This window comes from Gilliamella sp. ESL0254, assembly GCF_013344985.1.
In the GTDB taxonomy this organism is placed as follows: domain Bacteria; phylum Pseudomonadota; class Gammaproteobacteria; order Enterobacterales; family Orbaceae; genus Gilliamella; species Gilliamella bombicola.
Genome location: NZ_JAAEDU010000002.1, coordinates 1 through 230,686, shown reverse-complemented (window position 1 = coordinate 230,686; position 230,686 = coordinate 1). Strand labels below are relative to the sequence as shown.

The following is a 230,686-nucleotide window of genomic DNA, read 5'->3' as shown; positions in this document are numbered from 1 at the left end:
CATCGTTAAATCCACGACGACAATCATCATAATGACCATTGGAATGCCCAACAGAAACATGAATACCTGCGTTAACCAGTTGCTTGATAAAATGACTTTCAACTTTTTCTGGTGCTAAGGTAATAATTTTAATGACATCAGCATTTTCACATAGAAAATCAATCATTTTTTGCGAAGGTTGACGAATAATATTTTCGTCATGAATGCCTTTCTTTTCTGGACTAATATAAGGACCTTCAAGATGCAAACCAAGCGCTTGATTGGCATGCGTAGTTAAATATTCACGCATCACTTTAACCGCCTTTATCATAAATTCATCAGTTGATGTAATTAAAGTCGGTAAATAACTTGTACATCCATAAGTTAGATTTGTTGCTTGCATTGCTTCTAATGTCTCAATGCTTAGTGCATCAAGTGTTTCATTAAATTGCACCCCACCACAGCCATTGACTTGAATATCAATAAAACCAGGTGCAACTATTGCACCTTGTAAATTTTCAATTTTAATATCCACAGGTAACTCGTCTTGTTTGCAGATCTGTGCAATTTTATCTCCGTTGATAATAACGGCGTGATTTTCAAGAATTTCATAACCTGTATAAATACGACAATTTGTTAATGCGTACATTGATTTGTCCTTTATAAAACGGTTACTTTAAGATTATCAGCTTCCATTTGTTTAAAATATTTTAGTGTTTTCACTTTAAGATCATCAGTACTTGGTTCATCACAGACAATAATTGATGCTGGATGCATTTGTAGTGCGGTCACTGTCCAAAGATGATTAACACTACCTTCAACACCGGCTTGTAACGCTAAACTTTTGTTATGGCCACAAACTAACAAAATGACTTCCTGAGCATCCATTAAAGTGGCAACACCAATAGTTAGCGCATGTTTTGGTACTTGATTAACATCATTATCAAAAAAGCGAGAATTTGCAATTCGTGTATCTTCAGTTAATGTTTTGATACGAGTACGAGAGCAAAGTGAAGATCCTGGTTCATTAAATGCGATATGTCCATCTTGACCAACACCACCTACAAAAATATTGATTTTACCATAAGCTTTGATCTTTGCTTCATATTGACGACATTCTTCATCAATATCTGGCGCATTACCATTTAATATATGGATGTTGTTTTTATCAATATCAATATGGTTAAAGAAATTTTCGTACATAAATGTGTGATAGCTTTGAGGGTGATCTTCAGGGAGTCCTACATATTCATCCATATTAAAAGTCACTACATGTTTAAAGCTAACATGACCTGCTTTATACTGCTTAATCAGTTGTTGATACATAACTAACGGTGAGCTTCCTGTTGGTAAGCCCAGTAAAAATGGACGGCCAGCGGTTGGTTTGAATTGGTTAATCTTATTAACAATACGTTGTGCTACCCAGGCGCCGACTTCTTGTGCATTTTCTAACGGAATAAGTCTCATGTAATAACACCTCTTCTGATATAATTAAAATGGTTTCTTTTTTTTTAAAGTAAAATATGTTGGCTTTATTTTACTATATTAAAGGAATTAATCCAAAAAAATAGTGATAAAAGTCACAAAAAATAAACAATTAATTTGCTAAGTAAAATAATATGATATGAAATATGAATAAAGTGATTACTGATACCTAAAAGTGTTTTTTATACTTTATAGGTATAGTTCAATAATATATGAGGTTAACTTATGGGAATTTTAGCTTATTTACAACGTATCGGGCGCTCACTGATGGTACCTGTAGCGGTATTACCAGCTGCTGCAATACTACTTGGGATTGGTCAGTGGGTTAGCCATATAGAGTGGGTTAGTCATGTAAACTTGTTTGGACTGATGGAATGGGATGCTAGTATTGTTGCTAAATTTTTAGTGACATCTGGGAGTGCTATTCTAAGTAATATGCCAATACTTTTTGCTATTGGTGTGGCTTATGGTATGTCTAAAGATAAGGATGGAGCTGCCGCGCTTTCTGGTTTAGTGGGTTTTTTAATTATCACTACCTTATTATCACCGGAATCTATTGCGTTTTTTCATGGAATAGATATAAAAGCAGTTAAAGATTGGCAAAAACTAGTACCACCAGCATTTAATAGTATCAACAATCAATTTATTGGCATTTTAGTTGGGATTATTTCAGCAGAGTTATACAATCGATTTAGTTCCATCGAGTTGCATAAGGCATTAGCTTTTTTCAGCGGTAAGCGCTTTGTTCCTATTATTGTCTCAGTTGTGATGTTACTTGTGTCTGTACTCTTCTATTTTATTTGGCCTGTTGTTTATAGCGGATTAGAATATTTTGGTCAACTGATTCAAGGATTAGGCTCTGCTGGCGCAGGTATTTATGGATTCTTCAATCGTTTACTTATTCCGGTCGGTTTACATCATGCTTTAAACTCAGTATTCTGGTTTGACGTGGCTGGTATCAATGATATTCCTTATTTCTTAGGCGGACAAAGCTCTATTGATGCAGGTAAAGCTGTTGTAGGTATTACTGGTCGTTACCAAGCTGGATTCTTCCCTGTTATGATGTTTGGCCTGCCTGGTGCAGCATTAGCCATGTACCATACAGCTAAAAAAGGCAATAAAGAGAAAACCGCATCAATTATGTTTGCGGCCTCTATTGCTGCATTTTTTACTGGTATTACTGAGCCATTAGAATTTGCCTTTATGTTTGTTGCACCAGTGCTTTATTTTATCCATGCGGTTTTAACAGGTATCTCATTGTTTATTGCTGCGACTATGCAATGGATATGTGGATTTGGTTTTAGCGCTGGCCTGATAGATATGTTGCTTCAGTCAGGAAATCCACTAGCAGTACATTGGTCTATGCTAATTCTTCAAGGCTTAGTGTTCTTTGTGGTCTACTATATGGTATTCCGTTTTGTTATTATTAAATTTAATCTTAAAACACCTGGTCGTGAAGATGAAGATACTACACTTTCATCAACTGAAAAAACTCCGAAAAAACAAGAAATTGGTGATACATCTAAACTTGCTGAACAATATTTAGCAGTTGTAGGTGGTAAAGAGAATCTAATCAATATTGATTCTTGTATTACACGCTTACGTTTAGGTGTAAATGATTCAGAGTTGGTCGATGAACAAACAGCTAAAGCATTAGGTGCGATGGCAGTCATTAAATTAGGTAAAACAGGTGTGCAAATTATTGTTGGTACTCAGGCCGAAAAAATTGCCGATCAAATGAAGAAATTAGTCTAGTTTAATAAGATAAAAGCTAAATTAAATGAACTATAATCCACTCTATATTAAGCATAATAAAAATAGGGTGGATTATTTATTTGCTTTTACCTTACGGAAACTACATTAGTCTATCATATCAATGTAGAATGCATCTTTTATGAAAAATTGGTTATTTTGTTAAAAATAACAAGGTAAAAAATAAATAAAATCAATATGTTTTCTGAATGTTTTTTGTTTAGATATCAAGCCTGTTATTGTGGTGTGAGATTTTGTATTTCAATATAAAACTAAAATCGTAATATTACATCTTGAATGGTTAATAATTGATTTAATAACTGATTATTAATGAGTTTACTAGGGATATTACGAGGTAGCTGCATTAGATTTCTTGATTTAAGTGAAGATTCACATACATACACATTATCAATATCATAAAGCTCAAGCATATTGAAAGTTGCAATATAATCACGCATTAAAATTTCATCTGGCTGCTGATTAGGTAACAAATGAAATACGCCATCATCGACAAAAAAAACAGAAATTTGGTTAAAAGTTGAGGTAGCCAATGCGATATCTAGTGCTTCTCGACCTTTGGCATTTCCGTGAGGTGGCGAGCTAATAATTATTGCTAATTTTTTCATTTCCCCCCCTAACATTAAAACTGAATAGTACGATCTGTTGTTGAAATTGATTCACTCAATTCACCAAGACCAGTTAATTCAAAACGATCAGCCAGATTGTTTTTAATAATACCTCGTCGCTGTGCTGCTGCAACACAAATCGTTAACGCAAAAGAGTGCTTTTTAGATAATTCTTGCCATGCAGAAACTAAGTTAAATTCATCATTAGCGGGGTCGGTATAGCTGTTACCATTATAAACACCATCGGCATAAAAAAAGATATTTTTAATAGTATGAGGAGTATTAGATAGTAAAACTTGTGCAAATTGATATGCACAATAAGCAGATTGGGTCCCATAAACAGGACCCATAACAATAAGTGTATAGCTTAATGAATCAAACAAGTGAGTCTGTTGATTATTATTCAGCTTGCTCTGACTCTGGCTCTGATGTTGGTTCTTCAGCTGGTTCTTTATTTGTATCATTTTTATTATCAATACCAAGTAATTCAACTTCAAATACTAATGTTGATGCAGGTTGGATTCCTGCTTTACCTTCTTGACCAGGAATGTTTTGATCACCATAAGCTAGATCTGGTGGCACAACAAGTTTAATTTTACCACCAACACCAATTAGTTGGATGCCTTCAATCCAACCTTTTATCACACCATTAAGAGGAAATTTAGCAGGCTCACTACGATCATAAGAACTGTCAAATTTACGTCCATCAGTTAAAGTACCTTTATAATGAACGATAACGGTATCATCGGCAGTTGGATGATGGTCTGAGCCATTTTCCAAAATTTGATAAAGCAATCCAGATTTAGTTTTTTTAACACCATCTTGTTTAGCAAATTCTTCACGGAATTTGTCACCGGCAGCTGTATTTTCGGTTTTTTGTTTTTCAAAACGCGCTTGGCTTTCTTCTTGAATTCGTTTACCAAATGCCTCTAAGATAGTTTTAACTTCATCTTTACTTAGTTGTGATGCACCACTGAATGTTTCATTAAAACCACCGATTAAATATTCTTGATCTGGTTTAATTTCATTTTGTTCTAAATTTGTTTTCATGTATGTTGCAAATGATGAACCTAATGCATATGCCTCTTTCTGTGCATCTGTTGAAATTGTTATTTTATCTGTTTTTTTATCACAGCCAGCTAATGCTAATACAATTGCGCTACTCACTAAGGTCATTTTAATCAATGATTTCATTCTACTTCTCCAAGTTAGAAATTCTTTTAGATTGTTAATTCGACTATTATATATTATTTAACAAAAGATAACATAGTGTTTACCAATCATTTATTTAATAATTTATATTACTGTGCCGATAATAAAATAGGATAAGTAATATTTTGTACTTTAAATCATCCTTGAGTGAAAGAGGCTTCATCAGTTATAATGTATAAAATTTATAGCAAATAATGTATAAGGATAGCTATTTTGACTACCGAACTTAATGCCCTTGATATTGAAGAAATTATCAGTTTATTACCCCATCGTTATCCATTTTTGATGGTTGATCGCGTACTTAGTTATGAAAAAGGTAAAACATTAAAAGCGATAAAAAATGTTACTGTAAATGAACCATTCTTTCAGGGACACTTCCCTAATAAACCGATTTTCCCAGGTGTATTAATTTTAGAAGCTATGGCACAAGCTACAGGAATTTTGGCATTTAAAAGCATTGAAGAGTTATCTCCAGGGCAACTTTATTACTTCGCTTCAATTGACAAAGCACGTTTTAAACGTCCTGTTGTACCGGGTGATCAACTTGTGTTGGATGTTGAATATATTAAAGAGCGTCGTGGCATTGCGTTATTCCATGGTGTTGCAACCGTTGATGGCAAGTTAGTTTGCGAAGCTGAAATGATGTGTGCTCGTAAATAACATTTGGTATTTTACATATTCCAAATTGTTTTAAGGAAATACTATGGCAACAGAAATACACCCAAGTTCAGTCATTGAAAAAGGTGCTAAAATCGGCGATAACGTCAAAATTGGTCCTTTTTGTTTTATTGGTGCAAATGTTGAAATTGGTGACGGAACATTTTTAAAATCACACGTTGTCGTCAATGGCCACACTAAAATTGGTAAAGATAATCAAATTTATCAATTTGTCTCAATTGGTGAAGTAAACCAAGATTTAAAATATCGTGGAGAGCCAACGCGTACCGAAATCGGCGATCGCAATATGATTCGCGAAAGCGTTACTATTCACCGTGGTACAGTTCAAGGTGGCGAGTTAACTCGTGTTGGTAGTGATAATTTATTGATGATTAATGCCCACGTTGCGCACGATTGTTATATTGGTAATCACTGTATTTTAGCAAATAATGCCACCTTAGGTGGACATGTTCAATTAGACGATTATGTCATTGTTGGTGGCATGACAGCTGTTCATCAATTTTGTGTGATTGGATCGCATGTTATGATCGGCGGTTGTTCTGGCGTTGCGCAAGACGTTCCTCCTTATGTTATTGCCCAAGGTAATCATGCAACTCCTCATGGCGTAAATTATGAAGGCTTAAAGCGCAGAGGTTTTAGCAAAGATGCCTTACAGGCGATTCGCAATAGCTACAAGGTCCTTTATCGAAATGGCTTAACGTTGGATGAAGCTAAATCTGAAATTGCAACCATTGCCGAACAATATCCTGAAGCCCAACTCTTTGTTGACTTTTTTGCACGTTCAACGCGTGGCATTATCCGTTAATGACCAATAAACCATTAACCATTGCCTTAGTCGCGGGAGAAACTTCTGGCGATATTCTTGGCTCGGGATTGATTCGTGCGCTAAAAAATCATCATCCCAACATTGAATTTGTTGGTATAGCAGGTCCTAAAATGCAAGCTGAAGGTTGTAAGGCTTGGTATGAAATGGATGAATTATCGGTTATGGGCATTGTTGAAGTATTGGGGCGATTACGTCGTATTTTATCTATTCGCCGAGATATCAATAAACGTCTTATTGAACTTAACCCCGATATATTTATTGGTATTGACGCACCTGATTTCAATCTTTCCCTAGAAGGTAAATTAAAACAAGCCGGTATTAAAACGATCCATTACGTTAGCCCCTCCGTTTGGGCTTGGAAGCAAAAACGAGTTTTCAAAATTAAACGTAATACCAATCTTATTTTAGCTTTTTTACCGTTTGAAAAAACTTTTTATGATAAATTTGATGTACCTTGCCGCTTTATTGGTCATAAGATGGCTGATGATATTCCACTTAATCCAGATAAAATAGCTATTCGTCAACAATTAGATGTGCCACTCAATTGCCGTTGTTTAGCTTTATTGCCCGGTAGTCGCCATGCAGAAGTGACATTATTATCGACTCCTTTTTTAGAAGCTACGCAATTATTACGCCAACGTTATCCTGACTTACATATTGTTGTACCGTTAGTGAATGAAAAAAGACGAAAAGAGTTTGAACAGATTAAAGCCGAAGTTGCACCAAAACTAGACATACAATTATTAGATGGCCATGCCCGTGAAGCAATGATTGCTAGCGATGCGGCAATTTTAGCCTCTGGTACTGTGGCACTAGAATGTATGTTAGCCAAATGTCCTATGATTGTTGGTTATAAAATGAAACCTTTCACATTTTGGCTCGCTAAAAAATTAATTAAAACTCCTTATGTCTCTTTACCTAACATTTTAGCTGGTAAAGCCTTGGTTCCAGAGTTATTACAGCAAGATTGCACACCTGAAAATATCGCCAATCATATTATTCCCTTATTAGAGGATGATAATTCTGAGCTAAAACAGACATTTTTATCTTTGCATAAACAAATCCGTTGTAATGCCGATGAACAAGCGGCTAAAGCAGTACTCGATGTATTAGAGGATGTACATTGTTGTTAGACTTTACTTATCCAGATATAACACTTATTGCAGGCGTCGATGAAGTAGGACGTGGTCCACTGTGTGGTGATGTGGTGACTGCTGCGGTTATTTTAGATCCTAACAAGCCAATTAAAGGCTTAACTGACTCTAAAAAACTGACCGAAAAAAAGCGAGAACAGCTGTTTGATATAATCAAACAAGATGCTTTAGCGTGGAATATTGCCCGCGCTTCAGTGGATGAAATAGATAAATTAAACATATTACATGCCACTATGCTAGCAATGCAGCGTGCTGTATCTGGATTAACTATTAAACCTAATTTTGTATTAGTCGATGGTAATCGTTGCCCTGATTTTGGTATTCAAACTCAAGCGGTCATTAAAGGCGATTTATTGGTGGCAGAGATTAGCGCTGCTTCAATTTTGGCTAAAGTTACACGTGATCGTGAGATGGTTGAGCTTGATAAGTTGTATCCACAATATGGCCTTGCTAAGCATAAAGGTTATCCAACTAAAGCACATTTAGCGGCAATAAAAGAACATGGTATTAATCATTTATATCGTAAAAGTTTTGCACCAGTTAAGAGTTTAGCATTATTTTAATTCACCATTGTTTGTCAACCGTTATCAGCAAGGGGGAATTAAAAATAGAAACTGGTGAAATAACCGTTTCTTGATAAGGAATTTTGTTTCCATAACGTTCTTTTAGTTTTTGCTTCACGGCAGGTGATGAAGATTAAAATCTTTGATAGTTTGTAATTGACCAATTTTCAATTTAAGTGCTTTATCATAAATTTTCCAGATTAACTCAGAACAATAGATATAATTATTGTCCCAACCAAACCAGATATCATAAGGTTTGCCTTCAAAACTACTTGTGACTTGCTTTAATTTAGCAATTTCGTTATTGGATAGATCGTGATTTTTAAAACGTTTTATGATGTATTTTTTATTTTTACCACGCGCAATCCAACTATTTAGCGGGGTATAAATTACTTTATTAGCAGCTTCAATAACATATGGTTTGCCATTTTTAATGAAAATAATTCCCATATGACTGTATGGAGAGTTTGTAGCTTGTTCAACTGCCAAGCTTTTTCTTGATTGTGAGGATTGAAAAATAATATCACTATCTTGAGGTTTATAACTAGCAATACTAATAAAGCTAACTAAAGACAGCATAAACAATATAATAAAACGCATTAATACCTTTGCCTGTAAATAATGCTATAAATTATAAAATAGCTACTTATAAAATAGTATTTTGTAAGTAGCTATCTAAATGGGAAACTAGTCTTGGTGAGTAAAGATAGAAGCAAATTTATTTTTATACATCTCTTTACTAGCTTTAACAAATCGAATTGTTTTGAAAATACCTAATAAGCTTGCTTGATGCATACGATACAATAGGCGATGAATAGTTAAAGCAAAAAATCCTTTAACATTCATTTCTCGTTTTCCTGCAATTTTAACCACACCTTGTGCTGTATCATGCAGGGAAATAATCGTTCCATTATCGGTATAATTAAACGATTTCATTGATTTATTATTTAACATGTTAACAATGTTTTCATAACAGATTTTTGCCATCTGATGTGCAGCTTGTGCTGTAGCGGGAGCGGCTCGTCCGCTGTCTTGCATCGCGTAAGCACAATCACCAATAACAAAAATATTATCATCGCGTGTTGTTTGTAGTGTTGGTTTAACAACAAGTTGATTAGAACGACTTGATTCTAAACCAGCAATATCTTTTAGATAGTCAGGTGCTTTTACGCCCGCAGTCCAGATCATAATATCAGCGTTGATGGTATCGCCTTCTTTTGGATAAAAACCATCACTTTCCGCTTTAGTTATCATGGTTTTGGTTAACACATGAATGCCACGTTTTTGTAATGTTTCGGTAATACCTAATGCTGTTTTTTCAGGTAATGCAGGTAAAATACGATCAGTTGCTTCAATAACTGATACATCTAGCAAATCTGAACACATTTTATTGCGTCCACAAGCACCAAATGTTTCAACCATATGGGGTAATTCTGAGGCCAATTCAACACCTGTCGCACCGCCGCCAACAATAGCTATACGAATTTTATCTTCAGTTGTTGATTCATGTTCATCAATAATCGAACAAAAACTAGAGAATTTTGCAATGAGTGTTTCACGTAAACGAATAGCGGCATTTTGATCATCTAAAAAGATACAATGTTCTTTAACACCAGGCGTACCAAAATCGTTTGAAGTACTGCCTATTGCCATAACTAAAATATCATATGGAATAGAAACAGACTCGTGATTTAAGTTTTCAATAATAACTTGCTTTTCTTCACGATTAAGATTAGTAAAAGTACCTTGATTAAATTGGAAATTGTGTTGTTGCCCTTGTTTTGCATAGTCAATTCTATCAGCTTGTTCGTTCAAAATACCAGTGGCAACTTCATGTAATAAAGGTTTCCATAGGTGATAACTATTTTTATCAATCAGTGTAATTTCAGCTTGGTTTCCTTTTCCTAGTTTATCGCCAAGGTCTGTAGCTAGTTCTAAACCCCCAGCTCCACCACCAATAATTATTATTTTTTTCATAAATTTCAAACCTTATCGTAATCAATTAAAAATATCATACTAAATAAGTAGGTTTTTATCTATTTCTTTTAACGAATATCATTTATAAACAAAACCTATTAAATTGATGTTTTGTTATTATTAAAATTTATTTAAAACTCAAATGGAGTATAGTCGTATTTATTATTGATCGTGTTGATATATTCTTTTTTTTAATAAAAATTTTTCTTTATTCATTAAAATAAAGCACTTTTCGTATAATTTGTAATACAGTAATCGTTACAATTTATAAATGTGAGATCTATAATGCATACCATCATCCTAATTGTTTAGGCCATATCTAATCATTATCACTCCATGCAAAGTTTATGAATAAAAAAATTTTTATTATTATTGTGTTAATTGTTATTTTAATTTCAATGACAATTCTAATTCGATCACATAATAGCCAACTTATATTACAAGGTGAGGTTGATGCACCTAATGTTAGTATTTCGTCAAAAGCGAAAGGGCGTGTGCAGGTAATACACGTCAATCGAGGTGATGATGTAAAACCAAGCGATATATTGATAACGCTTGATAGTCCAGAGTTATTAGCACAAGTCAAAGCGGCACAAGCGGCTTGCGACCAAGCACGAGCTCAAGTTGCACTTTCTGAACATGGAACACGTGAAGAAAGCATTCGCTACTATGAAGCGTTACTTCAACAAGCTAAAGTTGCTTATGATAATGCATCCAAAGAATATGATCGTAACAAAGCTATTTCGGCCAAAGGTTATGTTTCTCAATCGATCTTAGATAATGCATTAAAAACGCGTGATGCAGCCTTTCAACAAGTTCAGTCAGCACAGGCTAATTTAGATCAAGCCAAAAATGGTGATCGTATTGAACAACGAGAAATTTATGATGCTAAATTAAAAGAGGCAGAAGAGCAACTTAAACAATTACAAATTCAATACGATGATTTACAAGTAAAGGCCCCCGTTGAAGGTGAGGTTGGTTCAATACCAGCCGAAGTTGGCGAGTTATTTAATGCCAATAGTCCATTATTGACTGTAATTCAACTACCAAAAGCGTACTTTATATTTAATCTTCGTGAAAATATTATGCCTAATATTCATAAAGGCGAACATGTTAAGCTTGAAGTCCCTGCTCTTGGTAATAAAGAAATTGAAGCTGAAGTTCGTTATATCGCACCTATGGGTGATTATGCAACAAAACGTGCAACACGAGCTACCGGTGATTTTGACTTAAAAACCTTTGAAGTTAGACTTTATCCAACAACTCCTATTGCTGGTTTACGTGCAGGTATGAGCACACTATGGAAATTAGACAACTAATTTGGGATTTTTGGTACCGCTTCAAAGAAGCGTTTAATGCTGAAATACCTGTGATATTTAAGCGTTTTACTTTCCATTGGTTAATGTGGATTTTACCGCTAATTATTTTTATATTAATCAGTAGTATCTTTTATCGTGGTGTACTTTTTGATCTCCCTGTTGGCTATATCGATAATGATAAAAGTGTTTTATCGCGTGAAATTGTGCGCGATCTTAATGCTGGAGCACATGCCAATCTGGTTAATTATGATAGCCAGCTTTCTGAGGCTGAACGTGATTTGCAAAAAGCAAAAATTTATGCCATTTTTTATATTCCACCGAATTTTGAAGCAGATGTATTAGCCGGTCGCCAGCCAACACCAATGCTATATTATAACGCGTTATATTATAGTGCTGGGTTATATTCTATTATGGATTATTCTGGCCTAATTGCGGCATTAAATACCCAATACCGTAGCACCATGGCAACTAGTATTGGGATACCGGTACCTAAACTGGCAAAAGTAAACTTCAATTATGATGGGTTATTTAATGCCAGTGGTAACTCAATGTACTTTCAGCAATTCTCAGCTGTCGTTCATCTACTACAGCTGTTTGTTGTCACAACAACGATTCATTTATTAGCACAATTACCAAAGCGAACTCGCCCTAATTATCCTTTTGTTTTAGGAAAATTAGCACCTTACACAATTTGGTTTACCATGTTGCTTATTTTTGAAATTGCGATGCTTGTTCTGTTTTCTCATGCTCGTGTATCAGGTTCGCCTTTTGCCATGGTAACGGTGGTATTTTTCTATGTGATTGCCGCTCAAAGTATTGGTATTTTGCTATACACCTTTACTAAAACCCCTATTGATGCTTATACTTATATAGGTATTTTAGTTGGACTTGCGTTAACTTATTCCGGTGTTGTTGTACCCGAATTATCTATGCCTTGGATCGCAAGGTTTATTTCATCACTAGAACCATTAACTTATGCTCTCAATAAGCTGTTTGATCTATTTTTACGTCACTCTAGTTATCTTTCAGTATTAAAAACCTGTGGTATTTTAATGGTCTACCCAATAATTATTACTGTGTTAGTGAGAAAACGTCTAGTAAGACGACTACATTCACAGTAAGAGGAAACACCAAGATGCTTAAAATATTTTGGTCTTCATTTATAAAAATATTTTTGCTTTTATTAGTTAGACCAATGTGGTTGTTGCTACTATTGTCTGTTTCATTGATGAGCTTAGTTTATAGTAATGGTACTATTACCAGTTTGCCGGTTGCGATAGTCGATCAAGATCATACTCCAACCAGCCGAAGTTTAATTCGTTCTTTAAATACTAGTTCAAAAATAGAGACCATTATATATGAGAGTTCTTTGCAAGCTTATGATGATATTAATAATCACCGACTCTTTGCGGTATTTACGATTCCAAGAGATTTTGAAAAACGGCTGTTAAATGGTGAAGAAGTGACAATACCAGCATATGGTGATGCTTCAAGTCGTTTAGCCAATGGTTTAATACAAGTCGATATAAAAGGGATCTATCAACAGATATTAACTCAATATAATACTCGAATAATGCGTAATAGTGGGTTTTCAGATAAACAGATCAATATTATTTTATCGCCAATAAATGGTCAAACAGAACCACTTTATAATCCTGGTGTCAGTTTTGCCGCTATTACCTTTCCGGGTTTATTAGTAATGTTATTGCAACATTCATTTTTAATTGCCTCAACACGTACTAATATTACATTAAACTCGTTACCACAAGGTAAACCACCAAAAATTGTCATATTGGGTAGCTTGTGTGGTCTTATACCGGTATGGTTATTTTTATCCATTGTACTATTTGGTTTGTGGCCTTGGGTACTTGGTTATCGACAGCTTGCAAATATACCTGAAATTCTAATTATGACACTCCCATTGTTACTTGGTGTTTTAGGGTTAAGTAAATTACTGACAGAATGTTTACGTAAAACTGAAATGATTTATCTAACACTTGCATTTTTGACAACACCAGTGTTTTATCTATCGGGCACAATTTGGCCACTTGATGCTATGCCTCTTTGGGTACAAATTGTTTCCAAAATGTTGCCATCAACTTGGGCAACCAATATGATTGCAGGCGTAAACCAAATGGGATTAGGTTTAATAGATAATTTATTTAATGTTTTTATGATTTTATTGTTGGGGATCATATATGGTTCACTTGGCTTCTTTATTGCAGCATTGCGAGAAGGTCGAGTAAGACGATTCTTAAAGGGTTATCAAAGTAACATAATAAGTAAAACATAATTAACGGTTAAAATGCAAAGATAATATAGTGGCTTATTTATACCAACATTATCGCTATTTATTAAACATATTGATGTGATTTCACAATTTAATAAACATAAATATGAGATACCTTTGTTATTACAGATGCTCAAACTTGCTTTATTGACTAATTTACTTTATTGTTTGGGTATTATTTTGAGCTAGCTCACGTTTATTTAAATTTAATATCGTTTTACTTAATGTTAGCGTTATACTAAATTTAATTAAAAATGACAGCAAAAGGAGAGTAGGTGATGGAGTTTGATACTTCAATTCTTTGCGATTATTACCCTGAAGATATTAATGTCGTTGAACCGATATTTAGTAATTTTGGTGGTGTGACATCATTTTCAGGTCAAGCAGTAACGGTTAAATGTTTTGAAGATAACGGATTACTATACGAAATTTTACAATCAGATGGTTCAGGTAAAATTTTGGTAATTGATGGTGGTGGTTCTGTTCGCCGTGCATTAATTGATGCTGAACTGATTGATATCGCTATTCAAAATCAATGGGCAGGCATTATTGTTTATGGCGCGGTTCGCCAAGTTGATTATTTGGCAGAAGCTGACATTGGTATTCAAGCACTTGCAGCCATTCCTGTTGGAGCCGAAGATCAAGGGGTTGGTGAAATTGATATTCGTGTAAACTTTGGTGGAGTGACCTTCTTTTCTGGTGATTTTATCTATGCTGACAACACGGGTATTATCTTATCTGAAATTGCACTTGAAATTGAAGATAAATAAAAATAGCCATACCGCCGATGGGTATCGGCGGATTTTATTCATAACTAAATGCTTTTCTAAAATTTTTTAATAAAATAATTCTATTTTTAAAAAGTCCTATTACGAATATAACCACCAGTCACTGTTTTAATTAATCCTTTTAATTCCATATCTAATAATTTGGTCGTGACTTCTGAAATCGACATATTAATTTGCCGGGCAATTATATCAACCGGAATAGGTTGATGATGAATCACAGCAAAAATTTCAGGATACAAAATAGAATTATTTTGTTCTTTTTTAAACTGATTATGCGAGTTATTGGCTACTGATAAATAACTACAATAATGCTCTAAAATATCAGCTGGTTTAGAAACTAAATAGGCACCTTGTTTAATTAGATAGTGTGTTCCACTACAGTTTTCATTATTAATATCACCGGGTAAGGCAAACACATCGCGATTTTGCTCAAGTGCATAGCGCGCAGTAATTAACGAGCCGCTTTTTTCTGAAGCTTCAACCACAAAGGTACCTAAACTTAATCCACTAATAATTCGATTTCGACGAGGGAAATAGACTGATCTAGCCTTTTCAAATGGCAAAAATTCGGACACAATTGCACCATTTTGCGCCAAAATATCATTTGCTAAGTTTAAATTTGATCTTGGTGCAATCTTTGCTAAACCACTACCTAACACCGCAATTGTATGGCCAGACACCTCAAGTGCACCACGATGACAAATTGCATCTAACCCCAGTGCCAAGCCACTGGTTATGGTTAAACCATTAATGGCCAATTCACCTGCGAAATATCGCCCCCATTGAGCCCCATATTCACTAAATTCACGGCTTCCAACCATAGCTAATTGAGGAGAATGTAATAACTGTCGATTACCTAAAACAAACAGTAACAAAGGCGGGGAGCAAATTTGTTTGAGTAATAATGGATAATCACTATCACAATAGGTAATAAGGTATTTTTGTGGGCCGGGTGAATCTAACCATTCAAGTATTGGTTCAAAATGAAGATATGAAGTTTCATAAAAACGTGCTAATTGAACATCTAATAGACCTAGCTTATCTAACAAAAAAGGCACATTTTGTATGTTATCAGGTAAATCATTTGCAACAAGTTGTCCAATTCTTTTAAAAATAGCTTGTTTGCCATGTCCAAGCATTGAAATTCGCAATAAGAACTCATATTTACTCATCATAACTTTTTTGTACTCATGTTAAATAATTTAACTATCTTGAATTGATAAGATAAATACTAGCAATAGCCAACAAAGACTATTCATCAGTATGATAAATGTTTACAATGTGGAAAAGTTTGAATAAACCTAAAATTTGAGGAGTAGATCGAATAATTTATGGCTATTTTACCGGTATTACGTTTTCCTGATGAGCGACTTCGCAAAGTTGCTAAGCCTGTTACCCAGTTCACACCAGAGTTACAAACGATCATTGATAATATGATTGAAACTATGTACGCCGAAAACGGAATCGGCCTTGCGTCAACTCAAGTGGATGTGCATGAGCAAATTATTGTGATTGATGTATCAGAAGATAAAAGTCAAGTTTATGTGATTATCAATCCAGAAGTTATTAGCCAAGAAGGTGAGACCGGTATAGAAGAAGGTTGCCTATCAGTACCTGATTGTCGCGGGTTTGTACCAAGGGCTGAAAAAATCAAAATTAAAGCACTTGATCGTAATGGTAATCCTTATGAAATTGACGCCGATGAACTACTTGCTATCTGTATTCAACACGAAATGGATCACTTAAAAGGTAAACTATTTGTTGATTATCTTTCACCATTAAAACGTCAACGAATCGAGCAAAAAATGAAAAAAATTACTCGTGAAGAGCAACGGAATAAATAAAATTAACCGCCAAAGCGATGGCGGTTAACCCTTTTGAACTAAACTATTTAGCAACAATGACCATCGCAGGACGAATTAAACGACCATTTAAGGTATAACCTTTTTGAATCGTATTAACGATTTGACCTGATTGATGTTCTGGTGATTCAACCATGCTAATTGCTTGGTGCACATCAGGATTTAATTGTGAATCTTCGGTATCAATCACTTCAATACCAAATTTTTTGACCGTATCTAAGAATGATTTTAATGTCAATTCTAGCCCTTCCACAGTAGCCTTATGTTCTGGATTAGCTTTGTCTGTTGATTCTAAAGCGCGTTCTAGATTATCAATAACTGGTAATAATTCATTAGAGAATTTTTCCAATGCGAATTTACGTGCTTTATCAACATCTTGCTCAACACGTTTACGAACATTATCAATTTCAGCTCGAGCACGAATCATCGCTTCACTTTCATTTTTTTTAGCTAATTGCAACGCTTGTTCAAGTTCTGCAATGCGTGCATCTTTTGCACTTAATTGCTCTTCAAGATTTGGCTGTGACGCTGCTTCTTGTTCGATTGTTTCTTCTGCTGGTGTGTCAATGCTAGTTTCATTTTCTGACGTATTTTTATCTTGTTCTGTCATAAGGTACTCCAAATAATGTAGTCGAAAACTTAGTGAATAACGGTTATTATGGGGACAATTTTTATGATTACAAGCTTATTGGCACATTGATATGTAATTTTTTGACCTGTGACAAAAAAATACAGATTTTTTTATGTAACAAATTACAAGGATATTTTATGCGAACACCGTTTAAATGCATTGGTCTAATTGGACTTCCGCGTAAGTTAGAAGCAATTGAAACCCATCAAGTGCTTTATGATTGGCTTGTTAAACTTGGCATTCGTGTATTAGTTGAAGAGCGCTTGGCGGACCATATTCAATTTCCCGTTAGCCATTATGCTTCTTTAGAAACAATTGGCCAGCAAGCTGACTTAGCCATTGTTGTGGGAGGGGATGGTAATATGTTACGTTCTGCGCGTTACTTATCACCATATAAAATTAAAGTGATCGGAGTCAATCGTGGCAATTTAGGTTTTTTAACCGACATATCACACGAACAAGTGATTGAACAATTAAGCCCAGTGATTGCCGGCGAATATGACAATGACCCTCGCTTTTTACTAGAAGTTTCTATTTATGATGAAGGCAATTTAATTAATTCAAGTTTTGCTGTGAACGAAATTGTTGTGACCCCAAATACGGTTGCCCATATGATTGACTATGATGTTTACATTAATGAACGCAATGCGTTTTCACAGCGAGCTGATGGATTGATTATTGCAACACCGACAGGCTCTACTGCTTATTCACTATCAGCGGGTGGACCTATTTTAGCGCCTCATTTAGACGCATTAATTATTACGCCAATGTTTCCGCATTCGTTAGCAGTTAGACCATTAGTTATTAAGGGAGATAATCCTATTCATCTTAAATTTCCAACGACTGCGCTTGATATAAATATTGCCTGTGATAGCCAAATTATTTTACCGGTCAAACCAACACAGGATGTAATTATTCGTCGTTCATCGTATGAATTTAATTTGATTCATACCAAAGATTATGATTACTTTAATAATCTTTCAACCAAATTAGGTTGGTCACAAAAGATGTTTTAGTCTAATTTTGTCAAAAACTTTCAGGAAAGTATGTGTTTTAGTATAAAATTTCATCTTAAATAATCAATGTCATGGCATAAACGGTGAATGATGAAAAGATAGCGGCAAGTACATCATCTACCATAATGCCAAATCCACCCGGTACACGTTTATCAAACCAGCGAATTGGCCAAGGTTTTGCCATGTCAAACACTCTAAATGCCACAAAAGCTATGGCAACCCACATAACTGAAAGTTGCGGAATAAAAAATAAGGTGATCCACATGCCGACAAATTCATCCCAAACGATATGCCCTGAATCGTGAGTATGTGTATCATCCGAGGTTTTTTGACAAATAAAACAACCAAAAATAAAAGTCACTAAAATAAATATCCAGTATAAAGCTGGCTGTAATCCATAAAATAAAAGCCATAACGGGATTGCCATTAATGAACCCATGGTACCTGGCATAATCGGTGACATGCCACTACCCAATCCTACTGCTAAGAAATGAATGGGATTGGTCAGTTTTAGGTATTTTTTAAAATCTTTATTTCGCTCTTGTTTGGTCATGATTCAATATTCTTGTTAGATAAAATTATGCCGACATTAAGTCGGCAAAAAGAAAGGCGCTTATTTTAACAAAACACCTTTGTATTGATTGTGATAATATTATTCGTCTTTGGTTAATGTTGCAACCATTACCGCTTTAATGGTATGTAACCTGTTTTCAGCCTCGTCAAATACAATACTATGCTCAGATTCAAATACGTCATTAGTTACTTCAAGTCCATTGATTAAACCATATTGTGCTGCCATCTGTTTGCCCACGGTTGTATTGGTATCATGAAAAGCTGGCAAGCAGTGCATAAATTTGACATTTGGATTATTGGTAAGTTTGATTACATTTTCATTTACTTGATAAGGCGTTAATAATTTAACTCGTTCATCCCAGACTTCTTTTGGCTCCCCCATTGAGACCCATACATCAGTATATAAAAAATTAACATCTTTAACGCCCAAAGTAACATCTTCAGTTAAGATAATTTTGGCACCGGTTGTTTTGGCAATATCTTGGCACTTTTGCACAAGTTCGGCTTCCGGCTGACAAGCTTTTGGGGCCACTAATCGAATTTCCATCCCCATTAACGCAGCACCTTCCATTAATGAATTTCCCATATTATTCCGAGCATCGCCTAAATAGGCAAATTTAATACTGCTTAATGGGCGATCTCCTATATGCTCTTTCATTGTCATAAAATCGGCTAATATTTGGGTTGGATGTGCTTCGGTCGTCAGACCATTCCAAACAGGCACTCCTGCATATTTTGCTAACGTTTCAACAATTTGTTGACCATAACCACGATACTCTATTCCGTCATACATTCGACCCAGTACACGCGCGGTATCTGCAATTGACTCTTTATGCCCAATTTGACTACCACTTGGTCCTAAATAAGTGACATTAGCACCTTGATCAAATGCACCAACCTCGAAAGCACAACGAGTACGGGTAGAGTCTTTCTCAAAAATTAATGCAATATTTTTACCTATCAAATGTTGTTGTTCTTGCCCTTGTTGTTTGGCTTGTTTTAATTCAATAGCAAGATTAATTAATTGATTGATTTCACTAGGGCTAAAGTCGAGTAATCGTAAAAAATGGCGCTGATAAAAACCGTGCATAATATTGCTCCTAATAACCGTAATTATTCAAATAATTCTATTTGAATAATTATGCAAATTCAAGTTAAACATTATAATAATCCCAATATTTTATCTTTATATTGAGAAGTGTCTCAAAAATTAGACTTATTTATTAAGATAATTTTTATAATATTGCTTCTTTTGTACAAAAAAGTGTAATAAAATGGTCAATTATTGTATCTTTATAGATAAGTGAATTTGAATTTATATTCAAAAATATCGATAAATTATTCAAAAAGGTCTTTTTAATCATGCAAACTTATGCCCTGCTTATGTTACAAGATGGTTCGCAATTTATCGGAAAATCCATTGGTGCTGATGGTCAAACTGTTGGAGAAGTGGTTTTTAATACCTCAATGACCGGCTATCAAGAAATTCTTACCGATCCCTCTTATTGTGAACAATTGGTTACATTGACCTATCCTCATATTGGTAATGTAGGGACAAATGATGATGATGCCGAATCCGGTCAAGTTTATGCAAAAGGGCTGGTTATTCGTGATTTGCCATTATTAGCTAGCAACTACAGAAGCGAACTCGATCTTTCCAGCTATTTAAAAAAGCATAATGTTATTGCCATTGCTGATATTGATACACGGCGCTTAACGCGTATTTTGCGTGAAAAAGGGGCACAGCATGGCGTTATCATAACGGCAATGGATAAAAAGACCTTACTTGAAAAAGCCGAAATAGCCAAACAGCAGGCGATAAATTTTAAAGGATTAAGTGGGCTTGATTTAGCTAAAGAAGTGACTTGTTCAAAAAGTTATATTTGGACTGAAGGCATATTATGGACAGGGCAACAACAGCAGACTAATCCAATACCAGATACCCAATTACCATACCATGTTGTTGCCTATGACTTTGGCGTAAAACGCAATATTTTGCGTATGTTAGTTGAGCGTGGTTGTAAATTAACAGTCGTACCAGCTAAAACAACAGCCAAAGAAGTCCTTGCATTAAAGCCCGACGGAATATTTTTATCTAATGGTCCAGGTGATCCCGCTCCTTGCAGTTATGCAATTGAGGCTATTAAGCAGTTTTTAAACACTGATATTCCTATCTTTGGCATCTGCTTAGGTCATCAACTTTTAGCGCTGGCATGTGGTGCCAAAACGATCAAAATGAAGTTTGGTCATCATGGCGGAAATCACCCAGTGAAAGATCTGGAAAATAATCAGGTGATGATTACTGCACAAAACCATGGTTTTGCAGTAGATGAAGAAAGTTTACCCGCTCATTTACGCGCGACGCATAAATCACTGTTCGATGGTTCACTACAAGGTATTCATCATAACCAAAAACCAGCTTTTAGCTTCCAAGGTCACCCAGAAGCCAGTCCCGGGCCGCATGATGCCGCACCTCTTTTTGATCACTTTATTGAGTTAATTAAAATTTATAAGCAGGAGCAATAATTATGGCTAAGCGAACAGATATCAAAAGTATATTAATTATTGGCGCAGGCCCAATTGTTATTGGTCAAGCATGTGAATTTGATTATTCTGGTGCACAAGCTTGTAAGGCACTACGTGAAGAAGGCTATCGCGTTATTTTAGTTAACTCTAATCCTGCTACTATCATGACGGATCCTGAATTGGCCGATGCCACTTATATCGAGCCAATTGATTGGACATGTGTTCGCAAGATTATTGAACAAGAAAGACCCGATGCTATTTTACCAACCATGGGGGGGCAAACAGCACTAAACTGTGCATTAGAGCTTGAAAAACAAGGCGTATTAAAAGAGTTTAATGTCGAAATGATTGGCGCAACAGCCGATGCTATAGATAAAGCCGAAGATCGTAAACGTTTTGATGAGGCTATGAAAAAAATTGGTCTTGATACAGCAAGATCAGGCATTGCTCATTCGCTTAAAGAAGCGTATGCCGTTCTTGAGCAAGTTGGTTTTCCCTGCATAATTCGCCCGTCCTTTACCATGGGTGGCACAGGAGGTGGAATTGCGTATAACACGGAAGAATTTGACGAAATCTGTACCCGTGGGCTCGATCTTTCACCTACTAATGAACTGCTCATCGATGAGTCATTAATAGGTTGGAAAGAGTATGAAATGGAAGTGGTGCGAGACAAAAATGACAATTGCATTATTGTTTGCTCAATTGAAAACTTCGATCCAATGGGTATTCACACTGGTGATTCAATTACCGTTGCGCCAGCACAAACATTGACAGATAAAGAGTATCAAATCATGCGTAATGCATCAATTGCCGTACTGCGTGAAATTGGCGTTGAAACTGGTGGTTCCAATGTGCAATTCTCGGTCGACCCTAAAACCGGACGATTAATTGTCATTGAGATGAATCCGCGAGTATCACGTTCATCAGCGTTAGCTTCTAAAGCTACCGGTTTTCCAATTGCTAAAATTGCAGCTAAGTTGGCAGTTGGTTACACTCTTGATGAATTATCTAATGATATTACTGGCGGTAAAACCCCCGCCTCATTTGAACCGTCGATTGATTATGTGGTCACTAAAATCCCACGCTTTAATTTTGAAAAATTTGCGGGCTGTAACGATCGTTTAACCACGCAAATGAAATCGGTTGGTGAAGTCATGGCTATTGGGCGTACCTTCCAAGAATCATTACAAAAAGCATTGCGAGGGCTTGAAGTTGGCGCTTCAGGTTTTGATCCTAAAATTGATGATTATACCGATGAAAAAAATATCACTAAAATTCGTTATGAACTCCAAGAAGCGGGTGCCGATCGTATTTGGTATATTGCCGATGCCTTTAGGGCTGGATTGAGTTTAGATGAGATCTTTACATTAACCAATATAGATCGTTGGTTTTTAGTGCAAATTGAAGAGCTAGTTAATTTTGAAAACAAGTTAAAAGAGCAGTCACTAGCACAACTCGATCCAGAAACATTATGGCAATTAAAACGTAAAGGTTTTTCAGATTTACGCATTGCCAAACTACTTAATACTACCGAGCAATCGGTTTGCGATTTACGTCATCAATATCATATTCACCCTGTTTATAAGCGGGTAGATACCTGTGCAGCTGAATTTGCAACAGATACCGCTTATCTTTATTCAACCTATGAGCAAGAGTGTGAAGCTAATCCTCAATTTAGCCGTAAAAAAATTATGATCCTAGGTGGTGGTCCTAATCGGATTGGACAAGGTATTGAGTTTGATTATTGCTGTGTGCATGCGGCATTAGCTCTGCGTGAGGATGGTTATGAAACCATTATGGTTAACTGTAATCCCGAAACTGTGTCAACCGATTATGATACTTCTGACCGCCTCTATTTTGAGCCAGTTACGCTTGAAGATGTGCTTGAAATTGCACATGTTGAAAAACCAAATGGTGTTATTGTGCAATACGGTGGGCAAACACCGCTAAAACTTGCTCGTGCGCTTGAAGCCGCTGGCCTACCAATTATTGGTACCTCACCCGATGCTATAGATAAAGCCGAAGATCGTCAACGCTTTCAAGAAGTCGTCGATAAACTGAAATTAAAACAACCTGTCAACGCAACAGTAACCGATATTAATGAGGCAGTCATCAAAGCAGAAAAAATAGGTTATCCATTAGTAGTTAGACCTTCTTATGTATTAGGGGGGCGCGCAATGGAAATTGTCTATAATGAACAAGATTTAAGGCGTTATTTTAAAACCGCAGTAAGCGAATCAAATAATGCACCAGTCTTACTCGATCACTTTTTAGATGATGCCATTGAAGTTGATATTGATGTGATTGCTGATGGTGAACAAATTGTGATTGGTGGCATTATGGAACATATTGAACAAGCAGGCATTCACTCTGGCGATTCCGCTTGCTCACTACCAACTCACACCTTAAGTGCAGAGATTTTAGACAAACTACGACAGCAGGCCAAACAATTGGCACTTGAACTTAATGTAAAAGGCTTAATGAATGGACAATTTGCCATCAAAGATAACCAAATTTATCTGATTGAAATTAATCCTCGTGCAGCACGTACCGTACCGTTTGTCTCAAAAGCAACAGGTTTACCATTGGCTAAAATTGCCGCTCGTGTCATGACAGGGCAATCACTTGCCAAGCAACATGTGACTAAAGAGGTGATCCCTCCTTATTATTCAGTAAAAGAAGTGGTATTGCCATTTAATAAATTCAGTGGAGTTGATCCAATCTTAGGTCCAGAAATGCGCTCAACGGGGGAAGTGATGGGAATCGGTAAAACCTTTGCTGAAGCCTTTGCTAAAGCGCAACTTGGTAGCTTATCGAATATGAAAAAATCAGGAAAAGCATTATTATCGGTTCGTGATCAAGATAAAAAAAGGCTGTTAGAAGTTGCTAAACGATTAATTGCGCATGGATTTAGTATTGACGCAACTATTGGTACGGCAAAAGTGTTACAACAAGCAGATATACCATGCCAAATTGTAAAAAAAGAAAACGAAGGGCGACCAAATATCCATGACCACATAAAAAATGGCGAATACAGCTATATTCTTAATACCACCTCTGGACGAGCAGCCATTGAAGCGTCAAAAATATTGCGTCGAAGTGCCATTCAATATAAGGTACATTACGATACCACCATGAATGCTGCTTATGCTACAACTGCAGCGCTAGATTACGATGCAGCACAAACCGTAACGCCATTACAGCAACTTTATTGCTAATCACAAAGATAAAGACGAGCAATGCTCGTCTTTAAAAATTCCTGCCATAATATAATTACTTTGCAATCACTCAATTGCTCGTAATAGACAATAAAATGCTCGTTTTTAATATAAAATAATGTTAATTTGTTTGTTATATTTCAATTAATTTAATCAGTTATCATCATGGATATGATTCATTCTTCTGATTTAAAAGACATTCAGTTAATTACAGCTATTTCTGCATTACTACATGACCTTGGCAAAGCAACAGTTGGCTTTCAAGATAAATTAAATAAAGGTCTTGTTGCAGCTGATCCTTATCGTCATGAATGGATTTCATTACAACTATTTTTATTGATGATTCAAGGCTGTACTACCAATCAAGCTGTATTGGAGCGCTTAGCAAATTTTACTGAATTTCAAAATCAAAACCTAGATTGGCATAAAAAATTAACCAAAATTGAATATAATGATCTCACAATATTACCAATATTAGCACAATGGATTGCTTGGCTTATAGTTTCGCATCATAGAATGCCATTTTTTGTATTAGTCGAACCAAAAGATTTTAAAGGTATGCAAAATGATGATTTTGATATTTCTAAGTTAACGATAGATAGCTTTTATGAAAATTTAACTGCAGTTGAAGGATGGGTTAAAAACAACTTTAGTCAGCATCCTGCACCTGAAAATTTTTGGGAACTTCAAGATAGCGTAACAAATAGTAAACTGTGGCTACGCAAACTAAATGAATATTCTACAGCAGGTTTAAATCAAGAATCATTAATACAGTTAAGCCAAGTAGATCCTTTTTTATTACATATTTCGCGCTTATGTTTGATGACGGCTGACTACAATTATTCCAGTTTGCCACCTATAGCTAAAAAGAATAATTACCAACAAACACTAATTGCCAACACCTATCTAGGTGAAGAAGGCAAGCAATCTAAGCAGTATTTGGATGAACATTTGTTAGGTGTTGCTGAATATTCAGAGAGTTTTACTAACTTATTAACTAAAATTACTACCCAACTGCCTACAATTAATCAACACAAAGATTTTACTGAACATACAAATGTCGAACGCTTCCAGTGGCAAAATCATGCTTTTGATTTAGCGAAAAGTTATCAACCAATATCTGATGAATGTGGCTTTTTTGGTGTGAATATGGCATCGACTGGCTGCGGAAAAACCTTAGCCAATGGGCGAATAATGTATGCGCTTTCAAATCCAAAACGGGGCGTTCGTTTTACCATTGCATTGGGATTACGTGTTTTAACGTTGCAAACAGGTAAAGCATTAAGAGAAAGATTACACTTAAGTGATGAACATCTGGCGATTTTAGTGGGTGGGCGAGCCACAAAAACCTTGTTTGAACTGAGTAATGAAGACATTGAACAAAACGATTCTCAAAAAAAATCAGAAAACCAAGGTAGTGAATCTATCGAATCGTTACTTGATGAATATATTGATGTAGCAGAAAGTGGTATTGCTGATTGTGAATTAGGTACTATTATCGAAGATAGTAAAGCACGGCAATTACTTTATGCGCCTATTGTGACATGCACAATTGACCATATTATTCAAGCTAGCGAATGTAGCCGAGGCGGTAAATATATTGCACCAACGTTAAGATTGTTAACCTCAGATCTGATTTTAGATGAACCCGATGATTTTGATCAACACGACTTGCCAGCGCTAGCGCGTTTAGTGCATTTAGCCGGATTGTTTGGGAGCAAAGTACTACTGTCATCGGCGACTTTAACACCAGATTTAATTGCCGGATTATTTGACGCTTACCAAGCCGGGCGAAAAATTTGGAATCAAAATAAACAATATGCCGATAATACTATTGTATGTGGCTGGTTTGATGAATATCAACAGTCGATATCACAAATTGCTGATACTAAAACGTTTAGCGAGCACCATCAACAATTTGTAGCAACACGCATTCATCAATTAGCACAAAGTGCAATCCGTCGCCAAGGGCATATTTTAGATCTATTAAATTACCAAGAAAATAAAACAGAGAATCAAAAATTCAATTATGCTGTACTGGCTAAACAACTATTAGATCAAGCTTATCAATTTCACCAAGATCATCATCAAATAGATAAAAAATCACAAAAAAAAGTTAGTATTGGTTTAATGCGTTTTGCCCATATAGAAGATGTTATTTCACTTACACAACAAATTTATGAACAAAAGAAGTTACCTAATGATACCGCTTTTCATATCGTGGTCTATCATGCTCGGCAACTGCTGTTATTGCGTAGCCAATTAGAAGAAAAACTCGATAGAATTTTAAATCGCAGTGATGAACAAGCACTATTTAGCCAACCCGAAATTTTCCAGGCTATAAAAAGTAGCAAGAAAGAAAATCATATCTTTATTGTGATAGGCACGCCAGTCACCGAAGTCGGGCGCGATCATGATTATGATTGGGCGATTGTAGAACCCTCATCCATGCGATCTATTATTCAGTTAGTTGGACGGGTATGGCGTCACCGGCCACAAAAAATTGCACAAAAAGCTAATGTAGCCATATTAGGATCGAATTTAAAAGCAATTGAATCTAAGTATTGTACGGATAAAGCCTGTTTTACTAAACCAGGGTTTGAAGAAGAGTCATTATTCTTGCTGAAAACCCATAAAACCAATGAACTAATTCCAGCTCATCAGTTAGTAAATATTGATGCGGTTCCACGTATTAAGTCCTGCCCTGAAGATGGGCTAACGCTAGCTGAATTAGAGCATAAGGTCATGGCCGATTTATTTGCCATTAACGCACGCAAAAGTAATTATGTCACCAGCTATTGGCAACAAGGCTTAGCTCATCACCATTGCGTGCATTTACAGGCAATTTCACCATTTAGGGATGATGGTCACACGCAAGATGAATATATTTGCCAACTTGATGATGATGGGGATTATCAATTTAGCTATGCAGATGTGGCATGGCAAACACCAGATGAGTGCTGTAAAGATACACAAAATAGTATAATTGAATATAAAAACTGGTCATTTGCTAATCCTAACATTCAACCTTGGTTGGTTAATAGTGTCGAGCAAGCCATAGCAAAAATAACCGAATATTTCCCAAATAAAACGCCATATCGATTAGCGAATGAATTTTGTAGCGTAAGCTTATATCGTAATAGCAGTTGGTATTTTCATCCTTATTTAGGATTTTATGAAAAGAAAGGATAAAAGAATATTGTTTTTATACTGAAACACATAGTTACCTGAAACTTTTTGACAAAATATCGTCAGGTGAATAATGGTTGCTAGTAAAAGGTAGGGAATTCTTTTATACTTGATGGCACTGCTGTGTAAGCAGTTTAGAAACATTAAATTTTTGTTTTAATTTAATAGTTCCACCGCCGCATAGGCGGTTTTTATTTGCCAATAACGCTTAATTTATAAAAATAACATTCCCATTATATTTTGCTTTTAATTTATTATTGATCTATCCGCTCTTTTCGTATATATTTGTTTCGTGATTTACTCACAAATATTAAGAAGCTCTTATCCGATGTTTACGTCATTTGATAAGAGCATATTTCAACCTAGGCATAAATGAAGGAGAAATACTATGTCTAATAATAAATATTTTGTTATACCTCGTCAAATTTCTTTTGATAAAGAATTACTAAATCAAGTGCAAAAATTTGTTATTGATTCGCCTGCTGCTAATGATGAATTAATTGTTGGATTACCTACGCAATCTAAATATTATTCAATTCGAGATCTAATGAAAATTCTAAATATTTCGACAATTAAAGAAATTAAATATTTGGTTAAGAAATTAAAGCTTGAACAAGATAATTATAGATATCTTAATTCCAATAAAGAATGGGTGTATAACAGTAATGCTTTAAATATATTGAATTTATACTTAAAATTTAAAGCAGCATAGCATTAAATTAAAGGCTTATATTTAATGATATAAGCCTTTTTAATTTCGAAAAAATATAAGGAGGGCCAATGAACAATATTTCTTGGCAAGATATAAGAAAGGTAATTTTAGACTTTCTACAACAACGGCTTGCCAATAATAGTAATTATAAAAGTGAAACCGCTAAGCTAGAAAAAGCAAAAGAAGCGGGTGATTTAGTTGCAGTTAATGAAGCTCAGCAAAAGTTAGATGAGTTAGCCAAGCGATTTGATTTTGAAACGTGGATGGAAGATGCAGCTATTCGTCGTATTTCATGGCTTCTTATTGCTACCCATATAGCTAAAGGAGTTCACCCGAGCTCGAAGGCTTGTAACGCAAATTACAATACGCAGATAAAGCCTAATAATCTGAATAATTTAGTATCATCTGCTACAGTGAACACTTTGCCTTTTGATGCCAGTGGTGCTGCGGCTTTAGATATATTTGGGCTTTTAAACCAAGTCGTTAAAAATGATATAACAATTTTACAGCTTATTATTAATAATCACCCTGCTGTTCAAGAAGCTTTATCTGATGATAAAAATAAATCTACTCTTTATTTGGAAAATTTTCAGCAGTTACTTAGAGATAATTGGAGTGATGCGCAGGCTTCGGAACTTAATAAGCAAATTTTCTGGCCGAATAGTGAAGAAACTTATTTGTCACAGCATGAAAATAATTACCGCTTATTGATTCCACTACATCCTAGTGCTTTGTGCCATTTGGTTTATCAGAAGGTGCAAACCCGATTTTCGGAAGAAAATAAAAATGCACGAGAATTACGTAAAAAAAAGGATGTTGAGTATCAATCTTATTTTTCTTTTCATGATTTAGCCGTTGTTAAACTGGGTGGCAGTAATGCTCAAAATGCAAGCCAACTTATTGGTAGTCAAATGGGGCGTAATTTTTTGTTACCTTCCATGCCACCTAAATTTCAAAAACCTCAGTTTCCATCAATTACAAATTTTCAAGAAACCATTTTTAATAGTTCATTTCAATATTATTGTCGATATGGTTTTAAGTTATTATTTGATACTGTTGAAGCAAAAAAAAATATTTTTGTTGTGAGAAACAATAGAAAAGAGGCTTTTTTTGTCATCTTAACATTAATTCTTAAGTTCGTTGCGCATATCCAAATGACCAAAAGGGCTGGTTGGAGTAGGGAATCCTCACTAAATCTAACTCAACAACTTTGGCTTGATCCAAAACGAGTCATGTTGGATGGCGAAACCGATTTTAAAATAAGATATGAACAAAGCGATTGGCAACAAGAATTAGAAAAGCAATTTGCTTTTTGGATTCAAACTATTTTAAAAGAAAAATTTAAAAATTTTAAACAGCAATTTGCTGATCCTGAATTTAGCGAATGGCGCCGTGAATTTAATGCAGCGGTAAAAGCAAGTCAACGTAAAAGGGAGGGGATATTTTAATGGCATCATTACGTTATTATTTATTATTTGATCATGTCAAAGTTCATAATGCCAATGCAATTTCTAGCCCATTAACGTATGGCTTTCCTGCTATTTCGGGATTTTTAGGCGCTATTCATGCTTTAAGTCGTAAAATTGAATCAGAAAATCCTATTTACTTAGATGGCGTGTTAATCGCATGTCATGAATGTAATGTACAAGTTTATCGACCTAACAATTATGCGGATTATACTTTCCGATTAACACGCAACCCACTGGCTAAAAATGGTAGTACCCGTTCAATTATTGAAGAAGGGCGAGTTCATCTAGATGTTTCATTAGTTGTAGAAGTAAAAGTGCAGTCTCGGTCTTGTTTGAATAAAGCTGAAGATAAAGAAGAATTTATTACACAGATGAAGAATAAGTTATACCAGCAACGTATAGCTGGTGGATATGTAGAATCTATTGAATCGGTAGAATTATTCCCTGCCTTTAAATCTCATGATGATTTAATTAAAGCTTTGTTACCAGCATTTGTTTTAGTTGAAGCACCACAAGATTTACAAGATATCACTGCGGAATTACAGCAACAAGATCCTAATGCTACAGCGCTTGATGCCTTGATTGAAACCGCAATGTTACATCATCATCCTCAAGAAAAAGATCATTGGCAAACTACATCAGTTAAACAAGGGCGCGGTTGGCTTGTGCCTTTACATTTGGGCTATCAAGCTATTTCGCCACTATTTTCAGCAGGTAAGGTTGAACATGCGCGCAGTAATGAGCATGCCACGCAATTTGTGGAGTGTATTTATGGGCTCGGTAAATGGGTCTTTCCTTTACGCTTGAAAGAGAATTTATCACAGGCTTTTTGGCGTTATAAATGCAGTGAATTGCAATCTAATGATGCAGAAATTTATATTATTAATCAAGAAACCAATTAAGTAAATTTAGAAAATTATAGAATAAGGAATACATTATGAGTAAAGATAAAATCACCACCGCCAGCGTACTTGCTTTTGAACGTAGTTTTGATATTTCTGATGCGATTTTTGCACAGCAAGATAATGCAGATGCCACTAAATTATCTCCTGTTGTAGTCACTGAAAAATCAGTGCGAGGCACTATTTCAAATCGTCTTAAAAATGCAGTTGCAAACGATCCAACCAAATTAGATGCTGAAATACAAAAGCCAAATTTACAAACAGTTGATGTTGCTGCGTTAGATGCTGATAAAGATACTTTGGTTGTGACATGGAGCTGCAAAGTGTTGCCATTTTTAGGTAAACCTTCCGTGTGTAATGATATCGAATATCAAAAAGAACTAGAAAAAACAACGCAGGATTATATTCAAACGCAAGGAATGCTTAACTTGGCTAAGCGTTATGCCATTAATATCTTAAATGGTCGTTGGTTATGGCGTAATCGTATGACCGCGGAGCAAATTAGCCTTTCAGTTACTCGAAAAAATGATAAAAAACCATTCATTGAAGTCAGTGATGTTAAACAATATCAGCTTAATGCATTTGATTATGATGATAAATCGGTAAATGATCTTGCTAAACTGATTGAAGCAGGATTATCCGGTAAAGAGTTTGTGATTTTTAACGTTGAAGCCAAACTGAAAATGGGCTTAGGTCAAGAAGTTTACCCGTCACAAGAATTAATTCTAGATACTGGCAAAACTAAAAGTAAAGTATTGTATGAGAAGAACAAACAAGCCGCCATGCATTCACAAAAAGTCAGTAATGCTATCCGAACCATCGATACTTGGTATGAAGATAATGCACAATTTCCAATAGCGATAGAACCGTATGGCTCGGTTACTTCAATGGGACATGCTTTCCGCCAACCAAAACAGAAATTAGATTTTTATACCTTATTTGATAATTGGGTTTTAAAAGGTGAAAAACCATCGCTTGATCAGCAACATTATGTAATTGCGGTATTAATTCGTGGTGGTGTATTTGGTGCCAGCGGTAAGGAGTAAATAAGATGCACTCACATTATTTAGAGTTGCGAGCGATTTCGCAAATTGAGATAACCGAAGTGGATGTGATGAATCAAGTGATGCAATCACTACACCAAATTTTGGTCAATCACCAAGGAAACATAGCAATTAGCTTTCCTTGTTACAGAGTGCACCGAACATTAGGTGGAGTGATTCGCCTATTGGGCACCGAGAAGGAGTTGCAAAACCTCAAAGCAGATATACAGCAAAAATCGACAATTAGTGATTATGCTTTATTGATGCCTATCACTATAGTACCAACGACGATAAAAGGCTATTTACGGTTTAGCCGTGTTAATCCGAAAGGTCAGAGTGCATTAAGGCGTGCCGAACAACGATTAACAGCACAAGGAAAATGGACGCCTGAAGTAAAAAATAAAATGATTGAAAAGTGGGGAAGCGTTCATTTGCAATATCCACACTTTCATTTGCATAGTAAAAGTACAGGGCAAAAATTTATTTTGTGGATAAAGCAAGAAAAATGCCTAGAGCCAGTACAAGGCACATTTAATAGCTATGGACTAAGCCAAACCGCAACAGTCCCCGATTTTTAAATTTCTAACCCTTTTTTTGAGGGTGATTTTAACATATTGATTATTATTGATATTAAAATAGACTCAAAAAAAGGGTAAAAATTGGGTAAAGTGCAATATGCTCTTTTACAATAAGGAACTATTGAGCACCAATTTGCGTGCTAACTTTTATCTCTCGATTATCGGTAATTTCTAAATTCGATAGCACGGCTAATTGAGGAAAGTTCGGTCTTAAAAATTGCGATAACATCGGTCTTAATGCATGATTCACTAATAATACTGGTGGAGCACCGATGGCATCTTGTTGATTAATGGCTTGTCTAATTTGTTCAATAATGTGTTCGGCAAGTCCTGGTTCAAAATTATTGGTATTTTGTAGTGCTTGTAATAACAAACGTTCTAAATTGATATTTAATCCTATGACATTAATTGGATCATAGCCCGGGAACCATTGCTGTGTAATCACTCTGCCTAATGCTATTCTAACTATACTTAGTAATTGATAAGCGTCATTTTGGGTTGGTGCATGCTCGCAGATTGTTTCAATGATAGTTCGCATATCTCGAATTGATACTTTTTCGGCGATCAGGTTTTGTAAAATTTTATGAAAAGTGGTTAATGTCACAACGCCAGGAATAAAGTCTTCCACTAATTTAGGAATATCTTGTTTTATTCTATCGAGAAGTTCTTGGGTTTCTAAGCGCCCTAACAAATCGCCAGCAAATTGTTGTAGTAAATGATTAAAATGAGTAGCGATCATAGTGCTTGTATCTACAACGGTATATCCCAATATTTGAGCATTTTCTTTATCGTTTTCATCTATCCAAATTGCAGGCAATCCAAAAGCGGGTTCAGTCGTTGCAATACCCTCAATGGTTTCTGTTACATTACCCGGATTAATGGCTAACCATTTGTTATTAACAATTTCCCCGTTGCCTATTTCGCCACCTTTGATAAATATTTTATATTGATAAGGCGCTAACGAAAGATTGTCTCTTATATGCACCTGAGGGGGTAAAAACCCCAATGTTTGCGCAAATTTTTTACGTAAACTACGGATTCGCCCTAACAACTCACCGTTTTGAGTTTGATCGACCATTGGAATTAATCCATAACCCACTTCCATTGCTAATGTATCTTCAATATTAACATCAGACCATGTCGCTTCTATATTGGCCGGCGTGGTTGCTTGCACATTAGCTTGTTTAGGCGTGGTTGTCTGTTCTGTTTTTTTCTGTTTAGTTAGCCACCAAGCAATAATAGATAAAAAAGCTGTGAACAGTAAAAATACTAAATTTGGCATGCCGGGAATTAGCCCAAGTAAACCAATTACAACAGCGGTTAAAATCAAAACTTGTGGATTATTAAATAACTGCTTGAGCATCTGCTCACTGACATTGTCTTGTGATGTGACTCGAGTCACAATAACCCCTGCTGCTGTTGAAATAATCAGTGATGGTATTTGTGCAACTAATCCATCGCCAATAGTCAGCAACACATAGGTTTTACTCGCATCGGAAAGAGCCATATCATGTTGCATAACTCCTACCAATAAACCGCCAATAATGGTAATTGCCATGATAAGTAATCCGGCAATTGCATCTCCACGTACAAATTTACTGGCACCATCCATTGAACCATAAAAGTCAGCTTCTTGAGTGACTTCTGTACGACGAGCTTTGGCCTCATCTTCACCAATTAAACCTGCATTAAGATCGGCATCGATTGCCATTTGTTTACCTGGCATGCCATCTAATGCAAAGCGTGCTCCTACTTCGGCTATCCTGCCTGCACCTTTGGTGATGACCATAAAGTTAATAATGACCAAAATAATAAATACCACAATACCAATAGCAAAATTACCGCCAACTAAAAAGTGCCCAAAAGCTTCAATAACCCGTCCAGCAGCAGCGCTACCTGTGTGCCCTTTTAATAAAACGACTCGTGTAGAGGCAACGTTTAATGATAACCTTAATAAAGTTGCAAATAATAAAACGGTTGGAAATGCTGCAAAATCAAGCACTCGTTTAGTAAATAATGCCACAATTAATATAATAATTGATAAAGCAATATTAAATGTAAAAAACAGATCCAAAATAAATGCTGGCAAAGGTAATACCATCATTGAAAGAATCAATAAAATGAGCATTGGTCCAGCTAATATCTGATAGTGACCATTTTTTAATGTATTAATTGATAATAAATTAAGTAGTTTAGATTTAATCATAAGATTAGTTATTGCCTTTATTTATTTACGGATAGTGACTCTGGTACGGGTAAATTATTAGGTTTTACTGGTTTATTCCCACCATATTTATGCCAATGTTTTAATTGATATACCCAAGCTAAGATTTGAGCAACAGCGGCATATAGTTCGGTTGGAATTGTTTCACCTATTTCGCCGTGGCGATATAAAGCTCGTGCAAGCGGAGGTGCTTCTAATTGGGGAATGTCATGTTCACTAGCTATTTCTTTAATGCGCAGTGCAAGTTTGTCAGTACCTTTTGCCAATAACTTTGGTGCCATCATTGTTTTTTCATCATATTGCAAAGCAACGGCATAATGAGTTGGATTAGTAACAATAACATTGGCTTTAGTAACATCTTTCATCATTCTTCGTCTAGCGATCGCTTGTTGCATTTGGCGAATTCGCCCTTTAATTTGCGGGTTTCCCTCTTGCTCTTTAAACTCATCTTTGATCTCTTGTTTTGACATTTTTAATTTTTTTAAATTACTCCAAATTTGATAAAAAATATCAAATCCCACCATGGGTATTAACGATATAACGCTTAGCATTCCACAAAGAATGACTAACTGTATTGCTTTAGCTAAAGCATTATTAAAATACATATGTGGTAACGAAAGCATATTAGGGAAATGGTGCATTAAAAACCATGTTGAAGTCATAGCAATTAACATCACTTTAAGTATACTTTTTAACAATTCAGAAAAAACTTTAGTACTAAATATTCTGCCAAATCCAGATATTGGATTTAGTTTTTTAAAATTTGGCTTAATTGATTGAAAGCTAAATAGTAAACCACCTACACAAAGTGGCGCGAATATAGCAACAATAACCAAACCCAAAAAAATTGGGACTATTGACCAAAAACCCTTGGTTAACAAGTCAACTAAATTAAAGACGAGTAATTTATCATCACTTGTTTTATACGAAACTGTTATTGCTGTTCTTATGACTGCGATTAACTGATTAACTAAATGTGAGCCCAAAAACTCAAATAAAGTGATACCTATTAACAAGATTAACAACGAAGTTAATTCGCGAGATCGAGGGATCTGCCCCTTTTCTTTAGCCTTTTTTATTTTGCTATCGGTGGGATGTTCGCTTTTATCTAGATCATTATCGTCAGCCATGATGAAATTAAATAAAACTGCATAGTTTGATTAATATTTACAATGCTAACAGTATGAACTAATTACTAACGAGTTATTGGCTTAATAAGAGGGCATTTTTGGGGTATTTATCAGCTTTACCGAAAACAAATATCAATTCTCTTTAAACTTTAGCTCGTTTTGACGAGATAACGTCGGTTTTTTGATAGCCATTATTGGTATAAACAGTAGGACTATTTATACCTTTAAGGTAATTGATCGATTGCTGGGTTATATTCATACGATTTTGAATAATTAATCCGTTATCACGATTTATTTTTGATAGTAGTTTTGTTGTATCAGTGATTGATAGCCAATGTGCTGCAATTGTTGGATTGTCTTTATAAGGTGGTTGAACATTAAATTGTTTACTTAACTTTATGCGGTTTTCATCCAGTAACTTTAATTGAATTAGTAACTGACTTTTTTTATTAATAATTTCACTTAACTGATTTGTTAGGCTATTTTCAATTAATATTTTTTGCTCTGTTTGCAGAATTTCTGAAAGTGTTTGTAACATTTCTGTTATTTTGTTTAGGATGTTATTGAGTTCTAACATTTTTGTATTCCTGTAATTCTGACTTATCTTCAAATATGTTGTAGTAATTGTTTAATTAATTTATCTGCAATTTTATTGGTATCAATAGCCAATGTACCGTTGGTAATGGCTTGTTTTATTTTTTCAATTTTTTCCACATCAATATCTTTGTCAGTTGAATGTAAAAGATCCATTGAATTTTGAGTTATACTCACGTTAGTACTGATATTGGCACTGTTTTGGAGGGGTACAGATGCAGTCGGATTTTTTTGTTGTTCATTGACTACATCACAGTTAAGTAGTCTTGATATGGTTCTAACGGATTTTGTTGCATCTATACTCATAAAATACCTTTAATCAAATTTACGATTTAAGTGATTTGTTTAGTCTTATTATCGGCAATAATAAAAAAATCATTAATATTATTTATTGAAAATTATGACTCCTTGGTGAGTCAACGTACCTTCAACAATTTTGTTAGAATTTAGTTTAACTCTAATCTTCTCGTTTAATGCGGCATTGCCAAGTGTTTTTCCAGTAGTCGCTACCTCATAACCCCCACCACGAATTATTACTTTAATTATTTGTCCTGCTTTTACCAGCCAGCTGTTTTGGAGCATTGTTGTTTTTATTGGTTCGCCCGGATTGATATTTCGTAAAGCGATATGATTAAGGGCATCAACTTCATTGACAATAACCGCAGAAGATATTTTATCTAGCCGACCGGATTGAATGCGTATGTTATCTTTGCTAATTACTGTTCCTGCATGTATTGTTTGCTTAGCTACAATATAGTTACCTATAACAGCAACATGAATTTGGATAAATTTTTTCTTATTATCACATTGAGCACTAATCGTCATGTTGCCCCACTGCTTCTTTTTATTCAATAACGCAAGCACTGGTGTATCGCAATCTAATTTAGGTTTAGCGGTAGGATAAGTAATTATAATATTATCTACTTCATAGTTAAATTGTTGAGATATTAAATTATTTATCTGCTTATCAAGTGGATTAGCTAAACCTGTATTCCAGCTAAAAAGCATAAAAATGGCCAGTATTAATTTTACAGTTTTAATCATGTCTACTTATTTGGAATTATTCATAAACTGATTTTACTTTATGATTACATGAAATGAATCTTGAAATAAGGGCAATTTTTATCGTTATTTTCTCAATGACTTTTTTTTGATTCGCTTAAAATCCTAATTATCAAAAAAAAAGTGAGACGATTTTATGTTTGATAAATTGGATACATGGGTTAATTTTCACCAGCAAGCATTAAATATACGTGAAATGCGACAAAATATATTAGCGGCAAATATTGCAAACAGCGATACGCCTAATTATCAGGCTCGAGATATTGATTTTAATGCTGAGTTAAGTAAAGCGCTTAATAATCAGGCTAGCATTAATCATGTTAGATTGAATACTACCTCAAATCGCCATATCCAGATAAAAGCACCAATCGCACCTAATCAAAATATACTTTATCGTATTCCTTATCAAGCATCGGCTGATGGTAATACAGTCGAAATGGATCAAGAACGTACCTCATTTATTGATAATAGTATTCATTACCAAAGCAATTTAACCTTTTTAGGTGAGCAATTTAAAAATGTAATATCGGTGTTACAGCAAGGATAATAATAATGAGTTTTTCTATTTTAGCCATTTCGGGGTCCGCGTTAATGGCGCAAACCCAACGCATGAATGTCAGTGCCAGTAATTTAGCCAATGCGGATAGTATCACAAGCACTTCAGGTGAGGCTTATCGTGCTAAGCAAGTGGTTTTTCAGGTTGATGATAATGGGTATTCAAATCAAGTGGCTGGCGTTAAAGTTTCGCAAGTGATTGAAGATCCCGCACCAATGAATTTAGTTTATGAACCTAATCACCCTTTGGCCGATGCAAAAGGCTATATTCAAAAGCCTAATGTCGATGTAGTTGCTGAAATGGTGAACACCATTTCAGCATCACGTAGTTATCAAGCAAATGTCGAAGTGATTAATACGGCAAAAAATTTAATGTTAAAAACTCTCACATTAGGGCAATAAAAAGGGATAACTTATGGGTATAGCTAATGTTGCTGTTTCACAATCATCTGGAGTAAAAAGTGCGCAAGCAATTCAAAAAAGCTCATCGGATGGCAATTCGAGCAAAGAGTTACAAGATAACTTCTTAACACTACTTATCGCCCAGATGAAAAATCAAGACCCGACTAACCCAATGGATAATAGCCAGTTAACATCACAACTAGCACAGATTAATACTTTAGCTGGTATAGAGCGGCTTAATACCACGTTAGGAATGGTTTCAGGACAGATCGATGACAGCTTATCGGTTAATGCCAGCAACATGATTGGTAAAGGGGTCATGGTACCAGGTAACAAAATTTTAGTGGCAACTACAGAGCACGATGGGGCAGATACTGAAAAAGAAACCATCACAACCCCATTTGGATTCGAATTAGTTCGTGATGCGGATTCAGTGATTATTACTATCCAAGACAAAAATGGCAATGTGGTCCGCGAAGTTGATTTAGGCGCGATCCCAGCAGGGGTAAGCTCTTTCACATGGGACGGCATGCTCACAGATGGCACACTCGCACCAGACGGCAGCTATACTTTTTCAGTTAATGCCAGTTACGACGGGCAAAAAGTATCATCAACATCATTAACTTATTCAGTGGTATATGGTGTTATCAATAGCAAAGTTAATAATAAAGTATTACTAGATTTAGGAATACTCGGTTCAATTAGTATTGACGAAGTGCGTCAAATTCTTTAGAGGAGATAAAGTTCACATGGGATTTTCTCAAGCAGTAAGTGGCATGAATGCGGCATCAAAACAATTAGATGTCATTGGTAATAATATCGCTAATTCCGCAACCGTAGGGTTTAAAAGCGCAAGTATCTCATTTGCCGATATGTATGCCGGTTCAAAAGTAGGAATGGGCGTAAAAGTCGCTAGCGTGATGCAAAATTTCAATGATGGCATAACCACAACAACTAACAACAGTTTAGATGTCGCAATTTCTGGTAATGGTTTTTTCCGTTTAGTAGATAGTAGTGGACAAATTTACTATACCCGTAATGGACAATTTCAATTAGATGCTGAACGAAATATTATTTCGGCAGATGGACTACAACTGACAGGATACCTGGCAACTGGAACTCCGCCCCAAGTACAACAAGGTGCAGCGCCGGGGCCACTAAAAATTTCACAAGAAATGTTGAATGCTTCAGCAACAACAAAAGCCACTTTGCAAACCAATTTAAATTCAAATAGCAAAGTACCAATAAAACAACCCGTCAATGCCCTTGATGCAGACACATTTAATTATTCTACAACGATTACAACTTATGACTCCTTAGGTAATCAACGTAATGTTCAGCTTTTTTATGTAAAAACGGCTGATAACCAATGGGATGTCCATTGTCTTGATAGTAGTGACCCTAATGGCAGTTTACAAACAATTGGCCAAATGGAGTTTGACGCATCAGGAAAATTAATTAGTGATCCTGAAATGACTATTAACATTAATGGATTAAATGGATCTGCAGATAACACCTTTACTTTATCCTTGGCGAACAGCTCACAACAAAATATGGGTAAAGAAATGGGCAGCATTAAAACACCAATAGTTGATGGCTATGCACCGGGTGATTTAATTGGTTATAGCATTAATAACGACGGCTCAATTTATGGTGTTTATTCAAATCAACAAACCATGTTATTAGGTCAAATTGCTATGGCGGATTTTGCCAATGTTAACGGATTAGAATCAGCAGGTAACAACAATTGGCGATCAACCATCAAATCGGGCGGTGAAGTCTTGGGGGTTGCGAATTCAGGTACATTTGGTTCATTAGCCAGTGGCGCGCTTGAATCGTCAAATGTTGATATGAGTCAAGAATTAGTAAATATGATTGTTGCTCAACGTAATTACCAATCTAATTCACAAACAATCAAAACACAGGATCAGATCCTAAATACGTTAGTTAATTTGCGTTAATTTAAGGGTTATTTATGGATAGGGTTATTTATACGGCTATGTCGGCTGCGAGGCAAACGCTCAATCAGCAATCGATAACAACACATAATTTAGCTAATGTATCGACTTCGGGATTTCGAGCACAGTTAACCGCAATGAAAGCGGTACCGATTGTTGGCAATGGTATGGCGACACGAACGATGGTTGCTGCAACCACTCCAACTTTTGATTCGACTATGGGGGCATTTAATTATACTGGACGGAATATGGATGTCGCTTTAGAAGAAGATCATTGGCTAGCGGTACAATTAGCCGACGGCAGTGAAGCTTATACTCGCAATGGTGCAATCCAGATTGATGCAAACGGTGGACTCAATGTTCAAGGCTATCCATTAATTGGTGACAATGGTGTTTTAACGGTTCCTCAACAATCTAAAGTGAGTATAAGTAGTGATGGAACTCTCTCAGCATTGGGAGCAGGTGATAAACCAATCACTATTGCCCAAGTAGGAAAAATCAAAAAAGTACATCTTGAGCGCCATGAAGTAATACGTGGGGACAACGGTTTTTTTCAATTAACTGAAGAAGCTCGTAATGCACGAGGTGCAACATTAGAAGATAACCCAAAAGCAAAACTCATGTCGGGCGTATTAGAGGGCAGTAATGTTAACCCTGTTACGGCGATGGTGGATTTAATTAGCCATTCTCGTCAATTTGAAATGCAGATGAAACAAATTATCACTGCTGACGAAAATGCACAAAAAGCGAATCAAATTTTATCACTTTCATAAAAAGGAATAACAATGATTAAATCATTATGGATTGCCAAAACGGGATTAACGGCACAACAAATGAATATGGATATCATCTCTAATAATTTAGCTAATGTCAGCACCAGCGGTTTTAAACGACAACGAGCAGTATTTGAAGACTTATTATATCAAACCATTCGCCAACCCGGTGCTCAGTCTTCAGAACAAACAACATTACCGTCTGGATTACAAATTGGTACTGGCGTGCGTCCTGTTGCAACAGAGAGGGTTCACAGCCAAGGGAATTTAGAATTAACCGATAACAGCAGTGATATAGCTATTAATGGACAAGGTTTTTTCCAAGTGCTACTACCCGATGGCACACAAGCTTATACTCGTAGTGGTGCATTTCAGGTTAACCAAAATGGTCAACTTGTTACCGCATCTGGATATGAAATACAGCCAACAATCAATATTCCAGCCAATGCCATCAAAATGACCGTTGCCCGTGATGGTATCGTTAATGTAACCCTAGCCAACCAATCAGCTCAAGTACAAGTTGGTCAATTAACATTACATACTTTCATTAATGAAACAGGTCTTGAAAGCATGGGCGAAAATCTTTATTTAGAAACTGAAAGCTCAGGCTCACCAACCGAAAACACCCCAGGGTTAAATGGTGCAGGTTTGTTATATCAAGGTTATACCGAAACCTCTAACGTTAATGTTGCTGAAGAGTTGGTGAATATGATTCAAGTCCAACGTGCTTACGAAATTAACAGCAAAGCGATCTCAGCATCCGATCAAATGCTACAACGCTTAAATCAACTATAAAGTTAACAACATGATAAGCATATTGAAATATTTTTATATTCTCATTGCATTGTGCCTAATCGGTTGTGCTCAATTACCTAAAAAAGCATTGGTTGATGGGCAAACGAGTATTGTTCCGCAAATGCCTGAAATTGTGAACACCAGCGGATCAATTTATCAGGCTGCTCAGCCCACGAGTTTTGGCTATCAGCCTATGTTTGAAGATCGCCGTCCGCGTAATATTGGTGATGTATTAACTATCGTTTTACAAGAAAACGTCAGCGCAAGTAAAAGCTCATCGGTTAATGCAGGACGAAATGGTTCGGTGAATTTAGGTGTAAAAACAGTGCCTAAATTTTTAGATGGCTTAGTCGGAAGGGGCAAAGCCAATACCGAAATGTCTGGCGGCAATGACTTTAAAGGGGCTGGAGGCGCTAATGCAAAAAACACCTTTAATGGCACCATTACCGTCACCGTTCAAGATGTCATGATCAACGGCAATTTAAAGGTTATTGGTGAAAAGCAGATAGCAATTAATCAAGGCACCGAATTTATTCGCTTTTCTGGTATTGTTAATCCAAGAACCATTAACGGCAATAATACTGTTATCTCGACTCAAGTTGCTGATGCACGTATTGAATATGTTGGTAATGGGTATATCGATGAAGCACAAACGATGGGCTGGCTACAACGCCTATTTTTAAATCTGTCCCCTTTTTAATGAGTATCATTATGCTAAAAAAGTTGCGTATTTTTGTTTGTTTTATCTTTATGATGATATTAATCGTCCCAGCAAGCTATGCTGAACGCATTCGCGATTTAGTTACCATTCAAGGCGTAAGGGAAAACGCGCTAGTCGGTTACGGTATTGTTGTCGGGCTAGATGGTACTGGCGATCAAACATCACAGACACCTTTTACTATTCAAAGTATCACTAATATGCTATCTCAATTAGGTATTACCGTACCATCGGGCAGCAATATGCAATTAAAAAATGTTGCAGCGGTCATGGTCACGGCAAAATTGCCGTCTTATTCACGAGTTGGACAACAAATTGATGTTGTAGTGTCTTCGCTCGGTAATGCCAAAAGTCTGCGTGGTGGCACATTAGTCATGACACCACTAAAAGGCGCCGACAATCAAGTATACGCCATTGCCCAAGGCAACCTTTTTGTAGGGGGAATGGGGGCAAGTAGCAAAGGAAGCAGTGTCAGTGTTAACCAAACAGCAGGCGCAACTATACCTAATGGTGCAACGATTGAACGTGAATTAGCCACTCATTTAGATGAGCAAGATACTATCCACCTGCATCTTAACCAATTCGACTTTACCCGAGCTCTCAAAATAACAGATGCAATTAACCGATTACAAAAAAATAGCGCAGTCGCCCTAGATGGCACCACAGTGTCTATAAAAATGCCCAAAGAAAGCCAAGCACGCGTACAGTTTTTATCTAAAATACAAAATTTAGAAATAGGTAGCACACCTATTTCTGCCAAAGTAGTTATCAATACGCGAACAGGCGTTGTTGTCATGAATCAAAAAGTACAGCTTGATAACTGTTCGGTAGCCCATGGCAACTTATCTGTTGTAGTGAATAACAAACTCAACGTAAGCCAACCTAACACCCCACTTGCGGGTGGTGCAACTGTGGTAACACCTGAAACAGAAATCGGCATTGAGCAAAGTGGTGGTGCATTACACAATTTGGCGGCAGGAACAGACTTAAATCATGTCATTAATTCACTCAACTTATTAGGTGCAAACCCGACCGAATTAATGTCGATTCTTGAAGCACTGAAATCGGCAGGTTGTTTACACGCAACGCTTGAAACAATTTAAAGAATATGGCTTATGAATAATACAATTGGTCAATCAATTAACCGTTTTGCTTATGATTTATCTGGGCTAAACCAACTAAAACGCAGTGCAATAAATGGTTCATCAGAAAGTGTTAAACAAGTGGCTAAGCAATTTGAATCACTGTTTATCAACATGATGATGCAATCCATGCGTAAAGCAGTGCCTGAAAGTGGCTTATTTAGCCAATCTGCCACACAGCTGTTTACTTCCATGTTTGATCAACAAATTGCCCAACAAGCTGCGGGAAAAGGATTTGGATTAGCCGACATCATTACCAAACAATTAACTCATAATACATCGCCATCGACAAAGGTGAATTTACAATCGAATGCAAGTAACACCCAGCAACATCTTCGTTTAGCGCAATCTTTATTTAGTGATAACTCATCGAACATCACCCCCCAAGCGTTGGGGCAAATGCTTTATCGTAGTCATAAAGAAACTCAAACTACCAAGCAAACTAGCTCTACGCATGAATTATCATTACAAACACCAATAAAAGGTGATAAGGAAGAACACATTGTTAAATTTGTAAAAGACTGGCTAGAGCCCGCCAAACAGGCGGCAAAAAATTCTGGCATTCCTTATGAAGTCATTATTGCACAAGCCGCATTAGAAACTGGCTGGGGGCAAAAACAGATCAAAACCGCAAATAACCAATCAAGCCATAACTATTTTGGTATCAAAGCAACCGCATCATGGAGTGGGGATTCTACACGGTTAATCACGCAAGAATTTTTGAATAATAAAATGATTAAAATCGAAGATGATTTTAGAGTCTATAATAGCAAACAACATGCACTGACTGACTATATCCATTTATTAACCCAAAGCCCTCGTTATCGTGCTGTCGTCAATGCGCCAGATGCCAGAACGGCAGCTAAAGCTCTACAAGCGGCACATTATGCCACTGATCCAAATTATGGCGACAAACTAATTCAAATCATCAGCCGCATTGAACAAATCGCCGAAACTAATCCGCCAACAAAGGTGATGGGCTTTAAGCAAATTGCGTTTAATTAACAGTAGTTTGCTAGGTTCAAAAATAACCAAATAAAAACTTGAATAAAATAAATGGTTTTTCTGACATTTTTTATTGAGGATTGAGTTTGGGGATAGTGGTTTTGGGCATTTTTGATTTAGCTATTCAAAATAGCTACAGCCAACCTATTCCATCCGCCAAAACAAAAAGGCATTATTTTTCATCAAAAATCGGTTAGAAAATGTATTGATTTTATTAAAGTTTTTTATAAAAAACAAACATCCCCAAAATCCAAGATAACCCCACTCATCAAACCTTACAACAAAAAAGAGAAAAAAAGGAGGCATTACGCCTCCTTGAATGGAATGAATCGCTTTGACGATTTTGGGTAAAATCACATTACACAATCAAAATAACAACGCTTTATTTCATTTGAAACAGCGACATACTTTGCATTGTCATAAAGGTATATTGTGCCGCTTGTAAATTGGCTTGCAGTAACGCATATTCTGAAATAGCATCGTACCAATCGACATCTTCAAGCTGGCTTATTTGAGTTTGAAATTCAATATCTAGTGTTTCACCTAGTGCGGTTAACCGATCGATTTCGGCTAATACCGAACCGCCCTCAGCCCTTACGGTCGAAATATTGCTAAACGAATTATCGATGCCATTGCGAGCTTTTGATAATCCAGTTCTAAATTCTTCAACGCTTTTTTCATTATCATAATCTAAGTCTGTTTTTAACGCTTCAAGCGCATAATCAATGCTTGCAAAAATATTACTTTCTGCAGGTGAACCATCAGCATTTTTGACATTTGCCCCAGTCATAAAGACTTTTATACCAGTAAAGCTTGCTGCGACTTCTCTTGAGTCATCAATAAATACATTTACTGATGTTGTTCCGCCGATGTAATTCACTTCTCCAGATTCGCTTACCACAAAAGGTGGTGTGTCATTTTTTTGACCGGCAAAAATATAGTTGCCATTGGTATCTTTTGAGTTAGCTAATGCGAGCAGTTGATCTTTTAAGCCTTGTAATTTATTGGCAAGATCAAGTCTGTTTTCTTCATTTAACGTTTCATTGGCTGCATACACTAAAGTTTCTTGGATCGTTTGGATAACGGTATTCACTTCTGACAAGAGCGTATCTTGGCGACTTAGTGTTTTTTCGGTGCTTTCACGCGTAGCTTGATACTGTTGATTTTGTGCTTGGGCTTGTTTTAATATTAATGATTGTGATACGCCCATTGGATCATCAGAAGGCGTTAAAATCTTCTTGCCAGTGGCTAAATGTAAACCCGATTTTTGCCATTTGCTATTGGTGTTTAAAATACTTTGTAAATTTTTTTGATATAGCGAATTGGTGCTAAGGCGCATTTTTTATTCCTTTATCCTTTTATTATTTGGTTAAACCTAAAATGGTATCAAATAGTGTTGTGGCGGCATCAATCACTTTTGCATTGGCTTGGTAATACTGCATATAGACCTGCATTGAGATATATTCTTCTTCAATATTAACCCCAGATATTGATTGATTTTGTTCGTAAATTTGTTGGGTTATATTTTTTGTTGATTGTGCAGAAATTTTTGCTGTTTGGGTTTCACTGCCGATGTAACTAACTAACGTTGTGTAAGCACTTTTTAAGGTCGTTGTACCATTCACTAGTTTTTCATTTTGAATAGCTAATAATTTTGCTACATTACGGTTATCACCAGCACCGTTTTCATCATCATTAATACCTGTTGCCAGTTTATTCACATCTTTGACTAATAACTGTAATGATGAGGCAATATCAGCAACGGGTTTAATCATAAAAGAATCGCCTGCCATAGCATTACCATTTATCTCGATAGATAAGCCATCAAAAACTAATTTACCTTCTTCAATTTGAGGTGTGATTTGTTTGTGATCAGATAATCTTGTTACAACCCAATTGTTGCCATCGAATTCTATTTTATAATCCGAGGCTTTAACTTCGGTCACTGATGTAAACTCAATTTTAGCCGTGGCATTCCCTTGGTTTTTAGTGTTAGTTATACAACTTGGTTTGTTGTAATCAAATAGTTTTTCGCCCTGATTACCATGAATATCCACTCCTGACATATGCACTTCATTAAAACGTTCTGCTAAATTGAGAGCAATTAATCCCAGTTGATTACGTGATTCAGTTAGTGGGCCATCACGAAACGTTAATAGTCCATTTAATGAGCCTGATGTGATGTTCTGACTAGTCAGTTCTTGAGTAGCGCCAGAAGGGTGTGTATAAATAATGGTATTGAGTGCTGGATCATCTGCCGAAGGTTGTACGGTTAATACGTTAGCACATGAGCCTTGCACTAAATTTAAACCATTTTCTAACGACAAATTATATTGCCCATTTTGCTCTGTGACGGTAATACCAATGATCTCACTTAAGTCATTAACCAGTTGATCTCGTTGATCAAGTAATGCGTTGGGTTCATTGCCACCATCTACTGTCTGTAGTTTGGATATCTTTTGGTTGAGTTCGGCAATTTGCTGAATGTAAGCATTAACTTTGTCGACATTCGTGTTTAATTCGGTATTAATATTGGCGATTTGATTTTTTAAATTTGTTTCTGTTTTATTAAATTGACTTGTTAACGAGGTAAGATCACTAATCACCGTTTGCTTTGTTGAAGCATCGCCAGCATTTGAAGCTAACTTATTTAAGCTGGCAAAAAGGTTGTTAAGTTGTGATGAAACGCTGTTATCGTTTTCTGCCAGTAGGTTATCAACTTTTGATAATTCATTATAATACGTTTTAATCGCACCATTTTGCGATTGTGATTGACGCAGTTGCCCGACCACAAAATGGTTAAAGGCACGATTCACTGATGAGACAGTAACACCATTACCCACAAAACCAAAACTATGTTGAGTGCCATTGGCTTGGCTTAAAACTTGTTGCTGGCGATTGTAGCCTTTTGTATGAGCATTACTGATATTATTGCTAATTACATTAAGCATATTTTGTGCTGCATTCAATCCACTAATACCTGTATTCATTAATGAATTCGCCATAAAAATCCCCTCAATATCGTTTTAGTTAATAACATCAATTAAAAATAAGTTATTTTTTATATCGGCTTAAATTCTCAAAAATTTAATTATTTTTACGAGTATTTCGAAAAATTTTTAAATGATGCCATTTCTATTTTTAAAAATGGTCGTTATTCTGGTTTTAGCTGTTGTGATTGCCTTAAAAAATCGATACCAGTCATGTTATTTTCTTCTTCAATATACTGTTGTGCAGTTTTATTTAAAATTAAGATACTGATACGCCGGTTGGCATCTTTGCTGTAGTTAGGATTGTTTAAACTAACGGTATCGGCTAAGGCTATAATACGAATAATTTTGTTGGAATCTAACCCTCCGACAATGAGTTCCCTCCTTGAGGCGTTAGCTCTATCTGCCGATAATTCCCAGTTACTGTAGCCACGATCACCCGTTGTGTATTGGCGTTCATCGGTATGACCAGACAAAGTGATCTTATTAGGTAATGAATTTAAAATCGGCGCTAAAGCATGTAAAATTTCTTGCATATCGGGATCAATCGTTGTGCTGCCAACGTCAAACATAGGTTTATCGTCAGAGGCTAAAATTTGAATTCGTAATCCCATTTGAGTTAATTCAACAATCAAATTCGGTGCTAACTTTTTTAAACGAGGGTCGATTTCAAACATTTCAAAGATTTTTTTTGCTGTTTCGATTAGCTGTATTTTTTCAAGTTGTTGTTTTTCTAATTCATTGTGTAATGAGTTTGAAACACTGTTTTTTTCTTCACCTATTTGTTGGCTTACATCATCGCCACCACCGGGAATAGGACTTTCACTATCACTAATATTCTTGCCACCATTTTGACCAAGGATTAATGGTGTTCTAAAATATTCGGCAATACCTTTTAATTCTTGTGGTGTAGATGTCGAAATCAACCACATAACTAAAAATAAAGCCATCATCGCCGTCATAAAGTCGGCATAAGCAATTTTCCAAGAACCACCATGATGACCACCGCCATGCCCTGATTTTTTCTTAATAATTATTCTTACAGATTTATCTTTCATTACTGATTATTTTCATTTTTATTGAGATTTTTATCTTTAATTTCTTGGATATATTTTTCCAATTCAAAGAATGATGGTCTTTCATGAGAAAATAGTGTTTTTCGTCCAAATTCAATACAAATTTGCGGTGAATAATCATGCATACTGGCAATAAGTATCACTTTTGTACACTCTAGGATTTTGGCCATATCAGCATTTCTTTGCTTTAATAAGGCGGCTAGTGGCGAAACAAATCCATAAGCAAGTAAGATCCCTAAAAAAGTTCCGACCATCGCATGGGCAATAAGCTCTCCAAGTTCACTTGCAGGCCTATCCGCTTGCGCAAGTGTATTTATAACGCCCATTACAGCTGCAACAATCCCAAACGCCGGTAAGCCATCACCAATTCCCGAAATAGCATCAACAGGCTTTTCAAGTTCATGGACGAATGTTTCAATTTCTTCACTCATTAGTGTTTCAATTTCAAATACATCCATATTGCCACTAATCATCAGTCGTAAGTAATCAGTAATAAAATCACAGATTCTTGGATTAGCTAAAATTAATGGATACTGTTTAAACAATTCACTTTCCTGCGGATTATCAATATCTGCTTCAATAGATAACCCTCCACTTTGGCGGATCTTTGTCAAAATGCTATACATTAAATTGATCAGTGTTAGATACAGTTTTTTATTATATTTAGATGTTTTAAATAATTGCCCCAACGCTTTGAGTGTGGCTTTTATTGTTTTTTGTTCATTACTGACAATAAAAGCACCAATAGCAGCACCACCAATAATTAACAATTCAAGTGGTTGAAACAGCACGGCTAAATAACCGCCACTTAGTACATAACCCAGTAGTGCAGAGGCGATAACGACAATATACCCTATAATTATTAGCATTGACTTTCTTCTTTATCTATAAAATAACAGTTAAATTGATTTACTATTTTTAATATTTATTCAAGCAGTTATCTGGTGTGAAACTGATGAGTTTAAATGACTTTGTTTTGATAATACTTTCAGGCATTTTTCGTCATTTTCTTTTTTGGTTTTATTATTCTTATCTGCTCTTGACGGTGGTTGACATAAACTGCATGTAAACGTATTTTGTGGGTGATAAGCGTGCGTAATAAAAAGCCCACTACATACCGTACAACATGATTGTTGCATGATATTTTTTTCGACAAATTTAACTAAAATCCAAGCTCTGGTTAAGCCTAAAATAGGTTCATCTTTATGTGAAACTGGGCATTGTTCTAAATAAAGTTGATAGGCTTTTAAGATCGTTTGAATGCCTGACTTTAAACCATTTCTAACTAAAAAAGAGTAAGCATTATAGAAAATACTAGCATGAATATTCGGTTCCCATGTCATAAACCACGAGGTTGAAAAAGGTAATAAACCTTTAGGTGGTGGGCAACCTTGAATTTCTTTATAAAGTTTTATTAATTTATTTCGACTCAAATTAGTTTCACTTTCCAACATTTGGATTCTTCCACCAAGAGAAATTAATTTGATAGCAAGTTGGGTTTCTTGATATTTCTGAATAATACTTGTACCTGTCATGTTAGTTCCTTAGCTATTTATTGATTGAATCTAATAGCAAACTAGATAAAAGAATACCTGTATGCATCTGTTTTATATCTCTAACGCGGGATTCTTCTGTTAGTTTTTTCATCATTTCTGCATTTTCAAATCGTAGTTGAAAAATTAATTGATTTGTTTCTGATAAAACTAACATTTGAGAGGTACTTAAACCGCTAAGTATATCTGCCGTTTCTTCATCAATACCCAATCGATACATGGCCATAACTTTATCTTTTTCAATCATTTTCTGGCTCAACAGTAATGCTGACAGGTTTAAATGATGTATACACTTAAGAACATCGTCGTCTAATATATTGCCCAATTTAGTCACCAATTTATATTTGCTGGTTTTCGCATAAAAAAACGAAAAACAGGTAAAATTAAAAAAGAAATTATTTTTTTTCGCTTAAAATTACATTTTTAAATTGAAAAGGTCAATAAAAAAATCATTTCAATTTATTTTCGATTGATTACACTTTATTTAATTTCTTTTTTTATTGTTTCTAAAAAGTAACCTTACTTTGTATTCTTTTTATTGCTTGGCTATGCAATTGGCTCACTCTTGATTCGCTAATATTCATTACATTACCAATCTCTTTTAAATTTAGATCTTCTTGGTAATAAAGTGATAAAACAAGTTTTTCTTTTTCTGGTAAGTTTTCAATTTGGTGGATAACGGTATTACGAATTTCCTCATCTATTATGGTCAAAAAAGGATTATTATCTTCTTCATATTCAATAATGGAATCAATGTTATCACCCAATTTCTTATGAATTTCATCGTATGAACATATTTGGCTAGTATTTGAATCTAATAAAATTTTGTGGTATTCACTAATAGGCAATTGTAAATATTGGGCAATTTGCTCATCGTTAGGTGGTGTACCTAACTTTTGTTCTAATTCATTCATTGCAGTTGTGACATCTTTTATTTTTTTACGCGTTTGCCTTGGCAACCAATCACGGCTACGTAGTTCATCGAGCATGGCGCCTTTAATTCTTGGTACGGCAAAGGTGGAAAACGTATTACCTTGAGAGATGTCATAACGTTTTATTGAGTCTAATAAACCGATATAGCCAACTTGTAATAAATCATCAAGTTCAACCGTTGCAGGTAAACGAACCGCTAATTTTAATGCTTCATTGCGAACCAAATGAATATATTGTTTCCAATCGATTTGGTTTATTACACCCTGTGAGTTATACAAGCTATTATCCATTTTTTGAACCAATGCTATAAAAATGCTTCACAGTATTATGACGATAGTTGGTAAATTTAATGGGCAGAATAACGGGATAAAAAATAGTTAATTATCATTATTAGCCATAACGGCATTATAAAAATACCGTTATAGCTATATGACAAAGGTAGAATGATCAAAAATAGATAATCAGAATTATTGTAATAAAGAAAGTACTGATTGTGGTACTTGGTTAGCTTGTGCTAATACAGATGTACCTGCTTGTTGTAAAATTTGACCACGAGTCATGTTTGATACTTCTGTTGCATAATCCGCATCTTCAATACGGCTACGAGCAGAACTTAGGTTATTTACAGTATTGTTAATGTTGGTTACTGTTGATTCGAAACGGTTTTGCACCGCACCAAGTTGTCCTCGTAATGCATCAATTTTTGATAATGCAGCATCAATTGTTTTTAATGGATCTTCTGTTGGTGAACTTGATACATTAAATGCATTTAAACCAAGTTCAGTGCTATCAATTTTTTTCAAATTGATTTCAATGGTTTCGCCGTCGTTTGCGCCTACTTGAATTTTAAGGGTTTTGTCTTCAGATAATACTTTAGAACCATTGAAATCAGTTTGTTTAGAAACACGATCGATTTCATCTAAACGTTGATCGATTTCGTTTTGAATTGATACTAGATCGCTTTCAGAGTTAGTACCATTTGCTGCTTGAACGGTTAATTCACGAATACGTTGTACGTTGTTGTTGATTTCGTTTAATGCACCTTCTGTTGTTTGTGCAAGTGAAATACCATCATTTGCATTACGAGCAGCTTGCGTTAACCCTTTGATGTTTGATGAAAAACGGTTAGCGATTGCTTGACCTGCTGCATCGTCTTTTGCGCTGTTAATACGCATACCTGATGAAAGGCGCTCGATAGATGTGCTAAGAACGCTTTGAGAATTGTTAAGGTTGTTTTTTGCCATTAAAGACATTGTATTAGTATTAATTACTTGTGCCATTTTTATCTCCGATAATATAAACATTAAAATCAACTAGATATTGAAATTTGTTTCAACATTTTTGCTGATGAATAACTTATCGGTAGAAAAATTAGGAACTTTAATATTTTTAATGATTATCTTTTAAAAAATAAAGCCATTCAGTAAAAATAAAACAATTATATTCAAATAAATCATTCTATTATGAATTTTATTAATTAATTTTTTAATAATTGTTTTTGCGCAAAAAATAGTAACTTTATTGCTTATTAAATAAATATTGAAATGATAACTAAACTTTTAGCAAGGTTGGCCGATATACAAACTATTAAATAATTTGTTATAGGTAGACTAAATTATGGCAATGAGTGCATTAGGAATAGGTTCGGGAATCGATCTTGGTGAAATTTTAAAGCAATTAGAAGCGGCTGAAAAAACACGCTTAACACCCATTACCACACAACAAAAAGCGATTAATGCAAAAATTAGTGGTTTTGGTAAATTAAAAAGTGCATTGACAACATTTAATACAGCAACGGCAAAACTTCAAAAAAAAGAGTTATTTCAAAGCCGTATAGCGACAGGTAATAACGATTATTTTTCAGTAAAGACAAATAGCAAAGCGGTTTTAGGCGATTATGCTGTGACGGTTGATCAATTGGCGACATCGCATAGTGTTGCAACATCGGTAATCAACGACAAAAATGCGCTATTAGGTAATGATAATGAAACACGAACCATCACTATTGAACAGGCGAATGGTGACAAACTTAATGTAACGTTATCTAAAGATGAAACATCGTTAGAAGCAATAGCTAACGCCATAAATAATGCCGAAGTGATTAATGAGGATGGCAAAAAAATCCCTTCAACAATGAATGCTGCAGTTGTTCGTTCTGGATCAGATAATTACCAATTAGTGATTACCTCGAAAGAAACGGGTGAAAAGCAAACCATTACGTCAATTTCGTCAGACGATGATAAGTTAAATAATATCATTGGATTTGATATTAATCAGCCTAGTAGTGGTATGACCGAAGTTGCAAAAGCGCAAGATGCTAAATTGACGTTTAATGGTATTGCCATCACAAGTAGTTCTAATACCGTCAAAGAGGTTGTTGCCGGTGTTGATATAACATTAAAAGCAACCACAACAACTAGCCAAAACCTTACCATAAGTGCAGATAACGAAAAGGCAGAAGAGGCCATTAAAGAATGGGTTGAAGCCTTTAATCAACTGCAAACAACCATGTCAACGCTAACCAAATTCACCGCAGGAGAGACTAACTCTAACGAATTAAACAGTAGTAATGGCCCTTTGATTGGTGATTCAACGCTACGTAATATTGACCAGAGTATTCGTTCAATCTTTGCCAAAGGACAAGCGGGCGAGTTTTCAGTATTGTCGCAAATTGGTATTACCATGGATAAAAGTGGTCAGCTAACAGTCAAAGAAAATGAACTAAAAAAGGCACTTAATGAAAACAGTGACGCTGTTGCAACATTATTTATTGGTGATGGTAAAACGACGGGGATAGCTAATGAGGTTTTTACAAAAGTGAGTGGATTTATTGATAGCGATGGCATGATTGATTCGGCAACCAATGGCTTAAATTCTACGTTAAAGTCATTAGATAAACGTCATGAACAAGTAAGTAGCTCTATTGAGCAAACTGTTGAACGTTATCGAGTTCAATTTACTAAATTAGATATCTTAATTAACTCATTAGATAGTATGAGTAATTATTTAACAACACAATTTGACATGATGGCAAACTTAAAAAAATAGAGGGGAATAATGTATCAGTTAGGTTCTAAAGCCTATGAGCAAGTAAATTTAGAAACACGTGTTAGCCAAGCTTCGCCCCATCAATTGATTGTATTATTATTTGATGGTGCATTACAGGCAATTCGCTTAGCGAGCTTATATCTTCAAAAAGGTAATATTGCTGGTAAAGGAACAGCAATTTCTAAAGCAATTAACATTGTTGATAATGGTCTTAAAGGCTGTTTAGATTTAGAAAAAGGGGGGGAAATCGCAGAAAATTTAGATCGTCTGTATCACTATATTAGTCAACAGTTAGTTTTAGCCAATTTACATAACGATAAAGAAAAACTGCAATCTTGTTACGATTTGTTAAACAATATTGCCGAATCTTGGCGAGAAATTGCAAAATAAAAAAGGGTGATTATGAAAGGAAGTAAATTATTAGAACAATACGAACAATTTAATTATGTTGTTGAACAAATGTTGATAAATGCCCAGAATGAAAACTGGGATTTATTGTTGAGTTGGCAGGCGAAATACCTTCAATTATCGAAAGGTATTATGTTGGTTGATGATTTTTCGAAAATTGAAAACATGCCATTGCAACATCAAGACATTATTCGAATGTATATCAAAAATATACTTAGCTATCAGCAGCAATTAACTCAATTAATGATTACTCGTCATTCTCAGCTTAGAGAGTTGATTGGTAAGCATGCCGATTATCAAACTAAAATCGGTAGCTATCAAAAAATTGCCTGTTTAATGTAAGTTTGTGGATGCTTTGCTTGAATTTTATTCTTCGATAAAAATCAAGCAAGCACCTCATTAAACCGCCTTGACCAATATTTTGATTTAAAATAATTAATTCTTTGTTCTTTGCGTGTTTGTCTTATTCTTTTCGTAAAAAAAGGCAACAGTATAATTGGCAATCTTTGATTGTGATGATCTCACTAATTCTTTTGTGGATAAAAATGAGCAGCAATAACAATCCCTCCTTTTATAATAAATTACTTCTGTTATAGAAAATCGATTAAGTGATGTTAGAACAATGAATTGTCCTAATATTGGGGAATTGAGATGCTGTTCATTTAAGGAAGTATTGGCTTTTTTAGTATTACCATTTTTAAATTTTGGTTTATTTCCTTAGTGAATTTTATCCAATGTGGTACAGAAAAACAGTTATGACATACAATGTGCTTGTACTGGTGCTTCGTATCTTTCGCAATAAGCTGCTCCCTTGGCATAAAGAACAATGTAATGATTGGTTCCCGCATATTCGCAGACTAAATACGGCTTTATTTGTGGGGTAAGTTCCCATATTACTTTTTCTTTTTTAAATTCGGGTACTAAATCTACTTTATTACAGATTGGACCATCAAATAGTTTGGCATTATCAAGCTGGTAAACGTGGTGTCCATCAGAAAAAGTTGCAGGGCAACTCACAACAGGGGATTGAGCATGGCAATTGATTGATACTATGCTAAGTAATAGGCTAGTTAATAATATTGTTTTTTTGAATGTTATCACTTTGAATCCTTTATGTATTTCATTGATTGTTTTTTTATTAAATGATGGCATTATGTCGTTATTTTTTTAAATAGTATAGTAAAAATGGTAAAGTTTTTTGAGCCATCAGTTGATAACGAAAATAATATATTTAGCAGTACAACAAGCATCAACAATATGAGCGATGCTTATTTTAAAATTGAATGGTGTGGTGAGTTGATTATCGCATTTAGACTAAAATTAATGGTTATTTGTAAAAGTAAAATGCAAAATTTAGGATATGGCAATTATATTCGATATCATTAATTAGACATTCATATTCATAATTTCTTGATAAGCAGCAACCAGTTTATTGCGCACTTGAATACCAAACTGTAATGAAACCGATGATTTTTGCATATTAACCATAACCTCGTTCAATGAAATATTCGCCTCTCCCATTTCAAAAGCTTTGGCTTCATTATTTGCCTGTATTTGTAGTTGACTGATGTTATCTAAAGCGGTTTTTAATTCTGCAACAAAGTTTTTATCTGCAAAATGCGTTTTTGAAGATATTGACGTTGATTCATTTAAATTAGTGAATTCAATTGGATTGAATGTGTTGATTGTATTCATTTTGATAACTGCTTTTTAGCTCTTTTGTTACTGTATGGCTAAATTTAACATATAAATAAAAAACCAAAGGGTTTAAGTAAGGGAAAAACTGCACGCTTTTCTCGCCATTGAATTTTTCAAATACATGGATAATAACCACCGAGTTAATCTAAATAGTTTAGAATTAGGATGTCTATGACTAGTCAAACAGTCAATAACAAAGGTGAATCAATATTCAGTAAGTTACCCTTTGCAAATCAGTTAAAACAAAACACAAAAATGGCATTGTTAATTGCTGGTGTCATTATGATAGCGATGATTAGTTTTATCTATTTATGGGCTAAAGATGAATCATATAGTGTTTTATTCAGTAATTTAAGTGATAAAGATGGTGGCGAAATTATTAGTCAGCTTGATAAGATGAATATTCCTTATCAATTTTCTGCTTCTGGCTCAGCTATCTTAATTCCGCAAGACAAAGTTTACGACACACGTTTACGGATTGCACAACAGGGATTACCTAAAGGCGGATCAGTTGGTTTTGAATTGCTCGATAAAGAAAGCTTTGGTATGAGCCAATTCAATGAACAAATCAATTATCAGCGAGCATTAGAAGGCGAATTATCCCGAACAATATCTATTATCAGTAGTATTGATGATGCGAGAGTGCACTTAGCAATGCCTAAACCGTCGTTATTTGTTCGCGAGCGAAAATTTCCCTCAGCTTCGGTCGCATTAACATTACTACCAGGACGAACTTTATCACAAGGCCAAATCGATGCCATTATTCACTTAATTTCAAGTAGTGTGCCAGAATTACAAGCAGATAAAGTAACCATTATTGATCAGCATGGTCATCTGTTAACAGGGGAAGGCTATCGTGATAGGAATACAAATGTCGCCCAACTTGAATTTAGTGAGCGGATTGAAAACAGTATTCGTCAGCGAGTAGAAAAAATTATCACACCTATTTTAGGTAAAAATAATGTTAAAGTGCAAGTCAATGCCGATGTCGACTTTAGCCGACAAGAATCGACATCAGAAACTTATGACCCTAATAGCGATATTGCGAATCAAACAATTCGCAGTAAGCAACAAATGGAAAACCATCAATCAACTAAAAGCTACGGTATTGGCGGAGTGCCTGGTGCACTATCTAATCAACCTGTACCGATATCTAGCGCACCGATTGATGAAAACGAAACAAAAACTGCATCGACTGAAAAGGCAGATAAACAACAGCCTTACAATTTACAATCAAATAATACTGTGAACTTTGAAGTAAACCGACAAGTTATACACAGTCAAATACCTGAAGGACGAATTAAACGCTTATCTGTCGCTGTTTTAGTGAATTATAAATTTGTCACAATCGAGCCAGATAATGCAGAAGCTGCATCTGACGATAGCCAACCACCAGCTAGTACTGAGCAGTGGGTAAAGCTAGATAATGATGAACTGAAAAATATTGAACTTTTAGCCCGCCAAGCGATGGGGTTTTCAGATTTACGCGGTGATTCACTCACTGTCGCTAACTTAAAATTCACCGATCAAGAATTGGACGAAAGCAACGGCTTAGCGTTTTGGAAAACTCATGAGTTTTATGAGGGAGTTAAAACTGCTGGTAAGTACTTGATTTACATTTTAGTTATCTGGTTCTTGTGGCGCAAAGTGTTCCATTCACTGTGGATAAAAGTACAACGGCAGTACCACATTTTTAGTGATAAAACCACTAATGCATCAACTAACGTTGAAGAAAAATTAGATTATAAAGCGCACAGCAAGCAGCAACAAAAAATATTTGAAGATAACATGCAGCAACAGCAATACATCCGCAAAATTGTCGAAAAAGATCCTCGTGTTATGGCATTGATAATTCGTGGTTGGATGAGTAAGGAGGACACAGAAAAATGAATTTAAGTGAATCTCAAAAAGCCGCCACAGTATTAATGGTATTAGGCGAAGAGCTTGCTGCAAAAGTGATGCAGTATTTAAGTTCGAAAGAAGTGCAACAAATCAGTAGCGCAATGATGTCGTTGCCCCAATTGTCTCAAGAACAGTTAAAAAATATACTTAATGAGTGCCAAGGCACGCTTGATGATTGTGCTGCCTTAAATACCGATACCGATGGATATTTACGTTCAATACTTGAAAAATCCATTGGTAGCGAAAAAACCGAACGCTTACTTGATGATCTATTAAATACTGATCGCGAAGAGGCAACCGATGGTCTTGAAATGCTAAACTTTGTTGATGCAGCACGAGCGGTTGATCTTGTTAAAAAAGAGCACCCACAAATTATTGCAACGATATTGGTGCATTTAAACCGTGATCTAGCGGCCGAAATTCTCAACCTATTTGATGATGAATTACGTAATGACGTTATGTTGCGGATTGCCACTTTTGGTGGTGTTGAACCATCGGCACTTAAAGTCTTGTCGGCGTCATTATCAACGTTATTACATGGTCAAAATATCAAATTGAATAATATGGGTGGAATCCGCACAGCGGCTGAAATTATTAACTTAATGAAATCGCAACAAGAAGAGTTGGTTATCAGTGCATTACGTGATTATGATGGCGAACTTGCACAGAAAATTATTGATGAAATGTTCTTGTTTGAAAATCTTGTTGAAGTTGATGATAGAAGTATCCAACGTCTACTTAAAGAAGTCGATAATGAAGTATTAATCATTGCATTAAAAGGCGCATCGACGGCCTTACGTGACAAACTATTAAGTAACATGTCCCAACGCGCCGCGTCGATTTTACGCGAAGATCTTGAAAACAGACCACCAGTACGCTTATCACAAGTTGAAACTGAGCAGAAGAAAATTTTGGTTATTGCGCGTCGATTAGCAGAAAGTGGCGAAATGATCTTAACTAGTGGTGATGATGAATACGTATAACCAACCTGACAGATTAAACTGGAAACCGCTAGACTTTCGTGACTTGGCTGCAAGTACGCTAGCAAACCAGAGCGAAAGTAACGAAATAGTACAGGCCGAGGTTAACGAATCACAGCCTGATCTTGAACCTGAGTTGGATTCACAACCAGAACTAAACACCGTAAGCTCAGAGCTTGCTCAAACTCAACAAACATTGGAACAACTAAAGCAAGAAGTTGAAGCACAAGCCTATCAGGAGGGGTTTAATTTAGGTCGTGAAGCAGGTTTTGAGGAAGGCAAACGAGCGGGCTATGAACAAGGATATTTACTTGGGCAACAAGAAGGGCGAAAGCAGATTGAACAACAACTTAATGATGAAAAATGCAAAACTGTTCATGCTATCACCAATTTAATCAGTAATTTTCAGCAATCAATTAACGATATTGATGAGTTAATCGTACCTAAATTATTTGATTTAGCGTTAATTGCTGCACAAAAAACAGTAGGCAGTATTGCTAAAGTAAAACAAAAACAGTTAATTCATACGATACAAACATTAGTTGAACAGTGTTCAATTTTGTCCGAACCTATGTCGTTACACCTTAACCCAACCGATTTACAATGGTTAGAACCCATGCTAAATGAAGAAAACCAACAATATCGCTGGCAACTTATTGCTGACCCCAATATTGAAATAGGGGGGTGCAAAATTTTGACTAATACCAATGAAATTGATGCTAGTGTCAATAACCATTGGCAAATTATGTCTGGCTGTTTACAAAGGGATAATCATTAACGTGAAATACTCCTCTTCGTGGTCGGATAAAATTAACCAAGCAACACAGAAGCTTGAGTCCTTATCTTTAATTCGCCAATATGGACGTTTAGTCAAAGCATCTGGATTAGTTCTTGAAGCGATAGGGTTAAAATTACCATTAGGATCTAATTGCTTGGTAGAACGGCAAACAGAGGGGCGAATTGAACCGGTTGAATGTGAAGTAGTTGGTTTTAACGACCAAACGCTTTATTTAATGCCCTTTGAATCAACGGACGGCATTTTATTAGGTGCACGAGTTTACACCGAACAATATGATCTAACACACTTTAGCCATAAAGTATTGCCGGTAGGCATAGGGTTATTAGGGCGAGTGGTTGATGCCATGGGTAAACCGCTAGATGGCAAACCACTACCAGAACATATTGAACATGCAGGGTTAGCCAGCAAATCACTTAATCCATTGCAACGCACACCGATTCACCAAGTATTAGATGTTGGTGTAAGAGCGATAAATGCTTTGTTAACCATAGGGCAAGGGCAACGGATGGGGTTATTTGCCGGATCGGGCGTGGGTAAAAGTGTTTTACTTGGTATGATGGCGCGTTACACACAGGCAGACATTATCGTCGTTGGCTTGATTGGTGAACGGGGGCGAGAAGTGAAAGACTTTATCGAAAATATTTTAGGCGAAGAAGGCTTAGCCCGAGCTGTTGTTGTTGCTGCTCCTGCCGATGTATCTCCTTTATTGCGCTTACAAGGCGCAGCCTATGCTACTAGAATTGCCGAAAGCTTTCGTGATCAAGGTTTTAACGTTTTATTGATTATGGACTCATTAACACGTTATGCAATGGCACAACGAGAAATTGCCTTAGCAATCGGCGAGCCTCCAGCAACTAAAGGTTATCCACCCTCAGTATTTGCAAAATTGCCTGCGCTCGTTGAAAGAGCCGGCAATGATGATAGCGGCAAAGGCGCTATTACTGCCTTTTACACTGTATTGACTGAAGGTGACGATCAACAAGATCCGATTGCCGATTCTGCTCGCGCCATTTTAGATGGGCATATTGTATTATCACGAGCGCTTGCTGAGTCAGGGCACTATCCTGCCATTGATATTGAAGCCTCAATTAGTCGAGTAATGACTGAACTTACTGCACCAGAAGACGAAAAAAAATCGCGATTATTTAAACAACTGTTTTCAAGCTTTCAACGAAACCGCGATTTAATCAATGTTGGTGCTTATGTAGCAGGTACTGATCCATTATTGGATAAAGCGATAACGCTATACCCCACTATGCAAAAATTTTTACAACAAGGTATTGACGAACACTGCAGTTACCAAGATGCCTATCAACAATTAGCGGCCATTGTTGAACCGCAATTAGCTCGTTAGGAACACTGCGTAATGAATAAAAATTCATCAAAAATTGCTTTTACCACATTAAAAAAACTGGCACAAAAGTCGGTCGACGATTACTTAATAAAGCTCAAAAAAGCGAATGAAAATCAGCAAAATGCACAATCACAACTTAATGTCTTAACTAATTATTATGCTGAATATCAACAAAAATTAAACTCAGCCTTATCTGAAGGTATAAAAGGCAGTGAGTTAAACAATTTTACATTGTTTATTGCTTCTATTGAGCAAGGCATTGAGCAACAAAAAAAGTTGTTGTTATCGTTAGATATCAAACAAAAGCAAATTATAAAAAATCTTAATCAATCACAAAAGAGCTTAAACACTTATAGCACTTTATTAAATAAACAGCATAACCAGTATTTACGTCAACAAAATCGTTTACAACAAAAACTGACAGATGAATTTGCGCAGCTACAATTAGCAAGGAGAATATTAAATGAATATTAATCTGATTAATGATTTGAACCTGACCTCTTCACGTCAGTCAGAACTTGTTGAAACAGATGTGATGGCTAACGACAATGATGGCTTTCAACAATTATTGCGACTCAATGAAAACAAAACAGAGCAAGGCAAACAAACTCTCAATACCAAACTAGATGGAACGGATAATGCGCACGAAGAAAATGGTAACGATGTCGATATAGTTATCACAGCTATTCACCCTTTTAATATAGCAACGCCAGAACAAACAAATTTAGCTTTGATTGGTAGTGCACAACATAGTGATACATCAATCGAACAAAACTCATTGTTAACGGCCAATTTACATAGCGATTTATTGGATAATTTATTAACAGAAAAACCAATCAATGAGCAGGCAACCCAGTTACTTTCTTCTATTTATGACAGCGAAAACTTAATTAATAACGTAACCTCGCAAAACGACGTTATATCATTAACAAATAAAAAAGAGGCAAAATCTGGACTTGCTCATCAACAAGTATCAACAATTGACGATGACATTAATTTTAATGCAAATCCAACAAGCCATAAGCAATATGCTAATAATATGATGCACAAAATGGCGACTTTTCAAAGTCAATTTATCACCACTAATCGTAATAAAGATGCCATCATGAACACAAATCAAGACTCATTTTTGACAAATAATACCAATAATGGGCAAAGCTTGTTATTATCGCCAACGCATGCGAGTACAACATTAGCTACAACGTCAATACACTTGCCAACGCAAGTAAATATCACACAATGGCAAACATCATTAGCTGAACAAATTATTATGTTTAACCGCCAAAGTATTCAAACTGCCGAAATAAAATTACATCCACAAGAATTAGGTGCATTGCACATTAAACTTGAAATGAATGATGATAAAATGAACCTCCACATGATGGCAGCTCATCATGTTGTTAAAGGTATGTTAGAATCAGCATTACCTTTTTTAAAGGTATCATTAGAAGATCAAGGCATCACACTAGAACAAGCTAATATTGGTGATTTTTCAATGATGAACGATTCGCCGCAATCAGCCATGCATCAACAATCCCAAAATAACCAATCACAGAAGGTGATATCGCTTGATGCAACCGATGAGCATATGGAACCAATCTTATTAGAACATCGCTCACTTAGAACAGGGCTTAGTGTTCTTGCTTAACGATTAAAATCGTTATTTATTGGTCAATTTTTTAATCTAAATAAAGTAAAGCGCTTAAATAGGTGATGTTTTATTGCCTATTCTTCAAATCGATTTTAAAAATATGATTTATCATTCCTGCCACTATAGCAACTAAATGGATTATAGATCCTTTAAAATATTATAGAGACAAGAATAAATATGCCAACAACAAAAAAAAAATCAAGTATTGTAAATTTAGTTCTTATTCTTATTACGCTATTGGCGATAGGTGCCGCAGCTTATTTATGGTTTCAAAATAGTTTACAAAACACAGTTAAAGAGCCTGAAGAGCCCGAAGTTACCTCCCCCGTATTTATAACATTAAAACCATTTACTATTTCATTACCCGCTTCGGAAGAAAATATAGACATCAACAAAACCCTTTATATTGGTGTCGTTTTGCGGGTAGCGAATGAAAATCAAAAAACAGTGCTATTAGATTATTTACCTGAAGTAAGAAATAACGTTCTGCTTGTAACTTCAAAACAGTACGTTAGTACCCTGAAGCAAGAAGTAGGTAAAATTGATTTACAAGAACAGATAAAAAACACCTTATCGCGACAATATAATGCAAAGAATTTTGTAGAGATTGATGAAGTGTTATTTACTGATTTTATTATACGGTGATTAACATGTCTGATAAGCATGAATCAGTAGCAAGTGTTGATAAGCACGACAATAAGGAACAAATCTTAGATTATTCATCAACAACAAAAGAAAATTCTGAAAAGAATTCAAATTTTGATTCTTCATTTAATGTACCTACATTGGAAAAATCTCCCGATGTAAAACCTTATGATCTATCTGTCAAACATCGCTTTATCCCTGAGCGTTTAACCGCGTTAGAAATCATTAATGAACGTTTTGCTCGGCAATTTCGAATTGGTTTATTTAACCGATTACGCCGCAATACTGATGTAATTGCTTCACCCATTGAGCCGCTTACGTTTAAAGAGTTTTCAGAACTGTCATCGGCAACTCATTTAAATCTGGTGCACCTTAACCCATTAAGAGGCACAAGCTTGTTCTCATTTTCGCCAGAATTGGTTTTTATTATTGTGGATTCTTTATTTGGTGGTGACGGACATTCAACTCAAATCGAAACAGAAGGGCGTGAATTTACCCACACCGAGCAACAAATTATTAAAAAAGTTTTAGAATTAGCATTAGTCATTTACCAAAAATCATGGGTGGATGTCTACGCGATTGAAACCGAATATGTTCGATCTGAAATACAAAGTAAATTTACCAATATCACTAATTCACCTGATGATATTGTCTTAACAAGTAACTTTAAAGTCGAAGTCGGTAATAGCAAAGCAACCTTCTGTGTTTGCATTCCTTATTCTATGGTTGAACCCATCAAAGAGCTTCTTATCAAGCCGCCGATTGAGCAACAAACTTATCAAGATGATAAAGTTTGGATGAGCTCACTAACTAGCGGAATCAAGCAATCAGAGGTCGAATTAGTGGCTAATTTTGCCACTATTCACACAACTGTAGCTAAATTATTAGCCCTAAAAACCAATGATGTCTTAATGATCGAAAAACCCACAAATCTTGATGTTACTGTAGGTGGAGTGCCGATAGTAACAGGACATTATGGTAAAACGAACAAACAATATGCAATTCAAGTCGAACAGGTCATTAATCCTGTATTAGAGCAATTGAATGAAGGAGTTTTTAATGACTGATATCAAACAAAATAGTGACGACAAACAATCCACTAACCTAACTAGCGACGAGCTTATTGCCCAAGACGCTATTTTTGAAACGCTATCACCACAACAAATCGAAGATAAAAAAAACGATATCAACCTGATTCTTGATATCCCCGTAAATTTGAGCGTTGAACTAGGCCGAACAAAAATGGCCATTAAAGATTTATTAAATTTAACGCAAGGATCGGTTATTGCCTTAGATGGTCAGGTTGGCGAGCCATTAGATATATTAATTAATGGCTACTTAATTGCTCAGGGCGAAATTGTGGTTGTTGGTGATAATTATGGTGTACGCATTACCGACATTATTACTCCAGCAGAACGCGTAAGAAGATTAAGTCGCTAATGGCAATCGAACACACCCATTTAGCTCAACCTGTGGTTGGTGCAACCAACACCAACACTTTATCGTCTCCTTCTTCTGAATTGAATATTTATACTGAAGTGGGAACATCCATGGGACTAATGCTCATTGTTGTCATCGGTTTTATATTATTGCTAGCTTGGTTAGCTAAACGAATGGGTTGGAAAAAAAAGACCCATCAATGGATCGATGTCAAAGCCACATACAACATTACGCCAAAAGAACGCATTATAGTGGTTCACGTTGATAATCAGCTATTAGTGGTTGGGGTGACGCCACAACAAATGACATTACTTCACACCATTGATGAACAGCGCACTCAAACGCTATTTTCGCAAAGTGAGGTAAGTAAAAAATTGCCGTCAAGTAACACATTTCAACAGATACTACAATCTGCGCTAAAAACCAAAAAGGAGTAACACCAAGTGCGGTCAAATTTAATGATTGTGCTAAGCTTATTGTTCTTTAGCTTACCAAGTTATGCTCAAACACCGATATTACCAGACATAGCACAACCGCTCAGTAGTGGACAAGCTTGGTCATTACCAGTTGAAACACTTGTCTTTTTAACCTTACTTACTTTTATCCCTGCTATATTACTCTTGATGACCAGCTTTACGCGCATCATTATAGTATTAGGACTGCTACGCAACGCGCTTGGCACACAATCGGCGCCGCCTAATCAAGTCATTTTAGGGATAGCGCTTTTTATGACCTTTTTTATTATGTCGCCCGTTATTGACAACATTTATCAAGATGCGTATATCCCCTATTCACAAAACCAAATCACCATGCAAGAAGGTTTAAGCAAAGCAAGCAAGCCATTACAACAATTTATGCTCACCCAAACGCGAGAAAACGACTTAGCACTATTTATTAACATGTCCCACACCAATGACATCCAAACGCGTGACGACATTCCCTTAAAAGTTCTTGTTCCGGCTTTTGTTGTCAGTGAATTAAAAACAGCATTTCAAATTGGCTTTACCATTTTTATTCCCTTTTTAGTGATCGACCTTGTGGTTGCCAGCACACTTATGGCATTAGGTATGATGATGGTACCACCAGCAACCGTATCTCTACCATTTAAATTAATGCTATTTGTATTGGCCGATGGATGGCATCTATTGCTCGGATCGCTAGCGCAAAGCTTTTTTAGTTGAGTCATATCATGTCGCCAGAATACATAAGTACCTTAGCAATACAAGCCATAAAAGTTGCCGCTTCGCTAGCAGGGCCAATACTGCTAGCAGCGTTAGTCACTGGGCTTATTATTAGCTTATTACAAGCAGCAACACAAATAAACGAAATGACATTATCGTTTATACCCAAAATCATCGCAGTAATTGTCGTGTTAATCCTATGGGGGCCAACAATGCTATCGACCATGATTGACTATCTCCAAATTGTCATTACCGATATACCTAACTTAACGCGTTAAAGATAATGGATTTTGACATTAACGTTTTACTTAATATTGACTTCTTTTCTTTTATTCGAGATGGGTTTTTCCCCTTTGTTCGTATTTTAGCGCTCATCATGACCGCTCCCCTCTTGGGCGAAAAAGAAATCCCCAACCGTGTCAAAATTGGTCTAGCATTACTAATTACCATTTTATTGCCATCTTCCCCTCTTGATGACAACATCAAAATCTACTCCTTAATGGGAATTGTGATCATCGCTCAACAAATTATGATCGGCGCAGTGATTGGGTTTACCATGCAGTTGGCATTTATGGCGATGCGGTTTGCAGGTGAATTAATTGGAATGCAAATGGGGCTGGGGATGGCGACCTTTTTTGACCCCATCGGTGGGCCATCGACATCGGTATTATCGCGCCTAATAAACGTTATTGCATTATTGACGTTTTTGCATTTTGATGGCCATTTATGGTTGTTATATGGCATATCAAACAGCTTCGAAATTATTCCCATAGGGCTAATGTCATTACAGGCAAATGGTTATTTGGTAGTGCTTGATGTCAGCAAACTACTATTTATCAACGGCATTATGCTAGCCTTGCCTTTAATGACCTTGTTGTTAATTGTCAATATATCACTAGGGCTACTTAACCGAATGACACCACAGCTATCAATATTTGTTGTAGGCTATCCAGCAACCTTATTATTAGGGTTGCTTATGCTTACTTACTTAATGACAACTCTACCGGCATTTGCCGAGTTTGTTTTTGAACAAATGTTTGAAAGGATTTCGAGCGTGCTGTGGTATTTGAAGGGATGATGTTGATAACGTATTGAATTAAAAGAAAAAGCCAAAAATAAAAACTTCAATAAAATCAATACCTTTCCTGACCGTTTTTTATTGGTAATAAATCACATTAAGTCGTTATGTCTAAAAATACTTATATCAATGCCGATAAATCCACATTGATACAGTATTTAGCTTGTTGTTTTTATTAAGCCTTTTTAACAAAGCAGGCTTTTAGCATAATTTTCATGCCGTCAACTTTACAATCGATTTCGTGATCGCCTTCGACTAAACGGATACCTTTAGCTTTGGCGCCTTTTTTTAGGACAGTTGATGAGCCTTTTAATTTAAGATCTTTGATCAAAATAATATCATCACCATCAGTCAGTAAATTACCGTTACTGTCTTTAACTTGCAATCCATCGTCAGAAGCCGCAACTTCGTTTGGATCCCACTCGTGTGCGCATTCAGGGCAAACATAAAAGGTGCCATCGTGATAAGTATGTTCTGATTGGCAAGCAGGGCAATTAGGTATAGATTCCATGGGTTATTATTCTTCCAAATTAAATAAAATGGCGCTTACTATAGCAAAAAATGCTATTAAGTCATAGCACTCACCGTCAAGTTTCCATTAAACGTTTTTATACACAACCTACACACTAGCATCAAACCCTAAATAAAACTACTCTAGCTTATTTTCAAACATTACATTTAATCAACAGAACTTATTTAATTACCACTATTTAAAGAGCCCAAAAATCGGTCAGGAAAGGTATTGATTTTATTTAAGTTTTTATTTGGTGGTTTTTAGCCAAAAATCACCACCCAAAACTATTCCTCAAAGCACACACACATAAGCTGACTCATCCTTTAACAAAACTTTACAAATTTTTAACAAAAAAGGTAGCGAATTATTACTCACGCGGTTATAATTTAATCGCTTTCAAAGCAAGGGAATGCTCGTTAGTCGAGCAGTTAGTTATAAAAAATATAAATAAAACAAAAATTTACTTGACAGGATGATCGAAATGCATTACCATTTATGGCATCTGGCATCTGGCATCTGGCCTGCCAAACCTACGCCCTAAGTCTTTTTAATTTTCACGGTATTCAAAACCGGACTCAATTCTTATTTTCATCACCGAGGTTATCGTCGTGGTTAAGTTTTTTACTTAGCTTATTTGGTTTTTCTAATTTATCTATTTTACTTAAGTTACCTAGTTTAGTTAGGTTAGTAAATTTACTTAGATTACCTAGATTGTCATTGTTCTTCGCACTGTTGTTATTGTCATATACACAGAGTTCTGTGGCATTAACGGCGCATACATCAAGGGTCATTGAAGGTAGTGGGCCGTATTTAACGTTTGATGGTGGTCGAACAAGGGCTACTTCAACGGATAGTTTATTGTTTATTAAGTTGCAGGATGGCCAAGTTATCACACCGTCTACTAATACATCAAGTGTATCAAATCCAATAGTTTTGCCTTATGTAGGGAGTACTTTGGGTAATATAGAAACATTGGTCCCGTCATCGGCTAGTTCAGTGAGTTTAAGTGATTTGATCACTAGATATAATTATTGGCGTGATGATGATGGAGATGGAGAGAGTACTAATGGTATAAGGGCATCAGGAAGAATCTCGGTGAGATTTAAGGATAAGAATGGTCAAACAGTAAGTCGTCGTGATGCATTAAGTATTTGTAGTGCTCCTTATAGGGTAACATTAAGTAGTACAGATGGATATTTACAAACACAGTACGGGGTTCCAAATAGGACCAGTTTTAGAGGTCAAACAGTGACATATTATATCAATCCGTATGCTAATGTTGGTATTTGTTACGCAAGGCCGAATTTGTACTTTGGTGGTACTGGTGCTACTGTTAATCGTATCCATGACGATTTCAAGTACGCCGGTCCATCGAATATATGGTCTCCTACAAAGGGTTTTTTGACTCAGTCTACAAATCCATTATATTACAATCGAAATTTTCCTACAACGGGTGCAGATGGGTTGTATTTTGATTTGCTCATAGATGGAGTCGATGCAAGTCAGCTGACATGGTCTCCGGTCACTCGTGGTGGAATAACGGCTACAGTGAGAAATGTTATACCTCATGATGAATGGATTCCTAGTATTGATAGAGGAAAAGTTGTCGCACGTGTTAGGTTAAGTGGTCCTAGGGCAAGTAGTAGTCAAATAAGCTCAAGTAGTCCTAGTAGACTTACCGTACCATCTTTGCCACAGATATTTGAGTTGGTGGGTAGGGATAGAAGTGGTAATGAGGTGAAGTATGGATTTGTGTTACAGAAGTGGTTCGTCAATCGGAGGTATCAGGGTTCTCAGTATAACCAATTAAATTGGTGTAGAAGTTTGGGTTATCGTCTTGCTAAGGCTAGGGATTTGACTAACGCGGTGTATACAGGTGCTAGTAGTTGGCCTATTTCTGGCGCTACGCCTAGTTCATCTGGTAATTATTACCGGCGTCACATAGGTGCTGGGTTTTTTACGGAGTGGGGCGCCACGAATTTCTACGTTGATCTGAATATGGTTTTCTTATACTGGACAGGAGACGATTCTTTATCTCAAGGCTTTGATGTCAGCTCATCCGACGGCAACATCGAGGAAATTGTCGCCTACGGCATTTACGGTATGTGCACCACACCCTAGTGTTTAGTCCTTAATCCTTGGGCCGCGGGGGCGGTTATGGTGCCTGAGAGGACAATCTAACAAAGAATAACGCCCCCGCGCAAGTTGGGGCACTTCCCTTAGGGTTGCGCTGTTGCGGCGAAGCCACAATCGCGCCGCCCCGCCGCCGGCGACGCTGAAAGTGTCGATGGCAATCCTAGTGGATAATGCTGTGGCGGTTTAAATTTGTGGTCTATTTATAGTACGGCAAGGTTTCGGACGTTTTGACCTTGGGTGAACAAAATAGCCACAGTGACCACGTCCGAGCAAAGGGAATTAAAGCGAATTCCCTTTGCAATCCCACGCTTTGGCTGCAGAATGTGGCCTACGGCTACGCTACTCGTATCATCCTGATACTCGCCTCTACGAGGCCATCTTCGCTGTGCTCAGATGTTCAAATTTGTTCCAGACAAATTTGTCCGACGCCGCCGCTCGGTCTTAACGCACCGGCTATGATTCGCTCCCGGCGAAGCATAGCCTCGCCAAACATCCCTGTTTGGCGTGCTAACCTCGCTCTGTTGTCGGCACATTCTGACGCCGGAATAGGACAAATAACATAACCATTGTTTTTGGGATGGGTTATTGTGTTTTATAAGGTGATTTTTGTAAAAAATGCCCCGCCAAAACTATTTTACCTATCAATTCCCTTATGCTCTGGCAATAAAGTAGCAAAACCTTTATACTATGCGGTAATTTTTAGTATCTCTAAATTAGTCTTACTAAATCAATCCGTTCTTTAACATCATCAATTGGAAGAAAATTATGCATCCGATGCTTAATATTGCTATTCGCGCTGCTCGTAAAGCAGGCAATGTGGCCATTAAGGCTTATGAAAACCCTAGTTCAATCGAGATTGAAGCCAAAGGCGCTAATGATTTTGCCACTAATGTGGACCGTGCGGCCGAGGCTTTAATTGTGGAAACAATCAAAAAAGCTCATCCTGACCACACTATTATTGCCGAAGAAAGTGGCCTTGTTAAAGGTAATGATGCCGATACACAATGGATAATCGACCCAATTGATGGTACGACCAATTTTATCAAAAATATCCCTCATTTTGCTGTGTCAATCGCGGCGCGAGTTAAAGGTAAAACCGAAATTGCTGTGGTTTATAACCCAATGAGTAATGAGCTGTTTACGGCTGCTCGTGGTAAAGGTGCTCAACTTAATGGTTACCGCATTCGTGTGAGTAATGCCAAAGATTTAGACGGCAGCGTACTGGCAACAGCTTTCCCGTTTAAAGCTAAACAATACAGCGACAGCTATTTTGCCGTTTTGCAAAAGTTGTTTGTTAAGTGTGGCGATTTTCGTCGCGCAGGTTCGGCCGCTTTAGATTTGGCTTATGTTGCCGCAGGTCGTTTAGATGGCTTTTTTGAAATTGGCTTAAAACCATGGGATATCGCTGCTGGTGAGCTGATTTTGCGTGAGGCAGGTGGCGTTATTACCGATTTTGCTGGTGGTAATAATTATATGGTTTCAGGCAATGTTGTGGCTGGTAATCCTAGAATTGTAAAAGATTTATTAGTTTCTACCCAAAACGATTGGCCAGAAAAATTACGTAACTAATTTCCTTTCTTTTTTCACAGGGTTATATAAGCCCTGTGATCACCGCTTTATTTTTGTGCATAACCTTTAATATTCAGTATATACTAACTTTAAACTCGATAAACCATATAGGGTATATATCATGAAAACGGTTCAATATCATTTTATTGTTGAAGATATGAGCTGCGCATCTTGTGTTGGGCGCGTTGAAAAAGCACTCAAAAAAGTCGATGGTGTGATTGATGTTAGCGTTAATCTTGCGACTGAAAAAGCAACGGTTGACGCTGATGAACATGTAAAGCTCGAAACATTGATGTCTGCGGTTGATAAAGCGGGTTATCATGCGGTTAAAATCACTGAGTCAGCAGATAATCAAAAAAAATCGAAAAAACCATCACCTCACTGGACTATTGTCACTGCTGTAATACTGGCTATGCCTTTTGTGCTGCCTATGCTATTAGCGCCGTTTGGGATAAATTGGATGATGCCTGCTTGGTTGCAATGGGGGATTGCATCGGTTGTACAATTTGGCTTGGGGGCTAAATTTTATCGAAGTGGCTTTAGTGCGGTTAAAGCAGGGGCTGGCAATATGGATTTATTGGTTGCCATCGGCACAAGTGCTGCGTATGGATTATCGGTTTATCAGCTGATGACTGGCAATAGTGAACATCTTTATTTTGAATCGTCAGTTATTATTATTACCTTAATCTTGATCGGTAAATGGCTAGAATCAAGCGCTAAACATCAAACCACTCAAGCAATTGCAGCGCTTGGTGCGCTACGGCCTGATGTTGCGTTAGTCAAGCAAGGTGATCAAGAAGTGAGTTTACCCATTAGCCAAGTGAATGTGGGGGATATTGTTATTGTTAAGCCCGGCGAGCGCATTGCGGTTGATGGTATTGTGATTGAAGGCGTATCAAGTAGCGATGAGTCAATGTTAACCGGTGAGAGCTTTCCTGTAAATAAATCCGTTAACGATGTGGTGACTGGTGGCACGATTAATGGTGAAGGCTTACTGCTTGTTAAAACTACAGCTATTCAGGCCGATTCTACGTTATCCAAAATCATTGCAATGGTTGAATCAGCTCAGGCCAAAAAAGCGCCGATTCAACGAATTGTTGATCGCATTAGTGCGATTTTTGTGCCGGTGATTTTAGTGATTGCACTAGTTACGCTATTGGCTTGGGGAATGATATTGCATGATTGGCAGCAAGCATTACTTTATGCCGTTGCGGTGTTAGTGATTGCTTGCCCATGTGCGTTAGGCTTGGCAACACCAACCGCGATTATGGTGGGGACTGGGGTGGCTGCTCGCCATGGTATTTTAATTAAAGATGCCGAAGCGTTAGAAACGTTGCACAATGTTAATACGGTCGCATTTGATAAAACCGGCACTCTCACCATCGGTAAGCCCGAATTGGTTGAAATGGATATTATAGGCAGTGAGACGCCCGATCAAATTTTATCGCTAGCCGCATCATTACAAGCCGGTAGTGAGCATCCACTTGCTAAAGCCATTTTAAGTAAGGCTAAAGAGTATGGTTATGCTCAAAATATTACCTCGGTAGCGGGATCGGGGGTGATGGCAACTGTTGATAATACGCAGTATTATTTAGGTAGCTTGCGATGGATGAAATCATTAAATGCCTATTTTGTTGGCATGGACGATAAGATTAATGAGTTAGCCAGTAAAGGTTACACCATTTCATTTTTAGCTAAGCAGCAATTAGAAGGTAATGTGGTGATATTAGCGCTATTTGGTTTTGCTGATGTAATCAAGCCAGAAGCGAAAACCGCCATTGAAGCGTTGCATCAGTTAAATGTAAAAAACGTTATGTTAACTGGGGATAACCAGAAAGCGGCGAATTACGTTGGGCAGCAGTTAGGCTTGGATAAAGTCATTGCTGAAGTGTTACCGCAAGATAAAGCCAATTATGTTTATCAATTACAAAAAGAAAGTCATGTTGATACCCATCATCGAGTGGCAATGGTGGGGGATGGGATTAATGATGCGCCAGCATTGGCTGCTGCGGATATTGGGATTGCGATGGGCACGGGTACCGATGTGGCTATGCATGCAGCAAGTATTACCCTTATGCGTGGTAATCTGTTTTTAATTGCTGATGCAATCGATATTTCGCGCCGAACCTATAATAAAATCAAACAAAATCTATTTTGGGCATTTTTCTATAATTTGATTGGTATTCCGCTAGCGGCATTCGGGTTTTTAAATCCAATGATAGCTGGTGCCGCTATGGCATTAAGTAGCGTGAGTGTGGTTACTAATGCGTTGTTACTTAAACGTTGGAAAGCAAGATCTTAATCTTGTAGGGTAATCGTTAGGATTTTAATTTTTACACTAAGGCGGCTAATTACCGCCTTTGTTATTTGTGCGTTTGACTGTATAGATAATTAAATTAGGCTAAAACTGATTTGTGTGCCTTTTCCCTGTTCGGTAACAAACACGCCAACCGCGCAAATCAGTTGTTCATTATAGTAAATCAACGGGATTCGGGTACGCATCCACGGTGGCATGTTATGTTCTTGCCATAGCTTTTTTATTGATCGTGAACCATGGCGATTGATAATTTGAAATTGTCCTTGAGCATGAAATCGTACAGTGACTTGTTCATCTGCATGGGGTAAACGGCAAGATAAATCAGTTTGATAATTAGCCTGTAATTGACCAATACTATCAGGAAGAATTAAAGGCAAAGCCAAATCCCAATTAAAAATTTGTTGTTCAATATCTTGATATAACGGTAATAAATAGAGTTGATTTTGATAGCGACGAATTTGCCTGTCATGTAGTATGAATTTAGGATTGGCATCTTCTTTTGCTAGCACAACCGTTTGCCAAATGAGTGCTAATTGTTTTTGGCTTGGCATAGTGATTTGTTGGGATCGTAGCCACATGCGCATTATAGCATTGCGTTTATATTCTGAACACGCCATTAAAGGCGCTAGGTTTAGCTGTCCTTGTTGGCTAACCATTTGTTGAAAATCAGCCAATAATAATTCATTAATTAACGCTTCTTGCTGCTGACATAATTCAGCACTGCGTGCCACCATTTGCGAAAAATGTGGCCAACGTTGATTCAATGTTGGTAAGACCTTTAAGCGTAAAAAATTGCGGTCATAACGATCATCTTGGTTACTTTCATCTTCTATCCAGTTGAGTTGATGCTGATTAGCATAAGCTTCAATTTGTGCGCGTGAAATGGTTAATAAAGGGCGAAGATGTTGCTGATTTTCCTGTGGCATGGCAGCTAACCCCGCTGGACCACTCCCGCGTTTTAATGCTAAAAGGAATGTTTCGCATTGATCATCAAGGTGTTGTGCAGTGCATAAAGTTTCATCATCTGTTAAGTGACGATAGATAGCTTGGTAACGTGCATTTCTGGCTTGTTCTTCGATGTTTCCTGCGCTAGGATCGAGTTTGACTTTTTCAATGATTAGCGGCACTTGCCATGCTTGGCATTGTTTTTGGCAATGCGTTGCCCAGTTATCAGCATTGTTGCTTAAACCATGATGAATATAGATCGCTCTTAGCTTTAAATCAGGTAATAATTGCTGTTTGAGTGCAACTAGTGCATCCATTAATACGGTTGAATCAACACCACCACTATAAGCAACCAGTAGTGCTTTGTGGTGTGTTATTTTATGCATAATTGTTTGTTTGATGCTTTCATCAAACATTGTTTGGTGTGGGTTATTCATCTTCTATTTAATTACACCAAGCTTTGTAATGCATTGGCTTTATTTTTATGTTGTTTGATTCTATCTAAACCAGCAGCAAGATCAGCAATTAAATCATCAGGATCTTCAAGACCTATATGTAGTCGAATAAGCGTTCCTTCAAAGTCTATGCCAGATACAGGTCTAATATTTGCTAGTTCTTCAGGTTGATTGGCTAAAATTAATGATTCAAATCCACCCCATGAATAAGCCATTGAGAAATAAGTTAAGTTATCAAGAAAATCAGACAATTGCACGTCGGTTAATCGATCTTTGAGTATAAATGAAAATAAGCCACTTGCGCCTGAAAAGTCACGTTTAAAAAATTCGTGTCCTTTGCAACTTTCTAATGCTGGGTGATTGACGGTTGCTACTTTTGGGTGACTGGCTAGCCATTTTGCTACTTTTAAACCGCTTTCGTGATGTTGTTTTAATCTTATTGCTAATGTGCGTAAACCACGCGCAGCCATATAGGCGGTGTCCGCATCACACATTTGTCCCATTAAGTAAGAACGTTCGCGCAATGTTTCCCAACAGCGCTCGTTAGCAACCGCGGTGCCTATCATGGCATCAGAATGGCCGATAAGATATTTGGTACCGGCTTGTATTGAGATATCAATATCATGCTCTAACGCTTTAAATAAAATACCCGCGCCCCATGTGTTATCTATCATAATGATGATTTCAGGATTAACACTTCGAATGGCTTTAACAATGGTGGGTATGTCTTGAACTTCCATGGTTATTGAACTTGGCGATTCAAGAAACACGACTTTAGTATTTGGCTTAATGTGATTTGCGATAGAGCGACCAATTAATGGTGAGAAGTAATCAGTTTGAACACCAAAATCTTTTAAAATGTGCTGGCAAAAATCTTGAGTGGGTTCGTAAACGGCTTCTGATACTAAAATATGATCACCCGTTTTTACAAAAGCCAAAATAGCATTAGTAATAGCTGCTGCACCACATGGATAAAGGTAACAACCGGCACCACCTTCAATTTCAACCATCGCATCTTGTAGTGCAAAATGGGTCAATGTGCCGCGGCGACCGTAGAATAATGCGCCATTAGCACGGTTTTTTGTGGCTTCTTTTTTGGTTTCAATAGACTCAAAAACCAGTGATGATGCACGTTGAATAACCGAATTAACCGCACCTTGTGTATAACGCTTTTTGCGTCCTGCGTGAACTAATTTTGTTGGTAATGACATGATGATTCCTTTTGCAATTTTATAAATTTTTATATTTTTATAACAGTTAGAATAGCATGCTGTTAAAATAGTAAAAAATAATTTTTGTGAACGCTTGCTGACCGATGACACTAATAATTCAACTTGCTAATTTGAATCATACCGAAATTGACTTTTCATTATTGCCTCCACAAATTGTTGCTGAAGCTGATAAATTCAATGATGAACGCAAAAAACAGTTTTTAGTGTGTCGCTCAATATTAGCCAATTTGCTTAAGCAGTACTGTCATATTCCAACTTTACCAGCCATGGTCATTGGCGATAATAGTCGCCCTCGTTTTTTAGAACGTCATTTACCTGACTTTAATATTAGTCATAGCCAAGATGCTGTGGCGGTGGCGATTTCATTAACGGGGATGATTGGGCTCGATATTGAAGTGGCACGCCCGCGCAAAAATTATTTAAAGGTGGCTAAAAACTTTTTTGCGGATGATGAATATCAATGGATGCTTAAGCAAGACGATACATTAGCGGCTTTTTGGCAATTATGGACGTTGAAAGAGTCGGCATTAAAACTGTATGCCAAAGGGGTGTGGCAAGTTAAATCGGTTAAAGTTGACTTAAACCAGCAGATGATTATAGCCCCTTTTGGGCAAGACTTTTATTATCAATATCGTCAAGTAGGCGACGTTCATCTTTCTGTGAACAGTAATCAACCGATTTCTAAATTGATTTTGTTATCTTAATATAGCCTTTTGCTATTATCTATTAGGGTAAAATAAATCATTGCTATTTATTAAACTAAATAGATATCTTGGATTATTTTTCTATTGCGTGCGTTTAATTGATATTCCTGTGATAACCAATTGTCAATGGTATCGTAACGTGTTTTAATTGCGTCAAATGCGGCTGTTAAATACTCTTTTTTGGCGGCAAAAATTAATTTGCGGTTTTCAAACTCCTCAGGAGTAATCTTATGTTGGTATTGGCGTAATAGGTTTTCACGATAATCTGACAATAGTTGTTCAGTCAATAAATAATCTTGCATGATAGCTTCTTCACTCACACCTAAAGCAAACAGCGTTAATGCTACGCCAACACCTGTACGATCTTTACCCACTGCACAATGTTGCACTAGCGGTTTACCTTGTGAGTTTAGTAGGATTGATGAAAGTTGTTGGTAAGCTGGATTATTAAATGGGAGTAGTTGATAAAGCTTAACCATAAAATCAAATGGCGCATTTTTTTTAAGTGTTTGGTGGGCACTACCTAGATCGCTTGTTAAACTTGCGGTGACTGTATCGCTCAAAGGGTTAGCAGGTACATTAATATAATGAGTGTTTTGCCATAATTTATCTGGATTTCGGGCAATTTCATCAGGATCGCGATAGTCTAAAATATAATGCAGGTTTAACTCATTAGATAAAAAAGTCTGTTCTTCTGGCGTAATCAGTGAAAATGCACCAGAACGGTATAGCATGCCAGAGCGAATATGACGACCATCGGTTGTTTTGATTCCACCTAAATCGCGAAAATTAATCCCATTTTTTATTTGTACAACGGTTGTCATCATTCACCCTTATTTATTCTTAACTTCGCTTGCTATATTAACATGTTTCTGATTAGAATTAAGCCACAGTTTTGCTTAACTCATGATTAAGGTATTTATTATGTCAACGTTATCTATTTTACTTTCTGATCAATCAGCTCCAACACAATGGGGAAAGGATGCTCTTCTGAGTTTTTCCGATAATATTATTACTATTCACTATAAGTCGGAACATCGCTTAGGTGCAATTCAACGCGCAGGAAGAAAGCTAGATAACCAAGGGATAAGTTCAGTTAAATTAAGTGGTGAAAATTGGGATCTTGAAGCTTGTTGGCATTTTTGGTTAGGTTATCGTAATGCCAAAAAAAGCACGAAGGTCAATTGGCCAAAACTGAATACCAAAGATAAACAAGAACTAAAACATCGTTTGGCAATTATTGATTGGTGTCGTGATATTGTTAATGAGCAAGCCGAAACATTAAGTCCAATTGAGTTAGCAACAAAAGCCGCTAAGTTAATTAGCACTTATTCATCTGATGTGGCTTATAAAATTATTTCAGGTGACGCTCTAAAAGAGCACGATTATATGGGGATTTATACGGTAGGTAAGGGGTCAGATAGGCCAGCGGCATTACTTGAGCTTGATTATAATCCCACTCAAGACCCTAACGCACCTATTATCGCTTGTTTAGTTGGTAAGGGAATTACATTTGATTCGGGTGGTTATAGCTTAAAACCAAGTAGCTTTATGGAGTCAATGCGTTCTGATATGGGTGGGGCTGCACTAGTTACAGGTGCTTTAGCATTGGCTATTGCACGAGGGATAACTCATCGTATTAAACTTTATTTATGTTGCGCAGATAATTTAGTGAGCGGCAATGCCTTTAAACTTGGTGATATTATTCGTTATCGTAATGGCAAAACGGTTGAAGTTGATAATACCGATGCCGAAGGACGCCTTGTTTTAGCTGATGGTTTAATTTGTGCCGATAATGACAAACCCCATTATATTATTGACTGCGCAACGCTCACTGGTGCTGCTAAAATTGCAGTGGGGAACGATTACCAATCCTTGCTCTCATTTGATGATAACTTTGCTCACCAATTGCTAGCGAGTAGCGATTTGGAACATGAAGCTTTTTGGCGATTACCATTGGCTGAATTTCATCGTACTCAGTTTCCATCGTCATTTGCTGATATGGCAAATTCAGGATTACCTAATACCGCAGGGGCAAGTACTGCAGCGGCTTTCTTATCACATTTTATTAAAAACTATCAACAAAACTGGTTACATATTGATTGCTCTGCAACATTCCGCAAAAGTGCGACCGCTTTATGGGCAACGGGTGCAACAGGCGTTGGGGTTAGAACAATTGCTAATTTACTTAGCAAACTTAAATAAGACCGAAAAAAAACCACTTGAAAAAGTGGTTTTTTTATTTCTATATTATCAATTAGTTAATTGCTTTCAATAACAGTCGCTTTTTTAATGTAAATTGGCTCAACGGGTACATTTTTATGTGGTCCGACGCGTTTAGTTGGCGCATTAACAATTTTGTCAACGACTTCCATTCCTTTAATTACTTTACCAAATACAGCATAACCATATTGCTCTGGAGATTGGTAATTAAGAAAGTCATTGTTAACGACATTGATAAAGAATTGGCTAGTTGCACTATTTACTTCACTGGTTCTTGCCATTGCAATGGTGCCGCGATCATTTTTTAAGCCGTTATCTGCTTCATTTTTGATGGGTGGATTATTATCTTTGAACTGTAGTTGATCATCAGCGCCACCACCTTGAATCATAAATCCAGGAATGACCCGATGGAAAGTTAAATTCTCATAAAATCCACTATTAACGTAATCAAGAAAATTTTTAGTGGTAATTGGGGCATGTTCGCTATCTAGTTCAATTTCAATATCGCCCATGCTAGTTTGTAATAACACCTTAGTGTCTGCTAACGCAACAGTAGAAAGCAAAGTTAGTAATATTGTAATAAATAATAGTTTGATTTTTTTCATATATTAATTCCTTGAATCTAGGCGTGGGGCTGATTATACCGAATATTTAATTATTTTGAATAATTATTATGAAAAATCTGATAATTTTTTGGGTTGTAGATCGTAGAAGTATTTAATTGTATGCAGTTACAAGATTAGTTTGCTCTATTATATTTGTCTTTCTTGATAAGAAAAACAAAAGTCAGTGGTTTATAAAAAATGTTTTTTTATGACTTCAGTTTTTATATTGAAACGTCATATTACCTAAAATTCTTTTTACAAATAAGTATGTGATACTATGCGATGCATTTTATGTGATATGCCTTTATCTTTGCCTCATCATGGTATTTGTAGTCAATGCGTTAAAAATCTACCTAAATTTAATAAGGTCTGTCATCAGTGCTGTTTGCCGCATTCTTTATCAACTGATATATGTTATCGTTGCCGTGTAAAAAAACCGTACTGGGATGAGCTTATTGCCGTTTCTGAATATATTAATCCGCTGAAAAAGTTGATTCATCATTTAAAATTTTATAACAAAATTGAACTAAATACGGCATTAGCAAGATTAATGTTTTTGGCTTGGTATCAACGGCGAGAAATGGATGCTTTAATTAAACCTGATTTGGTCACTTGTGTGCCGTTACATCATATTCGTTATTGGTCGCGTGGTTTTAATCAATCTGAGTTATTAGCCAAGCCTATTGCTAGATGGTTAAATCGTGACTTTGATCCTCATTTGTTGTCTCGAAAGAAAAGTGGGCTAGACCAAAAAAATCTGACTCTTACCGAACGAATCGCTAATGTCGAAACGCTTTTTATGTGCCACCAAGATCTTTCAAATAAATCGGTGATGCTTATTGATGATATTGTTACAACGGGTAATACAATTAATGTCATTAGCCAGCAACTGAAAAAATGCGGTGCAATACGAGTTTATGTCCTTTGTTTATGCCGTACAGTATTGTAAAATCCTAAACACCCTCTATAATAACCAAGAAAGTTAGTCAACTATTATTATAAATGATGTTAGGTCTGTTTATTGCCTAATTACATTGAAGTGAGGGGTTATGTCTATTATCACTATTTCTGAATCAGCTCAACAGCACTTTAAAAAATTGCTTGCTAATCAACCCGATGGAACTCAAATTCGGGTATTTGTTATTAACCCCGGTACGCCAAGCGCAGAATGTGGTGTTTCGTATTGTCCGGCTGATACAGTAGAAGATGGCGATATAGAAGAAAAATATGCTGATTTTTCAGTTTATATCGATGAAATTAGTGCGCCATTTTTAGAAGAGACCGTTATCGATTATGTGACGGATGAATTAGGTTCGCAATTAACATTAAAAGCACCAAATTCAAAAATGAAAAAAGTGGCAGATGATGCACCACTCATTGAGCGTGTTAATTATGCAATTCAAGCACAGGTTAACCCACAATTAGCTAGCCACGGTGGGCATGTGAGTTTAGTTGAGTTGACCGAAGATAATTACGTTATATTACAATTTGGTGGTGGTTGTAATGGTTGTTCAATGGTCGATTATACTTTGAAAGAAGGTATTGAAAAACAATTAATGGCAGAGTTTCCTGAACTGGCTGGTGTAAAAGATATCACTGAACATCAAGCAGGAGCGCATTCTTTTTGTTAGAAATAGCTGGAAATAATTTTTATTTAAACCTTGCTTATTACTAAGATTAAGTCATAATCGATAAACGTTTGCCATTTGATATTGTGATGGAGTTTTATGAATCAAGTTAGTATTATTTCAGATCTTATCGTTTGGATTGAAAAAAATTTGGAACAGCCATTATCTATTGATCATGTTGCACAAAAATCAGGCTATTCTAAGTGGCATTTACAACGTATGTTTAAAGATGTAACCGGTCAAGTTCTTGGTACTTATATTCGCCATCGTCGTTTAACTTATGCCGCACTTGCTTTGCGTATGACAAGTAAACCAATTTTAGATATTGCGATGCAATATCGTTTTGATTCCCAGCAAACTTTTACCCGATCTTTTAAAAAACAATTCAATGAAACTCCAGCAAGTTACCGTCGGGGGGAATTTTGGGATCCTACAGGGTTAACACCGGCTATTGAGCTTAATAAAAACCGGCTTTCATTGCCCGAGCCAAAGTTTGTGAATATGCCTCAAAAAACTTTTTGGGGCATTACCTTTAAGAATAATTGTAATTTGAGTCAATTATTAGATGAAGAAAATAAACTAAGAACGCAATTTTTTTATAATTATATATCTCGTTGTAACCATAAGTGTGAAAATCTACCCGACAAAATTTATGCTTTTAGCCGTATATTGAAAAGCAAAGATAATGCTAATGAACAAGAGCTTCTTTATACTATCGCTTTAGATCATAATAATAATCTTGAAAATATTGAACAGGTTGTAAGTGAAGGGGGATTGTATCTTTGTTTTAAATATATTGGCTCTCCTGATGAGTTTTGTGATTTTATTTCGCAAGTGCATTTAGCCGCTATGCCAGCTTTAAAAGTACGTTTGCGTAGCTCTAGTTGTGTAATTGAAATTCATCATAACCATCATGATGGTACCGCTGAGTCGGTTAAGGATATCACACATATGGAGTGTGATTATTGTGTGCCGGTTGTGGCTGAAAGTGATGTCAATATCCAATCAAATTCATCGTTATAACGAAATATACCAATTTGTTGATAGATATTGACTGGTTTATTTAAATTTATGATTTTAATAAAATATTTTCTAACCATTTTTTGAATTCAGGCGTCGCTTCTTTAAGGCTATTAGATCCTCTAGTGACTGTTGCAATACCAATTTTCAATTGCTCTTTAAGTTGTCGCTGATTGATTGAACCATCAAGTAGTGAATGTACAATTTTTACACGAGTAATTAAAGCATCGCGCTCATCAGCGGTCATTAATAGTTTCAATATATCAAGTGAATAGCCATCGTTAAATGCTTGGTGTAATATTTCAACTGTTTGTTTCCATTCGTTAGTTTTCATTAGAATCACCATTAATATTGTTTATTAAATTCATTTGAAGTAAGAATACTGACATTTTTTTGCCCTAAAATTATTTGATAAATATAGTCATATACCAATACATTTTTGACATAATTACGCGTTTCAGTAAACGGTATACTATCAATAAATGCGATAGCATCAAGTTTTCCGTCACTCGCTTTTAACCAGCGTTTAACGTTATTTGGACCTGCATTATAAGCTGCTGAAGATAATATACGATTATTATCGTTTTGCAGATACACAGTGTTTAGATAGGAAGTACCTAGCTGTATATTCGTTTGAGGGTCAAACAATTGTGCAGATGAAACATAAGTGACTGAATTAACTTTTTTTGCTGTTTCTTTGGCTGTAGCCGGCATTAATTGCATTAATCCTCGAGCACCTGCAGGTGATTTGACGGTAGTATCAAGTGCACTTTCTTGACGAGAAATAGCTAAAGCATAGGATAATGCGATCGCTTTATCTTTTAATGCGTTGTTATATAAGTCTTTGTACATAATTGGTAAACGTTCACTCCAATTATTCCAAAGCTTGCCAACAATAGTTGCTTGAATACTAAGATCACCCCAGCCTTTTTGTAAGGCATATTGAGCTAATGCTAAATATTCATTTTTGTTGGTTTGCTTATTTAACATATATCGCCATTCGTTGCTTGATTCTGACACCATACCAAAATAATATAATTCGTTAATTCTTTTTACATAGGGTTGATTATCATATTTAGACTTTAGTGTTGATATTTCAGATGGTGTAATCTTTTCAGATTGGTTGTTGAGCGAATAAGGCTGGTTAAGTGTTTGTGCACTTATCATGCCATAAAATCCACGTTTAGTTGTTAGTGTTTGTAAAATTTGGTTAGCTTCATTTTTTTGATTTTTATTGAGTAATACTCGAGCTTGCCAATATTGCCACTCTTCTTTTAATTGATCTTCTGGCGATAATTGTGCTATCCAATAAGCAATATCAGTAAAGTTATAGTTATCGATAGCAAGTCGAATACGCTTTTCGACTAATGTTGTATCATGATATTTGGCAATATAGTTATCACGCCATTTAATTTGTTCATCAGTTGCAGAATCATTAAAGTAACTGTTAGCCAAACTTTTTTGTAATGTAACTTGCTCCACTTCATTTAAAGCCTGCTGTTTAACCAATTTTGGCAATAGTGATGCAGCTAAATTCATATCTGCTTTTACTAAGCGAGGAAATGATGCTAAGACAATCTTTTTAGTGAAAGGGCTAGCTTTAATATTTTTTGAAAAACTTTCTAATTTTTTAGGATTATCAAGTACAGCTAGTAAATTACTTTTGATTGTTTTGTAGTTGTCATCAAGTAAGTTAGCTAGATGTCTGGCTAATTTTAAATTATTTGCTTCAATAGCTAGTTCAATACGTGATAGTACTAAATTGGCTGTTAGCTTACCTACTTGATCCCATGCATCAAGTAATGGATCGCACGCAGAAGGAAGTTCTTTGCTGGTCATCCAAAGTGATTCAATAGCGCTAAATGCCGCTTCGTTATTTCCTTGCTGTAGTAATGCATATTGATAGCGACAATTAGAGAGTGTGGAGTTATCTTTGGGAAACGAAATGATTGCATTCCAATCTTGACGATTACTTAATTCCGTTAGATAAGATTGTGTTAGTGAAGCCGTTAGCGGAAAATCACTGTATTGGTTGACAAAATCACTTACCATTTGTGGTGAAACTAATCTAATATTATTCTGAAAAAACTGCATGGCAGCATAAGGGTATAAAGGATAATCTTTTATGGTAGTAAGCAATGTTTGCTGTTCTTCAAAAGTCAGTGATTGATAAGAATTAAGCCATTTTTGATAATGTTCTCGTAAAGCCTTTTGAGAATCAGTGGCGTAAGTGTTACTGGTGAACAGTAGGCCTATTATTAAAAAATAATGTAAAACTAATTTCATCCTTTAATCCTTATCAGAACTCATTTTATTAGATTAGCATATTAAGCTATGATTCGTCGATGATGAACTACAGCCTAATTCCTACTAAAACACTCAACTAAATACTTGACTAAATTAAAAGGATATATACAATAAGTATTAATAAATATAGGGGAATAATCAATGAAACTGACATCTAAAGGACGATATGCGGTGACGGCAATGCTTGATGTTGCTCTGCACGCTGATTCAGGACCGGTATCACTTGCTGATATTTCAGAGCGTCAAGAAATTTCACTTTCTTATCTGGAACAATTGTTTGCTCGATTACGAAAAAATGGTTTGGTTCTAAGTGTCAGAGGTCCAGGCGGAGGTTATATTCTGAGTCGTTCTATGGATCAAATTGCTATTAGTTCAATTGTTAAAGCTGTCGATGAGACAGTCCATGCAACGAAATGTCATGGGCAAGATGGATGCCAAGGCGGTGTTAGGTGTTTAACTCATACACTATGGAATGATTTAAGTGAACGAATTGAGGACTTTTTAACGAGCATTACATTGAGTGAACTGGTCAATAATAAAGAAGTTAAAGCCGTAGCTAGTCGACAAAGTAATATACAACACCTTCAAATTAATTAATAAAATACAATATACAATACAGAATTTGTCATTGGGAGTAATTAATGAAACTACCTATTTATATGGATTATGCAGCGACAACCCCTGTAGATCCTAGAGTTGCTGAAAAAATGATGCAATATTTAACGCCAGACGGTATATTTGGTAATCCAGCATCTCGTTCCCACAAATTTGGTTGGCAAGCTGAAGAAGCAGTTGATATTGCACGTAATCAAATAGCTGATCTTATCGGAGCAGATTCGCGCGAAATCGTTTTTACGTCAGGTGCAACAGAAGCGGATAATTTAGCAATCAAAGGTGCTGCTCATTTTAATCAAGCCAAAGGTAAGCACATTATTACTTGTAAAACCGAACATAAGGCTGTGCTTGATACTTGTCGCCAACTTGAGCGAGAAGGCTATGAAGTAACTTATTTAGCACCAGAATCTAATGGTATAATCAATCTAGATAAACTTGCAGCAGCAATGCGTAGTGATACAACCGTTGTATCAATTATGCACGTCAATAATGAAACAGGCGTAATACAAGACATCGAAAAAATTGGTGAGATGTGTCGTGAGCGTGGTATTGTTTTTCATGTTGATGCAACACAATCGGTTGGTAAATTACCCATTGATGTGACTAAATTAAAAGTTGATTTAATGTCATTTTCGGGTCATAAGATTTATGGTCCAAAAGGTATTGGTGGGCTTTATGTAAGGCGCAAACCACGTGTGCGCATTGAAGCACAAATGCATGGTGGTGGTCATGAACGTGGGATGCGATCAGGCACTTTACCTGTACACCAAATTGTGGGTATGGGCGAAGCATATCGTATCGCTAAAGAAGAGATGGCAACCGAAATGCCACGCTTATTAGCCTTAAAAAATCGTTTATGGAATGGTTTAAAAGATATCGAAGAAGTCTATCTTAATGGATCTTTAGAGCACAGTGTGCCAAATATCTTAAATGTGAGCTTTGCTTATATTGAAGGTGAATCATTGATGATGGCTTTAAAAGATTTAGCTGTTTCATCTGGCTCAGCTTGCACATCTGCAAGTTTGGAACCCTCTTATGTACTTAGAGCATTAGGTCTGAATGATGAGCTTGCTCACAGTTCAATTCGTTTTTCTATTGGTCGTTTCACCAAAGAAGAAGAAATAGATTATGTTATTAAATTAATTAAAGAATCTATTGAAAAATTAAGAGACTTATCGCCACTTTGGGAAATGTTTAAAGATGGCGTTGATTTAACAAAAATTAAATGGTCAGCACATTAAAATTAGGAGTAAATTATGGCATATAGTGAAAAAGTTGTTGATCATTATGAAAATCCTCGTAATGTTGGTTCATTTGATCAAAATGATCCTAATGTTGGTAGCGGTATGGTTGGCGCACCAGCGTGTGGGGATGTGATGCGTCTACAAATTAAAGTGAATGATAACGGCATTATTGAAGATGCTAAGTTTAAAACTTATGGTTGTGGTAGTGCCATTGCATCAAGTTCTTTGGTTACTGAATGGATAAAAGGTAAATCATTAGACGAAGCAGGAGCTATCAAAAATACGGATATTGCTAAAGAACTTGCTTTACCTCCAGTTAAAATTCATTGTTCGATTTTAGCGGAAGATGCAATTAAAGCAGCTATTGAAGACTATAAAACCAAAAAAGGACAACGCTAATGGCAATCACATTGACTCATAGCGCAGCTGATCGTGTCCAAGCTTTCCTTACTAATCGAGGAAAAGGTGTTGGGCTACGATTAGGTGTTAAAACATCCGGTTGTTCTGGTATGGCGTATGTTTTAGAGTTTGCCGATGTGATTAATGATGATGATAGTGTCTTTGAAGACAAACATGTCAAAGTTATCGTCGACAAAAAGAGCTTAGTCTATATTGATGGTACTGAACTTGATTTTGTTAAAGAAGGATTAAACGAAGGTTTCAAGTTTAATAATCCCAATGTACAACACGAATGTGGTTGTGGTGAAAGCTTTAATGTGTAATTGGACACAATAATTATGGTTAATTACTTTGAGCTATTTAATTTGCCGGTTCAATTACCTGTGAATACCGCTGAGCTAACAAATCATTATCAGCAATTGCAAAGGCAATATCATCCAGATAATTTTGCCGTTGCAACCGATAACGATAAAGTGGCAATTGTTCAAAAATCTGCAACCATTAATGATGGTTACCGTACGTTAAAAAATCCAATCAAAGCGGCCGAGTATTTTTTATCTCTACAAGGTTTTGATGTGGCAACTGAACAAAATATTATTCATGATGCCGATTTTTTAATGGAGCAATTTGTTTTACGTGAAAGACTTGATGATATCGAAAGCAAAGGTAATTTTGAGTTATTAGATGATTTTCATGCTGAAATTATTGCGCGTCAAAATACCGTTTATAATGAATTATTACAATTTATTGCTAAACAAGATTGGTCAACTGCACTTAACCAGATCTATAAAATCCGCTATCTTGCTAGGTTGATTGAGCAAATCGAAAAGTTACAAGAAAAGCAATTTGATTTATAATTTAAAATAAGTAACGTATCGATAGAGATAGATTAAATGGCATTATTACAGATCAGTGAACCAGGGCAAACTCCTTTACCACATCAGCGTCGCCTTGCGGTGGGGATTGATCTTGGCACAACTAATTCATTAGTAGCAACAGTTAGAAGCGGACAAGCAGAGGTATTGCCTGATTTAGAAGGTAATTCATTGTTACCATCCGTTGTGCATTATGGTGTTGATCATGATGATAACCCCATTATTACGATTGGAAAAAATGCCAAAGACAATGCCGTTAATGATCCGCAAAATACTGTCAGTTCTATTAAGCGATTAATGGGGCGAAGTTTATCTGATATAGATTTATCACATTTTCCTTATACTTTTTCACAAACTGAAAATGGTGTTCCTTTATTAAATTTGCCTAATGATCAAGTCAATCCAATACAAGTTTCATCAGAAATTCTCACCGCTTTAGCTGAGCGAGCAAAAGAGAGTTTGCAAGGTGAAATTGATGGGGTTGTTATTACCGTGCCGGCTTATTTTGATGATGCACAACGGCAAGCAACAAAAGATGCTGCAAAATTAGCTGGCTTGCATGTACTGCGTTTACTCAATGAGCCTACAGCAGCTGCGATTGCCTATGGTTTAGATTCAGGAAAGGAAGGGGTTATCGCTGTTTATGATTTAGGTGGTGGTACTTTTGATATTTCTATTTTGCGGTTAAATAAAGGTGTTTTTGAAGTCTTAGCAACCAGTGGTGATTCTGCACTTGGTGGTGATGATTTTGATCGGTTACTGGCTGACTATATAAAGAGGGAATTAGGATTAGTTAATAATAAAGACCCTTACATTAATCAAAAAATTAGTAACCAAGCGACTGAAATAAAGATTTTACTGAGTCGTCAAGATTCGGCTGTATTGTCGATTGATAATCAGTCGTTGACTATTACCCGCCAGCAATTTCAACAATTAATTGAGCCATTGGTTAAACGTACTTTAGCCGTTTGTCGCCGAGCGTTAAAAGATGCCGAGATTAGTGTAGATGAAGTGGTTGAAGTTGTTATGGTTGGTGGCTCTACTCGAGTGCCATTAGTAAGAGAATCAGTGGGACATTATTTCAAAACGAATCCATTAACCTCTATTGATCCGGATAAAGTAGTTGCCATTGGTGCAGCTATTCAAGCTGATATTTTGGTTGGAAATAAGCCTGATTCAGAGATGTTATTACTTGATGTGATCCCATTGTCGTTAGGCATTGAAATCATGGGCGAATTGGTTGAAAAAATCATTCCACGTAATAGCACGATTCCGTGTGCAAGGGCTCAAGAATTCACCACTTTTAAAGATGGTCAAACAGCGATGATGATTCATGTTTTACAAGGAGAACGCGAAAGTGTTGCTGACTGTCGATCGTTGGCTCGTTTTACATTGCAAGGTATCCCACCAATGCCGGCTGGTGGTGCGCACATTAGGGTGACTTTTCAAGTTGATGCTGATGGTTTATTAAATGTTACAGCAATGGAAAAATCGACGGGTATTGAAGCCACTATCCAAGTAAAACCTTCATATGGATTAACTGATAATGAAATTGCTGATATGATTCAAGATTCAATCAGTAATGCAGAGCAAGATAAACAGATTCGAATGCTTGCTGAACAAAAAGTTGAGGCTGCTAGAGTGCTTGAAAGCTTACAAAGTGCCTTAGATAAAGATGCTGACTTATTAAATGAAAAGGAACTGAACCTGATTTTAGCAGCTAAGCATCAATTACAAGTAGCGAGTGAATCAGATAATAGTTACGCAATTGAAAAGCAAATAAAAATTGTAGATAACGTGACACAAGATTTTGCTGCCAAGCGAATGGATAGGTCTATTCGTCATGCTTTAACTGGTCATAAAATTGATGATATTTAACTAACGAGATTATTATGCCAAAAATTACTTTTTTACCGAATGCCGATCTTTGCCCAGATGGAAAAACTGTTGAGGCACAAGAAGGCGAATCTATTTTAGAAGTGGCATTGCGCAATGATATTGAAATTGAGCATGCGTGTGAAATGTCATGTGCTTGTTCTACATGCCACTGTATTGTTCGCAAGGGGTTCGATTCTTTAGACGAAAGTGATGAGCAAGAAGACGACATGTTAGACAAAGCTTGGGGTGTTGAACCACATAGCCGTTTAAGTTGTCAAGCTCGCGTTACGAATCAAGATCTAGAGGTCGAGATTCCGAGATATAGCCTTAATCACGCCAAAGAAGATCATTAACTCGTTATCATGATGACGAATGATTACCTCACTATATAAAATAAATATTAAATCTGGTTAGATGATTAAAATCTGATGTTGGTAAATCACTAACCAGAAAAAACGCTTTATTTTTAAACCCAAATACCTGTATTTATTTCTTGCCGTTAGTTAACTAAAGGAGTATAATCCATCCACTTTGTTTATTGCCTTTATATAAGCAAATGATGAAAAGATATAATTGTTATGTAGAAAATAGCTAATTATATCAACAATACTCCCGATTTGGGGGTTACGAAAAAGAACGGATTACACTCTCCTGTCAATCGAAACAGGGCAAGAGGAGTAGTCTTTTGTTATAACTTTTAAATAATGGAGCTCTGGTCCATGTCGAACCAAAGAATCCGTATCCGGTTAAAAGCGTTTGATCATCGTTTGATTGATCAATCAACTGCTGAAATTGTAGAAACTGCGAAGCGCACTGGTGCGCAAGTTCGTGGTCCTATTCCATTACCGACACGCAAAGAGCGTTTTACTGTATTGATTTCTCCGCACGTTAATAAAGATGCGCGTGATCAATACGAAATTCGCACTCATAAACGTCTAGTTGATATCGTTGAGCCAACTGAAAAAACAGTTGATGCTTTAATGCGTCTAGATCTTGCTGCCGGTGTTGATGTGCAGATCAGTTTAGGTTAATCCTGAGCTGAATGATTGAGAGGTCGAAACAATGATTGGTTTAATCGGTCGTAAAGTAGGAATGACACGCATCTTTACCGAAGAGGGTGTTTCTATTCCTGTCACCGTAGTTGAAGTTCAAAGCAACCGTGTTACTCAAGTTAAAACACTTGAGAATGATGGTTATCAAGCTATTCAGGTTACTACTGGCAGCAAAAAAGCAAGTCGCGTAAACAAGCCTGAAGCAGGTCATTTCGCTAAGGCTGGCGTTGAAGCTGGTCGTGGTCTATGGGAATTCCGTTTTGAAGAAGGCGAATTTACTGTAGGTCAAAGTATTAACGTTGATATTTTCACAGACGTTAAAAAAGTTGATGTTACTGGAACATCTAAAGGTAAAGGTTTTGCTGGCGTAACTAAGCGTTGGAATTTCCGTACTCAAGATGCAACTCATGGTAACTCTTTGGCACACCGTGGTCATGGCTCTATCGGTCAAAACCAAACTCCAGGTAAAGTGTTCAAAGGTCGTAAAATGGCAGGTCACTTAGGTAATGAACGTGTAACCGTTCAAAACTTAGATATTGTACGTGTTGATGCTGAACGTAATCTTTTATTAATTAAAGGTGCAGTTCCTGGCGCAATCAATAGTGACGTAATTGTTAAACCGGCAATCAAGGCTTAACGTCGAGGAGATAGAGATGGAATTAGTAGTAAAAGACGCGCAAGCGCTTTCTGTTTCCGAAACTACCTTCGGACGTGAGTTTAATGAAGCGTTAGTTCATCAAGTAGTTGTTGCTTATGCATCTGCTGCTCGTCAAGGTTCTCGCGCACAAAAAACTCGTGCAGAAATCGCTGGTTCAGGCAAAAAACCATGGCGTCAAAAAGGCACAGGTCGTGCTCGTGCAGGTTCTGTTAAGAGCCCAATTTGGCGTAGTGGTGGTGTGACATTTGCAGCAAAACCGCAAGATCATAGCCAAAAAGTTAACCGTAAAATGTATCGTGGTGCATTAAAGAGTATTTTCTCTGAATTAGTGCGTCAAGAACGTTTAGTTGTGGTTGAAACATTTACTGTTGAAGCACCTAAGACTAAATTATTAACTCAGAAATTAAATGATATGAACCTTAATGATGTTCTTATTATCGCATCTGAAGTTGATGAAAATCTTTTCTTAGCAGCACGCAACTTGCATAAAGTTGATGTGCGTGATGTGGCAGGTATTGATCCAGTTAGTTTGATTGCATTTGACAAAGTGGTTATCACTGTTGATGCTGTTAAACAAGTAGAGGAGATGTTAGCATGATTCGTGAAGAGCGTCTGCTTAAAGTCCTGCGAGCACCACATGTTTCTGAAAAAGCATCTATTTCAATGGAAAAAACAAATACATTAGTATTGAAAGTTGCTAAAGATGCTACTAAGAGAGAGATTAAAGCCGCAGTTGAACAACTATTTGAAGTTAAAGTAGATGACGTTAATACTCTTGTTGTTAAAGGCAAAGTTAAACGTCGTGGTCAACAAATCGGTCGCCGTAGCGACTGGAAAAAAGCTTACGTTACTTTAGCAGAAGGTCAAAATTTAGACCTTGCTGGCGTCGCTGAGTAATTCGGAGGAGTAAGAACAATGGCAGTTGTTAAGTGTAAACCTACATCTCCGGGTCGTCGCCACGTTGTTAAAGTGGTTAACCCAGAGTTGCATAAAGGTAAGCCTTATGCACCGTTGCTTGATTCAAAAAGCAAAACTGGTGGTCGCAATAATAATGGTCGTATCACTACCCGTCATATCGGTGGTGGTCATAAACAACATTATCGTATTGTCGATTTTAAGCGTAATAAAGATGGTATTCCAGCAGTTGTTGAACGTTTGGAATATGATCCAAACCGTAGTGCAAATATTGCATTGGTTTTATATAAAGACGGTGAACGTCGTTATATTTTAGCGCCTAAAGGCTTAAAAGCAGGTGATCAGATCCAATCTGGTGTTGATGCATCGATTAAAACAGGTAACTGTTTACCAATGCGCAATATTCCAGTCGGTTCTACCGTGCATAATATTGAAATGAAACCAGGTAAAGGCGGACAACTTGCTCGCTCTGCTGGTAGTTATGTTCAAATCGTTGCGCGTGATGGTGCTTATGTAACATTACGTCTACGTTCAGGTGAAATGCGTAAAGTATTATCTGATTGCCGCGCCACTGTTGGTGAAGTGGGTAACTCAGAGCATATGCTTCGCGTATTAGGTAAAGCGGGTGCATCGCGTTGGCGTGGTATTCGTCCTACTGTTCGTGGTACAGCAATGAACCCGGTAGACCATCCACATGGTGGTGGTGAAGGTCGTAACTTTGGTAAACATCCTGTGTCTCCATGGGGTCAAAAAGCCAAAGGATTGAAAACGCGTAGCAACAAACGTACTGATAAGTATATTGTTCGCCGTCGCAATAAGAAATAATTAATATAGAGGATTAGCTATGCCACGTTCTCTCAAGAAGGGTCCTTTTATTGACCTACACTTGCTGAAGAAGGTAGAGAAAGCGGTGGAAAGCGGGGACAAGAAACCAATTCGTACTTGGTCCCGTCGTTCAACGATCTTTCCTAACATGATCGGTTTGACCATCGCTGTCCATAATGGTCGTCAGCACGTTCCAGTTTATGTTTCCGACGAAATGGTTGGTCATAAATTGGGTGAATTCGCGCCGACTCGTACTTATCGCGGCCATGCGGCTGATAAGAAAGCTAAGAAGAAATAAGTAGGAGAAAGAGATGGAAACAATTGCAAAGTACCGCCACGCTCGTTCTTCTGCACAAAAAGTTCGCTTAGTTGCAGATCTTGTTCGCGGTAAGAATGTGTCTCAGGCACTAGATATTTTAACGTACACCAATAAAAAAGCGGCTGTACTTGTTAAAAAAGTATTAGAGTCTGCTATTGCTAATGCAGAGCATAACGATGGTGCTGATATTGATGATCTAAAAGTTGCGAAAATTTTCGTAGATGAAGGCCCAACCATGAAGCGTATTATGCCTCGTGCGAAAGGTCGTGCAGATCGAATTTTGAAGCGTACGAGTCACATCACCGTGATCGTTTCAGATCGCTAGGCTGGAGAATAGCAATGGGTCAAAAAGTAAATCCAAATGGTATCCGTTTAGGCATCGTCAAGCCTTGGACATCTACATGGTATTCGGGTACAAAGACATTCGCTGATAATTTAGAAAGTGATTTTAGAGTGCGTCAGTTCTTGAATAAAGAATTAGCTCAAGCGTCAATCTCTAAGATTGTGATCGATCGTTCAGCAGAAACTAACGTTCGTATTACTATCCACACTGCTCGTCCGGGTATTGTGATTGGTAAAAAAGGCGAGGACGTTGAAAAATTACGTAATGCCGTAGCTTCTATTGTCAATAAATATAAAGACAAAAGAGAAAAACGTGATGTTGCAGTACAAATTAATATTGCTGAAGTTCGTAAACCAGAACTTGATGCAAAATTAGTTGCTGATAGTATCACTTCTCAATTAGAACGCCGTGTTATGTTCCGTCGTGCTATGAAACGTGCGGTTCAAAATGCAATGAAGGCGGGTGCTAAAGGTATCAAAGTTGAAGTAAGTGGTCGTTTAGGCGGCGCTGAAATTGCTCGTAGCGAATGGTATCGTGAAGGTCGTGTACCTTTACACACATTACGAGCGGACATCGACTATGGTTTGTCTGAAGCATTAACTACCTATGGTATTATTGGTGTTAAAGTGTGGATCTTCAAAGGTGAGATCCTTGGTGGTATGGCTGCCGTTGAACAAGCAGAAAAACAACCTGCTGCTCAACCGAAAAAGCAGCGAAAAGGCCGAAAACAATAAGGAGCGTCGCTGATGTTACAACCAAAGCGTACAAAATTCCGTAAAGTGCACAAGGGCCGCAATCGTGGTCTTGCTGTAAGTACTGATGTTAGTTTCGGTACATTCGGTCTTAAGGCTGTAGGTCGTGGTCGTTTGACTGCGCGCCAGATCGAAGCAGCACGTCGTGCAATGACTCGTGCAGTTAAGCGTCAAGGTAAAATCTGGATTCGAGTTTTCCCTGATAAACCAATTACCGAAAAACCACTTGCAGTGCGTATGGGTAAAGGTAAGGGTAACGTTGAATACTGGGTTGCTCAGATTCAACCAGGTAAAGTCCTTTATGAAATGGACGGTGTACCGGAAGAAGTTGCTCGTGAAGCATTTGCGTTGGCAGCTGCAAAACTGCCAATTAAAACCACCTTTGTGATTAAGACGGTGATGTAAATGAAAGCAAAAGAGCTACGCGAAAAAAGCGTTGAAGAGTTAAATACTGAACTTCTTAATTTATTACGTGAGCAATTTAACTTACGTATGCAATTAGCTGGAGGTCAGTTAACACAGACTCATATGTTAAAACAAGTGCGTCGTAATATTGCACGTGTTAAAACGTTATTAACTGAGAAGGCGGGTGCGTAATATGACTACTGAAGTAAAAATTCGTACTCAGCAAGGTCGTGTTATTAGCGACAAAATGGATAAATCTATTACTGTTGCTATTGAACGTAAAGTGAAGCATCCGTTATATGGTAAGTTCATTAAACGTACGACTAAATTGCATGTACATGATGAAAACAACGAGTGTGGTATTGGTGATACTGTAGAAATTAAAGAGTGTCGTCCATTATCAAAAACCAAATCTTGGACTCTTGTTCGAATCGTTGAAAAAGCAGTTATCTAATCTTTTTTGATTAAAAACTGTACATAATATAATAAACGGCTGAGTGGCCGTTTATTTTATGCTATCCATTTTATTTGAGTGGTGTTATACTATGCGCCCTCACGTAAGTGGGTTTTTGGTTGTCTATTCTTATCCATGGTAGTTGAGGTGGATGAAGGTAGATTAGACAATAATTTATTTATACGGAGCATTAAAATGATCCAAGAACAGACAAGGCTAGATGTTGCCGATAACTCTGGCGCACGTAGTGTAATGTGTATCAAAGTTCTCGGTGGATCGCACCGTCGTTATGCAGCGGTTGGTGATATCATCAAAGTTACCATTAAAGAAGCAATTCCACGTGGTAAAGTTAAAAAAGGTGATGTGCTTAAAGCTGTTGTAGTGCGCACTAGAAAAGGTGTTCGTCGCCCTGATGGATCTGTCATTCGTTTCGATCGTAACGCTTGTGTTATCTTAAACAATAACAGTGAGCAACCGATTGGTACGCGTATTTTTGGACCGGTCACTCGTGAACTTCGTTCTGAGAAGTTTATGAAGATCATTTCATTAGCACCAGAAGTACTGTAAGGAGCGGGTAATGGCAGCGAAAATCCGTCGAGAAGATGAAGTTATCGTGTTAACCGGTAAAGATAAAGGTAAACGCGGTAAAGTAAAAAGCGTTTTGTCTACAGGCAAAGTGATTGTTGAAGGTATTAATTTGGTGAAAAAACATCAAAAACCAGTACCTGCATTAAATCAAGAAGGTGGAATTGTTGAAAAAGAAGCAGCAATTAATGTTTCTAACGTAGCAATTTTCAACCCAGCTACAGGCAAAGCAGATCGCGTAGGCTTTCGTATTGAAGACGGTAAAAAAGTCCGTTTTTATAAGTCTACTAATGAATTAATCAATTAAGTAATTTGGAGTGTACGATGGCGAAACTGCATGATTACTACAAAGCACAGGTAGTAAATAAACTGCAAGAACAGTTTGGCTACAAATCTGTCATGCAAGTCCCTCGGATCGAAAAGATCACCTTGAATATGGGTGTGGGTGAAGCAATTACTGATAAGAAATTATTAGATAATGCGGTTGCAGATTTAGCTGCAATCAGTGGTCAAAAACCACTTGTCACAAAAGCACGCAAATCAGTTGCTGGTTTTAAAATCCGTCAAGGGTATCCTATTGGTTGTAAAGTCACTTTACGTGGCGAACGTATGTGGGAATTTTTTGAACGTCTAGTTTATATTGCTCTTCCTCGTACTCGAGATTTTCGTGGTTTAAGCGCAAAATCTTTTGATGGTCGTGGTAACTATAGCATGGGTGTTCGTGAGCAAATCGTTTTCCCTGAAATCGATTATGATAAAGTTGATCGTGTTCGTGGTTTAGATATTACTATCACAACAAGTGCACAATCAGATGAAGAAGGCCGAGCTTTATTATCTGCCTTTAACTTCCCATTTCGTAAGTAAGGTAGGGCATAATGGCTAAACAATCAATGATTGAACGCGATAAGAAACGCGTAAAGCTAGCAGAAAAATATTTTGCAAAGCGTCAAGAATTAAAAGCGATTATCTCTGATCTTAATGCATCAGATGAAGATCGTTGGAATGCAGTGCTTAAATTGCAAACGCTTCCTCGTGATTCTAGTCCATCACGTCAACGTCGTCGTTGTCGTCAAACTGGTCGTCCTCATGGCGTCCTTCGTAAGTTTGGTTTAAGCCGTATTAAGGTTCGTGAGTCAGCCATGCGTGGTGAGATTCCTGGTCTTAAAAAGGCAAGTTGGTAATCAGGGGAGTGTTATAGATGAGCATGCAAGATCCTATAGCAGATATGTTGACCCGTATTCGTAACGGTCAATCTGCGAATAAAGTTGCAGTCACCATGCCTTCCTCTAAGCTAAAAGTGGCAATTGCCAATGTGCTAAAAGAAGAAGGTTATATTGGGGACTATAAAGTTGTTGGTGACACTAAGCCAGAATTGGAAATCACTTTAAAATATTTCCAAGGTAAAGCTGTTGTAGAAAGTATCAAACGTGTTAGCCGTCCAGGTTTACGTATTTATAAACGTAAAGATGAATTGCCAAAAGTTATGGCTGGACTAGGTATTGCAGTTGTTTCTACTTCTAAAGGTGTTATGACTGATCGTGCAGCACGCCAAGCAGGTCTTGGTGGTGAAATTATCTGCTACGTAGCGTAAGGGAGAAAAAGATGTCTCGTGTTGCAAAAGCACCTGTCGTTGTTCCTGCTGGCGTAGAGGTAAAACTCAATGGTCAGGTAATTACGATTAAAGGTAAAAATGGCGAGTTATCTCGCACAATAAATGATGCTGTTGTGATTAATCAAGAAGAAGGTCAAATTAAATTTGCTCCTCGTGATGGATTTGCAGATGCTTGGGCTCAAGCTGGTACTGCTCGTGCATTGATTAATTCAATGGTCATTGGTGTTACTGAAGGTTTTACTAAAAAACTTCAGCTAGTTGGTGTCGGTTATCGTGCACAAGTAAAAGGTAATGCAATTGGTTTATCTCTTGGATATTCACATCCAATTGAACATCAATTACCTGCAGGTGTAACAGCTGAATGTCCTTCTCAAACTGAAATCGTACTAAAAAGTGCTGATAAACAGTTAATTGGACAAGTAGCTGCTGATATCCGTGCTTATCGTCGTCCTGAGCCTTATAAAGGTAAAGGTGTTCGTTACGCAGATGAAGTTGTGCGTACTAAAGAAGCTAAGAAAAAGTAAGGTAACACTATGGATAAGAAATCAGCTCGTATCCGTCGTGCAACTAAAGCGCGTCGCAAGATGCATGAACTACTTGCAACTCGCTTAGTAGTTCACCGTACTCCGCGTCATATTTATGCGCAGATTATCGCACCAAACGGATCAGAAGTACTGGCAGCCGCTTCTACATTAGAAAAAGCTATCAGTGAAAGTTTAAAATACACCGGAAACAAAGATGCAGCAGCAGCGGTTGGTAAAGCAATTGCTGAACGTGCATTAGCGAAAGATATCAAAGAAGTTTCATTTGATCGTTCGGGTTTCCAATATCATGGTCGAGTTCAGGCGCTAGCAGATGCTGCTCGCGAAGCTGGCCTACAGTTCTAAGGTAGGAGTTAAAGATGTCAAACATCGAAAAACAAGCTGGTGAACTGCAGGAAAAACTAATCGCAGTTAACCGAGTTTCTAAAACCGTAAAAGGTGGTCGTATTTTTAGTTTTTCTGCACTAACAGTTGTTGGTGACGGTAATGGCCGCGTAGGTTTTGGATATGGTAAAGCACGTGAAGTGCCAGCAGCAATTCAAAAAGCAATGGAAAAAGCACGTCGCAACATGATTAACGTTGCTTTAAATAACGATACTTTACAGCATCCTGTTAAAGGTGCTCACACAGGTTCTCGTGTTTATATGCAACCAGCGTCAGAAGGTACTGGTATTATCGCCGGTGGTGCAATGCGTGCTGTTTTAGAAGTTGCAGGTGTTCGTAACGTTTTAGCTAAGGCATATGGTTCTACTAACCCAATTAATGTGGTTCGTGCAACAATTGATGGCTTAGAAAATATGAAATCACCTGAAATGGTTGCTGCTAAGCGTGGTAAAACCGTCGAAGAAATTTTGGGGTAATTAGCCATGGCAAAAACAATTAAAATTACACAAACCCGTAGTTCTATTGGTCGTCTACCGAAGCATAAAGCGACGTTAGTTGGTCTTGGATTACGTCGTATTGGTCATACTGTTGAGCGTGAAGATACACCTGCGATTCGCGGTATGGTAAACCAAGTTTATTACATGGTTAAAGTAGAGGAGTAATAGTAATGCGTTTAAATACTTTATCTCCTGCTGAAGGTTCAAAGCATGCACCAAAACGTCTAGGCCGAGGAATCGGTTCTGGTCTAGGTAAAACAGGTACTCGTGGTGTTAAAGGTCAAAAATCTCGTTCAGGCGGTGGCGTTCGTCGCGGCTTTGAAGGTGGTCAAATGCCTTTATATCGTCGTTTACCTAAATTTGGTTTTACCTCTCGTAAAGCTCAAGTTACAGCTCAAGTTCGTCTTTCAGATCTAATGAAAGTTGAAGGCGATATTGTTGACCTAAATAGCTTAAAAGTTGCAAATGTGATTAACTCACAAATTGAATATGCAAAAATCATGTTATCTGGTGAAGTAACTAAACCAGTAACTGTTCGTGGTATTCGTGTAACTAAAGGTGCTAAAGCTGCAATTGAAGCTGCTGGCGGAAAAATTGAGGAATAAGTAGAAAGATGGCAAAGCAACCAGGATTAGATTTTCAAAGTGCACGAGGTGGCAGTGGTGAACTCAAAAGGCGTTTGATGTTTGTGCTTTTAGCGCTTATTGTTTTTCGTCTTGGTTCTTACATTCCTGTTCCTGGTATTGATACTAAAGCGTTATCGGACTTACTAACACGAGCATCATCAAATGGTCTTGTGGGTATGTTCAATATGTTCTCTGGTGGTGCTTTAAGCCGTGCTTCAATTTTTGCTTTAGGGATAATGCCTTATATTTCTGCATCAATCATTGTGCAGTTATTAACGGCAATTAGCCCTAAATTAGCAGAATTAAAGAAAGAAGGTGAATCTGGTCGTAAAAAAATTAGTCAGTACACTCGTTATGGCACATTAGCTTTAGCGATTATACAGGCTGTTGGTATTGCGACTAGTTTACCGAATATTCCTGATTATGGTAAAGTTGTGATTAATCCAGGATTTTCTTTCTATTTTATTGCATCGGTTAGCTTAGTTACTGGCACTATGTTTCTTATGTGGTTGGGTGAGCAGATCACTGAACGAGGTGTAGGTAATGGTATTTCAATCATTATCTTTGCAGGTATCGTGGCAAGTCTTCCTCATGCTATTTATGAAACAATTGAACAAGCTCGCTCTGGTTCATTGCATCCGATTTTATTATTAGTTGTTGCTGCATTAGTTATTGGTGTTACTTATTTTGTTGTGTTTGTTGAGCGTGGTCAACGACGAATTGTTGTTAATTATGCGCAACGCCAGCAAGGTCGTCGTGTTTACGCTGCGCAAAGTACGCATTTACCATTAAAGATTAATATGGCAGGCGTTATTCCTGCAATATTTGCTTCAACAATTGCTATGTTACCATCAATGATGGCTGCTTGGTTCCAAGGAGATGGTGAAGGATGGAGATATATTATGGTGCTTATCAATCAATATTTCTCTCATGATCAACCGTTATACATAATCTTTTTTGCAGTAGCGATTATTTTCTTCTGTTTCTTCTATACAGCATTGGTTTTCAATCCTAGAGAAACAGCGGATCAGCTTAAAAAATCTGGTGCATTTATTCCAGGTATTCGTCCAGGTGAACAAACATCTAAGTATATTGACAAAGTAATGACTCGTTTAACGCTAATTGGCGCAATCTACATTACTTTTGTATGTTTGGTTCCAATGTTTATGACAAGTGCGATGAAAGTTCCTGTTCAATTTGGCGGAACATCTTTATTAATCGTTGTTGTTGTAATCATGGATTTTATGGCACAAGTACAGACTTTAATGATGCCAAATCGTTATGAGTCAGTGTTAAAGAAAGCGAACCTTAAAGGCTACGGCCGATAAGTTAGCCAGAAGTTACGGAGAAAAACATGAAAGTTCGTGCTTCAGTCAAGAAATTATGCAGAAATTGTAAAATCATCAAACGTAATGGCATCGTTCGTGTTATTTGCGTTGAAGGTAAACACAAGCAACGTCAAGGTTAATTTATTTAACTGAAAAGTTGTGCTTTTGCATATTTTACTTGCCAAAGTATAGTAAAGCTGGCTAGAATAGCCAGCCTAGATTTATTTGTGAATTCACTGTTTGAGTATCCTGAAAACGGGCTTTTCAGTATGGTGAATTCACTAAACATTAACAATAAAGGAGTGCATAGTGGCCCGTATAGCAGGCATTAACATTCCTGATCAACAACATGCTGTAATTGCTTTACAAGCGATTTATGGTATCGGAAGTACTCGCGCTAAGACAATTTGTGCTGAAGCGGGTATTGCTGAACATGTGAAGATCAGAGAACTATCTGAAGATCAGATTGAAAAGTTACGTGAACAAGTCGCTAAATTCACAGTTGAAGGTGATTTACGTCGTGAAGTAACTATGAGTATCAAGCGTTTATTAGACCTTGGTTGTTATCGTGGCATGCGTCACCGTCGTGGACTTCCAGTCCGTGGTCAACGCACAAAGACTAACGCTCGTACCCGTAAGGGACCGCGTAAGCCAATCAAGAAATAATTGAGGTATAATTAAATGGCAAAGACACCTGTTCGTACACGTAAACGTGTAAAAAAGCAAGTTTCTGATGGTATAGCTCATATTCATGCATCATTCAACAATACAATCGTAACTATTACCGATCGTCAAGGTAATGCGTTAGGTTGGGCAACCGCTGGTGGTTCTGGTTTCCGTGGCTCTCGTAAATCAACACCTTTTGCAGCTCAAGTGGCCGCAGAACGTTGTGCTGAAGCCGTCAAAGATTACGGAATTAAGAATCTGGAAGTTATGGTTAAAGGACCTGGTCCTGGTCGTGAGTCAACAATTCGTGCATTAAATGCGGCGGGTTATCGCATCACTAACATTACTGATGTTACTCCGATTCCTCATAACGGTTGTCGTCCACCAAAGAAACGTCGTGTTTAATTTTTTATTAAACATTGAATGTTTAGGATTATTGGAGAAATAAAATGGCAAGATATTTGGGACCAAAGCTCAAATTAAGTCGTCGTGAAGGTACAGATTTATTCCTTAAATCTGGCGTCCGAGCGGTTGATAGTAAATGTAAATTAGAACAAGCTCCTGGACAGCATGGTGCGCGTAAACCGCGTTTATCCGATTATGGTGTTCAGTTACGTGAAAAACAAAAAGTTAGACGTATTTATGGAATTTTAGAACGTCAATTCCGTAATTACTACAAAAGTGCAGCGCGTATTAAAGGCAACACTGGTGAAAACCTACTTGGTCTTTTAGAACGTCGCTTAGATAACGTTGTTTATCGCATGGGATTTGGTGCAACTCGCGCTGAAGCTCGTCAATTAGTTAGTCATAAAGCTGTTCTTGTTAATGGTCGCGTTGTGAACATTGCATCTTATCAAGTTTCACCTGAAGATGTGATTAGTGTTCGCGAAAAATCAAAAAAACAAGCACGTATTAAAGCCGCTTTAGAGCTAGCTGAACAACGTGAAAAACCAACATGGTTAGAAGTTGATGCTAGCAAAATGGAAGGTGTGTTTAAACGCTTACCAGAACGTTCAGATTTATCTGCTGACATCAACGAACATTTGATCGTCGAACTTTACTCTAAGTAAAGTTTAGCACTTAAGAGAGGACATAATGCAGGGTTCTGTAACAGAGTTTTTAAAACCTCACCTAGTTGATGTTGTTCAATACAGTCAGACACATGCCAAAGTGACTTTAGAGCCGCTTGAGCGTGGTTTTGGCCATACTTTAGGTAATGCACTACGCCGCATTTTATTATCATCTATGCCGGGATATGCAGTAACCGAAGTTGAAATTGACGGTGTTCTGCATGAGTACAGTACTAAAGAAGGCGTTCAAGAAGATGTACTTGATATCCTGCTTAATTTGAAAAAATTAGCAGTGCGTGTACATACTAAAGATGATGTTATGCTGACTTTAAATAAATCAGGTATTGGTGCAGTAACCGCATCAGATATCACTCATGATGGTGATGTTGAAATTGTTAATCCTGATTTAGTAATTTGTCATCTTACTGATGCCAATGCTTCAATTAGTATGCGTATTCGTGTACAACGAGGACGTGGTTATGTCCCTGCTTCTGCTCGCGTTAAGTCAGAAGATGAAGATCGACCAATTGGTCGTCTGTTAGTTGATGCATGTTATAGTCCTGTAGAGCGCATTGCATATTCTGTTGATGCTGCTCGTGTGGAACAACGTACGGATTTAGATAAACTGGTTATTGATATGGAAACCAATGGAACTATCGATCCAGAAGAATCTATTCGTCGTGCATCGACTATTTTGGCTGAACAACTTGAAGCTTTCGTTGATTTACGAGATGTACGTCAACCAGAAGTTAAAGAAGATAAACCGGAATTTGATCCAATTCTATTACGTCCAGTAGATGATTTGGAATTAACTGTTCGGTCTGCTAATTGCTTAAAAGCAGAAGCAGTTCATTATATTGGTGATTTAGTACAACGTACTGAAGTTGAGTTACTTAAAACCCCTAATCTTGGTAAGAAATCACTTACTGAAATTAAGGACGTACTCGCATCTCGTGGTTTATCTTTAGGCATGCGTCTTGAGAACTGGCCACCAGCAAGTATTGTTGAAGACTAAGATAAAATTTATATAAGAAGGATAAAGTTATGCGCCATCGTAAAAGTGGTCGTCAACTGAACCGAAATAGCAGCCATCGTCAAGCAATGTTTCGTAACATGACTAGTTCACTTGTTGAACATGAAATCATCAAAACTACATTGCCTAAAGCAAAAGAGTTGCGTCGTGTTGTTGAACCGTTAATTACGCTAGCCAAAAGCGATAGCGTAGCTAATCGCCGTCTGGCTTTTGCTCGTATCCGTGATAAAGATACAGTTAAAAAATTATTTTCAGATTTAGGTCCACGTTTTGCTACCCGTCCTGGTGGTTATGTACGTATTTTAAAATGTGGTTTCCGTGATGGAGATAATGCTCCAATGGCTTATATCGAATTAGTTGATCGTCCTGCAGTAGAAGCAGAAGCAACAGCTGAATAGTTTTAAATCATTGTGTACTAAAACCGGCTTTGTGCCGGTTTTTTTATTTTCTAAATTTATATTTATTATACCTTGATCGACTAATTGATAAGCTTACATAAGATAGGCTATCAATCCATCCACTTGCTATTATCAATGGCAATACCACGGCACGATTATCTATTGGATAGTCAAATTATTAAATAGCAGTGATGATGGACGATTCAAATGTTATTAATAATGAGGCGGTGGTGTTTCTTCAGATAAATTAGCAATATTTGATGGTTGAGTTGCTTGTAGCTTTTGGGACAATAAAACCAATTGTTCTTTTAATTTACTCACATCAGCTTGAAGATTGGTAACCATCTGATTAAGTTCTTCAATAGTGACTTCTTGAAAAGCGACTTTGGTTTCAAGTAATTCTAATTGTTTGTTCATAGCATAGATTCATATATAAGTTAGTCGATCAAGTTACATTGTAAGTAAAAATAGCTACGAAATCCATCCGCGTTCAGCAAAAGAGACATATTCGCCCTTACCAATAACGATATGATCTATAACTCGAACATCAATTAATTCACAAACTTCTTCTATTTTTTGAGTAAGATGACGATCTGCTTGACTGGGCTCCGCCATACCTGAGGGATGATTATGGGCTAAAATTAATGCGGCTGCATTATGTTGTAATGCTCGCCTTGCTACTTCGCGTGGGTGTACTTCTACACAATTATAGGTACCGACAAACATCTCTTCTGACGAAATGACATGATGTTGATTATCTAAAAAAATCACCATAAAAATTTCACGATCTTTATTGGCTAATCGACTTGCTAAATAGTGGTGTGTGACAGATGGTGAAGAAAGTGAATTTTCGTGCGTCATTTTCACTTTCAAATAACGGGATGAGAGTTCAACAACTGCTTTTAGCTGCGTATATTTAGCCGTGCCTAAGCCATGTTTTTGGCAAAAATCACGATGACTTGCATTAATTAAATTATACAAAGAGCCAAAATCATTTAATAGATTTTGTGATAATTCCAAAACAGGCGAATTATGAGTGCCTGTCCGTAAAAATAAAGCCAACAGTTCAGCATCACTTAATGTTTCGACACCAAACTTCAACAGCTTTTCACGCGGCATTAATTGGGCATGTTCTAAGGACATTGTACTTTCATTTTATTTAATGACTAAAAGTAAATTATTAATAGATTGGCTAATTTATAAACTCAACAAAGAAAATATTACGACTTATTTCACAAAAAACTAACCAGTTTTGCACAAAAAGAAAAAGCGCTGTATAGCGCTTTTTAATATCAATAAGTGATAAAAACTAGTGACAGCCACATCCACCATGGCCACCGCCACAACAACCGTGATCTTCATCATCATCATCGTGATCATGACCGCCACAACCGCAACCACCGTGTCCATGATCGTGACCGTGAGCACCATGAATATGACCATGTGCGATTTCTTCTTCGGTTGCATCACGAATAGCCAGAACTTCAACATTAAACTGCAAATCTTGTCCTGCTAACATATGGTTACCGTCAACCGTCACCGTATCGCCATCAATAGCGGTGATTTCAACGGGTAAAGAGCCCTGATCGGTATCAGCAAAAAATCGCATACCGACTTCTAGCTCATCAACACCAACAAACACATCGCGTGGAACATTTTGGACCAGTGCATCATTAAAATCGCCATAAGCGTTAATGATTTCGACATCAAATTTATCGCCAACTTGATGGCCTTCTAATGCTTTTTCTAAATCTTGTAATAAATTACCGGCACCTTGTAAATATTCAAGCGGTGCAGCAGCTGTAGCTTCATCAACTAACACACCATCTTTAGTGCGCACTTGGTATGCTAAACTGACTACTTTATTTTTTGCTATTTTCATTTTTTCTCCAACAGACTTGTATTGAGCAAATTACTTCAGATTTTAGCGGAAAAAAGAAGTTATGTATTCTAAATTTTTTATTTTGCCCAAAACTAACAAAAGAATAACATAACGCAGTAAGATAATAATTGGTTATTTACTATCATTAAAAAAAGGCATCAAAATAATGGTTGATGCCTTTTTTTGCGTTTTAAAAAATTAATCTTATTTAAGTTCTAACTCATTCATTGCCGCAATGCTAAACCCACCGTCGACATGAATGACTTCACCAGTAATACCTGAAGCTAAATTAGAACATAAAAATGCCGCTGAATTACCCACATCTTCGGTTGTCACAGTACGACGAATTGGCGTGACTGATTCGCAGTGAGATAGCATCTTTTTAAAGTCCTTAATGCCAGATGCTGCAAGCGTACGGATTGGACCAGCAGAAATACCATTAACACGAACACCCTCAGGCCCCATTGCATTTGCCATATAGCGCACATTGGCTTCTAATGATGCTTTAGCAAGACCCATCACATTATAATTAGGGATTGCACGTTCAGCACCAAGGTAAGAAAGTGTTACTAACGCTGAATTTGGATTTAGCATTGAACGACATGCTTTAGCCATAGCCACAAAACTATAAGAGCTAATATCGTGAGCAATAGCAAAACCTTCACGGGTAACGGCATTAACATAATCGCCATCTAATTGATCACCTGGCGCGAAAGCGATAGCATGAACAAAACCATCGAATTTATCCCATGTTTTTGCAAGTTCAGTAAATAGTTCAGTAATGCTTTCATCGTGCGCGACATCACAAGGTAGCACGATTTTTGAACCAAAATCAGCGGCAAACTCCTCAACACGACCTTTTAATTTATCGTTTTGGTAAGTAAAAGCAAGTTCAGCACCTTCACGATGCATTGCTTGTGCAATACCGTAAGCAATTGAACGGTTACTTGCAACACCAGTAACGAGTATACGTTTACCTGTTAAAAATCCCATAAATTATTCCTCTAATGTTTTCACTATATAGTCTAGGATGGTGACGATTATATGTTGATCAAGTCAACTTCGCCACAATAAATTCATTTTTAGCAAATTGCTTTCAATTAAAAACAAAGTGATCAACGATGGTTTACAACCTTAATAACCAACCATCACCGTTAGATTGCTGTGGCTAATCGGTATTAAGTTTTTCGCCAACAGAAAACCAAGATTGACGTGAGTTTAACAAATCTTGTGCCGACATCGGCTTTTTCCCTGCAGGTTGTAAAAGCGTCATATTCAAAGCATGTTGGCTAGTGGCAATACAAATACCATTTTTATTGGCTTGCAAAATCGTCCCCGCCGGCTGTTTTGAGTCCATTTTCACAACATGAGCTTGCCACACCTTAACCGATTCACCGTTAACATCAAAAAAACTAACAGGCCATGGGTTAAAAGCCCGAACGCAACGCTCAAGTTGCTCGGCAGGCAAATTCCAATCGAGTTTAGCTTCTTGCTTTGATAATTTTTCGGCATAAGTTGCTTGTGACGGATCTTGCTTTTCGGGTTGGATTTTTTGTTCAGTAATGAGCGCCAACGTATCGAGCAACGCTTGCGGCCCTAATTGTGCCAGTTTATCGTATAGTGATGCACTGGTATCGGTTTGCTCGATTGGACAGTTCAGCTTATATAACATATCACCCGTATCAAGCCCTGCATCCATCTGCATAATGGTAATACCAGTTTGCTCATCGCCTGCCCAACATGCACGCTGAATTGGTGCCGCACCACGCCAACGGGGTAATAACGAACCGTGCACATTTAGACAGCCTAATCTAGGCATATCCAATACTGCTTGTGGCAAAATCAACCCATAAGCAACCACAATCATAATATCGGCATTGAGATCAGCAATGATTTTTTGATTTTCTTCTTTTTTAAGGGTTACAGGTTGATAAACGGGCAGATTATATTCCATCGCGAGTTGCTTAACAGGGCTAGCCGTCAGCTTATTGCCACGCCCCGCTGGACGATCGGGTTGGGTAAAAACGGCAATCACATTATGTTCAGAACCAACAAGCGCCTTTAAATGAGTGGCGGCAAAATCGGGGGTACCGGCAAAAATAATATTTAATGGTTTAGCGGCATTAGGCATAAGTATTGTATCCATAATCGAAAAATAACACTAATTATACCCGAAACTTAATTAAGAATCTTTAAGCAAAAGGGGATGGTTTAGTTTAGGGGGAGTGATTTCGGAGGTTTATTATTAAGTGATCAAAGTGGCGACAAAGGCCTGACCGAATCAGGGAATTAAAACGAACATCCTAACGCCCATGCTTGGGTTGCAAATGTGGCCAATGGCCAAACTCACTTTGCTGTCGGCATATTCTGATGCCGGATCAAGGCAAACAACATAACCTTGGGGTGTTTTTGTGCGTTGTTTTTTTGTTAAAAAACAACGCAATTACCACTCAAAAATCGGTCAGAAAAGGTATTGATTTTATTGAAGTTTTTGTTTGGTGTTTTTTAGCCAAAAAACACCGACAAAAGCTTAACCTTATACATCTAACAAAATTTTACAAATATTTAATAAAAAAGTAGCGCACCATCAATCAAACGGTTATAATTTAAACGCTTTCAAAGCAAAGGGGGAAGCTCATTAGTTGAGCAATTAGTTATAAAAATTCAAATAAAACAAAAATTTACTTGACAGGATGATCGAAATGCGTTACCATGTATGGCATCTGGCATCTGGCATCTGGCCTGCCAAACCTACGCCCTAAATCTTTTTCATTTTTGCTGTAGTCTAAATCAGACTCAGTTCTTATTTTTATCACCTAAATTATCAAAATCATTGCACTTAGTGAAGTCGCCGTGTTTATCGGCAGGGTTATCGCCAAGGCCGAGACACTTATCTTTTCTATCTAAATTACCAGACTTACTTAAATTATTTAGATTACCTAAATTGCCGTTGTTTTTTGTGTTGCTACTCTTATTGTCGTATGCGCAGTGTTCTATGGCATTGACGGCAAATACATCAAAGGAAATAGAAGGTAGTGCACCGTATTTAACGTTTGATGGTGGGCAGACAAAGGCAACGGATACAGACAGCTTTTTGTCAATAGAGTTGCCGGATGGTAGAGTTATCACGCCTTCAACTAACACATCGAGTGCTACAAATCCGATAAGGTTACCTAGTGGTAATTATACATTTAATGATATTCATACGGTATTGCCGTCGGGAACAACATCTATTAGTTTAAATAGTCTAATAACACAAGGGAAGTGGGGAGATGATGATGGAGATGGACAGGGAGCAGGTGGAGTAACAGCATCAGGGAGTATATCGTTAGCAATAAAGGATAAAGATGGCACTACGGTTAGTCGTGGTGATACATTAAGTAAATGTAGTGCCCCTTATAAGATAACCTTAAGTAGTACAGGGGGTAGTTTAACTACACAGTATGGTGTACCAAATATTAGTACATTTATTGGAGGCAGTGTAGAGTATTACATCAAGCCGGATTCTTCTGGTGGTTGTTACTTTGTGCAATCGGTCAGGCCGAATCTAAACTATGGCATAGGCGTCTATGCTGGTCCATCTAACATATGGAGTTCTACTAAGGGCTTTTTAGTTCAGTCTACAAATCCATCATCTTACGATCGAAATTTTCCTACAACGGGTGCTGATGGATTGTATTTTGATTTGGATATAGAAGGTATTGACGCAAGTCAGTTGAATTGGACAGTTAACACAAGTGGCAGTCTAGGTGCAACGGTGAGTTGGACAAGGCCGCTAACAGGGACATTCACAGACCCTTTGGGAAATACTGTCCAAGCCGATCAATGGATTACTGATAAATCCAAGAATGTAACACGGGTAACGTTGCATGGTCCTAAAGTTGATAGTGCTCAAATAAGTTCAAGTAGTCCAGGTTCATTAGCACGTCCATCTTTGCCACAGACCTTTGAGTTGGTCGGAAGGGATAGTAGTAGTGGTAATGAGATTCGTTATGGATTTGTGTTGAGGCAGTGGTTCGTCAATCGGGGTAATAAAGGTGGTACCGTTTCAGATCAAACAGCATGGTGTAATAGTTTGGGTTATCGTTTGCCACAGGTTAAGGATTTAACCAATGCAGTCAAAACAAGTAATCCTCCTATTTCTGGCGCAGCACCTAGTTCATCAGGTAATTATTACATGCGTCAGATAGGTGCAGGATTTTTAACGGAGTGGGGCTTAGTGTCCTCTTACGCTGATGCGGGCTTCTTCATCACCTACTTCTGGTCAAGCGACGTCAAAGGTAGCAATGGCTTCTATATCTTATCGTCCTACGGCATGGTCTTCGGCTCCAGTGTTAGAACCAACTTCTATGCTGTTTGCACCACACCTTAGCTTTTATTTCTTAGTCCTTAATCCTTGGGCCGCGGGGGGGATGGTGCCTGAGAGGACAATATAAAAAAGAATAAAGCCCCCCGTAAGTTGGGGCATTTTCCCTTAGAGTTGCGCTGTTGCGGCGAAGCCACAATCGGCGCCCCCACCACCCACACTAAAAGCGTGGCTGGCGTGGGGGCAGGGGGAAATAAATAAGAATAACCAAGCAGTTGGTGGATAAGTGTTTGTTGTGTACTTTGAAATAGTGGTGTTAATTTAACGAATGGAATCAATTAAAACTTGGCATAATATGCCTAACAGTAAAATTAGCACTACTAGCACAGCACTTATTCATCACCCAAGACTTTCAACCTAAAATTGTCATGCAAGCTTGCTAATAAAAAGGAAGAAAGTTAGGGGGATATGGCTAAATCAGCGACATACGCGTCTTAGGTTGCAACTTCCCGACTGGGGTGCGAATGGTTTTTGATTTTAGTTATATCAAAAAACACCAACTGACTTGGCCCTCAAAACAAAGTTAAAAAAAAACCACGGCAATCTATAAAAATAACATAGTAAAAATCGGTCAGAAAATGTATTGATTTTATTGAAGTTTTTATTTGTTGGTTTTTAGCCAAAAACCACCACCCAACCCCTTCCCCCAAAGCACACACACATAAGCTGACTCATCCTTTAACAAAACTTTACAAATTTTTAACAAAAAAGGTAGCGCATTATTGTTCAAGCGGTTATAATTTAATCGCTTACAAAGCAAGGGAGTGCTCATTATTAGAGCATTCAGTTATAAAAAATCGAAATAAAACAAAAAATTACTTGACAGGATGATCGAAATGCGTTACCATTTATGGCATCTGGCATCTGGCATCTGGCCTGCCAAACCTACGCCCTAAAACTTTTTAATTTTCACCGTAGTCGAAATCAGACACAGTTCTTATTTTCATCACCGAGGTCATTTCGCGTAGCGAAATCGGAGACGTTATCGGCAGGGTTATCGCCGAGGTCAAGGCGTTTACCTCTTCTATTTAAATTTTCAGGTTTACCAAGTTTACCAAGTTTACCAAGTTTACCAAGCTTACCAAGCTTATCAGGCTTATCAGGCTTATCAGGTTTACTCAGTTTACTTAGATTATTTAGATTCTCTAAATCGGCGTTGTTCTTCGTGGTATTGTTGTTGTCATATACGCAGGGTACAGAGGCGTTAACGGCAAATACAACCAATACTATTCACGGAAGTGCACCCTATTTTACGTTTGACGGAGGTCGAACGAGGGTAACTTCAAGGGATGACTTCGTTGCTATAACGTTGCCGGATGGTACAAGGATTACACCATCAACAAATACATCAAGTGCGACAAATCCGATAATATTACCGGCAGGGAGTACATTAGGTGATATAGGAATGTTGGTGCCGCCGGGATATATTTCACGAAATTTAAGTGACTTAGTAGCATTGGGCAATTGGGGGGATGATGATGGGGATGGTCAGGGTACAAATGGTGTAACAGCAACAGGGATAATATCGGTTGGTTTCTCTGACAAAAATGGTCGTAGCGTAAGTCGTAGTGATATATTAAGTGCTTGCGACTCTCCTTATAGAGTGACATTAGATGTTACACATAGTAGTTTAACTACACCGTATGGTGTGCCTAATAGTAGTCTTTTTAGTAGTCAGCAAGTGACGTATTACATCAGCCCAGACTCATCATCCGGTTGTTATTTTGTGCAGTACGCAAGGCCGAATTTGTACTTCGGTGGTACTGGTAATAATGTTTTGGATCCTTGGGGTAATAGTGCCCTTGACGATTCCAAGTACGCAGACCCAGCTAACATATGGTCTCCTACAAAGGGTTTTTTAACTCAGTCAACTGATTCATCCTCTTACGACCGAAATTTTCCTACAACGGGTGCTAATGGGTTGTATTTTGATTTGCTCATAGGTGGGGTGGATGCAGGTCAGTTGACATGGTCTCCAGTTACTCGTGGTGGAATAACGGCTACGGTGACAAGTGTTACACCTAGTGATAGTTGGATTCCTAGTGTTGATAGGGGAAAAGTTGTCGCACGAGTTAAGTTAAGCGGTCCTAGGGCTGATGATACTCAGAAAAATTCAAGTAATCCTAGTCCGCTAGATGTGCCCTCTTTGCCACAGACATTTGAGTTGGTCGGTAGGGATGGTAGAGGTAATGAGGTTCGTTATGGATTTGTGATAAAAAAGTGGTTCGTCAATCGGGGTGTTACTGGGGATAGCCGGTCTAACCACTTCGCTTGGTGTCGTGGTTTGGGTTATCATTTGTCACCGGTCAGCTATTTAACCAATGGTGGTAGGCATTACGTGCGTCGCATAGGTGCAGGTTTTTTCACGGAGTGGGGCAACATGCTCCACTACGCTGACGCGGGCTTCGTCCGCCCCCTCTACTTTACAAGCAACATAACAGATGGTATCTATAGCGTCACTGTCACCTCGCACAACGGCGCCGTGCACAGCCACTTCGTTTTCCCTAGCGCTTCTGCTGTTTGCACCGTACCTTAGCTTTTATTTCTTATTCCTTAATCCTTGGGCCGCGGGGGCGGTTATGGTGCCTGAGAGGACAATCTAACAAAGAATAACGCCCCCGCGCAAGTTGGGGCATATTCCCTTAGGGTTGCGCTGTTGCGGCGAAGCCACAATCGCGCCGCCCCCCGCCGCCGGCGACGCTGAAAGTGTCGATGGCAATCCTAGTGGATAATGCTGTGGCGGTTTAAATTTGTGGTCTATTTATAGTACGGCAAGGTTTCGGACGTTTTGACCTTGGGTAAACAAAATAGCCACAGTGACCACGTCCGAGTCAGGGAATTAAAGCGAATTCCCTGACAACCCACGCTTTGGCTGCAGAATGTGGCCTGCGGCTGCCCGACGCCGCCGCTCGGTCTTAACGCACCGTTTGTGGACGCGCTCCCGGCGCACCACAAACTCGCCAAACATCCCTGTTTTGCGTGCTAACCTCACTCTGTTGTCGGCACATTCTGACGCCGGAATAGGACAAACAACATAACCATCGTTTTTGGGATGGGTTATTGTGTTTTTATAAGGCAGTTTTTGTTAAAAAACAGTTGGAAAAACTTTAATAAAATCAATACTTTTCCTGACCGATTTTTAGCGGAAAATCAAGCCTTTTTTGTTTTGGTGAATAGAATAAATTAAGTGCGCAGGTTTCGGACGTTTTGACCTTTGGTGAATAAAATAGCCACAGTGACCACGTCCGAGCAAAGGGAATTAAAGCGAATTCCCTTTGCAATCCCACGCTTTGGCTACAGAATGTGGCCTGCGGCACTACTCGTATCATCCTGATACTCGCCTCTACGAGGCCATCTTCGCTGTGCTCAGATGTTCAAATTTGTTCCAGACAAATTTGTCCGACGCCGCCGCTCGGTCTTAACGCACCGTTTGTGGACGCGCTCCAAGCGCATCACAAACTCGCCAAACATCCTTGTTTGGCGTGCTAACCTCGCTCTGTTGTCGGCACATTCTGACGCCGGAACAAGACAGACAACATAATCTTAGGTGTTTTTTGTGAGTTGTTTTTGTGTAAAAAAGCAATGCAATTACATCCAAAAAGTGGTCAGGAAAGGTATTGATTTTATTGAAGTTTTTATTTTGCTGTTTTTAAGATAAATCAATCACTTACACAACCTAAGCAAAGCGCCGACATACAACAAATCAACAAAACCACAAATAGCGCCCCAATAACAGCAAGTTAACCGCTCCAAACCCTTTTTTTAACGACAATTTAAAATTAAATAAAATCAATACATTAAAAAACAGCTCAAAAAAAGGGTTTTCAAAGATGAAATTGTTGTTTATCTTTATACAGCAAGATTTATCAAATCTTGAGTTCTACCTTAACGCCGTATAGGCGGTTTAGAAAATCAATCATCCGACGGCTCGATGTCACCAAAACCTTAACGCCGTATAGGCGGTTTAGAAAATATAATTCTTGCGTAACTTTGTAACGTCGCCCCTTAACGCCGTGTAGGCGTTTAATCAAAATAAAATCAATGATATAATTATAAAAACACAACAATCTTTCCCAAAAACGATGGCTATGTTATTTGTCTTATTCCGGCGTCAGAATGTGCCGACAACAGAGCGAGGTTAGCACGCCAAACAGGGATGTTTGGCGAGGCTATGCTTCGCCGGGAGCGAATCATAGCCGGTGCGTCAAGACCGAGCGACGGCGGAGGGCAGCCGTAGGCCACATTCTGCAGCCAAAGCGTGGGTTGTCAGGGAATTCGCTTTAATTCCCTGACTCGGACGTGGTCACTGTAACTATTTTGTTCGCTAAAGGTCAAAACGTCCGAAACCACTGCACCCAATCCATCCTATTCACCAACCCAAAAAAGGCCTGATTTTCCGCCCAAAAATCGGTTAGAAAAGGTGTTGATTTTATTAAAGTTTTCTGGCTATTTTTTAACAAAAACCGCCTTATAAAAACACAATAACCCATCCCAAAAAAGATGGTTATGTTATTTGTCCTATTCCGGCGTCAGAATGTGCCGACAACAGAGCGAGGTTAGCACGCCAAACAGGGATGTTTGGCGAGGCTATGCTTCGCCGGGAGCGAATCATAGCCGGTGCGTCAAGACCGAGCGACGGCGGAGGGCAGCCGTAGGCCACATTCTGCAGCCAAAGCGCGGGATTGCTAAGGGAATTCGCTCTAATTCCCTTAGCTCGGACGTGGTCACTGTAGCTATTTTGTCCACCCAAGGCCAAAACGTCCGAAACCACTGCACTCAATTTATTCTATTCACCAAAACAAAAAAGGCCTGATTTTCCGCCCAAAAATCAGTCAGAAAAGTTATTGATTTTATTAAAGTTTTTTCTGGCTGTTTTTTTAACAAAAACCGCCTCACAAAAACATCAGAATGTGCCGACAACCGCGCAAGGTCAGCACGCCAAACAAGGATATTTTGTCCTGAACCAAACTATCGTTGACAAATTAATCACAACAGCGATATTGCCATCATTATAGTTTAAATTGGTGAGTGAAAATTACAAAGGTAGACTACGTTTAATCATACATTGTTGATAAACATCAAAAGCTTTTTGATTTAATTTCATACCATACAGATAAAGAATGCCGTAGCATAAAAATGCCAAAAAAACACTATCTTTGTATTTTTTAAACATATTATAGTGTTGTATCAATATTTCATCACTTATTCTATCTAATTGTACTTGCTTTATAATTACGTTACATAACAATCGAATAAATAAGCCTACGAAAGTCAACAGTCCAATAATTAATGCAGCAAAAACTGCAAGTCCCATAATAGGTTGTAAAAAATTCATCATTTTTTAAATTCTTTTATTTTTCAATCATTATCATAGCTAGGCTTTAAAACGGGAAAAACACCGGCACTAAAGCAATATCCACCGCCATAACCAAAAACGTTAACGGCACGCCAATTTTAACAAAATCCCCAAAACTATACCCACCCGGTGCAACTACCATGGTTTTTATTGGTGATGATACAGGGGTAATAAATGAGGCGGAGGTGGCAATGGCAACCGTCATGGCAAATGGGTAGGGCGAGTAACCAAATTTTAGTGCTAAATCAATGGCGATTGGCGCAATTAAAATAGCGGTTGCGGTATTGGATATAAATAATCCAATTGTTGAACATAATAAGAAAATAAATGTTAGCACCATATAGGGGCCGAACGAGGATAGGTGAACTTCAAGCCAAGCGGATATGAGCGAAATTCCACCCGTTTTATTGAGAGCGAGTGCAAAAGGCATCATGCCAATAATTAAAATTAAGGTTGGCCAGTGTATTGATTTATAAGCGTTAGTCATGTCAATACAACGCGTGGCGCCCATAAGTAAGCAGGCAATTAAGGCCGCAACTACGTTGGGTACAATGCCGGTAACCATTAAGGTTATCATAATAGCTAAGTTGATTAATGCGGCCGGCGCTTGGCTGCTTGCTGGCGCTATGTCGTCAATGTCTGCTGGGTAGTCTAATACAACAAAATCATTGGTGCGAGTTTGTAATTTTTGAATCGATCCCCAATCACCACAGACTAATAATGTGTCACTCATTTCTAAACGTTCTTGGAATAGGTTGTTGGTTTCAACCGGAGCGTGATTACGCCATATGCCGATGACTGTTAGGAAGTATTTCCCTCTGAAATCGATTTCGTTGAGTGTTTTGCCACACAGTGTTGATTCTGGTAGTAGAGCAACTTCGGCCATGCCGACTTGTTTTACTTGTTCCGAAAAATACTCACCACGCAATATTTTGGGTTCAAGGTTATTGGTGGTTAAAAAAGTACGGTAATCGGCTTCGGAGTGCGACATGTCTAGTAGTAATATGTCATTTTCACGAAATTCGGTGCAACCATTAACGGGAATTAATACTTTGTGAAATTTACGCCAACGTTCAATACCAATAACATTTACGCCATGCTTGCTACGTAAATGTAAGCCATCGATAGTGCGTCCAACAAAAGGCGAGCCTGCTAGTATTTGTGCTCGATGAGCACGGCCAATTAATTTGTAGTCGCGAATAAGGTCGGTAATTTTGCGTCTTTGCGGTTGGGTGTTGTTTGGGGTGATTTGTTCGGCAGTGAGTAGCCAATTGCGTGTTAGTAGGCAATAAGTCACACCAACAATTAGAACACCAATGCCAATTGGCGTAATCGAGAAGAAGCTGAATTCAGTTAATGCCGAGCGGTTTAACTCACTATTAACAACTAGGTTTGGCGCCGTTGCGACTAATGTCATCATGCCGCTAATGAGTGCTGCTATGCATAGTGGCATCATTAATTTTTTGACATGAATACCTGTATGATTTGCAATGCTAATGGCAACAGGAATAAAGATGGCAACAACGCCCGTTGAGCTCATTATTGAACCCAATAAGGCGGCGCCTAGCATGATGCAGGTGATGATGCGTATGTCGTTTTTGCCCGCTATTTTTAATATGTATTCGCTCATTTTGTATGATATGCCGGTTCTGACAAGGCTTTCGCCAATAACAAAGAGTAGCGCAATTAAAATGATGTTGGGATCGCTAAATCCTGATAGTGCTTCGGTAGGGGTTAATACGCCTGTGATGGTGATTGCCGTGATGGTGAGTAGGGCGATAATGTCCATTCTTAATTTGCTGAATGAAAACATTAAAATAGCTATTAATAATAATAAACAGACGGTAATCAGCGGATAGTATTCAATAATGTTATTCGGTAAGAATTGTGTAATTGATGATACTAAATTATGCACAGGTGACAAATGTTCCACAAAAAGTAGCTCTATAAATGTCGATTATATTTTGCACATAATACATTGATTTATTGCAATAGGGAATATTTTTGCATCAAGTTTATATGACAAAATTTGTTCTATTATGACATTTTTAACATTTTTTGCTGTTTTTTTTATCGCCTATTCGCTTTACCGAAAAGTAGGTGTAATTTAAGTAATTTAAATTATTTAACCCGTAACTTTTTTAGGAGAAAGTATGTCGTCAAAAAAAACCGTTGCACAAATAATTGTTGATGTTTTGTCCGAAGCTGGTGTTAAACATTGTTATGGTATTGTTGGTGATACCTTGAATTATATTACCTCTTCTATTAAAAAAAGTAATATTGAATGGGTGCATGTCCGCCATGAAGAGGTCGGTGCTTTTGCAGCAGGAGCAGAAGCGTATTTAACTGATCAAATTACGGCTTGCGCCGGTTCGTGTGGGCCGGGAAGTTTGCATTTTATTAATGGTATTTACGAAGCTCAACGTAATAAAGTGCCGGTTATTTTATTGGCAAGTCAGCTAGTGACTTCACAAAAAGGTACTGATTTTCCGCAAGAAGTCGATTTTGAATCTATTTATAAAAACTGTTCTGTATTTTGTCAGGAAATCAATGATCCTACTCAAGCAAGACAAATAACGACAGCCGCAGTTCAAGCCGCAATTAATCAACGCGGTGTGGCGGTTTTAGTGATACCTTATAATATTAGTTTAGTTAAGGTAGAGGATAATAGCGGGCATAAGATTTATCACCCTAAACCGGTTATTCGCCCATCTAATGAAGAGCTTAATCAAATTGCTGAAATACTCAATAAAAATCAAAAAATCGCGATTTTTGCTGGGCAAGGTGTCTGTGAAGCTCATGATGAACTTGTTGGGCTTGCTGAAAAATTAAAATCGCCTATTGTACATACCTCTAGAGGTAAGGATTTTGTTGAATATGATAATCCGTATAATGTGGGTATGACGGGAATGTTTGGTATGGAGTCGGGAACGACGGCGATTAAAGAATGTGATGTGCTGCTTATGTTAGGTGCTGATTTTGCATGGTCGCAGTTTTATCCAGATAAAGCCACTATTATTCAAGTTGATATTGATGCGACCCATCTAGGACGACGTCATCCTGTGAGCGTTGGGGTTGTTGGTAGCAGTAAACCAACGTTGGCAGCTTTAATTCCTTTAGTGGATGAAGAAAAAGATACTAGTTTTGTAGAAAAATGCCGTGAATTGTATACCAAATCAATGAATAAATTGAATAAGAAAGCAGTGCCTTCGCAAATAACAATTCATCCTCAATATTTAACAGAACTTGTTGATAAATATGCAACAGATGATGCCGTGCTCTGTGCCGATGTTGGTTCCGCTATGGTTTGGGCTTGTCGGCATTTTAATACCAATGGAAAAAGGCGCACAGTAATTAGCCTAAAACATGGCACAATGGCAAATGCAATGCCACAAGCATTAGGTGTTCAAAAAGCATTTCCTAATCGGCAAGTTATTACTTTATCAGGTGATGGTGGTATTAGTATGTTGATGGGTGACTTGTTAACCACAATTCAAGAAAAGTTGCCAGTTAAAATTATTGTGCTTAATAATAGTTCTCTCAACTTTGTCGAATTGGAGCAGAAATCCGAAGGGTTGGTTGATCACTATACCGATTTACAAAATCCTAATTTTGCTAAAGTTGCCGAATCCATGGGACTATTTGCAATAAGAGTTGATAGCTCTGATTTACTTGAGGAGGCGATGCAATCATTTTTATCACATCCCGGCCCTGCCTTGTTAGATGTGAAAACCAGCTCTAATGAGTTAGTAATGCCGCCTGAAATTCTACCATCGCAAGTTATGGGGATGGCTCTTTATAGCGTAAAAGCTTCATTACACGGGAAAATGGGGGATGTTGTTAATTTGCTGGTAGATAATTTTATCAAGAAGTAATTTATACTTAAGATCTCTGCCGCTATATGCGGCAGAGTGTTGGTACTAGAAGCTGACAGCGCCTTCTTCTGCTGAGGTTAAATTTTCACGGATAATAGTGAAAAGTTCACGTCCACAACCTTGATGAGAATCGGTGAGATCAAATGGGGCTGGTTGGCGTTTGGTTAGTTCTGCTTCGTCGACAAGTAGTGTGATTTCGCCAGTTTGGCCATTAACGCGGATTATGTCGCCGTCTTGGACTTTACTTAATAAACCACCATCATAAGCTTCTGGTGTGACATGGATAGCCGCCGGCACTTTGCCAGACGCGCCCGATAGTCGACCATCGGTTAATAAGGCAACTTTGTAACCTTTATCTTGTAGTACGCCTAGCGGTGTGATCAGTTTATGCAATTCTGGCATGCCAATGGCTTTGGGGCCTTGATAGCGTACAACAACTACGCAGTCTTTATCTAATTTGCCCGCTTTATATTCAGCATCTAAATCGTATTGGCTATTGAAAACAACGGCTGGGGCTTCGATAATTTGGTGCTCTGGCGCGATAGCCGATGTTTTCATTACCGCCCGCCCAAGGTTGCCTGACATGACTTTTAGCCCACCATGTGAGTTAAATGGTTTGTTTATTGAAGCAATGACGTTTTCGTCTAATGATTTGGTTGGACCTTCGCGGAAAACAAGTTGGCCATTTTCTAATATTGGTTCTTTGGTATAGCGGCTTAGGCCGTGGCCTGCAACTGTTTCAACATCTTCATGTAGTAAACCACCTGCCAATAATTCCCTCACTAATAAAGCTGTGCCACCAGCTGCTTGGAAGTAGTTGATGTCGGCGGGACCATTTGGGTAAATTCGACAAAGTAGTGGTACGGCAGTTGATAGGTCTGATATATCATCCCAATTAATAATAATTCCTGCCGCTTTTGCCATCGCTACTATATGCATCGTTAAATTGGTTGACCCACCGGTTGCGAGTAATGCAACGAGTCCATTGACGATGACCTTTTCGTCCACCATTTTGCCAACAGGCATGTAATTACCTGATTGTTGGGTTAAGCGAGTAATTTGTTTGGCCGCTGCGTTGGTTAATTCAAAGCGCAATGCCGTTTCTGGCTGAACAAATGCAGCACCGGGTAAATGTAATCCCATTAATTCAATTACCATTTGGTTACTGTTGGCGGTGCCATAAAAGGTACATGTTCCGCTAGTGTGATACGAGGCAGATTCTGATTCTAATAAATCTTCGCGCGTTGCTTTACCTTCTGAATAAAGTTGGCGAATTCGGACTTTTTCTTTATTCGCTAATCCTGATGGCATTGGTCCTGCCGGTATGAAAATGGCAGGTAAATGTCCAAAGGTTAATGCGCCGACAAATAATCCCGGTACGATTTTGTCGCAAATGCCAAGGTATAAAGCGCCATCAAACATGTTGTGTGAAAGGCCAACTGCAACAGACATGGCAATGATGTCTCGGCTCATTAATGACAGCTCCATTCCGGGTTCACCTTGGGTAACTCCATCGCACATTGCCGGTACTCCTCCCGCCATTTGTCCAACCGCGCCCACTTCGTGAAGCACTTTGCGGATTTGTTCAGGGTAAAATTCGTAAGGTTTGTGCGCTGAAAGCATGTCGTTGTAAGAGCTGATGATGCCAATGTTGCTTTTTAATATATTTTTTAGATCGTTTTTGTCATCAATACAACAAGCGGCAAAACCATGGGCCAAATTACTACAAGGTAAACTGGCGCGGGTGACTTTGTTGCGCATTGCCTTTTCTATTTTTTGTAAATAAGCTTCGCGCGATGCTTTTGAACGTTCAATAATTCTTTTTGTTACAGCTTGGACAGTTGAATTCACATTGACCTCTTCTTTGTTCGCTTATGTTTTATTTTCTTTTCTTTTTTAGCAATGGCATGTTGCGCGTATTACTTGCTCAGTATCATGCACAACGTCTTTTAATGGTTGCTCAATGTTGATGTTGTAGACATCTTTTTCATCGGCTGTTGGCTCTTCAAGTGTATCAAATTGCGATTGAAGCATGCCGGTTTTTTGGTAGTGGCCTGTGCGTTTCGCTAGGCGTTCAGCGATGACATCGAAACTGCCTTTTAAATAAATAAAATGTACGTTTTCATTTTCACCACGAATAATATCTCGATATTTTCGTTTTAACGCCGAGCAGATAATAATCGAAACATCGTTAACATTACTCATGGCAAATGCGGCATTGCTGATTAAGTTAAGCCAAGGCATTCGATCTTCATCATTTAAAGGCGTGCCACTGCGCATTTTTAAAATATTGGCTTTAGGATGTAAAAAATCACCATCTAAAAACGCGGCATCTAAGTTATAAGCTACTTGTTTGGCTACCGCTGATTTACCACAACCCGATACACCCATTAATACAAAAACTTGTTTGTTTTTTTTCGTCATTGCTGTTCCTTAGTATACCTTTGATTGTTACGGGTAACATTCTTGCACGTTAATCTTTTTTTGCAATTGAAAAAAGTTTTTTTTGTGATCTGGATCAGATTTTATTTTTAATTCTTAAATAGATAGCACACTATCCATTTGAGGTTGATATTCCTTAAGTCTTACATAGCACATTGGGTATTGCCGAACAAATGGTTAAGCAATCGATTTCTTTATTTAATTTCCTAATTTTACAAAGATAATTTTGTTTGATTTTGATTTAAGTAATAAGAAATAATTTGTACTGACTAGATTCATAGTAAGCATTGAAATCACAATCAAGTATGGCTTACTATGAATGGTTTTATTCTTTATTTAGTGATATCTCCCATAATTTGTTTAAATGTTGAAAAAGAACAGAACCCCTTCGCATTGGTTGGGCAGTTTGTCATGGTTAGCGTAACTTTTTGTGGTGGATTATTACGATTTAATGGTGATAAATTGCGAATTTGTTCAGTGGATTGGTAAAAGTATTCTATTTTCATTAAATTCTCACCACTACGATTGTCGCGCCATTTTTCAAATACGACTTTACCTCCGATCGGTGTGGTTTCAAATTGATTAGGCAAGTTATAGGATTGAATTTGCATAGCGGAAAATAATGAAGCAACATTGGAATCGTGCCCCACTAAAAGAGTGAATTTAGCTGTGTCTCCATTGTCAGTAAAAGCGTGATTAATATAATTCACTAAATTTGCAGAAACATGTTTTGCCACGGTAGGTGAGCCAAATAGTACGGTATTATAATGCTCTTTAATAGCAACAAGTTGTTTTAACTGTTGCTCATCTTTTATTTTACCCCAAGCAATCTTTTTTAAAGGTGTTCCTTCATAATATTGTAAAATGAAGGCGTCAGCAATTGATGTGCCGGTACGCAGTGGTCCAGTAATGCCTGGTTCTTTTCCTTTTTCTATTATTAATTCTGTTGGTAAATCAATAAAGTCGCACTGTTTGTCAGTTATGCAATTAGTTGATTTTTGATAATCAATTATCTTAGCCATATTTTGATATGCGTTGTTAAGTTTTTTATTTAAACCTGTAATACCATTTACATCCGCATTTTGGTTAATTGAAGCAATAGCAGCCTGCTTAAATTCAACACTGTCATCTCTAATTACAGGGGAAAATAAGGGATCCATTTGACCAAGTTTTTCTTTATGAACGATCGGTAAAATACATCCAGGGAAGGCACCGACAATAAAAAACTGACCTGTTGCAATAGTTCGTTGAAGACTATTAGTATAAATATAAACATCTTTTTCGTTTGGACAGTTATCGGCGGTTAATAATTTATTATCGGCTAACCACTGACTAAAATAGTGGCCAAAATAGCTTTCTAATGCTCCTCCTCGTGTCGTTAAATAACTGGCTGGCGTATCCCACTGTGGCCATTGATTGGGGGTGATTTTTCCTAGAGTACTAGTTGGACTAGCTAACGGGGCCCGTAAACCATGGCGACTAAAAACCACAACTTGCTCTAAAGTGTAATCATCATGGCTATCTGCTGCATATGTTGAAAATGATACAATACATGCTAAACCGAATATCCCTTTTAATACTATTTTTTTCATATGTTTTCCTCTGAATTATATAGATGATGATTTCATTGATGCAATGCTTAATTTTTTCTTTTTTTTATGGTAATTGTTGTCTAAACAGCTTGTATTTTCATAAACCTAATTTGAGTGATTGAACTGGCAAAATACAATTCAGTTTATAATTAATCTCTTAATATTTAGTTAGGCGATGGCAGCAATATCGTTGTCTGTACAATGTTTTTATAAGAATAAAAACTGGTTCTCGGTATTTGAGTTTTAATTGGATTATGCAAGAACGGTTCTCATTTTTTTGTAAAAGATAACCTTTGATAACGAAAAAAGAAATGAAATTTTACGCTATCAGTGATAGTGCTCACACATTTTATCCTAATAAGGAAGATAGTTACTTAAAATAGAACAATGATGGGTTTGATGCTGAATTAAGTATGATGAGCAAATTAGGCTTTTTTAATATAGATAATTGTATCGATTATTTTGTTTCGAGCGAGGCATTGTTATTTTTAATAATGCTTAAAACGCTCGAAACTAAAACCACCAATAATTATGATGCATTAGCTGTCTTTTTGACTCGCTCAACAAACATCATTACCACAAAAGCAATAACCGTTAAATAGATGATGTAAGCCCCATAAGTTGTTAACATATCAATCAGTGAACGCCCTCGCATGGCAAAATCGCGGAAAAATCGAAATAACCAAACTAATGGAAATGCGTGGCTAATGTAGTATGTCCAAATTGGCATAATACCTACTGCCATTGTTGATCCCCCCATAATAAACCCCGGCGGAACCAAGAAGATCATTCGGCCCGCACCTTCGCCCGGGTTTTTTGTTGTCCAAGAAAGTAAAAAGGCTAACCAACCAAAAGCAAGCCCTGTCATAAATACACTTGGTACAAAAGCAAAATAGTTACCTTCAAAACGCAGTTGTCCAAATATTACCAGTATAGCGGTAATAAGGGTTAATGCGGTTGTGTAAAATAGTGCATAAGGAATTGTTCTTGCTAATAAAGATAAGAAGCCTCTTTCTATGGCCATTTGCCACATGCCGGTTACTTTTAATCGACCAATAATCATTAATGAGGTTAACCCGTAAGTTAATGATGAAAAAAAGTAAACAAAATAAATAATTGTTGAAATTGTCGATGAACTTGCCGGATTAAACAGGTAGCGTGTTTTAAGTTGCATGGGTGATAAGGTCGCTTCAATGCCTTCTTTACCAAGCCCTAATGCGGCGATTTTACCAACACTCAGTTCGGCACCTAATTCAGGAATATATTCATTAAGACTTTGTAGTACTTTGGCATTTTGTGCATCATTGGTATCATCAGCAAAATAACCTAGACGGACGGTTTGCTCGCCTTTTTTTAAGCTTTTTTCTAAGCCTTTAGGAATATATAAAACACCTAAATTACGATCGTGTGAAACTAAGGTTATGGGGTTTACTGGCGATCTTATGACCTCGGTTACTTCAATGTAAGGTGATGTATTGACTTTACTAATTAATTCCGTCGAATAATTTGAGCCGTCAAGGTCAATCACTGCAATTTTACCTTCAAATACGGCTCCGTGACTTAATACAATAGAAAACACCAGCGAAACAATGGCCGCTAAGCCAAGCGAAACTTTATAATAAGGGATAAAGTGACCTGACAACATGGCGTCAAGTTCTTCAAGCATAGATTTAATGATGTTTTGCATCATTGATCCACCTCAAGTGTCATTCCGGTTAATAGTTTTGGAATCGATTCTATGTAAATTCTAACTTGATAAGAGGTTAGATCGGCTTGACCACGTTCTCGTGTCATACGTAAATCGGCAAATGATGGCGCAGCGGTGGCAAAGCGGACTTTACCTTTTACTTCTTTATTTAGCGCAATCACATTAGCGGTGATAGTTGTGTCAGGTTGATAATCATTCACCATTTTTTCATTCACATAAATGTCGATATATTTGCGGTTAGTCTCTAACAATACTGCGGGTGCACCGTTGGGTACCATTTCGCCATCTTCAAACATCAGTTTTAATATTTTTCCATCTTCAGGTGCTGTTAACGTTAGTCGTTCATAATTGAGTTGTAACTGTTTTAATTCAGCTTCACCTTGCGCAAGTTGTGCCTTAAGCTGTGCTAATTGATTTTGGCGATTTTGGAGCTTTTGCCGTGCAATTAAGATGGACTTTAATGTCATACCGGTTGCATTTTGTGTTTGTTCAAATTGGCTGATTTGTTCTGGTGTTGCACCAATCATTAAAGTCGATAATTGGCTTTCAATTTGCACAACTTGCATTTTGGCATTAATAAATGCATTACGTGCATTATCAAGTTGTGACTGTGAGTTGCCACCTGTTTTGCGTAATTGGGTTTGGCGATCAAATTCAGTTGTCGCTAAATTGCGAGCAGATTTTGCAGCTTCTAAATTGGCTTGTACTTCTTCAATTTTGCGCCACGTTGTTAATTCTGAAAGGTTAGTTTCATTTTCCGTAATTTCAATAGCGGCTTGTTCTTGATTGACTGCTGCTTTTTGGCTATCAACTAAAGCTTGTAAGCGATCGATAGCCAGCTTGGTATCGATGTCTTCTAATTGCATTAACCGATCACCTTTTTTTACCATTTGTGATTCTTGCACAAATCGCTGGGTGACTTTTCCGCCGACATTTTGAAAGGCAATATTAATTTCGTCAGCTGTTAATACGCCAGATTTAATGCTTTTGGCAACAGATACCGCATCATTTCTTGAACCTACAAAGATTAAAAATGAGCCAAAAATGAGTAGAAGTAAAAAGATAACAGGAATTTTGACATTTTTTTTCATATATAGCTTATTTTCCATTTATTTAGTCAGCTAACTATTTAAGTAAAAAGAATGACTTTAATGATTAAAGTCCGTTATTTTCGTAATAATTTGCGCAACATCGCGATTAAAGACTCTTGTTCTTGCGAGTTTAGCACCTGCGCAAAAGCGCGAATTGATTTAAGGTGGTTAGGCAATGCCTCTTGAATCAGCCTTTCACCTGCATCTGTTAAGGTGATTAGGCGAGAACGACCATCTTCACCACTTTTTGTCATCGAGATTAAAGGCGCTGGAGATGCCAGCATGCGTTTAACCATGACAGATACCGTCGCCGGTGTTACGCCAATGCGCAAAGCAAGATCGCTGGCACAGGTTTCACCTTCTGAATACAGTGACATCAGTAGGGCAAATTTACCCTCAGAAACGCCGTAATCTTTATCTAATTGTGCATAGATATTCGCACGAATGAGATCGGCGGTTGTGATTAAACTTAAAACCAGATCAACACCAGAAACTTCAACAATGTCATTATTAAATCTTTGTGCACGCGCTAAGGTTTCACGTGAAGGAAGCTTTCTAGAATTGTAATTCAATTATCATTACTCAATTTATTTAGTCGGCTAATTATAACCATTTAATTATGGTTGGCAACTTTTTTAGCTGTTTTTATTGATTTGCTGGGTAATTAAGTCGGGTATTTTGATAGGTATTTTTGATTTTTATCTATTTTTAAACAAGCCTTAACTTTAAATTATGACTTCAACAATCACTTTTACTACTAAAGTGGTAATCCTTGAGGGTAGTTATAATCTGTACAAAGTTTCATACAATGTTATCAAAATAAAATTAAATCATTAAATTAAAATAAAATTGGAGTTTTGTATGAGTAAAACCAATCTCGTTATTATTGGTAATGGGATGGTTGGGCATCGTTTTGTCGAAGAGTTAATTGATAAAAAGCAGTCCAATCAATTCAATATTACTATTTTCTGTGAAGAGCCACGTCTTGCCTATGATCGGGTGCATCTTTCTTCTTATTTTTCTGGGCATACTGCCGAAGCGCTTTCTCTGGTTCGTGAAGGATTATACCAAGAGAATAATATTAATATTTTACTTAATGAACGGGCTATATTAATCAATCGTCAGCGTAAAGAGGTGCATTCTCAACAAGGGCGAATTGTTGCTTATGATAAATTGATTATTGCGACAGGATCTTATCCTTGGGTGCCGCCGATTAAAGGGGCTGATGGTTCGGATTGTTTTGTTTACCGTACGATAGAAGATCTTGATGCCATTCGGGAATGTGCAAAGCGTTGTAAAAAAGGCGCTGTTGTGGGCGGTGGCTTGTTAGGGCTTGAAGCTGCGGGCGCTTTGAAAAACTTAGGTATGCAAACGCATGTGGTTGAGTTTGCTCCAGTGTTAATGGCTGAACAGCTTGATGTGCAAGGCGGAGAACAATTACGTCGTAAAATTGAGGAGATGGGAGTCGGGGTTCACACCAGTAAAAATACCCAAGAAATTATTCATTCCCCTGAAGGTAAAATCATGCAATTTGCAGATGGTTCTGCACTTGAAGTCGATTTTGTTGTTTTTTCAACTGGTATTAGAGCAAACGATAAATTAGCTCAAGAGTGTGAATTAGAAATCGGTCCACGCGGTGGGATTGTGATTAATGATTATTGTCAAACATCAGATTCTGATATTTATGCTATTGGCGAATGTGCTTGTTGGCAAAGCAAGGTTTTTGGTTTGGTTGCACCAGGCTATAAAATGGCTCAGATTGCCTTAGCCCATTTAATGGGGCAAGCTGATAAATTTGAAGGCGCCGATATGAGTGCCAAGCTAAAACTGATGGGGGTCGATGTTGGTAGTATTGGTGATGCTAAAGCGAAAACTGTGGGCAGTCGTAGTTATGTTTACTTAGATGAGACAACGCCCGTTTATAAAAAATTAGTTGTTTCGGGTGATAATAAAAAACTCTTGGGTGCGGTATTGGTCGGCGATACGTCGGATTATAGTAATTTATTACAATTAATGCTTAATGATATGGATCTGCCCGAACACCCTGATACGTTGATACTACCAGCACATGCAGGTGCAAAGCCGGCTATGGGGGTTGATGCGCTTCCCGATTCAGCACAAATTTGTTCGTGTTTTGATGTGACTAAAGAAAAAATTATCCATGCGATTAATGCAGGTTGTCATACAGTTGCAGCCATTAAGGCAGAAACTAAAGCGGGCACTGGATGTGGTGGCTGTATTCCATTAGTTACGCAAATTCTTAATTTGGAATTAGCTAAACAAGGGATCGAGGTTAGCGATGCTTTATGTGAACATTTTAAATACTCGCGCCAACAGTTATATCATTTAATTCGTGTTGAGGGCTTAAAGTCATTTGATGAAGTGATTAAAAAACATGGTAATGGCTACGGTTGTGAAGTTTGTAAACCTACAGTTGGATCGTTATTAGCCTCATGTTGGAATGATTATATTCTTAAAGATAATTTAATTCCTTTGCAAGATAGTAATGATATTTTCTTAGGTAATATTCAAAAAAATGGTACTTATTCTGTTATTCCCCGCAGTGCAGGTGGCGAAATTACACCAGAAGGATTAATTGCCATTGGTCAAATCGCTAAAAAATATCAACTCTATTCTAAAATTACCGGCTCACAGCGTATTGGTCTATTTGGTGCACAAAAAGATGATCTGCCTGCTATTTGGAAAGATCTAATAGAAGCAGGGTTTGAAAGTGGTTATGCTTATGCCAAAGCGTTAAGAATGGCGAAAACCTGTGTGGGTAGTACTTGGTGTCGATTTGGTGTAGGTGATAGTGTGGGATTAGGGGTAGAACTTGAAAACCGCTATAAAGGTATTCGTGCACCGCATAAATTTAAATTGGGTGTATCTGGTTGTACGCGTGAATGTGCCGAAGCGCAAGGTAAAGATATTGGGGTGATTGCCACTGAAAAGGGGTGGAATCTGTATGTGTGTGGTAATGGGGGAATGAAGCCTCGTCACGCCGATTTACTTGCTGCGGATCTCGATAAAAATACACTAATTCAATATATCGATCGTTTTTTGATGTTTTATATTCGCACTGCAGATAAATTACAGCGAACGTCAGTTTGGCTTGAAAATCTAGAAGGCGGTATTGATTATTTACGGAGCGTTATTATAGACGATAAGTTAGGTGTTAATGCAGAGCTAGAAAGTGAGATGGCACGCTTACGTAAATTAATGGTATGCGAATGGAAAGAAACGGTTGAAAATAATGCAAAACAAATTCGATTTGCGCATTTTATTAACAGCAGCAAACGTGATGAGAATGTGCAAATTGTACCTGAACGCGATCAGCATCGACCAGCTACAGCAGAAGAACGTAAAGTAATATTAGGGGAATAATATGAGTCAATGGATAACTATTTGTAAACTTGATGATATTTTGCCAGGCACTGGCGTTTGTGCTCTTGTCGGTAATGATCATGTTGCTATCTTCCGTCCTTATAATAATGCTGAGCTTTATGCGATTAGTAATATTGATCCTTTTGCTAAGGCAAGTGTTTTATCTCGTGGCATTATTGCGGAGCATGAAAATCAGTTATGGGTGGCAAGCCCACTAAAAAAACAACGGTTTCGTTTAAAAGATGGCTATTGTTTTGAAGATGAACAATACTCGATCGCTCATTATGAGGTAACCGTTAATGACGATGGGATAGTACAAGTAAAGTCGCACTAAACTTATTTTTAAAAGGACAAAGTTGTTATGTATACAGAAACGATTAATAAATGTGCAGCCAATGCTGCGCGCATTGTTCGTTTGGCAAAAACGAATCCATTTGGTTTTTGGGTAAGTTCTGCTATGGCTGGGGCTTATGTAGGGCTTGGTATTATTTTAATTTTTACTCTAGGAAATCTCGTTGATCCTGCAATGAGACCGTTAGTTATGGGAGCAACGTTTGGTATTGCATTAACGTTGGTTGTTATAGCCGGATCGGAATTATTTACTGGGCATACCATGTTTTTAACGCTTGGTGTTAAATGCAAAAAAATTACCCATGGCCAAATGTGGTTGGTATTACCGCAAACATGGTTAGGTAATTTATTAGGATCAATTTTTGTCGCTGCATTGTATTGTTATGCGGCAACGCCTTTATTATCCACTGATACCAGCTTGGTTCATGCCGCAGCTTTAGCCAAAACATCGGCTACGGCGTCTGCATTATTTTTTAGAGGCGTGTTATGTAACTGGCTAGTTTGTTTAGCGATTTGGATGGCTAATCGAGTTGAAGGCTCGGCAAAATTTATTGCTATCTGGTGGTGTTTATTAGCATTTATTGCTTGTGGTTATGAACACTCGGTTGCAAATATGACCTTATTTGCACTTTCGTGGTTTGGTCATCATAGTGATGCTTACACATTAGCTGGAGTTGGTTATAATTTGTTATGGGTCTCATTAGGAAATCTTGTCTCTGGCGCATTATTTATGGGGCTAGGATACTGGTATTCAACGCCGAAAGCAGAGCGCCCAGCATAACCACTTAATTAACGAGATGTTATTACCATAATCAACCTAGGAGGGGAATGTATAGTGAATAATTCCCCTTCTTTTAAAAAGTACTAAATTGTTTAGTCTTCTATTTTGTGTTAATTGCTATTAATGATACAAAATAGCGGGGTGATTAAAAGTAGGCTAATCAATAAAGTTCTATTATTAGAGGCTAGGTGTTGGTAAGTTTTAAACAGAGAATGTTCTATTTTGAGGTATTATGGATTATTTTCCCCTATTTTGTAAGTTAGAAAACCGTGATTGTTTATTAGTCGGTGGTGGTGAAGTCGCTGAACGTAAGGCGCGATTATTGCTTGAAGCGGGTGCCCGTATCACAGTGAATGCGCAAACATTTAATGAACAATTTATGTGTTGGCATGAGCAAAAACAACTTACCCTAGCTCAAGGGGAATTTAATGCTGAATTACTTGATAATAAATGGCTAGTCATTGCAGCGACAGATTGCCAAGAGACTAATCAAAAAGTGAGTATTGAGGCTGAAAAACGATGTATTTTTTGTAATGTTGTTGATGCTCCTAAAGCGGCAAGTTTTATTATGCCTTCAATTATTGATCGTTCTCCTATTATGGTTGCTGTCTCTTCAGAAGGACATGCCCCTGTTTTGGCCAGATTATTGCGCGAAAAACTAGAGTCTATATTACCCCAACATTTAGGTAAATTAGCAAAATATGCTGGTTATTTACGCGATAAAGTTAAACTAACCTACCAAACAATGACGGAACGACGTCGTTTTTGGGAAAGACTGTTTTCGCATGATAGATTAGCGCAAGCACTTGCTAATAGTGATTCTGATGATGTTGAAAAACTCACGAATGAGTTATTTGATACATCACTTGATGCCCGTGGCGAAGTAGTTTTAGTTGGCGCAGGGCCTGGTGATGCGGGATTATTGACGTTAAAGGGATTACAACAGATCCAACAAGCGGATATTATTGTCTATGATCGATTGGTCTCAGATGACATTATGAATCTTGCTCGTCGAGATGCTAAGCGTGTATTTGTTGGTAAACGCGCCGGATTCCATTGTGTTCCCCAAGATCAAATAAACCAGATTCTTTTACAGCAAGCGCAAAAAGGTAAGCGTGTTGTACGCCTAAAAGGCGGCGATCCCTTTATTTTTGGTCGTGGCGGTGAAGAGCTTGAAACATTATTTAACGCCGATATTCCTTTTTCTGTCGTACCTGGAATTACGGCCGCTTCAGGTTGCTCTGCCTATAGTGGCATCCCATTAACGCATCGAGATTATGCCCATAGTGTGCGTTTAATCACCGGTCATTTAAAAGACGGTAGTCATCTTGATTGGCAAAGCCTAGCGGCTGAAAAACAGACGTTAGTGTTTTACATGGGATTGTCGCAAGCTGAAAGTATTGAAAAACAATTAATTAAGCATGGTATGAATGCAAATACGCCTGTAGCTATTGTTGAAGAAGGCACTACGACAAAACAAAAAGTAGTATCGGGATTATTATGTGATTTAACACAATTATCTTTGCAAGCTTGTAGCCCAAGTTTAATTATTATTGGACCTGTTGTGGCATTACGTGAAAAACTGAGTTGGTTTTCTGAACATTAATTGGAATAGGCAGGTCAGTTTTAGTTGTGCACAATTCTACGATTGTATTTTTTCGCCACTTATAAAAGGTTCAGTTATTTACTTTAAAAAATGGCTAATGAAATGAATCATTAGCCAATGAGTAAAGTATCTATCAATTTAATATGGGCGTGATGCTAGCCAAATGATGAGATAAAAATATCAGGTTGGGGTATCAACATCATCCCAATCTGCATTTTCAAAGCAAGTTAACCAATTTAATGCATAATGGCGTTCTTGAATAACATCACTTATAATCGATGCAGGTGGTTGCTTATCTTTCATTCGAAAATCTGTGGTTATCCAATGTAAGCGGTAGTGCAAATCTAAAGCATCTAACAATTCACTAACAGGTCTTAAGGTCACTGTAGACATGTCTTGCTCACTATGTTGCATTCCTTCGTCAACTAGCGATGAAACATTACAGATAGTATCAGCAAAAGGGAGCTCAGATTGCCAATTGATTGCCCATTGTAAAGGTAATAATGCTTCGTATTTCCAAGACATATCGATCACATCTTGCTCTGTTGGTTGCCCGCTATAAATAAAGTCATGTTCATTATTTGATAAAGCCGCAAATCCTATTGGGCAACGTTCTTTAAATTCCATCGGATTAATCGGATCATTTCCTCGAAAACTTTCGGCTTGAATACCAGTTAACATTATCGCTAAAGCACGTTTAGCTACTTCTTCAGGTGTTCTAAGTATTACTTCGGATTCAGCAATAACCGGTGGTAAATGTGCAGGCGTATGCAATCCCAATTTGGCTAAATACTGGTCCGTTTTTGTTTTGCGCTTTAATGCTTCTGGTGGGTAAGGGATAACTGCATCTAAATCAATATCACCATCAGGATATTGCAATACTTCTCCATCAGGATTACGAATAGTTCCATCCTGCATCAATATAATGGCATTTGCCTGCCAGCCCCAAGTGGTAAACTCACTGAAATTATCTTCTTCAATCTCAAAGGCAAATTGATGTTTAACTCGTTGGATATGGCGATACAAAGCATAACGATGTGAATTCATCTCCCCATCTCCTGCTTGCATGACATAACCGATAAAACCATCAAGGTGTTTCATCAATTCAGAATCATCTAATCCTCGATGATATAAACGTTCACAAGGGAAATCAATGGCTGGTGGATGCGTTACTGTAGAATAAGCATTGATCAATATTGGCATTTCAAACATTCCTATTTTAGATTTTGTGTTTTTTATGGCTATAAATAGCGGCTATTTGTTCATCCAATTCTATTATAAACTATTGTATCTTTCTAGCTTTCAATGCTCTGTTTCATTTTTTGTGATGCTTGTTATTTTGTTGAATAAATAATGTTATTTACCAAATCGCTGAACAAGAAGATTTTATGTTATACATCGTTTTGCCCTATTAAAGGTAACGCATAAAGATTTATCTATTTTTATTTTTCAGTGAATAAGATTATTCCTTACTTTGTAGATACCATACGGTCATTTCCATTCGGGATTTAAAATTGAGCTTTTTGAATATACTTTTGATATGTACTTTGACTGTGCTTTCTACGATACCAAGCTCTTTGGCGATCAGTTTGTTTGATAATCCTTGGACTAATAAATTAAAGATTTCATTTTCTCTTGGTGTTAACAAGCTGACATCATGTATTTGCTTTGTGATTGGTTCTTTGTTATAACGCATATAATTGAGGATAATATGCGAAATAGCATTATCCATAATGAGCTTGCCTATCGAAATATCCTGTAGCGATTTTAGAAAATCTTCAGGTTCCATATCCTTTAACAAATAACCATCTGCACCGTTTTTTAGTGCTGTGATAATATCTTCTTTCGCATCTGATACTGTAAATATAATAATACGGCTAGAGATATTTTTCTCTCTCAAGTAGCGTAATATTTCTAACCCATTAACATCTTGCATATTGATATCAAGCAGAATAATATCAGGATCAAGCTCTTCTGCTAGTTTAACGCCTTCTATTCCAGAGCCAGTTTCACCAATAATTTCAAAATGATTTACTGTATTAATTAACTGTTTCACACCATTTCTTAACATTGGGTGATCATCAATAAGCAGTATTGAACTATTTATTTGTTCCATTTCTTACTCTTTTATTGCCTTAAATGGAATGGTTTTATTGGCTTTAAATGTTACCACAATTTGTGTTCCTTGATTGGGGTTACTATCTATTGCTAAATTACCATTTAGTATTTCGACTCTATCACGCATAATAATTAGACCATAATGATTATCTTTTTTTAAATCATTTTGTAAACCAATACCGTCATCTTTTATGCAAATAGAGATGATTTGATTATCATCTATTTTTAAACTCACTTTGACATGTGAAGCTTTAGCATGTTTGTATATATTATTAAGCCCTTCCCGAATTACTTGTAATAAATGAAAGGCATATTTACTATTGATAATATTAAGTGGCAAGTGGTATTCAAACTGAATATTGAATTGTAATTTTTGATTAAATTCTTCAATTAATTCTACTAAGCTTGCATAAAAGCCAGTTTGATTAAGGCGTAAGTGGAAAGAGGTAATTAGTTCTCGTAATTGAGAGTAGGTAATATTGATCTCTTTGCGCATGGTTGCTAATAAATCAATACTGTTTTGAGATGTTAAATCTGACTGCATTTGTAAGCAGCTAAGATGTATTTTTAAACAAGATAGTGATTGCGCTATCGAATCATGTAGCTCTCTAGCCATGGCTGAGCGCTCTTTCATCAATAAATATTGTTTTTGTTGTTCTACTTTTCTTTCTAGCTTCATTGCGGTGGTCATTTGTTCAATTAGTCCCATAATTAAGCTTTCTTGTTCATTAGTTAATATTACTTCTGTTGGTTGTAACGCAAATAATATCCCATATTTTTCCCCATTTTCTTGAAGATACCAATAACGCTGAAAACTATTTTGTTGATAAGACGTTGTTGCGGTTAAACAAGCACTACATTTGGAGTTCTGGCAGTAAGGTAGTTTGTGTTGATTATCGTAACTGATTTGTTGATAGTGGTTAGGATCATCGGATTCATAAAAGCGAATTTGAAATTGTGTTAATGGCACTAAATCTTCTAATTTACGTAGTATTTTTAAAAAACGTTCACACAATGGTTCTGACGTATGTAATTGTTTGGTTGCTTGATATTGAAACGAAACGATTTTATTGGTTTGCTGTAATTTGGCTGTTTTTTCGATAACTTGTTTTTCTAGCGATAAATATTGTGATTCGATCTGCGCTGACATTTTATTGAAAGCTAATCCTAACAGATCAAATTCATCTTTTTTTGTTCCAATATTAAATCGTTGACTAAAATCGTGATTAGAAATCGCGTCAGCCATCTTAATCAGTTTTTTCCATGGAGCAAGTAGGTGGTGACGTAAGTAATAAATTTGAATAATTAAAAAACAGATGATGATAATGATAAATAATTGTTGTATTTGTGAAATATAATAAATTTTTTTTTCGGTTTTTTGATCAATTTTATGTACCAAATGATTAATGCGATTAACATAGTTTTCGATATCAGTTTTTATATCATCAATTTTTTGTGCTTGCTTTATTTTAGTAGTAAGTTGCGTTTTCCAGTCGATTTCTAATTGATTAAATTCATTAATTAAGTTGTAGCGTTTTAAGATCATTAAATGTTGTTGTGATGAAGAAATATCCATAAAAATATTTAAACGGTCATACTCTTTTTCATTGAGTGGAATCATGGTCAGTAGTTGGTAGTTTTTCATTCTCAGTAACCCCAATTGATTGACCATATATGCACCACCTTTTGCATCATTGGCTACTTGAATTGAAAACGATAATGCGACTAAAGCAATAGCACCTAAAAAAAACATTAATAGTGTTAAACGATTAATAATTGATGCAGTGTAGCGAAATTTTTTTTTCGGCATATGAACATTCAACATTATTTTATAATTTTATTTTGAAGATAAATTGTAATTTATGATTGTAGCTTGAAAAACAGTATATCGCTGATCTTTTTTATCACTTTTTGCGATCTTTTGGTAAACAGCGCTTGCAACAAGGATAAATTTTGCGTAAAATTCACGCCCTATAAGATTAATCGCGCAGACATATATGTTTAATCAAGTAATCGTCTGCTTTTTATTGCGGAGTTAAGTATGTACGCAGTTTTCCAAAGTGGTGGTAAACAACACCGAGTTAGCGAAGGACAAGTCGTTCGCTTGGAAAAAATTGAAGTCGAAACAGGTGCAGAAGTTGTTTTCGATAAAGTTTTAATGGTAGCAAATGGTGAAGACATCAAAGTTGGTGCTCCGTTTGTTGAAGGTGCAACAATTAAAGCAGAAATTGTTGAGCACGGTCGTGGCGATAAAGTGAAAATTGTTAAATTCCGTCGTCGTAAACACTATCGTAAACAACAAGGTCACCGTCAGTGGTTCACTGATGTGAAGATCACTGCAATCGCTTAATAGGAGTATCGAACAATGGCACATAAGAAGGCTGGTGGTTCATCACGTAATGGTCGTGATTCCCAAAGTAAACGTTTAGGTGTTAAACGTTATGGTAGTCAAGAAGTTCTTGCTGGTAACATTTTAGTTCGTCAACGTGGAACTCAATTCCATCCAGGTACTAATGTAGGTTGTGGTCGTGACCATACTCTATTTGCCTTAATTGATGGACAAGTAAAGTTTGAAGTTAAAGGACCTAAAAACCGTCGTTATGTTAGTGTAGTTGCTAATAGCTAATCTAAAAGCGGTTTAAAAGTTATAGAAGCCTCACAGTTATTGTGGGGCTTTTTTCATTTCTTGAAATTTATATAAAATTGATGGCGATATGATAAAACAACAAAATGTTAAATTAGGTTTTGCACTTGCCATGTTAACTGCAGTGATGTGGGGCATTGTGCCAATTGCAATTAAATATGCGCTAGTGGTTGTTGATCCATTGACATTAGCATGGTCACGATTGGCTATTTCAGCACTTGGGATTACCATTTGGTTAGCTTACAAAAAGCAATTTCCTAATTTAATGATGTTTAAAAAACGTCGTCGTTTTATTTTATTGATGATTGCTGGATTTGGTTTGTTGGGTAATTTTGCATTATTTGCAAGTGCAGTTCAGTACCTTTCTGCCACAGCCTCTCAGGTCGTTGCGCAAACTGGCATTGTGATATTTATGATTTCAAGTGCTTTTATTTTTAAAGAGCGACTAAGACCTACGCAGATTATTGGTATTTTAGTCTTACTCACTGGGCTTGTACTATTTTTTAATAAAAATATTGTCGACCTTTTTTCTAATATGTCTGCGTATGGTATTGGTGTTTGGCTTGGTTTACTTGCATCTGTATCGTGGGCCTGCTATGCGCTTGCTCAAAAAGTGCTATTACGAAAATTACGTGCAGAACAATTACTGTGGTTAATTTACCTTATTTGCACTGTATTTTTATTGCCTTTTACTTCACCAAGTAAAATGGCCAATGCTGATGCAACGCAACTGTTTGCTATCATATTTTGTGGTTTGAATACCATTATTGCTTACGGGGCGTTAGTGATGGCAATGGAAAGGTGGCAAGCGGCACAAGTGAGTGCTATAACAACCTTAACACCATTATTTGCACTTATCTTTTCAGACTTGTTTGCATTAATTTGGCCTGAAAAGTTTGCTATGCAATATTTAAATATTTTAGGTTATATTGGCGCAGTGTCTGTTGTTGCGGGCGCAATGTTTGCCACCATTGGGCATTATCTTTGGCATCCAAGAAAAGGCTGGCTAATTAACCGCAATAAAGGGGAAGAATAATGAAATTTGTTGATGAAGCATCAATTCGAGTTGAAGCAGGAGATGGTGGAAACGGTTGTGTCGGTTTTCGCAGAGAAAAGTATATACCCAAAGGTGGTCCTGATGGTGGCGACGGTGGTGATGGTGGTGATGTCTTTTTTATTGCTGATGAAAATTTAAATACACTTGTTGATTTCCAGTTTGAAAAAAATTATCGCGCAGAACGAGGTCAAAATGGACAAGGTTCTGATTGTACGGGTAAACGTGGTCGAGATATTACTGTTAAAGTACCTGTAGGAACACGTATTACGGACAAATATACTGGCGAAATTATCGGTGATTTAACGCATCATCAACAAAAAGTGTTAGTTGCCAAAGGTGGCTTTCACGGTTTGGGTAATGCACGTTTTAAATCATCGGTTAATCGTGCGCCAAGACAAAAAACTGATGGTACTCCGGGTGAAAAGCGTGATGTGCTATTAGAATTATTATTGCTTGCTGATGTGGGGATGTTAGGCTTGCCTAATGCTGGTAAATCAACCTTCATTCGCGCTGTTTCAGCGGCTAAACCAAAAGTTGCCGATTATCCATTTACCACTTTAGTACCTAGTTTGGGTGTTGTTCGAATGGATAATGAGCAAAGTTTTGTTGTTGCTGATATTCCAGGTTTGATTGAAGGTGCATCAGATGGCGCAGGGCTTGGTATTCGGTTTTTAAAACACCTTGAACGCTGTCGTGTTTTAGTTCATTTAATTGATATGGCGCCAGTAGATGAATCAGATCCGATAGAAAACGCTAAAGTAATCATTCAAGAAGTTCAACAATATAGTGAAAAATTAGCGAATAAACCACGTTGGTTAGTATTTAATAAAATGGATGTATTGGGGCCTGAAGAGAGTGCTAAACGTGCGGCTGAAATTGCTAAGGCGCTTGACTGGCAGGATAAATATTATGTTATTTCCGCCATTAATCAAGAAGGCGTAAAAGCATTATGCTGGGATTTAATGGAATATATCAATTCTCACCCACGCGAAGCTGAACCAGAAGAATCATCACCCGAAAAAGTTGAATTTATGTGGGATGATTATCATCAACAAGCAATGGATGAAGCTTTTGATGAAGATGATTTTGATGATTGGGATGAAAGTGATGAAGAGGGCGTAGAATTTATTTATCAAAAATAATCAGTATTATGGTCTTTTTATCTTGATTTAGCTATTGTGTAAAATCCTTTTATAAAAGCAGAAAAGAAATTTTCTGCTTATTTTTTATATGGTTGAATATAAAAACTTTCTTATGAGATGAGTGAGTCAGGTATTTATTTTCATTTAATTTAGGAAGGCCTAAAAAATGCTTGCTTTTAGTAATGATAATCATTATCATTATTATGTACTTTGTTAGAGCCTAAACAGCTTCTGAAAAAGTATGACATTGCTCACATTGCTTCCAATGTTTGCCAGACTAGCATCGCTAAGCTGGCTTTTTTATTTTTGTGTTACTTACAACTATTTTAATCTTCCAGTACTAGCTATTTGCTAATTCATTGTCGATGTCAAATAAAATGAGTAGTGCTGCACTGCCACCAAACTCTTTTGGTGCTTGGTGAAAACAAATAATGCGGGGGTGTTGTGCAAGCCACATTGGTGTTTGTTTTTTTAAGATATTTTTTCCATGTCCATACATGATACATGCGCAATGTGCTCTTTCACGTAAACACGCGGCGATAAGAGCTGCAATCTCTTTTTTAGCCTCCTGCTGAGTCAGTCCATGTAAATCCAAAAAAAATTCTGGTTCATAAAACCCACGTCGTAATTTTTTTACTTCATAGGGATCGGCATCTTCTCGACTATAGCGGATAGGCTCTTGTTGTAATAGAGGTTGATAATTATCGGAAAAATAAAACTCAGCATGCGTTTTTTCATGTTGTAGTTTTTGGGTTTCCATTATTTTTTTTGAGCGTTTCACCGGTTTATGAATAACAGTATCTTGTTTTAGCTTTTTGGTGTTACCAATGCTATTTTTAAACAAGTTTATGTCATCTTGGTCTAAATTAAATTTATTTGGCATTAATTTTCACTCTGGGTAAACTTTTTGTTTAAATTCACACAAATCTTCTATAACACAAGAACCACATCTAGGCTTTCTGGCAATGCAAGTATAACGGCCGTGTAATATTAGCCAATGGTGGCAATTTATTTTATATTCTTTGGGTACGACCTTCAGCAATTTTTCTTCAACGGCTTCGACAGTTTTACCAGGTGCAAAACCTGTACGGTTACTTACTCTAAATATATGCGTATCGACAGCAATGGTTGGCCAACCAAAAGCAGTGTTTAACACAACATTGGCTGTTTTTCTACCCACACCAGGTAACTCAATAAGTGAATCGAAATTTTCTGGTACTTCGCCTTGATATTTATCTACTAAAATTTGACATGTTTTTATTATGTTTTCGGCTTTACTATTATAAAGCCCAATGGTACGAATATAACTTTTTAACTGATCAACACCAAGTTCTAAAATTTGTTGCGCTGTATTGGCTACAGCAAAAAGCGGTTTTGTTGCTTTGTTGACGCTTACATCGGTTGCTTGAGCAGATAAAACAACTGCAATAAGTAATTCAAATGGCGTTTGGTATACAAGCTCAGTAGTTGGATCTTTAATATGATCTTTTAGTCTGTCTAAAATTTGAATTCGAGTTAATTGTTTCACAAAATAATTAGTATCCCAAAATAGTTTGTTTGGTATTATATACTGTATTTGCAGTTTATCTGTAAGTTAAATTTAGTTGTTATAGATGTTTTAGTTTTGGCTATCAACGATATATGTAGATTGTAATATTATAAAATAACAATATTATCTAGTTTTTATTCACTCAAATACATAAATCGTCTGCTTTTTAGCATGCGCTTTTTGTGATAAGCTAGCCCACTATTTTTAATTTCATAATACAAGGTTTGTTATAAAAATGTCGTTACCAATGATTGTCACCTTTGCTGTGTACATTTTAGGGATGATTGCGATCGGTTTTTTTGCGTTTCGTGCAACGCAAAACTTTGGTGATTATATTCTAGGTGGACGCCGTATTGGTAGTGTTGTCACAGCGCTTTCAGCAGGTGCTTCAGACATGAGTGGTTGGTTATTAATGGGGCTTCCTGGTGCTGTTTTCTTGTTTGGTATATCACAAAGTTGGATTGCCATTGGTTTGGTAATTGGTGCGTATCTCAATTGGTTACTGATTGCTGGACGGTTACGTGTTTTTACCGAAATCAACCATAATTCTTTAACATTACCCGATTATTTTGCTCGACGATTTGATGATAAAAGTTCTTTACTTCGCATTATTTCAGCGGTGATTATTCTTATCTTTTTTACCATTTATTGTGCTTCTGGTGTGGTTGCTGGCGCAAAATTATTCGAAAGCACATTTGGTATGAGTTATGGTTGGGCAATGTTAGCAGGTGCTGGTGCAACAATTGCTTATACTTTTATTGGCGGTTTTTTAGCTGTAAGCTGGACTGATACTATTCAAGCAAGTTTAATGATGTTTGCACTTATTTTAACACCCATTATGGTTATGGTGAATGCTGGGGGGGTTTCTGATGCAATGGCATATATTGAATCGCTTAATCCTGATTACACCAATTTATTTGCTCACATGGATTTTATCGCCATTATTTCATTGTTAGGTTGGGGACTCGGTTATTTTGGTCAACCCCATATTTTAGCCAGATTTATGGCAGCTGATTCCCATGAGGTGATGAAAAATGCACGCCGAATTAGTATGACTTGGATGATTTTATGCTTAGCTGGAGCTATTACGGTTGGCTTTTTTGGTATTGCTTTTTTCTCTAATCATCCAGAGTTTGTTTATTTGATTAATAACGGCAAACATGAACGCATTTTTATTGAGCTTTCAAAGTTATTATTTAATCCTTGGATTGCAGGTGTATTGCTTGCAGCTATTTTAGCTGCGGTAATGAGCACATTAAGTTGCCAGCTATTAGTTTGTTCTAGTGCTATAACGGAAGATTTTTACCGAGCCTTTTTTAGACCAAAAGCAAAACAAAAAGAACTTGTTTGGGTTGGGCGTATAATGGTGCTATTAGTTTCAGTTATTGCGATTTTATTAGCCACTAATCCAAATAATAGTGTGCTTGATTTAGTCAGCCATGCTTGGGCTGGATTTGGTGCAGCGTTTGGTCCAATTATCGTTTTTTCCGTATTTTGGTCACGTATGACACGTAATGGCGCATTAGCTGGTATGATAATTGGTGCGGCAACCGTATTGCTTTGGATTAATTTTAATTGGTTTAATTTATACTCTCTTATTCCCGGGTTTTTATTTGCTTCAATTGCGATTGTCGTGTTTAGCTTATGTGATAAAAAACCTAATGAAATAGTGGAAGATCATTTTAAACAAGCGTATAAACGTTATCATAATAAAACAGTATAAATTTCATTAAAGTAGAATATAAACGTAATAAAATTTAATAGGTAAAATATATGACAAAAAATGTGATCAAACAACTGCAAGAGCGTGGACTGATTGCGCAGCTTACTGATGAAAAAGCACTAATAGAACAAATTGAACAAAATCCTATTGCGCTTTATTGTGGTTTTGATCCAACAGCCGATAGCTTGCATCTTGGGCATTTGGTACCATTGCTTTGTTTAAAGCGCTTTCAATTAGCTGGACATAAACCTGTAGCTTTAGTCGGTGGCGCAACCGGATTAATTGGTGATCCAAGTTTTAAAGCCGTTGAGCGAAAACTTAATACTGAAGAGACAGTTGTTGAGTGGAGCGAAAAAATCAAACAACAAGTTTCCCCATTTTTAGATTTTAATTGTGGTGAAAATTCGGCAATTGTGGCTAATAACTACGATTGGTTTAGTGGCATGAATGTGCTGACATTTTTACGTGATATTGGTAAATATTTTTCGGTTAATGCGATGATCAATAAAGAATCAGTTAAGCAACGTATTGATCGTGATGAAGTGGGTATCTCATTTACTGAATTTTCTTATAGCTTATTACAATCTTATGATTTTGCTTGTTTGAATCAATCGCATGATGTTGTTTTACAAATTGGTGGTTCTGATCAGTGGGGTAACATTACTGCCGGTATTGATTTAACTCGTCGCTTACATCAAAAACAGGTTTATGGCTTGACTGTGCCGTTAATTACTAAATCAGATGGGACTAAATTTGGTAAAACTGAAAGTGGTGCAGTATGGCTGGATCCTAAAAAGACCAGTCCGTATAAATTTTATCAATTCTGGATTAATACGGCAGATGCGGATGTTTATCGATTCTTAAAATTCTTTACATTTATGCCGTTAAATGAAATTGACGCTTTGGAAGAAGAAGATAAAAATAGTGGTGTTGCACCAAGGGCTCAATATGTACTTGCGGAACAAGTTACTCGTTTAGTTCATGGTGAGAATGGACTCATTGCAGCAAAACGTATTACAGAAAGCCTATTTTCTGGTAAGTTAACGGATTTATCTGAAGCTGATTTTGAGCAGTTAGCTCAAGATGGTATGCCGACGTTAGTTGTTGAAAGTGATGTTGATTTACAACAAGCAATCGTTAATGCGCAGTTTGCTCCGTCAAGGGGGCAAGCAAGAACGATGATTGAATCCAATGCCATTTCAGTTAATGGTGAAAGAAATACAACAACAGATTACCGTTTTGCTGATAGCGATAAACTTTTTAATCGTTATACTTTACTTCGTCGCGGTAAAAAATATTACTGTTTGCTAATTTGGAATTAATTTTATGAAAAATATTTTATCGATCCAGTCACATGTAGTCTTTGGTCATGCTGGAAATAGCGCAGCGGAATTTCCTATGCGTCGATTAGGTGTAAATGTTTGGCCTTTAAATACTGTACAATTTTCTAATCATACTCAATATCGCCAATGGACTGGAACGGTAATGTCTGCATCTCATTTAACTGAGATTGCTGATGGAATTCATGAAATTGATGAACTAAAACGTTGTGATGCGGTATTAAGTGGCTATATGGGATCACCTGAGCAAGGCAATGCTATTATTGAGATTGTTAAAAAAGTAAAAGCGGTTAATCCAAATGCTATTTATTTTTGCGATCCTGTAATGGGGCATCCTGAAAAAGGTTGCTTTGTTGCCCCAGGTGTATCAGAGTTTTTATGCAATACAGCGCTGCCTATGGCAGATATGATGGCACCAAATATTTTGGAGCTTGAAGAGCTAAATGGTAAACAACGTGTCAATAATGTTGAAGAAGCTATTCTAGCTTGTCGAGAATTATGTAAAAAAGGGCCTAAAGCGATTTTAGTTAAACATTTAAGCCGAGCTGGATATCAAATTGATCGGTTTGAAATGTTGCTTGTGACTCAAGATGAAGCATGGCATATTGATCGCCCACTTGTTGATTTTGGTGTAAGGCAGCCGGTTGGTGTTGGTGATATGACAAGTGGATTATTTTTAGCTAATATTTTACTTGGAAAATCATTGGTTGAAGCCTTAGAGCATACTACTTCGGCGGTGTATGCGGTTATGCTTGAAACCTTAAAACAAGATGAATATGAATTACAATTAGTTGCTGCTCAGAATGAAATAGAAAAGCCTACTCAATGGTTTAATGCGAAAAAAATTGATTAATTATTAAAATGTGTAAGAATATGTAAAGATAAAATTGACAAACGATTAGCATTGAATTTATGAGGGGATAATGGACGATATTTCATTAGGAGTAATGCTTGCGGATTTACGAGAACAAATGGGATTAACTCAAGATGATATTGCCAATAAAATTCATGTGCGAAAAACGGTGATTGATTATATCGAAAAAGACCAATTGCCTCATGCCCCTCTTGTGTTTGTCAAAGGTTATATTCGTTCTTATGCAGAAGTTGTTGGCTTATCAGTAGACCAATATCAGCCTTATCTTGATCAATTAACAAAACAATCTAAGTCCCAACAAAAAAAAATTCAAACGCAAGCATTTATAACGAAAAAAACAAGAAAGACTCCTCTTATCTTTATCGGTATATTTATTCTTCTTGGTGCACTTGGTGTAACTTTATATTATATTAATAAAGACAATAAAAGCCATTTTGTCGAAGTAAGTCATTATATTTCGCCATCTCCTTCCAATCATGTTAATAGTTAGCAAATTTTCTTATTCTCATACAGACATTTGCCTTAAATCTTGTTAAGATTGCCAGCTAGTTATTTTGTTATATAATTAGGCATGTTATGAGCCATCAAGATTCACCTATTATTAGACGAGAATCTACTCGAATTTACGTCGGCAAAGTGCCCATCGGTGGGGGGGCGCCTATTGCTGTTCAATCGATGACAAATACTCGTACTACGGATGTCGAAAAAACGGTAGCTCAAATTCAAGCGCTTGAACGTGTTGGGGTGGATATTGTGCGCGTTTCTATTCCAACAATGGATGCGGCTGAAGCGTTTAAATTGATTAAACAACAAGCTAAAGTGCCGCTGATTGCTGATATTCATTTTGATTATCGTATTGCTTTAAAAGTGGCAGAATATGGTGTTGATTGTTTAAGAATTAATCCCGGTAATATAGGCAATGAATCAAGGATCCGTGCGGTTGTCGATTGTGCAAAAGATAAAAATATTCCAATACGTATTGGGGTTAATTCAGGTTCACTTGAAAAAGATATCCAAGAGAAATATGGCGAGCCTACTCCCAAAGCGATTGTCGAGTCAGCAATGCGTCATGTCGATATACTTGATAGACTTAATTTTGATCAATTCAAGGTCAGTGTAAAAGCATCTGATGTGTTTACTGCAGTTGATGCTTATCGTTTGTTAGCTAAGCAAATTAAGCAGCCATTACATTTAGGTATAACTGAGGCTGGTGGTGTGCGGAGTGGTGCAATTAAATCGGCTATTGGATTGGGATTATTGCTATCAGAAGGAATTGGCGATACACTCCGAGTATCTTTAGCGGCTGATCCTACTGAAGAAGTAAAAGTTGGATTTGATATTTTAAAATCGTTGCGTATACGGTCTCGTGGTATTAATTTTATTGCGTGTCCAACCTGTTCCCGTCAAGAGTTTGATGTGATTAATACCGTCAATATATTAGAACAACGATTAGAAGATATTATTACACCAATGGATGTGTCAATTATTGGTTGTGTGGTTAACGGTCCGGGCGAGGCGTTAGCTTCAACGATGGGGGTTGCTGGCGGTCATAACAAAAGTGGTTTTTATGAAGATGGTGTACGTATTGGTCGTATTGATAATGAACAAATGATTGATGAGTTAGAAGCTAAAATTCGTGCTAAAGCATTAATATTAAAAAACAGAATTACAGCAACTGAATTATAATCTTATTAGATAGCGAATAAATAAATGACAGAAAAAAAGATCCAATCTATACGAGGAATGAACGATTTACTTCCAACAGATAGTGCAAGTTGGCAACAGATTGAAAAAATCGTTAAAGGCGTATTAAACAGTTATGGCTATAACGAAATTAGAACGCCCATTGTTGAAGATACTGCGCTATTTAAAAGAGCAGTAGGTGAAGTTACCGATATTGTTGAAAAAGAGATGTATACGTTCAATGATCGTAATGATGAAAGTATTACATTACGTCCAGAAATTACTGCCGGCTGTGTTCGCGCAGGTATTGAGCATGGTCTTTTTTACAATCAAGAGCAACGGCTTTGGTATTTAGGACCTGCTTTTCGTTACGAAAAACCACAAAAAGGGCGCTATCGTCAATTTCATCAATTTGGTGTTGAAGTCTTTGGGCTTGAAGGACCAAATATTGATGCAGAGCTTATTTTATTAACGGCACGCTTTTGGAAAGCTTTAGGTATTGAAAAGCACACCTCTTTAGAACTCAACTCTATTGGTTCACTAGAGGCAAGAGCTAATTATCGAAATGCTTTAGTTGCTTTTCTTGAGCAACATAAAGACAAATTGGATGAAGACTGTTTACGTAGAATGTATACTAATCCATTGCGTGTACTTGATTCAAAAAATCCAGTTGTCCAAGAGCTACTCAATCACGCGCCAAAATTGTTTGATTATTTAGATGAAGAATCTAAACAGCACTTTGAAGGGCTATGTCGTTTATTGGATAATGCTGGGATAAAATATAATATTAATCAAAGATTAGTGCGTGGTTTAGATTACTATAATCGTACGGTTTTTGAATGGGTAACCAGTAGTTTAGGTGCGCAGGGTACAGTGTGTGGTGGTGGTCGTTATGATGGGCTAGTTAATCAACTGGGTGGACAATCGACCCCCGCAGTTGGTTTTGCAATGGGTGTTGAGCGTTTAGTGTTATTGGTTCAAGCTGTTAATCCATCGCTAAATTGTGATAATTTAATTGATGTTTATATGATTTCATCTGGCGATGAAAAAACTATTTCAGTTGCACAAAATATTGCAGAGCAGTTACGAGATGGTTTACCTGACTGGCGAATCATGACGAATTACGGTAGTAATAATTTTAAGAAACAATTTACCAAGGCTGATAAATTAGGTGCTAAAATAGCTGTCATTATTGGTGAAAATGAACTAGCTAATCAGTCAGTTATGATTAAAAATTTACAAACAGGCAAACAAGTTGAAGTTGCACAAAAAGAAGTTGTCCAAACTTGCTTGTCGATAAAGTAAAAGAAATAGGAGAAAAACGTGAGTCATCAGTTATCGAGTGAAGAACAACTTGAAGAGATAAAGGGCTTTTTTGCTAAAACATGGAAAATGATGGTTGCAGTTCTTGTGATCGGATTATTAGCCTTTTATGGTTGGCGCTATTGGCAGTCATATAAAGCTGAAAAGGCGATAGAATATTCAGATAAGTATGAACAACTAATTGCTCAATTAGATAATACTAAAACAGATTCTGTTAATGAACTCGTCTCTTTTGCTAAAGACAATGACACAATTTACGGTGTGTTTGCTAATTTACGTGCGGCCAAATTTTATGTCGAAGTCTTAAACGATTACCCTGGTGCAGAAGTCTTATTGGTTGATGCATTAAAGAAAACCAGTTCAGCGCCAATTAAAACAATTATTAATATTCGTATCGCACGTTTACAGTATCAACAAGGTCAATATCAAGAAAGTTTAACAACACTAAACCATGTTGCTAATGAAAATTGGAGCGCAATAATTAATGATCTTCGTGGTGATGTATTAGTTAAAATGGCGCGTTATGTTGAAGCGGTTGATGCTTATAACGTGGCTTTAACTTCTTCCCCAACCCCAGATTTAGAAGAAAGCATTAAAATGAAGCTGAATCAAGCTGAATATTTAAAAGCAAAACAACAAGCTGAACAAGAAGCCCAACAAGCAGCCAAAGAAAAGGCAGAACAAGAAGCTCAGGCAGCGAAACAAAAAGCCGAGCAAGAGGCGAAAGCAAAACAAGCTGAAACAGAAGGAAGTAACAATTAATTTATCCTGCTATAAGGGTCTATACAATGAAGTTATCAAAATATCTTTTTACTGGTGTTTTTATGTTTTCACTTGCTGGGTGTTCTTTATTCGGTGGGGAAGAAGAAATAGTTCAAGTTTCCCCGTCCCCAACGGTAAACAACCAATTTCCTATTCAACAAGTGTGGCGAAATAGCACGACGGGCAATACTCATATTTATTCATTATTAGGTCCGATTAATTATGATAATGCGATTTATGCAGCAAGTCGTAGTGGGCAAGTTAAAGCCATTGATTTATCGAGCGGTAGCACATTGTGGGATGTAAACCTATCACAGAGTACACTTTTTAGCAGTAAAACAGCACTATTTTCTGGTGGTGTAAGTGCTGATGATAAATATGTCTATGTGGGCAGTGAGCGTGCTGTTGTGTATGCGTTAGATCGCCAAGACGGTAAAACAGTATGGGAAAAAACAGTAAAAGGCGAGGTGCTTGCTCGACCTGTACCATCCGAAGATAAATTAATCATCCATACGGCAAGCGGTATTCTTCAAGGTCTTAATCGTGATACAGGCGACAATTTGTGGGATGTATCCTTTGAAGTTCCTGCATTGTCTCTAAGAGGTAACTCTACACCGACGATTGCTCATGGTGCAGCTATTGTTGGGGATGATAATGGTCGAGTAAATGCTTACTACATTAATGATGGGCAATTAATTTGGCAACAGCGTATTTCACAACCATCGGGCTCTACTGAAATTGCAAAATTAAATGATGTGGATTCTACACCTGTAGTTGAAGGTAATTTAGTTTATTCCGTTGGTTATAATGGTAGCGTCGTTGCGCTTAACTTAAGTGACGGTCAACCAGTTTGGCGCAAAGAACTTGGCTCTATTCATAGCTTTGCTGTTGATACTAATCGATTATTTATTATTGACCAAAACGACAACGTTCAAGCTATTGCTAAGAATGGTGGTAGTGAACTTTGGACTCAATCAAACTTTGCTCATCGTCAGTTAACTGATCCAGTGATCTACCAAAATTATGTTGTGTTTGGTGATTTTGAAGGTTACCTATATTGGCTAAATGCTGAAAATGGTGAACTTGCCGCAAAAACACAAGTAAGTAGTAGCGGATTAATATCTAAACCATTAGTAGTAGACAATAAAGTCATTGTTCAAGCTAAAAATGGTGATATTTATGCTTTTACAAAAAATTAATACACAAAATTAAAGTAATTTAGAGAATAAACATGGTACCTGTTGTAGCACTTGTTGGTCGTCCAAATGTTGGAAAGTCGACTTTATTTAATCGGTTAACGCGAACCCGAGATGCCTTAGTGGCTGACTTTCCTGGATTAACTCGTGATCGTAAGTATGGAAGAGCAGAAATTAAGGGCCATGAATATATCTTGATTGATACTGGTGGTATTGATGGCTCTGAAGATGGGGTTGAAAGCTTTATGGCTGAACAATCCCTGCAAGCAATAGAAGAAGCCGATATTGTTCTTTTTTTGGTTGATGCTAGAGCGGGTGCGATGCCTGCCGATCATGCTATTGCTAAACACTTACGTTCTCGTCAAAAAGCCACTTTTTTAGTGGCTAATAAAATTGATGGTATTGATGCCGATACTGCGATTTCTGATTTTTATGGCTTAGGATTGGGTGAAATTCATCCTATTGCAGCTAGCCATGGTCGAGGTGTAAGCTCGTTAATTGAAACGGTATTAGATCCTATTTTTCAGTTTGATGATGAACAAAATAGCGATTTTGACGACGATGAACAATCTAACGACTTATCTGAATGTTATGATGATTCCGATCTTGATGATACAGAATCATTAATTAACCAACCTATAAAAGTTGCTATAGTGGGACGTCCAAATGTGGGTAAGTCCACACTAACTAATCGAATTTTAGGGGAAGAGCGCGTAGTTGTATATGATATGCCAGGCACAACGCGTGACAGTATCTATATCCCCATGACACGCGATGAACGTGAGTATATCTTGATTGATACCGCTGGCGTTCGTAAGCGTGGAAAAGTCACCGAAACTGTTGAAAAGTTTTCTGTCATTAAAACGTTACAAGCCATTGAAGATGCTAATGTTGTCATTTTAGTTATAGATGCCCGTGAAGGTATATCCGATCAAGACCTATCATTACTAGGGTTTATTATTAATAGTGGGCGCTCACTTGTGATAGCTGTTAATAAATGGGATGGCTTGTCACAAGATATCAAAGAACAAGTTAAAACGACACTAGATGATAGGCTAGACTTTATTGATTTTGCTCGTGTACATTTTATTTCTGCCTTGCATGGTAGTGGTGTTGGTAACTTATTTGACTCCATTCAAGAAGCGTATGATTGTGCAACGCGCCGTGTCAACACCGCCTTATTGACTAAGATTATGCAAATGGCACAAGATGATCATCAGCCTCCTTTGGTGCGAGGGCGTCGTGTTAAATTAAAATATGCGCATGCTGGGGGGTATAATCCACCCATTGTCGTTATTCATGGTAATCAAGTTGAAGACTTGCCTGATTCCTATAAGCGTTATTTGATGAACTATTTTAGACGCTCGCTAAAAATTATGGGCTCACCAATTCGAATTCAGTTTAAAGAAGGGGCTAACCCATTTGAAGGACGGAAAAATAATTTAACCGCATCACAGCAACGTAAACGACGCCGATTGATGAAACATGTTAGAGGGCGAAAATAGTTTATGTCAAAACCAATGACAGTTAATCAGGGGCAAGAAGGCATTTGCCCAAAGTGTCATCATAAAATGAGTGTTGTTTCTCCTCAATATTTTAATTGTCTTCATTGCAAGAAACATTATTTAGAACAATATATTTGCCCGATATGTCAGCAAAAAGCGCAGATGATTAAGGGCTGCGGATCGGTGAACTATATTTGCCCAACTGATGGTTTAATCTCCAGCAGTAAGGTGATATTTCATTATTTATCAGAATAGAAGATATTATCTATATTAAAGCCATAAGAGGTTATTTTATGCGAATTATTTTATTAGGCGCACCAGGAGCAGGAAAGGGAACTCAAGCACAATTTATTATGCAAAAATACGGTATTCCCCAAATTTCAACTGGTGATATGTTGCGTGCAGCAGTAAAAGCGGGTACAGCGCTTGGCTTGCAAGCAAAGGAATTAATGGATGCGGGTAAATTGGTTACCGATGAACTTGTTATTGCATTAGTTAAAGAACGTATTGCACAAAGCGATTGCGCAAATGGCTTTTTGTTAGATGGTTTTCCTCGTACCGTTCCTCAAGCAGATGCCATGAAAGCGGCAGGTATTGATGTAGACTATGTACTTGAATTTGATGTGCCTGATGCTGTAATTATTGATCGTATGAGTGGACGACGTATTCATGCTGCTTCAGGTCGTGTTTATCATATTCGTCATAATCCACCTAAAGTTGAAAATATTGATGATGTCACTGGTGAACCGCTGACTATTCGCAAAGATGATAATGAAGATATTGTGCGTAAACGCCTTGTCGAATATCACGATTTAACTAAACCACTGATCAATTATTATCAGCATGAAGCCAAAGAAGGGCGCACACAGTATTTCCGTGTTGATGGGACCCAGCCTGTTGCTGAAGTAACAAAAGAATTAGCTAAAATTTTAGGATAATTGGTTATCAATTGAAATAGCAAGATATTTAAATCTATCTTGCTATTTCTGTTAATTATATTATTGCGTTGCTTTAAGGGCTTGTTCTAGGTCTGCGATAATATCGTCAATATGTTCAATGCCGATTGATAAACGAATCATTTCTTGGCTGACTCCTGCTTTTTGCAGTTCTTCATCATTAAGTTGACGGTGTGTTGTTGATGCTGGATGACAAGCTAATGATCGTGTGTCTCCAATATTCACCAGGCGAATAATCAACTTTAAAGCGTCAATAAATTTAGCTCCTGCTTGCTTACCACCCTTTATACCAAATGATAAAATTCCTGCAGGCAAGCCATTATTCATCTGTTTTACTGCTAAGTGATGTTCTGGATGACTATCAAGACCTGCGTAATTCACCCAGCTAACTTGTGGATGAGATTCCAGGTATTTGGCAACTTTAAGCGTATTTTGGCAGTGTCGTTCTATTCGTAAAGATAACGTTTCGAGACCTTGTAACAATAAAAAAGTATTGAATGGTGATAATGCTGCTCCCATGTTTCGTAATGGAATGACACGACATCGAGCAATGTAGGCGGCATCGCCAAATGTTTCAGTATATGAAACGCCATGATAAGATGGATCAGGTTGATTTAACATTGGATATTTGTCAGCATACTTTTTCCATGGAAATTTACCTGAGTCAACAATCATCCCACCTAAACTATTACCATGTCCACCAATGTATTTAGTTAAAGAATGAACTATAATATCGGCACCAAATTCAAATGGACGGCAAAGAGCAGGGCTTGCAACAGTATTATCAACAATTAAAGGGATGCCATGACGATGTGCAATGGTTGCTAGTGCAGTTAAATCAACAATATTGCCAGCAGGATTACCAATGCTTTCACAATATATTGCTTTAGTTTTATCATCAATTTGTTTTTCAATTGCCTCAAGATCATCATGTGGAGCAAATTTTGTTGTAATACCAAAATTGGGTAAAGTGTGAGCAAGTAAATTATAAGTACCGCCATATAGTTTTGATACCGAAACAATATTTTCACCACTAAAAGTAATGGCTTGAATAGCATAAGTGATGGCTGCCATGCCTGATGCTACTGACAATGCGCCAATACCTCCTTCAAGTGTAGCGACACGAGTTTCAAGTACGGCATTAGTTGGATTAGTAATTCGTGTATAAATATTACCGGCTACTTTTAAATCGAAGAGATCGGCGCCATGCTGAGTATCATCAAAGGCATAAGAAGTTGTTTGATAAATTGGTACAGCGACTGAGTGCGTTGTTGGTTCAGGATTATAGCCTGCGTGAAGAGCAGCTGTTTCTGGTTTCATATGAGAGCCTCTTAATTATAATAATAAGGCTCTATTTTGTGCAAAAAATATCAAAAAAGTAAAGTATTATAAAACCATTCTTACAATATCGATTTCGCCTAATTCTTTATAAAGGTTCTCAATTTGATCAATATGGGTAGCATTAATTGTAATTGAAACCGAATGATAGTTACCTTTGCTACTCGGTTTAATTGATGGCGTATAATCACCAGGAGCATGCCGCTGGATCACAGTTACTACTTTGTCGACAAGTTCAGGCTTAGCTTCCCCCATAACTTTATAGGTAAAAGAACATGGAAACTCTAATAATTCATTTAATTTTGTTGGTTGCATAATATTAATTTTCTCAGTTACTGGTTCGATGTATCGGTATCAAGAATGATTAGTATATATAGGCAGTTTAGCATTCTTCAAGTAACGAACAATAAACATCGCTTTTTTAAGTATATATTTTGAGCTATGATAAGGAAATTCTAACATAGTAAAATAAAAGTATCTTGCTATTTACCAATAAGGCTAAACATCATGTTATCTAAGTCCAATCATAAAGAACCTTTCGGCACATTACTAGGTTATGCACCGGGCGGCGTTGCTATTTATTCATCTGATTATGAAACCTTAGATAAAAAACTGTATCCCAATGATGCATCATTTCGTAGTTATTGTGGGTATGAGTATATGGGATATAAATGGCAATGTGTTGAATTTGCAAGGCGATTTTTATTTTTAAATTATGGGATCGTATTTACTGATGTAGGGATGGCGCATGAAATTTTTTCGTTACGTTTTTTAAGACAAGTAGTTAACGAGGCGATTTTACCTTTGCAGGCGTTTGCCAATGGTAGTAAAAAAAAGCCAGAAGCAGGCTCTTTATTGATATGGGATGATGGCGGTGTATTTGATAGAACGGGTCATGTTGCGGTTATCACTGAAGTATTTGAAGATAAAGTACGAGTTGCAGAACAAAATGTCATCCATATACGATTACCCATTGGACAGCAATGGACGCGTGAACTTCAAATGTCAGTAACGAGCGAAGGCTACGAATTGCATGATACATTTGACGATACCAAGATCTTAGGGTGGATGATACAAACCGATGATACAGAGCACAGCTTGCCACAACCGACAGTTCCTAATCCATTATTGATGATTCATAGTGCTCACCTTAAAAACGAAGGGCAATTTGAAAAAAAATGGCTTAATGAGTCAAATCCATTAGAAAATGCCTATGCATTTGCTGCAGGTCATGCTATTAGTCATGATGATCATTATCGTTATTTCACGATTTCTGAAAGTGCTGAGCAAGAATTAATTCGAGCCACTAATGAATTACATCTAATGTATTTGCATGCGACTGACAAGGTTTTAAAAAATAATGCTCTGTTAAAGAACTTCAATATTCCCGAAATACTATGGCCAAGGTTAAGACTTTCATGGCAGCAACGTCGTTATCAAATGATAACAGGACGATTAGATTTTTGTATGGATGAACGCGGCTTAAAAGTGTATGAATATAACGCCGATTCAGCTTCATGTCATACAGAAGCCGGGGATATTTTACAAAAATGGGCGGATCAAGCTGGGTTAAATATAGGTACTAATCCTGGTTGTGGCTTACTCAATTCTTTAGCTAACTGTTGGCGGCATAGTGATGCTCAACCTTTTGTTCATATCATGCAAGATGATGACAGTGAAGAAAATTATCATGCGTTATTTATGCAAACAGCCCTTACTCAGGCAGGGTTTGACAGTAAAATTTTGAGGGGGCTCAATGGGCTAAGGTGGGATAAACGGGGTAGACTTGTAGATGATGAAGAGCGCCAAGTCACCTGCGTTTGGAAAACATGGGCTTGGGAAACTGTATTAGATCAACTTCGTGAAGAAAGTGAAGCGCAGATTGCCGGCTTGCCGATCCGTACTTGGCATCCAGAAAATACGGTCAGGTTAATTGATGTATTATTGCGACCAGAAGTATCGGTTTTTGAGCCCTTATGGACGGTGATTCCAAGTAATAAAGCTATTTTGCCAGTATTATGGTCATTGTTTCCAAATCATCGCTATTTATTAGAATCAACGTTCAAACTTAATGAAAGCCTAATTAAAAAAGGTTATGCAGTAAAACCAATAGCAGGGCGTCGTGGAAGTGATATTCAATTAGTAAGTAACCAAGAACAGATCCTTGATAAAACCGTTGGAAGTTTTGCTAAGCAAGAAAATATTTACCAAGAATTATGGTGCTTACCAAAAGTCGAAGACCGCTATCTACAATTATGTACTTTTACGGTAGGCGGTCATTATGGTGGTACTTGTCTACGTTCTGATCCTACTTTAGTTATCAAAGGTGAAAGCGATATGCAACCATTACGTGTATTGACGGATCAAGATTTTTTAAAATAATTTAGGGAAAAATTTCAGGAAAGTATGTGTTTCAGTATAAATTTGTAACTCGTATAGGTGTAATGATTGATATTAAAATTTTTATAAAACAATTGGTTATCTTTTTTTGTTTATAGTTTATATAAATATTTTTATTTATGGTGAAACTTATCAAAAATATGACTAAAAATTCATAATATCCATAATCATATCAATTACAATAATGGTGTTTTCTGTTAAACTTATTTTTGTTGAGTAGGAATGCTAGAAATAAAATAATAGAAAGGAACATATGGCAAATACATTACTTCGAAGTGGTGATATTAAAAATTTTAAAATGCTAGGGCATGATGGTAAAGCCGCTTATTTAGTTGCAGCTCAAATCCGTGAAATGTTTAGAGTTAAATTAGGCAAACAATATGCCGATTATTTAGCTATTCCTCAACGCAATGATCAAGGTAATATTATCGATTGGTATATTCCTTTTGATTCAAATCAGCCTGATGGGCAATATGATATTGTTCCTTGGACTTCAGCTAGTGAATCTGAGCAACAGTCAGCGCTGGCTTTACTGAAAGAATTTGAACATAAAGTGATGAATTTTGGCAAACAGCTAGCCAGTAATCCTAATTTAAAAGGTGATCAACTGCTTTTTAGCCGTCTTATTTATGATCCAAAAAATAATGTTGATAGTGCTGAACCTAATTTGATGGCAATACGTTTTCCAAGTAATCAATTTGTTTATATTGTTAACGGTAAACCGGTGATTACTTTCTGGGGATTTGTGTATCCGCACATCTCTCAGGGAAATTCTCCATTCTATAGTTTAGAGCCGGTAGCAAAAGTTGCACAAGCAGCAGCCGTTACTTCTGCGACGCTTATTGATAATAAACCATGGTGGAAACGTTGGTGGATATGGTTGCTAGGGTTATTACCATTATTATTGTTGCTTTTATTAGCGTTATTTTTGCTACGCGGTTGTTGGTTAAAACCTGAGATATCGATTAATCCGAATGTATCTTTAGATAATAACAATATTAGTCAACCTGAAAAGGATGACAAACAGGATAAAAAAGCGATAGATCCAGCATTAAAAACTGAGCCAAGAGATGTGGTTGTTGATAATCGGTTCGGTGTTACGGGTAGTGCTATACCAAATGGCACGATTTTAGACAATGCAACCAATACTCCAACTAACCCCAATGTAGCAAGTGATTCGGTTGATCATTCTGTAGCACCAGATAATGCAAATGAGGGTAATAATACTTCAAATCCAGATGCGCAAGATAATAAAAATGATCAAGTGACTGCGCCTGATGTGGGTAAAACAGATGATAAAGATGAAAAATCAACGCCTACAGATCCCGATAAAAAAGATAATACAGATGTTCAAAATGGACAAGACAAAGATAGCGCTGACCATACTTCTTCACCATCAGATAAAGATAATAAAACAGATTCTAACTCTGCAGTTGATCAAACCAATAATTTGGCTTTACCAGCAGATGCAATCAAGCAAGGTTCTACAAAATTCTTAGATGGTCAATGGTCTGCCAATGGGGGTATTCAAGACAAAGCCACAGGTAAACCGTTGCAATTAAGTTACAACTTTAAAGATGGTAATGGCGAAGTCACTATAACGCGTAGTGACGGTGTAAAATGTACAGGTAATGTTGGCACCGATATTAAAAATGCTAATTTAGGTATAGCGGGTAATACTGAGGCTGTTTGCAGTGATAACACCAAATATCAATTACCCAAAATTCAATGCACACCAGGCAAAGATAATAAAGCCAATTGCCAAGGAATTTATAATAATGGGACTGCATTCCCAATAACGATGAAAAAACAATAAAGGTTATATATGCTTCCAGAATTACGCAATTATGGTCAAGAAGTGACACTGATTATGAATAGTGGTATTCAGTTTCTTGATTTTGCACTTAAAATCGATTGGAAAGATAATCAATGGCGCAGTAAAGTCAATGGAGCCTTTATTGATCCATCAGAAAGTGGTGCACTCATCAGGTTGATTGAAGATGTGGAAAGTGGTCAATTTTTTACACCCGATAATCCAACATTTGCTGTCAAACCAACACAAGAAATTAGTGTTGATCAGTCGTTAAAATTATACGATGGTATTTGGTTACCTGTGCCTGTTTTGCGTTCAATACCGCCAGAGCGCTTTGATCAAGGACCGCATAATTGGAGCCGAGTTCGAATTGTTAGCATTCCTGAAGGTGAAGATCCTGATGGTAATACACATCGAATTACGTTTGCTTTTGATACAAAAGTATTTGCTAACTTACAAGATGTGGCTTATCTTGCTCCAACCGAAAATGATGTGATGACTGGTGCAGTCTTTAGTTTAGCACATCGTTCTGATCAGGTTTCATGGTATTTAGAGCTCAAATGGATAACCAGTTGGTTAATTGATCTCTTTCAAGAGCTGGCGCCACAATCTGAGCGGTTAAAGATCCATAAAGATGATCTTAATCAAGAAATTAAAAGCAAATCTTATTATGGACACTACCTAAATATTATCCATTTACTTGCCGATTCATTGCAATTACCGACAATTAAAATTGTATCAAATAATAAAGATGATGTGGTGAAATCAATTCCTGTCGATATGATTTTAGATGTGGGTAATTCACGCACTTGTGGGATTCTAATTGAAGATCATGCCCAAGATAAAGATAGTTTAAATCATCGTTATGAGCTTGAAATCCGTGATTTAACTCAGCCTGAACATATTTATAATGAACCGTTTGAAAGTCGAGTTGAATTTGCCCAAACTTTTTTTGGCAAGGAACATTTTTCTTTGCAAAGTGGGCGACGTGACACGTTTCGTTGGCCAAGTATTGTCCGTGTTGGTCAAGAAGCAAGCCGACTTGCCAGTCGGCGTGAAGGCAATGAAGGCGCAACGGGACTTTCAAGCCCAAAACGTTATTTGTGGGATCAAGATAAATATGAACAAGGGTGGCGTTTTAACTCTCATTATGTAAAAAGTGATCATGAACCATTTGCAACGGCAGAGCCTTTTTCGAGTTTAATTAATGAATATGGTGAAGCGTTGCATATTCTTAGCAATGATATTCAAGAAGAGTATGATCGCAAAATGCCGGTTTTCCACCCAAAATACTCTCGCAGTTCTTTGATGACGTTTATGTTATGTGAAGTATTAATGCATGCATTAATGCAAATGAATAGTGTCGCTCAGCGTAATAAACTAGAGCATGCGAAAACACCACGTAATTTACGTTCAATTATTTTAACGATTCCGCCAGCCATGCCAAAACCCGAACAAGCAATATTTAAAAGTTGCGTATATCAAGCCATCGGTTTGGTTTGGAAAAGCCTAGGGTGGGATAGTTCAGATGACAATATTGATTTCAATAACCCTGAGCAATTAAAAAGTGTTTGGCCAAATATTCCTGAAGTTTATATTCAATGGGATGAAGCGACTTGTGGCCAAGTTGTGTATCTTTTTAATGAAACACAAAATAATTATAATGGGCGATGTGAAGAGTTTATTGCCTCAATGATCCGTCCGGGGAAAGCTGATAAGCAAAAGCTAACGATTGCAACGGTTGATATTGGTGGTGGCACAACCGATTTAGTGATTAACGATTATCAATTAGACTACGGCGTTAACGGGCAAGCCAACAGTAGTAATGCCTATATTGTGCCAACTCAGCTTTTTCGTGATGGGTTCAAAGTCGCTGGGGATGATATTTTACTCGATATTATCCAAGATACCGTTATAACGGCTTTAACCAATGGTTTAAAACAAGCTGGAATTGCAGACCCTAACCCAATTTTGTCCACCATTATTGGCTCTCAGCAACTATCCATTCAAGATGCGGTATTACGCCAGCAACTTACCTTACAGCTATTTACACCAATTGGATTACAAATATTAAAAGCGTACGAACTTTATGACCCATTACACACAGAGCAACATGTCTATTGTTCTACTTTCGGTGAATTATTACAACACAATATGATGACCGATAACGTGCTCAATTTTATTAATGAACCGATTAAGCGCGCATTAAATAATCCTGATTTTTCAGTACTTAACTTAAGTATTGAGATTAACCTTAAACGTATTCATTATTTGTTTATTCGGGGTGATTATTACAATATTTGTAAAACGTTTGATGCATTATCCGAAATTATTAGTTGTTATCAGTGTGATGTTCTTTTGTTAACAGGTCGACCTTCGCGTTTACCCGGTATCCAAAGTTATTTTCGATCACGCTTATCCATGCCTGCTGGTCGAATTTTGCCTTTGCATGGTTATTATACTGGTGGTTGGTATCCTTTCCATAAACAAGAACGAATTGATGATCCTAAAACAACGGCCGCTGTGGGGGCGATGTTGTGCTTTTTAAGTAAGAATTTACGATTACCTAATTTCTATTTTAGATCCTCTAATATAGATTTATATTCAACTGTTAAGTACATTGGACTTTTAGATAATCTTAATATGATTAAAAAAGAAAATGTCTATTACCAAGATATTGATCTGGATAATCCTGATTATGATTTTCCTAATCTCTCATTTGAAATTCGAGGCACTACAAGACTTGGTTTTAGGCAACTTGATGTTGACCGTTGGCCAGCATCGCCTATCTATATTTTAACGATTGAAAGCAGTGAAGTGGCTAAGCGATTAAGCGCTGAAGGCGTCGTGTTAGAAGTGACTTTAGGCATAAAAAATAAACAAAAAACGATCGAAAATTTTTATATTAAAGAAGTAAAAGCCTCAGATGGGCGAGCCTGTAATAAAAATCAGGATATTAAACTAAGTTTAAACACCATGGTTAACTCGGGGTTAATAAGTACGCAATATTGGCTTGATAGTGGAATGATAAAACGATGAAAAACTTAAATGAACAACTGCCTAAATCTTGGGATCAGGTCTATCAAGCATCTGCAAAGGCTATTGAGTGGGTGAACCAAACACGGCATTCATCTAAACGTTTAAATAGCGAAGCGGATAACTTAATTTTGGATTTGCGTCGTTTGCGTAACAGCGCAAAACGATTGGGCGATGTCTCAACTAAATCTGTTGCAGTTGGTTTTTTTGGATTATCACAGGCAGGTAAATCTTACCTTATTTCAGCACTTGCAGCTGGTGAAAATGGTAAGCTTGAAACGGTTGTCGATAATGAAGTGTTAGATTTTATTGACCATGTTAATCCCGTAGGTAGTGGCAAAGAGGCGACGGGGCTTGTCACTCGCTTTAGCCGCATTGCCAAAGGGGGCATACCTAACTATCCGTTAGAATTAAAATTATTTAAAGAGATCGAAATAGTCAAAATCTTGATAAATGCTTATTTTAAAGATTTTGATCAGCAAAAAGTATCTAATAAAATCGAGTTTGCACCGTTAAATCAGACCATTCAACGCTTAGAAAATCAGAAACAAACCAATTATGTTGGTGGTGTTAGCGAGGATGATATTGTTGATCTTTACGATTATTTATCTGAAAACTTTGGTAATTCGCTTGAAGAATTGAAAGGGGGATATTGGGAAAAAGTAACGCACCTTATTCCTTATTTATCAATAGCTGAGCGTGGTGAGCTGTTTTCTGTCTTATGGGGTGGAATTACTGAACTGACGATAATTTATACTCAATTAGCCACCACATTATCAAGTTTACACCATGCTGAAACTGTGTATGCACCGCTTTCAGTATTAGTGAAAGATAATAATGGTACCAAGTCGCAAATTGACAGTATTATGAATGTTGATATTCTTGAGCGATTAAATACCGACAAAGATTCATCGATTACCATAACGCCATTAAATAGCGCACCAACATCAATATCTTTAGCGCAATTGGCTTTTTTAACCGCCGAATTAATTTTCCCATTAGTCAATAAAACCAGAGTGCCAACTTTTGAAAATGTGGATTTACTTGATTTTCCTGGATATCGTGGGCGTTTAAATTTGATATCGATTTCAGATGTGAAAGAAGGCAACCCCATTGCTCAGCTTTTATTGCGTGGTAAAGTTGCTTATCTTTTTGAAAAATATACTGATAATCAAGAAATGAATGTGCTAGTTGTTTGCACTCCGTCAGATAAACAATCAGATGTTAATGATGTTGGTCCAGTACTTGAGCGTTGGATCGATAAAACCCAAGGTGAAACAGCTGAAAAAAGAGCAACGAAAAAAGCAGGGTTATTATGGGCAATTACCATGTTTGATAAACGTATTGGTACCTCATTAACGCTATCAGAAGACAATCTTAAAAATAGCTGGGGTAAAGGTGGGTTACTTCAGCAAACTATTTTAGAACGCTTTGGTAGTTACGATTGGTTAAGCAATTGGTCTAACGAGCATCAATTTAATAATGTCTTTCTTGTCCGCAAACCGGGGTTTGATGTACCGTTTTTAAATGTCGATCCGAACACCTGCCAAGAGCAATCTTATAATGAAAATTATCAAGATAAAATGAATGTATTAAGAAGTACATTTGTGCAAAATAGTGATATCAAACAGTACGTGTTCCAGCCAGAAGAAACATGGGATGCTATGTTAAAACTCAATGATGGTGGTATAGGACGAATTAGCCAATACTTAGAACAAGTGGCTATTACTGAAGTCAAACAGCAACGAATTGTTGAACAGCTTAATGAAAAGATTGAATATATTATTAATATGCGTTTTGATACTTGGTATCAAGCAGACAATGCTGAAGAGCTAGCTAAGAAAAAACAAATCATTGCTGATGTCGTTAAAGAATTACAGAGTAAAGCACTATTATTAGGCGAGCTACTTAAAGTGTTTGAACTGCCAGATCAAACCATTAGAGCGCTTTATCACTCCAATACTGTCGAAAATGAAACGCAGCAAGCTGGCAGTGATAATTTGTTAGATAATTTATCTAATGATTTTGGTTTAACGGCTGACTTTGAACTATTTTCTGATGTTAATTCGTCATCAACCACCAAACAAAGCACCCTATTACCTACGGAATCAAAGTTTGCAAAAACAGTTTTTTCGGCATGGTTAGATCATTTAAGAAATATTGTGCTAGATAAGCATATCTTAGATTTTTTTGGTATCAGTCAAAAATCACTCTCTTTTATGGTAGAAGAACTGATTACTGCTGCAAATCGAATGAAACTTGAAGCAAGTTTAAGTGAACGCATTTTGCATAATGAAAATACAGGTAGTAAACGTGATGATCTAGAGTCTAGACAAGTCAGTACTATTCATACGTTACTGGCCGACTTTATTGCTTGGCTTGGTTTTATTCAAGGGCAAGCAAGTGATATACCAATGAGCAAAGTTAATCAGGGTAAACCAATATTTTCTTCACCATTAAGCGAATTTAATGTGCAATCATCGCATTTATTACCAAAACTGGACGACAACACTAAAAATTATTCTCAGTATGCAATATTTGATTGGTTTATTGCCTTTGCTATGCTTGCGCAAGAAAATGTAGGGCATCATGCAGGACGCGAAATTAGCCAAGAACAAAATAGCCGATTGGGCGAAATTCTTGCTTTTTTCAAGCAATCGCGGATTAGTTAAAATAACAAAGTATAGTAGGAAAGTCTTTTTGAGCGAAACGCCCTTTCCTATTCAATAGCTCAGATAAAAAGTACTTACATATTTGAGTATAAAAATAGAGGATATCATGGCATTAAGAATAGAATTAGATGGTTATAAACCCGGTATTGCGAAGTTTTTAGCTCAAAAATGGAGTGGTAGTTCTAACATTGATATGCTTATACAACGAAATCAAGACGGCTATTATTTATCTGGTTTGAATCAATGGAGTCCTGAAAAAAACTGGCACGCCGTTGAAAATATGTCCGTTTATAATGGACAATTAACAGGACAAATTGGTGAATGGCTGGTCGACTCTTTATTATCACAAGAAAGCCAGATTCGATTTCTTATACAAATTCGTGATAAGCAAAATGAGAATTATGTTGATGGAGGAGTTGTGAGTATTGCTGATTCAGTTCTTGCATCAACAGCATTAAACTTACAAACCGCATTACCGAATGACGAGCAAACTATAGCGCAGCCAGATCCTGTTAGTGATTCTATTATCGAAGAGCAAACACCATTAATTGAAGAATCTAGCCTTGACCCTGAAAGTGAAACGTTAGCGGAACCTATCGAACCAGAACTAGAAATAATACCAGTGGAACCAGTTAAATCGAAAAGTCGCCTAGGGTTAATTGTGGCTATTATTATCGGTTGTATAGTGCTAATTGGACTTGGTATTGCTGCATGGTATTTTTTATTTTCCAAAAATCAATCGCAACCAACTCCAGCAGTGCAAATTAGTGGTCAATGTAATTTGAACAACGCCTCTACTGATGATTTAACCTTTATTCAACAATGTTTACAGACCAAACCAGAGACGGATGCCATTATTCAAATCATTACTGAAGCTAAAAAAACTGAAAAATGTAATATTGCTCAGCGGTTATATGCAAATCAGGCTCAAACTAATTCTAAAATTGCGATGTTATATGCAAAAGAGTATGACGAAAAATATTATGAAGCAAATAATTGCTTTAAAGCAGATAAAGAAACGGCTATTTATTGGTATGAAACGTCTTTGACTAACGATGCAAATAATACGTTCGTTAAAGATCGTTTAACCGAATTACAAAAATAATGAGGAGCAAGAATGAATAAGCTAGCTATCTCGAAACTCATTTGCACACTAGGTCTAACATGCCTACCTTTGATAGGGTTTGCAACTGAGCCACTTAAACAGGCTGGAAAAACAACCCTATACCAACGAGTATTAAGTACCCCAACGTGTGAATTAAAAAACAATATTACCGATGCTACAGGCAAATCCTTGCCTGCATTTTCCCGTTATTATGTTTATGAACGCAAAAATGACAATAATCAAGAGTGGCTTAGTGTTGGTCCAGATTCTTACGGAAAAACCATTGGTTGGATTAATAATTCATGTGCGATAGCTTGGAATATGCAAATGACATTGGTTTTTACAAATCCAGTGGATCGTGATCCTTTGCTCTTTTTTAAAGATAAGGCCTCATTAACAGCAATTGTGGATGCAGACAAGCCTGAAGCTTTATTAAAACCTATTCGTGATGCATTAAAAGCCAATAAACCCGCTTCAGACGTGGTGGCTCAAGAACCTAAAGAGTTCGTTGATTTTAAAAGTAACTTCTATTTATTACCTATTTTACAAGGTGAGGAAGTGATGAATGGGCAAGGGTTTTATGAGCGAGTGTTAGAAGTTGCCTCAGTCAGTAAACAAGAATCATTGATAAAAAATAACACAAAACCAACAACTACCCAAACGACTGATGATAGTGCCAACCAAGTAGCCCCTTTTAAAGCCGCCATAGTGTTTGTTATTGACTCGACTATTTCTATGGATCCTTATATTTCAAGGACTAAGGAAGCGGTAGAGCGAGTTTATCAACATATTGAAAAAGAGAATTTGCAAAATCAAGTTAAGTTTGGATTGGTTTCCTTTCGGTCAAGCTTAAAGGCATCAGATAAGCTTGAATTTGTGACCAAAATTTTTGCGGATCCTAATAAAGTTAAAGATAAGGAAGATTTTAAACAACTGAGTTCTTCGCTTAAACAAGCTACCGTTTCTACCTCGTATTTTGCTGAAGACTCTTATGCGGGTGTTGCTCAAGCATTAAATGATATTAATTGGAATAGTTTTGGTGCGCGTTATATGATTTTAATAACAGATGCGAGTGCAATTCCTGGTGATGATAAGCTCTCTAGCACTGGCATGGATGCAGCGCAATTAAGACTTGAAGCTCAGCATAAAGGTGTTGCGATTTATGCATTACATTTAAAAACGCCAAGTGGTGCAAAAGATCATCAAATTGCGGCAGAACAATATTCGGACTTAACGTATAACGATTTTATTCATAAATCACTTTATTACCCAGTGAATGCAGGTGATGTAAATGAGTTTGGTCAAAAAGTTGATTTGCTAGCAAAAGCATTGTCTGAACAAGTTAAACTTGCTTATAAAGGTGAAGCTTCTGTTGGTAATGCCATCAATGCAAAAGATGATAACTCAGACATGTTAAAAGATGCATTGCTACTAAGCAAGGCAATGCAACTGGCTTATTTGGGGGATGTTAAGGGCACTCAAGCACCGTCAGTTTTTAAAGCATGGATTACCGATAAAGATTTTGTCAAACCAACTATTCCAACAGCAGAGCCACGTATATTATTAACAAAATCGCAACTGAGTGATTTGAGCGACGTGGTTAGCAAAATCGCTAATGCGGCTAATGATGGATTGATTTCAGCCGATGATATGTTCTCTCAGCTTCGTTCTGTTGCTGCGGCAATGGGGCAAGATCCAAGTAAATTAAAATCCGATTCTGTCACAAAAATTGCTGACTTAGGTTTGCTGGGTGAATATTTAGATAATATCCCTTATAAAAGCGATGTCACTGGACTTGATCAAGATACATGGAAAAGTATGAGTGGGCTTGAACAAGAAAAATTTATTCGTAATTTAAACAGTAAAATTCGCTATTATCAAAAATGTAATGCGGATGTCGATCGTTGGATTTCATTAGCTGACGGCAGTGATCCGCGTGAAAATGTGTATCCTATACCATTAGAAATGTTGCCATAATATGTTAAATATTAAGCAATTATCGATTTCACGCTCAACAGGTAAAGCCTTTTTTAGCGTTTGCCTGCCAAAGCTTACTGTCAAAGCAGGTGACGTTGTTGTTATTCAAGGCGATAGTGGTGCAGGTAAAAGCACGCTACTTGAAATGGTGGGAATGATATTAAAACCAGACCACATTGATAGTTATAACTTAGTTGTTGATAAGCGTGATCTTGATATTGCAACGCTAATCAAGCAAGATAAAATCGAAGAACTTGCTGATATTCGCGCTCAATATTTAGGCTTTATGCTGCAAGCAGGTGGATTACTGCCATTTTTGACGATTCGTGACAACATTTTATTATCATTAAAGTTATTACAAAAAAAAGTGGATAATAGCCGGTTTGATTATCTAGTGCAAAAACTCAATATCGCACATTTGCTCAATAAACACCCTAAACAGCTATCCATTGGTGAAAGGCAACGAGCTTCTTTTATTCGTTCGATTATTCATAAACCCGCGTTATTACTTGCCGACGAGCCGACTTCGGCATTGGACCCCTATAATGCGAGTTTACTGTTTGATTTAATTATTGAGCAAGCTCAGCAAGATAATATTACTGCCATGATTGTAACACACGACTTGCAATGTATAGCTAACAAAGGGTTATTGACTTTATCGGCTAAGTTAACTTCCGCACAATCATCAGAATTTTCACCGTTACAAGATAAGGCGTAAAAAATGACTAAAGCAATATCAAAATGGTTACTTGTTACTCGTTTATCGTTAGCGGACTTATGGTATGACAAAAAAGTATCATTTTGTATTATTGCCTCAGTAATATCAGTGATTACGCCATTATTATTGTTATTTAGTTTAAAATACGGTGTTGTTTCACAGCTTCGAGAGCAATTACTCAGTGATCCGCAAAATTTAGAAATAAAAATTGTGGGGAATTTGCAACTTAAAGATGAAATGTTTGAGTGGATAAAACAGCAACCTGAAACAGCTTTTGTTATTCCACTCACACGTTCATTAAATACACAAGCTGATTTAATGAAAGATGCTAGCCATTTTGTTAATAATGCCGAAATTATTCCCACGGCTAAAGATGATCCAATAACAAAAAATTTGCCATTACCTAATAATAAAAAGCAAATTTTATTAAGTTCATTATCGGCCGAAAAAATGCAAGTCACGATGGGAAGTCGTGTGAAAATGGTGATCACAAGGCAGCTTGATGGAAAACTTGAAAAAGGAATGACACAATTAGAAGTGGTAGGTATTATTCCCGAAAATCGTTATAGCCGTGCAGCGGCTTTTGTCTCTTTAGATTTACTAATTGAGATGGAAAATTATTATGATGGTTATCAAAGTGATGTTTTTGTGACTTCTACTGGACAATTAAATCCACCTCACCATACGTCGTTTGCGCGGGCCCGTATTTATGCAAACTCACTGGATAATGTGGCTCCATTAGCATTTAAATTACGAGAAAAACATATAGAAACGCGTACCGAGGCTAATGCAATTGAAAATATGCAAGCAATCGATCGAGTGCTTAATTTTATTTTTAGCGTTATTGCCATTACGGCAGTATTGGGATGTGTTTTATCATTTACTGGGTCATTTTTATCGAATATTGAACGTAAACGCAAAGATATTGCTTTTATGCGATTACTTGGATTTCGCTCGAAAGGCATTATGCTTTATTTAATTAATCAAGCAATGATTTTGAGCTGTTTTGCTTTTATAATCTCTTGTGGGCTGTTTGCGGTAGGAAATTGTGCTTTTAATTTAGTGTTAGGTAAAAATTTACTTTCACAATCCGTTGTGAGTCAATTACAATTTTATCATCTTATTATTGCATTTTTAGTGACTTTATTTATTTCAGCGGGCATTGTGGTTATAGGAGGGCGACGTGCTATTCAAATTCAACCAGCAGAAAGCTTACGTGAAGCATAATTATACCCGATTAGCTTGTTGGGGATTGGCTACAATTAGCTTACTACCGGTATTAAGCTTTGCTGAACCTTGGGATAGTAAATTTTATAATCCCAAGCCTACAAAAGATGATGTTATTTTACCTATGCCATGTGATGGTAGTTTAGTGATGAAAAAGGTATTTACCCCTACCGATAAACCGCTAGATGATGTCAAAGTCATTTTAGGAAGTAATCAAAAAGAGCTCGGTTTTGCCGAGTATGCCACGCCCAATTATATTGCTGGTAGCTTTTCTGATGCAGGTAAAGAGCGCTATTATTTGATAGGTAAATATGAGATCACCGCATTGCAATATCAATCCGTCATGAATGATACTTGTCCAACTCCTAAAATAAGTCTTTCCTTTCCTATCACCGATATTAGCTGGTTTGATGCTATCGCTTTTACAGATAAATATAATCGTTGGTTACTTGCAAACCAGTCAAAAATAAAATCAATAAATTTACCGAATGGTTATGTCCGTTTACCCAATAATACGGAATGGGAATATGCCGCGCGTGGTGGCTCAAAAGTGACAGAATCGGAATTTCGAGAATCACGATTCCCTATGGCTAAAAATCTCGAAAATTATGCGTGGTTTTCTGGTGCCAAGTCTGCTAATGGTAAATTGCAACTTATTGGTAGGTTAGATCCTAATCCCCTAGATCTGTATGATATTTTAGGTAATGCGAGCGAAATGATGTTTGATTCGTTTAGAATGAATAAGCTTGATCGCTACCATGGACAACAAGGAGGAATGATTGTTCGTGGGGGGAGCTATTTAACGCCCGAATCTTCAACTACCAATGCTTTTCGTACTGAAAAGCCTTTCTATGATGATAAAAATGCTTATAAAAGTAAAGATGTTGGATTTCGCTTAGTTTATACAACTGAAGTGATGAATTCGAATGACAAAATAAAAGAACTGGACAAAGAATGGAGTGAATTAGGCAGTGAAACTGATAGCACAAAAAATGGTAATGTTGTCGGTGAACTTGAAAAAATCACTAAACAAGTTGAAGATGAAAAAACAAAAAAAGAATTAAATCAACTCAATACACTTTTACGTAGCGCCAATCAAGCGCGTGATGAGCAACGAGATCGTTCTATTCAATCTGCATTACAATTAGGTGCATTTTTGTGCGCTAATGTTTCAGATTTGAATGGCAAGTTTGAGTATAATGATAATTTATATAAAACAATGATTAATGAAGTTTGTGATTCAAAAGAGGCAGATACTGTAACCGATGACAATATGTGCTCAAAAGTGAAGCTTGATAATTTAAAACAAGTCGTTGATGAGTCTAAAAGTGCTAGGGACTTTATATTAAAATATTATTCCGACACGATTGTTAATACAGCGTCAAATTACGAGAAAAATACGATTAATGATCAAGTTAAATCAACGCAATTTATTCTCGAAAATAGCGGTAAAGCGAATATGAGCGATTATTTAAAACTCTATTTCAAACATATTAATCAATATATTGAATCGGGGAAGATCGAGCGGACAGCTTGGCTACAAACGTGTAATGAGATAAAAGGAAAAAAATGATGAATAAAATTATAGTAACACTGACTTTGTGTATATCGCTTATTTTAACAGGGTGTCAAGGCTCTGGAGGAGTAAGTTCTAGAAATGTCGATCCTGCATTAACAAAAAGCAATACAGCTAAGTTTTTTAGCAAATCAGCTTGGCAATCTTGTGCTATCGGTGCTGGTTTAGGTGGTATTGGCTGTATGTTAGCTGGTGGAAAAACAGGAGTATGTCTTGCGTCTGCGGCTGTTGGTTGTGGTGTGATGATGGGGGCTAACTATTATCTTGACAGTAAACGGGCTGAATATGCTGATGATGAGATGCGTCTAGATGTTTATATTCAAGACGTTCAAAAGAACACTTACGAAGTACAAGCGGTGACCGAAACAGCTAAAGCAGTATTAGATAAGAATTTAGCAACACTGAAAGTATTAAATAATCAAATAAAAAATGACACATTAAATAAAAAACAAGCACAAAATGATTTGACACAAATTGATGCAAATATCGCTTATTTAAGAGACAAATTAAAAAGCATGAAAAAAGTTGAGAATGATTGGGTTTCAATATCTTCTCAAGAACGACAATCAGGTGTTAGAGTATCAAGGCTGGATCAACAAATTAGTCAATTGCATAAACAAATATCAGTACTTGAAAATCAAATTAATCTTGTTACCAAACAACGTTCAGCAGTTAAGGTGAGCTAATTATGAAAAAAAGATACCTTCTATTACTCAGCCCGCTTATTTTTTTAGCTGGTTGTTCAACAACGCCCGAACAGTGCGATCCGACTAATACCAATATTGGAATTATGGATAAAATCAGCTGTAATTATTCAGGCAATTATCAGGCTCGAATTGATCAGAAAAAACAAATTCTAGAAAATGAAGTAAGAGCTAATCAGCAGTTTAAAGAGATTTATGCCACCATCGAGAAGCAAAAAAATGCCACCTCGTTAAGCATTAAACAAAAACAGGCACAGCAGCAAAAGTTGAAAACTGATTTAACTAAACTGACAAATGAAGTAAAACAAAAAGCCAAAGGTCGTGACGATTTGCAGGCTCAAGTAAAAGATATTGAACAGCAACTAAATAAGGTCAACAATTCAAATAGTTCTGAACTTGAAAAACAAGTTGAGCTTGAAAAGTTAAATAAAAAGCTGCAACAATTGCAAAAAGCACTGAATATATAAATATATTTTTACTAAATCAATGTTTAAATAAAACAGAAGCTAAATAAAAGGGAATGAATTAGCAATGCAGCGAATAACAAGAATTATTTTTGATCATAATCATTCTGAAAAGATGTCTTTATTCGATCAATATAATTCTTTGTTAGCATTGCTAAAACCGCATTTAACTGAACGTACTTTTTCGATCTTAGCTATACCAAGGTTGATTGATGATAATCAATATATTGGATGGTACAGCCCTTTAGAAGGGCAGCCTATCTTATTGAGTGAAATTAGCGATCAATCACATAAAGCTAAGATAGAAAAAACGTTACAAAATCGTATTAATGATATTGAAGCTACGGTTAAGTTAATGTCAATCACTGCTGAGCAGCGGACATTTATTTCATCATGGTTACCTAGAATTAAAAGTTTAGGTAACCATATTTATGTGATTAATGATGACCCAGTTATTGTCAATATCTTTGAAGATCCCATTTTACCTGCACCAGTCCCAGTTATTCCACCAAAATCATTTTGGCGTTGGTGGCATTTTTTACTTTTAGCCTTATTAATCCTTGGGTTACTGGGTATTCTTTGGTATTTATTTTGTCCATATGGAAAAGAAAAGCCAGTGATTGCTGATGTTGAACCTGTCATTACTCTGCCTGTTGAAGAACAGAAACCAGATCCAGTTGTTGAGCCACCTAAAGAGGAACAACCCGTTGTAAAATCGGAGCCTGAACCGATACCAGAGCCAGCACCTAAAAATTGTATTACTCGTGAAGAAATTGCAAATAATACTGACAAGCCTAAAATGGTTATGATATTTGACAATTCAGCCTCAATGACATTGACATTGATGGAATCTCAAGCCTCCATTAATCAATACTTAAATTCTGATTGGTATTCAATGACCGAACAAGAAGCTGATGCATACGAAAAACGTATGACACGTTTACCTAATCGTTTATCAAGTAGTAAAAAGGTTGCATTATCGACTATTGATAAAATACAACCCGATGTTAATATTGCGTTAGTTACTCTTTCTGCTTGCCCTGCTGCACAAACTACCTCGTTTTATCATTATGAAAATAGAGGTAAACTAAAAAATAAAATTAGTCGGTTAAATCCATTAGAAAATAACAGTGCAACGCCTTTATACAGTGGTATAAAACAAGCTAGTAAAATGCTTGATGGCGTAAACCATGATGATTACATTTTAGTAATTAGTGATGGCGAAGATAATTGTACCAAAGCGAATATTTGTACTTTAGCCGGCAAGATCGCAGCTCAACAACCCCATCTAAAGATAAATATTGTCGATATTGCTGGACAGCATAAAATTGACTGTGTAGCGGAAAAAACAGGAGGTAAGGTTTATATCGCTCAAAACCCAACACAGATAGTTAAACAAATGAATAATGCTGTTTCGAATATGAATATTAGTAAACCGATATGTGAATAATTATTTACAAATAATATTAGATAATTGAATATCTCGTTTTTGATATTTCTATTCGTAAAAACGTTTCAAGTTAGTGTTATTTTAGTATAAGAATAATAGTCAACTGCAAGGAATTAAATCAATAATGCAACGAATAATGCGGATAGCCTTTGATTATAATAACCCAGAGAAGATATCTCTATTAGAACAATATCATTCCTTACTATTATTATTAAAATCACATTTAACCGATCGCACTTTTTCGATTTTAGCATCACCAAAGCTAATTGATAACAATCAACACCTAGGCTGGTATACCAATCTTGAAGGGCAACCGCTTTTACTTGATAGTATTGCTGACAAATCGCATAAAAATAAGATAATCAAAACGTTACAAACACGTATTAATGATATTGAAAATGCTATTAAACTAATGCCATTAAGCGGTGAAGAGCGAAGTTTAGTTTCGGCATGGCTTCCAAGAATTAAAAGTTTAGGTAACCAAATTTATGTGATTAATGATGAACCGGTTATTGTCAATACCTTTGAAGAACCGGTTTTACCTGCAGTGGTCCCCGTTATTCCACCAACGCCATTTTGGCGTTGGTGGCATTTTTTACTCTTAGCCTTATTGCTTATTAGTTTACTTGGTATTCTGTGGTATTTATTTTGCCCATTTGGTAAACAAAAGTCAGCTGTTCACCATCCAATGGCAGTTGTTGTAGTAAAGAAACCAGAACCAGAACCTAAATCGCCCCCTGAGCCTGTTAGTGAGCCAAAAGATACTGTGCCAGAAGAAGCTACGCCAACAGCAATATCTGAGCCTAAACCAAAACCGGTGCCACCACCAGCACCAAAGGTAAAAAATCCACCTAACTGTATAACTAAAGAAGAGATGAACAAAGATCCTAATCCATCTAAAATGGCAATAGTGTTTGATAATTCACCATCGATGACAGTGACATTGAATGAATCGCCATCAGAGGTTGAGCGATACTTTCGATATTTGTGGGATGATTATGGCCGTAATATGTCAGAGGAAGAAAAAATCAAATATGAAAAGCGTATGACGCGCTTACCAACTCGTTTATCAAGTAGTAAAAGTGTAGCTACTTCTAGCATTGACAGCATACAACCGAACATTGATATATCGCTAGTAACCTTGGCGAATTGCCCCGCAGCCGATGTTTCGCCATTTTATAAGTACACTAATCGCGTGTCACTAAAGCATAAAATTAAGCAATTAACACCCTCTACAACAAGCGAGGCTGGAACACCTTTATATAGTGGTCTAGAAAAAGCCAGTAAAATACTAGATGGTATAACACGTGATGATTATATTCTTATTATTAGTGATGGCGAAGACAGTTGTACAAGAAATAATATTTGTACTTTGGCTAACTATATTGCTGCACAAAAACCACGATTAAAAATTAACATCGTTGATATTGCTGGCGAACATAAAATAGATTGCATTGCTAATGCCACTGGAGGAAAAGTCTACATAGCCCAAAGTCCACAAGATATGATTAAACAAATGAACAATGCGGTCTCAAGTTTAAAAATCAACAGGCCAATATGCCAATAAAAACAAAATAGGGCGGGATAACTACTGTAGGTTACCCACCCAAACAATCCTTATCATCAACAAAATTGACTAAAAGTTGTTGAAAGTTATATTGATTCAATTAAAAAAATCAACCCACAAAGTAATACGTCTCTAAAGCCTAACCAAAGTTAGTCTTAGCAAATTGTTTCAGCCTAAATTTCTTTGAAATGTGATATAAAAAAGCAAAATTAGGCATTATTTTTTAAAGATGGATAGGTCACTATGTAATTGATCACTTTTTGTTTTAAAATTAGTTAAGCACTGATCAATCTTTGATTGCTTTTTATCCATTTAATTTTATTATTGTTTTTTTGATTTTTCTTTACCATTCTTTGCAAAAAATTTCATCCGTATTTTATATTTAATAGTTATACTTACATAACAAATGAGTTTATTTGACATCCTATTAACGTTAATAACGTTGTTGCTATCAATGTTTTCATTGTAGTACAACGCTATTGATCCAGTTTTGATACGCATGGAGCACAACTACTAAAAAAAACTTGGCACGCCAAACAAGGAAGTTTGGCGTGTTAACCTCACTTCACTAGCAACGCCTCTGACACCGGAACAAGACAAATCAAATAGCTTTACATAGTTTTTGTTAAAAAAGATATAAGAGTTACTAAAAAATAAGTCAAAAAACATATTGATTTTATTGAAATTTTTATGTTATTTTTTTAATCGAAAACAATCCCAAAAAAACATTTTTTAACATTTCTTTGTGAAAGCTTAACTTTAATCCAAGCAAAACATTACAAATTTTAACAAAAAAAATAGTTACCCATTTTTAAAATAAGCTATACTTTCAAAGGCTTAGCATAAGAAGCTTATTTTGTGAGCTATTAGCAATAAAAAAAGTAAATAAAACAAAAAGTTAATTGACAGGAAGGATATTATGCAGTATCATGGAGTTGTATCGGGCATCGGGCATCGGGCATCGGGCATCGCTTTTGGCAAACCTATATTTTAAATCTTTTTAATTACCTTAGTTTTCGAGATTTCTCACAAACTTCATTTCTATCGCTAAATTTAGCGAAATTCTTAGCCTTTTTATCAAAATCGGCATTCTTATCAAAATCGTTATTGGTTTTTGTACCCTTGTCGCTATTAATGTATTCGTTTAGCGCTCAGGCTTTATCAACTAAGACATTAAAAACGATTGAAGGTACTGCACCATATTTTACATTTGATGGTGGTCAAACTAAGGCGACTTCATTGGATAGTTTATTGGCTATTAAGTTACCGGATGGTAGGGTATTTACACCATCAACCAATCCTTCAAGTAAAGAAAATCCGATAATTTTACCTGTAGGGACTTCTTTTAGTAGTATAGGGATGTTGGTACCACCATCAGTTAAATCAGGAAGCTCAGTGAGTTTCAATGATTTAGTGAATAAATATCATTATTGGGGAGATGATGATGGTGATGGACAGGGTGCTAATGGGGTTAAGGCGAGCGGGGATTTATCGTTTGAACTTAGAAATAAATTTAATTTTTACGTAAGTCGTAATGATAGTGTGCATCCATGCTTGGGACCTTATCAGATAATATTAAATAGTTCAGGTGGGGAGTTAATAACACAGTACGGGATACCAAATAGAACAAATTTTGGCTCTAAAACAGTGAGGTATTATCTTGATTCGAGTCCGTCTGTATCTGTTTGTTATGTAAGACCAAATACTGCTCCTAGTATAAGCGAGAGATTTGATAGTTTTAATGGCTTTTTGGTTAAATCAACCGATCCATCTTCTTATGGCCTTAATTTTCCGACAACAGGTGCTGATGGTTTATACTTTGATTTAATCATAGCAGGAGTGGATGGAAGTCAATTGACATGGTCTCCTGTTACTCGGGGAGGAATAACTGCTACAGTGAAGTGGACAAGGCCTAATACTGGTTCATACACAGACTCAGTAGGAAACATAATACTATACGATAAATGGATTATTAAGGATAAATCCAAGTATGTAACGCGGGTAACGTTAAATGGTCCTAGAGCAAGTCGTAGGCAGAGAAGTTCAAGTAACCCACGTCCTTTAAGTGTGCCATCTTTACCACAGACATTTGAGCTGGAAGGCAGGGATAGAAGTGGTAATGTGGTGGTAAAATATGGATTTGTGTTGAAGCAGTGGTTCGTCAATCGGGGTAATGAATTAGGAAATCAAGCTAGCCAATCATCTTGGTGTAGTAGTTTAGGCTATCGTTTGTCACGGACCAAGGACTTGACTTTCAAAATTTGTGGTAGAAATTGCAACGAATCCCCAACTTATCCTCCTGGATATGATACTAATACGCGTCCAATAAATTCAGGCTTTTTTACTGAGTGGGGAGACATGAAGCATTACGCTAATGCAAACTTCTTCCAAGGGTTGTACTGGATGAGTGATATCAAGGACAAAATGGGCACTGCTGTCGGCTCGGACAGCGGTGGCGTATGGGAGGGGCAGACGCTTACTGATTATTATAGGAAGGCAGTTTGTGTCACCCCTTAGTTCTTAATCCTTGCTTCGGGGGAATATGACTTTAGTTGGACAAACTAATAAAGAACTGTGCCCCCACGCGAGGTAAGAGCTACGAGTAAATAAGATTAGGGGTATGTAATGATTAATATAAAATAAGTAAGAATAACCAAGCAGTTGGTGGTAAGGGTAAGTGTTTTGCTGTGCATTTTAATACAGCGGTGTTAATTTGATGAAAGGCATCTATTAAATGTTTGACATAATATTAATATGCCTAACAGTAAAATTAGCACTGCTAGCACAGCCATTAACTTATTACCCAAGACTTTTAATCCAAAATTATCACGCGCTTGCTGATAAAAAAGTCGAAGGTAAGGAGATATCACTAAACCAGAGACATACGCATGTTAGGTTGCAACTTCCCGATCGAAGCGCGAATGGTTTTTGATTTAGTTATATCTAAAACATCAACTGCTTGGCCCTCAAAATGACATCATGCAAAGCCAAAAATCCCTAGCAAAATAAGTTAGAAAAGTAATTGATTTTATTTTGTTTTTCATAAAATAAAACTCATTTATTCCATATCTAGTAAAAAACCAGACATTACGTCTGGTCTTTTTACTTTTTTATCACGACAATTTTTAGAAATCTAAATTCGCTGCTTTAAGGGCATTTTCTTCAATGAATAGTCGACGAGGTTCAACTTCATCACCCATTAATGTGGTGAACAATTGATCTGCTTCAATTGCATCTTTAATGGTGACTTGCAACATGCGACGACTAGTTGGATCCATTGTTGTTTCCCATAATTGTTCTGGGTTCATTTCACCAAGACCTTTATAGCGCTGAATCGTTAAGCCACGGCGAGACTCTTTGATTAACCAGTCGACAGCTTCGTCAAACGAGCTAACCGGCTGTTTTCGTTCACCGCGTTGGATAAATGCGCTGTCTTCCAGTAGCTCTTTGAGTTGTGCCCCAAGGTGGCAAATGTTGCGGTATTCATTGCTGTGAATGAAAGCTTGATCTAACGTGTAATTCGTGTCAACACCGTGCGTTTTGACTTTAATTACCGGCAGGTGCAATTGGGTCTTTTCATTGTAGTCAGTTGAATAGCGATAACTGCTACCATGTTGTTCTTTACTTGTAAGTTTTTCGACAAGTGTTTTTGCCCAATTCTCTGCTTGTTGTTGGCTTTGTAGGATGTTTTCATTTAGTGCATCATGGTACACCAATTCGGAAAGTAGTGCTTTTGGATAGCGTCGTTCCATTTTGGTGATTAGCTTTTCAACCTTTTGATATTCTGCAATCAGTCGTTCTAATGCTTCACCAGCAAGTGCTGGGGCATGATCATTAACGTGTAACGAGGCATCTTCAAGCGCTAAGGCGATTTGGAATTGCGTCATGGCATCATCGTCTTTGATATATTGTTCTTGTTTGCCTTTTTTGACTTTGTATAAAGGTGGCTGCGCAATATAAACATAGCCACGCTCTATGATTTCTGGCATTTGACGATAAAAGAACGTTAATAATAAAGTACGAATATGCGAACCATCGACATCGGCATCGGTCATGATGATAATACTGTGGTAACGCATTTTGTCTGGATTATATTCGTCACGACCTATTCCACAACCCAGTGCGGTAATTAATGTACCGACTTCTTGCGAAGAGAGCATTTTATCAAAACGTGCTTTTTCGACATTTAAAATCTTACCTTTAAGCGGTAAAATTGCCTGATTTTTGCGGTTACGACCTTGTTTTGCCGAGCCACCTGCCGAGTCCCCTTCCACTAAGTAAAGTTCTGATAGAGCAGGGTCTTTTTCTTGGCAGTCAGCGAGTTTACCCGGTAAGCCACCAAGGTCTAATGCGCCTTTTCGTCGTGTCATTTCGCGTGCTTTGCGCGCAGCCTCACGAGCTCTTGCAGCGTCGATGATTTTGCCGACGACAATTTTGGCATCGGATGGGTTTTCAAGTAAGTATTCTGCTAACTTTTCGCCCATGACGGATTCTACAGCTGATTTGACTTCTGACGAGACTAACTTGTCCTTGGTTTGTGACGAAAATTTAGGGTCAGGGACTTTAACTGATACAACAGCAATTAGACCTTCACGCGCATCATCACCTGTAGCGCTGATTTTAGCTTTTTTACTGTATCCTTCGTTTTCCATGTAATTATTTAATGTGCGCGTCATTGCACCACGGAAACCGGCTAAATGTGTGCCGCCATCTCGTTGGGGGATGTTGTTAGTAAAACAATAGATATTTTCTTGATAGCCATCGTTCCACTGTAATGCAACTTCGACGCCAATATCATCTTTTTCTGTACTGAAGTAAAATATTTTTGGATGAATCGGGTTTTTGTTTTTATTGAGATATTCAACAAAAGCTTGGATTCCGCCTTCGTAATGATAATGTTCATTTTTGCCTGTACGTTCATCAAGTAATTTTATCGATACACCTGAGTTTAGGAACGAGAGTTCACGAAGTCGTTTGGCGAGTATTTCGTAGACAAATTCGATGTTGGTAAATGTTTCAGGACTTGGCCAGAAGCGGACGTATGTGCCTGATTCTGTGGTTTCGCCAATCACGTTAAGTGGTGCTTGTGGTACCCCTAAGTTGTAAATTTGTTGGTGTATTTTCCCGTCACGATAAATCACTAATTCTAATTTATCCGATAAAGCATTTACCACTGAAACACCAACACCGTGTAAGCCACCAGATACTTTGTAAGAATTATCATCAAATTTCCCGCCAGCATGTAATACAGTCATAATAACTTCAGCAGCTGAGATGCCTTCTTCTTCATGTATACCTGTTGGAATACCTCGACCATCGTCACGTACAGAAACTGAGTTATCGGGATGGATGGTTACTTCAATATGGTGACAATAACCGGCCAATGCTTCATCAATGGCATTATCGACCACTTCAAAAACCATATGGTGAAGTCCTGTGCCATCATCAGTATCACCAATATACATACCTGGACGTTTACGGACAGCATCAAGTCCTTTGAGTACTTTAATGCTAGAAGAATCATAAGAATTAGACATGGATTTCTCGACTTATTTGATTGTTTATATCATTCTGTATATTTACGAGATTATACCAGATTTTATGTAAAAAATCTTATCATTTTCATCGATCATATGGGTAATTTGCGATTGATTGACGGCTGTAATAAATACTTGTGAATTAGCTAGTTTGAGCCGTTTGGCTAATAATGTTCTTTTGTTATTATCTAATTCAGATGCAAAATCATCAATCAAGTAAACACAAGCTTGGGTATTTTTCTTTGAATAATATTCACCCTGCGATAGGCGTAAAGCACACATTAATAACTTTAGTTGCCCACGTGATAATAGATCTTCAACGGGGATATTGTCGATGCGTAAGCGAATATCCGCTTTATGCGGGCCGGTCGAGGTATAGTTGAGTAGTTTGTCGCGTTCATACTGTTTTTGGAGTATTAGAGCATAATCTGTGTCGTGATCCCAACCTTGGAAATACTGGCAATTTAGCTTATATTCGGGTAAAAAGTCATGGCACGTTTGGATTATTTCAGGGAAAATTTGTTGTGAGTAATCTGCTCTGATTTGGCTAATTTTTTCTGCAATGGGCGCGATTTCTTTGTCCCAAGGTAATAATTGGTTATAATTTTTAGCTTGCTTTAGTAGTGCGTTGCGTTGTTTAAATAGACGTTTTAAGTTGTTCCATAAATGGACAAATTCAGGGTAATGGTGAAAGCACCCCCAGTCGAGAAATGAACGTCGATATTTAGGTCCTCCGGTTAATAAGTCAAATCCTTCTGGAGTAATGAGTTGGATAGGGAGCAATTTGGCTAGATCAGTGAGTCGAAAGCCTTCATCTCCATCTATTTTGATTTTATTTTCACTATTGCGTGATTTAGCAAGGCCAATTGAATGTGTTTGTTGGTTGGTGTTTTTTATTTCACTAAATAATACCAATTCAGGCTGTTCGTGCTGAATGATGCGATTTGATTGCGCGTGCCTAAATGCTCGTCCATGCCCAAGCATATAAATGGCTTCAAGTAGGCTAGTTTTGCCACTGCCATTATCGCCAACAATGAAGTTGAAATGCGGTGATAAGGTAAGTTTTGCGTAATCAATATTACGAAAATGATGTACGTTGATGGTTGAAAGAGTCATATGCTATCAATTATTCCGGCCGAAGCCGGAAAATTAAGTAAGAGTTGATTATAAGCGCATTGGCATAACAACATAAGTGGCAGATTGATTGTTGATATCTTCAATTTGCACACTTGATACGGCGTCAGTAAGTAATAGTTGTACGCTATCACATTTCAATGTATTTAATATGTCGAGTAAATAGGTGACATTGAAGCCAATTTCAAGCTCTGCTGATTCATATTTTACGTCAACAACTTCTTCAGCTTCTTCTTGTTCAGGATTGTTTGCAGTAATTTTTATTTGGTTGTTATGGACATGAAGTCGAATACCTCGGAACTTTTCATTAGATAAGATAGCAACCCGTGATAGGGCATTTCTAAGTTCTTCACAAGAGACTTCAAGTGGTTTATCTGGGTTACGTGGTAATACGCGTTTATAGTCAGGAAATCGGCCATCAATGAGTTTCGATGTGAAAGTGAAATCACCAAGGTTAACACGTAAGTTATTATTACCAATTTGCATCGTGATAAGTTCGTCGTTATCGCTAACCAGTTTTGCAAGCTCAAGCACCCCCTTTCTTGGTAAAATAACGGAGTGAGTAGTTTGTGTATCTTGTTCTATTGGTTGTGCGCATAGTGCTAATCGATGTCCATCGGTTGCAACTGTTTTTAATAGGCCATCTTCAATTTCAAATAACATGCCATTTAAATAATATCTGACATCTTGGTTTGCCATTGAAAATTGTACTGCATCAATCAGTCGTTTTATGGTTTTTTGTGGAACAGAAAGATCTACATCGCTTTGCCAATTTTCCAAATTAGGAAAATCATTAGCAGGTAGCGTTGCTAAAGAAAATTTACTACGACCGGATTGAATCATCAATCGGTTATCGTCAACGCTTATCGATATTTGGGCATCATTAGGTAAGTTTCGGCAGATATCAAGAAACTTTCTTGCTGGTACGGTAGTTGCACCCGGCTCACTTGGTTCGGTTAATTGTAGATGGGATATCATCTCTATTTCAAGATCCGTTCCCGTCATTGATAGCCTGTTGTCATTGACTTGTAATAATAGATTCCCCAAAATTGGTAGCGTCGGGCGATTACTCAGTGGAGCGCTGACAAGGTGCAAGGGTTTTATCAGTTTTTCACGATCTATAATAAATTTCATAGTATTGATTCTTTTTTAAGTTGATAATGTTCGAATTAAATTGGAATAATCTTCTTTAATTGCATTGCTTTCTTCTTTTAATTCTGCAATTTTTCTACACGCATGTAATACGGTTGTATGATCTCTTCCACCAAAGCCGTCACCAATTTCAGGTAGGCTTTTGTTAGTGAGCTCCTTGGCAAGCGCCATTGCGACTTGTCGTGGTCTTGCAACCGAACGCGAACGACGTTTAGAAAGTAAATCTGATACTTTAATTTTATAGTATTCGGCAACGGTTTTTTGAATATTTTCAATGGTAACCAGTTTTTCTTGTAGCGCCAATAGATCTTTTAAGGCATCTTTAACAAAATCAATGGTAATGGCTTTTCCCGTAAAGTTAGCATTAGCGATGACGCGATTAAGTGCACCCTCTAACTCTCGAACATTGGAACGTAATCGTTTAGCAATAAAAAAAGCAACTTCTTCAGGTAGCTTAATATGATTTTCTTCGGCTTTTTTCATTAAAATGGCAACCCGCGTTTCGAGCTCTGGGGGCTCTATGGCAATGGTTAATCCCCAACCAAAACGTGATTTTAACCGGTCTTCAACACCATCAATTTCTTTAGGGTAACGATCCGAGGTTAAAATAATTTGTTGATTGCCTTCTAATAACGAATTAAACGTGTGAAAAAACTCCTCTTGAGAGCGCTCTTTATTAGCAAAAAATTGAATGTCATCAATCAACAAAGCATCAACTGAACGATAGTAATTTTTAAACTCTTCAATAGCATTATTTTGTAGTGCTTTCACCATATCTTGCACAAAGCGTTCTGAATGCATGTAAACCACTTTTGCATTGGGCTTTTCTTCCATTATTTGATTGCCCACTGCGTGTAATAAATGCGTTTTTCCTAAACCAGTAGAGCCATATAAAAATAATGGGTTATAAGCTTTGCCGGGGTTTTCAGCTACTTGTTTTGCCGCCGCAACACCTAGTTGGTTTGATTTACCTTCAACAAAACTATTAAAAGTGTGTTTATGATTAATACCTGAACGGTAAATATGATTTTGATTTGTTTCTTTTGTTGTTTGCCAAGCTGGTAAAACATCCATTTTGCGCTGGCTACTTTGGGCTTTTTTATCTGTCGATACGGTCGAGCCAACTTCAAGAAATAATTTTAAAGAATCATCATTAAAAAGCTTATTTAGTAATTGGGATATAGTAGTTAAATATTTATTTCTTACCCAATCTAGCACAAATCTATTTGGCGCATAAATATAAAGTTTGTTATCGACCATTTCCGCTTGCAACGGGCGAATCCATAAATTGAATTCCGTTGTAGGAATTTCTTCTTGTAATTGAGAAAGGCAATCTTGCCAAATCGCGGTAGGCACGGCAACTCCTTCAATTTTTCTTACTAACAATACCGTAAAGCATTATAATCCCTTTTGTGGATAATTTGTAGATCTAAGGTGATATATATTTAGTTGTTAACAAAAAAAGAGAGATAAAAAAACCCGGCTTTTAACCGGGTCTTAATGAATAACTTAAAAAAACAAAAATTAATTTGTTGAATTAGTTACTTGAACTTCTTGAACGTTACGTGCTTTAACTTCAATTTCAACACGACGATCTGGTGCTAAACATGCTTTTAAGTCAGCGCCACGAAGTGCATTACATTTAGTACCAGTTACTGGTTGAGTTTTACCTACACCATGAGCACTGATTAAGTTAGCAGGAACACCTTTAGAAATTAAGTATTTCATTACAGAATTAGCGCGTTGTTCTGATAATTTTTGGTTGTAACTATCTGAACCGATACGGTCAGTATGGCCAATTACAACAACAGCACTTTCAGTTGGGTTAATTTTAACAAGGCTTGTTAATAAGTTGTCTAATGCTTGACGGCCTTCAGCTTTTAAGTCAGCTTTTGCATAAGCAAATAGAACATCTTCATTTAATACATAACGTTTTACTTCAGTTTTTAACTCAACTGGAGCTGGAGCAGCTGGTGCGCCTAAACGGTAAGTAATACCTAAACTTACTAGTCCTGCATCTGGAGATGCGTCAGTTTTAGTATGAATATGTTGAACATATTGGTATTCTAAACGAGTAGAGAAGTCTTCGTCGAAACGATAGTCAAGACCTAACGCATACACAGGAGATAGGTCGGTTTTTGTACCATTGTCAAGTTTGTCGCCATCTTTTACTAAACCGCCGTTTTTCCATTTAGCGATAGTTACCATTCCACCTGCACGACCATAGATATCTAGGTTGTCAATGATAGGGTAGCTTAATTTACCAGTTAAAGATACACCTTGGGCAGAAACTTTACTATGACCTACATCATAATTTGTGCCTGCATAATGGAAAGATCTTTTGTATTTAGCAGATCCTAACCAGTCATAACCTAATTCAAAAGCTAAATAAGGATTTGCTTGGAAACCAAGGAAAGCACCACCAGCAATATTACTACGGTTTGAAGTGCTAATACCAACGTTATCCCATACACGAACTTTATTCGCATCTAATCGATAAAGTTCTGACCAACCTAATTTAGCACCTGTATAAAAAGTGTTGTCTTCGTATGCTGCATTAGCTGCAGTAGCTGTTAAACTTGCAACTGCGATTGCTAGAGCTAGAGTAGTTTTTTTCATTTTATTGCCTCAACTTATATGTTGTTATAGACGATGTTTAGTTTCTTTTATTGTTTAAAATTCACTTCAAATAAAAAGAACAATACTTATTTTTATATAATTATGTTACCCATAATCTGTTTCATAGTATAGCATAGTTAATAGGCAGATCCATAACTAATGATGGTATAATACAAAAAAAATTTAAATAATTTTATCAAATGATTTTGTTAATTGTTATGTAAAAGTCATTAATAGTATTGGCTAATGAATTAGCCATAATAATGAAGTCAGCTTCTAGTCTTTTATCAAATTCATCTGAACCGATATCTTCATTTTCGTCTAAAATAATCGAATCAAATTTAATTCGTTTAAATGTTAAGTCATTATTAACGATAAAGCTAACACCTCTTTCATCAATAATTTTAATTTTTGTGACCCATTTGCCAGAATCAAAATGAACACGCATTTCGTCACCGGTGATCTCTTGGTTTTTGCAATTGATAATTCCATTACCTTCAAGAGGATCTTTGAGCTCGGCTTGATCACCTAATATAAATGGTGGAAAACTCAGGTTTTCTTTAACCCAGGTCGTCATAATTTGTTCAAGTGGTTTATCAATTGATAACGGCGTTAATGCAAGTGATCCAAGCTCTTTGCGCAAAATGGCTAAGATATCTTCGGCTTGTTTAAAGCTACTACAATCAACAATAATGCGTTTATTCTGTGTATCAATCCACAACCAATAGTGATTATATTTACTAAATGCTCTTGGCATGAGATCAATCATGACTTCGTCTTTTAAGGTAGCTTTTTCGTTTTTAGTTAGTTTTCTACTGAGTGCGTGTTCTTGCTTATCAATTTTCTCTAATAATGCCTGTTTAATAACAGGGGTGGGTAATATTTTGGTTTCTTTTTTGATTCTTAATAATAAATGCCCTTGCATATCAATAATAAAAGCATCGTCATTATTATCATGATAAGGCGATACCCAACCCATTTTGGTAGTGTCTAAATTACCACAAGGGGTAAAAAGATGCGATTTTAGTGCGTTTTCAATCGCATCTTTATTAAGTAATGTGTCATTATTGAGTTGATAAATGATGGCATTTTTAAACCAAAGCATACTTTTCTATTTCCTGAGTTTTTTGTGGTAATGATTTTATTTCACTTAAACAGCTAATAACTTAGTGCTGATATATATTAATTAAAAATTATAAGATACACCCATATAAATCGAGGTGACAGTGCTTTTGTCAACCATTGGGCTATCAGCTGCGTCGCCAGTTAATTTATCGATATGAATACCGCCAAAAGTAGCCATATTTTCGGTAAATGAATATTGTGCTGCGATTTCGGCGTAAGGTGTCAATGAGCTATTAGCATTGACGTATCTCAATCCTGAACGAGATGATTCTTTATGCGAAATACCATAGTAATAACTATTGTGTTTACCATTAGCCCAATTTATACCAATGGTTGGTGCAATAATGAAATTGCCTTGCATATAAGGAACGGTATAATCGCTATTAACTAAAATACTATTACTTTTATTTAGCATATCAGCCCCAACGCTACTAGAAAACACTCCCCAGTTGGTTATAAGGGAATATTCTATTTCCGTCAATAATGTTGCGTGACGGCTATCAAGTTGTTTTAATTGGTGATTATCTGAATTGTGTGGTTTAAATTCATTAGATAAGTAGCGAGCACCAAGTGAAATACTTTGCTCGTCAGAATGATAAACATAAAATCCAGCGGATAAATCATCGATAAAAAATAGCCCATTGTCATAATCAATATGAGGGATAGGGGAATAATGAGCACTGTAACTTTTATAAGGTGAATTTTCCCAACCAATACCAATCCCAAGGGAAGTGGGCTCAGCTAATGCGATCTGGGTAGTTCCTAATGCTATTATTGATAAAAAAGAAAGTGCATAAGGTATTTTTTTCATTTTTTGATGCCCGTATATCGTGGTTATCTATAAAAGAGAGCGCTTGTTATCATTTCGCAGATTTTATTATCTTTTTAGTATATTTTTTTATTTTGCTTATTGTCACACAATTCATACAGTAATTATACATTGTAACAAACAAATTTCTTGAATAATAATGCCACATTTTATCGTGTTTGAATATGGATTAGTGAGATAATTATGAGTAAACCAACTATAGAAATGATTAACAGTCGTCCCGATGATGCGACATTGTTAGCGGATGAGGCTAAATATTGTTCTTTTGGCGATACTGTGCACTATGTTGAACCACCAAAAATCTTTGATGGTTGTGAAGGTAGTTACATGTATGACAAAGAAGGCAAAGCTTTCCTTGACTTACAAATGTGGTATTCTGCGTGTAACTTTGGTTATGCTAATGAACGTTTAAATAATGTGCTTAAAAAGCAAATCGATACCTTACCACAGTGCGCTAGCCAATATTTGCATCCAACTAAAATTGAATTAGCCAAAACCATTGCCCAAGGCATGGAAAAACGCTTTGGTTATGAAGGACGAGTACATTTCAATGTGGGTGGTTCACAATGTATTGAAGACTCTTTAAAATTGGTTCGTAATGCATCTGGCGGTAAATCGTTAATGTTTGCTTTCCAAGGTGGATACCATGGCCGTACTTTAGGAGCATCATCCATTACATCAAGTTATCGTTATCGTCGTCGCTATGGTCATTTTGGCGATCGTGCTATGTTTGTTCCATTCCCATATCCTTTCCGTCGTCCGAAAGGCATGACAGCAGAAGAATATGGTGAACATTTGGTGGCTGAATTTGCCCGTTTATTTGAAACCGAATACCACGGTGTTTGGGATCCAAAAGTTGGACAAGCGGAATATGCAGCGTTTTATGCCGAACCTTTACAAGCAACAGGCGGTTATATTGTGCCTCCTCGTAATTACTTTAAAGGTCTTAAAAAAGTATTAGATCAGTATGGTATTTTATTAGTCGTTGATGAAATCCAAATGGGCTTTTACCGTACCGGTAAACTTTGGTCAATTGAACACTTTGATGTCAAACCTGATGTTGTGGTTTTTGCTAAAGCATTAACTAATGGTCTTAATCCGCTAGGTGGTTTATGGGCACGTGAAGAATTAATTAATCCACAAGTATTCCCAGTTGGTTCAACTCACTCAACATTTGCCTCAAATCCACTTGGTACAGCAGTTGGTCTTGAAGTGTTAAAAATGACTTCTGAAACCGATTACGAAAAAATGGTCATGGACAGTGGTGCTTACTTCCTTGAAGGTTTAAAAACACTTGAGAAAAAACACAAAGAAATTGGTGAAGTTGATGGTTTAGGCTTAGCGCTTCGTGCTGAAATCTGTACAGAAGATGGCTTTACAGCTAATAAAGCCTTAGTTGATAAAATGGTTGATATTGGTATGTCAGGTGATCTTGATTGGAAAGGTACCAAAATGGGCTTAGTGCTTGATATTGGTGGTTACTATAAAAACGTGATTACCTTTGCCCCATCGTTACACATCTCTCGTCAAGAAATTGATCAGGGTATTGAACTGTTGGATCAATTAATTACTCGAGCCAAAAAAGAGCTTTAATTGTTTTATTTTCATTTTCCCGTCAATGTCTATTGGCGGGACCGCGAGTTACAGCCAATCTTATATTTAACGTTATGAAATATATCAATCAGTTAGAACCAAAAGAATTAATAGACAATTTTCTAGCTCATCCTCCACAAGAATTTTCCGCATGGCTGAGTGAAGATGGGGTGCCTGTTTTTTCTGCCAAGTTTGATCTTCTTACTACTGCAGATGATGATTTCAGACATAAAATTCAAAAACTGCCTTTTTACCATAAATGGCAGCGCTATTTACAACCCAATACTTGTTTTGTTGGCGCAACTGTTTCGGAATATGCGTTACTAAATGATAAAGTGGATGCTAATCAATTAGCACAACATCTTAAAATGGCTTATGCTAAGCAATATCCTTTTTTGATTGTTAAAGATATACCTGTCTCATCGCCTTTACTGAGCGAAAAAGAAAATGATTATTCAATGCATCTTATTACGTCATTAAAAAAACAGGGTTTTATTGAAGTTGAAGGACAAGCATTGGCTTGGCTACCAATTGATTTTGCAAATATAGATGAGGTTTTTTCACGATTTTCTTATAGTAGACGTAAAAATTTTAGGCGAAAACTAAAATCGCGCGAAAAATTAACCATTAATATCTTGCATAGTGGTGATGAGTGTTTTTATGACCAAGCGGTTTTAGATGAGTATTATCAATTATATCTTAATGTTTATCAGCAAAGTGAAATCCATTTCGACTTATTGACTAAACCCTTTTTTACTCAGTTATTACAAAGCAAAACCCAAAATGCGCATATTGTGACTTATCACCATGATGATAAGTTGGTGGGGTACAATATTTGTTTTGTTGTGAACAATATGTTAGTTGATAAGTATATCGGTATGGTTTATCCACAGGCAAGAGAGCTCAATCTCTATTTTGTAAGCTGGTTTGTAAATCTTGAATATGCTTTGCAGCAAGGATTTAGTCATTATATTGCGGGTTGGACCGATCCTGAGGTAAAAGCATCACTCGGTGCCAAATTTACTTTTACTAAGCATCTTGTTTATATTCGCAATCCATTATTAAGAGCTATATTACGCAGATTGATTGGTCACTTTGAAAGTGATAAGGAGAAAGTAGCATGACCTGTCCTATTATTCTCAACTTTGATGGAAGCGTGGGTGATATTTGTCATGCTCAAACGGTTGATGTTACGCAGTGGCAAGATACAATTCGTTTTGGTTGCACTAAGAAACAATTTAGCCAATTTAAACAGGTATTACAGCAATCTTTACCCGAAAGCCATGGCACGGTATTAATGGGCAGTGGTGATTTTCATCATATTTCATTACTACTTATTGAACGTTTAGCAAAGCACTATTCCGCAGATAATCCGATCCAAGTTGTGATTTTTGATAATCATCCAGACAATATGCGCTATCTATTTGGTGTGCATTGTGGATCATGGGTTAGTTATGTGGCAAGTTTGCCTTTTGTGAGTCATGTACATGTGCTTGGCATTACCTCCCATGATATTGGTATAGCCCATTTTTGGGAAAATAGATGGAAACCGCTGCTTCATAAAAAATTGACTTACTGGAGCCTAGATGTCAATGTCGCATGGGCAAAAAAAATTGGCTTAGGACATGCTTTTAGGCATTTTGCCACACCAGATGACCTTATTGCCAACTTCTTATCCGAACAATATCATAGCGCACAACCGGTCTATTTATCGATTGATAAAGACGTATTAAGCGAAGAGGTGGTTCACACCAACTGGGATCAAGGCAAACTACAAACGTATCATCTGCTTGATACTATATCGTCAATTAAACCTAGAATTATCGGCAGTGATATTACCGGTGAACTATCAATATGGCAGCCATCTAATTGGTTTAAACGTTTGCTTAGTTCTCTTGATAAACAACCGAGCATATCACCAAATAACCTTCTTAATTGGCAGCAAGAACAGCATCAACTTAATTTGACGCTATTAAAAGCATTAACAGTATAAATTTTTAAAAGTTTCAGGAAAGTAGGCTTAAGTATAAAACGGCCAGCTTTCCATTATGATTGGAGCTTAGGGTTAATGGTTGTGCGGATTTTGTTGAGATAATTTACTTTCTGCTAATGCCAAAAAGAGAATGCCTGAAACAATTAATATTGTACCAATTAACTTGAATAAGGTAATTGGTTCGTGAAATAACCAAATTGAAACAACCATCACGGTCACAACTTCAAAGTGTGATGCGGCAAAAGCGGGTCCTACAGGGGCTTTTTTTAATAACGTCATCCAAGTAAAAAATGTCAGAATATAGCCTGCTATTGAGATATAGATCCAAGGGTTAGTAAATACGCGAATTAACCATTCAATGCTCATCTCTAACGGTTGAGCTTCAATCGCTGTTAATTTAAAACTACATTGAGCAATTGTGTCAAAAAAGAGCAATACAGAAAAACCAATTAAGTAAAATCTAGCCATATTAAGACATCCCTACAAAAACAACACCGGCGGTGATTAATAGCATTCCGATCAAGCGGTAACTAGTTAGTAATTCTTTGAAAATAATACGGCCAACTAGCATGATAGTAATAATATTAAATGAGGCAAGTAATACCCCTTGAGAAAGAGGCACTAAAGTTAAAAAGGCTAACCATAATAAAAATTCAGCAATATACGAGGTAACGCCAATCCAAATCCACTTATTTTTTGCTAAATCTAGCCAATAGTACCAACCATCGCGATTGTTGGGTGCGATGGCGGCAAATTTAAAAGCGACTTGTCCTAAAGTATCGAAACAAATGTTACTAACCCAAAGTAAAATAACTAATGGTGACATTATGCTTTTATTCCTTCTGCTATATTATCAAAGAAAGAAGCACACTCCTTGATTACTTCGCGGCGCTGGCTATCAATGGTAATTAAATGATAGCTATCATTTAATACCACTAACTTTGTTGGTCCTGATACTTGCTTTTCGACCAATTTGGCATTCGTTTCTATATTGGCGATATCATCGTTACCTGAATGCATAATTAAACAAGGCGAAACTACTTGGGGCAATTGCTTGCGCATCGCTTTTGCCAATAACTGCATTTCGGCAAGCGCAGGGAATGGATTTCCTGCAAGGCCTGCTGATGCAGCATCACCACTTAACATACTTTCAGAGACCACCGCACGAATGCGTTCATCTTTAAGCCCATAAGGTGGTTGTTCAATGAAAACCTGTTTTTGAAAAATACCCAATTTTTTAAAGTAAACAAGTAAGAAAAACAGTTTTTTTGCCCAAAATGGCATACTCCAACCATCGTAACAAAATGTGGGCGCTAACACGCCAACTCCTTTGATTTGTTCAGGTCTGTCTACTGCCAGTTTGAGCGCAAGTAGTGCGCCCATTGATAGCCCGGCAACAAAGATATTATCTACATGCTGCGCTAAATAATCGGCGCCATCTTGCACGCTTTTATACCAATCTTGCCAAGTTGTTTTACACAGATCTTCTTCCGTACCGCAATGTCCTGCTAACTGGATGGCATAAACCGTAAATCCAGCTTTATTTAAACCATTAGCTAAAATCCGCATTTCATTGGGGGTACCGGTTAAGCCATGAATTAACAGCACACCATTTTTATTACCTGGTAGAAAGTAAGATAAATCTTCGATTGTACTCATTAACGTTCCTTATTCTTTTACCATCATCACAGGAATAACCGCCTGTTGAGCTTGTTCTAATGCGGTTGTGACATCGGCAAAGCTGGTGATTTGCGTGTGTGCTATGCTATTTTTTTCGCAATAGTTAACCAACTTATCTTTAGCAAAGACAAAATCAACATTATGCGACACACAATAGTCTGACGTACCGTCACCAACATAAAGTATTTGTGGAAAATATTGTTGTTTTTTTACATGATTACATTTGCAATTACCGCTTTTTTTGATGCAGTCTTTGTTTGCATAGGGGAACTCAAGGCGCCAACTGCGCGCATTATTATGCAGTAATTTATTGGCAAAAATTGGCAACTGTTTAATACCATGACGTTTTAAAATAAACTCAATGGCATAATCAAGCCCATCGCTAACTATATGAACAGGGATGTTATTTTGTTCAGTATAATCAATAAAAGATTTAAAATCTGGATCTATTTCGATTTGTGATAAGACTTCATTAAGCTCATCTAAGCTTGCATCCATTAAGGCAATTTGTTTACTCATACATTCTTGAGAGCCAATTTTGCCATTAACCCATAATTCTTCAAGCTCATCACAACCATCCTGACCGAAATGGCTCAGTAACGTATCGGTAACATCTTTTACACTAATTGTGCCATCAAAATCACACAAGACAATTGGCGAGTGATGTTGTGTATAAGATGGATGAAAAAGAAAGTTTGTAATTGATGAAAAAGTATTCATGTTTAATGTAAAAATAGCCTATTTAAAGATATTGGCGCAAATTCTCTCATAGAGTAACTATAAACTTTGTAGGCTCTTTGTATATATTTTGTAACGAGGGGATAATTGTCTGTATAATGAGGCATCTCTAAGTAAAAGTGGCAGTAATTAAGAACAAATAATGAGTGAACGTATATTAATCATCGAAGATGATCAGCGGTTAGCCAATCTAATTCAAGTTTATCTTATTCGGCAAGGATATCTTGTTGAATGGCATAATAGCGGTGCAGGCGCTGAAGAAAGAATTCAACAGCTTAATCCAGATCTGGTTATATTAGATGTGATGTTACCTGAAAAAACGGGTTTTGATATTTGTCGTGATATACGCACATGGTTTACTAACTACATCCTTATAATGACAGCTAGCGAAGATAATATTGATGAAATCGTTGGACTGGAATTGGGGGCGGATGATTATTTAGCTAAGCCCGTTGAGCCAAGATTACTGCTTGCCCGCATACGAGCCTTATTAAGACGAAAACAGATAGAAACCGACAAAGACAATCATAAAGAATTGATTGTGCCATCAAATAATAAAACGCTAATATTTGACAATTTAGTTATCGATGGCGAAAACCGAAAAGTGCTTTTGCAAGAGCAAGAAATTGATTTAACAACCGCTGAATTTGATCTGCTATGGTTACTTGCGCATAATGCAGGGACAATTTTATCCCGAGATGATATTTTTTCTCAGGTAAGAGGGATCGATTTTGATGGTAGCGATCGTTCTATTGATGCACGGGTGTCAAGACTTCGTCGAAAATTACTCGATGATCCAGATAATCCATCGCGCATCAAAACCGTGCGTGGTAAAGGCTATTTATTTATGCGAGAGGGAGAAAGCCATTGAGCCAATTATTAGCCAAACCACTATTTTTTAATCGCCGAATTGTGTTTTATTTAGTCATTTTACTTTTATTGCAAAGTATCATTGCTTATGGTGCTTTATTGGTTTTCGATTCATTACCTTCATCGTTAACCGATATGCCTGATGATCATATTGTATTTCGAGAATCTCAACGAGGTACGGTAAACCTGATTCGTATGCAAATTAACGAGCACAAAGATCGTCCCCTTCAAGACGTGGTTAATGAATTACAACCTTATTTTGGTTACCCTATTGAAGTCTTGCCAATTAATACACCCTTACCCGATGCGGTACTTAACGAGTTACACAAACTGGACTTTTCTTATGATAGCGACAGAGAGGTCGTTTACATTGATTTAAAAGATGGTAATTTGCTCCAATTAGGTCCAATTGCTATGCGAGACATTTTGGCATCCAACACCATGTCATTGACCATCTTTCTTATTATTTGGGCTGTATTTAGTGCCATCATCTTTTTTATTTTAATTTATATGGCGTTTAGCGCTGTTTGGAAAGATTTGGTTAATATCAGGCAGACCGCCGAACAACTAGGACAAGGTAATTTAAAAGCACGAACCGAAAATGTAAAAGGTTGGTTGTTTAAACCGCTCGCTAACGTATTAAACAATATGGGCACACATATTGAACACTTAGTAAGTACCAATCAAACGATTTCTCATGCAATGGCACATGAACTACGCACTCCGCTTGCAAGAATGCGATTTGAACTTAGTATGCTTGAAGAAGCTAACGACGAACAAGAAAAACGTCTTTTACAAAAAGGCATGAGTGATGATATTAACGAGCTTGAAACATTAATCAATGCCAGCTTGAATTATTTTAAAATGCAGCAAAGCAATATCGAGCTAAACTTAACACGTGTAGCACTCAAAGAGTGGGGTGAAAAGGTGTGCCAATCACTGGCGTTATTCAAACCTAAAGAGTTTGAACTAACTTGTAATAGCCAAGATGCATACGCTATGATTGATACCAATTTAGTTGAAACCATTGTTAAAAATCTGCTACTTAATGCGTTTAAATATGCAGCTCATAAAGCGGTTTTAAATATCACCAAACATGAAAATCGTGTTATCCTTGAGATCGATGATGATGGCGCAGGTATTCCTTTTGATGCGCGCGAAAAGATTTTTATGCCTTTTGCCAGACTTGACACTAGCCGTACACGTTCAACCGGTGGTTATGGGCTTGGTTTAGCTTATGTAAAATTAATGGCAGAATTTCATGATGGCAAAGCGTTTGTTGTTACAAGTCCATTAGGTGGAGCAAGATTTGTGGTTTCGTTAAAATCGGGTGATGAATAGCGACTGTATTTATTTGGAAACATGGTCAAAAAGTGGTCAGAAAAGGTATTGATTTTATTGAAGTTTTTTGTTTGTGTTTTTTAGTTAACACATGGGTTATTTTATTAAAAAATGGCATTGTTTAACCAAAAGCCAATTTTGTCGATACAAATAGCCTGTTTTTCGTTTCAGAAATAACAAAAATTTGTTATATTCATCAACCAATACAAGAAGTAATAGCAAAGCAAATATTCTTAATTTGTTACTAATAAATATATCATCAGAGGTTTTTTATGAGCGGTTCACTACCGACAGAGACTGAAACTCGTCCGACTAATTTTATCCGCCAAATTATTGATGCGGATCTTGCTGCTGGCAAATATAAAACAACGCATACCCGCTTTCCGCCAGAACCAAATGGCTATTTACATATTGGGCATGCTAAATCAATTTGTTTAAATTTTGGTATTGCGCAAGACTATCAGGGTAAGTGTAACTTGCGTTTTGATGATACGAATCCTGCTAAAGAAGATATAGAGTATGTTGAGTCGATTAAACAAGATGTCCGTTGGTTAGGGTTTGAATGGGATGGCGAGATTTGTTACTCATCTGACTATTTTGACCGGCTATATGATTATGCAATTGAACTCATCAATAAAGGGCTTGCTTATGTAGATGAACTGTCTGCTGATGAAATTCGTGAATATCGTGGTACTTTAACGCAACCGGGTAAAAATAGTCCTTATCGTGATCGTAGTGTTGAAGAAAACCTAGCTCTTTTTATACAAATGAAAGAAGGCAAATTCGCCGAAGGTAAAGCCTGCCTACGTGCCAAAATTGACATGGCATCGCCATTTATTGTGATGCGTGATCCGGTGTTATACCGTATCAAATTTGCCGAGCATCACCAAACAGGCAACAAATGGTGCATTTACCCAATGTACGATTTTACCCATTGCATTTCAGATGCGATTGAAAACATCACCCATTCACTCTGTACGCTTGAATTCCAAGACAATCGTCGTTTATATGATTGGGTATTAGACAATATTACGATCGAAGCGCGTCCACACCAGTATGAATTTTCAAGATTAAATTTAGAGTATGCCATTACCTCTAAACGTAAGTTAAATCTATTAGTATCAGAAAACATTGTTGACGGCTGGGATGATCCGCGCATGCCAACGGTATCGGGTTTACGTCGTCGTGGTTATACACCTGCTTCAATCCGTGAGTTTTGCCGTCGAATTGGGGTGACTAAGCAAGAAAATACTGTTGAAATGAGTACCCTTGAGTTTTGTATTCGTGAAGACCTGAACGAAAACGCACCTCGCGCAATGGCAGTGCTAGATCCCGTTAAAGTTGTGATCGAGAACTTCTCAGACACGATTGACGAAGTGCTTAGCATGCCAAATCACCCAAACCGCCCAGAATTAGGTGCTCGCGAAGTGACCTTCACGCGTGAAATTTACATCGACCGAGCCGATTTTAGGGAAGAAGCTAACAAAAACTACAAGCGTTTAGTACTCGGTAAAGAAGTGCGTTTGCGTAATGCTTATGTTATTCGTGCTGAGCGCGTTGAAAAAGACGCCGAAGGCAACATCCAAACGATCTATTGTAGTTACGACCCTGCAACATTAAATAAAAATCCGGAAGATGGTCGTAAAGTGAAAGGCGTCATTCATTGGGTTTCGGCTAAGTTTGCCAAACCGGCTGAAATTCGTCTGTATGATCGTTTATTTAATACGCCAACCCCAGGTGCAGCCGAGGACTTTTTATCAACCATTAATCCTAATTCATTAATTATTAAACAAGGTTTTGTTGAGCCAAGTTTACAACATGCACAAGCCGAGCATGCTTATCAATTTGAACGTGAAGGCTATTTCTGTTTAGATAATAAATATGCAACCGAAGATAAGCTTGTGTTTAACCGAACCGTGGGTTTAAGGGATAGCTGGAACGAAGCATAATTTAACTAAGTCATTCGCCGACTTATTGGGGCGGCGAATGATTGTAGTTGCCACCTCATTTACATTACTTCAATCTAATTCAATAAATTATTCTTCGTGTTTAAACAATTTTGTTTGTTGATCTAAATAGCTCAGCACATCAGGCATTCGGTGTTTACCTGCCATTGATTGCACGCTATTGGCTGCATTTATTAGCGGTATGCCTATCGAGGTAACATATAACGGGTGCTTACTTTGACCGCGAAGAACTTCGATCAAATACTCGCTATTGCCTGAAAACGGCTTTTTAGCAACACCAATAATAGGAATGGTTTTGTTTAATGCATGATACAAATGCCCACCTAGCCCTATCTTACCTTCATCCAAATGCACATAACCATCAATCACAATGCAGGTAAGTTTACTTAAATCAATTTTATCAAGCAGTGACATAATGCAAGGCAATTCACGTTGATAAAACTGACCTGATTGATAGGGCGCAACATTATCTTGATAATCTGTGATTACCTGTTCAATTGCTGAGGTTGAATCAGTCCAATGATGAAATAAAACGCCGACCGATTTGGCGCGGTTATCAATGTAATAAACATCAATTGCAAGTATCATATTAAGTTATCTTCTATTTAAAACATTATTTATCAATGAATCAATACATTGAAACTAACTGAGTAAAATAACATAATTACTGTTATTAATTCAATGTGATAATATTCACTTCTGTATTGATTATTCTATTGATTATTATTAAATATACTTATTAAGTTTAGTTATTCCGATGGTCATAAGCCAATCCACTAAACAATACATCATTTAAAAAGTATAAGCCGTCAATCTGTTGCAAATAACTTAACTCTACCCGAACCGATGGGGTAAATTCAGTTTTATTTCTTCTCTCATTCATTTTATTTTCCTTTTCGCCCTGTTCTAATTATTGTGATGCGTGATCCGGTGTTATACCGCATCAAATTTGCCGAGCATCACCAAACAGGCAACAAATGGTGCATTTACCCAATGTACGATTTTACCCATTGTATTTCAGATGCGATTGAAAACATCACCCATTCACTCTGTACGCTTGCATTCCAAGACAATCGTCGTTTGTGTGACTAGGTATTAGACAATATTACGATCGAAGCGCGTCCGCACCAGTATGAATTTTCAAGATTAAATTTAGAGTACGCCATTACATTTAAACGTAAATTAAATCTACTCGTAGCTGAAAAAAATCGTCGATGGTTGGGACGATCTACGCATGCTAACGGTATCAGAATTACGTCGTCGTGGTTATATACCTTCCTAGATCCTTGAATTTTGCCGTCGAATTGGGGTGACCAAGCAAGAAAACATTGTCGAAATGAGTACCCTTGAGTTTTGTATTCGTGAAGACCTGAACGAAAACGCACCTTGCGCATATGCAACAGAAGAAAAGCGCATGCATAATCGAACTGTGGATTTAAGAGATAGCTAGAACGAGGCATAATTTAACTCAATTATCACCGACTTATTGAGTCGGCAAATATCCACAATAACCACTTCAATTCCCTTTACTTCAATCTAATTTTTCCAATCCCGACAACGCTACCATCACTATCCAAAAATTGGTCAGGAAAGGCATTGATTTTATTTAAGTTTTTATTTGATTGTTTTTACTCAAAAAACAGCAAAAAAAACGTTTTTCAAGACATTACTTTATTAATAAAACTTTACAAAAATAAATAAAAAAAAATTAGTTGTCCATTATGATGCGGAATATAATTTCGTTATAGGACAAAAGTCCCGTTAGTTGAATAAGTAAATAATTCTAAAATTCTTATAAAAAACTCACTTAACAGGTTGGTTGGTATGTATTGCAATTCCTCAGTGTATCTTTTTGGTTATCAAAGTTGTAGTTATCAAGATTCCTCACGAGTTTTATTTTTACCGCTGAATTTAGCGAAATTATTAGTATTTTCTCTGAGCTTGACACCTTTGTTATTACTTTCTTCGTTTAGTGTACAGGCGTTATCGGTTTATACATCACAAACTATTGAAGGTACTGCGCCGTATTTAACGTTCGACGGTGGTCGAACAAGGGTTACTTCAACGGATAGTTTGTTGTCTATTAAGTTGCAGGATGGCTCAGTCATCACGCCGTCTACTAATACATCAAGTGTATCAAATCCAATAAGATTGCCTTATGCAGGGAATACTCTGGATGATATAGATATGATAGTCCCGTCATCGGCTAGTTCAGTTGATTTAAGTGATTTAATCACTAGGTATAATTATTGGGGGGATGATGATGGGGATGGACAGGGTACAAGTGGTATTACTGCTACAGGGAGGATATCGGTATCGTTTACGGATAAGGATGGCAATACTTTTAATCGTAGTGATGCATTGGATATATGTAATGCTCCTTATAGAGTAGCTTTAAGTAGTACAGGGGGAAGTTTAACTACCCAGTATGGGGTGCCAAGGAGTAGTAGTTTTAGTGGAGCTGCGGTGGATTATTATATCAATCCGTATAACACTGTTCCTCGTATTTGTCACGCAAGGCCAAATCTTGAAAAGGGAACGGAAATAAATGGAACGGGAATTCACCGCGGTCCATCTGACATATGGAACCCTGATAAGGGTTTTTTAGTTCAGTCAACAAGTCCATCATCTTATAACCGAAACTTTCCGACAACAGGTGCTGATGGATTATATTTTGATTTGGACATAGGTGGAATCGATGCAAGTCAGTTGACGTGGTCTTCGGTCGCTCGGGGTGGAATAACGGCTACAGTGACAAGTGTTACACCTAGTGATGGATGGATTCCTAGTATTGATAGAGGAAAAGTTGTCGCACGTGTTAAGTTAAGCGGTCCTAGGGCTGATAGTACTCAAATAAACTCAAGTAGTCCTAGTCCTCTAGCTGTACCATCTTTGCCGCAGACCTTTGAGTTGGTAGGTAGGGATGGTAGTGGTAATGAGGTGAGGTATGGATTTGTGTTAAAGCAGTGGTTCGTCCATCGGAATAAGAGAACTAGTTTTCAGTTCAACCAATCCACTTGGTGTAATAGTTTGGGTTATCGTCTTGCTAGGGTTAGGGATTTAACTAACGCGATTTGTTCTGGTGCGATGTCAGGTCCATTTTGCCAAGGTTCTGTCGGCGCCACGCCATCCTCAGTTTTTAATGGTTACCAGCGTCACATAGGTGCAGGATTTTTCACGGAGTGGGGCGACATGTACGGTTACGCTGATGCGGGCTTCAGCAACTACTACTGGACAAGCGACGTGTCAGGTCGTAATGGCTTCAATGTCCAATTGGTCAACGGCTCCGTCGAAAACGACAGTGTCAACTTGATGTATAACGCTGTTTGCACTGCACCTTAGCTTTTATTTCTTATTCCTTAATCCTTGGGCCGCGGGGGCGGTTATGGTGCAGATAGAGGATAATCTAACAAAGAATAAAGCCCCCGCGTAAGTTGGGGCATTTTTCCTTAGGGTTGCGCTGTTGCGGCGAAGCCACAATCGCGCCGCCCCCGCCGCTGACGACGCTGAAAGTGTCGATGGCAATCCTAGTGGATAATGCTGTGGCGGTTTAAATTTGTGGTCTATTTATAGTACGGCAAGGTTTCGGACGTTTTGACCTTGGGTGAATAAAATAGCCACAGTGACCACGTCCGAGCAAAGGGAATTAAAGCGAATTCCCTTTGCAATCCGACGCTTTGGCTACAGAATGTGGCCTACGGCACTACTCGTATCATCCTGATACTCGCCTCTACGAGGCCATCTTCGCTGTGCTCAGATGTTCAAATTTGTTCCAGACAAATTTGTCCGCCGCCGCTCGGTCTTAACGCACCGTTTGTGGACGCGTTCCAGACGCACCATAAACTCGCCAAACAGGGACGTTTGGCGAGGCTATGCTTCGCCGGGAGCGAATCATAGCCGGTGCGTCAAGACCGAGCGACGGCGTCGGGTAGCCGCAGGCCACATTCTGCAGCCAAAGCGCGGGATTGCTAAGGGAATTCGCTCTAATTCCCTTAGCTCGGACGTGGTCACTGTGGCTATTTTGTTCACTATAGGTCAAAACGTCCGAAACCTCTGCACCTAATTCATTCTATTCACCAAAACAAAAAGGCCTGATTTTCCGCCCAAAAATCGGTCAGAAAAGGTATTGATTTTATTAAAGTTTTTTCGATTGTTTTTTAACAAAAAAACAAACTCCCCCCACCATCACCCGATTAATTGTATTTAATATAGCCACATCGTACGCTTTCTTTTATAATATTATTCTATTTTCCCCCTATTTTTAGCTTAAAAAGAGTAATTTTCATGAAAATTTTAGCTGGCTGTTCTGCTTTATCTGCATTTCGTATTAGTAAAATCTTATCTACTTGTTGTGAAAAATCCATCCCTGTTATTGATATTGAAGCCCAATATCTCCATTTTGTTGATTTGGCAGGCGAGTTAACGGCTGAACAACAGCTAACTTTAGATAAATTATTACAATACGGTCCTAAAACCGCACAAATCAATGTTAAAGAGACATCTAGCAAGCAACTTTTTTTAGTTACTCCAAGAGCCGGAACCATTTCGCCTTGGTCGTCAAAAGCGACGGACATTGCGCATAATTGTGGCTTGTTACAGATTCGACGTATTGAGCGAGGAATCGCTTATTATGTGCAAGTGAGTTCGCCATTAACCGATTCACAAAAAAACGATTTTTTATCATTGATTCACGATCGCATGATGGAAGCCGTTTTTAGTCGTGTTGAGCAAGCCGAGCAGCTATTCCACGTTGAGTCACCTACGCCTGTAACAACCGTTGATTTATTAGGCCAGGGACGCAAGGCCTTAGAAGACGCTAACCTTAAATTAGGTTTGGCATTAGCGCCTGATGAAATTGATTATTTAGTTGAAAATTTTGAAAAATTAAAACGTAATCCGACAGATATTGAACTTTATATGTTTGCGCAAGCCAACTCTGAGCATTGTCGCCATAAGATTTTTAATGCTGATTGGATTATTGATGGTAAAAAACAGCCTAAATCACTGTTTAAGATGATCAAAAATACTTTTGAACACACCCCCGATTATGTTTCATCTGCTTATAAGGATAATGCCGCTGTGATGGATGGCTCGAAAGTTGGGCGCTTTTTTGCCGATAATGAGAATAAAACCTACGGCTATCATCAAGAATATGCGGATATTTTAATGAAAGTGGAAACGCATAATCATCCAACTGCTATATCGCCTTGGCCGGGTGCAGCAACGGGGAGTGGTGGTGAGATTCGTGACGAGGGTGCAACTGGGCGCGGGGCTAAACCGAAAGCGGGATTGGTTGGGTTTTCGGTTTCTAATTTGCGTATTCCTAACTTTGAACAGCCTTGGGAATACGATTTTGGTAAGCCTGATCGTATTGTCAGTGCGTTTGATATTATGATGGATGGTCCTTTAGGGGGAGCCGCGTTTAATAATGAATTTGGTCGTCCGGCTTTATTGGGGTATTTCCGTACTTATGAAGAAAAGGTCAATAGCCATAATGGTGAGGAGCTTAGAGGGTACCATAAGCCGATTATGTTGGCAGGCGGTATGGGTAATATACGTCGTGAACATATCCAAAAGGGTGAGTTTCCGGCTGGCTCTAAGCTGATTGTGTTAGGTGGTCCTGCGATGAATATTGGCTTAGGTGGTGGGGCGGCGTCGTCTATGGCGTCGGGCCAGTCTGATGCCGATTTGGATTTTGCTTCTGTTCAGCGTGATAACCCTGAAATGGAGCGCCGTTGTCAGGAGGTTATCGATCGTTGTTGGCAACTTGGTGAAGATAATCCTATTTTATTTATTCATGATGTGGGTGCTGGCGGTTTGTCTAATGCTATGCCTGAGCTAGTTAGTGACGGTGGCTGTGGTGGTCAATTTGAGCTACGTAAAATACTTAACGATGAGCCAGGGATGTCACCGCTAGAAATCTGGTGTAATGAATCGCAAGAACGTTATGTGCTTGCCATCCATCCGGATAAATTGGCCCTGTTTGATGAGCTTTGCCAACGCGAGCGGGCGCCTTATGCGGTGATTGGTCAAGCAACTGCCAATAAAGCTGTTACTTTGCATGATGATCATTTTAATAATAATCCAATTGATTTGCCATTGGATGTGCTCCTTGGTAAAACACCTAAAATGCAACGAGATGTTAAGACCCATCAAGCACATGGCGATAATTTTTCAACTGCTGATATTAATTTATATGATGCGGTTAAACGGGTTTTACATTTGCCAACCGTTGCTGAAAAGACCTTTTTAATTACCATTGGTGATCGCTCTGTGACGGGGATGGTATCGCGCGATCAAATGGTTGGCCCATGGCAAATGCCTGTTGCTGATTGTGCGGTTACGACTGCAAGCTTAGATAGCTATTATGGCGAAGCTATGTCAATCGGTGAACGCGCCCCCGTTGCTTTGCTTAACTTTGCCGCTTCAGCAAGGCTTGCCGTTGGCGAGGCGATTACCAATATTGCCGCAACGAATATCGGCGATATCAAACGTATCAAGCTTTCAGCTAACTGGATGGCCGCTGCTGGCCATCCGGGCGAAGATGCCGGTCTTTATCAAGCAGTTAAAGCCATTGGCGAAGAATTATGCCCAGCATTGGGTCTGGCTATTCCTGTTGGTAAAGATTCGATGTCGATGAAAACCACATGGCAACAAGATGGTGAACAAAAAACAGTGACGTCGCCATTATCGTTGGTGATTTCGGCATTTGCGCGCGTTGAAGATGTGCGTAAAACCGTGACACCGCAATTGCGTGTCGATCAAGATAATACGTTATTGTTGGTTGATTTATCGAAAGGTCACCAAGCGTTAGGCGCAACTGCACTGGCACAGGTGTACCGTCATTTAGGTCAAAAAACAGCGGATGTTCATGATGTTAAGGAGCTTGCGGCTTTTTATCAAGCAATTCAATTCTTAGTCAGTCAAAATGCTCTGCTTGCTTATCATGATCGTTCTGATGGAGGGCTGTTTGTGACATTGGCTGAGATGGCTTTTGCTGGGCATTGTGGTGTTGATGTTGATATTTCTCAATTAGGTCATGATGTGATTGCTTCGCTATTTAATGAGGAGCTTGGTGCTGTTATTCAGGTGGCCAATAGTTGTTTAGACGATGTGATGGCTTGCTTTAAGCAGTTTGGCTTATCCCATGCAGTTTATGCTTTGGGTAGTGCTAAAGCAGGACAACAATTTATTGTGCGTAATAAATCTGCTGTGGTTTATAGTGAGTCGCGCTCAACGTTAAGAACATGGTGGGCCGAAACAACTTGGCAGATGCAGCGGTTACGTGATAATCCTGAGTGTGCAGATCAAGAACATCAAGCCAAACAAAATGAAGATGATCCAGGATTAAGTGTGCACTTAACTTTTGATCCTCAAGCAGATATTGCAGCGCCTTATATTGTCACTGGCGTAAAACCTAAAGTGGCTGTGTTACGTGAACAAGGTGTTAATTCGCATGTCGAAATGGCCGCCGCATTCAATCGAGCTGGTTTTGAAGCCATTGATGTGCATATGACGGATCTGCTTTCTGGTCGTATTACGCTTGATCCATTTAGTACACTGGTTGCTTGTGGTGGCTTTTCTTATGGTGATGTGTTGGGTGCTGGCGAAGGTTGGGCTAAATCGGTGCTGTTTAATGAGCGAGTTCGGTATGAGTTTGAGCAGTTTTTCCATCGCGGCGATACGTTATCGTTAGGGGTTTGTAACGGTTGCCAAATGATGTCGAATTTGAAGGATTTGATTCCGGGGGCTGATCTGTGGCCACGCTTTGTTCGTAATGTGTCAGAACGCTTCGAAGCTCGTTTTAGTCTAGTGAAAATTCAATCAAGCCCATCTTTGCTGTTTACCGGTATGACGGACTCTTATATGCCAATTGCGGTTTCGCATGGGGAAGGACGGGTTGAAGTTGCTGATGATGCGCATTTAACGCATTTAGAAGCCTCTGGATTAGTTGCTATGCGTTATATTGACCATTTTGGTCAAGTCACAGAGCAATATCCTAATAATCCGAATGGTTCTCCAAATGGGATCACTGCAGTCACCTCTAAAGATGGTCGCGCAACGATTATGATGCCTCATCCTGAGCGTGTATTTAGAACTGTAACAAATTCTTGGCACCCAGATAATTGGGGCGAAGATAGTCCATGGATGCGCCTATTCCGTAATGCGCGTAAGCAATTGGGTTAAATAAAAAAATCGCCGATATTTTTGTCGGCGATTTTGTTATTAGTGTTTAGGCTTTAGCTGATTGCTGCTGCCTTTGGGTGAGCGGTTTTGCTAATTGGTTATTCATTTTTTGTAATAATTGTTCGGTACTTTCCCAATTAATACAAGCATCAGTGACTGATACGCCATATTTCAAGTTTTCTGGCGGTTGTTCAGACGATTGATTGCCTTCAAATAAGTTACTTTCAATCATTACACCAATAATTGAGTTATTGCCATGTTCAATTTGTTCAATAATTGAGTCGGCAACAATCGGTTGATTGCGATAATCTTTGTTGGAATTAGCATGACTACAATCAATCATTAAGTTAGGTAACAATCCCGCCTTTTTCATTTGTGTTTCACATAATGCGACATTTTCAGCATCAAAATTTGGCGTTTTGCCACCACGCAAAATAACATGACCGTGTGGATTGCCCATGGTTTGTAAAACGGTTACTTGCCCTTGTTGATTGATCCCCACAAAGCGGTGCGCCATTGATGCCGATTTCATGGCGTTAATGGCGACATCTAAACTACCATCGGTGCCATTTTTAAAGCCGACTGGCATTGATAGTCCTGATGCCATTTCTCGATGGGTTTGTGATTCAGTGGTTCTTGCGCCGATTGCTGACCAGCTAATTAAATCGCCAATATATTGTGGTGTGTTTGGATCTAATGCTTCGGTTGCAATAGGTAACCCAATTTTGGTGATATCAAGTAATAATTTGCGTGCTTTTTTAAGTCCATGTTCAATATCAAATGAGCTGTCCATATGTGGGTCGTTAATCATTCCTTTCCAACCTACGGTGGTGCGTGGTTTTTCAAAATAGACACGCATGACAATAAATAGGTGATCGTTGACTTCGTCGGATAGTTTTTTTAATTTATGTGCATATTCAATTGCTGCAACAGGGTCATGAATAGAGCAAGGACCGCATACGATAAGTAATCGATGATCTCGGCGTTCTAAAATATCAACAATGGTTTGTCTTGATGAGGCAATTTGCTTTTCTAGATCATTAGATAGCGGATAAAGTTTTTTTATCTCTATGGGGGTAACTAGCATGTGTTCGTCCCTAATTCTGACATTATTTAGTGAATCTTTTAACATTTTTATTTTCCTTGTTAAAATCTTGCAATTATTTATATGTAAAATTTTTATTACATAAACGTTTAATATGTAAACACAAAATTACATAATAGTAAATTAAATTTTCACTTATTAATCAGAATTTATTAGGGTTGTTTTTATTTTGTAGTTTTAGTAAATTTATTTTTACATTTTAATTGTGTAGAGCTTTATGCGTGTTGATTTAATCTGAGATCTGATAATAATGATTAAGCTAGGTTACCCTAGCTTAATGATAATTAAGGTCAATGCTAAATTTGGATAGCGCTAAATTAGAGTTGAAGTGCTATTATTTATTCGCTTTGTTGTCCAATAATAGTATAAATTTACCATCATTTTGTTTTTCTAGGCGGAATTTCCTTACCCATCTAAAATATGTATAGAATGTTGGGTCAGAAGTCAACTTACTGGTAAACTTAATGCGATAAGTTGTATTTGCTTGCAAAGGGTATTCAATTTTCAAGCATTCGCCAGAACGAATGTTATCTCCTTTCCAATTATCTTTTTCCCAATCCTCTAGGAAGCCCTTTTCTGATAGAGTTGTTTCTGTAATATAAATAGTATCAATGGGAATTGATTGGTTTGCCATAATTTGGTTTGTAGGTATGCTGATACATAGTTGATTGTCATTATTTAATGTTATATCTGGTGTAACAGTAACAACTTCAGTTTTGTAGTGTGGGTAGCAGCCTGTTAGTGATATTAACGGAATAATAATTAATAATATAATTGCGAAGTTCTTTTTCATAAGGTTATTTATTGTTGTGATAAAGTTATGTTTGTTATTTAAATTGGTTTAATATGTTGTTTGTTTAATACTCTAACAATTGTAATGAGCCATCGTTTTGTTTTTTTAGTATCAATCTTTTATCTAATCTTTTAACTACATTCCAACCTTCGCTGTTTTGTTGTATTGCTTTAATAAATACATAGTAACGTATATCGGTTTTAAATTGATAATCAAGATTTAAGCATTCACCAGGGTGAACTTGGTATTGCATTTTTACGCCTGTATCAGTCATTCCACTATAATATCTTGTGCGATCATACGTAGGGCCATCTTTTATTTTCTCACTGATACTTATAAACCTAATATTAAATAACCTATTTTGGGAGTATTTTCCCTTGGGGATGCTGATACATAGCTGATTGTTATTTAATTCTACATCAGGTCGTTCTCGTACTGGTTGGCGAAATAGTAGACAGCATCCTGTTGTTGTTGATAATATTAAAATCATTATTAGTATTTGAATGAGGTTTTTTTTCATGCAGATGATCCTTTACTTTTTTATTCCTTCCTAATTTTTAAAGCGGTTTATTATTTTTGTAAAAATGTTTTAGTAGTTTAACGATATTTGGTGTAGAGTTAAAAAATATGGCTAATATTAGACGTTAGCAATAGATTCTAATACGATATTTTTATCAATACCATCCATCACATCAACATGCCCAATTTTAGTTGGCACAACAAGTCTTAACTGCCCAGATAGTACTTTTTTATCTCGTAACATGTGTGGAAGGTAAGATTCAATCGGCATTTGTGCCGGTCTGTTAACCGGTAGCTTAGCACGTATTAATAAGTTTTTTATTCTATCAATATCTGCTTGCGTTAATTGTCCGAGTAATTTGGCGGTGTGTGCGGCCATTAACATTCCCACGCTGACGGCTTCGCCATGTAGCCAGTTTCCATAGCCTAGTTCTGCTTCTATAGCATGACCATAAGTATGACCAAGATTTAAAATGGCGCGCATGTCTTGTTCTGTTTCATCAGCAGCAACCACTTTTGCTTTTAGTTCACAGCAATGGTAAATACAGTAACTTAATGCGTTAACATCTAAATTTAATAAATCTTCTATATGCTGTTCTAACCAATTAAAAAATTCGGGGTCTAAAATAATGCCGTATTTTATGACTTCAGCAAGTCCTGCTGACAGCTCTCTTTGTGGTAAGGTTTTTAAGCAGTTTAGATCAATAACTACTGCTTGTGGTTGGTAAAAAGCACCAATCATGTTTTTGCCAAGCGGATGGTTAATGGCTGTTTTTCCGCCAACCGATGAATCAACTTGGGAAAGTAGTGTAGTTGGTACTTGAATAAATTTAATACCACGTTGGTAAGCCGATGCAGCAAATCCAGCAACATCCCCGATGACACCCCCACCAAGTGCAATAAGGATTGAATTACGTGTATGGTTATTGGCAAGTAAGGCGGTTAGGATCGTGTTCCATGTTTCTATGGTTTTGTATTGTTCGCCATCAGGTACAACAATAGAGTCAGTTTTTACACCCTGCTTTTCAAGCATATCAGTGAGTGTTTGTAAATAAAGTGGAGCGATAGTTTCGTTGGTTGCAATTAGTACGCGTTGACCTGCCTTGAGTTTAAAATGTTGAAATTCGCTCAGTAGATTTTCACCAATTGTGATGGGATAACTGCGGTTGGCTAACGCCACATTTAACATTTTTTGCATATTAATTTCCAGACAAGTCAAAACGGATTTATTGTTGCAATGTTATCGATAAAAGAGTGGCAGTGCAACTTAGAATCATTTAAACTTATCAACAATTTTGATTTGTGATGTTAAATTTTATATGTCTATCTCTATTGTTTTAGCACAAAAAAATTGGCATGTTGGCGATATTGAAGGTAATGCTCAACAGATTATTGAGCTAATTAGTCGCCATTCGTCCGATGACCTCATTGTTTTTTCTGAACTTGCTTTATGCGGTTATCCTCCCGAGGATTTAATATATCGATCCGATTTTAAAGATCGCTGTCAAAGGGCGCTTGCTTTAATTCAACAAGCAAGTAAACACTGTGCGATTATTGTTGGGCATCCACATTGGCAAGATGAGCATATTTATAATGCCCTTTCATTTTTTTGTGATGGGAAATTGTTGGCTTGTTACCATAAACAGTTACTGCCTAATTATGATGTATTTGATGAGAAGCGTTACTTTACTGCCGGCGATCAAACTTGTGTTGTGAACTTTAAAGGACAAAAGATTGGTTTGTTAATTTGTGAAGATCTTTGGCAAAATCAGCCAATCGATAATATTAAACAAGCTCAAGCTGATTTTGTGGTGGCAATTAATGCTTCACCATATGATTATGAAAAACAGCAACAACGATATGATTTAGTTAAACAGCATGCAAAACGCATCGGTTTACCGATTGTTTATGTCAACCAAGTTGGGGGGCAAGATGAGTTGGTTTTTGATGGTTGTTCTTTTGCCTGTAATGGGCAAGGCGAGGTGATTTGCCAACTTCAAGCTTTTAAAGAAGATATGACCGTTTTGGATTTGACCAATTCTTTTAGTATTGAGTGTTCACAGCCACAATCAGAAGCGGCTGTTTTAGCTTCCGTCTATGATGCTTTAGTTTTAGCAACAAGAGACTATATTATTAAAAATGGTTTTGAAGGTGCTGTTTTAGGGCTTTCTGGTGGGATTGATTCTGCGCTGACGTTGGCAATTGCTGTCGATGCATTAGGTAAAGATAAAGTACAAGCTGTGATGATGCCATTTCGTTATACAGCCGATATCAGTATTGCTGATGCTAAGGAAGAAGCTGAGATATTAGGGGTTGAATTTGATATTGTTTCCATTGAGCCAATGTTTGATGCGTTTATGTCATCGCTAACCCCACTGTTTTTAGGCACAGCAAAAGATACCACAGAGGAAAATCTGCAAGCGCGCTGTCGTGGTGTTATTTTAATGGCTCTATCAAATAAACGACGCAGATTGGTGCTGACAACGGGTAATAAAAGCGAAATGTCGGTTGGTTATGCAACGCTTTATGGCGATATGGCCGGTGGGTTTGATGTGCTTAAAGATGTTCCTAAAACGATGGTTTTTGCATTGTCTAAATATCGAAATACTCGTTCTTATGTGATTCCTGAGCGAGTGATAACTCGTCCCCCTTCAGCAGAACTTGCTCCAGATCAAAAAGATGAAGATAGTTTGCCTCCTTATGATATTTTAGATGGTATATTAAAAGGTTATGTTCAACTTGATCTTTCCATTGAACAACTTATTGCACAAGGCTATGATGAAGCGACAATAAGGCGAGTTATTAAATTGGTTGATATCAATGAGTATAAACGCCGCCAATCAGCAGTTGGTCCTAAAATCACTGCTCGTAATTTTGGTAAAGGTCGACGTTATCCCATCACTTCTGCCTTTGGGTTTAAAAATTGGTAATCTCGGATTAAGGGAAAATAGATATGAAAAAAATTGAAGCTATTATTAAACCATTTAAATTAGACGATATTCGAGAGGCGCTAGCTGATCAAGGTATTACCGGCATGACAGTGACTGAGGTTAAAGGTTTTGGGCGCCAAAAGGGACATACCGAACTTTACCGTGGTGCGGAATATATGGTTGATTTTTTGCCGAAAGTAAAAATTGAACTGATTGTCCCTGACGATATTTTAGAAATGTGTATAGAGACGATTATGAAAACAGCGCAAACAGGTAAAATCGGTGATGGAAAAATTTTTGTTTATAATGTTGAACAAGTAATTCGGATTCGAACTGGTGAAATGGATGAATCAGCGATTTAATTTAAATTATTGAATGTCTGGCCGCTCTTGTTTTAGTAATTGAGGTGTTACAACACCTTGAATGGAGCAAATAAGAAGGGTCATATTTGGTCCTTTTTCAAGTAATAATAGCTTTTCGGTAGTATCCGGTGCTGGGATCGTTTTGACGCCAACAACAGTGCCGGTATTTTTATGCCAGACTTGGGTGTCGTCATTAATACTTCGAATCATTGGATTTCCAATATAAAGAAGGTTTTCTTCCATATTTTTCCAATTTATTTCTTTCAGTGTCTCTTTTATTTGATTAATATCATTGTCTATGATAAATCCCCAGAAATAATATTTTCCTATCTTTCCAAGATCCATTGCACTGTCATAATAGCCTGTGATTGTTAGGTTTTTATAAGACATTGGTGTTTTAAAATAAACATAGTTTCTATCTAAATTAGTACGATTTTCTACAGGAATATAGGCCTGATTTTGATTGAAAACCTTGATGTCAGTATATTTTTCTAATTCTTCTTTATTGGCGTAAACATCTTTAAAAAAAGATGGTGTGCACAATGTTAATGAGTCAATTAATGGTAATTTCTCGGCGGATGCGATAAAAGAGTAAAACATAAAAAATAGAGCAATAAATTTTTTTACCATATTGATTTGACTTGACAAAAATTAGGTACCATTAAGTTAGTTAATTAGTTTCGATTGTATAATTATTATGACAGAATAACAATGTTAAAGCGGTTTTTCTTTTTAAGAATTGTTAAGATTTGTTTATTTTATGATGATTTTTTTACAAAAGATTGATTTTATTTCACAAAAACATACTTTATCAAGTAATAATGTATTTAATGTTTATATATGGAAGACAGATCGCATAATTATGAATTTATTTAGAAATTGTTTGAATATGAAATAACTATAATTTAGATTAATTGATAAGTTATTTTGGTTGCTTAATAAAGTTTAAATGGAAATTGATTATGTGTTCAACATTTGCAAATCGAATTTTAACAGAGCTTTCTGATGTTAAAGATATTTCAATTAAAACATTTTTCGGCGGATTTAGCGTTAACAGTAAAGATATCATGTTTGGCTGGATTACTCAAAAAGACTTTTATTTAAGAGGACATCCTGATTATCGATCAATTTTTATTGATTTAGGCATGCAACCATTAAGCATAACAATGGGTATGTCAACTAAATTACTTGATTACTATAAGGTTGGTGATGTACTTTTTAATGACCATAAAAAGTTACTTGCTATGGTAACAATGGTGATTGAATATACTAAAAAAGAACAATATGAAAAAGGTAAACTCAAAGAAAAACGGATAAAAGAGATGCCAAATATGACTTTGTCATTAGAAAGATTATTATGCAGTGTCGGAATTAAAGATGTTGAATCCTTTCAAGAAGAGGGATATTTAAGCGCATATTATAAAATAAAACAAAAGAAGGCGGCAATTTCAATTAATATTCTGTTTGTTTTATATAGTTCATTGAAGCGGTTTCATGTTGCTACCTTATCTAAGGAAACTAAAAAAGCAATTGAGCTTGAATATCAATGTTTTTTAAATCAGATAGATAGCAATTTAAATGAAAAATAATTTTGGTATTGGTATTAATTATTGCGAATAATATCATCATCAAAAGTTATCCTAAAATAAAGCTATTTAAAAATGATGTAGTTAAAGTATTATCGTATTTTTAGATAGCTTTTTATAGTTGATATTATCTCGCTTTTTTACTACCAACTGTTTTGTTAGTTAGTAGGTTTTCTTCTTGGTGGACGCCTAAAAGGTTTTGGAGTTGGTAAATCGACCAATAATGCAGAAGGATCATATTGGCTAACGGGAATTGCATGAGCAATTGCTTTTTCAATAGCAGGTAGGTTTTGCGAATAGCGTTCACAAGCTAGTGAAATTGAGTAACCTTCAGCGCCAGCACGTCCTGTTCGTCCGATTCGATGTCGATAATCATCGCAATCATCGGGTAGATCATAATTGAAAACGTGAGTAACATTTGGGATATGTAATCCTCGAGCCGCGACATCGGTGGCAACTAAAATATCAAGTTGTCCTTGTGTGAATTGCTCTAAAATTGATAAACGCTTTTTCTGAGCGATATCGCCTGTTAATAGGCCAACTCGATGGCCGTCAGCAATAAGGTGTCGCCAAATTTTTTCACAAGCTACTTTGGTGTTAGCAAATACAATGCAGCGATCTGGCCATTCTTCTTCGATAAGCGTTTGTAATAGTGCCAATTTATCTTCATTCGAGGGGAAAAATAGCTCTTCTTTGATGCGATGACCAATTTTTTGTTCTGGCTCAACTTCGACATATTGTGGATTATTCATGTGCTCAAAAGCTAATTCACGCACATTGTGTGTTAATGTCGCAGAAAACAACATAGTTAACCTTTTGTTCGGTGGAGTCATATGCTTGAAGATCCAACGGATATCGCGAATAAACCCTAAATCAAACATGCGATCGGCTTCGTCTAATACAACAACTTGGATTGCTTCTAAATTAATGTAATTTTGCTTTGCATAGTCAATTAATCGCCCTGTCGTAGCAATTAAAATATCAATGCCAGTCGAGAGCATTTTTAATTGTTTATCATAGCCATCACCACCAAAAGCAAGTCCTAATTTAAGTCCTGTTTCTTCCGATAAGCGTTCTGCGTCATGGTATATTTGCACAACTAATTCGCGTGTTGGTGCAATAATGATAGCTCTTGGCTGATTGATTTTGTGATCGGGTAAAGGTTCATGATTCAACAAGTGATTAAATGTTGACGCCAAAAACGCCATGGTTTTGCCTGTTCCTGTTTGCCCTTGTCCGGCGATATCAATTCCTTTGGTAGTTAATGGCAATGTTTTTTCTTGAATAGGAGTGCAATAAATAAACTCTTTTTTCTCAAGTGCTTTTAACACTAAAGGATGAAGAGGGAATTGGCTAAAAGTTGTTTTGGTAAGATATGCTTGAATCATTGTGATTGTGAATATAATTACAGAATTTTTGTATTATAACATATTCAATACGGTGGCATCACTAATAATTATATCCTATTATACTAATTACTAGTAGGGAAATACAAAGTAATCTATTATTGCATACCAGTGAAAGTATGTTGGAGATAAAAATGAGTAATAATATCGTTCTGTTATCGGAAGCTACATTTGATAAAACAATTAATGAATCAGCAAAGCCCGTACTCGTTGATTTTTGGGCCCCATGGTGTGGACCTTGTAAAATGATTGCTCCGATCTTGGAAGAAATAGCGCAAGAATATGGTGATAAAATTGTTGTTGCTAAATTGAATGTTGAAGAAAACCCTAATGTGGCACCTAAGTTTGGTATTCGAGGCATTCCTACCTTATTGATTTTTAAAAATGGGCAAGTTGTTGCGACTCAAGTAGGGGCTTTATCTAAGGCTCAACTCAAAAACTTTATTGACCCTCAATTATAACAAATACCTTGTATTTGACACTAGAAATCAAAGAAGTTAAGGGAGTAATGACCTATTCATTACTCTTTTATTTTTTACCAGATGCCGTAATATAGATTAATTGATTCAATTAAATATAGACAGATTAGTATTTTTAGTGTACATTGCAAACCTCTTACAAATATTCCTTTCTAAAATTCATTGTTTTTATTGGTAAAGTGGTGAAATTCAATATTCAGATCTTCAATTATCATCAAAAGCTTAGTAATCGATTGAATTTATGTGTTGTAAGGGAAAGAAATTTTTTATAAGTGAATGAAACTAATATACAAAAACAATATTAATTGCAAACATATCAATTTTATCCTCAAGAATTTTTAAAATTATGAATTTAACTGAATTAAAAAACACTTCTGTCTCTGAGCTTGTCGCGCTTGGTGAAAAAAAAATGGGGCTTGAAAATCTTGCCCGCCTTAGAAAACAAGACATTATTTTTGCAATCTTAAAGCAGCATGCCAAAAGTGGTGAAGATATTTTTGGTGATGGTGTACTAGAAATTTTGCAAGATGGATTTGGCTTTTTGCGTTCAGCTGATAGTTCTTATTTAGCTGGACCAGATGATATTTATGTGTCGCCAAGTCAGATTCGACGATTTAATTTAAGGACTGGTGATACTATTGCGGGTAAAATCCGTCCGCCAAAAGAAGGTGAGCGATATTTTGCTTTGTTAAAAGTAAATGAAGTCAATCACGATAAGCCAGAAGACGCCCGCAACAAAATTCTTTTCGAAAACTTAACTCCACTTCATCCCAATTCTCGTTTAAGAATGGAACGAGGCAATGGTTCAACCGAAGATATCACAGCAAGAGTGCTTGATTTGGCTTCGCCAATTGGTAAAGGTCAACGTGGTTTGATTGTTGCACCACCTAAAGCGGGTAAAACAATGCTTCTGCAAAATATTGCACAAAGTTTAGCTGTTAATCATCCTGAATGTGAGTTAGTTGTATTGATGATTGATGAGCGCCCAGAAGAAGTGACCGAAATGCAACGTTTAGTTAAAGGCGAAGTCGTTGCTTCGACATTTGATGAACCAGCTGCAAGGCATGTTCAGGTCGCTGAAATGGTTATTGAACGAGCAAAACGTTTAGTCGAACATAAAAAAGATGTGATTATTTTATTAGACTCAATCACACGTTTAGCACGAGCTTACAATACGGTTGTTCCTTCATCAGGTAAAGTTTTAACTGGTGGTGTAGATGCGAATGCGTTGCATCGTCCAAAACGCTTTTTTGGTGCTGCCCGTAATGTAGAAGATGGTGGGAGCTTAACCATTATTGCAACAGCATTAATTGATACTGGTTCAAAAATGGATGAAGTTATCTACGAAGAGTTCAAAGGTACGGGGAATATGGAAGTCCATTTATCACGTAAAATTGCTGAACGCCGAGTCTTCCCTGCTATTGACTTTAATCGTTCTGGTACACGTAAAGAAGATTTAATGACTTCGCCAGATGAACTGCAAAAAATGTGGATTTTACGTAAGATTCTTAACCCAATGGGTGAGACTGATGCGATGGAGTTCTTGATTGATAAACTGTCCATGACTAAAACTAATGATGAGTTTTTTGAAATGATGAAACGGTCATGATTTGCGCAGTTGATAGTAAATATCATTAAAGTAATCAAAATGAGCCGTATTATATTCTGGTACGGCTTTTTTTATGGCAAAATATAACTTAATTTATAAAAACTTAATTAAGTTTTAGATGTTGTCAAAAACCTTATGGTTTAAAGTTATAAAGGTTTAATAAAGGAGCCAAATTATGTCAAAACAACAAATCGGTGTTATTGGAATGGCAGTTATGGGGCGGAATCTTGCGCTTAATATTGAAAGTCGTGGATTTTCTGTTGCTATTTATAATCGATCTAAAGATAAAACAGAACAAGTCATGGCTGAACATTCTGATAAACAATTGGTTCCTTATTTTACAATTGAAGATTTTGTCAATTCTTTAGAAAAGCCTCGTCGTATTCTGATCATGGTGCAAGCAGGTAAAGGCACTGATGCTGTAATAGATGAACTGCGTCCACTTTTAGATAAAGGCGATATTATTATTGATGGTGGTAATGCTTATTTTGAAGATACCATTCGTCGCAATAAAATGCTTTCAGATGAAGGCTTTAATTTTATTGGTACAGGTGTTTCTGGTGGTGAAGAAGGGGCGCTTAAAGGTCCTTCAATTATGCCTGGTGGTCAAAAAGAAGCTTATGAGTTAGTTGCACCTATATTAGAAAAAATAGCTGCCAAGGCTAACAATGAACCTTGTGTTACTTATATCGGTCCAAATGGAGCTGGCCATTATGTAAAGATGGCTCATAATGGTATTGAGTATGGCGATATGCAATTGATAGCGGAAAGCTATTCGGTGTTAAAACATGCCGTTGGTTTAACTAATGATGAACTTGCGGATGTTTTTGCTGATTGGAATAAAGGTGAATTAGATAGTTATTTGATCGAGATCACAGCCGATATTTTCAAATATAAAGACGAAGAAGGTCATTATTTAGTTGATGTGATTTTAGATGCTGCAGGCAATAAAGGTACAGGTAAATGGACTAGTCAGAGTGCTTTAGATTTGGGTGAGCCTTTGTCATTAATTACTGAGTCAGTATTTGCGCGTTATCTATCTGCAATTAAAGATCAGCGAGTTGCTGCAGCAAAAGTGTTAAAAGGTCCTCAAAAGCAGCCTTATAGTGGCGATAAGAAGGAACTGATAGAGAAAATTCGTAAAGCCCTATATATGGGTAAAATTATCTCTTATGCACAAGGTTTTGCTCAGTTGAAAGCCGCATCTCATAAATATCAATGGAATTTGAATTATGGTGAAATAGCTAAGATTTTTAGGGCAGGCTGTATTATTCGTGCGCAATTTTTACAAAAAATTACGGACGCTTATGCTGAAAATAACGAGATTGATAATTTGTTGTTAGCCCCTTATTTCAATAAAACAACAGAAGCTTACCAACAATCATTACGTGATGTGGTGTCTTTGGCTGTACAACAAGGTATTGCTGTTCCTACACTTTCGGCGGCTATTGCTTATTATGATAGCTATCGTTCGGCGGTATTACCCGCTAATTTGATCCAAGCACAACGAGATTATTTTGGTGCTCATACTTATCAACGTATTGATAAAGAAGGAGTGTTCCATACAAACTGGCTAAATATTGAATCATAGTATTTTCAGTTTATAATCTTATTTTAGTAAATAAAAGTGCAAGTTAGGTTTGCACTTTTATTATTTTTTGTTAGTAAATTTATTTTCCTTCTCTCTCTCTTCATTATTTAAATCCTTGTCGTTATTGGCTTGAAACTTGTCAAGTGATTTTGTTTATTAAAAAAACTAGAAAAACACTATATATGGTGTATAATTATATATTATTTACTATATATAGTATTGGGCGATTTGGTATTTGGGTTTATATCATAAAAACTAATGATTTAATAAGAAATGAATAATTACAACGAATATTGATATAAAACCTGCGATAAGTGCTAATGAATATTGAGGAGTATATATGCCTGTAGTAATTAAACGAGATGGTTGTCAGACTGCATTTAATGAAACTAGAATCAAAGATGCCATCATCAAAGCTGCAGTAGCGGCCAATGTACATGACCCAGATTATTGCGTAGCGGTTGCTCGTGTTGTGACTAATCAAATGAGCGAACGTGAAAGTGTTGATATCAATGAAATTCAAAATGCTGTTGAAAATCAGTTGATGTCAGGTCCCTATAAAAAATTAGCAAGAACTTATATTGAGTATCGCCATGATCGTGATCGCGCTCGTGAAGAACGTAGCCGGTTAAATCAAGATATTCGCGGGCTAATTGAGCAAAGTAATGTCGCTATTTTAAATGAAAATGCTAATAAAGATAGCAAGGTGATCCCAACTCAGCGTGATTTACTCGCCGGTATTGTGGCAAGGCATTATGCTAAACAGTATTTATTGCCAAAAGACATTTCACGCGCTCATGATTGCGGTGAAATTCATTATCATGATTTAGATTATGCACCATTTTTCCCGATGTTTAACTGTATGTTAATTGATCTAGATGGTATGTTAACTAACGGTTTTAAAATGGGTAATGCTGAAATTGAGCCCCCAAAATCAATCGCGACAGCGACAGCAGTAACTGCGCAAATTATTGCACAAGTCGCTAGCCATATTTATGGTGGGACGACCATTAATCGTATTGATGAAGTTTTAGCAAAATTTGTTACTATCAGTTATAACAAACATAAACAAGTGGCAGAAGAGTGGAATATCCCAAATCCAGAGGATTATGCTAAAAGTCGAACTCAAAAAGAGTGTTATGATGCGTTTCAATCTCTTGAATATGAGGTCAACACTTTACATACTGCTAATGGTCAAACGCCGTTTGTTACTTTTGGTTTTGGTTTAGGAACAAGTTGGGAATCACGCTTAATTCAAGAGTCTATTTTAAACGTTCGTATCAAAGGACTTGGTAAAAATCATAAAACGGCTGTTTTCCCGAAATTGGTTTTTGCAATTAAAGATGGGATTAATCATAAGCAAGGCGATGCAAATTATGATATTAAACAACTTGCGTTGGAATGCGCAAGTAAGCGTATGTATCCAGATATTCTAAACTACGATAAAGTTGTAGACGTTACAGGATCATTCAAAACGCCAATGGGCTGTCGAAGCTTTTTAGGTGTTTATGAAGAAGATGGTCAATTAATTCATGATGGGCGTAATAATTTAGGCGTTATCAGTCTAAATTTGCCTCGTATCGCTATTGAGGCTAAAGGCGATGAAGCTCGTTTTTGGGATATTTTAGATAAACGTTTAGCGCTATGTAAAAAGGCTTTAATGACACGTATTGCTCGACTAGATGGTGTAAAAGCGCGTGTTGCACCTATTTTATATATGGAAGGTGCTTGTGGTGTTAGACTTAATGAAGATGATAGTGTTTCTGAAATTTTTAAAAATGGTCGGGCTTCGATCTCTTTAGGTTATATTGGTCTTCATGAAACATTAAATGCACTTTACGGAAATCAAACACATCCATTTGACAGTGATAAATTACGTGAAAAAGGGGTAGAAATTGTTGAGCGTTTACGTAAAGCGGTAGATCAATGGAAGGATGAAACTGGTTATGGTTTTAGTTTATATAGTACGCCAAGTGAGAACTTATGTGATCGATTCTGTCGACTAGATATGGCTGAATTTGGTGTAATTTCTGGTGTCACAGATAAAGGCTATTATACGAACAGCTTCCATCTTGATGTTGAGAAAAAGGTTAACCCATACGAAAAAATTGAATTTGAAAAAGCTTATCCTTCTATCGCAAATGGTGGATTTATCTGCTACGGTGAATATCCAAATATGATTAACAATATTAAAGCATTAGAGGATGTTTGGGATTATAGTTATACTCGAGTGCCTTATTATGGAACTAATACACCAATTGATGAGTGTTATGAGTGTGGTTATACCGGTGAATTTTCTTGTACGAGTAAAGGCTTTGTTTGCCCAAGTTGTGGTAATCATGATTCTTCAAAAGTGTCTGTTACTCGCCGTGTTTGTGGATATCTGGGTAGCCCTGATGCTCGCCCATTTAATGCAGGTAAACAAGAAGAAGTAAAACGACGAGTCAAACATTTGAATAATGGTCAAATTGGTTAATAATAGATGTAATACCTATGAATTATCATCGTTATTATCCCGTCGATGTTGTGAATGGTGAGGGTACTCGCTGTGTACTTTTTGTTGCAGGTTGTGAACACCAATGTCCTGGTTGTTATAACAAAAGTACATGGGGAATAAATTCAGGCTCGCCATTTACACAGTCACTTGAAGATCAAATCATTAAAGATTTGCAAGATACAGAAATAAAACGTCAGGGATTATCTCTTTCTGGTGGTGATCCTTTGCATCCTCAAAATGTTCCAACTATATTAAAACTGGTTCAACGAGTTAAATCTGAGTGTTTTAACAAAGATATTTGGCTTTGGACAGGGTATAAATTTGATGAGTTAACCGCTGAACAACAAGCTGTTATTCCTTATATTGATGTGTTAATTGATGGAAAATTTGTACAAGAACTCGCTGATCCTCGCTTGTTGTGGCGAGGAAGCAGTAATCAAACCATCTATCGTTTTAAATAAAACAATGAGTTAATTATTGTTGTTTATGTAAATTTGAAAGATAAGAAATGGCTTCTCGGTAGTTAATTTCAAGATTCTCGCTACTTGAAGACGTGATATGTAAATCAGTAATTTTACCATTATGAATTCCATAAACCCAACCATGTAAATTAACTTTCTGACCTCGTTGCCATGCGGATTGAATAATTGTAGAGTGGCCTAAATTATATACTTGTTCTATCACATTAAGTTCACATAAAACATCCAAACGAATATCAGGTGGAAATTCGCCTAGTAGTGAACTATTTCGAAACCATAGATCTCGAATATGAAGTAACCAGTTATTAATTAGACCTAGATCTGGATTTTCAACCGCATCACGAATTCCACCACAGCCTAAATGACCACAAACAATGATATCTTCAATTTTAAGTACATCTACGGCATATTGAACAACTGATAAACAGTTTAAATCTGTATGTATTACAAGATTACCGACATTTCGATGTACAAATAATTCGCCTGGCTTTAACTTAATAAGTTTTTCTGCTGAAACACGACTATCCGAACAGCCGATCCACAAAAATTTGGGATTTTGTTCAATCGCAAGTTGTTTAAAAAACTCTGGATCTTCTTGTTCTATTTTTTCTGACCATTCGTGGTTAAAACGAATTAAATCCGTGACATCAAACATAATTAATATTTTCCTATATATTTCATTATTATTTTTACTATTTTTTATTTTATGTTCTTCAATGTTGTTCAGTGTGCTGAATTTTGCTTTTCATTATTAATTTACGCCATATAGGGGTTGTTAATAATTTAGCCTTAACAATTTTTCCATAAAGTTTGAAACGTAGTGGAATTGTTCGTTGGTAATAGCATTTATTGGGTTTTGGATGGCCGCTGTTTAAAATTTTACTTAAAATCTCAGCACTATCCAAAGCATAGCTAATACCTTCTAAAGAACTTGCACTAATAAAACCTGCCGCTTCACCTATCAAAAATATATTTTCATTACCGGTATAAAAATCACGTAATCTATTTGGATAAACGACTAAGCATTTTTCTGTTTTGAGTGGTTCTCCAAAAATAAATCCTTGCATTGATAGTTTTTCTTTTAATTTTTCAAAATGTTGAGTTGCTACTTTTTTGGGGAAAGCACCACCAAATAGGAAGTAACCATCTTTTGAAATACTCCAAGCATAGCAATTCGTTAATTTATTATCGAATATACACGAATTAAATGGATTTGGATGCTGTTCTGTAAACCATTGTTGTATCGCCACATATTGTCTTATTTTATGCTGAGGGTATCGCATACGTCTGACAAGAGAATTGGCACCGTCAGCGCCGACTACATATTGTGCTGTGACATTGTGTTCTGTTTTATTTTGATCAAGATAGGTTATTTGATAACCATCAATGATACGTCTAACTTCTTTACAAAGTGTATTATGAAGTACGTTTACTTTTGATGGTATTAGTGATTTTAGCCATAGATCAAATTTGTGCCGATCAAAGCTTACGTAACTTCGTTGATAATTACGAATAAGTTTGGTTTGTAAGTCTATGGTTTTGACACTAAAAATTTGTGGATCAGTTAAAATATCTTTGGGTAAATTTAGCTTTTGTCTAATAAAAGCTTTTTGTGCGTCATTGGCTAATAATCCTCCACAAGGTTTGTGGAACCCTTCATTTCCAGTTTGATGTTTTGCATCTAATGCAATGACTTTAAAAGAAGGGCTGAGTAAGCGGGCTAGCGTACTGCCAGCAGGTCCAAGACCTATGATTGCGATATCGTAATCCATGTTAATTGTGTTGTTTGTTTTGTGATTTTTAAAAGGCGTTTATGTTAGCAAATTATATTAAGTGTGGCTATTAGATATGTAAGTTTATCTACACCAGTTAAATTATAAAAAAATCAATAGTTTATTGTTATTAGCATAAAAACAGGATTGGGATTTATTATCTCGACCTATTTACTTTGTTATTGGTCTGATATTGTTTTTAAAAATGCTTGATTTAATTCATCAAATGGTAGTTTACGACTGATTATTACTAACTTTGATATTCTTTCTGATAAATTTTGCCAAGGAGAACCATAGTCAAATCCTACGACCTTATGCACACCTTGAACAATTAATCGTTGATCGTTTCCTTTTATTGCTAAAACACCTTTGTAGCGTAACATATCGTTGCCATATTGTTCGACTAAGCTTTCCATAAAAGACCCAATCTTTTTTAGATCGAGTTCGCCAGCTTCAAAGAGGTAAGAACAAATATTATCATCCCACGATGTGGTTTGTTTTTGTCGTGGTAATGATTTAAATCCAGCTTCAAAAATTTGAGTTGGATTAATAACAAAAAAACCTTTATTTATTGTTAGCTCATCACTTAATTCAAAGGCATGTATATCAAGCCAATGAGATTTTGGTATTTGTCCTTTTTCTGTTTCAAAGATAGCCGCTTTATGGTTGATTTTATGAATTCGGTTAATGACTTCTGCTTTTTGTTCATCATTAATACAATCGGTTTTAGTTAAAATAATGCGATCAGCAAAACCAATTTGTGAAAGGGCTACACGATGTTCATTAAGTTGTTTTAAAATATGTTGAGCATCAACAAGAGTGATAACAGCATCAAGTTGAATTGTTTCACGAATTAAATCATCAATAAAAAAAGTTTGGATAATCGGTGCAGGATCGGCCAGCCCCGTTGTTTCGATAATCAATCGATCAAATTGTAATTCACCAGCTGAACGTTTTGCGTGTAATTTATGTAATGCTTCGGTGAGTTCCCCTTGCACTGTACAACAAATACAGCCATTAGTCATTTCAACAATTTTAATTTCGGTATTAACGTTTAATAAACTGCTATCGATGTTGATTGGACCAAATTCATTTTCGATAATAATTACTTTCTCATCATGATTATGCTTTAACAGATAATTGATGAGTGTTGTTTTACCTGAGCCCAAAAAACCAGTTAATAAGGTAACAGGTAATAATGAAGATGAAATAGGGTCTGTCATTTATTTTCTCTTAATCGTTAGCAACATTTAAATCCACCTTTGCCACTATATTTTGCCTCTTGACGCTCTTTGAAAAACTCTTCATAAGTCATAGGTGTCTGTTCTGGATGAGTGAGTTTCATATGCTGAACATAATTATCATAATCAGGAATGCCAATCATTAATTTAGCGGCTTGGCCCAGATATTTTCCTGCTTTAGCGAGTGAATCAAACATACCTTTTCTCTTATACTTAACATTATTCTCTTATACTAAGATATTAAAGTCTTTTGAACCATAACTCAAATTATATTCAAAAATTAATATATTCCAATATAAGACGCCAATTAGCCTGAGTCAATCATTGATTAATCGTAATTATTATTAAATTAGGAAATATGATGAAATTTAGATAGCTCTTGATTTTATTTACTTTTCGTTGATTTAAAAGAAGGTCTTATTTTAAATTTTTCATGAAATTCATTTATCTATTAGTAAATAAATTCTATAATATTTGCTAATTTATCAAGCATAAGAGTTAATAATGGAAAAATTTCACGTAACAGGCCCAACCATGTTAAATGGTGAAGTGGTTATTTCTGGGGCAAAAAATGCTGCATTACCCATTTTATTTGCTGCGATTTTGGCAGAAAAACCAGTAGAACTCCGAAATGTTCCTAAGTTAAAAGATATTGACACGACATTAGAATTGTTAAGTCAGCTAGGTGTAAAATGCGAACGAAATGATTTTATTCATCTTGATGCAAGTCATCTTAATAACTATTGTGCACCTTATGATTTAGTTAAAACTATGCGCGCTTCAATTTGGGCTTTGGGTCCATTAGTTGCTCGTTTTGGACAAGGGCAAGTTTCATTACCGGGTGGCTGTGCTATCGGTGCAAGACCCGTAGATCTCCATATCTCTGGCCTTGAACAATTAGGTGCGACAATCACCCTTGATGAAGGATATGTTAAAGCCTCTGTTGATGGGCGCCTTAAAGGTTCTCATATTGTAATGGATAAAGTGAGTGTTGGCGCTACTGTTACTATTATGTCAGCTGCAACTTTAGCTGAGGGGAAAACCGTAATTGAAAATGCGGCTTGTGAGCCTGAAATTATTGATACAGCTAAATTCTTAAATATGCTAGGTGCTAAAATTACTGGTGCAGGTACAGTGCGTATTGAAATTGAAGGCGTTGAACGTTTAGGGGGGGGCATGCATGAGATAGTTTCTGATCGCATTGAAACAGGGACTTTTTTAGTTGCAGCTGCTATATCTAAAGGTAAAATCACTTGTCGTAAAACAGATCCTACTTTGCTTGATGCGGTGCTTTCTAAATTAAAGGAAGCAGGTGCTAAAATTGAAGTCGGTGAAGATTGGGTTTGTTTAGATATGCAGGGAAAACGAGCAAAAGCTGTGAATATTCATACTGCTCCACATCCAGGTTTTCCTACTGATATGCAAGCTCAATTTTCATTATTGAATATGGTAGCTGAGGGTACAGGAATTATTAAAGAAACGATTTTTGAAAATAGATTTATGCATGTACCTGAGCTAATTCGTATGGGCGCTAGAGCAGAAATAGAAGGCAATACTTTAATTACTTATGGTGTTGAGACTCTCAGTGGCACACAAGTCATGGCAACTGATTTGCGCGCATCAGCAAGTTTAGTTTTAGCTGGCTGCATTGCTGAAGGATTAACTACGGTTGATCGTATTTATCATATTGACCGTGGTTATGATAATATTGAAGAAAAACTCAGAAAATTAGGCGCGAATATTGAAAGGGTAAAATAAACCTCATTTTATTAAATATGATGAGTATGTTATTTATTCAAAAGAGGAACAACAATGACAAAACAAGCATTGGTATTTTTATCAAATGGTTGTGAAGAAACAGAAGCAGTCACGACAATTGATTTATTAACCCGAGCCGGTATTAAAGTGACTACTGCTAGCATCTCAAGTACTCGTGAAGTTGAATGTTCTCGCGGGGTAACAATTTTGGCTAAAAAAACACTCTCAGATATTCAATACATTGATTTTGACGTTGTTATTTTACCTGGTGGTGTAAAAGGCGCAGAAAATTTTCGAGATTGTCCATTAGTGATCGAGAAATTAAAACAAACACACCAGAGTGGTGGTATTGTTGCAGCAATTTGTGCTTCGCCAGCAGTGGTTTTGCAGCATCATAATTTATTCCCGCATGCTGGTATGACTGGTTATCCAACCACTAAAGATGCATTTAAAAACTGGAAAGCCGATAGAGCTTATTTTGATGAACCAAATAAAGTTATTACCAGCCAAGGTCCAGCAACATCCATTGATTTTTCTTTAAAAATTATCGATGTATTGTTAGGAAGGACAAAGGCTGCTGAGGTCGCTCAGCAGTTAGTTCTTCCATTGGGGATAGAATCCTATCAATAATAGGGATCAAATGCCAAATTTACATTTGTACGAAAGATTAGTTAAAAGAGCGGCATTAATTGCCGTTCTAATCTCAATTTTTCTAATTTTAATTAAATTGGTTACTTGTTGGGTAACAGGCTCAATAAGTTTATTTGCATCATTATTAGATTCAAGTATCGATTTACTTGCTTCTGGATTCAATTTCTTTTTAGTTCGTTATGCGCTAAAACCTGCAGATGATGATCATACTTTTGGACACGGTAAAGCAGAATCGTTGGCCGCATTATCACAAAGCGCATTTATTATTGGTTCTGCAATAATTTTATTACTTTCTAGTATCCGCTCTTTTATTCATCCGAGTGAATTGCAAATACCTCTATTAGGGATTGCTGTTTCAATAGTTTCTGCTGTAATTACAGGTTTTCTTGTTTTATATCAAAGACACGTTGTCAAAGTGACTAGCAGTAATGCTATTCAGGCTGATATGCTACATTATTCTTCCGACATGTGGATGAATATTGCCGTTATCATAGCACTTTGTTTAAGTTGGTATGGCATCACTTATGCCGATGCAGCCTTTGCATCTTTTATTGCTTTATATATTTGTTACAACGCCTATCACATTGCTTATGGTGCTATTCAGGATCTACTTGATCGCGCTTTGCCTGATAGCGATAAGATACGAATTGCTGAAATTGTTGCTTCATACCCTGATGTACAAGGTTTTCATGATTTAAAAACGAGGCAAGCCGGTCCTTTAAAATTTATTCAATTGCATCTTGAGCTAGATGATGATATGCCTTTAATTACAGCACATGCTATTGCTGATGCTATTGAACAACATATCTCTAAAGAGTTTGCTCCAGCTACAGTAATTATTCACCAAGATCCCATTTCCGTAGTGCCAAACGAAATAAAAAGTAGAAAAATTAATCAAAAATAGCTTTTATTGTCTATTGTTAGATACCTGTTAAGACTCTATAATAACGAAAAGTTAATAATTTGGAGTTGTTTCATATGATAAAAAAAATAGGTATTTTAACCAGTGGTGGCGATGCTCCGGGAATGAATGCTGCTATTCGTGGTGTTGTAAGAACTGCATTAGCGGAAGGATTGGATGTCTTTGGTATTCATGATGGTTATATGGGGCTTTGTGAAGATCGTATTGTTCAATTAGAGCGTTCAAGTGTATCAGATATTATTACTCGTGGTGGTACGTTTCTTGGTTCGGCTAGATTTCCAGAGTTTAAAGATAAAAACGTAAGACAAAAAGCCATTGCTAATTTAACAAAACATCAAATTGATGCTTTAGTGGTTATTGGTGGTGATGGTTCATATATGGGGGCAATGCGATTAACTGAAGAAGGTTTTCCGTGTATCGGCTTGCCAGGTACTATCGATAATGATATTCGTGGTACTGATTATACTATTGGCTATTTTACTGCCCTTAGTACTGCAGTCGAAGCAATTGATAGATTACGTGATACTTGTTCTTCGCATAACCGAATTTCAGTTATTGAAATTATGGGGCGGGGCTGTGGTGATTTAACCTTAAATGCTTCAGTTGCTGGTGGCTGTGAATTTATGATTATTCCTGAGGTTTCTTATACTAAAGAAGATCTAATCGAAGAAATTAAACTAGGCTTTGCAAAAGGTAAAAAACATGCAATTGTAACTGTTACAGAGCATATGTGTGATGTAAACCAACTTGCAGCAGACATTGAAGCGGCAGTTCATCACGAAACACGTGCAACGGTATTAGGTCATGTTCAACGTGGTGGCTCTCCTGTTCCTTATGATCGTATTTTAGGTTCTCGCATGGGCGCTTATGCTGTTGAATTGTTGCTACAAGGCCATGCTGGTAGAAGCGTTGGTGTACAAAATGGAAAATTAGTACACCATAATATTATTGAAGCTATTAATAATATGAAGCGCCCATTTGATATGGATCTATACAATACTGCTAAGCGATTATTCTAAATGTTAATTGTTTGGTAATGCATAATCTGTATTGATAAAGATCTAAGTTTTTATTATAGGTGAACTGTTGAAAATATAATCTTAAAATAGTCACCTATTTTATTTATTTGTAAACCTTCCTAAAATTAGTTTATATTTGATTCAACTTATCATAAAAGTTTTTGGCATTTATGAAGTATAAATGTGTTACACAATAATTTAATTGCAATTGTATATAGGTAATTTTATGTCATTACATTTTTTAGAAGCTGATGATCGTTTTTATGTTTGTGATGTTAATAATAGAAAAATAGCTGAAATGACTTTTACAAGAGTTGGAAATGCTAAAGCTACCATTGATCATACTTACATTGATCCAGCATATCGAGGTCAAGGTATTGCTAATAACTTATTAGATCTTGTAGTTGAACGATTACAGCAAGAAAAGCGTGAAATTATTCCTATCTGTTCATTTGCTGTTAAAAAATTATCAGGATAAGTATTCTTTTAATTAACTGATTTTTAATTATATAATTATAATAGGTTGTCCGAATTTTATTTTTGTAAATAGTAGTTCTAATTACACGAATATGCGATAATGTATGCTAATGTGTTTTCATTAACTTAAAATGCCCAAAATGGTAACAGAAAAACCACAAAAAATTCATTCGATACATGTATTACGTGGTGTCGCAATTATTATGATTGTTTTTAGTCACTGTTTAGGTGTGTTTAAAAACACTCACTTAATTGCTAATAGTTATCTATTTTCTTTTTTGAATTTATTTGCATTTAATTTCACAACATTTTTTGTACTAATTGCAGGATTTTTATTTCAACATCTAACATACAAATTCGACACTAGAACATATTATTTATCAAAGTTTAAGACTGTGGTATGTCCTTATATTTCGGTATCTATTTTCTGCTTTATATTTTTTCATTATCAATATTTATCGGAGTTACCTTGGTATTCCTCAACCGAATCTAGCATAATCAGTACAATAACAAAAATGATGTTAACAGGAACACAGCTATTGCCATTATGGTTTATACCGATGATTATTATTATCTATTTGATGGCCCCTTTATTATACTTTTGGTCGAAAAAGAGTTTAATTGTAGCTGGTTTGATTTCTATGTTTTGGGTTGTGATGTTTACTAAACCTGATTTTACTCAACCTTTTTTAAATTTATTACATTATGGTCCAGTCTATTTAACTGGTATGATGATAAAACAAAATTATCAAACCATTATGAAATTAGTGAAAAGTAATTTATTTTTAGTCATATTCTTTTTTGGTTTATGCTTTTGTATTCCTTTCGCTTATCGCTATACAAGTCATTTGTGTGTTGAAAAACTTTATTATGATACATTACAAAAAATTATTTTGTTTATATTAGCTCTCTACTTTTTAGATGAATTAAATCATAAAAGCAATGAAGGGAAATGTTATAAATTCTTTTCTTATATGGCAAATATCAGTTTTCCAATCTATTTTATTCATGAAATTATTGTGTTAGAACTTGAACAACTATTGTATCAATCTCCACTAAAAAATATAATTAAAACAAATAATGGCTGGTTAGCATCATTGAGCGCTGTAATTTTTTTAGTATTAACTTTAGTTTTAAGTATCATTATTGCTAACATGATAAAATTGATTTTCAAAAATAAAGCGCAATATCTTATTGGTGGTATGCGTTAAGTAGTACTATTCACATTTTAATTTATTATTTTTTATTTAAAAAATAGATTATCTTTTAATAGTAAATGAAATTTATTTTGTTCGTATCAAATGTATTAAGTAAAGCGATTTGAGCAAATAAAGAACAAACGGAAAAAAAATTAAAATTAATACTTGCGCGATTTTTTTAATTCCCTATAATGCGCATCCACTGACACGCAGTCAGCGCCAAGCAGGCGGTGAGTAAGATTAGTGAATGAGATCAAAAATTTTTAAAAAAGATCTTGACGAATAAAAAGGTGTAGCGTAGTATACGCAGCCCTTGAGACAGCAAACTAAATCAGCGAAAAGTTGATTAAAAATAGAAGCTGTCAGCTCTTTAAAAAGAAGAAACAGACAATCTGTGTGGGCACTTACGAGACGAAGAATTAAAAGTCTACGGACTTAAAAAAATCAAGTCTTGATAAGTGACACTGAAGATTCATTTGAATATGTCAGAGACAGTTATTGAGCATCAAACTTTAAATTGAAGAGTTTGATCATGGCTCAGATTGAACGCTGGCGGCAGGCTTAACACATGCAAGTCGAAC

Annotated in this window: 222 protein-coding genes, 1 rRNA gene and 1 pseudogene (1 of these 224 cut by a window edge); 148 read left to right on the top strand and 76 right to left on the bottom strand. The window is 36.9% G+C overall.

The features are described from left to right. Positions 1–628 carry the 5' portion of an N-acetylglucosamine-6-phosphate deacetylase gene (gene nagA, locus GYX25_RS07970; protein WP_174787123.1) on the bottom strand. It extends 515 nt beyond the left edge of the window, so only the first 628 of its 1,143 coding nucleotides appear in the window; its start codon is at positions 626–628; its stop codon lies beyond the left edge, outside the window. Between the two features lie 11 nt (positions 629–639). Then, complete coding sequence (nagB, locus tag GYX25_RS07965) at positions 640–1,446, bottom strand: glucosamine-6-phosphate deaminase (protein ID WP_091348055.1); 807 nt, start codon at positions 1,444–1,446, stop codon at positions 640–642. A gap of 243 nt (positions 1,447–1,689) precedes the next feature. On the opposite strand from nagB, the gene nagE reads away from it, so the two are divergent. After that, positions 1,690–3,219: an N-acetylglucosamine-specific PTS transporter subunit IIBC gene (nagE, locus tag GYX25_RS07960; RefSeq protein WP_091348052.1), complete on the top strand. Its 1,530-nt coding sequence runs from the start codon at positions 1,690–1,692 to the stop codon at positions 3,217–3,219. Between the two features lie 269 nt (positions 3,220–3,488). Here nagE and tusC read toward each other — a convergent pair whose 3' ends face one another. Genes tusC through fkpA form a run of 3 tightly spaced genes read right to left on the bottom strand, consistent with a single transcriptional unit; the run spans position 3,489 to position 5,036 of the window. Then, a complete protein-coding gene (gene tusC / locus GYX25_RS07955; protein ID WP_091348049.1) occupies positions 3,489–3,842 on the bottom strand; it encodes a sulfurtransferase complex subunit TusC in 354 nt (117 codons plus the stop codon). Positions 3,843–3,856: 14 nt separating this feature from the next. After that, positions 3,857–4,225, bottom strand: a complete 369-nt coding sequence (gene tusD / locus GYX25_RS07950; protein ID WP_202983844.1) for a sulfurtransferase complex subunit TusD — start codon at positions 4,223–4,225, stop codon at positions 3,857–3,859. A gap of 16 nt (positions 4,226–4,241) precedes the next feature. After that, positions 4,242–5,036, bottom strand: coding sequence for an FKBP-type peptidyl-prolyl cis-trans isomerase (fkpA, locus tag GYX25_RS07945; protein WP_091348043.1), 795 nt, complete (start codon positions 5,034–5,036; stop codon positions 4,242–4,244). Between the two features lie 231 nt (positions 5,037–5,267). On the opposite strand from fkpA, the gene fabZ reads away from it, so the two are divergent. The 4 genes from fabZ to rnhB are packed head-to-tail and all read left to right on the top strand — an operon-like array spanning position 5,268 to position 8,275. After that, complete coding sequence (fabZ, locus tag GYX25_RS07940) at positions 5,268–5,714, top strand: 3-hydroxyacyl-ACP dehydratase FabZ (protein ID WP_091348040.1); 447 nt, start codon at positions 5,268–5,270, stop codon at positions 5,712–5,714. A gap of 43 nt (positions 5,715–5,757) precedes the next feature. Continuing rightward, on the top strand, positions 5,758–6,537 hold the full coding sequence (gene lpxA / locus GYX25_RS07935; RefSeq protein ID WP_091348037.1) for an acyl-ACP--UDP-N-acetylglucosamine O-acyltransferase: 780 nt from the start codon (positions 5,758–5,760) through the stop codon (positions 6,535–6,537). After that, positions 6,537–7,691, top strand: coding sequence for a lipid-A-disaccharide synthase (gene lpxB, locus GYX25_RS07930; RefSeq protein WP_174787122.1), 1,155 nt, complete (start codon positions 6,537–6,539; stop codon positions 7,689–7,691). Before lpxA ends, lpxB begins: the two co-directional genes overlap by 1 nt. Continuing rightward, positions 7,685–8,275 carry a ribonuclease HII gene (gene rnhB, locus GYX25_RS07925; RefSeq protein WP_091348031.1) on the top strand — a complete coding sequence of 197 codons (591 nt, stop codon included), beginning with the start codon at positions 7,685–7,687 and terminating at the stop codon, positions 8,273–8,275. Before lpxB ends, rnhB begins: the two co-directional genes overlap by 7 nt. Positions 8,276–8,389: 114 nt before the next feature. Here the strand turns inward: rnhB and GYX25_RS07920 are convergent, their stop codons facing one another. Together GYX25_RS07920 and GYX25_RS07915 are read right to left on the bottom strand one after the other, a co-directional pair. Next, on the bottom strand, positions 8,390–8,875 hold the full coding sequence (locus GYX25_RS07920) for a YiiX/YebB-like N1pC/P60 family cysteine hydrolase (RefSeq protein ID WP_202983843.1): 486 nt from the start codon (positions 8,873–8,875) through the stop codon (positions 8,390–8,392). A gap of 87 nt (positions 8,876–8,962) precedes the next feature. Further along, a complete protein-coding gene (locus GYX25_RS07915; RefSeq protein WP_091348028.1) occupies positions 8,963–10,252 on the bottom strand; it encodes an NAD(P)/FAD-dependent oxidoreductase in 1,290 nt (429 codons plus the stop codon). Positions 10,253–10,599: 347 nt separating this feature from the next. Here GYX25_RS07915 and GYX25_RS07910 point away from each other — a divergent pair, with 347 nt between their 5' ends. The 4 genes from GYX25_RS07910 (at position 10,600) to rraA (ending at position 14,631) form a co-directional block, all read left to right on the top strand. Further along, positions 10,600–11,571: an HlyD family secretion protein gene (locus GYX25_RS07910; RefSeq protein WP_091348024.1), complete on the top strand. Its 972-nt coding sequence runs from the start codon at positions 10,600–10,602 to the stop codon at positions 11,569–11,571. Next, a complete protein-coding gene (locus tag GYX25_RS07905; protein WP_091348020.1) occupies positions 11,553–12,692 on the top strand; it encodes an ABC transporter permease in 1,140 nt (379 codons plus the stop codon). Before GYX25_RS07910 ends, GYX25_RS07905 begins: the two co-directional genes overlap by 19 nt. A 14-nt stretch (positions 12,693–12,706) precedes the next feature. Beyond that, positions 12,707–13,864: an ABC transporter permease gene (locus GYX25_RS07900; RefSeq protein ID WP_091348016.1), complete on the top strand. Its 1,158-nt coding sequence runs from the start codon at positions 12,707–12,709 to the stop codon at positions 13,862–13,864. A 275-nt stretch (positions 13,865–14,139) separates the two neighbouring features. Beyond that, positions 14,140–14,631 (top strand): ribonuclease E activity regulator RraA, encoded by a 492-nt coding sequence (rraA, locus tag GYX25_RS07895; RefSeq protein ID WP_091348011.1) that lies wholly within the window; start codon positions 14,140–14,142, stop codon positions 14,629–14,631. Between the two features lie 86 nt (positions 14,632–14,717). Here rraA and dprA read toward each other — a convergent pair whose 3' ends face one another. Next, on the bottom strand, positions 14,718–15,821 hold the full coding sequence (gene dprA / locus GYX25_RS07890; protein WP_238786067.1) for a DNA-processing protein DprA: 1,104 nt from the start codon (positions 15,819–15,821) through the stop codon (positions 14,718–14,720). A 159-nt stretch (positions 15,822–15,980) separates the two neighbouring features. On the opposite strand from dprA, the gene def reads away from it, so the two are divergent. Then, positions 15,981–16,493, top strand: coding sequence for a peptide deformylase (gene def, locus GYX25_RS07885; protein WP_091348004.1), 513 nt, complete (start codon positions 15,981–15,983; stop codon positions 16,491–16,493). Between the two features lie 43 nt (positions 16,494–16,536). On the opposite strand, the gene grpE is transcribed toward def, so the two are convergent. Next, complete coding sequence (gene grpE, locus GYX25_RS07880) at positions 16,537–17,121, bottom strand: nucleotide exchange factor GrpE (protein ID WP_174787120.1); 585 nt, start codon at positions 17,119–17,121, stop codon at positions 16,537–16,539. 158 nt (positions 17,122–17,279) lie between these two features. On the opposite strand from grpE, the gene nadK reads away from it, so the two are divergent. After that, a complete protein-coding gene (gene nadK / locus GYX25_RS07875) occupies positions 17,280–18,158 on the top strand; it encodes an NAD(+) kinase (protein WP_091347994.1) in 879 nt (292 codons plus the stop codon). A 55-nt stretch (positions 18,159–18,213) separates the two neighbouring features. Here the strand turns inward: nadK and GYX25_RS07870 are convergent, their stop codons facing one another. Continuing rightward, on the bottom strand, positions 18,214–18,711 hold the full coding sequence (locus GYX25_RS07870) for a phosphatidylglycerophosphatase A family protein (protein WP_085247584.1): 498 nt from the start codon (positions 18,709–18,711) through the stop codon (positions 18,214–18,216). A gap of 99 nt (positions 18,712–18,810) precedes the next feature. Then, positions 18,811–19,821: an ornithine carbamoyltransferase gene (gene argF / locus GYX25_RS07865; protein WP_174787119.1), complete on the bottom strand. Its 1,011-nt coding sequence runs from the start codon at positions 19,819–19,821 to the stop codon at positions 18,811–18,813. A gap of 272 nt (positions 19,822–20,093) precedes the next feature. On the opposite strand from argF, the gene carA reads away from it, so the two are divergent. The 8 genes from carA (at position 20,094) to cas6f (ending at position 32,368) form a co-directional block, all read left to right on the top strand. Further along, entirely contained in the window at positions 20,094–21,257 is a 1,164-nt protein-coding gene (gene carA / locus GYX25_RS07860; protein WP_174787118.1) for a glutamine-hydrolyzing carbamoyl-phosphate synthase small subunit, read from the top strand. 2 nt (positions 21,258–21,259) lie between these two features. Next, complete coding sequence (gene carB / locus GYX25_RS07855; RefSeq protein ID WP_174787117.1) at positions 21,260–24,475, top strand: carbamoyl-phosphate synthase large subunit; 3,216 nt, start codon at positions 21,260–21,262, stop codon at positions 24,473–24,475. Between the two features lie 171 nt (positions 24,476–24,646). Beyond that, a complete protein-coding gene (cas3f, locus tag GYX25_RS07850; RefSeq protein WP_238786063.1) occupies positions 24,647–27,667 on the top strand; it encodes a type I-F CRISPR-associated helicase Cas3f in 3,021 nt (1,006 codons plus the stop codon). 385 nt (positions 27,668–28,052) lie between these two features. Next, positions 28,053–28,376: a hypothetical protein gene (locus GYX25_RS07845; RefSeq protein ID WP_174787115.1), complete on the top strand. Its 324-nt coding sequence runs from the start codon at positions 28,053–28,055 to the stop codon at positions 28,374–28,376. 68 nt (positions 28,377–28,444) lie between these two features. After that, positions 28,445–29,824, top strand: coding sequence for a type I-F CRISPR-associated protein Csy1 (gene csy1, locus GYX25_RS07840; protein ID WP_174787114.1), 1,380 nt, complete (start codon positions 28,445–28,447; stop codon positions 29,822–29,824). Further along, positions 29,824–30,747 carry a type I-F CRISPR-associated protein Csy2 gene (gene csy2 / locus GYX25_RS07835; RefSeq protein WP_174787113.1) on the top strand — a complete coding sequence of 308 codons (924 nt, stop codon included), beginning with the start codon at positions 29,824–29,826 and terminating at the stop codon, positions 30,745–30,747. Before csy1 ends, csy2 begins: the two co-directional genes overlap by 1 nt. Before the next feature lie 35 nt (positions 30,748–30,782). Then, positions 30,783–31,793, top strand: a complete 1,011-nt coding sequence (csy3, locus tag GYX25_RS07830) for a type I-F CRISPR-associated protein Csy3 (RefSeq protein WP_174787112.1) — start codon at positions 30,783–30,785, stop codon at positions 31,791–31,793. Positions 31,794–31,798: 5 nt separating this feature from the next. Then, positions 31,799–32,368 (top strand): type I-F CRISPR-associated endoribonuclease Cas6/Csy4, encoded by a 570-nt coding sequence (gene cas6f, locus GYX25_RS07825; RefSeq protein ID WP_174787111.1) that lies wholly within the window; start codon positions 31,799–31,801, stop codon positions 32,366–32,368. A 118-nt stretch (positions 32,369–32,486) separates the two neighbouring features. Here the strand turns inward: cas6f and flhA are convergent, their stop codons facing one another. From flhA to flgA, 5 genes are all read right to left on the bottom strand, one after another. Beyond that, positions 32,487–34,574 (bottom strand): flagellar biosynthesis protein FlhA, encoded by a 2,088-nt coding sequence (flhA, locus tag GYX25_RS07820; RefSeq protein WP_174787110.1) that lies wholly within the window; start codon positions 34,572–34,574, stop codon positions 32,487–32,489. Positions 34,575–34,591: 17 nt separating this feature from the next. Next, positions 34,592–35,722, bottom strand: a complete 1,131-nt coding sequence (flhB, locus tag GYX25_RS07815) for a flagellar biosynthesis protein FlhB (protein ID WP_091347957.1) — start codon at positions 35,720–35,722, stop codon at positions 34,592–34,594. Between the two features lie 142 nt (positions 35,723–35,864). Then, positions 35,865–36,299, bottom strand: a complete 435-nt coding sequence (locus tag GYX25_RS07810) for a flagella synthesis protein FlgN (RefSeq protein WP_174787109.1) — start codon at positions 36,297–36,299, stop codon at positions 35,865–35,867. A 29-nt stretch (positions 36,300–36,328) separates the two neighbouring features. Beyond that, entirely contained in the window at positions 36,329–36,622 is a 294-nt protein-coding gene (gene flgM / locus GYX25_RS07805; RefSeq protein WP_174787108.1) for a flagellar biosynthesis anti-sigma factor FlgM, read from the bottom strand. Between the two features lie 78 nt (positions 36,623–36,700). Further along, on the bottom strand, positions 36,701–37,360 hold the full coding sequence (gene flgA, locus GYX25_RS07800) for a flagellar basal body P-ring formation chaperone FlgA (protein WP_174787107.1): 660 nt from the start codon (positions 37,358–37,360) through the stop codon (positions 36,701–36,703). A 154-nt stretch (positions 37,361–37,514) separates the two neighbouring features. Here flgA and flgB point away from each other — a divergent pair, with 154 nt between their 5' ends. Genes flgB through flgJ form a run of 9 tightly spaced genes read left to right on the top strand, consistent with a single transcriptional unit; the run spans position 37,515 to position 44,726 of the window. Next, entirely contained in the window at positions 37,515–37,925 is a 411-nt protein-coding gene (gene flgB / locus GYX25_RS07795; protein WP_174787106.1) for a flagellar basal body rod protein FlgB, read from the top strand. 2 nt (positions 37,926–37,927) lie between these two features. After that, positions 37,928–38,335 (top strand): flagellar basal body rod protein FlgC, encoded by a 408-nt coding sequence (flgC, locus tag GYX25_RS07790; RefSeq protein WP_091347942.1) that lies wholly within the window; start codon positions 37,928–37,930, stop codon positions 38,333–38,335. Between the two features lie 13 nt (positions 38,336–38,348). Continuing rightward, positions 38,349–39,068 (top strand): flagellar hook assembly protein FlgD, encoded by a 720-nt coding sequence (gene flgD, locus GYX25_RS07785; protein ID WP_174787105.1) that lies wholly within the window; start codon positions 38,349–38,351, stop codon positions 39,066–39,068. A 16-nt stretch (positions 39,069–39,084) separates the two neighbouring features. After that, entirely contained in the window at positions 39,085–40,296 is a 1,212-nt protein-coding gene (gene flgE / locus GYX25_RS07780; protein ID WP_174787104.1) for a flagellar hook protein FlgE, read from the top strand. Positions 40,297–40,310: 14 nt separating this feature from the next. Then, positions 40,311–41,066 (top strand): flagellar basal body rod protein FlgF, encoded by a 756-nt coding sequence (locus GYX25_RS07775; protein ID WP_174787103.1) that lies wholly within the window; start codon positions 40,311–40,313, stop codon positions 41,064–41,066. A gap of 12 nt (positions 41,067–41,078) precedes the next feature. Then, positions 41,079–41,861, top strand: a complete 783-nt coding sequence (gene flgG / locus GYX25_RS07770; RefSeq protein ID WP_091347929.1) for a flagellar basal-body rod protein FlgG — start codon at positions 41,079–41,081, stop codon at positions 41,859–41,861. 22 nt (positions 41,862–41,883) lie between these two features. Further along, positions 41,884–42,561: a flagellar basal body L-ring protein FlgH gene (locus tag GYX25_RS07765; protein WP_238786062.1), complete on the top strand. Its 678-nt coding sequence runs from the start codon at positions 41,884–41,886 to the stop codon at positions 42,559–42,561. 50 nt (positions 42,562–42,611) lie between these two features. Further along, complete coding sequence (locus GYX25_RS07760) at positions 42,612–43,682, top strand: flagellar basal body P-ring protein FlgI (RefSeq protein WP_446718917.1); 1,071 nt, start codon at positions 42,612–42,614, stop codon at positions 43,680–43,682. Positions 43,683–43,694: 12 nt separating this feature from the next. Beyond that, on the top strand, positions 43,695–44,726 hold the full coding sequence (flgJ, locus tag GYX25_RS07755; RefSeq protein WP_174787101.1) for a flagellar assembly peptidoglycan hydrolase FlgJ: 1,032 nt from the start codon (positions 43,695–43,697) through the stop codon (positions 44,724–44,726). 382 nt (positions 44,727–45,108) lie between these two features. Here flgJ and flgL read toward each other — a convergent pair whose 3' ends face one another. The 8 genes from flgL to GYX25_RS07715 form a co-directional block, all read right to left on the bottom strand. Then, a complete protein-coding gene (gene flgL, locus GYX25_RS07750; RefSeq protein ID WP_091347916.1) occupies positions 45,109–46,065 on the bottom strand; it encodes a flagellar hook-associated protein FlgL in 957 nt (318 codons plus the stop codon). Positions 46,066–46,087: 22 nt separating this feature from the next. Continuing rightward, positions 46,088–47,731 (bottom strand): flagellar hook-associated protein FlgK, encoded by a 1,644-nt coding sequence (gene flgK / locus GYX25_RS07745; RefSeq protein ID WP_091347914.1) that lies wholly within the window; start codon positions 47,729–47,731, stop codon positions 46,088–46,090. A 149-nt stretch (positions 47,732–47,880) separates the two neighbouring features. Continuing rightward, positions 47,881–48,774: a flagellar motor protein MotB gene (motB, locus tag GYX25_RS07740; protein WP_091347911.1), complete on the bottom strand. Its 894-nt coding sequence runs from the start codon at positions 48,772–48,774 to the stop codon at positions 47,881–47,883. Next, positions 48,774–49,661 carry a flagellar motor stator protein MotA gene (gene motA / locus GYX25_RS07735; RefSeq protein WP_174787100.1) on the bottom strand — a complete coding sequence of 296 codons (888 nt, stop codon included), beginning with the start codon at positions 49,659–49,661 and terminating at the stop codon, positions 48,774–48,776. Before motA ends, motB begins: the two co-directional genes overlap by 1 nt. Before the next feature lie 60 nt (positions 49,662–49,721). Beyond that, entirely contained in the window at positions 49,722–50,327 is a 606-nt protein-coding gene (flhC, locus tag GYX25_RS07730; protein ID WP_091347904.1) for a flagellar transcriptional regulator FlhC, read from the bottom strand. A gap of 13 nt (positions 50,328–50,340) precedes the next feature. Beyond that, positions 50,341–50,661 (bottom strand): flagellar transcriptional regulator FlhD, encoded by a 321-nt coding sequence (gene flhD, locus GYX25_RS07725; RefSeq protein WP_091348188.1) that lies wholly within the window; start codon positions 50,659–50,661, stop codon positions 50,341–50,343. Between the two features lie 190 nt (positions 50,662–50,851). After that, on the bottom strand, positions 50,852–51,568 hold the full coding sequence (locus GYX25_RS07720; protein WP_091347902.1) for an RNA polymerase sigma factor FliA: 717 nt from the start codon (positions 51,566–51,568) through the stop codon (positions 50,852–50,854). 177 nt (positions 51,569–51,745) lie between these two features. Continuing rightward, positions 51,746–52,558, bottom strand: a complete 813-nt coding sequence (locus tag GYX25_RS07715; protein WP_091347899.1) for a flagellin N-terminal helical domain-containing protein — start codon at positions 52,556–52,558, stop codon at positions 51,746–51,748. A 337-nt stretch (positions 52,559–52,895) separates the two neighbouring features. Here GYX25_RS07715 and fliD point away from each other — a divergent pair, with 337 nt between their 5' ends. Genes fliD through GYX25_RS07700 form a run of 3 tightly spaced genes read left to right on the top strand, consistent with a single transcriptional unit; the run spans position 52,896 to position 55,076 of the window. Continuing rightward, entirely contained in the window at positions 52,896–54,326 is a 1,431-nt protein-coding gene (gene fliD / locus GYX25_RS07710) for a flagellar filament capping protein FliD (RefSeq protein WP_091347895.1), read from the top strand. Between the two features lie 9 nt (positions 54,327–54,335). Further along, positions 54,336–54,716, top strand: a complete 381-nt coding sequence (fliS, locus tag GYX25_RS07705) for a flagellar export chaperone FliS (RefSeq protein WP_091347892.1) — start codon at positions 54,336–54,338, stop codon at positions 54,714–54,716. A 12-nt stretch (positions 54,717–54,728) separates the two neighbouring features. After that, positions 54,729–55,076 (top strand): hypothetical protein, encoded by a 348-nt coding sequence (locus tag GYX25_RS07700; protein WP_091347889.1) that lies wholly within the window; start codon positions 54,729–54,731, stop codon positions 55,074–55,076. A gap of 411 nt (positions 55,077–55,487) precedes the next feature. On the opposite strand, the gene GYX25_RS07695 is transcribed toward GYX25_RS07700, so the two are convergent. Then, positions 55,488–55,886: an STY0301 family protein gene (locus GYX25_RS07695; RefSeq protein WP_091347883.1), complete on the bottom strand. Its 399-nt coding sequence runs from the start codon at positions 55,884–55,886 to the stop codon at positions 55,488–55,490. A gap of 33 nt (positions 55,887–55,919) precedes the next feature. On the opposite strand from GYX25_RS07695, the gene GYX25_RS07690 reads away from it, so the two are divergent. Next, positions 55,920–56,120 carry a hypothetical protein gene (locus GYX25_RS07690; RefSeq protein ID WP_091347879.1) on the top strand — a complete coding sequence of 67 codons (201 nt, stop codon included), beginning with the start codon at positions 55,920–55,922 and terminating at the stop codon, positions 56,118–56,120. Here the strand turns inward: GYX25_RS07690 and fliE are convergent, their stop codons facing one another. Further along, positions 56,121–56,429 carry a flagellar hook-basal body complex protein FliE gene (gene fliE, locus GYX25_RS07685; protein WP_091347876.1) on the bottom strand — a complete coding sequence of 103 codons (309 nt, stop codon included), beginning with the start codon at positions 56,427–56,429 and terminating at the stop codon, positions 56,121–56,123. A gap of 174 nt (positions 56,430–56,603) precedes the next feature. On the opposite strand from fliE, the gene fliF reads away from it, so the two are divergent. The 13 genes from fliF (at position 56,604) to fliR (ending at position 67,462) form a co-directional block, all read left to right on the top strand. Next, a complete protein-coding gene (gene fliF, locus GYX25_RS07680) occupies positions 56,604–58,322 on the top strand; it encodes a flagellar basal-body MS-ring/collar protein FliF (RefSeq protein ID WP_174787099.1) in 1,719 nt (572 codons plus the stop codon). Next, on the top strand, positions 58,319–59,317 hold the full coding sequence (fliG, locus tag GYX25_RS07675) for a flagellar motor switch protein FliG (protein ID WP_091347869.1): 999 nt from the start codon (positions 58,319–58,321) through the stop codon (positions 59,315–59,317). The genes fliF and fliG overlap by 4 nt, the downstream gene beginning before the upstream one ends. Next, complete coding sequence (locus GYX25_RS07670) at positions 59,304–60,092, top strand: flagellar assembly protein FliH (protein ID WP_167349309.1); 789 nt, start codon at positions 59,304–59,306, stop codon at positions 60,090–60,092. The genes fliG and GYX25_RS07670 overlap by 14 nt, the downstream gene beginning before the upstream one ends. A 31-nt stretch (positions 60,093–60,123) precedes the next feature. Beyond that, complete coding sequence (gene fliI, locus GYX25_RS07665) at positions 60,124–61,467, top strand: flagellar protein export ATPase FliI (RefSeq protein WP_425337785.1); 1,344 nt, start codon at positions 60,124–60,126, stop codon at positions 61,465–61,467. Positions 61,468–61,479: 12 nt separating this feature from the next. After that, positions 61,480–61,941 carry a flagellar export protein FliJ gene (gene fliJ, locus GYX25_RS07660; RefSeq protein ID WP_091347862.1) on the top strand — a complete coding sequence of 154 codons (462 nt, stop codon included), beginning with the start codon at positions 61,480–61,482 and terminating at the stop codon, positions 61,939–61,941. Next, complete coding sequence (locus GYX25_RS07655) at positions 61,931–63,115, top strand: flagellar hook-length control protein FliK (protein ID WP_174787098.1); 1,185 nt, start codon at positions 61,931–61,933, stop codon at positions 63,113–63,115. The genes fliJ and GYX25_RS07655 overlap by 11 nt, the downstream gene beginning before the upstream one ends. Positions 63,116–63,295: 180 nt before the next feature. After that, positions 63,296–63,763 carry a flagellar basal body-associated FliL family protein gene (locus GYX25_RS07650; RefSeq protein ID WP_174787097.1) on the top strand — a complete coding sequence of 156 codons (468 nt, stop codon included), beginning with the start codon at positions 63,296–63,298 and terminating at the stop codon, positions 63,761–63,763. A 5-nt stretch (positions 63,764–63,768) separates the two neighbouring features. Continuing rightward, complete coding sequence (gene fliM / locus GYX25_RS07645; RefSeq protein WP_091347854.1) at positions 63,769–64,830, top strand: flagellar motor switch protein FliM; 1,062 nt, start codon at positions 63,769–63,771, stop codon at positions 64,828–64,830. Then, positions 64,823–65,203, top strand: coding sequence for a flagellar motor switch protein FliN (gene fliN / locus GYX25_RS07640; RefSeq protein WP_091347852.1), 381 nt, complete (start codon positions 64,823–64,825; stop codon positions 65,201–65,203). The genes fliM and fliN overlap by 8 nt, the downstream gene beginning before the upstream one ends. Beyond that, positions 65,203–65,640: a flagellar biosynthetic protein FliO gene (gene fliO, locus GYX25_RS07635; protein WP_174787096.1), complete on the top strand. Its 438-nt coding sequence runs from the start codon at positions 65,203–65,205 to the stop codon at positions 65,638–65,640. The genes fliN and fliO overlap by 1 nt, the downstream gene beginning before the upstream one ends. Positions 65,641–65,661: 21 nt before the next feature. Further along, positions 65,662–66,384, top strand: a complete 723-nt coding sequence (fliP, locus tag GYX25_RS07630) for a flagellar type III secretion system pore protein FliP (RefSeq protein WP_180214364.1) — start codon at positions 65,662–65,664, stop codon at positions 66,382–66,384. A gap of 8 nt (positions 66,385–66,392) precedes the next feature. Next, on the top strand, positions 66,393–66,662 hold the full coding sequence (fliQ, locus tag GYX25_RS07625; protein WP_091347846.1) for a flagellar biosynthesis protein FliQ: 270 nt from the start codon (positions 66,393–66,395) through the stop codon (positions 66,660–66,662). Between the two features lie 5 nt (positions 66,663–66,667). Then, a complete protein-coding gene (gene fliR, locus GYX25_RS07620; protein ID WP_174787094.1) occupies positions 66,668–67,462 on the top strand; it encodes a flagellar biosynthetic protein FliR in 795 nt (264 codons plus the stop codon). A 175-nt stretch (positions 67,463–67,637) separates the two neighbouring features. Here fliR and GYX25_RS07615 read toward each other — a convergent pair whose 3' ends face one another. Further along, positions 67,638–67,973 (bottom strand): zinc ribbon domain-containing protein YjdM, encoded by a 336-nt coding sequence (locus GYX25_RS07615; RefSeq protein ID WP_091347840.1) that lies wholly within the window; start codon positions 67,971–67,973, stop codon positions 67,638–67,640. 498 nt (positions 67,974–68,471) lie between these two features. Between GYX25_RS07615 and GYX25_RS07610 the strand changes: the two genes are divergently transcribed. The 3 genes from GYX25_RS07610 to GYX25_RS07600 all read left to right on the top strand — a co-directional run bounded on the left by GYX25_RS07610 (position 68,472) and on the right by GYX25_RS07600 (position 73,983). After that, the gene (locus GYX25_RS07610; RefSeq protein WP_174787093.1) at positions 68,472–70,097 is read left to right on the top strand and encodes a hypothetical protein; all 1,626 of its coding nucleotides are present in this window, start codon (positions 68,472–68,474) and stop codon (positions 70,095–70,097) included. A 780-nt stretch (positions 70,098–70,877) separates the two neighbouring features. Next, positions 70,878–71,681, top strand: coding sequence for an inositol-1-monophosphatase (suhB, locus tag GYX25_RS07605; protein WP_174787092.1), 804 nt, complete (start codon positions 70,878–70,880; stop codon positions 71,679–71,681). 121 nt (positions 71,682–71,802) lie between these two features. Beyond that, entirely contained in the window at positions 71,803–73,983 is a 2,181-nt protein-coding gene (locus GYX25_RS07600) for a heavy metal translocating P-type ATPase (protein WP_174787091.1), read from the top strand. An 89-nt stretch (positions 73,984–74,072) separates the two neighbouring features. Here GYX25_RS07600 and tilS read toward each other — a convergent pair whose 3' ends face one another. Then, entirely contained in the window at positions 74,073–75,359 is a 1,287-nt protein-coding gene (tilS, locus tag GYX25_RS07595; RefSeq protein WP_174787158.1) for a tRNA lysidine(34) synthetase TilS, read from the bottom strand. Positions 75,360–75,391: 32 nt separating this feature from the next. After that, positions 75,392–76,609: a cystathionine beta-lyase gene (gene metC, locus GYX25_RS07590; protein ID WP_174787090.1), complete on the bottom strand. Its 1,218-nt coding sequence runs from the start codon at positions 76,607–76,609 to the stop codon at positions 75,392–75,394. 104 nt (positions 76,610–76,713) lie between these two features. Between metC and GYX25_RS07585 the strand changes: the two genes are divergently transcribed. Beyond that, complete coding sequence (locus GYX25_RS07585) at positions 76,714–77,334, top strand: 4'-phosphopantetheinyl transferase family protein (protein WP_091347829.1); 621 nt, start codon at positions 76,714–76,716, stop codon at positions 77,332–77,334. Positions 77,335–77,384: 50 nt separating this feature from the next. Here GYX25_RS07585 and GYX25_RS07580 read toward each other — a convergent pair whose 3' ends face one another. Continuing rightward, positions 77,385–78,158, bottom strand: a complete 774-nt coding sequence (locus tag GYX25_RS07580) for a tyrosine-protein phosphatase (RefSeq protein ID WP_167349308.1) — start codon at positions 78,156–78,158, stop codon at positions 77,385–77,387. Between the two features lie 100 nt (positions 78,159–78,258). Between GYX25_RS07580 and pepB the strand changes: the two genes are divergently transcribed. Beyond that, positions 78,259–79,539 (top strand): aminopeptidase PepB, encoded by a 1,281-nt coding sequence (gene pepB / locus GYX25_RS07575; protein WP_174787089.1) that lies wholly within the window; start codon positions 78,259–78,261, stop codon positions 79,537–79,539. A 56-nt stretch (positions 79,540–79,595) separates the two neighbouring features. Here the strand turns inward: pepB and GYX25_RS07570 are convergent, their stop codons facing one another. After that, positions 79,596–80,162: a peptidylprolyl isomerase gene (locus GYX25_RS07570; RefSeq protein ID WP_091347819.1), complete on the bottom strand. Its 567-nt coding sequence runs from the start codon at positions 80,160–80,162 to the stop codon at positions 79,596–79,598. A 277-nt stretch (positions 80,163–80,439) separates the two neighbouring features. Between GYX25_RS07570 and GYX25_RS07565 the strand changes: the two genes are divergently transcribed. The 3 genes from GYX25_RS07565 to robA all read left to right on the top strand — a co-directional run bounded on the left by GYX25_RS07565 (position 80,440) and on the right by robA (position 82,813). Next, positions 80,440–81,111, top strand: coding sequence for a phosphoribosyltransferase family protein (locus tag GYX25_RS07565; protein WP_174787088.1), 672 nt, complete (start codon positions 80,440–80,442; stop codon positions 81,109–81,111). Positions 81,112–81,211: 100 nt separating this feature from the next. Next, positions 81,212–81,793, top strand: coding sequence for a Fe-S biogenesis protein NfuA (nfuA, locus tag GYX25_RS07560; protein WP_180214359.1), 582 nt, complete (start codon positions 81,212–81,214; stop codon positions 81,791–81,793). Between the two features lie 96 nt (positions 81,794–81,889). Next, positions 81,890–82,813 carry an MDR efflux pump AcrAB transcriptional activator RobA gene (gene robA / locus GYX25_RS07555; RefSeq protein WP_091347812.1) on the top strand — a complete coding sequence of 308 codons (924 nt, stop codon included), beginning with the start codon at positions 81,890–81,892 and terminating at the stop codon, positions 82,811–82,813. 46 nt (positions 82,814–82,859) lie between these two features. Here robA and trpR read toward each other — a convergent pair whose 3' ends face one another. Both trpR and sltY read right to left on the bottom strand, forming a co-directional pair. Continuing rightward, on the bottom strand, positions 82,860–83,144 hold the full coding sequence (trpR, locus tag GYX25_RS07550) for a trp operon repressor (protein ID WP_202112706.1): 285 nt from the start codon (positions 83,142–83,144) through the stop codon (positions 82,860–82,862). A gap of 11 nt (positions 83,145–83,155) precedes the next feature. Next, positions 83,156–85,096, bottom strand: a complete 1,941-nt coding sequence (gene sltY, locus GYX25_RS07545) for a murein transglycosylase (RefSeq protein ID WP_174787087.1) — start codon at positions 85,094–85,096, stop codon at positions 83,156–83,158. Positions 85,097–85,258: 162 nt separating this feature from the next. On the opposite strand from sltY, the gene iscR reads away from it, so the two are divergent. From iscR to rplQ, 35 genes are all read left to right on the top strand, one after another. Continuing rightward, positions 85,259–85,714, top strand: coding sequence for a Fe-S cluster assembly transcriptional regulator IscR (gene iscR / locus GYX25_RS07540; protein WP_091347802.1), 456 nt, complete (start codon positions 85,259–85,261; stop codon positions 85,712–85,714). Positions 85,715–85,758: 44 nt separating this feature from the next. Next, positions 85,759–86,973 (top strand): IscS subfamily cysteine desulfurase, encoded by a 1,215-nt coding sequence (locus GYX25_RS07535; RefSeq protein WP_091347800.1) that lies wholly within the window; start codon positions 85,759–85,761, stop codon positions 86,971–86,973. 15 nt (positions 86,974–86,988) lie between these two features. Next, the gene (gene iscU / locus GYX25_RS07530) at positions 86,989–87,375 is read left to right on the top strand and encodes a Fe-S cluster assembly scaffold IscU (protein WP_065586702.1); all 387 of its coding nucleotides are present in this window, start codon (positions 86,989–86,991) and stop codon (positions 87,373–87,375) included. Beyond that, positions 87,375–87,698: an iron-sulfur cluster assembly protein IscA gene (gene iscA, locus GYX25_RS07525; RefSeq protein WP_091347797.1), complete on the top strand. Its 324-nt coding sequence runs from the start codon at positions 87,375–87,377 to the stop codon at positions 87,696–87,698. The genes iscU and iscA overlap by 1 nt, the downstream gene beginning before the upstream one ends. 15 nt (positions 87,699–87,713) lie before the next feature. Continuing rightward, positions 87,714–88,232, top strand: coding sequence for a Fe-S protein assembly co-chaperone HscB (gene hscB, locus GYX25_RS07520; protein WP_091347794.1), 519 nt, complete (start codon positions 87,714–87,716; stop codon positions 88,230–88,232). A gap of 36 nt (positions 88,233–88,268) precedes the next feature. Next, on the top strand, positions 88,269–90,128 hold the full coding sequence (gene hscA / locus GYX25_RS07515; protein ID WP_174787086.1) for a Fe-S protein assembly chaperone HscA: 1,860 nt from the start codon (positions 88,269–88,271) through the stop codon (positions 90,126–90,128). A gap of 14 nt (positions 90,129–90,142) precedes the next feature. After that, complete coding sequence (fdx, locus tag GYX25_RS07510; RefSeq protein WP_160403062.1) at positions 90,143–90,481, top strand: ISC system 2Fe-2S type ferredoxin; 339 nt, start codon at positions 90,143–90,145, stop codon at positions 90,479–90,481. 366 nt (positions 90,482–90,847) lie between these two features. Next, entirely contained in the window at positions 90,848–91,159 is a 312-nt protein-coding gene (gene rpsJ / locus GYX25_RS07505) for a 30S ribosomal protein S10 (protein ID WP_006120582.1), read from the top strand. A 31-nt stretch (positions 91,160–91,190) separates the two neighbouring features. Continuing rightward, the gene (rplC, locus tag GYX25_RS07500; RefSeq protein WP_065558577.1) at positions 91,191–91,817 is read left to right on the top strand and encodes a 50S ribosomal protein L3; all 627 of its coding nucleotides are present in this window, start codon (positions 91,191–91,193) and stop codon (positions 91,815–91,817) included. A gap of 16 nt (positions 91,818–91,833) precedes the next feature. Next, a complete protein-coding gene (gene rplD, locus GYX25_RS07495) occupies positions 91,834–92,436 on the top strand; it encodes a 50S ribosomal protein L4 (protein WP_065586696.1) in 603 nt (200 codons plus the stop codon). Further along, a complete protein-coding gene (gene rplW, locus GYX25_RS07490; RefSeq protein WP_034885052.1) occupies positions 92,433–92,735 on the top strand; it encodes a 50S ribosomal protein L23 in 303 nt (100 codons plus the stop codon). The genes rplD and rplW overlap by 4 nt, the downstream gene beginning before the upstream one ends. Positions 92,736–92,753: 18 nt before the next feature. After that, entirely contained in the window at positions 92,754–93,578 is an 825-nt protein-coding gene (gene rplB, locus GYX25_RS07485; RefSeq protein WP_091347782.1) for a 50S ribosomal protein L2, read from the top strand. A gap of 19 nt (positions 93,579–93,597) precedes the next feature. After that, the gene (gene rpsS, locus GYX25_RS07480; RefSeq protein ID WP_024496505.1) at positions 93,598–93,876 is read left to right on the top strand and encodes a 30S ribosomal protein S19; all 279 of its coding nucleotides are present in this window, start codon (positions 93,598–93,600) and stop codon (positions 93,874–93,876) included. A 13-nt stretch (positions 93,877–93,889) separates the two neighbouring features. After that, the gene (gene rplV / locus GYX25_RS07475; protein ID WP_034947997.1) at positions 93,890–94,222 is read left to right on the top strand and encodes a 50S ribosomal protein L22; all 333 of its coding nucleotides are present in this window, start codon (positions 93,890–93,892) and stop codon (positions 94,220–94,222) included. A gap of 14 nt (positions 94,223–94,236) precedes the next feature. After that, positions 94,237–94,974: a 30S ribosomal protein S3 gene (gene rpsC, locus GYX25_RS07470; RefSeq protein WP_065557248.1), complete on the top strand. Its 738-nt coding sequence runs from the start codon at positions 94,237–94,239 to the stop codon at positions 94,972–94,974. 12 nt (positions 94,975–94,986) lie between these two features. Next, positions 94,987–95,397: a 50S ribosomal protein L16 gene (gene rplP / locus GYX25_RS07465; protein WP_034911153.1), complete on the top strand. Its 411-nt coding sequence runs from the start codon at positions 94,987–94,989 to the stop codon at positions 95,395–95,397. Beyond that, positions 95,398–95,589 carry a 50S ribosomal protein L29 gene (rpmC, locus tag GYX25_RS07460; protein ID WP_034902373.1) on the top strand — a complete coding sequence of 64 codons (192 nt, stop codon included), beginning with the start codon at positions 95,398–95,400 and terminating at the stop codon, positions 95,587–95,589. Position 95,590: 1 nt separating this feature from the next. Then, entirely contained in the window at positions 95,591–95,851 is a 261-nt protein-coding gene (gene rpsQ / locus GYX25_RS07455) for a 30S ribosomal protein S17 (protein WP_034911151.1), read from the top strand. A 195-nt stretch (positions 95,852–96,046) separates the two neighbouring features. After that, a complete protein-coding gene (gene rplN, locus GYX25_RS07450) occupies positions 96,047–96,418 on the top strand; it encodes a 50S ribosomal protein L14 (protein ID WP_025314392.1) in 372 nt (123 codons plus the stop codon). Between the two features lie 10 nt (positions 96,419–96,428). Continuing rightward, complete coding sequence (gene rplX, locus GYX25_RS07445) at positions 96,429–96,743, top strand: 50S ribosomal protein L24 (RefSeq protein WP_065561017.1); 315 nt, start codon at positions 96,429–96,431, stop codon at positions 96,741–96,743. A gap of 17 nt (positions 96,744–96,760) precedes the next feature. After that, positions 96,761–97,300 (top strand): 50S ribosomal protein L5, encoded by a 540-nt coding sequence (rplE, locus tag GYX25_RS07440; protein WP_065558584.1) that lies wholly within the window; start codon positions 96,761–96,763, stop codon positions 97,298–97,300. A gap of 11 nt (positions 97,301–97,311) precedes the next feature. Further along, positions 97,312–97,617 (top strand): 30S ribosomal protein S14, encoded by a 306-nt coding sequence (rpsN, locus tag GYX25_RS07435; protein WP_025314395.1) that lies wholly within the window; start codon positions 97,312–97,314, stop codon positions 97,615–97,617. Positions 97,618–97,634: 17 nt separating this feature from the next. Continuing rightward, complete coding sequence (rpsH, locus tag GYX25_RS07430) at positions 97,635–98,027, top strand: 30S ribosomal protein S8 (RefSeq protein WP_065567155.1); 393 nt, start codon at positions 97,635–97,637, stop codon at positions 98,025–98,027. Between the two features lie 11 nt (positions 98,028–98,038). After that, complete coding sequence (rplF, locus tag GYX25_RS07425; RefSeq protein WP_091347778.1) at positions 98,039–98,572, top strand: 50S ribosomal protein L6; 534 nt, start codon at positions 98,039–98,041, stop codon at positions 98,570–98,572. 9 nt (positions 98,573–98,581) lie between these two features. Then, positions 98,582–98,935 (top strand): 50S ribosomal protein L18, encoded by a 354-nt coding sequence (rplR, locus tag GYX25_RS07420; protein WP_025314398.1) that lies wholly within the window; start codon positions 98,582–98,584, stop codon positions 98,933–98,935. Positions 98,936–98,949: 14 nt separating this feature from the next. After that, entirely contained in the window at positions 98,950–99,450 is a 501-nt protein-coding gene (gene rpsE / locus GYX25_RS07415; RefSeq protein ID WP_025314399.1) for a 30S ribosomal protein S5, read from the top strand. Positions 99,451–99,456: 6 nt separating this feature from the next. Further along, on the top strand, positions 99,457–99,636 hold the full coding sequence (gene rpmD, locus GYX25_RS07410) for a 50S ribosomal protein L30 (protein ID WP_025314400.1): 180 nt from the start codon (positions 99,457–99,459) through the stop codon (positions 99,634–99,636). Positions 99,637–99,641: 5 nt separating this feature from the next. Beyond that, positions 99,642–100,076: a 50S ribosomal protein L15 gene (gene rplO / locus GYX25_RS07405; RefSeq protein WP_065586688.1), complete on the top strand. Its 435-nt coding sequence runs from the start codon at positions 99,642–99,644 to the stop codon at positions 100,074–100,076. 8 nt (positions 100,077–100,084) lie between these two features. Further along, positions 100,085–101,425 (top strand): preprotein translocase subunit SecY, encoded by a 1,341-nt coding sequence (gene secY, locus GYX25_RS07400; RefSeq protein ID WP_091347775.1) that lies wholly within the window; start codon positions 100,085–100,087, stop codon positions 101,423–101,425. A gap of 26 nt (positions 101,426–101,451) precedes the next feature. Continuing rightward, positions 101,452–101,565 carry a 50S ribosomal protein L36 gene (gene rpmJ / locus GYX25_RS07395; RefSeq protein ID WP_025314403.1) on the top strand — a complete coding sequence of 38 codons (114 nt, stop codon included), beginning with the start codon at positions 101,452–101,454 and terminating at the stop codon, positions 101,563–101,565. A gap of 169 nt (positions 101,566–101,734) precedes the next feature. Further along, positions 101,735–102,091 (top strand): 30S ribosomal protein S13, encoded by a 357-nt coding sequence (rpsM, locus tag GYX25_RS07390; protein ID WP_091347772.1) that lies wholly within the window; start codon positions 101,735–101,737, stop codon positions 102,089–102,091. 15 nt (positions 102,092–102,106) lie between these two features. Further along, positions 102,107–102,496: a 30S ribosomal protein S11 gene (rpsK, locus tag GYX25_RS07385; RefSeq protein WP_025314405.1), complete on the top strand. Its 390-nt coding sequence runs from the start codon at positions 102,107–102,109 to the stop codon at positions 102,494–102,496. A gap of 44 nt (positions 102,497–102,540) precedes the next feature. Beyond that, a complete protein-coding gene (gene rpsD / locus GYX25_RS07380; RefSeq protein WP_065567150.1) occupies positions 102,541–103,161 on the top strand; it encodes a 30S ribosomal protein S4 in 621 nt (206 codons plus the stop codon). Positions 103,162–103,186: 25 nt separating this feature from the next. Then, entirely contained in the window at positions 103,187–104,176 is a 990-nt protein-coding gene (locus GYX25_RS07375; protein ID WP_091347769.1) for a DNA-directed RNA polymerase subunit alpha, read from the top strand. A gap of 29 nt (positions 104,177–104,205) precedes the next feature. Then, positions 104,206–104,592 carry a 50S ribosomal protein L17 gene (rplQ, locus tag GYX25_RS07370; RefSeq protein ID WP_065558593.1) on the top strand — a complete coding sequence of 129 codons (387 nt, stop codon included), beginning with the start codon at positions 104,206–104,208 and terminating at the stop codon, positions 104,590–104,592. A gap of 213 nt (positions 104,593–104,805) precedes the next feature. Here the strand turns inward: rplQ and GYX25_RS07365 are convergent, their stop codons facing one another. The 5 genes from GYX25_RS07365 to fmt all read right to left on the bottom strand — a co-directional run bounded on the left by GYX25_RS07365 (position 104,806) and on the right by fmt (position 108,620). After that, positions 104,806–105,009 (bottom strand): SlyX family protein, encoded by a 204-nt coding sequence (locus GYX25_RS07365; protein WP_091347767.1) that lies wholly within the window; start codon positions 105,007–105,009, stop codon positions 104,806–104,808. 54 nt (positions 105,010–105,063) lie between these two features. Next, positions 105,064–105,735: a RadC family protein gene (gene radC, locus GYX25_RS07360; RefSeq protein WP_174787085.1), complete on the bottom strand. Its 672-nt coding sequence runs from the start codon at positions 105,733–105,735 to the stop codon at positions 105,064–105,066. 166 nt (positions 105,736–105,901) lie between these two features. Next, the gene (gene slyD, locus GYX25_RS07355; RefSeq protein WP_091347762.1) at positions 105,902–106,474 is read right to left on the bottom strand and encodes a peptidylprolyl isomerase; all 573 of its coding nucleotides are present in this window, start codon (positions 106,472–106,474) and stop codon (positions 105,902–105,904) included. Between the two features lie 204 nt (positions 106,475–106,678). Continuing rightward, the gene (gene fabI / locus GYX25_RS07350; protein WP_091347759.1) at positions 106,679–107,467 is read right to left on the bottom strand and encodes an enoyl-ACP reductase FabI; all 789 of its coding nucleotides are present in this window, start codon (positions 107,465–107,467) and stop codon (positions 106,679–106,681) included. A gap of 175 nt (positions 107,468–107,642) precedes the next feature. After that, the gene (gene fmt / locus GYX25_RS07345; protein ID WP_238786058.1) at positions 107,643–108,620 is read right to left on the bottom strand and encodes a methionyl-tRNA formyltransferase; all 978 of its coding nucleotides are present in this window, start codon (positions 108,618–108,620) and stop codon (positions 107,643–107,645) included. Between the two features lie 570 nt (positions 108,621–109,190). On the opposite strand from fmt, the gene GYX25_RS07340 reads away from it, so the two are divergent. Then, complete coding sequence (locus GYX25_RS07340; protein ID WP_174787084.1) at positions 109,191–110,846, top strand: hypothetical protein; 1,656 nt, start codon at positions 109,191–109,193, stop codon at positions 110,844–110,846. 844 nt (positions 110,847–111,690) lie between these two features. Beyond that, positions 111,691–113,376, top strand: a complete 1,686-nt coding sequence (locus GYX25_RS07335) for a hypothetical protein (protein ID WP_174787083.1) — start codon at positions 111,691–111,693, stop codon at positions 113,374–113,376. A 2,499-nt stretch (positions 113,377–115,875) separates the two neighbouring features. On the opposite strand, the gene GYX25_RS07330 is transcribed toward GYX25_RS07335, so the two are convergent. After that, a complete protein-coding gene (locus tag GYX25_RS07330) occupies positions 115,876–116,178 on the bottom strand; it encodes a hypothetical protein (RefSeq protein WP_174787082.1) in 303 nt (100 codons plus the stop codon). Positions 116,179–116,221: 43 nt separating this feature from the next. After that, entirely contained in the window at positions 116,222–118,009 is a 1,788-nt protein-coding gene (locus GYX25_RS07325) for an SLC13 family permease (RefSeq protein ID WP_174787157.1), read from the bottom strand. Between the two features lie 340 nt (positions 118,010–118,349). On the opposite strand from GYX25_RS07325, the gene GYX25_RS07320 reads away from it, so the two are divergent. Further along, positions 118,350–120,071 (top strand): thiamine pyrophosphate-dependent enzyme, encoded by a 1,722-nt coding sequence (locus GYX25_RS07320; RefSeq protein WP_174787081.1) that lies wholly within the window; start codon positions 118,350–118,352, stop codon positions 120,069–120,071. Positions 120,072–120,116: 45 nt separating this feature from the next. On the opposite strand, the gene edd is transcribed toward GYX25_RS07320, so the two are convergent. The 6 genes from edd to GYX25_RS07290 form a co-directional block, all read right to left on the bottom strand. After that, positions 120,117–121,922: a phosphogluconate dehydratase gene (gene edd / locus GYX25_RS07315; RefSeq protein ID WP_091348483.1), complete on the bottom strand. Its 1,806-nt coding sequence runs from the start codon at positions 121,920–121,922 to the stop codon at positions 120,117–120,119. A gap of 45 nt (positions 121,923–121,967) precedes the next feature. Further along, positions 121,968–122,495: a gluconokinase, GntK/IdnK-type gene (locus GYX25_RS07310; protein WP_091348480.1), complete on the bottom strand. Its 528-nt coding sequence runs from the start codon at positions 122,493–122,495 to the stop codon at positions 121,968–121,970. A gap of 350 nt (positions 122,496–122,845) precedes the next feature. Then, positions 122,846–124,105, bottom strand: coding sequence for a bifunctional glucose-1-phosphatase/inositol phosphatase (gene agp / locus GYX25_RS07305; RefSeq protein ID WP_174787080.1), 1,260 nt, complete (start codon positions 124,103–124,105; stop codon positions 122,846–122,848). 529 nt (positions 124,106–124,634) lie between these two features. After that, positions 124,635–125,795, bottom strand: coding sequence for an ABC transporter permease (locus tag GYX25_RS07300; RefSeq protein ID WP_202983839.1), 1,161 nt, complete (start codon positions 125,793–125,795; stop codon positions 124,635–124,637). Further along, positions 125,792–126,904 carry an HlyD family secretion protein gene (locus GYX25_RS07295; protein WP_091348455.1) on the bottom strand — a complete coding sequence of 371 codons (1,113 nt, stop codon included), beginning with the start codon at positions 126,902–126,904 and terminating at the stop codon, positions 125,792–125,794. The genes GYX25_RS07300 and GYX25_RS07295 overlap by 4 nt, the downstream gene beginning before the upstream one ends. Positions 126,905–126,978: 74 nt before the next feature. Then, positions 126,979–127,476: a MarR family winged helix-turn-helix transcriptional regulator gene (locus tag GYX25_RS07290; protein ID WP_085247173.1), complete on the bottom strand. Its 498-nt coding sequence runs from the start codon at positions 127,474–127,476 to the stop codon at positions 126,979–126,981. A 289-nt stretch (positions 127,477–127,765) separates the two neighbouring features. On the opposite strand from GYX25_RS07290, the gene nirB reads away from it, so the two are divergent. The 4 genes from nirB (at position 127,766) to cysG (ending at position 133,026) form a co-directional block, all read left to right on the top strand. Further along, on the top strand, positions 127,766–130,288 hold the full coding sequence (nirB, locus tag GYX25_RS07285) for a nitrite reductase large subunit NirB (protein ID WP_174787079.1): 2,523 nt from the start codon (positions 127,766–127,768) through the stop codon (positions 130,286–130,288). A gap of 1 nt (position 130,289) precedes the next feature. Continuing rightward, positions 130,290–130,622, top strand: coding sequence for a nitrite reductase small subunit NirD (nirD, locus tag GYX25_RS07280; RefSeq protein WP_174787078.1), 333 nt, complete (start codon positions 130,290–130,292; stop codon positions 130,620–130,622). Positions 130,623–130,649: 27 nt separating this feature from the next. After that, positions 130,650–131,420: a nitrite transporter NirC gene (gene nirC, locus GYX25_RS07275; protein ID WP_174787077.1), complete on the top strand. Its 771-nt coding sequence runs from the start codon at positions 130,650–130,652 to the stop codon at positions 131,418–131,420. 232 nt (positions 131,421–131,652) lie between these two features. After that, positions 131,653–133,026, top strand: coding sequence for a siroheme synthase CysG (cysG, locus tag GYX25_RS07270; RefSeq protein ID WP_174787076.1), 1,374 nt, complete (start codon positions 131,653–131,655; stop codon positions 133,024–133,026). A gap of 180 nt (positions 133,027–133,206) precedes the next feature. Here the strand turns inward: cysG and GYX25_RS07265 are convergent, their stop codons facing one another. The 3 genes from GYX25_RS07265 to narX all read right to left on the bottom strand — a co-directional run bounded on the left by GYX25_RS07265 (position 133,207) and on the right by narX (position 136,954). Then, complete coding sequence (locus GYX25_RS07265; protein WP_174787075.1) at positions 133,207–134,229, bottom strand: DUF4272 domain-containing protein; 1,023 nt, start codon at positions 134,227–134,229, stop codon at positions 133,207–133,209. A 259-nt stretch (positions 134,230–134,488) separates the two neighbouring features. After that, positions 134,489–135,142, bottom strand: coding sequence for a two-component system response regulator NarL (narL, locus tag GYX25_RS07260; RefSeq protein ID WP_174787074.1), 654 nt, complete (start codon positions 135,140–135,142; stop codon positions 134,489–134,491). 3 nt (positions 135,143–135,145) lie between these two features. Next, positions 135,146–136,954 (bottom strand): nitrate/nitrite two-component system sensor histidine kinase NarX, encoded by a 1,809-nt coding sequence (gene narX, locus GYX25_RS07255; RefSeq protein WP_174787073.1) that lies wholly within the window; start codon positions 136,952–136,954, stop codon positions 135,146–135,148. Between the two features lie 231 nt (positions 136,955–137,185). Between narX and rplU the strand changes: the two genes are divergently transcribed. The 4 genes from rplU (at position 137,186) to cgtA (ending at position 139,987) form a co-directional block, all read left to right on the top strand. Then, entirely contained in the window at positions 137,186–137,494 is a 309-nt protein-coding gene (gene rplU / locus GYX25_RS07250) for a 50S ribosomal protein L21 (RefSeq protein WP_025314436.1), read from the top strand. Between the two features lie 15 nt (positions 137,495–137,509). Further along, a complete protein-coding gene (gene rpmA / locus GYX25_RS07245) occupies positions 137,510–137,770 on the top strand; it encodes a 50S ribosomal protein L27 (RefSeq protein WP_034915250.1) in 261 nt (86 codons plus the stop codon). An 88-nt stretch (positions 137,771–137,858) separates the two neighbouring features. Next, positions 137,859–138,824 carry a DMT family transporter gene (locus GYX25_RS07240; RefSeq protein WP_091348431.1) on the top strand — a complete coding sequence of 322 codons (966 nt, stop codon included), beginning with the start codon at positions 137,859–137,861 and terminating at the stop codon, positions 138,822–138,824. Beyond that, positions 138,824–139,987, top strand: a complete 1,164-nt coding sequence (gene cgtA / locus GYX25_RS07235) for an Obg family GTPase CgtA (protein WP_174787072.1) — start codon at positions 138,824–138,826, stop codon at positions 139,985–139,987. Before GYX25_RS07240 ends, cgtA begins: the two co-directional genes overlap by 1 nt. Positions 139,988–140,327: 340 nt before the next feature. Here cgtA and smrB read toward each other — a convergent pair whose 3' ends face one another. Beyond that, complete coding sequence (gene smrB / locus GYX25_RS07230; RefSeq protein ID WP_091348424.1) at positions 140,328–140,870, bottom strand: endonuclease SmrB; 543 nt, start codon at positions 140,868–140,870, stop codon at positions 140,328–140,330. 6 nt (positions 140,871–140,876) lie between these two features. Beyond that, positions 140,877–141,515: an endonuclease III gene (gene nth, locus GYX25_RS07225; protein ID WP_174787071.1), complete on the bottom strand. Its 639-nt coding sequence runs from the start codon at positions 141,513–141,515 to the stop codon at positions 140,877–140,879. Between the two features lie 250 nt (positions 141,516–141,765). Between nth and putP the strand changes: the two genes are divergently transcribed. From putP to adk, 11 genes are all read left to right on the top strand, one after another. Next, complete coding sequence (gene putP, locus GYX25_RS07220; protein WP_174787155.1) at positions 141,766–143,259, top strand: sodium/proline symporter PutP; 1,494 nt, start codon at positions 141,766–141,768, stop codon at positions 143,257–143,259. A gap of 50 nt (positions 143,260–143,309) precedes the next feature. Further along, a complete protein-coding gene (gene tyrS / locus GYX25_RS07215) occupies positions 143,310–144,581 on the top strand; it encodes a tyrosine--tRNA ligase (protein WP_091348413.1) in 1,272 nt (423 codons plus the stop codon). 4 nt (positions 144,582–144,585) lie between these two features. Continuing rightward, positions 144,586–145,452, top strand: coding sequence for a pyridoxal kinase PdxY (gene pdxY, locus GYX25_RS07210; RefSeq protein WP_091348409.1), 867 nt, complete (start codon positions 144,586–144,588; stop codon positions 145,450–145,452). A 70-nt stretch (positions 145,453–145,522) separates the two neighbouring features. Further along, positions 145,523–145,963, top strand: coding sequence for a helix-turn-helix domain-containing protein (locus tag GYX25_RS07205; RefSeq protein ID WP_091348406.1), 441 nt, complete (start codon positions 145,523–145,525; stop codon positions 145,961–145,963). 86 nt (positions 145,964–146,049) lie between these two features. Then, positions 146,050–147,159 carry a flavodoxin-dependent (E)-4-hydroxy-3-methylbut-2-enyl-diphosphate synthase gene (gene ispG, locus GYX25_RS07200; RefSeq protein WP_091348402.1) on the top strand — a complete coding sequence of 370 codons (1,110 nt, stop codon included), beginning with the start codon at positions 146,050–146,052 and terminating at the stop codon, positions 147,157–147,159. 24 nt (positions 147,160–147,183) lie between these two features. After that, positions 147,184–148,461 carry a histidine--tRNA ligase gene (gene hisS / locus GYX25_RS07195; RefSeq protein ID WP_174787070.1) on the top strand — a complete coding sequence of 426 codons (1,278 nt, stop codon included), beginning with the start codon at positions 147,184–147,186 and terminating at the stop codon, positions 148,459–148,461. A gap of 18 nt (positions 148,462–148,479) precedes the next feature. After that, positions 148,480–149,241, top strand: a complete 762-nt coding sequence (locus GYX25_RS07190; protein ID WP_091348395.1) for a YfgM family protein — start codon at positions 148,480–148,482, stop codon at positions 149,239–149,241. A 26-nt stretch (positions 149,242–149,267) separates the two neighbouring features. Next, positions 149,268–150,440, top strand: coding sequence for an outer membrane protein assembly factor BamB (bamB, locus tag GYX25_RS07185; RefSeq protein WP_091348393.1), 1,173 nt, complete (start codon positions 149,268–149,270; stop codon positions 150,438–150,440). Positions 150,441–150,472: 32 nt separating this feature from the next. Further along, a complete protein-coding gene (gene der / locus GYX25_RS07180) occupies positions 150,473–151,942 on the top strand; it encodes a ribosome biogenesis GTPase Der (RefSeq protein WP_174787069.1) in 1,470 nt (489 codons plus the stop codon). Between the two features lie 3 nt (positions 151,943–151,945). Continuing rightward, positions 151,946–152,197: a YfgJ family double zinc ribbon protein gene (locus GYX25_RS11425; protein ID WP_174787068.1), complete on the top strand. Its 252-nt coding sequence runs from the start codon at positions 151,946–151,948 to the stop codon at positions 152,195–152,197. Positions 152,198–152,235: 38 nt separating this feature from the next. Next, complete coding sequence (gene adk / locus GYX25_RS07170; protein ID WP_085247194.1) at positions 152,236–152,880, top strand: adenylate kinase; 645 nt, start codon at positions 152,236–152,238, stop codon at positions 152,878–152,880. A gap of 60 nt (positions 152,881–152,940) precedes the next feature. On the opposite strand, the gene GYX25_RS07165 is transcribed toward adk, so the two are convergent. Next, a complete protein-coding gene (locus tag GYX25_RS07165) occupies positions 152,941–154,218 on the bottom strand; it encodes a bifunctional O-acetylhomoserine aminocarboxypropyltransferase/cysteine synthase (protein ID WP_174787067.1) in 1,278 nt (425 codons plus the stop codon). Positions 154,219–154,284: 66 nt separating this feature from the next. Then, the gene (gene ybeD, locus GYX25_RS07160) at positions 154,285–154,551 is read right to left on the bottom strand and encodes a DUF493 family protein YbeD (RefSeq protein WP_091348383.1); all 267 of its coding nucleotides are present in this window, start codon (positions 154,549–154,551) and stop codon (positions 154,285–154,287) included. Positions 154,552–154,743: 192 nt separating this feature from the next. On the opposite strand from ybeD, the gene gss reads away from it, so the two are divergent. The 14 genes from gss (at position 154,744) to GYX25_RS07090 (ending at position 177,462) form a co-directional block, all read left to right on the top strand. Continuing rightward, positions 154,744–156,618 carry a bifunctional glutathionylspermidine amidase/synthase gene (gss, locus tag GYX25_RS07155; protein WP_174787066.1) on the top strand — a complete coding sequence of 625 codons (1,875 nt, stop codon included), beginning with the start codon at positions 154,744–154,746 and terminating at the stop codon, positions 156,616–156,618. Between the two features lie 271 nt (positions 156,619–156,889). Further along, positions 156,890–158,452 carry an SrfA family protein gene (locus GYX25_RS07150; protein ID WP_174787065.1) on the top strand — a complete coding sequence of 521 codons (1,563 nt, stop codon included), beginning with the start codon at positions 156,890–156,892 and terminating at the stop codon, positions 158,450–158,452. Positions 158,453–158,461: 9 nt separating this feature from the next. Beyond that, a complete protein-coding gene (locus GYX25_RS07145; RefSeq protein ID WP_174787064.1) occupies positions 158,462–161,488 on the top strand; it encodes a virulence factor SrfB in 3,027 nt (1,008 codons plus the stop codon). Continuing rightward, positions 161,485–164,157 (top strand): putative virulence factor, encoded by a 2,673-nt coding sequence (locus tag GYX25_RS07140; RefSeq protein WP_174787063.1) that lies wholly within the window; start codon positions 161,485–161,487, stop codon positions 164,155–164,157. The genes GYX25_RS07145 and GYX25_RS07140 overlap by 4 nt, the downstream gene beginning before the upstream one ends. A gap of 106 nt (positions 164,158–164,263) precedes the next feature. Then, on the top strand, positions 164,264–165,262 hold the full coding sequence (locus GYX25_RS07135) for a hypothetical protein (protein WP_174787062.1): 999 nt from the start codon (positions 164,264–164,266) through the stop codon (positions 165,260–165,262). Positions 165,263–165,274: 12 nt separating this feature from the next. Next, positions 165,275–167,239, top strand: coding sequence for a vWA domain-containing protein (locus GYX25_RS07130; protein WP_091348369.1), 1,965 nt, complete (start codon positions 165,275–165,277; stop codon positions 167,237–167,239). A 1-nt stretch (position 167,240) separates the two neighbouring features. Further along, positions 167,241–167,957, top strand: coding sequence for an ABC transporter ATP-binding protein (locus tag GYX25_RS07125; protein ID WP_174787061.1), 717 nt, complete (start codon positions 167,241–167,243; stop codon positions 167,955–167,957). Positions 167,958–167,960: 3 nt separating this feature from the next. After that, positions 167,961–169,184, top strand: a complete 1,224-nt coding sequence (locus GYX25_RS07120; protein WP_174787060.1) for an ABC transporter permease — start codon at positions 167,961–167,963, stop codon at positions 169,182–169,184. Then, positions 169,174–170,757, top strand: coding sequence for an SUMF1/EgtB/PvdO family nonheme iron enzyme (locus GYX25_RS07115; protein WP_202983838.1), 1,584 nt, complete (start codon positions 169,174–169,176; stop codon positions 170,755–170,757). The genes GYX25_RS07120 and GYX25_RS07115 overlap by 11 nt, the downstream gene beginning before the upstream one ends. After that, positions 170,757–171,446, top strand: coding sequence for a hypothetical protein (locus GYX25_RS07110; protein WP_091348362.1), 690 nt, complete (start codon positions 170,757–170,759; stop codon positions 171,444–171,446). Before GYX25_RS07115 ends, GYX25_RS07110 begins: the two co-directional genes overlap by 1 nt. Positions 171,447–171,448: 2 nt before the next feature. Beyond that, entirely contained in the window at positions 171,449–171,931 is a 483-nt protein-coding gene (locus tag GYX25_RS07105) for a hypothetical protein (protein WP_091348359.1), read from the top strand. A gap of 64 nt (positions 171,932–171,995) precedes the next feature. Next, positions 171,996–173,378: a vWA domain-containing protein gene (locus tag GYX25_RS07100; protein WP_174787059.1), complete on the top strand. Its 1,383-nt coding sequence runs from the start codon at positions 171,996–171,998 to the stop codon at positions 173,376–173,378. Positions 173,379–173,502: 124 nt separating this feature from the next. Further along, positions 173,503–174,945, top strand: coding sequence for a VWA domain-containing protein (locus GYX25_RS07095; RefSeq protein ID WP_091348354.1), 1,443 nt, complete (start codon positions 173,503–173,505; stop codon positions 174,943–174,945). Between the two features lie 1,134 nt (positions 174,946–176,079). After that, a complete protein-coding gene (locus GYX25_RS07090; protein ID WP_174787058.1) occupies positions 176,080–177,462 on the top strand; it encodes a hypothetical protein in 1,383 nt (460 codons plus the stop codon). Between the two features lie 608 nt (positions 177,463–178,070). Here GYX25_RS07090 and gyrB read toward each other — a convergent pair. The 7 genes from gyrB to GYX25_RS07055 all read right to left on the bottom strand — a co-directional run bounded on the left by gyrB (position 178,071) and on the right by GYX25_RS07055 (position 187,323). Next, on the bottom strand, positions 178,071–180,482 hold the full coding sequence (gene gyrB / locus GYX25_RS07085) for a DNA topoisomerase (ATP-hydrolyzing) subunit B (RefSeq protein WP_091348344.1): 2,412 nt from the start codon (positions 180,480–180,482) through the stop codon (positions 178,071–178,073). 42 nt (positions 180,483–180,524) lie between these two features. Next, entirely contained in the window at positions 180,525–181,598 is a 1,074-nt protein-coding gene (gene recF, locus GYX25_RS07080; RefSeq protein ID WP_091348341.1) for a DNA replication/repair protein RecF, read from the bottom strand. Positions 181,599–181,646: 48 nt separating this feature from the next. Further along, positions 181,647–182,750 (bottom strand): DNA polymerase III subunit beta, encoded by a 1,104-nt coding sequence (gene dnaN, locus GYX25_RS07075; RefSeq protein WP_091348337.1) that lies wholly within the window; start codon positions 182,748–182,750, stop codon positions 181,647–181,649. A 15-nt stretch (positions 182,751–182,765) separates the two neighbouring features. After that, entirely contained in the window at positions 182,766–184,124 is a 1,359-nt protein-coding gene (gene dnaA / locus GYX25_RS07070; RefSeq protein ID WP_091348334.1) for a chromosomal replication initiator protein DnaA, read from the bottom strand. A gap of 168 nt (positions 184,125–184,292) precedes the next feature. Further along, positions 184,293–185,387, bottom strand: coding sequence for a porin OmpA (gene ompA / locus GYX25_RS07065; RefSeq protein ID WP_091348328.1), 1,095 nt, complete (start codon positions 185,385–185,387; stop codon positions 184,293–184,295). 196 nt (positions 185,388–185,583) lie between these two features. Continuing rightward, the gene (locus tag GYX25_RS07060; protein ID WP_174787057.1) at positions 185,584–186,492 is read right to left on the bottom strand and encodes a recombination-associated protein RdgC; all 909 of its coding nucleotides are present in this window, start codon (positions 186,490–186,492) and stop codon (positions 185,584–185,586) included. 81 nt (positions 186,493–186,573) lie between these two features. After that, positions 186,574–187,323, bottom strand: coding sequence for a MipA/OmpV family protein (locus GYX25_RS07055; protein WP_091348322.1), 750 nt, complete (start codon positions 187,321–187,323; stop codon positions 186,574–186,576). A gap of 201 nt (positions 187,324–187,524) precedes the next feature. Here GYX25_RS07055 and GYX25_RS07050 point away from each other — a divergent pair, with 201 nt between their 5' ends. From GYX25_RS07050 to GYX25_RS07040, 3 genes are all read left to right on the top strand, one after another. Continuing rightward, positions 187,525–188,934, top strand: coding sequence for an aspartate aminotransferase family protein (locus GYX25_RS07050; RefSeq protein WP_091348319.1), 1,410 nt, complete (start codon positions 187,525–187,527; stop codon positions 188,932–188,934). A 74-nt stretch (positions 188,935–189,008) separates the two neighbouring features. Continuing rightward, positions 189,009–190,058: a GNAT family N-acetyltransferase gene (locus tag GYX25_RS07045; RefSeq protein WP_091348317.1), complete on the top strand. Its 1,050-nt coding sequence runs from the start codon at positions 189,009–189,011 to the stop codon at positions 190,056–190,058. Further along, entirely contained in the window at positions 190,055–190,927 is an 873-nt protein-coding gene (locus GYX25_RS07040) for an arginase family protein (RefSeq protein ID WP_091348313.1), read from the top strand. The genes GYX25_RS07045 and GYX25_RS07040 overlap by 4 nt, the downstream gene beginning before the upstream one ends. Before the next feature lie 72 nt (positions 190,928–190,999). Here the strand turns inward: GYX25_RS07040 and GYX25_RS07035 are convergent, their stop codons facing one another. From GYX25_RS07035 to GYX25_RS07020, 4 genes are read right to left on the bottom strand one after another with little or no spacing between them, the layout of a single operon-like run. Next, positions 191,000–191,395, bottom strand: coding sequence for a DMT family transporter (locus tag GYX25_RS07035; protein WP_091348309.1), 396 nt, complete (start codon positions 191,393–191,395; stop codon positions 191,000–191,002). A 1-nt stretch (position 191,396) separates the two neighbouring features. Further along, positions 191,397–191,753 carry an EamA family transporter gene (locus GYX25_RS07030; protein ID WP_091348305.1) on the bottom strand — a complete coding sequence of 119 codons (357 nt, stop codon included), beginning with the start codon at positions 191,751–191,753 and terminating at the stop codon, positions 191,397–191,399. Further along, positions 191,753–192,586: an alpha/beta hydrolase gene (locus GYX25_RS07025; protein ID WP_091348302.1), complete on the bottom strand. Its 834-nt coding sequence runs from the start codon at positions 192,584–192,586 to the stop codon at positions 191,753–191,755. The genes GYX25_RS07030 and GYX25_RS07025 overlap by 1 nt, the downstream gene beginning before the upstream one ends. Before the next feature lie 9 nt (positions 192,587–192,595). After that, entirely contained in the window at positions 192,596–193,327 is a 732-nt protein-coding gene (locus tag GYX25_RS07020; protein WP_091348299.1) for an MtnX-like HAD-IB family phosphatase, read from the bottom strand. A 160-nt stretch (positions 193,328–193,487) separates the two neighbouring features. Here GYX25_RS07020 and GYX25_RS07015 point away from each other — a divergent pair, with 160 nt between their 5' ends. The 3 genes from GYX25_RS07015 to glnS all read left to right on the top strand — a co-directional run bounded on the left by GYX25_RS07015 (position 193,488) and on the right by glnS (position 197,505). After that, a complete protein-coding gene (locus GYX25_RS07015; protein ID WP_091348296.1) occupies positions 193,488–194,216 on the top strand; it encodes a winged helix-turn-helix domain-containing protein in 729 nt (242 codons plus the stop codon). Further along, on the top strand, positions 194,213–195,556 hold the full coding sequence (locus GYX25_RS07010; RefSeq protein ID WP_091348292.1) for an ATP-binding protein: 1,344 nt from the start codon (positions 194,213–194,215) through the stop codon (positions 195,554–195,556). The genes GYX25_RS07015 and GYX25_RS07010 overlap by 4 nt, the downstream gene beginning before the upstream one ends. A gap of 272 nt (positions 195,557–195,828) precedes the next feature. Further along, on the top strand, positions 195,829–197,505 hold the full coding sequence (gene glnS / locus GYX25_RS07005; RefSeq protein ID WP_174787056.1) for a glutamine--tRNA ligase: 1,677 nt from the start codon (positions 195,829–195,831) through the stop codon (positions 197,503–197,505). An 87-nt stretch (positions 197,506–197,592) separates the two neighbouring features. On the opposite strand, the gene GYX25_RS07000 is transcribed toward glnS, so the two are convergent. Continuing rightward, positions 197,593–198,111, bottom strand: coding sequence for an endonuclease V (locus GYX25_RS07000; RefSeq protein ID WP_174787055.1), 519 nt, complete (start codon positions 198,109–198,111; stop codon positions 197,593–197,595). A gap of 157 nt (positions 198,112–198,268) precedes the next feature. After that, positions 198,269–198,406 (bottom strand): hypothetical protein, encoded by a 138-nt coding sequence (locus tag GYX25_RS06995; RefSeq protein WP_167349317.1) that lies wholly within the window; start codon positions 198,404–198,406, stop codon positions 198,269–198,271. Between the two features lie 29 nt (positions 198,407–198,435). Here GYX25_RS06995 and GYX25_RS11420 point away from each other — a divergent pair. The 3 genes and pseudogenes from GYX25_RS11420 to purL all read left to right on the top strand — a co-directional run. Then, positions 198,436–198,922 (top strand): annotated as a pseudogene (locus GYX25_RS11420) (glutamate--tRNA ligase family protein); the annotation flags it as partial. Between the two features lie 425 nt (positions 198,923–199,347). Next, the gene (locus tag GYX25_RS06985; protein WP_174787054.1) at positions 199,348–200,865 is read left to right on the top strand and encodes a hypothetical protein; all 1,518 of its coding nucleotides are present in this window, start codon (positions 199,348–199,350) and stop codon (positions 200,863–200,865) included. Positions 200,866–201,807: 942 nt separating this feature from the next. Next, positions 201,808–205,710 (top strand): phosphoribosylformylglycinamidine synthase, encoded by a 3,903-nt coding sequence (gene purL, locus GYX25_RS06980; RefSeq protein ID WP_174787053.1) that lies wholly within the window; start codon positions 201,808–201,810, stop codon positions 205,708–205,710. 46 nt (positions 205,711–205,756) lie between these two features. On the opposite strand, the gene GYX25_RS06975 is transcribed toward purL, so the two are convergent. The 4 genes from GYX25_RS06975 to aroB form a co-directional block, all read right to left on the bottom strand. Next, entirely contained in the window at positions 205,757–206,842 is a 1,086-nt protein-coding gene (locus GYX25_RS06975; protein ID WP_091348275.1) for a 3-deoxy-7-phosphoheptulonate synthase, read from the bottom strand. Positions 206,843–207,149: 307 nt separating this feature from the next. Beyond that, complete coding sequence (locus tag GYX25_RS06970) at positions 207,150–207,608, bottom strand: putative T6SS immunity periplasmic lipoprotein (RefSeq protein ID WP_174787052.1); 459 nt, start codon at positions 207,606–207,608, stop codon at positions 207,150–207,152. 64 nt (positions 207,609–207,672) lie between these two features. Then, the gene (locus tag GYX25_RS06965) at positions 207,673–208,128 is read right to left on the bottom strand and encodes a putative T6SS immunity periplasmic lipoprotein (protein ID WP_091348269.1); all 456 of its coding nucleotides are present in this window, start codon (positions 208,126–208,128) and stop codon (positions 207,673–207,675) included. Between the two features lie 117 nt (positions 208,129–208,245). Beyond that, on the bottom strand, positions 208,246–209,316 hold the full coding sequence (gene aroB / locus GYX25_RS06960) for a 3-dehydroquinate synthase (protein ID WP_446718916.1): 1,071 nt from the start codon (positions 209,314–209,316) through the stop codon (positions 208,246–208,248). 130 nt (positions 209,317–209,446) lie between these two features. Between aroB and GYX25_RS06955 the strand changes: the two genes are divergently transcribed. Further along, positions 209,447–211,057 carry an NAD+ synthase gene (locus tag GYX25_RS06955; protein ID WP_174787050.1) on the top strand — a complete coding sequence of 537 codons (1,611 nt, stop codon included), beginning with the start codon at positions 209,447–209,449 and terminating at the stop codon, positions 211,055–211,057. 23 nt (positions 211,058–211,080) lie between these two features. Next, positions 211,081–211,419, top strand: coding sequence for a nitrogen regulatory protein P-II (glnB, locus tag GYX25_RS06950; RefSeq protein ID WP_065586186.1), 339 nt, complete (start codon positions 211,081–211,083; stop codon positions 211,417–211,419). Between the two features lie 6 nt (positions 211,420–211,425). Here the strand turns inward: glnB and GYX25_RS06945 are convergent, their stop codons facing one another. Continuing rightward, positions 211,426–212,049, bottom strand: coding sequence for a hypothetical protein (locus GYX25_RS06945; protein ID WP_091348261.1), 624 nt, complete (start codon positions 212,047–212,049; stop codon positions 211,426–211,428). Between the two features lie 332 nt (positions 212,050–212,381). On the opposite strand from GYX25_RS06945, the gene GYX25_RS06940 reads away from it, so the two are divergent. Continuing rightward, the gene (locus tag GYX25_RS06940; RefSeq protein WP_091348257.1) at positions 212,382–213,008 is read left to right on the top strand and encodes a TfoX/Sxy family protein; all 627 of its coding nucleotides are present in this window, start codon (positions 212,382–212,384) and stop codon (positions 213,006–213,008) included. A gap of 155 nt (positions 213,009–213,163) precedes the next feature. Here GYX25_RS06940 and rhlB read toward each other — a convergent pair whose 3' ends face one another. Next, complete coding sequence (rhlB, locus tag GYX25_RS06935; RefSeq protein ID WP_091348253.1) at positions 213,164–214,393, bottom strand: ATP-dependent RNA helicase RhlB; 1,230 nt, start codon at positions 214,391–214,393, stop codon at positions 213,164–213,166. Between the two features lie 152 nt (positions 214,394–214,545). Here rhlB and trxA point away from each other — a divergent pair, with 152 nt between their 5' ends. The 5 genes from trxA (at position 214,546) to nrdG (ending at position 221,048) form a co-directional block, all read left to right on the top strand. Beyond that, on the top strand, positions 214,546–214,872 hold the full coding sequence (gene trxA, locus GYX25_RS06930; protein ID WP_091348250.1) for a thioredoxin TrxA: 327 nt from the start codon (positions 214,546–214,548) through the stop codon (positions 214,870–214,872). A gap of 364 nt (positions 214,873–215,236) precedes the next feature. Further along, on the top strand, positions 215,237–216,499 hold the full coding sequence (gene rho / locus GYX25_RS06925) for a transcription termination factor Rho (RefSeq protein ID WP_091348247.1): 1,263 nt from the start codon (positions 215,237–215,239) through the stop codon (positions 216,497–216,499). A gap of 175 nt (positions 216,500–216,674) precedes the next feature. Then, positions 216,675–218,090: an NADP-dependent phosphogluconate dehydrogenase gene (gene gndA / locus GYX25_RS06920; RefSeq protein ID WP_091348243.1), complete on the top strand. Its 1,416-nt coding sequence runs from the start codon at positions 216,675–216,677 to the stop codon at positions 218,088–218,090. 340 nt (positions 218,091–218,430) lie between these two features. Next, the gene (nrdD, locus tag GYX25_RS06915) at positions 218,431–220,566 is read left to right on the top strand and encodes an anaerobic ribonucleoside-triphosphate reductase (protein WP_091348239.1); all 2,136 of its coding nucleotides are present in this window, start codon (positions 218,431–218,433) and stop codon (positions 220,564–220,566) included. Positions 220,567–220,583: 17 nt separating this feature from the next. Next, a complete protein-coding gene (gene nrdG, locus GYX25_RS06910; RefSeq protein WP_091348234.1) occupies positions 220,584–221,048 on the top strand; it encodes an anaerobic ribonucleoside-triphosphate reductase-activating protein in 465 nt (154 codons plus the stop codon). Positions 221,049–221,061: 13 nt separating this feature from the next. Here the strand turns inward: nrdG and can are convergent, their stop codons facing one another. The 4 genes from can to GYX25_RS06890 all read right to left on the bottom strand — a co-directional run bounded on the left by can (position 221,062) and on the right by GYX25_RS06890 (position 224,276). Next, a complete protein-coding gene (gene can, locus GYX25_RS06905) occupies positions 221,062–221,721 on the bottom strand; it encodes a carbonate dehydratase (RefSeq protein ID WP_091348231.1) in 660 nt (219 codons plus the stop codon). Positions 221,722–221,779: 58 nt separating this feature from the next. Further along, positions 221,780–222,838 (bottom strand): FAD-binding protein, encoded by a 1,059-nt coding sequence (locus tag GYX25_RS06900; RefSeq protein WP_174787049.1) that lies wholly within the window; start codon positions 222,836–222,838, stop codon positions 221,780–221,782. A gap of 179 nt (positions 222,839–223,017) precedes the next feature. Beyond that, positions 223,018–224,061 (bottom strand): CobW family GTP-binding protein, encoded by a 1,044-nt coding sequence (locus GYX25_RS06895; RefSeq protein ID WP_174787048.1) that lies wholly within the window; start codon positions 224,059–224,061, stop codon positions 223,018–223,020. 17 nt (positions 224,062–224,078) lie between these two features. Continuing rightward, entirely contained in the window at positions 224,079–224,276 is a 198-nt protein-coding gene (locus tag GYX25_RS06890; protein WP_091348221.1) for a YbdD/YjiX family protein, read from the bottom strand. Positions 224,277–224,583: 307 nt separating this feature from the next. On the opposite strand from GYX25_RS06890, the gene murA reads away from it, so the two are divergent. The 7 genes from murA to GYX25_RS06855 all read left to right on the top strand — a co-directional run. Next, positions 224,584–225,837, top strand: a complete 1,254-nt coding sequence (murA, locus tag GYX25_RS06885; protein WP_091348217.1) for a UDP-N-acetylglucosamine 1-carboxyvinyltransferase — start codon at positions 224,584–224,586, stop codon at positions 225,835–225,837. A 54-nt stretch (positions 225,838–225,891) separates the two neighbouring features. Beyond that, a complete protein-coding gene (locus GYX25_RS06880) occupies positions 225,892–226,467 on the top strand; it encodes a DJ-1 family glyoxalase III (RefSeq protein WP_174787047.1) in 576 nt (191 codons plus the stop codon). A gap of 10 nt (positions 226,468–226,477) precedes the next feature. After that, positions 226,478–227,392 carry a cation diffusion facilitator family transporter gene (locus GYX25_RS06875; RefSeq protein WP_174787046.1) on the top strand — a complete coding sequence of 305 codons (915 nt, stop codon included), beginning with the start codon at positions 226,478–226,480 and terminating at the stop codon, positions 227,390–227,392. Positions 227,393–227,466: 74 nt separating this feature from the next. Then, on the top strand, positions 227,467–228,429 hold the full coding sequence (pfkA, locus tag GYX25_RS06870) for a 6-phosphofructokinase (protein WP_174787045.1): 963 nt from the start codon (positions 227,467–227,469) through the stop codon (positions 228,427–228,429). Between the two features lie 226 nt (positions 228,430–228,655). Next, complete coding sequence (locus tag GYX25_RS06865) at positions 228,656–228,907, top strand: GNAT family N-acetyltransferase (RefSeq protein WP_091348204.1); 252 nt, start codon at positions 228,656–228,658, stop codon at positions 228,905–228,907. 139 nt (positions 228,908–229,046) lie between these two features. Further along, positions 229,047–230,117, top strand: coding sequence for an acyltransferase family protein (locus GYX25_RS06860; RefSeq protein ID WP_167349316.1), 1,071 nt, complete (start codon positions 229,047–229,049; stop codon positions 230,115–230,117). 502 nt (positions 230,118–230,619) lie between these two features. Then, positions 230,620–230,686, top strand: a 16S ribosomal RNA gene (locus GYX25_RS06855); the annotation flags it as partial.

What these genes read in the sequence shown, in the direction of transcription:
- nagB (WP_091348055.1), bottom strand. Translation starts at nt 1,446, where the DNA reads ATGAGACTTATTCCGTTAGAAAATGCACAAGAAGTCGGCGCCTGGGTA.
- nagE (WP_091348052.1), top strand. Translation starts at nt 1,690, where the DNA reads ATGGGAATTTTAGCTTATTTACAACGTATCGGGCGCTCACTGATGGTA.
- tusC (WP_091348049.1), bottom strand. Translation starts at nt 3,842, where the DNA reads ATGAAAAAATTAGCAATAATTATTAGCTCGCCACCTCACGGAAATGCC.
- fkpA (WP_091348043.1), bottom strand. Translation starts at nt 5,036, where the DNA reads ATGAAATCATTGATTAAAATGACCTTAGTGAGTAGCGCAATTGTATTA.
- lpxA (WP_091348037.1), top strand. Translation starts at nt 5,758, where the DNA reads ATGGCAACAGAAATACACCCAAGTTCAGTCATTGAAAAAGGTGCTAAA.
- lpxB (WP_174787122.1), top strand. Translation starts at nt 6,537, where the DNA reads ATGACCAATAAACCATTAACCATTGCCTTAGTCGCGGGAGAAACTTCT.
- GYX25_RS07920 (WP_202983843.1), bottom strand. Translation starts at nt 8,875, where the DNA reads ATGCGTTTTATTATATTGTTTATGCTGTCTTTAGTTAGCTTTATTAGT.
- GYX25_RS07915 (WP_091348028.1), bottom strand. Translation starts at nt 10,252, where the DNA reads ATGAAAAAAATAATAATTATTGGTGGTGGAGCTGGGGGTTTAGAACTA.
- GYX25_RS07910 (WP_091348024.1), top strand. Translation starts at nt 10,600, where the DNA reads ATGAATAAAAAAATTTTTATTATTATTGTGTTAATTGTTATTTTAATT.
- GYX25_RS07905 (WP_091348020.1), top strand. Translation starts at nt 11,553, where the DNA reads ATGGAAATTAGACAACTAATTTGGGATTTTTGGTACCGCTTCAAAGAA.
- GYX25_RS07900 (WP_091348016.1), top strand. Translation starts at nt 12,707, where the DNA reads ATGCTTAAAATATTTTGGTCTTCATTTATAAAAATATTTTTGCTTTTA.
- rraA (WP_091348011.1), top strand. Translation starts at nt 14,140, where the DNA reads ATGGAGTTTGATACTTCAATTCTTTGCGATTATTACCCTGAAGATATT.
- dprA (WP_238786067.1), bottom strand. Translation starts at nt 15,821, where the DNA reads ATGAGTAAATATGAGTTCTTATTGCGAATTTCAATGCTTGGACATGGC.
- def (WP_091348004.1), top strand. Translation starts at nt 15,981, where the DNA reads ATGGCTATTTTACCGGTATTACGTTTTCCTGATGAGCGACTTCGCAAA.
- grpE (WP_174787120.1), bottom strand. Translation starts at nt 17,121, where the DNA reads ATGACAGAACAAGATAAAAATACGTCAGAAAATGAAACTAGCATTGAC.
- nadK (WP_091347994.1), top strand. Translation starts at nt 17,280, where the DNA reads ATGCGAACACCGTTTAAATGCATTGGTCTAATTGGACTTCCGCGTAAG.
- GYX25_RS07870 (WP_085247584.1), bottom strand. Translation starts at nt 18,711, where the DNA reads ATGACCAAACAAGAGCGAAATAAAGATTTTAAAAAATACCTAAAACTG.
- argF (WP_174787119.1), bottom strand. Translation starts at nt 19,821, where the DNA reads ATGCACGGTTTTTATCAGCGCCATTTTTTACGATTACTCGACTTTAGC.
- carA (WP_174787118.1), top strand. Translation starts at nt 20,094, where the DNA reads ATGCAAACTTATGCCCTGCTTATGTTACAAGATGGTTCGCAATTTATC.
- carB (WP_174787117.1), top strand. Translation starts at nt 21,260, where the DNA reads ATGGCTAAGCGAACAGATATCAAAAGTATATTAATTATTGGCGCAGGC.
- cas3f (WP_238786063.1), top strand. Translation starts at nt 24,647, where the DNA reads ATGATTCATTCTTCTGATTTAAAAGACATTCAGTTAATTACAGCTATT.
- GYX25_RS07845 (WP_174787115.1), top strand. Translation starts at nt 28,053, where the DNA reads ATGTCTAATAATAAATATTTTGTTATACCTCGTCAAATTTCTTTTGAT.
- csy1 (WP_174787114.1), top strand. Translation starts at nt 28,445, where the DNA reads ATGAACAATATTTCTTGGCAAGATATAAGAAAGGTAATTTTAGACTTT.
- csy2 (WP_174787113.1), top strand. Translation starts at nt 29,824, where the DNA reads ATGGCATCATTACGTTATTATTTATTATTTGATCATGTCAAAGTTCAT.
- csy3 (WP_174787112.1), top strand. Translation starts at nt 30,783, where the DNA reads ATGAGTAAAGATAAAATCACCACCGCCAGCGTACTTGCTTTTGAACGT.
- cas6f (WP_174787111.1), top strand. Translation starts at nt 31,799, where the DNA reads ATGCACTCACATTATTTAGAGTTGCGAGCGATTTCGCAAATTGAGATA.
- flhA (WP_174787110.1), bottom strand. Translation starts at nt 34,574, where the DNA reads ATGATTAAATCTAAACTACTTAATTTATTATCAATTAATACATTAAAA.
- flhB (WP_091347957.1), bottom strand. Translation starts at nt 35,722, where the DNA reads ATGGCTGACGATAATGATCTAGATAAAAGCGAACATCCCACCGATAGC.
- GYX25_RS07810 (WP_174787109.1), bottom strand. Translation starts at nt 36,299, where the DNA reads ATGTTAGAACTCAATAACATCCTAAACAAAATAACAGAAATGTTACAA.
- flgM (WP_174787108.1), bottom strand. Translation starts at nt 36,622, where the DNA reads ATGAGTATAGATGCAACAAAATCCGTTAGAACCATATCAAGACTACTT.
- flgA (WP_174787107.1), bottom strand. Translation starts at nt 37,360, where the DNA reads ATGATTAAAACTGTAAAATTAATACTGGCCATTTTTATGCTTTTTAGC.
- flgB (WP_174787106.1), top strand. Translation starts at nt 37,515, where the DNA reads ATGTTTGATAAATTGGATACATGGGTTAATTTTCACCAGCAAGCATTA.
- flgD (WP_174787105.1), top strand. Translation starts at nt 38,349, where the DNA reads ATGGGTATAGCTAATGTTGCTGTTTCACAATCATCTGGAGTAAAAAGT.
- flgE (WP_174787104.1), top strand. Translation starts at nt 39,085, where the DNA reads ATGGGATTTTCTCAAGCAGTAAGTGGCATGAATGCGGCATCAAAACAA.
- GYX25_RS07775 (WP_174787103.1), top strand. Translation starts at nt 40,311, where the DNA reads ATGGATAGGGTTATTTATACGGCTATGTCGGCTGCGAGGCAAACGCTC.
- flgG (WP_091347929.1), top strand. Translation starts at nt 41,079, where the DNA reads ATGATTAAATCATTATGGATTGCCAAAACGGGATTAACGGCACAACAA.
- GYX25_RS07760 (WP_446718917.1), top strand. Translation starts at nt 42,612, where the DNA reads ATGATGATATTAATCGTCCCAGCAAGCTATGCTGAACGCATTCGCGAT.
- flgJ (WP_174787101.1), top strand. Translation starts at nt 43,695, where the DNA reads ATGAATAATACAATTGGTCAATCAATTAACCGTTTTGCTTATGATTTA.
- flgL (WP_091347916.1), bottom strand. Translation starts at nt 46,065, where the DNA reads ATGCGCCTTAGCACCAATTCGCTATATCAAAAAAATTTACAAAGTATT.
- flgK (WP_091347914.1), bottom strand. Translation starts at nt 47,731, where the DNA reads ATGGCGAATTCATTAATGAATACAGGTATTAGTGGATTGAATGCAGCA.
- motB (WP_091347911.1), bottom strand. Translation starts at nt 48,774, where the DNA reads ATGAAAGATAAATCTGTAAGAATAATTATTAAGAAAAAATCAGGGCAT.
- motA (WP_174787100.1), bottom strand. Translation starts at nt 49,661, where the DNA reads ATGCTAATAATTATAGGGTATATTGTCGTTATCGCCTCTGCACTACTG.
- flhC (WP_091347904.1), bottom strand. Translation starts at nt 50,327, where the DNA reads ATGACAGGTACAAGTATTATTCAGAAATATCAAGAAACCCAACTTGCT.
- GYX25_RS07720 (WP_091347902.1), bottom strand. Translation starts at nt 51,568, where the DNA reads ATGGATAATAGCTTGTATAACTCACAGGGTGTAATAAACCAAATCGAT.
- GYX25_RS07715 (WP_091347899.1), bottom strand. Translation starts at nt 52,558, where the DNA reads ATGGCACAAGTAATTAATACTAATACAATGTCTTTAATGGCAAAAAAC.
- fliD (WP_091347895.1), top strand. Translation starts at nt 52,896, where the DNA reads ATGGCAATGAGTGCATTAGGAATAGGTTCGGGAATCGATCTTGGTGAA.
- fliS (WP_091347892.1), top strand. Translation starts at nt 54,336, where the DNA reads ATGTATCAGTTAGGTTCTAAAGCCTATGAGCAAGTAAATTTAGAAACA.
- GYX25_RS07700 (WP_091347889.1), top strand. Translation starts at nt 54,729, where the DNA reads ATGAAAGGAAGTAAATTATTAGAACAATACGAACAATTTAATTATGTT.
- GYX25_RS07695 (WP_091347883.1), bottom strand. Translation starts at nt 55,886, where the DNA reads ATGCCATCATTTAATAAAAAAACAATCAATGAAATACATAAAGGATTC.
- GYX25_RS07690 (WP_091347879.1), top strand. Translation starts at nt 55,920, where the DNA reads ATGGTAAAGTTTTTTGAGCCATCAGTTGATAACGAAAATAATATATTT.
- fliE (WP_091347876.1), bottom strand. Translation starts at nt 56,429, where the DNA reads ATGAATACAATCAACACATTCAATCCAATTGAATTCACTAATTTAAAT.
- fliF (WP_174787099.1), top strand. Translation starts at nt 56,604, where the DNA reads ATGACTAGTCAAACAGTCAATAACAAAGGTGAATCAATATTCAGTAAG.
- fliG (WP_091347869.1), top strand. Translation starts at nt 58,319, where the DNA reads ATGAATTTAAGTGAATCTCAAAAAGCCGCCACAGTATTAATGGTATTA.
- GYX25_RS07670 (WP_167349309.1), top strand. Translation starts at nt 59,304, where the DNA reads ATGAATACGTATAACCAACCTGACAGATTAAACTGGAAACCGCTAGAC.
- fliJ (WP_091347862.1), top strand. Translation starts at nt 61,480, where the DNA reads ATGAATAAAAATTCATCAAAAATTGCTTTTACCACATTAAAAAAACTG.
- GYX25_RS07655 (WP_174787098.1), top strand. Translation starts at nt 61,931, where the DNA reads ATGAATATTAATCTGATTAATGATTTGAACCTGACCTCTTCACGTCAG.
- GYX25_RS07650 (WP_174787097.1), top strand. Translation starts at nt 63,296, where the DNA reads ATGCCAACAACAAAAAAAAAATCAAGTATTGTAAATTTAGTTCTTATT.
- fliM (WP_091347854.1), top strand. Translation starts at nt 63,769, where the DNA reads ATGTCTGATAAGCATGAATCAGTAGCAAGTGTTGATAAGCACGACAAT.
- fliN (WP_091347852.1), top strand. Translation starts at nt 64,823, where the DNA reads ATGACTGATATCAAACAAAATAGTGACGACAAACAATCCACTAACCTA.
- fliO (WP_174787096.1), top strand. Translation starts at nt 65,203, where the DNA reads ATGGCAATCGAACACACCCATTTAGCTCAACCTGTGGTTGGTGCAACC.
- fliP (WP_180214364.1), top strand. Translation starts at nt 65,662, where the DNA reads ATGATTGTGCTAAGCTTATTGTTCTTTAGCTTACCAAGTTATGCTCAA.
- fliQ (WP_091347846.1), top strand. Translation starts at nt 66,393, where the DNA reads ATGTCGCCAGAATACATAAGTACCTTAGCAATACAAGCCATAAAAGTT.
- fliR (WP_174787094.1), top strand. Translation starts at nt 66,668, where the DNA reads ATGGATTTTGACATTAACGTTTTACTTAATATTGACTTCTTTTCTTTT.
- GYX25_RS07615 (WP_091347840.1), bottom strand. Translation starts at nt 67,973, where the DNA reads ATGGAATCTATACCTAATTGCCCTGCTTGCCAATCAGAACATACTTAT.
- GYX25_RS07610 (WP_174787093.1), top strand. Translation starts at nt 68,472, where the DNA reads ATGGCATCTGGCATCTGGCATCTGGCCTGCCAAACCTACGCCCTAAGT.
- suhB (WP_174787092.1), top strand. Translation starts at nt 70,878, where the DNA reads ATGCATCCGATGCTTAATATTGCTATTCGCGCTGCTCGTAAAGCAGGC.
- GYX25_RS07600 (WP_174787091.1), top strand. Translation starts at nt 71,803, where the DNA reads ATGAAAACGGTTCAATATCATTTTATTGTTGAAGATATGAGCTGCGCA.
- tilS (WP_174787158.1), bottom strand. Translation starts at nt 75,359, where the DNA reads ATGTTTGATGAAAGCATCAAACAAACAATTATGCATAAAATAACACAC.
- metC (WP_174787090.1), bottom strand. Translation starts at nt 76,609, where the DNA reads ATGTCATTACCAACAAAATTAGTTCACGCAGGACGCAAAAAGCGTTAT.
- GYX25_RS07585 (WP_091347829.1), top strand. Translation starts at nt 76,714, where the DNA reads ATGACACTAATAATTCAACTTGCTAATTTGAATCATACCGAAATTGAC.
- GYX25_RS07580 (WP_167349308.1), bottom strand. Translation starts at nt 78,158, where the DNA reads ATGACAACCGTTGTACAAATAAAAAATGGGATTAATTTTCGCGATTTA.
- pepB (WP_174787089.1), top strand. Translation starts at nt 78,259, where the DNA reads ATGTCAACGTTATCTATTTTACTTTCTGATCAATCAGCTCCAACACAA.
- GYX25_RS07570 (WP_091347819.1), bottom strand. Translation starts at nt 80,162, where the DNA reads ATGAAAAAAATCAAACTATTATTTATTACAATATTACTAACTTTGCTT.
- GYX25_RS07565 (WP_174787088.1), top strand. Translation starts at nt 80,440, where the DNA reads ATGCGATGCATTTTATGTGATATGCCTTTATCTTTGCCTCATCATGGT.
- nfuA (WP_180214359.1), top strand. Translation starts at nt 81,212, where the DNA reads ATGTCTATTATCACTATTTCTGAATCAGCTCAACAGCACTTTAAAAAA.
- robA (WP_091347812.1), top strand. Translation starts at nt 81,890, where the DNA reads ATGAATCAAGTTAGTATTATTTCAGATCTTATCGTTTGGATTGAAAAA.
- trpR (WP_202112706.1), bottom strand. Translation starts at nt 83,144, where the DNA reads ATGAAAACTAACGAATGGAAACAAACAGTTGAAATATTACACCAAGCA.
- sltY (WP_174787087.1), bottom strand. Translation starts at nt 85,096, where the DNA reads ATGAAATTAGTTTTACATTATTTTTTAATAATAGGCCTACTGTTCACC.
- iscR (WP_091347802.1), top strand. Translation starts at nt 85,259, where the DNA reads ATGAAACTGACATCTAAAGGACGATATGCGGTGACGGCAATGCTTGAT.
- GYX25_RS07535 (WP_091347800.1), top strand. Translation starts at nt 85,759, where the DNA reads ATGAAACTACCTATTTATATGGATTATGCAGCGACAACCCCTGTAGAT.
- iscU (WP_065586702.1), top strand. Translation starts at nt 86,989, where the DNA reads ATGGCATATAGTGAAAAAGTTGTTGATCATTATGAAAATCCTCGTAAT.
- iscA (WP_091347797.1), top strand. Translation starts at nt 87,375, where the DNA reads ATGGCAATCACATTGACTCATAGCGCAGCTGATCGTGTCCAAGCTTTC.
- hscB (WP_091347794.1), top strand. Translation starts at nt 87,714, where the DNA reads ATGGTTAATTACTTTGAGCTATTTAATTTGCCGGTTCAATTACCTGTG.
- hscA (WP_174787086.1), top strand. Translation starts at nt 88,269, where the DNA reads ATGGCATTATTACAGATCAGTGAACCAGGGCAAACTCCTTTACCACAT.
- fdx (WP_160403062.1), top strand. Translation starts at nt 90,143, where the DNA reads ATGCCAAAAATTACTTTTTTACCGAATGCCGATCTTTGCCCAGATGGA.
- rpsJ (WP_006120582.1), top strand. Translation starts at nt 90,848, where the DNA reads ATGTCGAACCAAAGAATCCGTATCCGGTTAAAAGCGTTTGATCATCGT.
- rplC (WP_065558577.1), top strand. Translation starts at nt 91,191, where the DNA reads ATGATTGGTTTAATCGGTCGTAAAGTAGGAATGACACGCATCTTTACC.
- rplD (WP_065586696.1), top strand. Translation starts at nt 91,834, where the DNA reads ATGGAATTAGTAGTAAAAGACGCGCAAGCGCTTTCTGTTTCCGAAACT.
- rplW (WP_034885052.1), top strand. Translation starts at nt 92,433, where the DNA reads ATGATTCGTGAAGAGCGTCTGCTTAAAGTCCTGCGAGCACCACATGTT.
- rplB (WP_091347782.1), top strand. Translation starts at nt 92,754, where the DNA reads ATGGCAGTTGTTAAGTGTAAACCTACATCTCCGGGTCGTCGCCACGTT.
- rpsS (WP_024496505.1), top strand. Translation starts at nt 93,598, where the DNA reads ATGCCACGTTCTCTCAAGAAGGGTCCTTTTATTGACCTACACTTGCTG.
- rplV (WP_034947997.1), top strand. Translation starts at nt 93,890, where the DNA reads ATGGAAACAATTGCAAAGTACCGCCACGCTCGTTCTTCTGCACAAAAA.
- rpsC (WP_065557248.1), top strand. Translation starts at nt 94,237, where the DNA reads ATGGGTCAAAAAGTAAATCCAAATGGTATCCGTTTAGGCATCGTCAAG.
- rplP (WP_034911153.1), top strand. Translation starts at nt 94,987, where the DNA reads ATGTTACAACCAAAGCGTACAAAATTCCGTAAAGTGCACAAGGGCCGC.
- rpmC (WP_034902373.1), top strand. Translation starts at nt 95,398, where the DNA reads ATGAAAGCAAAAGAGCTACGCGAAAAAAGCGTTGAAGAGTTAAATACT.
- rpsQ (WP_034911151.1), top strand. Translation starts at nt 95,591, where the DNA reads ATGACTACTGAAGTAAAAATTCGTACTCAGCAAGGTCGTGTTATTAGC.
- rplN (WP_025314392.1), top strand. Translation starts at nt 96,047, where the DNA reads ATGATCCAAGAACAGACAAGGCTAGATGTTGCCGATAACTCTGGCGCA.
- rplX (WP_065561017.1), top strand. Translation starts at nt 96,429, where the DNA reads ATGGCAGCGAAAATCCGTCGAGAAGATGAAGTTATCGTGTTAACCGGT.
- rplE (WP_065558584.1), top strand. Translation starts at nt 96,761, where the DNA reads ATGGCGAAACTGCATGATTACTACAAAGCACAGGTAGTAAATAAACTG.
- rpsN (WP_025314395.1), top strand. Translation starts at nt 97,312, where the DNA reads ATGGCTAAACAATCAATGATTGAACGCGATAAGAAACGCGTAAAGCTA.
- rpsH (WP_065567155.1), top strand. Translation starts at nt 97,635, where the DNA reads ATGAGCATGCAAGATCCTATAGCAGATATGTTGACCCGTATTCGTAAC.
- rplF (WP_091347778.1), top strand. Translation starts at nt 98,039, where the DNA reads ATGTCTCGTGTTGCAAAAGCACCTGTCGTTGTTCCTGCTGGCGTAGAG.
- rplR (WP_025314398.1), top strand. Translation starts at nt 98,582, where the DNA reads ATGGATAAGAAATCAGCTCGTATCCGTCGTGCAACTAAAGCGCGTCGC.
- rpsE (WP_025314399.1), top strand. Translation starts at nt 98,950, where the DNA reads ATGTCAAACATCGAAAAACAAGCTGGTGAACTGCAGGAAAAACTAATC.
- rpmD (WP_025314400.1), top strand. Translation starts at nt 99,457, where the DNA reads ATGGCAAAAACAATTAAAATTACACAAACCCGTAGTTCTATTGGTCGT.
- rplO (WP_065586688.1), top strand. Translation starts at nt 99,642, where the DNA reads ATGCGTTTAAATACTTTATCTCCTGCTGAAGGTTCAAAGCATGCACCA.
- secY (WP_091347775.1), top strand. Translation starts at nt 100,085, where the DNA reads ATGGCAAAGCAACCAGGATTAGATTTTCAAAGTGCACGAGGTGGCAGT.
- rpmJ (WP_025314403.1), top strand. Translation starts at nt 101,452, where the DNA reads ATGAAAGTTCGTGCTTCAGTCAAGAAATTATGCAGAAATTGTAAAATC.
- rpsK (WP_025314405.1), top strand. Translation starts at nt 102,107, where the DNA reads ATGGCAAAGACACCTGTTCGTACACGTAAACGTGTAAAAAAGCAAGTT.
- rpsD (WP_065567150.1), top strand. Translation starts at nt 102,541, where the DNA reads ATGGCAAGATATTTGGGACCAAAGCTCAAATTAAGTCGTCGTGAAGGT.
- GYX25_RS07375 (WP_091347769.1), top strand. Translation starts at nt 103,187, where the DNA reads ATGCAGGGTTCTGTAACAGAGTTTTTAAAACCTCACCTAGTTGATGTT.
- rplQ (WP_065558593.1), top strand. Translation starts at nt 104,206, where the DNA reads ATGCGCCATCGTAAAAGTGGTCGTCAACTGAACCGAAATAGCAGCCAT.
- GYX25_RS07365 (WP_091347767.1), bottom strand. Translation starts at nt 105,009, where the DNA reads ATGAACAAACAATTAGAATTACTTGAAACCAAAGTCGCTTTTCAAGAA.
- radC (WP_174787085.1), bottom strand. Translation starts at nt 105,735, where the DNA reads ATGTCCTTAGAACATGCCCAATTAATGCCGCGTGAAAAGCTGTTGAAG.
- slyD (WP_091347762.1), bottom strand. Translation starts at nt 106,474, where the DNA reads ATGAAAATAGCAAAAAATAAAGTAGTCAGTTTAGCATACCAAGTGCGC.
- fabI (WP_091347759.1), bottom strand. Translation starts at nt 107,467, where the DNA reads ATGGGATTTTTAACAGGTAAACGTATACTCGTTACTGGTGTTGCAAGT.
- fmt (WP_238786058.1), bottom strand. Translation starts at nt 108,620, where the DNA reads ATGGATACAATACTTATGCCTAATGCCGCTAAACCATTAAATATTATT.
- GYX25_RS07340 (WP_174787084.1), top strand. Translation starts at nt 109,191, where the DNA reads ATGGCATCTGGCATCTGGCATCTGGCCTGCCAAACCTACGCCCTAAAT.
- GYX25_RS07335 (WP_174787083.1), top strand. Translation starts at nt 111,691, where the DNA reads ATGGCATCTGGCATCTGGCATCTGGCCTGCCAAACCTACGCCCTAAAA.
- GYX25_RS07330 (WP_174787082.1), bottom strand. Translation starts at nt 116,178, where the DNA reads ATGATGAATTTTTTACAACCTATTATGGGACTTGCAGTTTTTGCTGCA.
- GYX25_RS07325 (WP_174787157.1), bottom strand. Translation starts at nt 118,009, where the DNA reads ATGTTTTCATTCAGCAAATTAAGAATGGACATTATCGCCCTACTCACC.
- GYX25_RS07320 (WP_174787081.1), top strand. Translation starts at nt 118,350, where the DNA reads ATGTCGTCAAAAAAAACCGTTGCACAAATAATTGTTGATGTTTTGTCC.
- GYX25_RS07310 (WP_091348480.1), bottom strand. Translation starts at nt 122,495, where the DNA reads ATGACGAAAAAAAACAAACAAGTTTTTGTATTAATGGGTGTATCGGGT.
- agp (WP_174787080.1), bottom strand. Translation starts at nt 124,105, where the DNA reads ATGAAAAAAATAGTATTAAAAGGGATATTCGGTTTAGCATGTATTGTA.
- GYX25_RS07300 (WP_202983839.1), bottom strand. Translation starts at nt 125,795, where the DNA reads ATGATGCAAAACATCATTAAATCTATGCTTGAAGAACTTGACGCCATG.
- GYX25_RS07295 (WP_091348455.1), bottom strand. Translation starts at nt 126,904, where the DNA reads ATGAAAAAAAATGTCAAAATTCCTGTTATCTTTTTACTTCTACTCATT.
- nirB (WP_174787079.1), top strand. Translation starts at nt 127,766, where the DNA reads ATGAGTAAAACCAATCTCGTTATTATTGGTAATGGGATGGTTGGGCAT.
- nirD (WP_174787078.1), top strand. Translation starts at nt 130,290, where the DNA reads ATGAGTCAATGGATAACTATTTGTAAACTTGATGATATTTTGCCAGGC.
- nirC (WP_174787077.1), top strand. Translation starts at nt 130,650, where the DNA reads ATGTATACAGAAACGATTAATAAATGTGCAGCCAATGCTGCGCGCATT.
- cysG (WP_174787076.1), top strand. Translation starts at nt 131,653, where the DNA reads ATGGATTATTTTCCCCTATTTTGTAAGTTAGAAAACCGTGATTGTTTA.
- GYX25_RS07265 (WP_174787075.1), bottom strand. Translation starts at nt 134,229, where the DNA reads ATGCCAATATTGATCAATGCTTATTCTACAGTAACGCATCCACCAGCC.
- narL (WP_174787074.1), bottom strand. Translation starts at nt 135,142, where the DNA reads ATGGAACAAATAAATAGTTCAATACTGCTTATTGATGATCACCCAATG.
- narX (WP_174787073.1), bottom strand. Translation starts at nt 136,954, where the DNA reads ATGCCGAAAAAAAAATTTCGCTACACTGCATCAATTATTAATCGTTTA.
- rplU (WP_025314436.1), top strand. Translation starts at nt 137,186, where the DNA reads ATGTACGCAGTTTTCCAAAGTGGTGGTAAACAACACCGAGTTAGCGAA.
- rpmA (WP_034915250.1), top strand. Translation starts at nt 137,510, where the DNA reads ATGGCACATAAGAAGGCTGGTGGTTCATCACGTAATGGTCGTGATTCC.
- GYX25_RS07240 (WP_091348431.1), top strand. Translation starts at nt 137,859, where the DNA reads ATGATAAAACAACAAAATGTTAAATTAGGTTTTGCACTTGCCATGTTA.
- cgtA (WP_174787072.1), top strand. Translation starts at nt 138,824, where the DNA reads ATGAAATTTGTTGATGAAGCATCAATTCGAGTTGAAGCAGGAGATGGT.
- smrB (WP_091348424.1), bottom strand. Translation starts at nt 140,870, where the DNA reads ATGCCAAATAAATTTAATTTAGACCAAGATGACATAAACTTGTTTAAA.
- tyrS (WP_091348413.1), top strand. Translation starts at nt 143,310, where the DNA reads ATGACAAAAAATGTGATCAAACAACTGCAAGAGCGTGGACTGATTGCG.
- pdxY (WP_091348409.1), top strand. Translation starts at nt 144,586, where the DNA reads ATGAAAAATATTTTATCGATCCAGTCACATGTAGTCTTTGGTCATGCT.
- GYX25_RS07205 (WP_091348406.1), top strand. Translation starts at nt 145,523, where the DNA reads ATGGACGATATTTCATTAGGAGTAATGCTTGCGGATTTACGAGAACAA.
- ispG (WP_091348402.1), top strand. Translation starts at nt 146,050, where the DNA reads ATGAGCCATCAAGATTCACCTATTATTAGACGAGAATCTACTCGAATT.
- hisS (WP_174787070.1), top strand. Translation starts at nt 147,184, where the DNA reads ATGACAGAAAAAAAGATCCAATCTATACGAGGAATGAACGATTTACTT.
- bamB (WP_091348393.1), top strand. Translation starts at nt 149,268, where the DNA reads ATGAAGTTATCAAAATATCTTTTTACTGGTGTTTTTATGTTTTCACTT.
- der (WP_174787069.1), top strand. Translation starts at nt 150,473, where the DNA reads ATGGTACCTGTTGTAGCACTTGTTGGTCGTCCAAATGTTGGAAAGTCG.
- GYX25_RS11425 (WP_174787068.1), top strand. Translation starts at nt 151,946, where the DNA reads ATGTCAAAACCAATGACAGTTAATCAGGGGCAAGAAGGCATTTGCCCA.
- adk (WP_085247194.1), top strand. Translation starts at nt 152,236, where the DNA reads ATGCGAATTATTTTATTAGGCGCACCAGGAGCAGGAAAGGGAACTCAA.
- GYX25_RS07165 (WP_174787067.1), bottom strand. Translation starts at nt 154,218, where the DNA reads ATGAAACCAGAAACAGCTGCTCTTCACGCAGGCTATAATCCTGAACCA.
- ybeD (WP_091348383.1), bottom strand. Translation starts at nt 154,551, where the DNA reads ATGCAACCAACAAAATTAAATGAATTATTAGAGTTTCCATGTTCTTTT.
- gss (WP_174787066.1), top strand. Translation starts at nt 154,744, where the DNA reads ATGTTATCTAAGTCCAATCATAAAGAACCTTTCGGCACATTACTAGGT.
- GYX25_RS07150 (WP_174787065.1), top strand. Translation starts at nt 156,890, where the DNA reads ATGGCAAATACATTACTTCGAAGTGGTGATATTAAAAATTTTAAAATG.
- GYX25_RS07145 (WP_174787064.1), top strand. Translation starts at nt 158,462, where the DNA reads ATGCTTCCAGAATTACGCAATTATGGTCAAGAAGTGACACTGATTATG.
- GYX25_RS07140 (WP_174787063.1), top strand. Translation starts at nt 161,485, where the DNA reads ATGAAAAACTTAAATGAACAACTGCCTAAATCTTGGGATCAGGTCTAT.
- GYX25_RS07135 (WP_174787062.1), top strand. Translation starts at nt 164,264, where the DNA reads ATGGCATTAAGAATAGAATTAGATGGTTATAAACCCGGTATTGCGAAG.
- GYX25_RS07130 (WP_091348369.1), top strand. Translation starts at nt 165,275, where the DNA reads ATGAATAAGCTAGCTATCTCGAAACTCATTTGCACACTAGGTCTAACA.
- GYX25_RS07125 (WP_174787061.1), top strand. Translation starts at nt 167,241, where the DNA reads ATGTTAAATATTAAGCAATTATCGATTTCACGCTCAACAGGTAAAGCC.
- GYX25_RS07120 (WP_174787060.1), top strand. Translation starts at nt 167,961, where the DNA reads ATGACTAAAGCAATATCAAAATGGTTACTTGTTACTCGTTTATCGTTA.
- GYX25_RS07110 (WP_091348362.1), top strand. Translation starts at nt 170,757, where the DNA reads ATGAATAAAATTATAGTAACACTGACTTTGTGTATATCGCTTATTTTA.
- GYX25_RS07105 (WP_091348359.1), top strand. Translation starts at nt 171,449, where the DNA reads ATGAAAAAAAGATACCTTCTATTACTCAGCCCGCTTATTTTTTTAGCT.
- GYX25_RS07100 (WP_174787059.1), top strand. Translation starts at nt 171,996, where the DNA reads ATGCAGCGAATAACAAGAATTATTTTTGATCATAATCATTCTGAAAAG.
- GYX25_RS07095 (WP_091348354.1), top strand. Translation starts at nt 173,503, where the DNA reads ATGCAACGAATAATGCGGATAGCCTTTGATTATAATAACCCAGAGAAG.
- GYX25_RS07090 (WP_174787058.1), top strand. Translation starts at nt 176,080, where the DNA reads ATGTATTCGTTTAGCGCTCAGGCTTTATCAACTAAGACATTAAAAACG.
- gyrB (WP_091348344.1), bottom strand. Translation starts at nt 180,482, where the DNA reads ATGTCTAATTCTTATGATTCTTCTAGCATTAAAGTACTCAAAGGACTT.
- recF (WP_091348341.1), bottom strand. Translation starts at nt 181,598, where the DNA reads ATGACTCTTTCAACCATCAACGTACATCATTTTCGTAATATTGATTAC.
- dnaN (WP_091348337.1), bottom strand. Translation starts at nt 182,750, where the DNA reads ATGAAATTTATTATAGATCGTGAAAAACTGATAAAACCCTTGCACCTT.
- ompA (WP_091348328.1), bottom strand. Translation starts at nt 185,387, where the DNA reads ATGAAAAAAACTACTCTAGCTCTAGCAATCGCAGTTGCAAGTTTAACA.
- GYX25_RS07060 (WP_174787057.1), bottom strand. Translation starts at nt 186,492, where the DNA reads ATGCTTTGGTTTAAAAATGCCATCATTTATCAACTCAATAATGACACA.
- GYX25_RS07055 (WP_091348322.1), bottom strand. Translation starts at nt 187,323, where the DNA reads ATGAAAAAAATACCTTATGCACTTTCTTTTTTATCAATAATAGCATTA.
- GYX25_RS07050 (WP_091348319.1), top strand. Translation starts at nt 187,525, where the DNA reads ATGAGTAAACCAACTATAGAAATGATTAACAGTCGTCCCGATGATGCG.
- GYX25_RS07045 (WP_091348317.1), top strand. Translation starts at nt 189,009, where the DNA reads ATGAAATATATCAATCAGTTAGAACCAAAAGAATTAATAGACAATTTT.
- GYX25_RS07040 (WP_091348313.1), top strand. Translation starts at nt 190,055, where the DNA reads ATGACCTGTCCTATTATTCTCAACTTTGATGGAAGCGTGGGTGATATT.
- GYX25_RS07035 (WP_091348309.1), bottom strand. Translation starts at nt 191,395, where the DNA reads ATGGCTAGATTTTACTTAATTGGTTTTTCTGTATTGCTCTTTTTTGAC.
- GYX25_RS07030 (WP_091348305.1), bottom strand. Translation starts at nt 191,753, where the DNA reads ATGTCACCATTAGTTATTTTACTTTGGGTTAGTAACATTTGTTTCGAT.
- GYX25_RS07025 (WP_091348302.1), bottom strand. Translation starts at nt 192,586, where the DNA reads ATGAGTACAATCGAAGATTTATCTTACTTTCTACCAGGTAATAAAAAT.
- GYX25_RS07020 (WP_091348299.1), bottom strand. Translation starts at nt 193,327, where the DNA reads ATGAATACTTTTTCATCAATTACAAACTTTCTTTTTCATCCATCTTAT.
- GYX25_RS07015 (WP_091348296.1), top strand. Translation starts at nt 193,488, where the DNA reads ATGAGTGAACGTATATTAATCATCGAAGATGATCAGCGGTTAGCCAAT.
- glnS (WP_174787056.1), top strand. Translation starts at nt 195,829, where the DNA reads ATGAGCGGTTCACTACCGACAGAGACTGAAACTCGTCCGACTAATTTT.
- GYX25_RS07000 (WP_174787055.1), bottom strand. Translation starts at nt 198,111, where the DNA reads ATGATACTTGCAATTGATGTTTATTACATTGATAACCGCGCCAAATCG.
- GYX25_RS06995 (WP_167349317.1), bottom strand. Translation starts at nt 198,406, where the DNA reads ATGAATGAGAGAAGAAATAAAACTGAATTTACCCCATCGGTTCGGGTA.
- GYX25_RS06985 (WP_174787054.1), top strand. Translation starts at nt 199,348, where the DNA reads ATGTATTGCAATTCCTCAGTGTATCTTTTTGGTTATCAAAGTTGTAGT.
- purL (WP_174787053.1), top strand. Translation starts at nt 201,808, where the DNA reads ATGAAAATTTTAGCTGGCTGTTCTGCTTTATCTGCATTTCGTATTAGT.
- GYX25_RS06975 (WP_091348275.1), bottom strand. Translation starts at nt 206,842, where the DNA reads ATGTTAAAAGATTCACTAAATAATGTCAGAATTAGGGACGAACACATG.
- GYX25_RS06970 (WP_174787052.1), bottom strand. Translation starts at nt 207,608, where the DNA reads ATGAAAAAGAACTTCGCAATTATATTATTAATTATTATTCCGTTAATA.
- GYX25_RS06965 (WP_091348269.1), bottom strand. Translation starts at nt 208,128, where the DNA reads ATGAAAAAAAACCTCATTCAAATACTAATAATGATTTTAATATTATCA.
- aroB (WP_446718916.1), bottom strand. Translation starts at nt 209,316, where the DNA reads ATGTTAAATGTGGCGTTAGCCAACCGCAGTTATCCCATCACAATTGGT.
- GYX25_RS06955 (WP_174787050.1), top strand. Translation starts at nt 209,447, where the DNA reads ATGTCTATCTCTATTGTTTTAGCACAAAAAAATTGGCATGTTGGCGAT.
- glnB (WP_065586186.1), top strand. Translation starts at nt 211,081, where the DNA reads ATGAAAAAAATTGAAGCTATTATTAAACCATTTAAATTAGACGATATT.
- GYX25_RS06945 (WP_091348261.1), bottom strand. Translation starts at nt 212,049, where the DNA reads ATGGTAAAAAAATTTATTGCTCTATTTTTTATGTTTTACTCTTTTATC.
- GYX25_RS06940 (WP_091348257.1), top strand. Translation starts at nt 212,382, where the DNA reads ATGTGTTCAACATTTGCAAATCGAATTTTAACAGAGCTTTCTGATGTT.
- rhlB (WP_091348253.1), bottom strand. Translation starts at nt 214,393, where the DNA reads ATGATTCAAGCATATCTTACCAAAACAACTTTTAGCCAATTCCCTCTT.
- trxA (WP_091348250.1), top strand. Translation starts at nt 214,546, where the DNA reads ATGAGTAATAATATCGTTCTGTTATCGGAAGCTACATTTGATAAAACA.
- rho (WP_091348247.1), top strand. Translation starts at nt 215,237, where the DNA reads ATGAATTTAACTGAATTAAAAAACACTTCTGTCTCTGAGCTTGTCGCG.
- gndA (WP_091348243.1), top strand. Translation starts at nt 216,675, where the DNA reads ATGTCAAAACAACAAATCGGTGTTATTGGAATGGCAGTTATGGGGCGG.
- nrdD (WP_091348239.1), top strand. Translation starts at nt 218,431, where the DNA reads ATGCCTGTAGTAATTAAACGAGATGGTTGTCAGACTGCATTTAATGAA.
- nrdG (WP_091348234.1), top strand. Translation starts at nt 220,584, where the DNA reads ATGAATTATCATCGTTATTATCCCGTCGATGTTGTGAATGGTGAGGGT.
- can (WP_091348231.1), bottom strand. Translation starts at nt 221,721, where the DNA reads ATGTTTGATGTCACGGATTTAATTCGTTTTAACCACGAATGGTCAGAA.
- GYX25_RS06900 (WP_174787049.1), bottom strand. Translation starts at nt 222,838, where the DNA reads ATGGATTACGATATCGCAATCATAGGTCTTGGACCTGCTGGCAGTACG.
- GYX25_RS06895 (WP_174787048.1), bottom strand. Translation starts at nt 224,061, where the DNA reads ATGACAGACCCTATTTCATCTTCATTATTACCTGTTACCTTATTAACT.
- GYX25_RS06890 (WP_091348221.1), bottom strand. Translation starts at nt 224,276, where the DNA reads ATGTTTGATTCACTCGCTAAAGCAGGAAAATATCTGGGCCAAGCCGCT.
- murA (WP_091348217.1), top strand. Translation starts at nt 224,584, where the DNA reads ATGGAAAAATTTCACGTAACAGGCCCAACCATGTTAAATGGTGAAGTG.
- GYX25_RS06880 (WP_174787047.1), top strand. Translation starts at nt 225,892, where the DNA reads ATGACAAAACAAGCATTGGTATTTTTATCAAATGGTTGTGAAGAAACA.
- GYX25_RS06875 (WP_174787046.1), top strand. Translation starts at nt 226,478, where the DNA reads ATGCCAAATTTACATTTGTACGAAAGATTAGTTAAAAGAGCGGCATTA.
- pfkA (WP_174787045.1), top strand. Translation starts at nt 227,467, where the DNA reads ATGATAAAAAAAATAGGTATTTTAACCAGTGGTGGCGATGCTCCGGGA.
- GYX25_RS06865 (WP_091348204.1), top strand. Translation starts at nt 228,656, where the DNA reads ATGTCATTACATTTTTTAGAAGCTGATGATCGTTTTTATGTTTGTGAT.
- GYX25_RS06860 (WP_167349316.1), top strand. Translation starts at nt 229,047, where the DNA reads ATGGTAACAGAAAAACCACAAAAAATTCATTCGATACATGTATTACGT.